229 protein-coding genes, 1 tRNA gene and 7 pseudogenes (1 of these 237 cut by a window edge) are annotated in these 230686 nt (G+C 39.1%); 86 read left to right on the top strand and 151 right to left on the bottom strand.

What is annotated here, in order from left to right; translation table 11 throughout:
* The 6 genes in view from tssH to AY606_RS08405 are tightly spaced (at most 39 nt apart) and all read left to right on the top strand, a layout consistent with a single transcriptional unit that may run on beyond the window.
* Nucleotides 1–2040: the 3' portion of a type VI secretion system ATPase TssH gene (gene tssH / locus AY606_RS08430; protein WP_067867054.1), read on the top strand. Its footprint begins 639 nt before the window's first position; 2040 of the gene's 2679 nt are visible here — the last part of the coding sequence; its start codon lies off the left edge, out of view; the stop codon is at nt 2038–2040.
* Between the two features lie 39 nt (nt 2041–2079).
* Nucleotides 2080–3207: a type VI secretion system protein TssA gene (gene tssA, locus AY606_RS08425; protein ID WP_067867053.1), complete on the top strand. Its 1128-nt coding sequence runs from the start codon at nt 2080–2082 to the stop codon at nt 3205–3207.
* 5 nt (nt 3208–3212) lie between these two features.
* Nucleotides 3213–4574, top strand: coding sequence for a type VI secretion system baseplate subunit TssK (gene tssK / locus AY606_RS08420; RefSeq protein WP_067867051.1), 1362 nt, complete (start codon nt 3213–3215; stop codon nt 4572–4574).
* A 15-nt stretch (nt 4575–4589) separates the two neighbouring features.
* Entirely contained in the window at nt 4590–5396 is an 807-nt protein-coding gene (icmH, locus tag AY606_RS08415; protein WP_067867049.1) for a type IVB secretion system protein IcmH/DotU, read from the top strand.
* Nucleotides 5397–5407: 11 nt separating this feature from the next.
* The gene (locus AY606_RS08410) at nt 5408–5836 is read left to right on the top strand and encodes a hypothetical protein (RefSeq protein ID WP_067867047.1); all 429 of its coding nucleotides are present in this window, start codon (nt 5408–5410) and stop codon (nt 5834–5836) included.
* Nucleotides 5833–6786: a M15 family metallopeptidase gene (locus AY606_RS08405; RefSeq protein WP_067867045.1), complete on the top strand. Its 954-nt coding sequence runs from the start codon at nt 5833–5835 to the stop codon at nt 6784–6786. The genes AY606_RS08410 and AY606_RS08405 overlap by 4 nt, the downstream gene beginning before the upstream one ends.
* A gap of 47 nt (nt 6787–6833) precedes the next feature.
* On the opposite strand, the gene AY606_RS08400 is transcribed toward AY606_RS08405, so the two are convergent.
* From AY606_RS08400 to AY606_RS08375, 7 genes and pseudogenes are all read right to left on the bottom strand, one after another.
* Nucleotides 6834–7604, bottom strand: a complete 771-nt coding sequence (locus tag AY606_RS08400; RefSeq protein ID WP_067867043.1) for an alpha/beta fold hydrolase — start codon at nt 7602–7604, stop codon at nt 6834–6836.
* A 288-nt stretch (nt 7605–7892) separates the two neighbouring features.
* Nucleotides 7893–8727, bottom strand: a pseudogene (locus AY606_RS08395) (MBL fold metallo-hydrolase).
* A gap of 40 nt (nt 8728–8767) precedes the next feature.
* Nucleotides 8768–9139, bottom strand: a pseudogene (locus AY606_RS08390) (DUF6691 family protein).
* A gap of 1 nt (nt 9140) precedes the next feature.
* A pseudogene (locus AY606_RS16790) lies at nt 9141–9520 on the bottom strand (YeeE/YedE family protein).
* 289 nt (nt 9521–9809) lie between these two features.
* Nucleotides 9810–10562, bottom strand: a complete 753-nt coding sequence (locus AY606_RS08385; RefSeq protein ID WP_067867041.1) for an ATPase — start codon at nt 10560–10562, stop codon at nt 9810–9812.
* Between the two features lie 4 nt (nt 10563–10566).
* Complete coding sequence (locus AY606_RS08380) at nt 10567–10824, bottom strand: hypothetical protein (protein WP_067867039.1); 258 nt, start codon at nt 10822–10824, stop codon at nt 10567–10569.
* A 298-nt stretch (nt 10825–11122) separates the two neighbouring features.
* The gene (locus tag AY606_RS08375; RefSeq protein ID WP_067867037.1) at nt 11123–11479 is read right to left on the bottom strand and encodes an immunity protein Imm33 domain-containing protein; all 357 of its coding nucleotides are present in this window, start codon (nt 11477–11479) and stop codon (nt 11123–11125) included.
* Nucleotides 11480–11604: 125 nt separating this feature from the next.
* On the opposite strand from AY606_RS08375, the gene AY606_RS08370 reads away from it, so the two are divergent.
* Nucleotides 11605–12213: a LexA family protein gene (locus AY606_RS08370; RefSeq protein ID WP_067867035.1), complete on the top strand. Its 609-nt coding sequence runs from the start codon at nt 11605–11607 to the stop codon at nt 12211–12213.
* 155 nt (nt 12214–12368) lie between these two features.
* On the opposite strand, the gene AY606_RS16295 is transcribed toward AY606_RS08370, so the two are convergent.
* A complete protein-coding gene (locus AY606_RS16295; RefSeq protein WP_171255379.1) occupies nt 12369–12524 on the bottom strand; it encodes a hypothetical protein in 156 nt (51 codons plus the stop codon).
* 319 nt (nt 12525–12843) lie between these two features.
* Here AY606_RS16295 and AY606_RS08365 point away from each other — a divergent pair, with 319 nt between their 5' ends.
* From AY606_RS08365 to accC, 4 genes are all read left to right on the top strand, one after another.
* Nucleotides 12844–14160, top strand: coding sequence for a Y-family DNA polymerase (locus AY606_RS08365; protein WP_067867033.1), 1317 nt, complete (start codon nt 12844–12846; stop codon nt 14158–14160).
* A gap of 236 nt (nt 14161–14396) precedes the next feature.
* Nucleotides 14397–14852 (top strand): type II 3-dehydroquinate dehydratase, encoded by a 456-nt coding sequence (gene aroQ, locus AY606_RS08360; RefSeq protein WP_067867031.1) that lies wholly within the window; start codon nt 14397–14399, stop codon nt 14850–14852.
* A 16-nt stretch (nt 14853–14868) separates the two neighbouring features.
* The gene (gene accB / locus AY606_RS08355) at nt 14869–15285 is read left to right on the top strand and encodes an acetyl-CoA carboxylase biotin carboxyl carrier protein (RefSeq protein WP_067867029.1); all 417 of its coding nucleotides are present in this window, start codon (nt 14869–14871) and stop codon (nt 15283–15285) included.
* Between the two features lie 18 nt (nt 15286–15303).
* Nucleotides 15304–16671: an acetyl-CoA carboxylase biotin carboxylase subunit gene (accC, locus tag AY606_RS08350; protein WP_067867027.1), complete on the top strand. Its 1368-nt coding sequence runs from the start codon at nt 15304–15306 to the stop codon at nt 16669–16671.
* An 83-nt stretch (nt 16672–16754) separates the two neighbouring features.
* Here accC and AY606_RS08345 read toward each other — a convergent pair whose 3' ends face one another.
* Complete coding sequence (locus AY606_RS08345; RefSeq protein ID WP_067867025.1) at nt 16755–17237, bottom strand: hypothetical protein; 483 nt, start codon at nt 17235–17237, stop codon at nt 16755–16757.
* 497 nt (nt 17238–17734) lie between these two features.
* On the opposite strand from AY606_RS08345, the gene AY606_RS08340 reads away from it, so the two are divergent.
* Nucleotides 17735–19225, top strand: a complete 1491-nt coding sequence (locus AY606_RS08340; protein ID WP_067867023.1) for an amidase — start codon at nt 17735–17737, stop codon at nt 19223–19225.
* 32 nt (nt 19226–19257) lie between these two features.
* Here AY606_RS08340 and AY606_RS08335 read toward each other — a convergent pair whose 3' ends face one another.
* Nucleotides 19258–20415: an MFS transporter gene (locus tag AY606_RS08335; RefSeq protein ID WP_067867021.1), complete on the bottom strand. Its 1158-nt coding sequence runs from the start codon at nt 20413–20415 to the stop codon at nt 19258–19260.
* 261 nt (nt 20416–20676) lie between these two features.
* On the opposite strand from AY606_RS08335, the gene AY606_RS08330 reads away from it, so the two are divergent.
* Entirely contained in the window at nt 20677–20859 is a 183-nt protein-coding gene (locus AY606_RS08330; protein ID WP_067867019.1) for a hypothetical protein, read from the top strand.
* A 330-nt stretch (nt 20860–21189) separates the two neighbouring features.
* Nucleotides 21190–21327 carry a hypothetical protein gene (locus AY606_RS16290; protein WP_171255378.1) on the top strand — a complete coding sequence of 46 codons (138 nt, stop codon included), beginning with the start codon at nt 21190–21192 and terminating at the stop codon, nt 21325–21327.
* A 54-nt stretch (nt 21328–21381) separates the two neighbouring features.
* Here the strand turns inward: AY606_RS16290 and AY606_RS08320 are convergent, their stop codons facing one another.
* On the bottom strand, nt 21382–21636 hold the full coding sequence (locus AY606_RS08320) for a hypothetical protein (protein ID WP_067867015.1): 255 nt from the start codon (nt 21634–21636) through the stop codon (nt 21382–21384).
* A 92-nt stretch (nt 21637–21728) separates the two neighbouring features.
* Nucleotides 21729–21896 (bottom strand): hypothetical protein, encoded by a 168-nt coding sequence (locus tag AY606_RS16285; protein ID WP_171255377.1) that lies wholly within the window; start codon nt 21894–21896, stop codon nt 21729–21731.
* Nucleotides 21897–22568: 672 nt separating this feature from the next.
* Between AY606_RS16285 and AY606_RS08315 the strand changes: the two genes are divergently transcribed.
* Nucleotides 22569–23195, top strand: a complete 627-nt coding sequence (locus AY606_RS08315) for an SOS response-associated peptidase family protein (RefSeq protein WP_067867013.1) — start codon at nt 22569–22571, stop codon at nt 23193–23195.
* Nucleotides 23196–23262: 67 nt separating this feature from the next.
* On the opposite strand, the gene AY606_RS08310 is transcribed toward AY606_RS08315, so the two are convergent.
* From AY606_RS08310 to AY606_RS16375, 3 genes are all read right to left on the bottom strand, one after another.
* Nucleotides 23263–23625: a hypothetical protein gene (locus AY606_RS08310; RefSeq protein WP_249409233.1), complete on the bottom strand. Its 363-nt coding sequence runs from the start codon at nt 23623–23625 to the stop codon at nt 23263–23265.
* A 145-nt stretch (nt 23626–23770) separates the two neighbouring features.
* On the bottom strand, nt 23771–23980 hold the full coding sequence (locus AY606_RS08305; protein ID WP_228259968.1) for a hypothetical protein: 210 nt from the start codon (nt 23978–23980) through the stop codon (nt 23771–23773).
* A gap of 26 nt (nt 23981–24006) precedes the next feature.
* Nucleotides 24007–24204 (bottom strand): hypothetical protein, encoded by a 198-nt coding sequence (locus AY606_RS16375; protein ID WP_067867011.1) that lies wholly within the window; start codon nt 24202–24204, stop codon nt 24007–24009.
* A 629-nt stretch (nt 24205–24833) separates the two neighbouring features.
* Between AY606_RS16375 and AY606_RS16855 the strand changes: the two genes are divergently transcribed.
* Entirely contained in the window at nt 24834–24965 is a 132-nt protein-coding gene (locus AY606_RS16855; protein ID WP_502692118.1) for a lipocalin family protein, read from the top strand.
* Between the two features lie 811 nt (nt 24966–25776).
* On the opposite strand, the gene AY606_RS08295 is transcribed toward AY606_RS16855, so the two are convergent.
* From AY606_RS08295 to AY606_RS08280, 4 genes are all read right to left on the bottom strand, one after another.
* A complete protein-coding gene (locus AY606_RS08295) occupies nt 25777–26007 on the bottom strand; it encodes a hypothetical protein (protein ID WP_067867009.1) in 231 nt (76 codons plus the stop codon).
* Nucleotides 26008–26261: 254 nt separating this feature from the next.
* Nucleotides 26262–27353 carry a YheT family hydrolase gene (locus AY606_RS08290; RefSeq protein WP_067867007.1) on the bottom strand — a complete coding sequence of 364 codons (1092 nt, stop codon included), beginning with the start codon at nt 27351–27353 and terminating at the stop codon, nt 26262–26264.
* An 83-nt stretch (nt 27354–27436) separates the two neighbouring features.
* Nucleotides 27437–27847, bottom strand: coding sequence for a nuclear transport factor 2 family protein (locus AY606_RS08285; RefSeq protein WP_067867005.1), 411 nt, complete (start codon nt 27845–27847; stop codon nt 27437–27439).
* A gap of 108 nt (nt 27848–27955) precedes the next feature.
* Nucleotides 27956–29980, bottom strand: a complete 2025-nt coding sequence (locus AY606_RS08280; protein WP_067867003.1) for an NADPH-dependent 2,4-dienoyl-CoA reductase — start codon at nt 29978–29980, stop codon at nt 27956–27958.
* 137 nt (nt 29981–30117) lie between these two features.
* Here AY606_RS08280 and AY606_RS08275 point away from each other — a divergent pair, with 137 nt between their 5' ends.
* Nucleotides 30118–30660: a PadR family transcriptional regulator gene (locus AY606_RS08275; protein WP_067867001.1), complete on the top strand. Its 543-nt coding sequence runs from the start codon at nt 30118–30120 to the stop codon at nt 30658–30660.
* Nucleotides 30661–30678: 18 nt separating this feature from the next.
* The gene (locus tag AY606_RS08270) at nt 30679–31578 is read left to right on the top strand and encodes an alpha/beta fold hydrolase (RefSeq protein ID WP_067866999.1); all 900 of its coding nucleotides are present in this window, start codon (nt 30679–30681) and stop codon (nt 31576–31578) included.
* A gap of 61 nt (nt 31579–31639) precedes the next feature.
* Here AY606_RS08270 and AY606_RS08265 read toward each other — a convergent pair whose 3' ends face one another.
* A complete protein-coding gene (locus tag AY606_RS08265; protein ID WP_067866997.1) occupies nt 31640–32554 on the bottom strand; it encodes a LysR family transcriptional regulator in 915 nt (304 codons plus the stop codon).
* A gap of 252 nt (nt 32555–32806) precedes the next feature.
* Here AY606_RS08265 and AY606_RS08260 point away from each other — a divergent pair, with 252 nt between their 5' ends.
* Nucleotides 32807–33706, top strand: coding sequence for a LysR family transcriptional regulator (locus AY606_RS08260; RefSeq protein ID WP_067866995.1), 900 nt, complete (start codon nt 32807–32809; stop codon nt 33704–33706).
* 409 nt (nt 33707–34115) lie between these two features.
* On the opposite strand, the gene map is transcribed toward AY606_RS08260, so the two are convergent.
* Entirely contained in the window at nt 34116–34910 is a 795-nt protein-coding gene (gene map / locus AY606_RS08255) for a type I methionyl aminopeptidase (protein ID WP_067866993.1), read from the bottom strand.
* A 359-nt stretch (nt 34911–35269) separates the two neighbouring features.
* On the opposite strand from map, the gene brnQ reads away from it, so the two are divergent.
* Together brnQ and AY606_RS08245 are read left to right on the top strand one after the other, a co-directional pair.
* Nucleotides 35270–36556 carry a branched-chain amino acid transport system II carrier protein gene (gene brnQ, locus AY606_RS08250; protein ID WP_067866991.1) on the top strand — a complete coding sequence of 429 codons (1287 nt, stop codon included), beginning with the start codon at nt 35270–35272 and terminating at the stop codon, nt 36554–36556.
* Nucleotides 36557–37043: 487 nt separating this feature from the next.
* Nucleotides 37044–37286 carry a hypothetical protein gene (locus tag AY606_RS08245; protein WP_067866989.1) on the top strand — a complete coding sequence of 81 codons (243 nt, stop codon included), beginning with the start codon at nt 37044–37046 and terminating at the stop codon, nt 37284–37286.
* Between the two features lie 73 nt (nt 37287–37359).
* Here the strand turns inward: AY606_RS08245 and AY606_RS08240 are convergent, their stop codons facing one another.
* The gene (locus AY606_RS08240; protein WP_067866987.1) at nt 37360–37824 is read right to left on the bottom strand and encodes a hypothetical protein; all 465 of its coding nucleotides are present in this window, start codon (nt 37822–37824) and stop codon (nt 37360–37362) included.
* A 117-nt stretch (nt 37825–37941) separates the two neighbouring features.
* Here AY606_RS08240 and AY606_RS08235 point away from each other — a divergent pair, with 117 nt between their 5' ends.
* Nucleotides 37942–38802 (top strand): alpha/beta hydrolase family protein, encoded by an 861-nt coding sequence (locus tag AY606_RS08235; RefSeq protein WP_067866985.1) that lies wholly within the window; start codon nt 37942–37944, stop codon nt 38800–38802.
* A 286-nt stretch (nt 38803–39088) separates the two neighbouring features.
* Here AY606_RS08235 and AY606_RS08230 read toward each other — a convergent pair whose 3' ends face one another.
* The 7 genes from AY606_RS08230 to AY606_RS08205 form a co-directional block, all read right to left on the bottom strand.
* Nucleotides 39089–39310, bottom strand: coding sequence for a hypothetical protein (locus AY606_RS08230; protein WP_067866982.1), 222 nt, complete (start codon nt 39308–39310; stop codon nt 39089–39091).
* Nucleotides 39311–39476: 166 nt separating this feature from the next.
* Nucleotides 39477–41579: a P-loop ATPase, Sll1717 family gene (locus AY606_RS08225; protein ID WP_067866980.1), complete on the bottom strand. Its 2103-nt coding sequence runs from the start codon at nt 41577–41579 to the stop codon at nt 39477–39479.
* Between the two features lie 60 nt (nt 41580–41639).
* Complete coding sequence (locus AY606_RS08220) at nt 41640–44279, bottom strand: bifunctional aconitate hydratase 2/2-methylisocitrate dehydratase (protein ID WP_067866978.1); 2640 nt, start codon at nt 44277–44279, stop codon at nt 41640–41642.
* Between the two features lie 103 nt (nt 44280–44382).
* On the bottom strand, nt 44383–44520 hold the full coding sequence (locus tag AY606_RS16100; protein ID WP_155858147.1) for a hypothetical protein: 138 nt from the start codon (nt 44518–44520) through the stop codon (nt 44383–44385).
* 56 nt (nt 44521–44576) lie between these two features.
* On the bottom strand, nt 44577–44846 hold the full coding sequence (locus AY606_RS08215; RefSeq protein ID WP_067866976.1) for a hypothetical protein: 270 nt from the start codon (nt 44844–44846) through the stop codon (nt 44577–44579).
* A gap of 160 nt (nt 44847–45006) precedes the next feature.
* Complete coding sequence (locus tag AY606_RS08210) at nt 45007–45366, bottom strand: hypothetical protein (protein ID WP_067866974.1); 360 nt, start codon at nt 45364–45366, stop codon at nt 45007–45009.
* Between the two features lie 156 nt (nt 45367–45522).
* Nucleotides 45523–45599 (bottom strand) — tRNA-Met (locus AY606_RS08205).
* Between the two features lie 566 nt (nt 45600–46165).
* On the opposite strand from AY606_RS08205, the gene AY606_RS08200 reads away from it, so the two are divergent.
* Nucleotides 46166–46375 carry a cold-shock protein gene (locus tag AY606_RS08200; RefSeq protein ID WP_053577989.1) on the top strand — a complete coding sequence of 70 codons (210 nt, stop codon included), beginning with the start codon at nt 46166–46168 and terminating at the stop codon, nt 46373–46375.
* 577 nt (nt 46376–46952) lie between these two features.
* Here AY606_RS08200 and AY606_RS08195 read toward each other — a convergent pair.
* A complete protein-coding gene (locus tag AY606_RS08195; RefSeq protein WP_067866972.1) occupies nt 46953–51467 on the bottom strand; it encodes a translocation/assembly module TamB domain-containing protein in 4515 nt (1504 codons plus the stop codon).
* A 22-nt stretch (nt 51468–51489) separates the two neighbouring features.
* Nucleotides 51490–54216: an autotransporter assembly complex protein TamA gene (locus AY606_RS08190; RefSeq protein ID WP_067866969.1), complete on the bottom strand. Its 2727-nt coding sequence runs from the start codon at nt 54214–54216 to the stop codon at nt 51490–51492.
* Nucleotides 54217–54394: 178 nt separating this feature from the next.
* Between AY606_RS08190 and AY606_RS08185 the strand changes: the two genes are divergently transcribed.
* A complete protein-coding gene (locus AY606_RS08185) occupies nt 54395–55717 on the top strand; it encodes an MFS transporter (protein ID WP_067866967.1) in 1323 nt (440 codons plus the stop codon).
* A 4-nt stretch (nt 55718–55721) separates the two neighbouring features.
* Entirely contained in the window at nt 55722–56357 is a 636-nt protein-coding gene (coq7, locus tag AY606_RS08180; RefSeq protein WP_067866965.1) for a 2-polyprenyl-3-methyl-6-methoxy-1,4-benzoquinone monooxygenase, read from the top strand.
* An 82-nt stretch (nt 56358–56439) separates the two neighbouring features.
* Here coq7 and AY606_RS08175 read toward each other — a convergent pair whose 3' ends face one another.
* The 5 genes from AY606_RS08175 to AY606_RS08155 all read right to left on the bottom strand — a co-directional run bounded on the left by AY606_RS08175 (nt 56440) and on the right by AY606_RS08155 (nt 60957).
* The gene (locus AY606_RS08175; RefSeq protein WP_249409232.1) at nt 56440–57009 is read right to left on the bottom strand and encodes a DedA family protein; all 570 of its coding nucleotides are present in this window, start codon (nt 57007–57009) and stop codon (nt 56440–56442) included.
* A 978-nt stretch (nt 57010–57987) separates the two neighbouring features.
* Nucleotides 57988–58425 carry a 2-amino-4-hydroxy-6-hydroxymethyldihydropteridine diphosphokinase gene (locus tag AY606_RS08170; protein WP_067866961.1) on the bottom strand — a complete coding sequence of 146 codons (438 nt, stop codon included), beginning with the start codon at nt 58423–58425 and terminating at the stop codon, nt 57988–57990.
* Nucleotides 58382–58762, bottom strand: coding sequence for a dihydroneopterin aldolase (gene folB, locus AY606_RS08165; protein WP_067866959.1), 381 nt, complete (start codon nt 58760–58762; stop codon nt 58382–58384). Before folB ends, AY606_RS08170 begins: the two co-directional genes overlap by 44 nt.
* 118 nt (nt 58763–58880) lie before the next feature.
* Nucleotides 58881–60170: an ABC1 kinase family protein gene (locus AY606_RS08160; protein WP_067866957.1), complete on the bottom strand. Its 1290-nt coding sequence runs from the start codon at nt 60168–60170 to the stop codon at nt 58881–58883.
* A gap of 58 nt (nt 60171–60228) precedes the next feature.
* On the bottom strand, nt 60229–60957 hold the full coding sequence (locus AY606_RS08155) for a HesA/MoeB/ThiF family protein (protein ID WP_067867420.1): 729 nt from the start codon (nt 60955–60957) through the stop codon (nt 60229–60231).
* Nucleotides 60958–61383: 426 nt separating this feature from the next.
* Between AY606_RS08155 and AY606_RS16760 the strand changes: the two genes are divergently transcribed.
* On the top strand, nt 61384–61518 hold the full coding sequence (locus AY606_RS16760) for a hypothetical protein (RefSeq protein ID WP_283234614.1): 135 nt from the start codon (nt 61384–61386) through the stop codon (nt 61516–61518).
* Nucleotides 61519–61576: 58 nt separating this feature from the next.
* Here AY606_RS16760 and AY606_RS08150 read toward each other — a convergent pair whose 3' ends face one another.
* The 3 genes from AY606_RS08150 to AY606_RS08140 form a co-directional block, all read right to left on the bottom strand.
* The gene (locus AY606_RS08150) at nt 61577–63223 is read right to left on the bottom strand and encodes an AMP-binding protein (RefSeq protein ID WP_067866955.1); all 1647 of its coding nucleotides are present in this window, start codon (nt 63221–63223) and stop codon (nt 61577–61579) included.
* A 237-nt stretch (nt 63224–63460) separates the two neighbouring features.
* Nucleotides 63461–64597, bottom strand: a complete 1137-nt coding sequence (locus AY606_RS08145; protein ID WP_067866953.1) for an acyl-CoA dehydrogenase family protein — start codon at nt 64595–64597, stop codon at nt 63461–63463.
* A gap of 271 nt (nt 64598–64868) precedes the next feature.
* On the bottom strand, nt 64869–65639 hold the full coding sequence (locus AY606_RS08140) for a 3-hydroxyacyl-CoA dehydrogenase (protein WP_067866951.1): 771 nt from the start codon (nt 65637–65639) through the stop codon (nt 64869–64871).
* Between the two features lie 154 nt (nt 65640–65793).
* On the opposite strand from AY606_RS08140, the gene AY606_RS08135 reads away from it, so the two are divergent.
* Both AY606_RS08135 and AY606_RS08130 read left to right on the top strand, forming a co-directional pair.
* Nucleotides 65794–66816: an AraC family transcriptional regulator gene (locus AY606_RS08135; RefSeq protein ID WP_067866949.1), complete on the top strand. Its 1023-nt coding sequence runs from the start codon at nt 65794–65796 to the stop codon at nt 66814–66816.
* 204 nt (nt 66817–67020) lie between these two features.
* A pseudogene (locus tag AY606_RS08130) lies at nt 67021–67374 on the top strand (hypothetical protein).
* Nucleotides 67375–67473: 99 nt separating this feature from the next.
* Here AY606_RS08130 and AY606_RS08125 read toward each other — a convergent pair.
* Entirely contained in the window at nt 67474–68079 is a 606-nt protein-coding gene (locus AY606_RS08125) for a TetR/AcrR family transcriptional regulator (protein ID WP_067866947.1), read from the bottom strand.
* Nucleotides 68080–68168: 89 nt separating this feature from the next.
* Here AY606_RS08125 and AY606_RS08120 point away from each other — a divergent pair, with 89 nt between their 5' ends.
* The 3 genes from AY606_RS08120 to AY606_RS08110 all read left to right on the top strand — a co-directional run bounded on the left by AY606_RS08120 (nt 68169) and on the right by AY606_RS08110 (nt 71554).
* Nucleotides 68169–69380: a multidrug effflux MFS transporter gene (locus tag AY606_RS08120; RefSeq protein ID WP_067866945.1), complete on the top strand. Its 1212-nt coding sequence runs from the start codon at nt 68169–68171 to the stop codon at nt 69378–69380.
* A gap of 372 nt (nt 69381–69752) precedes the next feature.
* On the top strand, nt 69753–70721 hold the full coding sequence (locus tag AY606_RS08115; RefSeq protein WP_067866943.1) for an aliphatic sulfonate ABC transporter substrate-binding protein: 969 nt from the start codon (nt 69753–69755) through the stop codon (nt 70719–70721).
* Between the two features lie 2 nt (nt 70722–70723).
* The gene (locus AY606_RS08110; RefSeq protein ID WP_067866941.1) at nt 70724–71554 is read left to right on the top strand and encodes an ABC transporter permease; all 831 of its coding nucleotides are present in this window, start codon (nt 70724–70726) and stop codon (nt 71552–71554) included.
* A gap of 41 nt (nt 71555–71595) precedes the next feature.
* On the opposite strand, the gene prmC is transcribed toward AY606_RS08110, so the two are convergent.
* Both prmC and prfA read right to left on the bottom strand, forming a co-directional pair.
* A complete protein-coding gene (prmC, locus tag AY606_RS08105) occupies nt 71596–72414 on the bottom strand; it encodes a peptide chain release factor N(5)-glutamine methyltransferase (RefSeq protein ID WP_067866940.1) in 819 nt (272 codons plus the stop codon).
* Nucleotides 72415–73503 (bottom strand): peptide chain release factor 1, encoded by a 1089-nt coding sequence (gene prfA / locus AY606_RS08100; RefSeq protein ID WP_067866938.1) that lies wholly within the window; start codon nt 73501–73503, stop codon nt 72415–72417.
* Between the two features lie 367 nt (nt 73504–73870).
* Here prfA and AY606_RS08095 point away from each other — a divergent pair, with 367 nt between their 5' ends.
* The 6 genes and pseudogenes from AY606_RS08095 to AY606_RS08070 all read left to right on the top strand — a co-directional run bounded on the left by AY606_RS08095 (nt 73871) and on the right by AY606_RS08070 (nt 78163).
* Entirely contained in the window at nt 73871–74302 is a 432-nt protein-coding gene (locus AY606_RS08095) for a hypothetical protein (protein ID WP_067866936.1), read from the top strand.
* Between the two features lie 189 nt (nt 74303–74491).
* Nucleotides 74492–74929: a hypothetical protein gene (locus AY606_RS08090; protein WP_067726195.1), complete on the top strand. Its 438-nt coding sequence runs from the start codon at nt 74492–74494 to the stop codon at nt 74927–74929.
* Nucleotides 74930–75120: 191 nt separating this feature from the next.
* Nucleotides 75121–75636: a hypothetical protein gene (locus AY606_RS08085; RefSeq protein WP_067866933.1), complete on the top strand. Its 516-nt coding sequence runs from the start codon at nt 75121–75123 to the stop codon at nt 75634–75636.
* A gap of 160 nt (nt 75637–75796) precedes the next feature.
* Nucleotides 75797–76798: an LLM class flavin-dependent oxidoreductase gene (locus AY606_RS08080; protein WP_067866931.1), complete on the top strand. Its 1002-nt coding sequence runs from the start codon at nt 75797–75799 to the stop codon at nt 76796–76798.
* Nucleotides 76799–77000: 202 nt separating this feature from the next.
* Nucleotides 77001–77426, top strand: a pseudogene (gene yiaA / locus AY606_RS08075) (inner membrane protein YiaA).
* A gap of 182 nt (nt 77427–77608) precedes the next feature.
* The gene (locus tag AY606_RS08070; RefSeq protein WP_067866929.1) at nt 77609–78163 is read left to right on the top strand and encodes an NAD(P)/FAD-dependent oxidoreductase; all 555 of its coding nucleotides are present in this window, start codon (nt 77609–77611) and stop codon (nt 78161–78163) included.
* 51 nt (nt 78164–78214) lie between these two features.
* On the opposite strand, the gene AY606_RS08065 is transcribed toward AY606_RS08070, so the two are convergent.
* Together AY606_RS08065 and ppsR are read right to left on the bottom strand one after the other, a co-directional pair.
* Nucleotides 78215–78985, bottom strand: a complete 771-nt coding sequence (locus AY606_RS08065) for a hypothetical protein (RefSeq protein WP_067866927.1) — start codon at nt 78983–78985, stop codon at nt 78215–78217.
* Between the two features lie 67 nt (nt 78986–79052).
* Nucleotides 79053–79889: a posphoenolpyruvate synthetase regulatory kinase/phosphorylase PpsR gene (gene ppsR / locus AY606_RS08060; protein WP_067866925.1), complete on the bottom strand. Its 837-nt coding sequence runs from the start codon at nt 79887–79889 to the stop codon at nt 79053–79055.
* A 154-nt stretch (nt 79890–80043) separates the two neighbouring features.
* Between ppsR and ppsA the strand changes: the two genes are divergently transcribed.
* The 12 genes from ppsA (at nt 80044) to alr (ending at nt 93031) form a co-directional block, all read left to right on the top strand.
* Nucleotides 80044–82422 (top strand): phosphoenolpyruvate synthase, encoded by a 2379-nt coding sequence (ppsA, locus tag AY606_RS08055; protein ID WP_067866923.1) that lies wholly within the window; start codon nt 80044–80046, stop codon nt 82420–82422.
* 101 nt (nt 82423–82523) lie between these two features.
* Nucleotides 82524–83294, top strand: coding sequence for an RDD family protein (locus AY606_RS08050; protein WP_067866922.1), 771 nt, complete (start codon nt 82524–82526; stop codon nt 83292–83294).
* Nucleotides 83295–83613: 319 nt separating this feature from the next.
* Nucleotides 83614–84687, top strand: a complete 1074-nt coding sequence (gene cyoA, locus AY606_RS08045; RefSeq protein ID WP_067866920.1) for a ubiquinol oxidase subunit II — start codon at nt 83614–83616, stop codon at nt 84685–84687.
* 3 nt (nt 84688–84690) lie between these two features.
* Entirely contained in the window at nt 84691–86679 is a 1989-nt protein-coding gene (gene cyoB, locus AY606_RS08040) for a cytochrome o ubiquinol oxidase subunit I (protein ID WP_067866918.1), read from the top strand.
* Between the two features lie 4 nt (nt 86680–86683).
* Nucleotides 86684–87304, top strand: coding sequence for a cytochrome o ubiquinol oxidase subunit III (gene cyoC / locus AY606_RS08035; RefSeq protein WP_067866916.1), 621 nt, complete (start codon nt 86684–86686; stop codon nt 87302–87304).
* Complete coding sequence (locus tag AY606_RS08030) at nt 87301–87630, top strand: cytochrome o ubiquinol oxidase subunit IV (RefSeq protein WP_171255384.1); 330 nt, start codon at nt 87301–87303, stop codon at nt 87628–87630. Before cyoC ends, AY606_RS08030 begins: the two co-directional genes overlap by 4 nt.
* Before the next feature lie 10 nt (nt 87631–87640).
* Nucleotides 87641–88519 carry a heme o synthase gene (gene cyoE / locus AY606_RS08025; protein WP_067866912.1) on the top strand — a complete coding sequence of 293 codons (879 nt, stop codon included), beginning with the start codon at nt 87641–87643 and terminating at the stop codon, nt 88517–88519.
* Nucleotides 88520–88791: 272 nt separating this feature from the next.
* Entirely contained in the window at nt 88792–89178 is a 387-nt protein-coding gene (rpsF, locus tag AY606_RS08020; protein ID WP_053578020.1) for a 30S ribosomal protein S6, read from the top strand.
* Nucleotides 89179–89189: 11 nt separating this feature from the next.
* Nucleotides 89190–89417, top strand: coding sequence for a 30S ribosomal protein S18 (rpsR, locus tag AY606_RS08015; protein ID WP_004676982.1), 228 nt, complete (start codon nt 89190–89192; stop codon nt 89415–89417).
* Nucleotides 89418–89426: 9 nt separating this feature from the next.
* Nucleotides 89427–89873, top strand: coding sequence for a 50S ribosomal protein L9 (gene rplI / locus AY606_RS08010; RefSeq protein WP_067866909.1), 447 nt, complete (start codon nt 89427–89429; stop codon nt 89871–89873).
* Nucleotides 89874–90126: 253 nt separating this feature from the next.
* Complete coding sequence (dnaB, locus tag AY606_RS08005) at nt 90127–91572, top strand: replicative DNA helicase (RefSeq protein WP_067866907.1); 1446 nt, start codon at nt 90127–90129, stop codon at nt 91570–91572.
* Between the two features lie 391 nt (nt 91573–91963).
* Nucleotides 91964–93031, top strand: a complete 1068-nt coding sequence (gene alr / locus AY606_RS07995; RefSeq protein WP_067866902.1) for an alanine racemase — start codon at nt 91964–91966, stop codon at nt 93029–93031.
* Nucleotides 93032–93085: 54 nt separating this feature from the next.
* On the opposite strand, the gene AY606_RS07990 is transcribed toward alr, so the two are convergent.
* Genes AY606_RS07990 through AY606_RS07975 form a run of 4 tightly spaced genes read right to left on the bottom strand, consistent with a single transcriptional unit; the run spans nt 93086 to nt 96809 of the window.
* The gene (locus AY606_RS07990) at nt 93086–93826 is read right to left on the bottom strand and encodes a proteasome-type protease (protein WP_067866900.1); all 741 of its coding nucleotides are present in this window, start codon (nt 93824–93826) and stop codon (nt 93086–93088) included.
* Nucleotides 93827–93852: 26 nt separating this feature from the next.
* On the bottom strand, nt 93853–94632 hold the full coding sequence (locus AY606_RS07985) for a transglutaminase family protein (protein WP_067866899.1): 780 nt from the start codon (nt 94630–94632) through the stop codon (nt 93853–93855).
* Entirely contained in the window at nt 94629–95231 is a 603-nt protein-coding gene (locus AY606_RS07980; RefSeq protein ID WP_067866896.1) for an alpha-E domain-containing protein, read from the bottom strand. Before AY606_RS07980 ends, AY606_RS07985 begins: the two co-directional genes overlap by 4 nt.
* 24 nt (nt 95232–95255) lie before the next feature.
* A complete protein-coding gene (locus AY606_RS07975) occupies nt 95256–96809 on the bottom strand; it encodes a circularly permuted type 2 ATP-grasp protein (RefSeq protein WP_067866895.1) in 1554 nt (517 codons plus the stop codon).
* 245 nt (nt 96810–97054) lie between these two features.
* On the opposite strand from AY606_RS07975, the gene AY606_RS07970 reads away from it, so the two are divergent.
* Complete coding sequence (locus tag AY606_RS07970; RefSeq protein WP_067866893.1) at nt 97055–98053, top strand: helix-turn-helix transcriptional regulator; 999 nt, start codon at nt 97055–97057, stop codon at nt 98051–98053.
* Between the two features lie 567 nt (nt 98054–98620).
* Nucleotides 98621–100291: an FMN-binding glutamate synthase family protein gene (locus AY606_RS07965; RefSeq protein WP_067866891.1), complete on the top strand. Its 1671-nt coding sequence runs from the start codon at nt 98621–98623 to the stop codon at nt 100289–100291.
* Between the two features lie 392 nt (nt 100292–100683).
* Here AY606_RS07965 and AY606_RS07960 read toward each other — a convergent pair whose 3' ends face one another.
* Genes AY606_RS07960 through AY606_RS07945 form a run of 4 tightly spaced genes read right to left on the bottom strand, consistent with a single transcriptional unit; the run spans nt 100684 to nt 104433 of the window.
* Nucleotides 100684–101727, bottom strand: a complete 1044-nt coding sequence (locus AY606_RS07960; RefSeq protein ID WP_067866889.1) for an alpha/beta hydrolase — start codon at nt 101725–101727, stop codon at nt 100684–100686.
* Complete coding sequence (locus AY606_RS07955; protein WP_067866887.1) at nt 101727–102854, bottom strand: YdcF family protein; 1128 nt, start codon at nt 102852–102854, stop codon at nt 101727–101729. Before AY606_RS07955 ends, AY606_RS07960 begins: the two co-directional genes overlap by 1 nt.
* A 7-nt stretch (nt 102855–102861) precedes the next feature.
* Nucleotides 102862–103896, bottom strand: a complete 1035-nt coding sequence (gene murB / locus AY606_RS07950) for a UDP-N-acetylmuramate dehydrogenase (RefSeq protein WP_067866885.1) — start codon at nt 103894–103896, stop codon at nt 102862–102864.
* 12 nt (nt 103897–103908) lie between these two features.
* The gene (locus AY606_RS07945; RefSeq protein WP_067866883.1) at nt 103909–104433 is read right to left on the bottom strand and encodes a low molecular weight protein-tyrosine-phosphatase; all 525 of its coding nucleotides are present in this window, start codon (nt 104431–104433) and stop codon (nt 103909–103911) included.
* A gap of 116 nt (nt 104434–104549) precedes the next feature.
* Between AY606_RS07945 and AY606_RS07940 the strand changes: the two genes are divergently transcribed.
* Together AY606_RS07940 and AY606_RS07935 are read left to right on the top strand one after the other, a co-directional pair.
* The gene (locus AY606_RS07940) at nt 104550–105710 is read left to right on the top strand and encodes an iron-containing alcohol dehydrogenase (RefSeq protein ID WP_067866881.1); all 1161 of its coding nucleotides are present in this window, start codon (nt 104550–104552) and stop codon (nt 105708–105710) included.
* 182 nt (nt 105711–105892) lie between these two features.
* Entirely contained in the window at nt 105893–106330 is a 438-nt protein-coding gene (locus AY606_RS07935) for an acyl-CoA thioesterase (protein WP_067866879.1), read from the top strand.
* 2 nt (nt 106331–106332) lie between these two features.
* Here AY606_RS07935 and dnaX read toward each other — a convergent pair whose 3' ends face one another.
* From dnaX to AY606_RS07910, 5 genes are all read right to left on the bottom strand, one after another.
* On the bottom strand, nt 106333–108414 hold the full coding sequence (gene dnaX / locus AY606_RS07930; protein ID WP_067866876.1) for a DNA polymerase III subunit gamma/tau: 2082 nt from the start codon (nt 108412–108414) through the stop codon (nt 106333–106335).
* A gap of 135 nt (nt 108415–108549) precedes the next feature.
* Nucleotides 108550–109011, bottom strand: coding sequence for a copper resistance protein NlpE N-terminal domain-containing protein (locus AY606_RS07925; protein WP_067866874.1), 462 nt, complete (start codon nt 109009–109011; stop codon nt 108550–108552).
* 103 nt (nt 109012–109114) lie between these two features.
* Nucleotides 109115–110365 carry a serine hydrolase domain-containing protein gene (locus AY606_RS07920; RefSeq protein ID WP_067866872.1) on the bottom strand — a complete coding sequence of 417 codons (1251 nt, stop codon included), beginning with the start codon at nt 110363–110365 and terminating at the stop codon, nt 109115–109117.
* 83 nt (nt 110366–110448) lie between these two features.
* Nucleotides 110449–111303 carry a MaoC family dehydratase gene (locus AY606_RS07915; protein ID WP_067866870.1) on the bottom strand — a complete coding sequence of 285 codons (855 nt, stop codon included), beginning with the start codon at nt 111301–111303 and terminating at the stop codon, nt 110449–110451.
* A gap of 164 nt (nt 111304–111467) precedes the next feature.
* Nucleotides 111468–112859 (bottom strand): 3-oxoacyl-ACP reductase, encoded by a 1392-nt coding sequence (locus AY606_RS07910; protein ID WP_067866868.1) that lies wholly within the window; start codon nt 112857–112859, stop codon nt 111468–111470.
* Between the two features lie 241 nt (nt 112860–113100).
* Between AY606_RS07910 and AY606_RS07905 the strand changes: the two genes are divergently transcribed.
* The gene (locus AY606_RS07905; protein ID WP_067866866.1) at nt 113101–114618 is read left to right on the top strand and encodes an acetyl-CoA C-acetyltransferase; all 1518 of its coding nucleotides are present in this window, start codon (nt 113101–113103) and stop codon (nt 114616–114618) included.
* An 89-nt stretch (nt 114619–114707) separates the two neighbouring features.
* Here the strand turns inward: AY606_RS07905 and AY606_RS07900 are convergent, their stop codons facing one another.
* Together AY606_RS07900 and aceI are read right to left on the bottom strand one after the other, a co-directional pair.
* Complete coding sequence (locus AY606_RS07900) at nt 114708–115235, bottom strand: hypothetical protein (RefSeq protein WP_067866864.1); 528 nt, start codon at nt 115233–115235, stop codon at nt 114708–114710.
* A 264-nt stretch (nt 115236–115499) separates the two neighbouring features.
* On the bottom strand, nt 115500–115928 hold the full coding sequence (gene aceI / locus AY606_RS07895) for a chlorhexidine efflux PACE transporter AceI (protein ID WP_067866862.1): 429 nt from the start codon (nt 115926–115928) through the stop codon (nt 115500–115502).
* An 84-nt stretch (nt 115929–116012) separates the two neighbouring features.
* Here aceI and aceR point away from each other — a divergent pair, with 84 nt between their 5' ends.
* The 4 genes from aceR (at nt 116013) to AY606_RS07875 (ending at nt 120029) form a co-directional block, all read left to right on the top strand.
* Nucleotides 116013–116903: an HTH-type transcriptional regulator AceR gene (gene aceR, locus AY606_RS07890; RefSeq protein ID WP_067866860.1), complete on the top strand. Its 891-nt coding sequence runs from the start codon at nt 116013–116015 to the stop codon at nt 116901–116903.
* An 86-nt stretch (nt 116904–116989) separates the two neighbouring features.
* A complete protein-coding gene (gene tal, locus AY606_RS07885) occupies nt 116990–117979 on the top strand; it encodes a transaldolase (protein WP_067866858.1) in 990 nt (329 codons plus the stop codon).
* An 83-nt stretch (nt 117980–118062) separates the two neighbouring features.
* Nucleotides 118063–118713, top strand: a complete 651-nt coding sequence (gene leuE / locus AY606_RS07880) for a leucine efflux protein LeuE (protein WP_067866856.1) — start codon at nt 118063–118065, stop codon at nt 118711–118713.
* Nucleotides 118714–118847: 134 nt separating this feature from the next.
* Nucleotides 118848–120029, top strand: coding sequence for a benzoate/H(+) symporter BenE family transporter (locus AY606_RS07875; protein ID WP_067866855.1), 1182 nt, complete (start codon nt 118848–118850; stop codon nt 120027–120029).
* Nucleotides 120030–120159: 130 nt separating this feature from the next.
* Here the strand turns inward: AY606_RS07875 and AY606_RS07870 are convergent, their stop codons facing one another.
* Together AY606_RS07870 and AY606_RS07865 are read right to left on the bottom strand one after the other, a co-directional pair.
* Nucleotides 120160–120504, bottom strand: a complete 345-nt coding sequence (locus tag AY606_RS07870) for a DMT family transporter (RefSeq protein WP_067866853.1) — start codon at nt 120502–120504, stop codon at nt 120160–120162.
* 91 nt (nt 120505–120595) lie between these two features.
* Nucleotides 120596–121603 (bottom strand): alpha/beta hydrolase, encoded by a 1008-nt coding sequence (locus AY606_RS07865; RefSeq protein WP_067866851.1) that lies wholly within the window; start codon nt 121601–121603, stop codon nt 120596–120598.
* A 272-nt stretch (nt 121604–121875) separates the two neighbouring features.
* Between AY606_RS07865 and AY606_RS07860 the strand changes: the two genes are divergently transcribed.
* On the top strand, nt 121876–122319 hold the full coding sequence (locus tag AY606_RS07860; RefSeq protein WP_067866849.1) for a universal stress protein: 444 nt from the start codon (nt 121876–121878) through the stop codon (nt 122317–122319).
* A 132-nt stretch (nt 122320–122451) separates the two neighbouring features.
* Nucleotides 122452–122895 (top strand): universal stress protein, encoded by a 444-nt coding sequence (locus tag AY606_RS07855; RefSeq protein WP_067866847.1) that lies wholly within the window; start codon nt 122452–122454, stop codon nt 122893–122895.
* 373 nt (nt 122896–123268) lie between these two features.
* On the opposite strand, the gene AY606_RS07850 is transcribed toward AY606_RS07855, so the two are convergent.
* Nucleotides 123269–123481, bottom strand: a complete 213-nt coding sequence (locus tag AY606_RS07850) for a hypothetical protein (RefSeq protein ID WP_067866845.1) — start codon at nt 123479–123481, stop codon at nt 123269–123271.
* Nucleotides 123482–123780: 299 nt separating this feature from the next.
* Nucleotides 123781–126387 carry an aminopeptidase N gene (gene pepN / locus AY606_RS07845; protein WP_067866843.1) on the bottom strand — a complete coding sequence of 869 codons (2607 nt, stop codon included), beginning with the start codon at nt 126385–126387 and terminating at the stop codon, nt 123781–123783.
* 422 nt (nt 126388–126809) lie between these two features.
* Between pepN and AY606_RS07840 the strand changes: the two genes are divergently transcribed.
* From AY606_RS07840 to AY606_RS07825, 4 genes are all read left to right on the top strand, one after another.
* Nucleotides 126810–127073: a hypothetical protein gene (locus tag AY606_RS07840; RefSeq protein WP_067866841.1), complete on the top strand. Its 264-nt coding sequence runs from the start codon at nt 126810–126812 to the stop codon at nt 127071–127073.
* Between the two features lie 231 nt (nt 127074–127304).
* Nucleotides 127305–128468, top strand: coding sequence for a hypothetical protein (locus AY606_RS07835; RefSeq protein ID WP_067866838.1), 1164 nt, complete (start codon nt 127305–127307; stop codon nt 128466–128468).
* A gap of 70 nt (nt 128469–128538) precedes the next feature.
* Nucleotides 128539–129360, top strand: a complete 822-nt coding sequence (thiM, locus tag AY606_RS07830; RefSeq protein ID WP_067866836.1) for a hydroxyethylthiazole kinase — start codon at nt 128539–128541, stop codon at nt 129358–129360.
* Between the two features lie 87 nt (nt 129361–129447).
* Nucleotides 129448–130326 (top strand): LysR substrate-binding domain-containing protein, encoded by an 879-nt coding sequence (locus AY606_RS07825; RefSeq protein ID WP_067866834.1) that lies wholly within the window; start codon nt 129448–129450, stop codon nt 130324–130326.
* A gap of 32 nt (nt 130327–130358) precedes the next feature.
* Here AY606_RS07825 and AY606_RS07820 read toward each other — a convergent pair whose 3' ends face one another.
* The 3 genes from AY606_RS07820 to AY606_RS07810 all read right to left on the bottom strand — a co-directional run bounded on the left by AY606_RS07820 (nt 130359) and on the right by AY606_RS07810 (nt 134459).
* Nucleotides 130359–132110: an FAD-dependent monooxygenase gene (locus AY606_RS07820; protein ID WP_067866832.1), complete on the bottom strand. Its 1752-nt coding sequence runs from the start codon at nt 132108–132110 to the stop codon at nt 130359–130361.
* A gap of 294 nt (nt 132111–132404) precedes the next feature.
* Nucleotides 132405–132635 (bottom strand): hypothetical protein, encoded by a 231-nt coding sequence (locus AY606_RS07815; protein WP_067866830.1) that lies wholly within the window; start codon nt 132633–132635, stop codon nt 132405–132407.
* 297 nt (nt 132636–132932) lie between these two features.
* Nucleotides 132933–134459: a TerC family protein gene (locus AY606_RS07810; RefSeq protein ID WP_067866828.1), complete on the bottom strand. Its 1527-nt coding sequence runs from the start codon at nt 134457–134459 to the stop codon at nt 132933–132935.
* Between the two features lie 871 nt (nt 134460–135330).
* Between AY606_RS07810 and AY606_RS07805 the strand changes: the two genes are divergently transcribed.
* Nucleotides 135331–135795 (top strand): MarR family winged helix-turn-helix transcriptional regulator, encoded by a 465-nt coding sequence (locus AY606_RS07805; protein ID WP_067866827.1) that lies wholly within the window; start codon nt 135331–135333, stop codon nt 135793–135795.
* A 147-nt stretch (nt 135796–135942) separates the two neighbouring features.
* A complete protein-coding gene (locus tag AY606_RS07800; RefSeq protein ID WP_067866825.1) occupies nt 135943–136407 on the top strand; it encodes a MarR family winged helix-turn-helix transcriptional regulator in 465 nt (154 codons plus the stop codon).
* Nucleotides 136408–136414: 7 nt separating this feature from the next.
* Here the strand turns inward: AY606_RS07800 and AY606_RS07795 are convergent, their stop codons facing one another.
* The 5 genes from AY606_RS07795 to AY606_RS07775 form a co-directional block, all read right to left on the bottom strand.
* Nucleotides 136415–137074, bottom strand: a complete 660-nt coding sequence (locus tag AY606_RS07795; protein WP_067866823.1) for an SOS response-associated peptidase family protein — start codon at nt 137072–137074, stop codon at nt 136415–136417.
* A gap of 247 nt (nt 137075–137321) precedes the next feature.
* The gene (locus AY606_RS07790) at nt 137322–137792 is read right to left on the bottom strand and encodes a hypothetical protein (RefSeq protein ID WP_067866821.1); all 471 of its coding nucleotides are present in this window, start codon (nt 137790–137792) and stop codon (nt 137322–137324) included.
* Nucleotides 137793–137870: 78 nt separating this feature from the next.
* The gene (locus AY606_RS07785) at nt 137871–140036 is read right to left on the bottom strand and encodes a malate synthase G (protein ID WP_067866819.1); all 2166 of its coding nucleotides are present in this window, start codon (nt 140034–140036) and stop codon (nt 137871–137873) included.
* A gap of 360 nt (nt 140037–140396) precedes the next feature.
* Nucleotides 140397–141545, bottom strand: a complete 1149-nt coding sequence (zapE, locus tag AY606_RS07780) for a cell division protein ZapE (RefSeq protein ID WP_067866817.1) — start codon at nt 141543–141545, stop codon at nt 140397–140399.
* 84 nt (nt 141546–141629) lie between these two features.
* On the bottom strand, nt 141630–142637 hold the full coding sequence (locus tag AY606_RS07775) for an AraC family transcriptional regulator (protein ID WP_067866815.1): 1008 nt from the start codon (nt 142635–142637) through the stop codon (nt 141630–141632).
* Nucleotides 142638–142792: 155 nt separating this feature from the next.
* Between AY606_RS07775 and AY606_RS07770 the strand changes: the two genes are divergently transcribed.
* Entirely contained in the window at nt 142793–144304 is a 1512-nt protein-coding gene (locus tag AY606_RS07770; RefSeq protein WP_067866813.1) for a flavin-containing monooxygenase, read from the top strand.
* 51 nt (nt 144305–144355) lie between these two features.
* On the top strand, nt 144356–145264 hold the full coding sequence (locus tag AY606_RS07765; RefSeq protein ID WP_067866812.1) for a LysO family transporter: 909 nt from the start codon (nt 144356–144358) through the stop codon (nt 145262–145264).
* Nucleotides 145265–145399: 135 nt separating this feature from the next.
* On the opposite strand, the gene pyrF is transcribed toward AY606_RS07765, so the two are convergent.
* The 28 genes from pyrF to AY606_RS07625 form a co-directional block, all read right to left on the bottom strand.
* Nucleotides 145400–146080 carry an orotidine-5'-phosphate decarboxylase gene (pyrF, locus tag AY606_RS07760; RefSeq protein ID WP_067866810.1) on the bottom strand — a complete coding sequence of 227 codons (681 nt, stop codon included), beginning with the start codon at nt 146078–146080 and terminating at the stop codon, nt 145400–145402.
* A gap of 36 nt (nt 146081–146116) precedes the next feature.
* The gene (locus AY606_RS07755; RefSeq protein ID WP_067866808.1) at nt 146117–146476 is read right to left on the bottom strand and encodes a lipopolysaccharide assembly protein LapA domain-containing protein; all 360 of its coding nucleotides are present in this window, start codon (nt 146474–146476) and stop codon (nt 146117–146119) included.
* Nucleotides 146477–146501: 25 nt separating this feature from the next.
* A complete protein-coding gene (locus AY606_RS07750; RefSeq protein WP_004648770.1) occupies nt 146502–146804 on the bottom strand; it encodes an integration host factor subunit beta in 303 nt (100 codons plus the stop codon).
* A 160-nt stretch (nt 146805–146964) separates the two neighbouring features.
* Entirely contained in the window at nt 146965–148641 is a 1677-nt protein-coding gene (rpsA, locus tag AY606_RS07745) for a 30S ribosomal protein S1 (protein ID WP_067866807.1), read from the bottom strand.
* Nucleotides 148642–148749: 108 nt separating this feature from the next.
* Entirely contained in the window at nt 148750–149433 is a 684-nt protein-coding gene (cmk, locus tag AY606_RS07740; protein ID WP_067866805.1) for a (d)CMP kinase, read from the bottom strand.
* Nucleotides 149434–149450: 17 nt separating this feature from the next.
* Nucleotides 149451–149882 (bottom strand): SRPBCC family protein, encoded by a 432-nt coding sequence (locus AY606_RS07735; RefSeq protein ID WP_067866803.1) that lies wholly within the window; start codon nt 149880–149882, stop codon nt 149451–149453.
* A gap of 58 nt (nt 149883–149940) precedes the next feature.
* Nucleotides 149941–150462 (bottom strand): tRNA adenosine(34) deaminase TadA, encoded by a 522-nt coding sequence (gene tadA / locus AY606_RS07730; RefSeq protein ID WP_067866801.1) that lies wholly within the window; start codon nt 150460–150462, stop codon nt 149941–149943.
* Nucleotides 150463–150464: 2 nt separating this feature from the next.
* The gene (locus tag AY606_RS07725) at nt 150465–151589 is read right to left on the bottom strand and encodes an enoyl-CoA hydratase/isomerase family protein (RefSeq protein ID WP_067866800.1); all 1125 of its coding nucleotides are present in this window, start codon (nt 151587–151589) and stop codon (nt 150465–150467) included.
* Nucleotides 151586–152299, bottom strand: a complete 714-nt coding sequence (ung, locus tag AY606_RS07720; protein ID WP_067866798.1) for a uracil-DNA glycosylase — start codon at nt 152297–152299, stop codon at nt 151586–151588. Before ung ends, AY606_RS07725 begins: the two co-directional genes overlap by 4 nt.
* Nucleotides 152300–152347: 48 nt before the next feature.
* On the bottom strand, nt 152348–152944 hold the full coding sequence (locus AY606_RS07715) for a 6-pyruvoyl trahydropterin synthase family protein (RefSeq protein ID WP_067866795.1): 597 nt from the start codon (nt 152942–152944) through the stop codon (nt 152348–152350).
* Nucleotides 152945–153101: 157 nt separating this feature from the next.
* Entirely contained in the window at nt 153102–154049 is a 948-nt protein-coding gene (gspK, locus tag AY606_RS07710; protein WP_067866794.1) for a type II secretion system minor pseudopilin GspK, read from the bottom strand.
* A 21-nt stretch (nt 154050–154070) separates the two neighbouring features.
* The gene (gene gspJ, locus AY606_RS07705; protein ID WP_081408377.1) at nt 154071–154820 is read right to left on the bottom strand and encodes a type II secretion system minor pseudopilin GspJ; all 750 of its coding nucleotides are present in this window, start codon (nt 154818–154820) and stop codon (nt 154071–154073) included.
* Entirely contained in the window at nt 154820–155260 is a 441-nt protein-coding gene (gspI, locus tag AY606_RS07700) for a type II secretion system minor pseudopilin GspI (RefSeq protein ID WP_067866792.1), read from the bottom strand. The genes gspJ and gspI overlap by 1 nt, the downstream gene beginning before the upstream one ends.
* Nucleotides 155250–155810, bottom strand: a complete 561-nt coding sequence (locus tag AY606_RS07695; RefSeq protein WP_067866790.1) for a prepilin-type N-terminal cleavage/methylation domain-containing protein — start codon at nt 155808–155810, stop codon at nt 155250–155252. The genes gspI and AY606_RS07695 overlap by 11 nt, the downstream gene beginning before the upstream one ends.
* A gap of 9 nt (nt 155811–155819) precedes the next feature.
* Entirely contained in the window at nt 155820–156434 is a 615-nt protein-coding gene (locus AY606_RS07690; RefSeq protein ID WP_067866788.1) for a TetR/AcrR family transcriptional regulator, read from the bottom strand.
* A 45-nt stretch (nt 156435–156479) separates the two neighbouring features.
* Nucleotides 156480–157253: a TatD family hydrolase gene (locus tag AY606_RS07685; RefSeq protein ID WP_067866786.1), complete on the bottom strand. Its 774-nt coding sequence runs from the start codon at nt 157251–157253 to the stop codon at nt 156480–156482.
* A gap of 26 nt (nt 157254–157279) precedes the next feature.
* Nucleotides 157280–157621: a PilZ domain-containing protein gene (locus tag AY606_RS07680; RefSeq protein ID WP_067866784.1), complete on the bottom strand. Its 342-nt coding sequence runs from the start codon at nt 157619–157621 to the stop codon at nt 157280–157282.
* A gap of 19 nt (nt 157622–157640) precedes the next feature.
* A complete protein-coding gene (locus AY606_RS07675; RefSeq protein ID WP_067866782.1) occupies nt 157641–158624 on the bottom strand; it encodes a DNA polymerase III delta subunit-related protein in 984 nt (327 codons plus the stop codon).
* A 24-nt stretch (nt 158625–158648) separates the two neighbouring features.
* A complete protein-coding gene (kdsB, locus tag AY606_RS07670; protein WP_067866781.1) occupies nt 158649–159410 on the bottom strand; it encodes a 3-deoxy-manno-octulosonate cytidylyltransferase in 762 nt (253 codons plus the stop codon).
* 12 nt (nt 159411–159422) lie between these two features.
* Nucleotides 159423–160427 (bottom strand): tetraacyldisaccharide 4'-kinase, encoded by a 1005-nt coding sequence (gene lpxK / locus AY606_RS07665; protein ID WP_067866779.1) that lies wholly within the window; start codon nt 160425–160427, stop codon nt 159423–159425.
* Between the two features lie 3 nt (nt 160428–160430).
* A complete protein-coding gene (gene msbA / locus AY606_RS07660) occupies nt 160431–162158 on the bottom strand; it encodes a lipid A export permease/ATP-binding protein MsbA (RefSeq protein WP_067866777.1) in 1728 nt (575 codons plus the stop codon).
* The gene (locus tag AY606_RS07655) at nt 162158–162580 is read right to left on the bottom strand and encodes an ExbD/TolR family protein (RefSeq protein ID WP_067866775.1); all 423 of its coding nucleotides are present in this window, start codon (nt 162578–162580) and stop codon (nt 162158–162160) included. Before AY606_RS07655 ends, msbA begins: the two co-directional genes overlap by 1 nt.
* Nucleotides 162581–162588: 8 nt before the next feature.
* Nucleotides 162589–163227 (bottom strand): MotA/TolQ/ExbB proton channel family protein, encoded by a 639-nt coding sequence (locus AY606_RS07650; RefSeq protein ID WP_067866773.1) that lies wholly within the window; start codon nt 163225–163227, stop codon nt 162589–162591.
* 30 nt (nt 163228–163257) lie between these two features.
* A complete protein-coding gene (locus AY606_RS07645; protein WP_067866771.1) occupies nt 163258–164145 on the bottom strand; it encodes a ParB/RepB/Spo0J family partition protein in 888 nt (295 codons plus the stop codon).
* Nucleotides 164142–164924 carry a ParA family protein gene (locus AY606_RS07640; RefSeq protein WP_067866770.1) on the bottom strand — a complete coding sequence of 261 codons (783 nt, stop codon included), beginning with the start codon at nt 164922–164924 and terminating at the stop codon, nt 164142–164144. The genes AY606_RS07645 and AY606_RS07640 overlap by 4 nt, the downstream gene beginning before the upstream one ends.
* Before the next feature lie 25 nt (nt 164925–164949).
* The gene (gene rsmG, locus AY606_RS07635) at nt 164950–165582 is read right to left on the bottom strand and encodes a 16S rRNA (guanine(527)-N(7))-methyltransferase RsmG (protein WP_067866769.1); all 633 of its coding nucleotides are present in this window, start codon (nt 165580–165582) and stop codon (nt 164950–164952) included.
* Nucleotides 165583–165667: 85 nt separating this feature from the next.
* Nucleotides 165668–166357 carry an N-acetylmuramate alpha-1-phosphate uridylyltransferase MurU gene (gene murU / locus AY606_RS07630; RefSeq protein ID WP_067866768.1) on the bottom strand — a complete coding sequence of 230 codons (690 nt, stop codon included), beginning with the start codon at nt 166355–166357 and terminating at the stop codon, nt 165668–165670.
* A complete protein-coding gene (locus tag AY606_RS07625) occupies nt 166357–167370 on the bottom strand; it encodes an aminoglycoside phosphotransferase family protein (RefSeq protein WP_067866767.1) in 1014 nt (337 codons plus the stop codon). The genes murU and AY606_RS07625 overlap by 1 nt, the downstream gene beginning before the upstream one ends.
* Before the next feature lie 120 nt (nt 167371–167490).
* On the opposite strand from AY606_RS07625, the gene AY606_RS07620 reads away from it, so the two are divergent.
* Both AY606_RS07620 and AY606_RS07615 read left to right on the top strand, forming a co-directional pair.
* Nucleotides 167491–169950, top strand: a complete 2460-nt coding sequence (locus AY606_RS07620) for an LPS-assembly protein LptD (protein ID WP_067866765.1) — start codon at nt 167491–167493, stop codon at nt 169948–169950.
* Nucleotides 169950–171254 carry a peptidylprolyl isomerase gene (locus AY606_RS07615; protein ID WP_067866763.1) on the top strand — a complete coding sequence of 435 codons (1305 nt, stop codon included), beginning with the start codon at nt 169950–169952 and terminating at the stop codon, nt 171252–171254. Before AY606_RS07620 ends, AY606_RS07615 begins: the two co-directional genes overlap by 1 nt.
* A 642-nt stretch (nt 171255–171896) precedes the next feature.
* Here the strand turns inward: AY606_RS07615 and hfq are convergent.
* The 36 genes from hfq to AY606_RS07435 all read right to left on the bottom strand — a co-directional run bounded on the left by hfq (nt 171897) and on the right by AY606_RS07435 (nt 202579).
* Complete coding sequence (gene hfq, locus AY606_RS07610; protein ID WP_067866761.1) at nt 171897–172424, bottom strand: RNA chaperone Hfq; 528 nt, start codon at nt 172422–172424, stop codon at nt 171897–171899.
* Nucleotides 172425–172514: 90 nt separating this feature from the next.
* The gene (miaA, locus tag AY606_RS07605) at nt 172515–173459 is read right to left on the bottom strand and encodes a tRNA (adenosine(37)-N6)-dimethylallyltransferase MiaA (protein ID WP_067866759.1); all 945 of its coding nucleotides are present in this window, start codon (nt 173457–173459) and stop codon (nt 172515–172517) included.
* Between the two features lie 6 nt (nt 173460–173465).
* Entirely contained in the window at nt 173466–175424 is a 1959-nt protein-coding gene (gene mutL, locus AY606_RS07600; RefSeq protein ID WP_067866757.1) for a DNA mismatch repair endonuclease MutL, read from the bottom strand.
* Nucleotides 175417–175893, bottom strand: a complete 477-nt coding sequence (gene tsaE, locus AY606_RS07595; RefSeq protein WP_067866755.1) for a tRNA (adenosine(37)-N6)-threonylcarbamoyltransferase complex ATPase subunit type 1 TsaE — start codon at nt 175891–175893, stop codon at nt 175417–175419. Before tsaE ends, mutL begins: the two co-directional genes overlap by 8 nt.
* Nucleotides 175894–176178: 285 nt before the next feature.
* Nucleotides 176179–176673 carry a hypothetical protein gene (locus AY606_RS07590; protein ID WP_067866753.1) on the bottom strand — a complete coding sequence of 165 codons (495 nt, stop codon included), beginning with the start codon at nt 176671–176673 and terminating at the stop codon, nt 176179–176181.
* Entirely contained in the window at nt 176673–177176 is a 504-nt protein-coding gene (locus AY606_RS07585) for a lysozyme (protein ID WP_067866751.1), read from the bottom strand. The genes AY606_RS07590 and AY606_RS07585 overlap by 1 nt, the downstream gene beginning before the upstream one ends.
* Nucleotides 177163–177423, bottom strand: coding sequence for a phage holin family protein (locus tag AY606_RS07580; protein WP_067866749.1), 261 nt, complete (start codon nt 177421–177423; stop codon nt 177163–177165). The genes AY606_RS07585 and AY606_RS07580 overlap by 14 nt, the downstream gene beginning before the upstream one ends.
* Before the next feature lie 70 nt (nt 177424–177493).
* On the bottom strand, nt 177494–178288 hold the full coding sequence (locus AY606_RS07575; RefSeq protein WP_067866747.1) for a hypothetical protein: 795 nt from the start codon (nt 178286–178288) through the stop codon (nt 177494–177496).
* On the bottom strand, nt 178281–181079 hold the full coding sequence (locus AY606_RS07570; RefSeq protein ID WP_081408376.1) for a phage tail protein: 2799 nt from the start codon (nt 181077–181079) through the stop codon (nt 178281–178283). The genes AY606_RS07575 and AY606_RS07570 overlap by 8 nt, the downstream gene beginning before the upstream one ends.
* Nucleotides 181066–181242, bottom strand: coding sequence for a hypothetical protein (locus AY606_RS07565; RefSeq protein WP_249409231.1), 177 nt, complete (start codon nt 181240–181242; stop codon nt 181066–181068). The genes AY606_RS07570 and AY606_RS07565 overlap by 14 nt, the downstream gene beginning before the upstream one ends.
* Before the next feature lie 11 nt (nt 181243–181253).
* A complete protein-coding gene (locus AY606_RS07560) occupies nt 181254–181499 on the bottom strand; it encodes a hypothetical protein (RefSeq protein WP_249409230.1) in 246 nt (81 codons plus the stop codon).
* Between the two features lie 8 nt (nt 181500–181507).
* Nucleotides 181508–182425 (bottom strand): phage BR0599 family protein, encoded by a 918-nt coding sequence (locus tag AY606_RS07555; protein WP_067866744.1) that lies wholly within the window; start codon nt 182423–182425, stop codon nt 181508–181510.
* Nucleotides 182425–183639, bottom strand: a complete 1215-nt coding sequence (locus AY606_RS07550; RefSeq protein ID WP_067866740.1) for a hypothetical protein — start codon at nt 183637–183639, stop codon at nt 182425–182427. The genes AY606_RS07555 and AY606_RS07550 overlap by 1 nt, the downstream gene beginning before the upstream one ends.
* Before the next feature lie 24 nt (nt 183640–183663).
* Nucleotides 183664–183855, bottom strand: coding sequence for a hypothetical protein (locus tag AY606_RS07545; protein ID WP_067866738.1), 192 nt, complete (start codon nt 183853–183855; stop codon nt 183664–183666).
* A 47-nt stretch (nt 183856–183902) separates the two neighbouring features.
* The gene (locus AY606_RS07540; protein WP_067866733.1) at nt 183903–187415 is read right to left on the bottom strand and encodes a tape measure protein; all 3513 of its coding nucleotides are present in this window, start codon (nt 187413–187415) and stop codon (nt 183903–183905) included.
* Nucleotides 187416–187472: 57 nt separating this feature from the next.
* On the bottom strand, nt 187473–188045 hold the full coding sequence (locus AY606_RS07535) for a hypothetical protein (protein ID WP_067866732.1): 573 nt from the start codon (nt 188043–188045) through the stop codon (nt 187473–187475).
* A 238-nt stretch (nt 188046–188283) separates the two neighbouring features.
* Nucleotides 188284–188814 carry a phage tail assembly chaperone family protein, TAC gene (locus AY606_RS07530; RefSeq protein ID WP_067866731.1) on the bottom strand — a complete coding sequence of 177 codons (531 nt, stop codon included), beginning with the start codon at nt 188812–188814 and terminating at the stop codon, nt 188284–188286.
* A gap of 51 nt (nt 188815–188865) precedes the next feature.
* Nucleotides 188866–189378, bottom strand: coding sequence for a phage tail tube protein (locus AY606_RS07525; RefSeq protein ID WP_067866730.1), 513 nt, complete (start codon nt 189376–189378; stop codon nt 188866–188868).
* Between the two features lie 51 nt (nt 189379–189429).
* Nucleotides 189430–189798 (bottom strand): tail completion protein gp17, encoded by a 369-nt coding sequence (gene gp17, locus AY606_RS07520; RefSeq protein WP_067866729.1) that lies wholly within the window; start codon nt 189796–189798, stop codon nt 189430–189432.
* Nucleotides 189798–190286 carry an HK97-gp10 family putative phage morphogenesis protein gene (locus tag AY606_RS07515; RefSeq protein ID WP_067866727.1) on the bottom strand — a complete coding sequence of 163 codons (489 nt, stop codon included), beginning with the start codon at nt 190284–190286 and terminating at the stop codon, nt 189798–189800. The genes gp17 and AY606_RS07515 overlap by 1 nt, the downstream gene beginning before the upstream one ends.
* Entirely contained in the window at nt 190268–190627 is a 360-nt protein-coding gene (locus AY606_RS07510) for a head-tail adaptor protein (protein WP_067866726.1), read from the bottom strand. The genes AY606_RS07515 and AY606_RS07510 overlap by 19 nt, the downstream gene beginning before the upstream one ends.
* 1 nt (nt 190628) lies before the next feature.
* On the bottom strand, nt 190629–190931 hold the full coding sequence (locus AY606_RS07505) for a head-tail connector protein (protein WP_067866724.1): 303 nt from the start codon (nt 190929–190931) through the stop codon (nt 190629–190631).
* 74 nt (nt 190932–191005) lie between these two features.
* A complete protein-coding gene (locus tag AY606_RS07500) occupies nt 191006–192313 on the bottom strand; it encodes a phage major capsid protein (RefSeq protein WP_067866722.1) in 1308 nt (435 codons plus the stop codon).
* A gap of 70 nt (nt 192314–192383) precedes the next feature.
* Entirely contained in the window at nt 192384–193127 is a 744-nt protein-coding gene (locus AY606_RS07495; protein WP_067866720.1) for an HK97 family phage prohead protease, read from the bottom strand.
* Nucleotides 193117–194370 carry a phage portal protein gene (locus tag AY606_RS07490; RefSeq protein WP_067866719.1) on the bottom strand — a complete coding sequence of 418 codons (1254 nt, stop codon included), beginning with the start codon at nt 194368–194370 and terminating at the stop codon, nt 193117–193119. Before AY606_RS07490 ends, AY606_RS07495 begins: the two co-directional genes overlap by 11 nt.
* The gene (locus AY606_RS07485; RefSeq protein WP_067866717.1) at nt 194367–196208 is read right to left on the bottom strand and encodes a terminase large subunit; all 1842 of its coding nucleotides are present in this window, start codon (nt 196206–196208) and stop codon (nt 194367–194369) included. Before AY606_RS07485 ends, AY606_RS07490 begins: the two co-directional genes overlap by 4 nt.
* 8 nt (nt 196209–196216) lie before the next feature.
* Entirely contained in the window at nt 196217–196735 is a 519-nt protein-coding gene (locus tag AY606_RS07480; protein ID WP_067866714.1) for a P27 family phage terminase small subunit, read from the bottom strand.
* 138 nt (nt 196736–196873) lie between these two features.
* Nucleotides 196874–197161 carry a hypothetical protein gene (locus AY606_RS07475; RefSeq protein WP_067866712.1) on the bottom strand — a complete coding sequence of 96 codons (288 nt, stop codon included), beginning with the start codon at nt 197159–197161 and terminating at the stop codon, nt 196874–196876.
* 4 nt (nt 197162–197165) lie between these two features.
* A complete protein-coding gene (locus AY606_RS07470) occupies nt 197166–197381 on the bottom strand; it encodes a phosphohistidine phosphatase (RefSeq protein WP_067866710.1) in 216 nt (71 codons plus the stop codon).
* A 2-nt stretch (nt 197382–197383) separates the two neighbouring features.
* A complete protein-coding gene (locus AY606_RS07465; RefSeq protein WP_067866704.1) occupies nt 197384–197974 on the bottom strand; it encodes an HNH endonuclease in 591 nt (196 codons plus the stop codon).
* Nucleotides 197943–198110 (bottom strand): hypothetical protein, encoded by a 168-nt coding sequence (locus AY606_RS16095; protein WP_155858145.1) that lies wholly within the window; start codon nt 198108–198110, stop codon nt 197943–197945. Before AY606_RS16095 ends, AY606_RS07465 begins: the two co-directional genes overlap by 32 nt.
* A gap of 155 nt (nt 198111–198265) precedes the next feature.
* The gene (locus AY606_RS07460; protein WP_067866703.1) at nt 198266–198733 is read right to left on the bottom strand and encodes a hypothetical protein; all 468 of its coding nucleotides are present in this window, start codon (nt 198731–198733) and stop codon (nt 198266–198268) included.
* 382 nt (nt 198734–199115) lie between these two features.
* Nucleotides 199116–200933, bottom strand: coding sequence for a DUF5906 domain-containing protein (locus tag AY606_RS07450; RefSeq protein ID WP_067866699.1), 1818 nt, complete (start codon nt 200931–200933; stop codon nt 199116–199118).
* Complete coding sequence (locus AY606_RS07445; protein ID WP_067866695.1) at nt 200930–201832, bottom strand: primase-helicase zinc-binding domain-containing protein; 903 nt, start codon at nt 201830–201832, stop codon at nt 200930–200932. Before AY606_RS07445 ends, AY606_RS07450 begins: the two co-directional genes overlap by 4 nt.
* Nucleotides 201833–201835: 3 nt before the next feature.
* Nucleotides 201836–202345, bottom strand: coding sequence for a phage regulatory CII family protein (locus tag AY606_RS07440; protein ID WP_067866694.1), 510 nt, complete (start codon nt 202343–202345; stop codon nt 201836–201838).
* An 18-nt stretch (nt 202346–202363) separates the two neighbouring features.
* Nucleotides 202364–202579 (bottom strand): hypothetical protein, encoded by a 216-nt coding sequence (locus tag AY606_RS07435; RefSeq protein WP_067866689.1) that lies wholly within the window; start codon nt 202577–202579, stop codon nt 202364–202366.
* 98 nt (nt 202580–202677) lie between these two features.
* Here AY606_RS07435 and AY606_RS07430 point away from each other — a divergent pair, with 98 nt between their 5' ends.
* The 9 genes from AY606_RS07430 (at nt 202678) to AY606_RS07395 (ending at nt 206808) form a co-directional block, all read left to right on the top strand.
* Nucleotides 202678–203331: a LexA family protein gene (locus AY606_RS07430; protein ID WP_067866685.1), complete on the top strand. Its 654-nt coding sequence runs from the start codon at nt 202678–202680 to the stop codon at nt 203329–203331.
* Nucleotides 203332–203484: 153 nt separating this feature from the next.
* Nucleotides 203485–203802 carry a hypothetical protein gene (locus AY606_RS07425; RefSeq protein ID WP_067866678.1) on the top strand — a complete coding sequence of 106 codons (318 nt, stop codon included), beginning with the start codon at nt 203485–203487 and terminating at the stop codon, nt 203800–203802.
* Nucleotides 203799–204020: a hypothetical protein gene (locus AY606_RS07420; protein WP_067866676.1), complete on the top strand. Its 222-nt coding sequence runs from the start codon at nt 203799–203801 to the stop codon at nt 204018–204020. Before AY606_RS07425 ends, AY606_RS07420 begins: the two co-directional genes overlap by 4 nt.
* Nucleotides 204017–204307, top strand: a complete 291-nt coding sequence (locus tag AY606_RS07415; RefSeq protein WP_067866674.1) for a hypothetical protein — start codon at nt 204017–204019, stop codon at nt 204305–204307. The genes AY606_RS07420 and AY606_RS07415 overlap by 4 nt, the downstream gene beginning before the upstream one ends.
* Nucleotides 204294–204455, top strand: a complete 162-nt coding sequence (locus AY606_RS16090) for a hypothetical protein (RefSeq protein ID WP_155858143.1) — start codon at nt 204294–204296, stop codon at nt 204453–204455. The genes AY606_RS07415 and AY606_RS16090 overlap by 14 nt, the downstream gene beginning before the upstream one ends.
* Nucleotides 204455–204643: a hypothetical protein gene (locus tag AY606_RS07410; protein ID WP_067866673.1), complete on the top strand. Its 189-nt coding sequence runs from the start codon at nt 204455–204457 to the stop codon at nt 204641–204643. Before AY606_RS16090 ends, AY606_RS07410 begins: the two co-directional genes overlap by 1 nt.
* Nucleotides 204643–204936 (top strand): pyocin activator PrtN family protein, encoded by a 294-nt coding sequence (locus AY606_RS07405; protein ID WP_067866672.1) that lies wholly within the window; start codon nt 204643–204645, stop codon nt 204934–204936. The genes AY606_RS07410 and AY606_RS07405 overlap by 1 nt, the downstream gene beginning before the upstream one ends.
* Nucleotides 204926–205363 (top strand): hypothetical protein, encoded by a 438-nt coding sequence (locus AY606_RS07400; protein ID WP_067866671.1) that lies wholly within the window; start codon nt 204926–204928, stop codon nt 205361–205363. The genes AY606_RS07405 and AY606_RS07400 overlap by 11 nt, the downstream gene beginning before the upstream one ends.
* Nucleotides 205363–206808, top strand: coding sequence for a DNA cytosine methyltransferase (locus AY606_RS07395; RefSeq protein WP_067866670.1), 1446 nt, complete (start codon nt 205363–205365; stop codon nt 206806–206808). Before AY606_RS07400 ends, AY606_RS07395 begins: the two co-directional genes overlap by 1 nt.
* A gap of 97 nt (nt 206809–206905) precedes the next feature.
* On the opposite strand, the gene AY606_RS07390 is transcribed toward AY606_RS07395, so the two are convergent.
* Entirely contained in the window at nt 206906–208054 is a 1149-nt protein-coding gene (locus AY606_RS07390) for a site-specific integrase (protein ID WP_067867412.1), read from the bottom strand.
* 139 nt (nt 208055–208193) lie between these two features.
* On the opposite strand from AY606_RS07390, the gene AY606_RS07385 reads away from it, so the two are divergent.
* From AY606_RS07385 to AY606_RS07375, 3 genes are all read left to right on the top strand, one after another.
* Nucleotides 208194–209099 carry an RluA family pseudouridine synthase gene (locus AY606_RS07385; protein WP_212838721.1) on the top strand — a complete coding sequence of 302 codons (906 nt, stop codon included), beginning with the start codon at nt 208194–208196 and terminating at the stop codon, nt 209097–209099.
* Between the two features lie 115 nt (nt 209100–209214).
* Nucleotides 209215–209550: a type II toxin-antitoxin system RelB/DinJ family antitoxin gene (locus AY606_RS07380; RefSeq protein WP_067866667.1), complete on the top strand. Its 336-nt coding sequence runs from the start codon at nt 209215–209217 to the stop codon at nt 209548–209550.
* Between the two features lie 90 nt (nt 209551–209640).
* Complete coding sequence (locus tag AY606_RS07375; RefSeq protein WP_067866665.1) at nt 209641–210084, top strand: GNAT family N-acetyltransferase; 444 nt, start codon at nt 209641–209643, stop codon at nt 210082–210084.
* Here the strand turns inward: AY606_RS07375 and AY606_RS07370 are convergent.
* The gene (locus AY606_RS07370; protein ID WP_067866664.1) at nt 210077–210787 is read right to left on the bottom strand and encodes a pseudouridine synthase; all 711 of its coding nucleotides are present in this window, start codon (nt 210785–210787) and stop codon (nt 210077–210079) included. The two genes, AY606_RS07375 and AY606_RS07370, sit on opposite strands and share 8 nt — an antisense overlap.
* Nucleotides 210788–210929: 142 nt before the next feature.
* Between AY606_RS07370 and AY606_RS07365 the strand changes: the two genes are divergently transcribed.
* Nucleotides 210930–211382, top strand: coding sequence for a DUF441 domain-containing protein (locus tag AY606_RS07365; RefSeq protein WP_067866662.1), 453 nt, complete (start codon nt 210930–210932; stop codon nt 211380–211382).
* A gap of 152 nt (nt 211383–211534) precedes the next feature.
* Here the strand turns inward: AY606_RS07365 and AY606_RS07360 are convergent, their stop codons facing one another.
* Both AY606_RS07360 and AY606_RS07355 read right to left on the bottom strand, forming a co-directional pair.
* Entirely contained in the window at nt 211535–212455 is a 921-nt protein-coding gene (locus AY606_RS07360) for a LysR family transcriptional regulator (RefSeq protein ID WP_067866660.1), read from the bottom strand.
* A 641-nt stretch (nt 212456–213096) separates the two neighbouring features.
* Nucleotides 213097–213459, bottom strand: a complete 363-nt coding sequence (locus AY606_RS07355; RefSeq protein ID WP_067866658.1) for a hypothetical protein — start codon at nt 213457–213459, stop codon at nt 213097–213099.
* A 319-nt stretch (nt 213460–213778) separates the two neighbouring features.
* Here AY606_RS07355 and AY606_RS16085 point away from each other — a divergent pair, with 319 nt between their 5' ends.
* Complete coding sequence (locus AY606_RS16085; RefSeq protein ID WP_155858141.1) at nt 213779–213934, top strand: hypothetical protein; 156 nt, start codon at nt 213779–213781, stop codon at nt 213932–213934.
* A gap of 342 nt (nt 213935–214276) precedes the next feature.
* Here the strand turns inward: AY606_RS16085 and AY606_RS07350 are convergent, their stop codons facing one another.
* The 6 genes and pseudogenes from AY606_RS07350 to hrpA all read right to left on the bottom strand — a co-directional run bounded on the left by AY606_RS07350 (nt 214277) and on the right by hrpA (nt 225153).
* A complete protein-coding gene (locus tag AY606_RS07350) occupies nt 214277–215260 on the bottom strand; it encodes an ion transporter (RefSeq protein WP_067866656.1) in 984 nt (327 codons plus the stop codon).
* 117 nt (nt 215261–215377) lie between these two features.
* Complete coding sequence (locus tag AY606_RS07345; protein WP_067866655.1) at nt 215378–217093, bottom strand: DEAD/DEAH box helicase; 1716 nt, start codon at nt 217091–217093, stop codon at nt 215378–215380.
* A gap of 88 nt (nt 217094–217181) precedes the next feature.
* A pseudogene (locus AY606_RS07340) lies at nt 217182–219188 on the bottom strand (hypothetical protein).
* Nucleotides 219189–219354: 166 nt separating this feature from the next.
* Nucleotides 219355–220116 (bottom strand): lysophospholipid acyltransferase family protein, encoded by a 762-nt coding sequence (locus AY606_RS07335; protein ID WP_067866652.1) that lies wholly within the window; start codon nt 220114–220116, stop codon nt 219355–219357.
* 11 nt (nt 220117–220127) lie between these two features.
* Nucleotides 220128–221237, bottom strand: coding sequence for a beta-ketoacyl-ACP synthase III (locus tag AY606_RS07330; RefSeq protein ID WP_067866650.1), 1110 nt, complete (start codon nt 221235–221237; stop codon nt 220128–220130).
* A gap of 28 nt (nt 221238–221265) precedes the next feature.
* On the bottom strand, nt 221266–225153 hold the full coding sequence (gene hrpA / locus AY606_RS07325; protein WP_502692117.1) for an ATP-dependent RNA helicase HrpA: 3888 nt from the start codon (nt 225151–225153) through the stop codon (nt 221266–221268).
* A gap of 542 nt (nt 225154–225695) precedes the next feature.
* On the opposite strand from hrpA, the gene ahpC reads away from it, so the two are divergent.
* Together ahpC and AY606_RS07315 are read left to right on the top strand one after the other, a co-directional pair.
* Complete coding sequence (gene ahpC, locus AY606_RS07320) at nt 225696–226259, top strand: alkyl hydroperoxide reductase subunit C (RefSeq protein ID WP_067866646.1); 564 nt, start codon at nt 225696–225698, stop codon at nt 226257–226259.
* 263 nt (nt 226260–226522) lie between these two features.
* Complete coding sequence (locus AY606_RS07315) at nt 226523–226729, top strand: KTSC domain-containing protein (protein ID WP_067866644.1); 207 nt, start codon at nt 226523–226525, stop codon at nt 226727–226729.
* A 68-nt stretch (nt 226730–226797) separates the two neighbouring features.
* Here the strand turns inward: AY606_RS07315 and AY606_RS07310 are convergent, their stop codons facing one another.
* From AY606_RS07310 to AY606_RS07285, 6 genes and pseudogenes are all read right to left on the bottom strand, one after another.
* Nucleotides 226798–227388, bottom strand: coding sequence for an O-methyltransferase (locus AY606_RS07310; protein WP_067866643.1), 591 nt, complete (start codon nt 227386–227388; stop codon nt 226798–226800).
* 61 nt (nt 227389–227449) lie between these two features.
* Nucleotides 227450–227668 (bottom strand): DUF1653 domain-containing protein, encoded by a 219-nt coding sequence (locus tag AY606_RS07305; RefSeq protein WP_067866642.1) that lies wholly within the window; start codon nt 227666–227668, stop codon nt 227450–227452.
* Between the two features lie 99 nt (nt 227669–227767).
* The gene (locus tag AY606_RS07300) at nt 227768–228124 is read right to left on the bottom strand and encodes a roadblock/LC7 domain-containing protein (protein ID WP_067866641.1); all 357 of its coding nucleotides are present in this window, start codon (nt 228122–228124) and stop codon (nt 227768–227770) included.
* A gap of 54 nt (nt 228125–228178) precedes the next feature.
* Nucleotides 228179–229141: a hypothetical protein gene (locus AY606_RS07295; RefSeq protein WP_067866639.1), complete on the bottom strand. Its 963-nt coding sequence runs from the start codon at nt 229139–229141 to the stop codon at nt 228179–228181.
* A gap of 68 nt (nt 229142–229209) precedes the next feature.
* Nucleotides 229210–229616, bottom strand: a pseudogene (locus tag AY606_RS07290) (roadblock/LC7 domain-containing protein).
* Between the two features lie 11 nt (nt 229617–229627).
* A complete protein-coding gene (locus tag AY606_RS07285; protein WP_067866637.1) occupies nt 229628–230170 on the bottom strand; it encodes a GTP-binding protein in 543 nt (180 codons plus the stop codon).
* Nucleotides 230171–230686: the final 516 nt, after the last annotated feature.

Below are 230686 nucleotides of genomic sequence, written 5' to 3'. Positions count from 1 at the left end.
ATGCTTGATATTTTAATGCGCCGTCGTCAGAACAACCCGATTTTAACGGGTGAACCTGGTGTCGGCAAAACCGCTGTCGTTGAAGGTTTAGCCCTTAAAATAGCCAATAATCAAGTTCCTGATGTCCTAAAAAATGTACATCTACACACACTTGATATGGGGCAGTTACAGGCAGGTGCCAGTGTTAAAGGTGAATTTGAAAACCGTTTAAAACAGGTCATTCAGGAAGTTCAATGCTCAAGCTATCCAATTATTCTATTTATTGATGAAGCACATACCTTAATTGGTGCGGGGGGTCAGGCGGGTCAAAATGATGCTGCAAACTTACTTAAACCTGCTTTGGCGCGCGGTGAATTACGCACTATTGCGGCAACCACTTGGGCGGAATATAAGCAGTATTTTGAAAAGGATGCTGCATTAAGTCGTCGTTTTCAGGTAATAAAAGTTGAAGAGCCAACGGAAGCTGTCGCAATAGATATGCTTCGTGCCATGATTCCTGTAATGGCAAAGCATTTTAATTTACAGATTGATGATGAAGCGATTGTTACCGCAGTACACTCTTCACATCGTTATATCAGTGGACGTCAACTTCCCGATAAAGCCATTAGCGTACTTGATACGGCAGCTGCGCGTGTGGCACTCACACAGAATGCTCAACCAGTCAAGCTAGATCAACTCGAAGCTCAACTTTATAATTTACAGCTGGAACATGATATTTTAGAAAACGAAAATAAAAATCTACCTATTCATCATGAGCGTTTAGAAACCTTAGGTCAGAAAATTAAATTACTTGAATCTGAAATTATAGCTACAGAACAACAATGGCAATCTGAACTTAAACTTGTTGAAAAAATTCAAGTGCTTGAACACAAAGATCAGCTAGCTGAACATTCAGATCAAGATAATCACATGATTTCCGCTCTTCGTCAGCAATTGGCTGAGATCCAAGGAGTATCCCCCTTGGTTTATGAACGCGTAAATGCACAAATGATTAATGAAATTATTTCGGACTGGACCGGTATTCCTGTAGGTAAAATGGTCAGTGATGAAATTAAACAGATTCTGACTTTAGAAGATAAACTTGCTGAACGCGTCATGGGACAAGACTATGCCTTACAGCAACTTGTTCAAGGCATTAAAACCTCTAAAGCAAAACTTGAAGATCCAGATAAACCACAAGGTGTATTTTTATTGGTCGGACCAAGTGGGGTAGGTAAAACAGAAACTGCGCTAGCACTTGCTCATGAATTATATGGGGGCGAATCGCATCTGATTACGATCAATATGTCTGAATATCAGGAAGCGCATACTATTTCATCTTTGAAAGGTGCTCCTCCTGGCTATATCGGCTATGGTCAAGGTGGTGTTTTGACTGAAGCAGTTCGGCGTAATCCATATAGTGTCGTCTTGTTGGATGAAATTGAAAAAGCACATAGTGATGTTCAGGAATTGTTTTATCAGGTTTTTGACAAGGGCATGTTTGAAGACGGTGAAGGTCGTTTAATTGATTTTAAAAATACCACCATCCTGTTGACGTCTAATGCCGGCTCGAGTGACATCATGAAAGCCTGCTTGAACTTGTCTGTTGAGAAATGGCCAACTGCAGAAGAATTAATCGATCATTTGAAGCCAAGTTTATATCAACAGTTTAAACCGGCATTTTTAGGTCGTATGCGTGTTGTGCCTTATTTCCCTTTGCCTGATGAATTACTGTTACGTATCATTAAACATAAATTAAATAAAATTACGGCACGTTTAGAACAACAATATTCAAGCAAAGTTTCTTATAGTGAAGATTTAATTGAATTAGTACTCAGTCGGTGCACCGAAGTGGATAGTGGCGCACGTAATATAGATAACATCCTTAATTCATCGGTATTGCCGGCTTTAGCCACACAAATTTTAGTTAGCTTAGCAGAACAAAAATTACCGAAGCAAATCTATATTGACGTACAGGGTGGTGAAATTCTTTATCAACTTGACCCTGTTGCAAAAACCACAAAAAAACCTATTAAAAATATCAAAGTTACCCAAGCATAATTTTAAAAAATATTATAAAAAACATGAGAAAGGTCTAACATGAGTTTAGAACTCGAAGCATTATTAAAAGTAATTTCAGATGAAGCCCCTTGCGGGATAGATTGTTCATTTTCAAATGAGTTTCATGCCATTAAGCAAGCAAAAACTCAGGATGATCCACTATTAGATCAGGGTGACTGGATTGCTGAACTTAAGCAGGCCGACTGGAACTTTGTAAGTGCCAAGTCGACTGAATTGCTGACTGAGAAAACGAAAGATATCCGGTTATATAGCGGGTTAATTAAAGCCTGGTCAAACCTGTATGGTTTTGAAGGTGTAGCCAAAGGTTTAGAGTTGACACAACGTAGCTTAAGTGATTTCTGGATGTTATTGCATCCAAAAATTGATGGTGATGATTTGGATCAACGTCTTGGTTTGCTGCAAGGACTGATTAATCAATTACCCTCGCTAGTTAAAAATATTCCAATTATAAATGCTTCACCTTTTTATTCTTTAATTGAGTATGAGGGCTTATTGCACCAACAGAATGTGCGCCGTAAACATGCTCAAGACAATGATCAGGTAGAAGCCAACTTGTTACTTGAGCAATTTGAACAAGCACTCTCTAACCTCTCTAAATCTTTTCAATATCAAAATTATCAAGAATTTTTAGAAATTTTAAATCAGTGGAATATTTTAAAAGATGTACTGGATGGCTTAATGGGTCTGGATGCTCCAAGTTTTGCATCGATCGATTCTCAACTTGAATCCATTCATAACAATCTAAAAAAAATATATAAAACTGATGCCTTTGAATCACAAGCTGTAGTAACAGGTCATCGGAATACTAAAGCTGGACTAAGCATTTCGCCTGAAGCTATTCATTCCCCAATTGAAATTTCCTCAACTTTGACAACAATGAATCAACAAGTATTTCAACCGCAAATTCAAAATCATGTGGCAAATCGTGAACAGGCCATGCAAGTTCTTCAAGACATGGCCAATTATTTTCAGGCCAATGAACCGCATAGTCCAGTCAGCTATATGCTGCAAAAGACCATTAAATGGAGCCAGATGCCGTTACATGAATGGTTAAGCCAAGTCATAAAAAATGAAAATCCATTAGAAACCGTACATGATCTTTTAGGTGTACAAAAAAATAATCATGACACAAATAACGATTGGTAAATTACATGTTTAAAGCTGAAAAAATTCTTTGGGGCGAAGGCTTATTTTTACGTCCACAACACTTTCAATTACAGGATGCCTATCATGAACAGCGATTGAATCATACCATTCGTGCGACCATTCCATTTTCATATGGTGTGCAATCCCTCCAGTTTGATGAATTGCAATTGGACATGCATGTTCTAGCTTTAGAAAAAGTGGAAATGATTTGGCAAGATGGTGATATTTACCAGGCACCTGCTCGTGACTTATTGCCACAACCGGTTCAACTGGATGAGTTAAATTTACGTGGTGAAATAATGGTTTATTTGGCATTACCAATGATTCAGCCGAATAAACGTAATGTAGCATTTGAAGCAAGTACCCAGCCTAGCCGTTATCATTCCCACCTAACTGAAACACATGATTTGTTCACCGATGCTACTGCAGCAGATATTACTTTATTAAGACGCCGTGCCGAATTTAAATTATTTGAATCGAATATTGAACCCAACCATGAACTGGATGGCTTCTTATATTTACCTGTAGCAAAAGTTAAACGTCAAAGTTCTGGAAATTTTGAATTCGATCCTAAGTTTATTGCTCCGATCTTGCATATAGAAGCATGCGAAACGCTGATTTCCGGGTTAAAACGTACCTTAAATATGATTAGGGCCAAGATTAAAACCATTCAAAGCAACAATCGTGAAAATGAGCAAAAACTGATTGAATTCCGTTCAGGAGATATTGTTTCCTTTTGGTTAGTCAATGCCCTGAATACTGCACATGCTACGCTAAATCATCTGTTGCAGTATCCGCATATTCATCCGGAACGACTATTCTTTGAGTTATTGCGCTTAACTGGATCATTACTAACTTTCTCTACAGCCTATGAAGTTGATCAGTTACCGCAGTATAAACATCATCATTTACAGGATAGTTTTTTACAGATTGATTTAATCTTACGAGATCTACTCGATACGATTATTTCCAATCGCTATATTAGTATTGCTTTAAAAGAAGTCCGGCCATCTTATTGGCTTGGAAGTCTGGAGTCGGACAAAATTACCCGTGATACGCGACTTTATATTGCAGTTTCAAGTGGCATGATGCAAACCCATGAACTTGTTCAGTTGGTGCCGCTGCGTTTTAAAGTCGGCAATTCTGTCGATGTTGAACAACGTGTAGTTGCAGCCCTTCCGGTCATTCCTTTACATCATTTAATACAGGTGCCGACTGCAATTCCAGTGCGTTCCGGTGTCAGTTATTTTGAGATTGAACCGAACAATGATTTGTATCAACGGATGCTAGAAGCGGAATCGATTTGTATTTATATTCCAGCCGGTTTTCAGGATATTTCTATTGAAATGATTGCGGTAATGAAATAGTGAAGGATCATTACAATGACTATAAATAATCCTACCCCTTCACTCTTTGAGGATGGCCAAATTGGGATGGGTTTGAACCCAACTGCAACTCACGCTAAAGCCATCAGTGCAACGAATCTTGTCGATTTACTACATTACGGTTTTTATATTGTATTTCTATTAAAGAACCAATATGTCCCAGCCAATGCAGATGAATTTCGTGACAAAATATTGAATTTGTTAAACGACTTTGAAAATCAGGCGCTAAAACTTCAATTTTCAGCAAATGATATTGATGATGCCAAATATGCTTATTGTGCATTACTGGATGAAACCATTGTCACACAACAAGATGCACAGTTTTTCGAGTTGCAGAATCACTGGATAATTAGTCCATTACAATTAAGCCTTTTTGGTTCGCAACTTGCGGGCTATCGTTTTTTTGAAATTTTAGAATCCCTTCGTATGCACGGTAAAGAACGACTCGCCGCACTGGAAGTCTTTCATTATTGTATGCTGTTGGGTTTTCATGGAAAATTCAGGATTGAGTCTATACAGAATTTAACTCATCTGGTGGCACGTGTTGGAGATGAAATTGATTTCTTAAAAGGTAAAAAAACCTCTTTTTCTCCATTTGCAGCCTTGCCCGATCAGATTAAACATATTATTCACCGTGAACTACCATTTTTCTGGATTTTAATCTTCTTAGCAAGTTTTGCCTTATTGTCATTCATTGGTTTACATTTCATGCTTTCAAATCAAAATAATAAATCCTTAACAGCTTACCAAAACATTATTAGTCCACCTGCTGAGCAGGCATATCTCATCATCCATTTACCATAAGAAAATAAAAAATGGCGAACGAAAAACAGACTTCTTTAAGAATCTTAAAGCCTTCAAAAAAAATACATCATCCAGCGGCATTCTATGGGATTTTAGGCTTTTGTACTGGAGTTATTTTTAGCTCTATGGTGAGCTATATTTATTTAAATACTTTAATTCACAATGCAATTATGCGTAATTTGGTATCTGCAAATATAAGCCAGACTGAACCAGGTTTTTTAGAAAAAAAGCAGGAAGTTTTAGAGTTAGAAACTCGTTTCATTCAGCCCGATATTCAAACCAATCAATTTGTACAAGATGAAGAACATCGAGTTGAGCTCCTCCCATCCAAAAATGATGATTTAAGCAAGATACTTCTACATCAGGATCAATCTGAACCTAGGGCAAAAAGCCTAAATAAAACGATCATAGTAACCAAAGAAACCGCCGTGTCTCCATGATCATTGCTATTTTTATTGGTTTTATCTTGGTTTCCTGTAGCCTAGCACTGCTATCTTCTTATGAGTTTCGGGATAAAACACAACAATTTTTCTTAGGTGTTATTCCTCAAGGTAAAAAACAATTTGATTCTGCCAAGAAATTTGCTCTACAGTTGAATCATGCTGCTTCGCCTGAACAGGTCCAGTCGCATTGGCATTTGCAACAATGGTGGATTTTGGTTGCCGGTTTTTTTCTGTTTGCCAGCATATTGATTTTCACTTTTACAAGACCTATTAATCCCAGCATGATTGAAGCAGATTATTTAAGAGAAGTAGATCCTCAAATTTATGCTTTGCTAGAGGGACAAATGCTTTCCCCACCACAAGAAGTGGAAGAATCATTGATCGAAGAAGCTATTATTACTGCGACAAATATAGAATCTACTCAGCCAAATATTCAGGCAGAGGTATTTAAGCCAAATGCTGCAGATCTGTCGATGCAATACTCACATGCAGATTTTGCATCGGCTGATCGTAAATGGCATAAAATAAATCCGCGTTATAAACAGCGTTTACTGATGGTATTTAAAATCATGCAAGAACGTCATGGTTATGAAATGATTTTATTAGAGGGCTATCGCAGTCCAGAACGTCAGAACACTTTGGCTGAAAATAGTAATATTACCCGTGCCAGAGGTTTTCAAAGTTATCACCAATTTGGTTTGGCTGCCGATGTTGCATTTAAGAAAAATGGCAAAGTTATTATTTCTGAACGTGATCCATGGGCAATGCAAGGCTATCAATTATATGGGGAAGTCGCAGAATCATTTGGCTTAACTTGGGGCGGTCGTTGGAAGTCGATTCAGGATTATGGGCATACAGAGTATCGTATGCCGGGGCTCAAAAAAACTGCTGAAATGGCTACGCAATTAACTTCTGAAGGACAGTTATTGGTAAATAATATAAATTAATTTTCTACATTAGTTGCCCTATTTTCATTGAGCTTCTACTTAATACTTTAATTTAACTTTAAATATTGATTAATTTCATCCACAACTAGTTGGGTCTTTTCTGCATGTAACCAATGTCCTGCATCTTCTATCACTTTAAGATTGGCATTAGGAAATTGCTTTTTGATTGCATCAAAATGCTCATCTTTACTTATATATGCAGATTTACCGCCACGAATAAATAGGGCTTCTTTTTGCCAAGGCTGAATCGCAGTCCAATTGATAATATCTGGGTAATGATTAAATAATGCATCGACATTAAAGAGCCACTGCCCTTGGCTAAATGACTTCATTAAAAACTGGATCACCATTTCTTCATTTAAATGTTCACGCATGATTTGAGTTGCTTGTTCTCGGTGTTTAACATGAGCATTTTGTACAGCAAATAAGGCTTTAAAAATTTGATCATGATGACTTTCTTTATATGCAAATGGAGTCATATCCAGAACGACCAATTGTTCTAGGCGCTCCCCTGCACTATTTGCCAATTGCATGGCAATTTTCCCACCCATAGAGTGGCCAATCACAGAGAATTTTTGAATATTCAAAGCATCCATTGTTTCTAAAATATCCATTGCCATGACTGCATAATTCATTTCAGCCGAATGGGGTGAATGCCCATGATTACGTACATCAATTTGAATTACCGAATGTGATTGATAAAATGCACGCGCTAACATGCCGAGATTACTTAAACTCCCAAATAAACCATGAATAAATATGAGAGGTGTGTTTTCGGAAGCGATTTCATTAAGATGAATTTGATAATTTAAAATCATAAATTTTTTTGATTACAATATTTGGTTGAGTTATTTTTGATGATAATAGGGATTTAATCAATTGCTATTTTAAACGTGTAATTTTTTGCTTAGGCTATTTTAAGATAGGTAATTCCGGACTCTTTATTTTATTTTGATGCCTCTAGTGGTAGTTTAAAATGCCCCATTTATATGGAAACAAAAGATCTATTTAAAAAAATAGATCAAAAGTCATAAGGTTTATTTTTAATATCGTCTTAGACACTATGAATGGCGCTTGATTGTTAAGCCTCTGCTCTATCGCTCATCTTATTTAAAATAGTTGAGTGGTAATTTTAAATAATGAATTCCGTTTGCTTCAGGTTCAGGAAATCTGCCCCATCCATATTGATCTGAATTGCCGGTAATATTATTTTAGGCATAGACAATGTTGCATCACGGCGGTTTCGCATCTCTACCAATTCAGCTTTTATTGTTTGAACATTAATATGAATATTGGTGCTCTTTTGCGTTTGAATACTGCTTTGAGAATTGTATTCAAGCCGACCTTCGGACAAATAATCAGGACAGAGAAAAATTCGCAAATTTTCATCTAATTGATATAGTTTTTTTGACAGAATCAAATAAAGTCGCTGTACTGCCCTTAGGAAAATCAAAACGTGCCGTACCATAATCTGGCATAAATAAAGTATCTCCTACAAATACAGCATCTCCAATGACCTAGCTTAAACATGCAGGCGTATGTCCTGGTGTCGGGATGCTATAGGCTGCCACTTCACCAATTTTGAACTGCTTCCCATGTTCAAGTAGATGATCAAATGTTTTGTTAGTATTAAAGTGCTTGCTGTCTAGATTATAAATTGCACTAAAAGTTTCCTCTACAATCGTAATCTTTTTGCTCTTGGCGATTGTGCCGCCCTATTGTTCTTTTAGATATTGTGATGCAGTGAGATGGTCTGCATGAAGATGTGTTTCTAAAACCAATTCTACACTTAGGCTATTTTCGGCCTGTGTGATGTTAGTTGTCGCAGACGGCGCATCGTAATCTAAAATGCTATCGATAATTGCACAGCGCTGACTTATAAGGATCTGTCACGACATAACTAAAGGTATTGGTCTGCTGATCAAAAAAAATGCTACACATTGTGAATGTTGCATCATAAACGTCTTCCCATCAATTGGCGCTAAATCAACATACTGATAAACATGGCAGCAATAAAGTAAATCGCTTGGTAGTATCCTAAGACGATTAAAGTCAGGCTTGGTGCAGGACAAATACCTGTAACCCCCCAACCGATTCCGAAAATTAGGCTCCCTATCAGTAACTTAGAATCTATCTAATTATTTTTAGGTAAATCATTAGAATCACCCTACACTGTTTTGGGAGCATGATTATGCACTGCTTTTTGAAAAGGAATAAATGCCACCGCGATTGCTCCTAGCATAACAAATGCAAGACTCGCATCCCATTGACCTAATATAGAATTGGGCATGCCGTAAAGCATTAAACCGACTGAAAACAATCCACCAAATACAAAAGCCCATATGTTTTTCATGTTAGAACGCTCCAGTAATATGGAGGATTACGTACACAGTAACAAAACCTGCAAATATAAACGCTAATGTTGCAATAATTGAGCGTTTAGACAACCGGCTTATGCCACAAATGCTATGCCCCCTGGTACAGCCAGAATGCCATTCGGGTACCAAAACCCACTTATAGTCCTGCAATAATCATCATCAATGGACTCGCATTTAATTCAATATATGGCGTTTGCACCATGCCCTAGAAAAATGGTATGACAAACAATCCTAATAAAAATCATAATGCAGGGGTTTTAAATAAGGTTTAAGGGTTTAATATCTAGGCAATGACCACTGACATACAAATATTCCACGACAGATAAAAGACTTATTTTATGGAGATAATTTAACAATGCAGTTAATTTTCACAGTAGTCTTTTAGACATTAAAGAGCCTCGATCGACCAACATTTTTATACTGAATTATTCTACCTAATCCACGGCGTATGCACTATGAGATATCCTTTGATCTATTTCAAATTATTTTTTTAGCAGCTCCGCTATACTCCACGAGTAGACTCCCTAAGCTCATTAATCCCCTAATTTATTATATCTCTTGGGATCATATGACTTGTCAGACCTGTAGTTAATCAATTTCTTGCTGGTCTTACTCAAGGGCTTGTTGTTAGATATATACAATCTTTTATTCTTCAGTGAAATTTTTCAGAACTTTTTCTGCAAACCACCAAGGCAAGTTTTGAACATCAGGATTCATTTTTAAAGTTTCTGCAGATTGGATCTCTGCAATAAATGCAGCCTTTTCACCATTAGAAGAGTTATCAAACAAATAGGTTCGATCACTCGCATCTACCGCCTGCATGAGTAAATCCATACTCCGGTAATAGCGTTCCACAATCTTATGTTCAGGTACAGGATGTCCACCTACGCTGACCCGATATTTAACTCGGGCAATATTAATCATCGGATCAACAGTCGATACATAATACAAATAAGTTTTAAAACCCTGTCGCTTTGCTTCTTGTAGAAATTCCACTTTAGAAATATGAGACATCACCGTTTCAAAAGTAAAACTGATCTTTAAGCGTAAAAATTCCAGGCGAATATAATCAATAATACGTGCACAGAGATAGGAATCTATTTCTGAGGGATCAAACAGAATGTTCCCATCATCTAATAGAATAGGCTCACTTGTTAGCAAAGCAACCAACAGTCCAGCATTCGGACGTTTTTTCTGTTTGAGGAAATTAATGAGATCTGGTGTTTTTAAAGCAGTATGATAAGTCGTTAAATCTAGCTGATGACTCGCGTTAAGATTCTGTTCTAATTCATCGGCATTTAAATAAGCCCCAATGTGATGGGGCAATAGATATTCTTTGACTGTACTCTTTCCTGATCCGTTGGGACCGGCAAACATCCTTATTCTTGGTTGAGGCATTCAGTTACACAGCTGCCTGTTGTTTTCTCTTGCGTTTTAGAACTTTAGGAAAATGATCAACTGTGACATAAGCCTTAGACAAGTCACGAATCACGGTTTCATGTCCATTAACTTCGCGTTGTAGCAGCTGATGTTCTTTTGCATAAACGACGGTCGCTACCGAGCATGCTTTGTTAAAGGCATGACGGAATGCATGTATAGCAAGTTTAGGAATCATGTCATCCTCATATTTGCCTGCTTTCATGATGGTATAAGCTGTCATCGAACAACTCCCGTTACACAAGGTATATTTCTATCTAATATTAACATAGTACCAATAATTGTCTATTTATACACCAACATAGAAATGTAATCTGTGGATTAATGGATTCAAAATTTAACCACGCTGTTCCATTCCAAGCGATTAAGGAACTTATTAGAATCGCTTTAACTATTCAAGAAATTATTTTTAGCGCCTTAATCATTATTTAAAAAATTGTTACTTTCAAATCCAGAGGCTAAAAAGTAAAAGCCACTGATTTAGTGGCTCATATCATCAATTTGAACAGCTTACTTTTTACTTAATCTTGGCCTTCTTTCCATACATCTTCATAATCTTCACGATCAATCATAAAACGGAAGCCTTCAGCCAAAGCCAAGTACGGAAGCACTTCCGGCAAAATATCCTGTAACTCTCGAACGGTGATGGTTTGAAAAAAATCTTCGCCCTCTCCTAGCTCTCCACCATAGATAAACCAAGCAACATTTTCTTCTGTTTCCGGTTTTTTACGAATCCCGACAATCGGTTCTTGATTTAATGTATCTATCGCAACTGCAATAACATCATCACCGCTCACTTTAATATAAGCAGAATCAAATTCTTCACACAATAGCTTTTGTTCTGCGATTAATTCTTCTAAGGGTGATTTCTGGTTCATGGCTTATACCTTGGTAAATTGAGCTGAATAGTGCATTTTATCCTAGATCATAAATATGTAGGCAATCTTTTTATTTTCAGTATTTTTTGTTAAGCTTGAAAAAGTTACAAATTCAAGAAACAATAATGAAAGCTAAAGATCCAACCATAACATCACATAGCCACGGCGGCAGACGTAGAAATGCAGGGCGAAAAACCCAGTATCAAGAAAAAACGGTGGTTATCCGTGTTCCCGAGTCCAAAGTAGCAGAAATTAAAGCCTGGTTACTGCCAAAGCCTGAAGATGATCGCATTAAAAATATTGAACTCCACCCGATTCAAATTCGCACCCAGATAGATATTGCTTATCCGCTGGAGTCGGTTGCTGCAGGTTTTCCCTCTCCTGCTCAAGATTACACAGAAAACTTTATCGACTTAAATGAATATTTGATCCATAACCCACTGAGTACATTTGTATTGAGGGTGAATTCTTTGTCAATGAAAAATGCAGGGATAGATATAGATGACCAGATTTTAGTTGATCGGAGCTTAAACGCAGAACACGGTGACATCGTTTTAGCTTTAATCAATAATGAGTTCACGGTAAAACGACTGATGAAAGAGAAGCAAAACAATAGTCAACCTAAGATTTGGTTAAAAGCAGAAAATCCGGAATATCCAGATATTTATTTAGGTAGTGAAGATGAGTTGATTATTTGGGGAGTTGTGACCTGTATTTTAAAAAAATTACGATAATGAAATTATATAAGTTCAATAAAACGGGGCTTTTCGTTATGAATAGAAAGACTCTATTAAAATATAAAATAATAAATTTCTTATTGCCGCAAAATATCAAGCAGCTATAGCTAGACAAAAGCCTCAAGATCATCTTGAGGCTTTTTGTTTAACCCTTAGCGTTGCTGAGGATTTTTTTGCTGTTGTTGATTGGGTTGCTGCTGTTGTTGTTTACCCGTTTGTTGCTGTTGTTGCTTGTCACTTTGTGGGTTGTTTTGCTGTTGTTGACGTTGATTGTCATTTTGTTGATTCGGTTGCTGTTGATTAGCCATTTCCATATCCATCCTTTAGTTGTTAGGGATATGCCGTACTAATTACGACTCTTACTAATCTATCGGATATTTCCAGTTCACCAACCTCCAAACTGTATCGACTTAATTCATTGTAATATTCAAAATATTAATTTATTGATTTCTAGCAAATAACTCTCGCCTGACTTTACGCTATTAACTGTAATTACACTCAAGCTTACAGGAGGTTAAACCTCCTCATCTAATGCCCTATTGATTATTCGCAAATTTTTAATTTGAGTTTTTTTAAATATCTCTTTATTCTTAACTTGATAATGTTACAAAATCAAGATTAAAAATAATGAAAGAACAACTGTTTGCTTTAATAGATATTAATAACTGTTATGTCAGTTGTGAGCGCGTATTTAATCCGCAGCTAAATGACAAACCAGTGGTTGTACTCTCCAACAACGATGGTTGTGTAGTCTCTCGCAGTAATGAAGCCAAAACTTTAAACATCGGGATGGCTGTTCCATGGTATGAAATTGAAAAAGAGGCGATGCAGGCAGGTGTAAAAGTATTTTCCAGCAATTACGCGTTATATGGAGATATGTCACGGCGCTTCTTTTTAATCTTACAGCAATACTTCCATATAGATGATCTTGAGCCTTATTCGATTGATGAATGTTTTATCCGCTTAACGCCTTATGCAAAAAGCATCGACATTGAACAATATTGCCGGGAATTGATCAGTACCATTAATCAATGGATTGGCTTACCCTGCTGTATAGGTATTGGCGCGACTAAAACTCAAGCCAAGCTGGCGAATCATTTTGCGAAAAAAAGAACTGGTTTTAAATCATTCTGTTTCTTGCCTGACTTAGATTTTTGCAGTTATGAAAGCTTACTTCAAGAAACACCTGTAGCCGATGTTTGGGGAATTGGTCGCAAAATAAGCAAGCAACTTGAAGATTATGAAATTTATAATAGCTATGACTTAACTTTTGCCAATGAACACCATCTTGCCAAGCAGTTCTCGGTGGTCATTGCACGTACTATTCGTGAGCTAAAAGGTCAATCCTGCATTGCCTTGGATGACCCTGCAATCCCCTCAAAAAGGATACTTTCCTCTCGCAGCTTTGCTTCAGATCTAAGCGACAAGTCCATCTTAAAGCAAGCCGTTACTTTTCATGTAAACCGTACTCATAAACGCTTAACTACACAGCAGCAACTTTGCGCGTGTGTGCATGTTTCACTGTATGAAAAAATACCTAATCCCCCCTATAAAAAGGGTACTTCCCATGCACTAGGACTTGAATATGCCACCGATGATTTACTGACTTTAAATCACACAGCATTAAAGCAAGTAAATGTTTTATTTAAAGAAAATAAAAAATATGTCAAAGTTGAAGTGATGTTTACGGCGCTGTCTTCTAAGCAACAGCATATGCATGACTTATGGCAACCCTTGCAACTGATTCAACAGCGTGATGATTTGATGAAAATTTTATTGAAAATGAAGCAACGTTACGGTTCAGATTGTATACAAGTCGGTTATCATTCCACCAGCCCAGCATGGCAAATGAAACAGCACCACCGATCTCCACGTTATACCACCTGCTGGCAAGAACTTCTGACTATCTCGGATTCAGGCCTAGCTGTTACACAAAATAAATGAACTGTTTTGGTCAATTCAGTTTACAATGTAAAAAATAGTAATAATTATAAAAAATGTCATTTTTTAACATTGCCAATTCCTTGCAAAGTTTTCATTATATAGCTCAGTTTTGACACGTAGCTTTCACATTGATTAAAACAGTTCATAATAAAAATGTGGAAATACATGCCATAATACGCAAACTTTGCTGACATCTTGCAAGGTAGATTTGCAAACTTATAATTGGAGCAAGCTGAATGAGCTCGACCATTTTGGTTATTCATGGACCGAATCTAAATTTGTTAGGAAAGCGAGAACCTGAAGTTTATGGGCATCTCACCCTAGAAGATATTAATCAGAAGCTCATCGCTCAAGCTCAAAATTCATCTCTTTCATTAGACACGTTCCAAAGTAATTGGGAAGGTGCAATTGTGGACCGAATTCATCAAGCCCAACAAGAAGGCATTCAGTTCATCATTATCAACCCTGCTGCATTGACCCATACCTCTGTTGCAGTACGTGATGCCCTTCTAGGTGTCGCAATCCCGTTTATTGAGGTTCATTTATCGAATGTGCATGCTCGCGAAGCATTTAGACATCATTCATATCTGTCCGATAAAGCCGTTGGCGTAATTTGCGGTTTAGGTGCTCAGGGCTATGCCGCTGCACTGAATTATGCCATCGAAAAAATTCAACTTTCTACGCAATCATAATTAGGAATACTGTCTCATGGATATCCGTAAAATCAAGAAACTCATCGACCTGATGATTGAATCTGACTTACAAGCGATAGAAGTTAAAGAAGGTGATCAATCCATCGCCTTAACTCGTCGCAATCCAGTGGTTGCGGCAGGCGTTCCAACCATGACTGCAGCTCCAGCAGCGGCACCTGTTGCAAAAACTCCACGTGGTGCTGTAGAAGCTTCACCGATGGTTGGCGTGTTCTATGCTGCACAAAGCCCTGGTGAACCACCATTTGTTAAAGTGGGCCAAACGATCTCTGCAGGCGACACTTTGGGCATCATTGAAGCCATGAAAATTATGAACCCAATTGAAGCCACTCAAAGCGGTGTCGTTGAAGAAATTTTAGTGAAAAATGGTGAAGTCATTCAATTCGGTCAAGCACTTTTCCGCTATCGCGCGTAAAACCACGGGGATTTATAAATGTTGCAAAAGGTGTTAATTGCAAACCGTGGTGAAATTGCGTTACGCATTACCCGCGCTTGCAAAACTTTAGGAATTAAAACCGTTGGCATTTATTCCGATGCCGATAAAGACCTCATGCACCTACGCTTTGTTGATGAAGCGGTGTGTATTGGTCCGGGCGCGAGTAGTGAAAGCTACTTGAATATTCCAGCAATTATTACTGCTGCTGAAATTACCGGTGCAGATGCCATCCATCCAGGTTATGGCTTCTTGTCTGAAAATGCCGAGTTTGCGGAAATTGTCGAAAACTCAGGTTTTATCTTCATTGGCCCACGTCCGGAACATATTCGCTTGATGGGGAACAAAGTTTCTGCCATTACTGCAATGCGTAAAGCCGGTGTTCCAACAGTTCCAGGTTCGGCTCATGCAGTAACCACCAATAATGCACTGGCTGAGGCGAAAGAAATTGGCTTCCCACTGATTGTTAAAGCCGCGTCAGGTGGTGGTGGTCGTGGTATGCGTATTGTAGAACGTGTAGATACGCTACTTGAGTCTGTTCAGGCAGCACAGCGTGATGCAGAAATGTGGTTTGGTGATGATACTGTCTACATGGAACGCTTCTTGCAAAAGCCGCGTCATGTTGAAGTACAGATTTTAGCTGATGGTAATGGTCATGCTATTCACCTTTTTGACCGTGACTGTTCTTTACAACGTCGCCATCAAAAAGTGCTTGAAGAAGCACCTGCTCCAGGCTTACCGGAACAGGCACGCGCTGATATCTTAGAAGCATGTGTCAATGCTTGTAAGATGATGCAATACCGTGGTGCAGGTACATTCGAGTTCTTATTTGAAGATGATGAGTTCTTCTTCATTGAAATGAATACCCGTGTTCAAGTTGAGCATCCAGTCACTGAAATGGTCACTGGTATCGACATTATTGAACAACAACTGCGTATTGCGGGCGGGCTTGGTTTAGATATTGAACAAGCCGATGTTGAATGTCATGGTCATGCGATGGAATGCCGTATTAATGCGGAAGATCCAGCTAACTTCATGCCCTCTCCTGGGAAAATTGAGCATTATTATGCGCCAGGTGGTGCAGGTATTCGTTTAGATTCGCACATCTACCAAGGCTACAGCATTCCACCTTACTATGACTCAATGATTGCTAAACTCATTGCGCATGGTAAAGATCGTAAAACTTGTATTGCGCGTATGAAACAAGCCTTGGAAGAGATGATCTTAACTGGAATTAAAACCAATATTCCTTTGCATAAAGACTTAATCTTACAAGATGAAAATTTCTGTGCCCAAGCCATGGATATTCATTATCTTGAAAAGCATTTGCTTCAGAAATTAGAAGGTCAGCAAAAAGAAGCTTCTTAATACTGATTGATGTCTTAAATGTAAAAACCGCTCTTCATGAGCGGTTTTTTATATCTATAATTTTATAGCTTAGTTTTTAGCGCTTAAGGTAAAACACGGCGTAATGTCGCAAAACATTGTTCTGCTTTTTCATTACTACAAAAGTTAATGGTCGATGGATTTTTCCATTGTACAAAATACTGAGAAATCTCGCCGGTTTGATCTTCCTGCAGACCTGAGCAATCTTTTTCATTATTGTCATATTTTACCTGCAAAACCAGCGCAGGTAACAAAGTACGTTCCTCTTGGGACTGCTGATAATCATAAATACCTGATGACCACTCTTGCCCACTCTTTATGATGACATTGTTATTACTTTTAAAATTATAATATTCAATACATTTTTTATTATTGGCAACCTGCATTCCCCATAGGCCAACAATTTCGGGACGAGTTACGACACGAATAGTATTTGAACTGTCTGTTTCAGCTGTGTCATCTTCAGTTGCTACAACGGCTTGATTATCATTTGCCATTGCGACCGATGAGCAGAATATAAGTAAAATTGTTAGATATGCGTTTTTCATACAGAAGTTCAAGGCTAAAAATCTCTCTCTACAACTTAGCATATTTTTATGAAAAACCAGTATTTATCACCATATTACAACAATATTTTTACTCATATTAAGCTAAAAAATAAAAAGATACTTGATTGAAATAACTAAATTATTTTCTTTAAATCTGCATAACACAGATGCGCTTAATATGACCTTCATGAGTGCTCTCTGCTGTTACGAATAATCAAAGATTTCTATTCTATTTTTGTGAGTAAAATATAACTAGAGTAAATTTTAATGCTTAGGCTATATTTTAGAATATTAATAAAGTTTTTTCATTTGCAAACCTGGATCGGAATCTAATCCCGTTTTATTTAGCAACAAGCCGACGCCTTCCTGATTTTCAAACTTTAACCAAGCGTTTTACCAATCAGGTGTTTCGAAGTGAAATCAGGACAGTATTGCTTCTTCATATAAAATCCATTACAACAACTAAAGTTCATATGAAAAATAAAACCAGGATCTTAATGAATCTTTCTGAATATCTACAATATGATGGCCTAGGATTGGCCAAATTAGTTGCCAACAAAGAAGTTTCATCTTCAGAACTACTAAATTTAGCATTAGAGCGCGCAACTCATACCAATCCAAAATTAAATGCCATTATTATTCCCATGCATGACTATGCACAGAAACGCACTCAGCAAGAATTGACCGGTCCTTTTGCGGGTGTACCATTTTTAGTAAAGGATTTATTCCAAGAGTATGCAGGCTATCCCACTTCCTATGGCTGCAAAGGCTTAAAACGTATCAATCATATTTCTGAACATAATTCTGAAATTGTGAATCGTTGGGAAAATTCCGGCATTGTCACCTTTGGACGTACAAACACACCAGAATTTGGTATTAAAGGAATTACCGAGCCTGAGGCTTGGGGAACCTGCCACAACCCTTGGAATTTAAAACATAATAGTGGCGGATCATCAGGAGGTTCTGCATCTGCGGTTGCAGCAGGTATTGTTCCGATTGCCGGCGCTGGCGATGGTGGTGGTTCTATTCGTATTCCAGCATCTTACTGTGGCTTATTTGGATTAAAACCGAGCCGTGGACGTACCCCGTGGGGACCACAAATGAGTGAGGCCATGCATGGAGCTGCTATTCAACACATCCTCGCCAAAACAGTACGCGATAGCGCAGCAATGCTGGATGCAACCCACGGCGCTGAACATAGTTCCTTGTTTAAAATTGAACCTCCTCAAAATAGCTATTTAGAGGCCATTCAACATCCGCCTAAAAAACTAAAAATTGCTTTTAGTACCCATTCCCCTATTGGCACCCATGTTTCTAAAGATGCGATTGCTGCGGTTCAACATACGGCGCAATTATTGGAGTCATTAGGTCATACGGTAGTGGAAGATACGCCACCGATTGATGGCATGACACTTGCCAAAGATTTTATTACCACTTGGTTCAGTCAGTTTTCTTATATGCTTGAGCAAATTAAACAACAACATCAGGCAAAAGATAGTGACTTTGAACTGGATTCACTTGCACTTGCTGCCTTCGGTGGGCAAACCACGGCAATTGAGTATATTCACAACCTGAATAACTGGGGGATCTATGCCACAAAAATGAATCATTTTTTTGATCGCTATGACTTATATTTAACCCCTGCAACAGCTACTGTCGCACCTAAAAATGGTGAAATCAAAATACCTAACTGGCAAAAACCGATTTTAAAAAGTCTATTAAAACTCCGAAAAGCCCATTTACTGGCTCAAGGAAAATTGGTCGATCAAATTGTGAAAGAAAATTTAAAATGGGTTCCTTTTACCCAATTGGCCAATATTACCGGTCTTCCGGCGATGTCTGTTCCACTGTACTGGAATCAGGACAATTTGCCTTTAGGTTCCCAGTTTATTGCACCTTTTGCCCGTGAAGACTTGTTACTGCAACTGGCGGCTCAACTGGAGCAAGCACAACCCTGGTTTAAGCGATACAGTGAAATCCAGCTATAAAAATAGGCTCTCAATATTATTCAACTTCAGATTTAGGCTTGTTGAATCTGTTTCGGTAGCCATCGAACAAACAGCAAGCCTACTAACGTTGAAAGCCCGGCAATGATAAAAATTACCTCGCCAGAGATCAGTTGCCAGTATTTACCTGCCAAGATACTGCCTATAGCAACACCTAAGCCCCACATGGTGCTATACATCGCTTGACCACGACCTTGCTGACCCATTGAGAAATTCTGAAAAATAATGCGCATGGCAATCATATGAAACAAGCCAAAACTAAAGGCATGAATGGTTTGTGCTAAAAATTGCGCAATAAATAAGTTGGGGAATAAGCCAACAACAATCCATCTTGCTCCGGTCAGAATCAAACAAAGGCTCACCAGACTACGCCAAGAAAACCGAGTTAAAAACATATGGGCAAAAGCAAACATGATAATTTCAGCGATCACGCCCACTGACCATAAAAAACCGATTTCTGTTGTGCTAAAACCGACTTGATGCAAGTAATTGCTATAAAAACTATAAAATGGCGCATGGGAAAATAACAAGACAAATTCAATTGCAAAAAAAGCAGCCACAACAGGTCGTTTTAATATCGGTAATAGTGGTTCCAATTGCGTTTGTGAACGCGGTGCGCTACTCGGTTCTTTGATGCTGAAAGACCAAATAAAAGCCAGAAATGCAATACACAGCAACATAACAGGTAACATTGAAATCCGAACAATTTCCAATAAAGCGCCGATACCGAAGACACCGACAATAAAACCGATCGAACCCCATTTTCTAACTTTGCCATATAGTTCAGTCCGCTTTTCACCCAACCAAAATAAAGTCACCCCTTCAAATTGCGCTAAAATTGCATTTTGAAAAAAACTAAAAATAAGCATGAGTAATGCAACAGACTGGAAAGTATTTGGAATCAGAAAAATCATGAACCAAATACAGGCTTCCATCCATGTTGCGATGCGTACCAACAACATTCTTTTACCAGACTTGTCAGCAATCCATCCCCAAATAAACGGTGCAAAAAAACGTGTCACAATCGCTATGGAAGATAAAAGTCCAATCTCTTGATAATTAAAACCCTGATCCTCAAGATAAAGGCTCCAAAAAGGCATGAAGGTTCCTACTATGGAATAGTAGAAAAAGTAAAATCCTGCCAGTTTATGATGGATCGGTAGTGCGAACATAGGGTTATAAACAGATGTACTTTAAATGGGTTAATAAATTAAAAGAGTGCTATTGGCTTGTATCTAAGACAAATCCAGCAGCAGTTCAACTTGATAGAGTTTTTTAAAACTTAATTATTTCAAAACTTGTATACACATTAAAAATTACTCTTTTTCAGCAATCTATGATACATCCTGCGTATGAATTATACCTGTTAAGTTTGCTTTACTTGATTTAAAATTATAAAGAGATCTATTGATGTTTGTAGGAGGATAAAAATTATGCCTACAGGTGCAGGTGATAAATCAGCGTATACAGAAAAGCAGAAGCGACAGGCGAAACATATTTTTGACAGTGAAAGAGAACGTAGTCTTTCTGAAGAAGATGCAGAGCGTATTGCTTGGGCTACAGTCAATAAGCAAGATGGTGGTGGCAAGAAAAAAGACATCACCATTAGAAATTAAAAGAATATTTTATATTCTGAAAAAGCCCTTTAATTAGGGCTTTGTTCTGTTCAATTCACCTATTATTCGCAGTTATTTACCGCTTATCGGGAAGAAAAATAGAATAAACAATGCAAAAACATAGCTTTAATTGTGTAGAAAACATACTTTTCTTTGTAAGTCACAATTTAACAATATTCAAGTGTTCCTGCTCATCTACAATTTCAGTTTTACACTATAGAGGCAAAACTGATGGCGCTCTATTGCATAAAAAAAGATAGGAACTTTTTAACTTATCGCGATCAATTCAATGACTCACATACTTGCGAGATATCGGAGTTGCATTTTTCAATGTTTAACCAATGGCACTGGACGACTGAAGAAGATCGGTCAAAAGTTTTTACCAGTCAAAGAGAAGCTGAAAGCTTTATTGCAGAGCGTTACGGAGAATTTTTTAGGGGTGCAGAGGTTATTTTATTTAAATTATAACTGCATCAGTGATTATTGATCTTATACAATCAACTCTATCTTAGCCACCTCCTTTTATTTTTCAAAATACTTTTTACATCCTTCAAAAAATTCCTCATTAAAGTTCATGGCTGGATCATCTTTATCATCATCACATTGATCAACAGACTTAAGCGTGTCCTGTGCATAGCGATAACCATTGTATTGCTCGGTCCCTTCTTTAAAACCACCAAATTCGTCTTGTTTCATTGAATATTGAAAATATAGAAAGGCTGCAATGCCTATAATTGCTATAACTGCGCTTATGATTTTGAAGAGTTTTAAGTTCATTTTATTTATTCTTTGCCTTTAATTAAAATGTATAAAACTTTAAAATAATAAAAACCCTGAATACTTAGATTCAAGGCGAATAAGACAAAGTTTTATTTCGGTTGCTTTGGTGGTTGTTCAGGTTGCTCATTGGACTGCTTTTGTGGGTTGGATTCCTGAATGTGTTGATTCTGCTGATCCGGCTGTGTCTGATTAGATTGGTTTTGTTGATCAGGCTGCTGATTATGTTGACTTTGCTGCAAGGGTTGTTGATTAGCCATTTTATTTACATCCTATCATCTGGAATATGCCGTACTCATAACGACTTTTTTAATCTACTCCTTAAATTTTATTATTCCACACTATATCTGTTTCAATTTTCTTCTAGGTAAGTTTGATTCATCTATATGATTGATCTGCCACAAGTATATTAGTTCCTAAATTCACATTATTTACCAGTAGTGTTAGAAATATTATGTTCATTAACAAGCCACTTTTAAGCTCAATTCAATTGCCGTATTATTGACCAAAATATACTTCAGATTGAGATTATATAAATTTCAACTAATTTCTCTTTGTTATTTTCCAGATTTACTGAATTAAACTAATTTGCAAAAAATTCCTTCTATGAATTAATCCTGCAAATTAATCCCAACAAACGATTACATTATCAAACTCATCTATAGAGTGTTCTCAAAGGCCACTAAAAACTGGAAAGATAAAGTTCTTTTTCGTACTATTACCCACATCCGTAAAGATCAATCCGAAAACTCGCCTTGGCATTACAGTCTGAAATCTCCATCACTCAAATCCTATAATTTACATACGAGCAATGTAATTACAGTCCTTAAGATAACTGGCTTTAATAGGAATAGTTCTAGATTTGTAAGATTCATTATTTGTGTGGATTATTTTTGATTTAATAAATATTCATAAAAATAAAGAGACTGCTGATGTGTGCAAATTTTGAAGCTATCAAAAAAAATAGAGCCTTTCTTCTGGACCTTCCAGAACCTCCATTTGAATTTCCTGATGATATTTTTCCTTTATACGATGCGCCAATTTTGATGCATGGGATTGATCAACCCGAATGGGATCTAGCCAAATTTGGGCTCATTCCTTTTTGGGCTAAAGAGTTAAAATTTGGTCGTCATACCTATAACGCCAGAACTGAAAGCGTGGCTGAGAAGCCCAGCTTTCGATATGCCTGGCATAAAAGCCAATTTGTCTTAGTCCCTGTGGAAACGGTTTTTGAACCCAAATATATAGATGGAAAGCCACATTGGTATGGAATTTCCCGTGAAGATGGACTGCCTTTCACTCTTGCTGCGATCTATGAAGACGCAGTAATCAATAACAAACCTATCAGATCAATGAGCTTATTAACCATCAATGCAGATCATCATTCATTTATGAAGCAATTCCATAAGCCGAATGATGAAAAGCGTTCCATTATTGTGATACCTGAAAATAATAGAATGGACTGGCTAAATTGCAATGCTAAGCAAGCAAATCAATTCTTCTTTGAAATGAAAGATGAATATGTCGCAACTCCAAAACGTCAGGCATCAAAAAAATGACTGTAGTAGAATATTTTTGACGAATCCACTGTTGTGCAACTTTCATAAGCGAAAACACTAGCCGATACTATTGATTAAAGTAATGCTGACACCCTTGCAAAAAATCAGGATTAAAATTCATTGCTGGATCATTCTTTCCATCACTACACTCATCTACAGACTTTAGCTGATTGTCTTGGGCATAGCGATATCCATTGTATTGTTCAGTTCCTTCTTTAAAGCCCCCACGCTCATCAGATTGTAAAAAATATTGAAATGCGAAAAATGCACAGATACCAAGAATGGTGAGAATAGAGCTAAGTATTTTTAATTGTTTTGATAGCATGTTTTTAATCTCAATATCGGCTTTCAGAAGAAATACAAATATATACGATTCCTCAGAAATTTTCTTTAAGACTTTATACTTATTCACTTTATAGAGATTCAACATCTCTTAATCTACTATTTAATTATTTAAAATTCAAATATACAATTAGATATCTTGAAATATAATATTAATTCTTTTTATTAACTAATATATGAAGTTTTCATATTTCTAATCATTATCATTATCTAAAACATGACATAATAAAAATTTATTTAAAATGATCTTTACACACCCATACTTCCCCATCTATCCGAACACGATCAGGTCCAGTTAATTCTAATTTTTTACCATAATAATTAGTGAGATTTATAAAATTTCCATTTTTATCATAATTAGCCCAAACACCTCGCTGAATATCAGGACTATCCAATTTATAAAATGTGACTAATTTTTGCGGATATGTTGTTGTCATATTCATTTTATATAAACCTTTAATTTGTTAAATCAGGAAGCTCTTCTGCTATAAAAAAAAACCTCCCCTGTAGAATTTAGAATCCATTGATAAGTCCCCATAATTCTGGTTAATTTTTCTTGTAATGAATCATACACATTCATTAAATTATACTCACCCATATAAATAAGTTTAGGTGAAATTTTAAAATCCTTATTCATTTTATAAACTTTCACAGGTTTCATATGCATACTTTAATCCTCTTGTCTTGTTTAAAGGGGCCTAAACCCCTTTAAACACAGCAATGACATAAGAGCTGGTTTTTATTTTTCGCTCTGTGCGGGCTGCTTTTCATGCGATCTTTTCTCATTATTCCTATGGTCATGCTCTGGTAGATGGTGGGGTTGTTTTATAGGTTGATTACGTTGATTAGACTCTGGTTGATTTTGAGATTTCGACATAATAGTATTCCTGCTGGCCATTGCACTAAACGACAATATCAGTCCAATTATTAATCACAATATCAGCATATACCCAAGTTAACTTAATAAAAACAGCAATGATGTATCAAAATATAATACTGAAATAAAAGTATATTTATAAAGTTAAATATTAATATTAAACAATCCAGTAGTTAATAAAAAAATTTATAAAATTAATTACTTCTACATTAAATATTTATAATATAATATAATTTAATTTCTTAAGAATATATAATATTTTCAATCACGATTTTAAAATAAATATATAAATCACGTTTAAAAAATATACTATTTAAAACATATAAAATTCAAAACCCCAACAAATTCCATATATTCAACATCTTATTTATCAGTAACACTGCTTAAAGGACTAAAGAAAACATGAATAAGGAAAAGAAATATGTCAAAAAATTCCTTCAGTTTCTAATTTTGAATTAAATCGTTATCTTGGCACTTGGTATGAAATATCCCTCTTACCGATGAAGCATCAAGCAGAAGATTGTTCAGGCACAGAAACGCTGCTGAGATAAGGACAAAGCTTTAGATGAAGGAATTGCGGAAGCCACTATTGTAGATGGAGCAAAAGGCCAACTTGAAGTGAATTTCCTACCTGAAGGTTTACGCGGGATTCCATTTAGCCAAGGTGATTAGTGGATTTTAAAAATTGACGCTGATTATATATGGTACTGGTCGGTGAAGTTGACTTAAAATATCTATGGCTACTTAATTGCGATCAAAACTTGGATGAAGCGACCAAGAAATAATATTTAACGTATGCAGAAAGCTTGGATTAGGATTTGTCTGAACTCATTTACACTATACATACCGGGCCTAAAATTGCTTAAAGTGGTTTTATAAAATCAAGGTGATAAAGTTTAGAGCAATAAAAAAGCACCCTAAGATGCTTTTTTATATAACCTATTTTGACTAATTAAACATTTGTCCAAAAGCATAAATAACAAGCATGAGCATAAGAGCTGATGAGGAAGTTACTAATAATTCTAGTGTGCTCATTATCTACCACCCCCTATATAAAGTGGATTACTTTTTATACCTTTATTATACTCACCAATAAATGACAAAAAGTGACATAAAACGCTCACAAAAACACAAAATGTAAAAATTAATTTCTTCAAATATAGCTCTAGATAAAATCCTAATTTATTTAATTCCTAAAACAGATCAAGCATTGCACATCTTAAATCATATTTTTTATTATAAAAATATTTGTATCAATGAGAATTCTCATTGATATAAAACTTTAACTATAAACGAATGAGCAGATAGCAAAAAACCGCCATCAAGGCGGTTTTTAATTTAGATCAGTGAGTATTTAAATGTTTAATTCACACGTGAGGTGAATCGGAACATTTCATTAACACCTGTATAGAAGCTACGACCATCAAGGTTCAAATCGATTTCAACACCAGACTGAAGCATTACTCTTTTTCCAACTTCAACCCATTTAAACCCATCACGAGTACTTTGCATTTTTTTTGAAGGTACCAGCGATACAATAATTTCACTACCATTTACAGATTTTGCTACTAAATTTTCAATTATATTCAACATTTACACCAATTTTTTTCAACACATACAGAAACGCCACCATTGGCATTTCAAAATAACGACCTTAACTTTGATAACTCAGATTTAATAAGACTTATATCAATTTAAAAAAAGAACACTTTCATGTCATTTTTATTGTTGAGTCACTATAACAGAGATACTGACTTAAAAGCCAATTATTTACCAGACGGAACAATTGTAATTGCATCAAAACATTTCAAAGAGTTCGTTACAAAGCAATTTCTAGCTTTTAAAATTTACTGGTGTTGCGCAATTAAATAGTCTGCAATCAACCGTGCTGACCATGATTTCGTGTGATTTAAGCCCTCATAAAAACCACAATGGCTGCCTTTTTTTGTGGTTACCACCATAATATTTGACATCTGTTGGATAGCTTCTTTAAAAGGATCAAAATTTCGAATATGGCATACTGGATCATCCTCTGCATTTAAAATCATGAGTGGGATTTTGACATTTTCAAATACCAAGATCGGATTGGTTGCCTGATTATAGTCCTCAAAACTGCTATAGCCTGCCAGTTCAAAACACTGATATTGAAATTCTAATAGGCTTGTAGTGGCCAGCACCTGCGACAAAGAAGCCGTTTGTCCCCAAGTTGTCGTATAAGGATAAATAAAAGACTTAAAAAGCTTTTTGGTCATCACCTTACTGTAAAAAGGATGGACGTTTTTAAAGCCATTTTCAGTGTCATAACCTGGACAAAGGGCAAAAGCGGCTTTAAATGGAGTTTGCTCACCTTCTTCACCCAGATAGCGCACCAATAATCCAGTCCCCGCAGATGAACCTACAGCATATAAAGGAGAATCTGGAAACTTTGTTTGAATATGCAGAATTTGTTCACGCAAATCATCCGTTGAACCGAATATAGAAATCTTCGGTATCGGCATGGGTAAGTTGGCATGACCACGACGCAAACACAATGCCACACGCCAACCTGTATGTTGATGTAAGTCACGCACCAGTTCTGACATACTTTCAGGTGTGCCTGTCAGTGTATGCATTAATATAATAGTCGGGGTATCGGCAGGTAGATCAAGCCCATACCATGCAACACCTGTGACACCACCATCCGACATCTGTAACTGTTCATGGGCATCATATTTAAGCTGAATGGTTTTCTTTTTAATCAAGTCAAAATACATCAAATGCAAATGCGTATTTGACAACCATGGTGTTGGACGATATTTCTGCTTTAATTGAGGCAAAACATCGAGCATTTGCCGTGCTTCACCTTGTGGATTGAAATACAGCGTAGGCAATTCTGCACCGGTCATCTGATCAACAATTTCTTGTGCCAACATACTAATTTTTTTGACTAAAATTCTCATATTTGCTCCACCTTAAAAATGATGCAACTTAAAATACTGAGTACATGTCATTCCATTAACAGTTTATTTATTTACTATACTCTTTATGCTTTTGGCATAAAAGCAGCCATGCGTTGTCCCATTTGTACAGCCAATGCTTCCAAACCGCTCTTGGGACGCAACATCACCTCAAAATCAACAATTTGCCCTTGTTCATTGAAAAGAATCATATCAATGCCTTTAAGTTTCTTTTCACCGACATTGGCTGAAAACTCCAGTACCACGCTTAATCCGTCTTCTGTATAGAATTCACGGTGATAAGTAAAGTTTTCAAAGATCTGAATGACATTGGTCAAAATAAAAAACACCACTTGTTTACCCGGATAAGGGTTAAATGCCACCGGTGAACGGAACACCACATCTTCAGCAAGCAGATCATTCAAGATAGACATATCTCGTGTTTCAAGCATTTCATGCCAGCGCTGAAGCGATGCTTGAGTATTTGTTAAAGCCATTTTTATTTCCTTATGATTTTATTATTTCACTTCATAAATAGAGGGGAGTATTTTCTTTCTACTCTAAAACCTATGTGAGTCCTCTCAAAAGGGAGAGGACTCAATAAATTAAATTACTGCCGCCAAATCAGCACCCTGACGAATGGCGCGTTTTGCATCCAGTTCACCAGCTTCTTTAGCACCACCAATCAAATGCACGCTTTTGCCATCTACTTTCAATTGATCAAACATGGCAGTAAACGGTTCCTGACCGGCACAGATCACCACGTTATCAACCTCTAATACTGTGGGTTGCCCATTGACCAGAATATGCAAGCCTTGATCATCAATTTTTTCATAGCTTACCCCTGCTATCATTTTCACATCACGGTGTTTCAAACCGGTACGGTGAATCCAGCCCGTAGTTTTACCCAAGCCTGCACCCACTGATTTTGCCTTACGTTGCAATAAATAAATTTCACGATTGGATTGTTCTAGTTCTGGTGCTTTCAAACCACCGACATTTTCATACGTGGTATCAATGCCCCATTCATTATAGAATTTTTCCGGATTCAGGCTTGCGCTATCACCTTCATGGGTTAAGTATTCAGCTGTATCGAAACCAATACCGCCTGCACCAATAATCGCGACACGCTGACCGACCGGCTTACGTTCTTTTAATACGTCCAGATAAGTCATAACTTTTGGATGATCGATCCCTTCGATTACTAAATGGCGTGGAGTCACCCCTGTTGCTACTACGATGTCATCAAAGTTTGCTTTGCTCAGTTCATCATAAGTCGCTTGATGGTTTAGACGTAACTGAATGTTAGGAAGTAATTCAATTCTGCGTTTGAAATAACGTAGCGTTTCATAGAATTCTTCTTTGCCCGGAATAGTTTTGGCAATATTAAACTGACCACCAATCTGATTCGCTGCTTCAAAAATAGTGACCTGATGTCCACGCTCTGCCGCATAGGTGGCAAAGCTTAATCCAGCCGGACCTGCACCAATCACCGCAATATTCTTAGCAATCGCTGTTTCTTTAAAGATTAGTTCTGTTTCATAACATGCGCGTGGATTGACTAGGCAAGTTGCAATTTTCATCGAGAAAATATGATCAAGGCACGCTTGATTACAACCAATACAGGTATTAATTTCATCACTACGACCTTGTTCCGCCTTTTGCACAAAGAATGCATCGGCAAGCATTGGACGTGCCATGGAAATCATATCGGCATGACCGGAAGCCAAAACATGCTCTGCCATTTCTGGGGTATTAATACGGTTTGAAGTAATCAGGGGAACCTTGACCAGACCTTTCAGTTTTTCTGTTACCCATGTAAATGCTGCGCGCGGTACTTTGGTGGCAATAGTCGGAATACGTGCTTCATGCCAGCCAATCCCGGTATTGATAATGGTTGCACCGGCTTTTTCAATTTCTTTCGCCAGTTGCACCACTTCATCAAAAGTTGAACCGCCCTCAACCAGATCCAGCATGGATAAACGGTAAATGATAATGAAATGTTCACCGACTGCTTCGCGGGTGCGTTTTACAATTTCAATCGGGAAACGAATCCGCTTTTCATAGCTCCCCCCCCATTCATCATCGCGATGGTTAGTGCGTGCGGCGATAAACTCATTAATCAAATAACCTTCCGAACCCATGATTTCTACGCCATCGTATCCTGAATACTGTGCCCATTTGGCACAGTGAGCAAAATCTGCAATGGTCTGGTTCACTTCTGCAGTCGTTAAAGCATGCGGTTTACTTGGATTAATCGGGGCTTGAATCGCGGACGGCGCAACCAAATCGGCCTGATAAGAATAGCGTCCGGTATGTAAAATCTGCATGGCAATTTTACCACCCGCATCATGCACCGCCTGAGTAATCACTTGATGCTTTTCAGCTTCTTCACGACTGTCTAATTTCGCGCCACCAGCAAAGGTCAGACCTGCGTCATTCGGTGAAATACCCCCTGTCACAATCAGCCCTACACCGCCTTGAGCACGTTCAGCATAAAATGCCGCCATACGGTCATAACCACCAGGCGCTTCTTCCAAGCCCACGTGCATGGACCCCATCAAGACACGGTTTTTTAATGTGGTAAAGCCTAAATCTAAAGGGGCTAACAAATGAGGGTAATTAGACATATGATCTCCTTGGCGGGCTATTTGAGCTAGCGAATGGGGTGTTTAATGCAACTTGTTGCATAATTTATATTCTAGATTTGATTTTTATGCAACATGTTGCATAATGTTTAGGTAAATTTTTACTGACTGAGCCGTTTATGTCTTTAGCCCATGTTTTATTGACCAGCTTAATTGAAAAACCGAGTACGGGAATTGATTTAGCACGTCGCTTTGACCGCTCCATGGGCTTCTTCTGGAATGCAACGCATCAGCAAATTTACCGTGAACTGAGCGGAATGCAGCAGAAAAACTGGATTTCCACTCTAGAAGACAGCAACTCCACGAGCCGTAAAAAAACCTATCAAGTTGAAAAAATGGGTCGGGCCGAATTAGCAGACTGGATGGTCAAACAAAGTCCGCCTGCCCAATTACGTGAAGAATTGATGGTACGGCTACGTGCTGAAGCTCAACTGGGCGGTAACACTGTACTGCCTGAACTGGAACGGCATCTGATTTTACACAAAGAAAATTTAAAAACTTACCAAACAATTTTTGCAAAAGATTTCGCCAATGGGCAAGCTCAAGATCGCACCCAATTTATTCATAAAATGATTCTACAACTTGGAATTGATTTAGAAGTAGGTTGGATTGATTGGCTGGAAACCATGATCCCGCAATTAAAAGCATTCGATCAACAATAATAAATAAAGGAAATCACCATGCCACATTACTGCATGCCAGACGGCGAACAACTGTTTGTCCGCGAATTTGGACAAGGACAGCCTGTATTGGTTCTGTCAGGTTTAGGCATGCAAAGTTGGCAATGGCTGCCGTTCTTATATCCTCAAGCCAAGAATCATAAATTCATTATTCCCGACTGGCGCGGTTTTGGCGGCTCACAACGCTGCAAAATTCCTGAAATGGATGCCATTTCCAGTCACTGGCGCGATATAGACAGCTTGATTGAACAACTCCAGTTAGATCAATTTTCAGTGATCGCTTATTCCATGGGTGCAACAACGGCCATGCATGGTATGCAATACAGCAACTTAAATGCAAAATTAACGCGCTATTTACATATTGATCAAACACCCAAGATTTCGGTCGATGAGACTTGGCAATACGGTTTATTGAGCCAGCAACAACCCAAACTCAAACAACTCTTGGCAGACATCTCACAATTACTGGCGTTAAAATCCGATGCAAAACTGTTGTCGGATCTGGATTCAACATCCCGGCAACATTTATTAGAATTATGGCTAGGCTTTCTTCAACTGCAAGCCAGTAATAAGTTCACACCTTTATTTTTTAACATCGCATTCAAACAGCCAAAATTACAGTCCCTTCTTTTACCCATGCAACGTTTGGATTATTTGGCCTGGTATATCAATAATTATTTACATCATAACGAAGACTATCGTGACGCCATTGCACAGCTTTCTTGTCCAAGTACTTTTTTCATTGGCGAAAAATCCAGGCTTTATCCTGCAGCCGGGCAAAAAATGATTGCCAGTAGCGTAAAAAACGCTAAACAGATTATCTTTGAAAAATCTGGACATACGCCGTTACTCAGTGAACCGATCAAATTCGGTCGCGAAATTGCCCATTTTCTAAAATAAAGTCATATTTCTTAAACAGAACAATTAAATAATAAATAAAGTCATTAAATGGCCATCAATCTTAGAAAATCCGACGGTCATACTTGATGGCTTCCAGGTCATAGACTTGATACACACTGTCTAATAATGAATGGATATAGTCGCTTTTATCAGCATTCCGAATAATCATAAAGACCGGACTGACGGCGTCATCATCCAGTATAGGAATATAATTCAGATGTTTAAACTGCATGGTTTGAGCACTTTCTGGAACAATGCACAGACCTTCGCCCGCAGCCGCCAAACCTAGAGCAAGTTGAATATCTTCAACCATGGTTAAATTCTTCGGCTCTAAACCATACTCTGAAAACAAACCTTTCATTTGGGTGGAAAAACTCGGTTTGGGTTGATTGGGATACAACAACACATGTTCCTTCACAATTTCTTCGAGTTTAACCCCATTTTTATTTTCAGTAAGTGGATGACTTGAATGCACAGCCACCATCAGTGGCTCTTCACGCAATAAAATTCGCTTGATTGCAGGATCAGAAATCCGTACTCGACCAAAACTGGCATCAATACGCCCTTCTTTAAGCGCGTCTATTTGCTCCATTGCATTCATTTGAACCAGTTTAATTTTTAAATACGGCTGTTGCTGACGAAACAAATAAACCACTCGCGGCAATAATCCATACAACAATGAACCACCAAAACCAATGCTAATCGTTTTTTTGATAATGCCTTCCCGCATGGTGATCGACTTCAACTGGTCTGCACTGGATAACAGTTTCACTGCTTGCTGATAAAAAAAATGTCCTATTGCAGTAGGTTTTAATGGACGACTTCCACGCTCAAACAGCAAAGCCCCCAGCTCAGTTTCAAGGTTTTGAATTTGACGACTTAAAGGAGGCTGGGCAATAAATAACTTTTCAGCAGCCTTGGTAAAACTCTGCTCCTCAACCACTGCAACAAAATAGCGTAAATGTCTTAATTCCATGACATTTTTCCTTTATGCAAATCTATATATTGATAAGAAGTCATAATACGAATGGAGAAATCCAACCTTGTTTAACTCAAAGCAGTCACACATCAAATTAAAGAAAAGTCTTCTATATAGATATTCCACTTTAGCCTTGCGATCTCAATAAGATAGCCAATTTAAATCTGAAAAATTAAACAAATTTGAAGTTGACAAACTGCAACGATAAACCTTTAATCTTGAATATTGTTGCATAAATGGAATTCTTAAATGCTGTCTGATCTTGATGATTTTTATTGCTTTGCCTTGGTGGTTGAACATGGCGGATTTAGTGCAGCAGAACGCGCCACCGACATTCCCAAATCAAAATTAAGTCGTCGCGTTTATAATCTGGAAGAGCATTTGGGGGTTCGGTTAATTCAACGCAGTTCGCGCCATTTTGCAGTCACGGACATTGGCATGAATATTTATCGCCACGCACAAGTCATGATGAATGCCGCCCAAGCGGCCCATGACTTGGTGGATCATCTCAGTATCCAGCCGCGTGGCGTGATTAAGGTCAGCCTCCCTGTCTCCATCGCGCAAAATGAAATTGCCAAAATTCTGCCTCAATTCCTCAAGACCTATCCGGAAATCAAAATTCAGCTCATTGTCAGTAATCGCCGTGTCGATATCATCAATGAAGGAATTGATGTTGCATTACGGGTACGCTCAAATTTAGATGACGATCCAAGTCTGGTGATACGCAAATTCGAAAACATCGAACAACACTTATTTGCCAGTCAGGCTTATCTAAATGAATTTGGTGAATTAAAACAACCGGAAGATTTAAGCCAGCATCACATCCTGAGTATGGTAGATGAACATCTCGATCAGCATATTGTGGTACATGATGAGAAAAATAATCAAAAAAAAATCAAGGTAAACCCGATGGTGATGGGATCTGATTTAATCATGCTTGCGCAACTGACAAGACAAAATTGCGGTATTGCCTTATTACCTGACACGATTGTGGAGGATTACGTCCAAAGCGGTGAATTAGTTCGTGTGCTCCCCAACTGGAAAGCACAGCATGGTATTTTCCATGCTGTTTATCCATCACGTCGTGGACTACTGCCTGCTGTACGTGTCTTTATCGATTATTTAGTAGAACATCTCAGTAAATATTAATTTTTTTCATGGCTGAACTATTAAGTGATAATGGCTGAATCTTTCAAGCAACCTTGCTTACAGTTTTCAGCCATCAATTGGCAAAACATACAACGATGCTCATCAACAAAATTTGAAACTTCACTTGATGTAATGAAAAATTTTAGACAAAAAAAAGCTTATCCGAGGTGGACAAGCCTATAAACTTTGAAAAAGAAACTACAGCTAGAATCTATAAGGCTATAGTACAAACAAAATACAGAAAAATCTAATATTTAATAAATATCATGAAAAAAAATAAAAAAATATTTATCAAACTAAAACAATAATTTAATTTTATAGCTCATCGTTTTTAAAACTTTATTAATACACGAAATAAAGTTATTTCAATTTTAAATTAAAACAGACTATTTCATTTGAATACTGTCAATTAAATTTCAGGATATGAACCTGTACCTTCTGGCCAAGGAGATAACAGCTCAAAACCGGTATCAGTCACAGCAACCATATGTTCCCATTGTGCAGTCAAAGAGCGATCTGCTGTAACCACGGTCCAGCCATCTTTAAGCTCTTTTACACGTGGCTTACCCGCATTGACCATGGGTTCAATGGTAAATACCATGCCTTTTTTAAGTATAAGCCCCTGACCCGGTTGACCATAATGCAGAACATTCGGTTGTTCGTGGTAAACCTTGCCAATGCCGTGACCGCAGTACTCACGCACAATGCTATAACCTTCACGATGTGCAATCGACTGAATCGCAAAACCGATATCACCGAGCGTTGCACCCGGTTTCACTGCATGAATACCTGCTACCATCGCTTCATAGGTCGTTTCAACCAGTTTTATAGCTTCAGGCTTCACTGTACCGACGTAATACATACGACTGGTATCGCCAAAATAACCATCTTTAATAATTGCAACGTCAATATTGATAATATCGCCATCTTGCAAAATGGTCGTTGGCGATGGAATACCGTGACAAACCACTTCATTGGGTGAAATACAGGTGGTTTTGGTATAACCATAATAGCCAACATTGGCAGGAATTACTTTTAAAGTATTTACAATGAAATCATTACAAATATCATCCAGATATTCTGTACTTACGCCCGGCTTGACATACTTGCCTATCATTTCTAAAACTTGAGCAGCCAAACGCCCTGAAATACGCAGTTTCTCGAGATCTTGCTCAGTTTTAATCGTGATAGTCGAAGCTTTCATGGCATCATCCTCATAAATAAGGCTTATGATTATAGCCCTTTTGCTAATTTTTTGTTTAATTACAGTGCATAAAGGAAAAACGATATTATCTTGCAAGATTTTAATGACTGATTTTTATACACTTAAACTGTCATTACAAAAAATTTAAATAGAGCACAAGGCTTTCAAAAAAAAGACTATTTTTCCTTATTTTCTTATTTTCCATTCAATAATCAACAATATAAATCAACCTAAATTCAGCCATTGGTTCATAGCTTTGTATATGCATATAAATAAAAGCCATAACCAGAATAAAATAAATTACCAAAATGCTTTTCTATCCTCTAAAATCGCTTTTTTGATCAATTCCTCTCCCTTCTATGACAAGTCTCCGTACAAGAGATATTATTGCCTTAGGTTTCATGACATTTGCACTTTTTATTGGTGCCGGCAATATTATCTTTCCTCCGATTGTAGCTCAACAAGCGGGTGAACATGTATGGTTAGCTGCTTTAGGTTTTCTCATTACTGCAGTTGGTCTGCCTGTTATCACCATTATGGCGTTATCGCGTGTAGAAGGATCCATCCAGAATTTAAGTTCTCCTTTAGGTAAAATCGCCAGTCTGATTTTAACTATCGTGTGTTACTTAGCGGTTGGTCCTTTATTTGCAACTCCACGTACAGCAACCGTTTCTTATGAAATCGGTTTTTCTTCTTATTTTGGTACAGAAAGTAGCAGCCTGCTCATTTACAGTGCAATTTATTTTGCCGTGGTGACTGTTGTATCTTTATACCCAAATAAACTGCTCGACACTGTAGGTCACTTCCTTGCACCCTTAAAGATCATTTCTTTAGCTGTGTTAGGTATCGCTGCGTTTGCAATTCCTGCTGGATTCATTCCACCTGCAATTGATAACTATGTGACTGCTCCTGTTTCTGAAGGTTTCGTGAATGGTTACTTAACCATGGACACTTTAGGCGCATTGGTCTTTGGTATTGTCATTATTCACGCGATTCATTCACGTGGTGTAACTGACAAAAAACTGGTGACTAAATATGCAGTGATCGCAAGCTTGATTTCTGGTGTCGGTTTAACGCTGGTTTATTTAAGTCTGTTCAAATTAGGTTTAGGCAGTCACGAAGTTGCTCCAAATGCAGCAAATGGTGCAGTGATCCTGCATGCATATGTGCAACATGCGTTTGGTGATGTTGGCTCTCTGTTCTTAACTGGAATGATTTTCCTTGCCTGTATGGTTACCGCCATTGGTTTAACCTGTGCATGTGCAGAATACTTCTCTGAACTAACTAAAATTCCTTATAAAATCTTGGTTTTTGTTTTGGTTGGCTTCTCGTTCATCATTTCAAACTTAGGTTTAACCAAACTTATTGCAGTGTCTGTACCTGTGTTAAGTGCAATTTATCCACCAGCCATTGTCGTTATTCTACTGAGCTTCTGCTGGAAGTTTTTCAATAGACCTACTTACGTTGTTGCACCTGTAACTGCGATTGCATTTTTATTTGGCATACTGGATGGACTTAAAGTTGCAGATTTTAACTTGCCTGAAATCGTTCAACATTTACCTTTAAATGCACAAAATTTAGCATGGCTAATCCCGTCAACTGTTGTGCTGATTATTGCTATTGTGATCGACAAAGTTAAAAAATAACCGAAAACTGAGGTCATTAAAATCAAGTTTTACCCAAACATGATTTTAAGCGTGATCAATAAAACATCCTGTTTTACCCAAATAGAGTTTTATTGTTTACATCCCTGAATACACAGTTTTCTGTATAAACACCATTCTAATAATGCTCGATAATTAATCGTTATTCTTCTCAACACCTCCTCACTTAGTATGCCGTATTTTCAGCTAATGGCATCAATATTGCTTTCTTATATATCTATCTCCTATTGTTGAATAAAGCTTATTTATTGCAAAGAGATACCATAAAATTTGGTGGCTTTATGCACTAAAAAATAGCTAATGTGTACATTTTGAATAAAATCCGTATATGAATTTATGCATTAACATAGTTTTATTACAAAATAATGACAATAGCTATTGAAATGCCGCTAAATAACCAGTACAACAATAGATACTAATCTGACTAAAACAATTAGGTTTAGGTCAAAAAATGACAGGAGGGGTGGAGATGTTATCATTACATTTCAATAAAGAAATCTTCATTAACGCTCTAAAAGCAAATAAGAACATGGTCACCTATTTGAGTACGACTGTTGCTCTGCTCGTGACATTAATTATTCATGGTTTAATTCAAGGTAATTTAAAGCCTGAATACTTTTTGTATGCTTTTATTGTTTCGATTGCCTTTTACATTTGGGCTGTGGTCGATCAAAAGTATCGTCAACAGAAACAAATTAATTCTACCGAATAAAAGATGGGTGACTCTCACCCATCTTAAAAAAAGCCAAGAAAAATTATAAATATTATCTAGTTAATCTTCTTAATCAAAATCCATTCAAGCCCATTATTGCACCAAGCAATAACCCTGCTGTCGCTCCCAATTCGCCAACCACCAAAAAAATCATTGCACTGCTAAGCATCCATTTTGGCAAATGCCAACGCCCCATTTGATGCGGCTGTTTAAACTGGTTACTGGTATCTTTAAGCCAGCCATGCAATACATAACTTAAAATTAAAAAACTAAAAAAGAATAGATTAATCAGTATGAAAATTAAGTTAAGCCCTTCAGACCAGACTGAAAAATATGCCAATACCGCAAGAATTAAACTGGAGGGCGCATAAAGCAAACTGCTTCTATGCGCAATATCGACATAATAATGGGCACGCGCCTGTTCAGAATGTCGTATTTGGTAATATTTCCATACCCCAGTCAGCATGCCAATCCAAAGAAAAATACCGCTAAATATAATGGCAAGCGAAACAGATTGATCTAAACTTCCTATATCCATTGATTTATATCCATATTTTTAGAATGCTATTCTGACTTTAAAGTCATCATTTGCGCAAGTTTCTTTTTGGAACTTGGGTACAGTATTAGCAAGATAAATTTATAGAATGTTCTCAATATGAGTATTTTTGAAACATTAGAAATCAGCTGCAAAGATGGATATTCGCTTAGTGGACGTTTTTACCCCAATCAAAATCCAAGTCAAAATAATTATCCTGTTTTAATTTGCCCTGCAACTGGCATTACCCAGCATTTCTATCAGGCTTTTGCAGAATGGCTGGCTATGCAAGGTTATGATGTTTTAAGTTTTGATTTCCGTGGTATTGGTCGCTCCCTACACGGCCCTTTAAGTAAGTCTGAGGCCAGTATTGTCGATTGGGGACAACTGGATATTCCTGCAGCAATAGACACCTTGTTATGCAAGACACAAGCGGAACAGGTCATTTTATTGGGTCATAGTGCAGGCGGGCAGCTTTTAGGCATTGTGCCAAACTATCAAAAAGTTGCCAAAGTCATTGCAGTTTCTGGCTCGACCGGACATGTGAAGGATCTAAAAGGCAAAACCAAATTGCTTGCCCCTGTCATGTTCAATATTATTTTCCCACTGGCGCGTATTACCAAAGGCTATGGTCCAACCCAGGCCATGGGTATGGGTGAAAACCTGCCTAAAGATGTGGCTAAACAATGGGCGCAATTTTGCAGCAAACCGGGTTATGTCATGAATGCGATGGGTAAAACCGTATTTGAAGATTATCACGCTGACATTGATTGTCCCATCACTGTGCTTTGGTCTTCAGACGATGAGATTGCCACGTTTGCAAACGTGAAAGATTTACTGCGTTTATACCCGAATGCAAATACCCAGATGATCGAACTCAAGCCTAAAAACTATGAGCATAAAGCCATTGGTCATATGTTGATGTTTAAAAAATCGCATCAAAACTTATGGCCGGTAATTGCACAGCAGTTGGTGGTTTAGATCAGATATAGATAGTTATTTGAAGGCTGCTGTGTTCTAATACACTTAGTTTGAGATGAGCCTCTTACAGTATATGGGCTTGACCTGTATACGACTAGCCCCTAACCATGGGGCTTTTTATTGTCTGAATGTTTTACAACAGACATTAAAAATGGGCTGACGATGATATCAACCCTTTTCTAGATGCAAGGATCTTAAATAGATGATTAACCAAAAAATGCGATGGTCATTTAAACCCCAATCGCGTTAATAATAGTTTTTAAAGATATATTTACTCAATAAACGATTAGTTAGATTTGATGTCATACACCCAATTTCGAGCTTCTTTGTCTGTGGTTGTTTCACACACATAGTAGTCATGATTCCACGCCTCTTGATGGAAGATTTCTTTCTTAACGTAAGTCACATTTTTTGACTTTTCGACACAGACAAAGCTATCGCCTTGGTCTTTGACTTGAGTTCCATTGAGGAAACCACCAATACAGAGGAAGCGGGATTGTTTTGCCATTGTTACATCAACTTTTTAAATCATTTTACAATATGGGGATTAAACGATTTATTGGATGAAGTGTAAAGTAGAACAATCTGCATAAATAAAAATGTGCATAAGTCCAATATCTAACCCGTACTATTTTTACTCATAAATCATTAGTTATTATCTTAGAGATAAATAATTATTTAGTTTTTCTACCCGACTTCTGAGATAAATAATTCCTCTCATACGTATCAATGAGCTTAGCCAAATTTTTATCAATCACATCATATTTCTCAGGTGTTCTTAACTTACTTAACATACTTGCCAAAAATTTCGCATTCAGTTTTATAATTAATTTTTTCTGCTCATTAAATATTTCTTTGCACCAATCCAACTCAGCACCACTTTTAGGTTCATTCAATTCACTTTTAGAAATTATAAATCCTAAACTTCCATAATTCCTTGCTAGATATGTAGACATTTGCCTATATTCAGCAGAACTAACCTCCTTAAAATTTTTTACTTCAAAGACAACTTGCCTAACTCCATAGTCTGCTCTAATCCTTTTCCATACAGCTGAAGCCTCAATATTTGTTGCAACAATATCTCTTCGTTGTGTAGCAAAACCGTTTGGATGCAGTTCAAAATTATCTAAATGAGAACTAAAAATAAGTTTTAGCACATTAAAACACCAATTTTCAAAATCGGAGGCACAATCCTTGCCGTCCTCGATCTCAACTAAAGCTGAGATTAATTGTCCAATTTTCTGTGACCTTAATTCAGGTGCAAGAGATGTAACTTGGATCTCATATTCATCGTTGATTTGTTCTGCATCATCTGGAGATAAAGCATTTTTAGACAAATTTAGTGCTATCCAATAACAAGGATGTATTAGTACATTATCATTTTCTCTAAACTCACGATCTGGATTTCGCCCATCATGACAAAATGTAAAAATATTACTTTGCTTATCATATATTCCTACAAACCCCACACTATAAAGAGCTCTCAGCACCCCATCTGCACCTAATAAACCGTAGTCAACTTTTTCTTTTTCATTTAAATTATTAATTGTCGTGAAATATTTTTCTACATGATTTAAAACAACACTAACTGACATTTTTGATGTCGTTCCCATAAAAGCGTTAACTGACGGTTTTATAGAGGGGAAAATTGTATAATATTCTTTTTGTAAATCATCTAAACGTGCTTTAGAGATCATTTTAGCAGCAGCTTCAATATCTCTCATTATTAAAGTATCTCTTGTTTCCGACAAGCTTTGATAAAAGGCTTTATTTAGTAAGGAGATGATATCTCTTGGTCTATAAAGAGTAAATTGTAGACATTTTTTAAATCCATCTTCACCTCTAAGTTCGTTTCCAAGACCTTGATCAGCAGTTACCCTTTCCCATATTTTTCTTGAATTTTCCAACTTCAGCTCTAAGCTTGAATTTATACGCTTAGTGACTAAATTAAATAATTGCCTTACATCCCAATGAATTCGAATTAATTCCCCTTCAATATTTCTTGTATAATCATCGTCATATCTCGCAACAGATCTTATGATATTATCTCGTTGAAAAATAACTACTCTAATTTTTTCAAATTTTTTATTTAATTCCACTCCAGATAATATTGTCCCCGAAACTATTGCTGCACCTATTTCATCATTTTCATAACCTTCATCTAATTTATCTACCAATATATAAATATTGTCTCTTTTCTTCGGTAAATTTTTATCAATAAATTTTTCAATATCTTGTAACTTTAAATCAAAGCTCAAATAACCTAATGCTATATCAGGATCCTCATGACGCTTTATTACTTCTTTAATTTTTAACGCAAGTCTCATAAAAAAGCTTGATTGATGAAGTTTGTTCCAATCATTGAGTTCTCTGAAAATAACCATATCATTATTACAGATTTCTTTTAATTTATAATCTCTTGCAAATGCATTTAATATTTCCAAATAGAAGCCATACTTTACAAATAATTTAGATGCGGCCCTAGCTGTCGAATAACTTGAATTAAAAAATGAGAATATTTTTCTAAAAAAAATCGTCTCTTGATCTTCTGGGGATATCGATATTGTGTAATTTTTTTGATTTCTCCATACTTCATTTAACTTATAAAATATTGCACTTTTACCTGTACCACGACGACCAATAACCACTGTAGCATCTTTAGATTCTATTAATGTCCTATATGCAGCAGTTTCTATAAAATTTACTTTCAAATTATCTTTATCATTTTCAGCAATTTGATCACCCAGTAAACTTGCTCTTATTGTTTTTGATTGCATAAAAAAGACCCCACTATTGTGAGGTCTTTTTTAACTCATTTTTGCATCAACTTCAACCAATTAAGTCAACTGAGCAGCAGCAATTTTCTTAGTATCAACATTCGCAGCAGCGTCTGTGTAGTCGCTCATTTTGTCAAAGCTTAAGTATTGATAGATGTCAGCTGACATGCTGTCAATTTGAGCTGCATATTGTTGGTATTCTTCTGGGCTTGGTAATTTACCAAGTACAGCAGCAACAGATGCAAGTTCAGCAGAAGCCAAGTAAACATTAGCGCCTTGACCTAAACGGTTCGGGAAGTTACGAGTAGAAGTCGAAACACAAGTAGTGTTCGGAGCTACACGTGCTTGGTTACCCATACACAATGAACAACCTGGCATTTCAGTACGCGCGCCAGCTTTACCATAGATGTTGTAGAAACCTTCTTCCATCAATTGACGTTCGTCCATACGCGTAGGCGGAGCAATCCACAAACGAGTCGACAATACGCCACCAGGAACTTTCTCAAGCAACTTACCAGTTGCGCGGAAGTGACCGATGTTAGTCATACATGAACCAACAAATACTTCGTCAATTTTCACGCCTTGAACGTCAGACAATAATTTCGCATCATCTGGATCGTTTGGACAGCAAAGAACTGGTTCAGTAATTGTTGCTAGGTCAATTTCATACACTTTCGTGTATTCAGCGTCAGCATCAGCTTTAAGAAGTGATGGGTTCGCTAACCATTTTTCCATGTTTTCTACACGACGAGCCATTGTACGCGCATCGCCATAACCTTCAGAAATCATCCATTTCAACATCGTAATGTTTGATTTCAGGTATTCAGCAACTTTCTCTTCAGAAAGAGTGATAGAACAACCCGCAGCTGAACGCTCAGCAGAAGCATCAGAAAGTTCGAATGCTTGCTCAACCGTTAAGTCATTTTCCATTTCTGTTAAGTCGATCTCAAGGATACGACCAGAGAAGATGTTTTTCTTACCTTTCTTCTCTACAGTTAAGTCACCTTGTTGAATCGCAACGTAAGGAATTGCATGTACAAGGTCACGTAGAGTGATACCAGGCTGCATTTTACCTTTGAACTTAACAAGAACAGATTCAGGCATATCAAGTGGCATAACACCAGTTGCTGCAGCAAATGCTACAAGACCAGAACCCGCTGGGAATGAAATACCAATTGGGAAACGAGTATGCGAGTCACCACCAGTACCAACAGTATCTGGAAGAAGCATACGGTTTAACCAAGAGTGAATAATACCGTCACCTGGGCGTAAAGACACACCACCGCGGTTCATGATGAAATCAGGAAGCGAGTGTTGCATTTGAACGTCAATTGGTTTTGGATACGCAGCAGTATGACAGAACGATTGCATCACAAGGTCAGCAGAGAAACCGAGGCAAGCCAAGTCTTTCAATTCGTCACGAGTCATAGGACCTGTAGTATCTTGCGAACCTACAGTCGTCATGCGTGGTTCACAGTAAGTACCTGGAAGTACACCTTGACCTTCAGGAAGACCACAAGCGCGACCAACCATTTTCTGTGCTTGAGTGAAACCTTTGCCAGTTGCAGCAGGTTGAACCGGAACACGAAACAAAGTAGATACTGGAAGACCTAAAGCTTCACGCGCTTTAGTTGTCAAACCACGACCAACGATCAGGTTAATACGACCGCCAGCACGAGCTTCGTCTAGAAGTACAGGCGTTTTAAGATCAGCTTCAGCGATTTGTGCGCCATCTTTGAACGCAGTTACTTTAGCAGCAGCATGATCAATTTTAAGAACGATTTCGTCGCCCATGTTCATGTTGCCAACATCGATCTCGATCGGTAACGCACCAGCATCTTCCATCGTGTTGAAGAAGATTGGAGCGATTTTAGAACCTAGGCAGTAACCACCGTCTTTTTTGTTCGGAATGTGCGGAATGTCATCGCCGAAGAACCAAAGTACAGAGTTAGTTGCAGACTTACGGCTTGAGCCCGTACCAACAACGTCACCTACGTAAGCAACTTGGTTGCCTTTCGCGATAAGTTCTTTAATTTGATTCAGTGGACCTACTTCACCCGGAACTTCTGGGTTGATGCCATCACGTACGTTTTTCAACATCGCATTTGCGTGCAATGGGATGTCTGGACGGCTCCAAGCGTCTTGAGCTGGAGACAAGTCATCTGTATTTGTTTCGCCAGTGACTTTGAAAACTGTCAATTTAATTTCAGATGGAACGTCTGGACGCGTAGTGAACCATTCAGCATCAGCCCAAGACTGCATAACAGCTTGTGCATTTGCATTACCCGCTTTTGCTTTATCTGCAACGTCATGGAACGCATCAAATACTAGAAGTGTTTTTTTCAACGCTTCAGCAGCAAGCTCAGAAAGTTCAGCATCATCAAGAAGAGCAACTAAAGGCGCTACGTTATAACCACCAAGCATAGTACCTAGTAAGTAAACCGCACGTTCTTTAGAAATTAATGGAGAATTTGCTTCACCTTTTGCTAAAGCAGCCAAGAAAGCAGCTTTAACATAAGCAGCTTGGTCAACACCCGCAGGAACACGGTTTTCTAGCAAATCAACTAAAAATGCTTCTTCACCAGCGGGTGGATTTTTTAATAGCTCAACCAAGTCAGCTGTTTGAACATCATCAAGTGGCTTAGGTGGGACTCCGAGTGCGGCACGTTCTGCAACGTGTTGGCGGTAAGCTTCTAGCACGGTGTTATTCCTCTTTTTTAAAAAATTACCTGTGAATTCCAGCTTGTATAAAGCTTCACAAATAATATGGACTGCTAAATTTTACTAAAATTCCAGTTAAAAGTTAATGCGCTACCAGTGTTTCTTCGTGATGCCCATTATTTTCTAAATAAATGATGCCCATATTGATCAATGAATCAGCAGGTTCACCCCAATGTACACCTTTAAGGATGATAATAATTAACTTTTGACTGAAACTCATACATAAAAAAGGCAACCTATATGTTGCCCTTTTTTTAAAAAGAAAAACATTCAACCTTAGTGGACTGTTGTTGCATTCATATATTCACGTAAATCATCGCGACAACCTTCAAATTTAACCTGAATTTCATCTTCATGCAGCATAGCATGGTCTGCGCTGGCAAATGAAATATGAACCTGATAAAGCTTCGTTTCTTGATCAATCATATGCTGAAGATAGACTTTATCGCCCAAACTGAGTACGTAATGACTTCCGCTCATCACGACAGCACCCTGTTCATCTTCTAAGAGCAAGTCTGCATTATGTAGATAACCCACAACGTCCATATAGCGCTCCTTAGCGTTTTTTTTTGTTGTTATTTTGATTATTCACTATTTATATAAGCTTTTCTATATTTATGATTTACTCAAATGTCACAATTTATGCCGAACATACTTAGGCTATTTTTAGACATTTAAATAACTGCCAATATAAAAAAACCGTTCCTTAGAACGGTTTATAATCTGGCATTTTATCGTGCGGAGTCGCGATACATTTTTCTATGATTTTTTGCTTGAATTGATTACGGCTTGCTTCAGGCTCTGCAGTAATTTCAGCTAATGGAAACGCATACACTTGTTCAATAATATCCAAGATGAATGTTTTGGTCGTTGCATCTTCAATTTTACTGGCATGTTCTAATGCGGCTGCTTTATCAATTGCATTTTGACGATCATACATAATTGTATTTGCAGCATTTCCCACACTTTTACAATAGCCTTTCCACTGCTCTTCAGCAGTTAACGGTTTTTTTTCAGCACAACCGACCAAAGCAACCAACACCATTAAAGTGAATAACTTGTTCATGAACCTTCTCCTGTTGGCTCTATCATAATCAAAGTTAAGGAAAATACGAAATAACTCATCGCTTATATAGCAAAAATCAAATTTCAGACTCAAATAAAGGGCATAAAAAAAGCCTAATCTGTGTAGATTAGGCTATAAACTCTTTTATTCTTTCGTTGGTAGCGGGAGCTGGATTTGAACCAACGACCTTCGGGTTATGAGCCCGACGAGCTACCAGACTGCTCCATCCCGCATCAACGAGTTAGCTTTATACGCCCTAAATCATAACAAAGCAAACTTTATTCCATTTCAATTGAAAAATAACGCATTTAGGCAGTCATTGCCCTGTTTTAAGCCCTAAATTCAAAATCATAAGACCCATGAAACTATAATAAGGAATGCTTAAAGTCGTTATGCCAGTATTTTTTTATGCCTAAGATAAGCAATCTAGAAAATTTAAGTCATTTTTTTCAAATAAGGTTTAAATAAAACAGTTTACATTCATGCAATAGAGTCTATTTATAATTTTAACTTAAAAAAATTAAAATATAAGAAACTGATTTATAATAAATAATTATTTAGTTACACATACAACACCTATAAAAAGCATCAATTATTAAATATTAGCTTGCACATTCTTAAATATGCCTGTATTCTTTATCTCAACTAGAAAAATAGTTTTGTTCTGGTAAATCTTTTTGTATTTCGCAGTTTTAGTCATAATCCTTCGTTTTTCAGATTTAAAGTTCCATTCATATTTTCAAGTTAACATCCGGTTTTTTATTAAGCCAACAAATATTAAAGTTTATAGGATTGTATTATGTCTAATACTGTTAAAGGTACTGTTAAGTGGTTCAACGAAACTAAAGGTTTCGGTTTTATTCAACAAGAAAACGGTCCTGACGTTTTTGCTCATTTCAGCGAAATCGCTAACTCTGGTTTCAAAACTTTGGCTGAAGGCCAACAAGTTGAATTCAGCATCACTCAAGGTCAAAAAGGCCCGAATGCTGTAAACATCGTAGCACTATAATTCTAAAATCATCCTTACATCTGTAAGGATAGTTTAAGAGTAAAAAGCGAGAGTTCACTCTCGCTTTTGTACATCTAAGCTTTATAAAAATATTTTTTCTATAATAAATAAGAGCTCTATTCTCAAGTCTCTCCTTTTGAATTTTTTACTCTCCTCATTGCAACTTTCATCTTTAAATCTTACGCTAATAGTATTTACAATCAGTATATTTAGTCATCAAATAAGACGTATTTTTAATTTAACTTTTATAATCCACACCAGTCAAGCACCTCAATTTTATTGTGTATGAATTGGTATCGGGGATATATGCTGCCTGGTTTTATTCATATGTTTTTTATTAACTGGCTTGGTCGGTTTCACAGCAGAGATTTATTTAGGTCACCTTTTTCTATACACTAGAATTTTAATGACTCTTACTACGCTTATTTTTATAAAATCTAAAAAATTATATAATACCCTATTTTTATAATGCTTAATACTTAGATAAAATGAAAAGCTGCTCATCGGTATAGGTGAGCAACTTTTCAGCTATCTTAAAACAAATAAAATAAATTAAAAAACTATATTTTTCATAAATTTAGAATCTCCAATTGTAGAATACATCTATTGCTCGCTCTAAGGACTGGCTCGCTTCTAAATACAATCGCTTGTTCATTTGATAACGCAAGGTCAATTTATTCACAGGTGTAAACACACCTACGCCATAACGAATAAACAAGTCTGGGGTAATATAACCCGTCACACTGACTTGGGTATCATCACCTGTTCCTTGTGCATCGAGTGCTAAACCACTCAAGCCAAAGGTACGACCAATTTGATTGGTTAAGGCACGTGTACCGCCCAAGCCCAGACTAATTCCTGCGGCAGCAATGGTATTGTTTACATCTGACTTAAAGCCCTCTGACTGACTAATACCACTGGTACCTTCATTAATGCGACCAGTAATAATGGCGTTTAAAGCTTCCTGTTCAGATAAACCAGCATCGTTATAGACCTGAATATTTGGGCTAGTTGCCGTTCCGGTAACCCGCACTCCCACAATATTTCCTTGTATACTTTTATTGGCATCAACATCTAAGGTTGGGTTATATAAAGGTCCATTAAAACGGGCAATCGCACGATTCAAATCCAGACTTTGCCCGTAAGCTTCAATTTTTACCTTTTGACTAACCCCAATTGCTCCATTGGCCCGCATTGCGGTTTCAAGCCCACGTTGTGATAAATATAAACGTCCGAGTAGTGGAATACGACTATCAAAACCTTGGAAAATCACTTGATTGCCTAGATTTACCATAACATCTGCACGAATATCCCATGGGCGAGCGGCTCTCAATATCGCGAGCTGATCTTGCCCTTCATGAACAATACGTACATCAGACGATACATTGATCACCGGCGCTGAAGCTTCAGGCAGAGAAATTAAGGCACGCGGAACTTCAACCTTACCATTTAAGCTTAACTTTTTCTGGAATGGCAAGACATCTAAAGTTAAATCTGGAGTGACTACTGCCGTAATTAACGGTGCTTGGCGAATCAACAGGTTTTCACCTTTTAAATGCAATTGAATACGCGGATCATTTTTCCAATCTATATTACCCGTTAATGCCCCTACACCTTGACCACTATTAAATGCGCCATTAATACTGGCATGATCTTGGCGAATTGATGAATAAACCTGAATATTGTTTAAATTCACCGGCAATGAAATCATACTGATCGCCCCATCTTTCAGGCGCATTTCACCATTGAATAATGGCTGAGTGAGTGTTCCCGATATTTTCCCGGCAAATGACAATGTCCCAGCAAGTGACCGAATATCCTGGATAAAGGGTTTAAAGACTTTAAGTTGGACTTGGTCAAAAGCCACTTCACCGCGCATGGGTTTGTTGGCTTTATAAGGATCAATAATCACATTGGCATAACCTGTACCAATTTCAGGGGTTTTAACATCTAAACGAACTTGTAGACCTTCGGATACACTTTTCGCAATTAAGCCAATTTCGTTATAGCTTAATGTCGAACCAATATCTTGGGGATCTTCTGCTGCCAAGCCAATCACGCCATTGCGTGTTACCAGTCTTGCATCAATTTTCGGTTTGACACCTTGTGCCCATGCAACTTTTGCGTATCCATTGACTTTACCGGTAATGGCCAGACCTTCAGGCATAAATGCGGCAAAGTCATTTAAATCGACATTTTGGGTAACAAAGGACACATTACCTTTGGTTTTACTGACACGAATCGGTTGATCGAAACACAATTGGCTTTGCTGACTAGACCAGCAATGGGCACCGACAAATAATTCAGATTTTGCAGTACTGTATATGACCGAGGCATTTTGACGCTGGACTAAACGCGCACGCAAAGAGTCAAAATCACCTTTCTGAATTTGTCCCAGCCAATCATTCTGTGCATTAAAACCACCTGCCAATTGCACATAAAATTTGGAAATTCTGTTCTCGGCCTGAACTTTTAATATATGGGCTTTACGCGTGCCTGCCAGTGAAATTTCACCTTGTTGAATCTCACGCGAACCACTACGCAGACTTTCCATTTTGGCAGTCATGAGCGTTGGCGTAAGTTCCGAGGTGGGTAACTCACCCTGTACACGTAATTTTTTAACACTGAATAAATTATTAAAACCAAAATCATCTACTGCCAGATTTGCCGTAGCGCGCAAGCGTGGTTGAGATTGCACATTTAAATAGCCATACGCACGGCCACGAAGCCCACTATAAATTTCATACAAGGCAGGTGCATTAATTTTTAATCTTAAGTTTTGTGCATTACCCATCGCTTGAATCTGGTTTTTTGCATAGGACAGATACAAATTATTGGCTTCAAACTGTTTAGGCAAGAAGCCTTTTTGATTTGAATCAATCACCATCGCCAAATTCCCTGTTCCACGAACAGGTTTATTATTAATGATACCGGCCAAATTCAATTTTTCGATATTAATGCGTTTTAGTGTATCGGACCAAACACCTTCAGTTTTCACATTACCAGATAGTTCACCACGTACAGATGAGACAAAATAATGCGGCTTAAATCTAACCAGAGACGCATTTACGTTCCAGCCTATGCCATTTTTAAGATGGACCAAACCACTGGCAAAAATTTTCCCTGCAATACCTGCATGCTGCAATTCAGCAATTTTGATCAGTTCAGGTGTGCCTGAAACTTTAAACTTAAGTAAGCCTTTACTTGCCTGAACATGACTTGCATTCAGTGCACCATCATAATTCACAGCAAAACTTTTAAAACCACCGCCTGACTTTTCATTGTTGAAAATCAGCGCCACCGTACTACGCCCGGTTAAGCGGACAGTTTCATTGTTATTTTGCTGTGCAAGACGGCCCGTTAAGTTAATTCCATTTAACTGAATAATTTGCTGATTTGGCTTGGCGAAACCAGTAGCTTTGATTTGTCCATTGAGCAAGTTTACCGGTGCAGCATCGACTACAGTTTGTGGATTAAAATCTTTGGCATTAATGGTAGCATTCCATTTTAATTGGCGCTTTTCACTCGGCAACTCCACTTTGCCACTTCCGCTTATGCTGCCTTTACCTGCTGCATAGCTGAAGCTTGGTACATTTAAATTATTATTTTTAAGGTTGAGTTTCGCCTTGTAGAACCCTTCAGGCAATATTCCTTTATCATGTTTAGTCACAGCCGTTGCGACATGAATATCTTGACTGCCTTCCACCAAGGCCATTTGGACATCACCTGATTTACTGCTTAACCAGCCTACATAAGGTACGGCGCGGTCAATATTTTTCCACGCAACATCAAGTAGCATCGGATTGGGCTTTTTGCCTTTTTGCTCGGCTTGATCGAGTTTGATATTCCAGGTTTCATACCGGTCAAAATCAACCAATGCGGTTAAATGCATACCTTTGTCTAAACTACCTTTAGAGGCAATTTTACCATCCAGACTTGGCGGTAAAAAATCTTGGACAACTTGAGGGATCAGTTTGTCTTTAGGATTAATCTTGTCCAGACGACCATTCATATCCCAAGTCACCAGATCTTTCCAGCTCACCACACCTGCAACATTCACGGCACCATTCATGAGCTGGCCATTTAAATTGCTAATCTCGAGCTGATGAACTAAATCGGTATGCATACTACCGTTATACTGACCTTGTGGAATATTTTTACCACTCAAATCAGTCGCAACATCGATATTTAAACGCTCAATATCACCATTAAATTTCGCCACACCATCTTTACTAAACAGCTTTTGTTCAGTCATTAATGGCCAGTGATATTGTTTGAACTGCAACTCGCCAAACATCGGCACATGTTTACGTACCGGATGAAGCACCACCCAACCGGTTAACAAATCCGGTGTATTGGTTGCCACGCCCGCCTGAATCGTATCTAAAGTACCTCGAGCCACCACTTTAATATCATGAATATTCAAGCTTTTATTCAAAGATGGTATATTCAGATCACCAACAGCATTTAAAGGATACTTTCCTTCAAACTTCATATCTCCTGTGGCATTTTTTACTGACAGATAGCCCATATCCATGCGCGAATCTTCAAACTTGAGTTCTGTACCTGACCAAAGTGCTTCATTTAAATGAATATCATTAAATTTAACGCTGGTGGTTGAAGTTTTAATCAATAGATGATCAACATCTGCCGTGTCCAAACGCAAAACAAAAGGCAGACGGATTTCATTAAATTTAAACGGTTCATCACTGGGTGGGTTTTTAGTGATAATTTGCAGATTACGCACATCTGCACGATTCAAATGAATTTCTTTGTTTAAAATGGCACGCCAGCCCAAAGTCACTTCGGCACGATCAATCTTGACATCCACAGGTTTTAAAGTGATCAGGATATTTTTTAGAATAATGCCTTTTAACAGATTACCGCCTTCATATTCATAATGAATAATCTGTTGGCGCTCCAATACTCGATCCAGTAAAAATTTACTGCCTTTATCGGTAGTAAACATCACAGCGAAGGAAGCAATAAGCAGAACCAACACTATAAGGAGTGTGAATAACACACTCCTTAAAATGCGACGTTTTTTTGGTCGAGGGGTTTCTGTCTCTGGTTGCTGGTCTACTTCAGCCATAATGCTCTCTAAAACTTAAAATTTATAATTGTGAACCAATAAAGAAATGAATACGGATCGGATGATCATCATCAGAAATACCTGAAGCCACATCTATACGAATTGGACCAATTGGCGATGCCCAACGAACCCCTAAACCGACACTATATGCTGTAGGCGTATTGAAATCTTTGTCGTATGCATTCCCCACGTCACTAAATACAGCTGCACGCCAGCCTTCTTTAAATTGATAGTTATACTCTAAAGAACCTACCGCTAAAGCTTGGCCACCCAGTTTAAATCCATTTTCTTCTGGCGATAAACTTTTATAATCAAAACCGCGAACAGTTTGGTCACCGCCTGTAAAATAGCGCAGGTTATAAGGAACTTTGGTAAAATCTTGTGCAAAGATATAACCGACGTCACCACGTCCCACAAACTGATGGTTATCGTTTTCCCCCAATGAATAGATAAAGCGCCAACCCGCATTCACAATGGCCATATCTGCATCGGACAGTAAACTTTCACTGCCGAGTTCTACTTTATACGTCTGTTTAAAACCTTTGCCTGGATTGACACGTTTATCACTGGTGGTACGAGAAACCTCATAACCAAATAGTAAGGATTGTTGCTGTTCATTGGTGTTTGCTAAAAATGCATCAGGAATTTCTTCAGAATCTAGCACACCATCTTGAGTAATACGATCTAACCGATAACGCATACCAAACGTATGTTGCCAGTTTCCGCGCGGTCTTTTAATAATTCGATCCACACCCGCAACAGCAGATTCAATCATCAATCCATTGCCTTGGGCAACATCTTCCCGTTCTTCACGCTCATAACCGCCCACCAGACTAATATAGTCATTTAATGGATGGTGATAAGGAATATTATAACGGCCGTCAATCGACTGGCGAATTTTGGATAATTCCAAGTTGGCATCAAATGAATGCCCACGGCGGTTTACAATGGCACGGCGGTACTGACCACGAATACGTGCACCGGTATCACTACCATAACCGGCACCCACTTCGGCACTGTTTAAACGGTCTGCGTTTAAAGTCACGATGACTGGAATTTTCTTTTCTTCACGCGCTTGAGCTTTTAAACGTTCTTCTTCAGACTGTTTGGTTTCTTGTTCTACTTGTGTTCGATACAGATTTTGATTAGCTTCTGTACCGGTCTTACCCGCAAATTGTGTTTCATCCACAACCGATTGAGTCACTTCTTTTGCAGAAACAGTCTGTTTTTTATCCTGAACACTGGCTTCATTTTCCGATATTTTTTGCTGATCTACCAATGCTTGAATGTCAGGTGGAAGCTCTAACTGTTTTTCAATCGGATCTGGTTTCACTGCATCAACCAAGGTGTAGTTAAAATAACGCGAGTTGGTCAAGTTGTTTGCCAAGCCATTGACCCGCCAAAAGGTATAATCAGCGCCATCTTCCCACGACACCATACTTTGCAATACATCCATATCGATTGGAAATGGTTTCGATGCATCACTCATCCGAAATTCTACGGGTCCTAGTTTATAGCGATCACCTGTTTCATAGCGTAAATTGATATCTGCGGTATTTTGCGGCTGAGCAACTTTTACATCATGCAAACGCCAGTAACTGTCAAAATAACCATTGTTGACCGCGGCATCATTAATACGTGTTTTGGTTTGTTCATATAAACCATGATTCAAAATATCACCGACATCTTGATCGGGTAGTACGCTGATCACCTGGAACTGCGCTTGTTGTTCACCTGCGCCACTAAATTCTACATTTTGTTCTTGAATCAGCACAGGTGAATTAGGGGTGACATTGACCCGAACCCGATTCTCACTCAGTTTCTCAAATTTAAATTTGGCATTATAAAAACCGACTGCTTGAGCTGCCTGATTTGACATGGTTCTTAATTGTGGCAGTGCTGAAGGAAAATCACTAAAGGATTCTTGGGTAAAACTGGAAAGCTTGCCCTTAAGATTATCTTTTAAATTTTCCAAGGCTTGAGTATAAGCTTTACCTGAAACCTCACTCGGGTTTTCAGCTGATGTAAAGACGACATCCGCACTAATGCGTGCAACTTTTGCAGTATTCAATTGACTTGATGGTCGTATCTTATAGAGCCAACGCTTAAACAAATTCGGTTCTTTGACTTCATCTGCAACCGCTAACTCGGGTAAAGTTATTCCCGCTTCATTGGCTTCAACCACAATTTTACTATCGTCTTGAATGCTCGACATCAATTGATCAACATTCACGGGTGCTTGATTAATTTCTACCAGTTCTTGTTGAGTCGCGTCAGAAACCACCACTTCATTAACTTGTCCAGCACGATATTGCTGCGCCTGATTTTTCGCATTTTCAGCTTCACGAAAAATTTCGTCTGCCATGGCTTGGCTGACGGGGGCAATGGGAAGTTCTTCTAAATCTTCAAATCCAATCGGTTTAAATTCTTCTAAAGTTTGTCCAGCCTGTTCTTGTTGTTGCAGCATTTGCAAACTATCCAGCTCAGTTTTATTTTCCTGAAATTTTTCAATTTTTTCTATTTCTTCAGGACTATCCATTCCTTGCTTAACAGCTTCACTCTTGAGTTGTTGTTGAAATTCTGGTTGAGTGACCGTTGAATTAGGTTCTGTTACTTGTGCAAAACTTTGTTGAGCAAGTAATATTAAAAAGAGACTAAAACAAAATTGTTTATGTTGGTCATCCCACTTTATGAAAGAGCTGACACTTAGTGTAAGAGTCGACTTTTTAAAATTCAGTTTTGAAAGCATAAAGAACTCTAAACTAATATAATATTTATAATGGAAATCACCAAAATCGGCTTTCGAACAAGCACAAATCTATTGGAATTTTCACAAAAGTATAGGTTGAAAATATAATACATGATTTTTTATAGTATTTTACCAAATGCTCACATTTCTTAATAAAACTTAATGAAGCCCATAAACCATGGAAAAAAATGAACATCTTTTAGCTACACGTCGATTTTTACCAATGTTTGTCACTCAATTTTTCGGTGCACTGAATGACAATGTCTATAAACAATCCCTGTTACTGGTCATTACCTATGGTTTGATCAATCAGCAAAGCGCCAGCGTCAGCACCCTGAATAATCTCGCAGCCTTATTGTTTATTTTACCCTATTTTATTTTCTCTGCCACAGCCGGACAGATTGCGGATAAATATGAACGTTCACAACTGGTACGAGCTATTAAAATACTCGAAATTGTGATTATGCTGATTGGTTCTGCTGGCTTTTTACTCGGGCATTTATGGCTATTGTTAACTGCTTTATTTTTAATGGGTGTGCATTCGACCTTCTTCGGTCCAATCAAATATGCCATTTTACCTGAAATTTTAAAACCCAATGAACTCATGTCCGGAAATGCCCTGTTTCAATCTGGCACATCCATGGCTATTTTAATGGGTATGATTTTAGGCGGAGCAGTGATTTCTGCATCAGATGGCAATCTGGTCTGGATTAGCCTGACGGTGGTCACTATTGCTGTTCTAGGCTATATTTCGAGTCGTTTTGTTTTACAGCAAAATGTCACTTCCCCCGACATTAAAATTGACTGGAACTTTTTCAGAACCAGTTTTCAGACATTAAAATATGCCAAAAGCCTACCCATTATTTTTATGATTTTATTGGGTAATTCCTGGTACTGGTTTTATGGGGCAACCTATCTGACCCAGATTCCCCAGTTAACTCAACAAAACCTGCATGCCTCGGAAAATGTAGTCAGTCTACTTTTAACCTTCTTCTCTGTCGGGATTGGTGCCGGTTCATTATTGTGCCGCAAAATTGGCGGTACAGAGGTAAATTTAAAGATGGTCCCCATTGGCGCCATTGGACTAACGGTTTTTGCTTTTTATTTGGCAGCAAGTTTAGCATTTGTGCCTGAACGTAGCGGTGAAATGCTAGGTTTAAAAGAGGTCTTTAGCCAAGGCTGGAGCTATTACCATGTCATGCTGGCTGTGACATTACTCGGGATTAGTGGCGGTTTTTATATCGTACCTTTATACGCCATGATGCAAGCCTTTTCTCCACGCTCACATCGTGCACGTGTAGTAGCGGCGAACAACATTTTAAACGCAGTATTCATGGTATCCTCGGCTATATTTTCGATTATCATCTTAAGTATATTCAAGATTGATATTAAAATACTTTTCAGCATTACTGCTATTCTAAGCGCAATTTTCACTACATGGCTCCTGTTTAGGCTTAAGCCTATGCTTGCAGAACAGCAAAAAGACGTTTCAGAGGATTAATTTTATGCGTGAATATACCGGTATCGACAAATTTATTCATTCGTTTGACCAGGCGCTTCGCAGTCTGGTTCCCGGAACGACCTCTGCACATCGTGAAAATCCCGGCAATACTGTGGAAACCCAACTTGGTGTCAGTGAAGCACGTCATGTTGCAGGCTTAATGCGGGTGAATCATAGCGGCGAAGTATGTGCACAAGCCCTTTATCATGGTCAGGCTCTCACTGCAAAACTACCCAATGTACGCCATGAAATGGAACAGGCCGCCATTGAAGAACAAGATCATTTGGCTTGGTGTGAAGACCGTTTAAAAGAACTGGATAGCCATACGAGTTTACTCAATCCGGTCTGGTACGGTCTGTCCTTTGGTATGGGTGCTATTGCAGGAATTGCCGGTGATAAATACAGCCTGGGTTTCGTAGCTGAAACTGAACGCCAAGTCAGTCTACATTTAGAAGACCATATCAAGCAGTTGCCGGAGCAAGATGAGCGTTCACGTAAAATTCTGGTACAAATGAATGAAGATGAGTTACATCATAGAGATACAGCATTGAATGCTGGCGGTGTGGATTTACCTGCACCGGTACGTATTGCCATGACTGGCATTTCCAAGTTGATGACCAAGACCAGTTACTATATTTAACTGGTTTTAAGTGATTTAATGCCCGCATGATTGCGGGCTTTTTATGCTTTTTTCTAATTTTCTTGAACTTGATTTTTTTAAATTATTTTTTGCGGTAATAAGTACAAATGCTGTAAGCACCACGTACTATCAAAATACACGCAATAACACTAGCGACAATATAAAAATCGTGATGATAGGGTAAGTTTTTCTGCCAGAATACATGTAACCAATGACTCACTTGCAAACCCACACTCACAATTACAAATGCCCACATAAAACAGGCAGCAATATTGACCAGCATGTATTTCAACACAGGATAGCCTTTGATCCCAATTGAAATGGGTAAAATTGTACGCAAGCCCCAAGCAAACCGCATCAGAAAAATAGTTAATACAGGATAATCTTCAATAAACCGACTTGATTGCTCAAACTTTTGCGCCAATTTTGGTCTCTTTTTAATAAATTCGATGCCATAGTGTTTGCCGATGTGGTAATAGAGTTGATCACCCAAAAAGCCCCCCAACATGGCCACAATAATTAACCACCAGAAATTAAAGATATGCTGATGTACCGCATAGGCTCCCAGCATAAGAACAGTTTCACCTTCAAAAAAGCTACCTATAAAAATGGCAAAATAACCATAGTGTTGGATGAGATCGGTCCAGTTCATCATTTCTTAATATGTTTGATAATCATTTTACTATCTTCACCATGTTGCTATTCATTGCCAAGACAAACTTGGTAGCTTTTTTAAGCATATATATTTCATCAGCAAAATAAAATAATTTCTCTGCCTATTTTGAAATCAAGTCACTGAATATATGTAAATTATTTTCAGAAAAATGTGTGTTTCAAATTATGAATAATTCACAGCATTATCGCTTATGTTTACCCTCCAGGAGATTGTGAAAATCGTCTATAAGCTGTATTCCACAATAATTGATCATTTATAAAAAAAGCCCAACTTCCTGTTGGGCTTTTTCGTATTTGCTGATTAAGTACAACGCCTGTCGTACCGCACATTCCTTATGTTGTTTTTTATTCTTTTTATTGTCTGGAACATCCTGTTTTCTATGTATCCATCATAGGAAATTTCATTCCGATCGTATAGCTGCAAAGCACTGGAATCGTTGTAAGCATATGCCTACAAAGCAGGCTAAACTCTGTCCCCCCTTTTATCCGTATAAATTGGGGATAATTAGAGCAGTTGATGAATTGATAACACACAAGAAAACATTCAATCGGTTAAATATCAAGCATTCCTATTGGCGGAATATAGCATTTGTGATAAAAAAGCTGACTTGTTTCCAAGCGGACTTTTTATAGTTTTTGAGCTTAGCTTAACTCCTATAACAACATGAAAAATAATAATTTATTAGGCTACCTTATTATTCATTTAAAATCCTGTGCTTGACTATGATTAAAGATCCTAGTCTGCAAAGATCAGGCTCTGTAAATGATCTATCACCTTCTCTGCTTAAGATTTGATTATTTTTTATAATTTTAATCCGTCAGTGTTTATCAACACTCACTTATTTCCATAGTTTTTGTTGTTAAAGCCAATTCGTATAATCCTTCTAGATTAAAGTCATAATTTGCTTAGGCTATTTTAAAAAATATAATCATTATCTGATGAACTTAGTAAGCTTTAATCTACCCAATGCACAATTGGAAACTGATGTTGCTCATGTTGAAACTCGACACTCTGCCAAATATCTAGCATCGGAATTTTGACATCAGTTGCCAGAGGTAATTTCTTCGGATTAAATTGCATACGAGACAAGTCTTCTCCCCATGCAATCAGATCCACATCTAAAGAAATTTGATGTGATGGGCGTACACGCCCCGAATCATCTTCCATTTTTTTGAGGATAGCTGTCATTTCATCTAAGCTAATTTTAGTTTTGAGTAAACACGCAGCATTCCAGTAGTCTGCACCCACGCCATCGCGACATGGAATTAAATAAATTTCAGAGAATTGAACCTGTCCAATTTCAGCAATCTGGGCAAATACCTGCTTAAAATGGTGTTCAGGATGACAATTACTCGCCAGAGCTAAGGCGAATATCGTTTCGGTGGCGTTCAAGACGAATTCCTACAGAATTTGCTTGCGCGATAATGGCAGGCTTACGGATCGTAATCATAATCGATTCAACCGCAGGAAAGGTAGTAAAAAGCGCATTGAGAACAAGCTTTGCTGCATGTTCAATCAATTTTGGCTGTGCTTTTTGAATAACCGTGGCAGAAATTTCGCAAATTTCCGCATAATTCAGCGTATGTTCCAGTTCATCAGAATGAGAGGCCTGTTCCAAACTTGTCTGGATGGTCATATCAAGCATCAAAGGCTGAATGATTTGACGTTCCCAATTGAAACATCCCACCACTGTCTCGACCTTTAAACCTTCAATGATAATTGCATCCATGTTTTTATCCTTTACTGAATTTGATTTTTGAATCTCCTGAATATTCCTTTAAAAAAGAAAATTCCCTCTTTGATAAAGAGGGATTTAAGGAGATTTGCTCAATAATAACTTAGTGTTTTCACAACACCTTTGGATCAAGAGTTTGCACCATTTGCAAACGCTGGTCTGCATAAATATCGGTATATGGCGCGAGGATGCGCATAAAGCGATCGAAATACAGCATTTGTTTAAACAGCAAGGCAAAGTCACGCGGGAAGCGAATACCGTGACGCTCACCGACTCCAACCATATCCATCATAATATCGTTTAAATCTGCGGGATTTGAGCTTAATATTTGTTGAGGATCAGCCATTAATACACCACTAAATAACCGCTCCAGATCATCGGCCAAAACTTGTGTATCAATTTTCTTGTCGGTCATGCCCATTTTCAGCATGTTTTCTGCCATCAGGTTGTAATCCGTTTTTTGCAGCGCATCCATAAATGCAATGGATGCAGTCCATACTTCAGGATTAAGCTGACCGACAATACCAAAATCGATAAAACCGACACGCCCATCTTCAAGCAGCATCAGATTGCCTGCATGCAAATCGGCATGGAAACTGTTACACATCATCAAGCTACCAAACCAGGTATTCATGGCGGTAATTAAAACCTGAGACGGATCTTTAGAGACTGTTTTGACCACATCAAAATCAGTCAAAGGCACACCATAAAAACGCTGCATGGTGAGTACGCGACGGGTTGAATATTGGTGATAAACTTTTGGTGCTGCGGCTTTTGAATTTTGAGTCACATTCAAATAGTTAACGAAATCATCAAGATTTTGTGCTTCTTCAATAAAGTCGACTTCACGCACCATACGGGTTTTAATTTCATCGACAATATCGGCAAGTGATGCAAATTTAACTTTTGGTACCACTTTTTCTAAAACTTTAGTGGCCCAGTGCAAGACGTTTAAGTCGGTATATAGAATAGTTTCTACACCCGGCTTTTGCACTTTAATGACGACATCTTCGCCTGTCACAAGTCTAGCTGCGTGAACTTGTGCAATAGAGGCTGAAGCTAAAGGTTTTTCCTCAATTGAAGCGAATATTTCATCCAGATTTCGGCCTGCAAATTCAGAGGCCAAAACACCCTGAACATAACTAAATGGCAAAGATGGGGTTTGATCTAAACAGCCTTGAAATTCTTCAACATATTCACGTGGAAACAATGAAGGCGTACTGGCAATAAACTGCCCAAGTTTAATGTAGGTTGAACCTAATGATTCAAAAGTTTCACGCATCAGTTTTGCGTTACTTGGTTTTTCTGTGGCGTATTTAATGCCTGCTTTTGCTGCAATGACAGCTGTTTCACCCACACGGGCAACCGAACGCAGTCCATCTAACCAGATATTGTTTTTCATAATGTCAGCTTAGAATTAAATTGTAGTGAGTGTAGCAAAAAAATATTCGTTTGCAGGTCTATCTTGCCTGACAGATTGGACAATCTGTATCTTTTTCGAAAGCAAGCAAGCGTTGTTTCATGCTTAATCCATCCCAAAGCATCAGTTTTTGTTTAAGCGGCGTTTTGCCCAAACCTAAATACAGCAATGCGTGATGCGCCTGCAAGCTTGCCATGACATTAGGCGTGGTCGCTAATACACCTGAGTCTGCACAGCGCAGGTTTTCATTGACATGCTGTTCTTTGGGAAATAGACATTCATAACAAGCCGATTGCCCTTCAACCATAAACAGTTGTCCCTGAAAACCAATAGCAGAAGCACTGATTAAAGGCACATTAAATTGCTTGCAGGTTTGATTGACGAGGTACCGTGTTGTGAAATTGTCGCAGCCATCTAACACCAGATCTTGATTTGAAATAAGTTGTTCTGCATTACTTTCATCCAGTTTTACGGCTTGAGATTCAATACGAATATGTGGATTAATCTGTTTTAAGCGTTTAGCCAGTATTTCGGATTTATAGAAACCAATATTTTCTTCTACATAGGCTATTTGGCGCTGTAGATTACTCATCTCAATCGTATCTGCATCAATTAAGGTGATTTTCCCCACACCCGCACGGGCAAGAAGTTCCGCGGTTGTACATCCAATTCCTCCGCAACCGACAATCAAGACATTGGCAAGTTTCAGTTTTTCCTGTGCTTCAATATCCCACCCATCCAGCAATATTTGGCGGCTATAAAGATGCATTTCTTGGTCGCTGAGTTCCAAATCAATATCGTACTGGGTCACTAGACATCCACATTATCCGCCTTTTCTGGTGTCACCGAGTATAGACAAATCAGCCGTAGTATTCAGCAAATCTATTATTACTTAGCCATTTTTTGTCTTAATTTTAATCATAAATTTGAATTGACTTGTAAATTACTTGAATGAAAAAATTAAATAAATACCTGAAATTTGACATATTTTTTATTCGCACTATGATCAATGGGTATTCGTTTAAAACATGACGATGCTATAAGTATTTATTGAATACAGGGTAAGCTGTGAGTGCCTCATAACCGCAGCAGTAAGTAATAGTTTTCCTAAATTTACTATGTACTTACGGACATTGGGAAAGACTGCTACCAACATTTTTTCCGTCGAGAGACGAACCTGAATTGGGAGTCAATGATGCTGTTCAATACTTTTAAGCAACTGCTATGCAAACATCACTTCACTGAATATCAAACCCAGCATTTCCACGTTGCCGAATGTTTAAAATGTGGAATTCAATTTCCGCATTCCAATAACCAAAACCGCCATTAATGGCGGTTTTTTTATTTCTATAAGATCTAGACTCTCAGTCAAAATAGACAAAGTACAACTAGACTGCTTTTTGAATTCCCTGCATTTTGGCAATTTCCTGTTGCTTGAGTAAATTGCGCTGAATTTTGCCACTGGAGGTTTTAGGTAAAGCATCCACAAATTCAATCTCCTTCGGATATGCATGTTTAGACAAACGTGAACGTACATATTCCTGAAGCTTACGATTTAACTCATCTGATGCTGAAAATTTCGGTTTGAGTACCACAAATGCTTTGACTACTTCAGTACGTGCCGGATCTGGCTTGCCAATCACCGCCGATTCCAATACCTCTTCACATTCAAGCAAAGTGCTTTCAACCTCGAAAGGACCTATACGATAGCCTGACGTTGTAATGACATCGTCAGCACGACCAATAAAATCTACCCCACCAAATTCATTTAACTTAACCGTATCACCGGTTAAATAATATTGACCCACAAAAGATTTAAGGTTATTTCCTCCATAACCTTTAAACCAGGTTAAAGGTGACTGAGTAAAGTCGATGGCCAATGTGCCGATTCCACCTTTTTCCACTTCTTCATTGTTTTGATTCAATACCGCAAAACGATGACCGGGGTTGGCAAAACCTGCTGAACCGACTTTCTTTTCATGTTCTAAAGCATGATGATTGGCAATTACCATCCCCAGTTCAGTCTGTCCATATTGATCATAAATATTCACGTTTAAATCATGGTTAAACCAGTGAATCACTTCAGGCGTTAAAGGTTCACCGGCACTGCTCACCACACGTAAATGCTGTTTAATAGATGAATCAAATTTTTCCTTAAATCCAAAGAACATTCGAAATGCGGTTGGCGATCCCGTCAAGTTACTGACTTTATATTTTTGAATGATCTGCACGGCGTTATCTACGCTAAACGCACGCTCATCCATAATGATGCTATGCCCAAGACTTAAAGGTCCGGCAATGCCGTAATATAAACCATATGCCCAACCGGGATCTGCCAGATTCCAGAAAGAATCTTCTTCACGCAAATCCACGGCATAAGCCATATACCCTTTAAATGCCAGTACCGCCTTTAAAGGAACAGGAACGGATTTGGCCAATCCAGTCGTACCGGAAGTAAACATCATCAGGAAATCATCTTCAAAGTTTTGCATTACTGGTGCAAAAACTGAAGATTGCTTGGTCAGTTCGGTCCAAAAATCTGCATCGTGATGACTTAATGTATTTAATGGATGTGCTGTTAAAATATGCGTTATGGCAACACCATGCAGTTTTTTACGCTGTTCATCATTGGTCACAATCAATTTTGTTTTAGCTGTATTGATTCTGTGTTCAATCGCTTTCGACTCAAACGCAGTAAACAATGGCTGATAAATTGCACCCATACGCCATGTCGCTAAAATCGTAATCAGCAATTCAGGCGTTCGCGGCAATAATCCTGCAATACAATCACCTTCTTTTAAGCCTACCGATACAAAATAATTTGCCAATTTCCCAGAAGCTTCTGCCAGCTGCTCAAATGTCCATTCGGCAGACTCACCATTGTTGCCTTCCCAAATTAGGGCTGTTTTATTTAAGCCAAGATAACGCTCGCAACATTCTACATAGGCATTGACTGACTCAGCTGTACCGACCAGTTGCTCTGCAAGAAAACTATCAAAATTAAACTCTTGATATGCTTGTTCTAATGTCTTCATGGCGACAACCTCTCATCCGTTATTTTATTAAACAAAGCTCCTGCTTTGCTGATCCATTTTGCTTATTTTTCTGACTCTAAAATGCCAAAAATCATTCAGCATTTTCAATTTTTTAGCTTCACTCTTAAATTAGATAAACATGCTTTCTCAGCTCCTGCAATTTCCTCATCCATCAGAAAATGTGCAGGATTTGAACACCGACCAAAGTCTAAAATTTAATCCCCAACAGATGAAGATTTAGATTTTAGTCACTTCACGGGCAATGACTAAACGCTGAATGTCCGATGCACCTTCATAAATCTGGCTGACACGTACATCCCGATAAATACGCTCTACTGGAAAATCAGACACATAACCATAACCACCGTGAATTTGAATGGCATCAGAACAGACGCGTTCCGCCATGGTTGATGCAAACAGTTTTGCCATTGAGGCTTCTTTTAAACACGGTAAATCTGCATCTTTTAAAGTTGCAGCATGGAAAATTAGTTGCCGTGCGGCCTCAATCTGGGTGGCCATATCGGCTAAACGAAATGCCACAGCTTGATGCTGAACAATCTCTACACCAAATGCTTTACGCTCATTGGCATATTCCACCGCAGCATCTAGAGCCGCACGCGCCATGCCGACTGATTGTGCAGCAATACCAATTCGCCCTGATTCCAGATTGGATAAAGCGATTTTGTAACCTTCACCTTCCTTGCCCAATAGATTTTCAGCAGGAATCCGGCAATTTTCAAAGATGATGGTTGCAGTATCTGAACAGTGTTGTCCCATTTTTTCTTCAAGACGAGAAACTAGATACCCTTCAGTTTCTGTCGGCACGATAAAACAGGAAATGCCTTTTTTCCCTGCAGATTTATCCGTCACGGCAAAGACAATCGCAACCTGCGCATGCTTACCGGTAGTAATAAACTGTTTAGTGCCATTTAACACCCAAGAGTCACCATCACGTTCTGCCTTGCATTCCAGTGCACCTGCATCTGAACCTGCTTGTGGTTCAGTTAAGCAAAAACAGCCGAGCCATTCACCTGTCGCAAGTTTGGTTAAGTATTTTTGTTTCTGATCTTCTGTGCCGTAGCGTTGGGTAATTCCGCAAGGTAACGAATTTTGGACGCTCACAATTGTAGAAATTGCACCATCACCGGCAGCAATTTCCTCTAAGGCCACAACAAGTGATACATAATCCAGCCCGGCACCGCCCCATTGTTCTGACACGGTCATGCCTAAAGCGCCAAGCTCACCCAATTCTTTTAATTCTTGTGCAGGAAATCTGGCAGTTTTATCACGTTCTGCTGCAGTCGGTTTCAGCTTGTTTTGCGAATAATTGCGCAACATGTCCTGAACCATTTTTTGTTCATCATTTAAAATCATTGAATATGCCTTTCATGGTCAGGTTTTTAAATTCGATATTTATTAAAATTTAAGCAATATTGGATACGCGACAATCCCATTCGCAACCTGAAATACTTCTGAAAGATAATGGTTCTGCGAGACAGTGGACTGTAATTCTAATTAAACAGGTTTTGCGAATGGAGATGGTTTTGCCTACTATTCCCGTAAGAAAAGTAGGTCAACCGAAGGTTATACACAGTCTTTACTTAATAATGCCAAGACTCCGTCTTCCTACTCAAAAGATTGATATTTATCTCGGCTGCATACGAATCGCGCCATCTAAACGAATTACTTCACCATTCAAATAAGCATTTTCAAAAATATGACCGACCAAGTGTGCAAACTCTTCCGGTTTGGCTAAACGGGGCGGAAACGGCACCATCTGTCCCAAAGCATCCTGTACATTTTGTGGCATGCCTTTTAGCATTGGGGTTTCCATAATCCCTGGAGCAATGGTCATCACACGAATCGCTTCACGAGCAAGCTCACGAGCCAAAGGTAAGGTCATTGCCACTACCGCACCTTTCGATGCTGCATAAGCAGACTGACCAATCTGACCATCAAATGCAGCAACTGAAGCTGTATTTACAATCACACCGCGTTCTTCCTCACCGGCTTTCAATTCATATTTCGCTATTAAATTTGCAGCAAAACGAATCATGTTGAATGTGCCGCTGACGTTAATATTCAATACTTTTTGGAACATGGCAAAATCATGCATGCCGTCACGACCAAGCACTTTGGCGGAAGGCGCAATACCCGCACAATTGACCAAACCATTCAGCTGACCATATTGCTGTTCAATATTTTCAAAGAATGTTTTTACCGCATGTTCATCGGTCACATCCAGCTTTACAAAGACTGATTGCTCACCTAAACGATGCTGCATTTCTAGGCCAAGTTCTTGATTCATATCGACCATAAGTACTTTTGCGCCTTGACCGACCAAATATGTTGCAGTTGCTGCACCTAAACCCGATGCACCGCCAGTTACTACAAATACTTTTCCTTGAATTTTCATCTTCTATTCCTGTTAATTCTTTGTATGAACACTCGACTTAAGATGCAGAGTAAATGCAGTTAAGCTAGAGTACAATTTCCAAATATTGCATCCTCTGTGATGGATTTGGACAATAAGTCACGGCAGCAAAAATACGGAATACGGATATCTGTACATGAAGGAACAAGACTTAAATTGCAGTAAAGGTACAATCTCGATCAGTCTGGTGCATGAGGCACTACTGTCTGCCGAGAATCAAGGGTTGAATACACAGAATATCCTAAGCAAATCCGGCATTCCGATTGAATTAATGCAATCCAGTAAAGCGCGGGTTTCGGTGTCGCAATACGCCCAGCTTTGGACTGAATTGGCGGATACCATGAATGACGAATTTTTTGGTATGGACAGCCATCCGATGCGTCGCGGCAGTTTTAAGCTTTTATCAAAATCTGTTATACATGCCGAAACACTGGAAACAGCATTACGACAGATTTTGCAATTTTTAAATCTGGTTCTGGATGACTTTATCAGCCAATTATTTGTTCAGGAAAACTACGCTTATATCGTGATTTATGAGCAAAAACAGACCAAAAGAATGTTCAGTTATGCTACCTATTTAATGCTGATTCATGGTTTGATGTGTTGGTTAAGCGGACAAAGAATTCTACTCAAGCAGATTCAACTTAAATGTAATGCTCCGTTGGATGATCAAGACTATAAAGTCCGTTTTTGTGAAGATATCCAATACAATAGCAACGAAAACTATGTACAGTTCGATGCCAATTATTTAAATATTCAGATCAAACAAGACATACAATCATGGTATCGGTTTATTCAGCAAACGCCACAGAATCTATTAGTACGCTTTAAAAATCCGAATGCCATCAGTTCGCAGATCCGTAAACACTTAATGAATGTTCCACCATCTGAATGGCTGGAGCTGAATGAAATTGCACAACGGTTAAATATGTCCGATGCCACCATTCAACGGCGCTTAAAAAGTGAAGGTATCAGTTATCAACAACTCAAAAATGATATACGGCGTGATTCTGCTATTGAATTTTTAACCAAAACAGACAAATCCCTCCAAGATATTAGCGATGAATTAAACTTTCATGATCCGAGTGCATTTCATCGTGCTTTCAAGAAATGGACGGGTGTCAGTCCCGGTACTTATCGTCAACATAAAGAGCAATAAGCGACTTATATTTACAAAGTCTAAAAATGATTAATTAATAGTATTAAAAATTTCATGCGTTTGAAAAAGCGCTATTCCGCTCATCGAAAGATAGTTGCATTTTATTCCAAAATAGGTTATTTTTCACTCAATTTAAAAGCATAATTTTATGCTTGACCTGCTGTACTCCTCCCCGTGAAATCACCTTAAATTAAAGGTTCTGACATGCTTAAGATGATTGATGTACTAGAACAAAACTTAGTACAAAATTTTACTCACTCTCTCAACACACCCACATCTCAATTTGATGAGCTTTTGAATCAAGGTATTTTAAATGCTTCTGAGTCAGCACTTCAGAAGGCTGTGGTCAGCTTTTTCAATCGTGAAGATGCCATTGAATCAGCACAGGCACTAGATATTAGCGCTGAACGTATTCAAGCTTTATAAACGGGCGTCGCTTTAAAAGATGATCAATATCTTGCAGATACTGCAAAAATTGTGGCGCTTTGCTTGGCACTCGAAACCGATGCTCTGAATCAATTAGACATATCGGAGTGTTTACAAGACTTCCCGGTATAAATCTAAAGTAAATTAAAAAAAGCGGCTTAACGAAGTCGCTTTTTTTGGCTCAATTTAAGCTATTTACTCCACCTCTATACGATATTTTTATTCATTCGCTTAAAACATGGCGTTAACTACCCGTTCTATTTTTTGCCGAATCGCTAATAGGTCAATCACAGTATTTTGAGCACCCATTAAGGCATCAATCAATAATTTGCCAATCACTGCCCCAAAGAGCATATCTGCCAGCAAACCCACGTCTAATTGCAGCTTATGCTGTGAATCTGGAATACGCTGAATAGATTCAATCAAACTTTGTCGGCTATTTACAATGCCCATTTGATAAAATGTTTCAGCCATCCCCTCCAGACCATAATTTTCAGCAATCGCTAAACGGCATAATTTCAAATGTCGTTCAGATAATACATATTCTGCAATTATATTGAGGTGCTGTTTCAAAGCATAAACAGGATCATCATGATTTTTAAAATCAACAGTCTGCTCCGACCATAGATATGAAGAAGAGATCAGTGAATTAAGCAACTCTCTTTTATCTGCAAAGTAAACATATAAAGTCTTTTTTGACATTCCTGTTGCAGTTGCAATTTCAGCCATCGTCACATTTGCAAAACCCTTTTCACCAAACAGCTTTTCTGCTGCGGCATAAATTTCTTTGCACCGATCTTCGACTGGCATGACCAAGGGCCGACCCATTTTTGTCATTTAACTCACTCATCAGGTTGTCTTGACTTAGGAAACTCATTGGTTTCTAATATGCGTCTTGTAAAAATTAAGATCCCATTTTAGCACTCATGACTTCTTCTACAAATCGTACCACACCGCTGCTTATTGCGGCACTCAGTACTGTTGGTCCGCTCGGGATTGATATGTATTTACCCAGTATTCCTGCTATGGCTGCCTCATTGAATTGCACAGAAGGTGCGATTCAGCTCAGTTTAATGACGTTTTTCTTGGGTTTGATGTTTGGACAGCTATTTTATGGCCCTCTATCAGATAAATTTGGTCGTAAACCGATGATTTATCTAGGTCTAAGCATTTTCGTCCTAGGCTCGATCGGCTGTGCATTTGCAGAATCAGTCATGCAGTTACACTTTCTACGCTTAATCCAGGGTCTGGGCGGTTCAATTGGTATGGTGATTGCCTTTGCTATTATTAAAGACCTGTATCACGGGCCAATGATGGGCAAAATGATGTCGATGGTTTTGGCTATTTTAGGTCTCTCACCGGTACTGGCTCCACTGATTGGTAATGGTTTACAGCATTTAGAATCATGGCGGGCTATTTTCATCTTTTTAGCCGTTTATGCAGCGATTGTTTTGCTTGCATGTGCAAGCTTATTGCCAGAAACACGTGCAAAAAAACAAAGTGCTTCCTTTAAACTTTCTAAAACATTCCATCATTATTTTACAATTTATTTTGATCGTAATTTTATCGTTTATGCACTTACGCTCTGTATTGCACAAGCCGGTTTCTTTGCATATTTAGCAGGTTCAGCCAGTGTTTTCATTACCGAATACAAACTTACTGCAACACAATTTAGTGTGCTATTTGCCATTAATGCCTTAGGTTTGGTTGCTGCAGCAATTTTTAATCCTAAATTACATCAGAAATTTGGTGCCATAAAAACCTATCGCCTAGTTAATACAGCTTATGTCATTGTCATGGGCGTACTGTTTAGCTTGCTTTGCATGGGCTATCACAATTTATATGTCGTATGTGCTGGACTGTTTATAGCTGTAACCTTGCTCGGTTTTATTATGCCTACCGGCAGTCAACTGGCTCTAATGAATCAACATGAACATACAGGAACAGCTTCTGCACTGCTTGGTTCAATGCAGTTCGGTACAGGTGCTATTGTTTCTGCAATTACTGGGGCATTAGCTACTTGGGGTGGCTTTGGACTGATTCTGGTGATCTTTATCTGTGCACTGGTTTCAGCACTAATGTGTAATACCTTATTTGAAAAAGCAGAGGTAGATATACCACAGCATTCGTTTAAATAAGCTTTTATTTAAATAGTCTTCCGTTGAATGGTTTCCTCGTTAAAAGTGCAATTAAAAATGCCGGCCCAAGTCGGCTTTTTTAATACCAGAATTATTTTGTAATTACTTAATAATTACAATGAAATTTCATTGTGTATTTATCCTTTCTAATCATTACTATTTTAATTTTATTCATTGCAATGTATCTTTTTGATATAAAGTAGAAAAAGTTAAAAAATGATTTTTATATTTCATAAAATTCAATCAGTTAAAATATTAAATTCAACATATGCAAAATTAAGATAATTTTATAAAAATTACTGTTTTCTCTTTTACCAGTCATGACTGGCAGTATTCCCCCTATACCAAGTTCTACAATTTTATGGGGTTTATATGCACACTTTCGGTTTTAAAACTAAAATATTATTTACCGCACTTACACTCGGTTTTGGAAGCCAGTCCAGTTTCGCGGCTCTCCCCGATACTCTTAAACTGGATTATGCTTACTATGCTCCTACCAGTCTGGTTGTTAAGGAACAAAAACTTTTAGAAAAAGCGCTGCCTAAGACTGAAATTAAATGGGTCTTTAGCCAAGGCAGTAACCGTTCACTCGAATACTTAAATAGTGATAGCGTAGATTTTTCATCGACCGCAGGTTTAGCGGCAGTCCTTAGCCGGGCCAATGGGAGCCCGATTAAAACGGTCTATATTCAAAGTCAGCCTGAATGGACTGCTTTAGTGGTTGCAAAAAACTCGCCGATTAAAAGTCTTAAAGATTTAAAAGGTAAAAAAATTGCAGCAACCAAAGGTACCGATCCTTTCCTATTCACATTACAGGCACTTGAAACTGCCGGTTTGAATAAAAAGGATGTTCAACTGGTACACTTGCAACATCCGGATGGCAAAACGGCGCTTGAACGTGGACAGGTCGATGCTTGGGCAGGTTTAGATCCCTTAATGGCGGCTGCACAAATACAGTCCGGTGCAAAACTGCTTTATAGAAATGTCGGGTTCAATAGTTACAGTGTTCTGAGTACTAAAGAGCAATTTGCCAAACAAAGTCCTGAAGCCATTGAAGCAGTCATTAAAGCCTATGAACATGCACGTAAATGGGCCAAAGCCAATCCGGATAAACTGGCAGAATTGCTGGCGCGTGAATCCAAGCTGCCTATTGCCGTGACTAAACTTCAACTCAGCCGAACCAATTTTGAGCAGAATATCCCCACTGCAAAACATATCAATGCACTAAAGAAATCGGGAACAATTTTGACAGAAGAAAATTTGGTTCGTTCAGACACCAATGTCAATAAGGTGATTGATCAACTGTTTGATGCAAAATATGCACAGAAGGTTGTGAAGTAACCATGAGTTTTCCTGCAACATCTCATAAGGCAGCTATTCAACCTAAAGTTGATAGGGCTACAGCTCCTGGTTTGCTTAAAGTCATGAGCAAGCTAAAAGGACTGTTCATTCCTGTTTTTACACTGATTTTGTGTGAAATTTTAGTCAAAAATAGTTTTATCGAGCCTTACTTGCTCCCAGCACCCAGTAGCTTGTGGGATTCTTTTTTACAACTGTCTACAGGTGATTTATGGATTCATATCTGGACCAGTACCTGGCGGGTTTTTTTAGGTTTCTTTATCGGTAGTGGTCTTGCTCTGATTTTTGCCATTCTGGTCGGTTTAAACAAGCAAGCCGAAGAATTTCTGGAACCTTCTTTTTCAGCACTTAAGTCGATTCCCAGTCTGGCTTGGATTCCACTTTTACTTTTATGGTTAGGCATTGATGAGACGTCTAAAATCACCCTGATTGCAATAGGTGCTTTTTTCCCGACTTATACCAATACCGTTGCCGCTATTCAGGGAGTAGACCGTAAACTGATTGAAGTGGCTAAAGTATATCGCCTGAAATACTTTCAGCAAATTAAAGAGATTATCTTGCCTGCCGCCTCACCCGGCATTTTAACCGGGTTGCGCAACAGTTTAAGTTTGGCTTGGATGTTTATGATTGCCGCCGAACTGATTGCTGCAACTAAAGGGATCGGCTATTTGCTCAGTGATGGACGAGAAACTTCTCGACCTGACATTGTCATCATTGCGATTATATTATTGGCGGTTTTAGGAAAAATAACCGATAGTTTAATGAAGGTGGCTGAAAACTGGCTGTTACGCTGGCGCGATGTCATCAAAAAATAAAGCGCTTTTCAGCGCTTTATTTTTAAATCGATCACTTTCAGTTATTTGGAACAACCAATCGTTACCCGATTATTGCCACCGTAATCTTTGATGGTTTGGATATCTTTATACCCATATTTTTTAAACAGTTGATACACCACACCGGCTTGGTCATAACCATGCTCAAGTGCGATCCAGCCATTGGCGGTTAACCACTTTTTACCGTTTTGAATAATAAATTCAATATCAGCCAAACCATTATTGCCTGCCACCAAAGCACGTCGAGGCTCTGCCGCCAAACCTTTAATGTGTTTATCCTGAGGATCAATATAGGGAGGATTCGAGACAATCACATCAAAGAACTGATTTTTTTCCAGCGCTTTAAACCAGCTACCTAAAGCAAATTTAACCTGAGGCAAATCATGCTTGTCGGCATTAAATTTCGCAACTTCTAAAGTCGGTGCATAAATATCAGTCGCTGTGATGGCCCATTCAGGACGTTCACTGGCAAGAGATAAAGCAATTGCACCCGTTCCAGTACCCAAATCTACGACACGTGCATCTTCAGGTAAGTCTAAATGTAAAACAGATTCCACCAGAACTTCAGTATCTGGACGTGGCACCAAAGTATCTTTGGTCACTTTTAAATCAAGCGTCCAAAATGGCTGTGAACCGGTCACATATGCTAAAGGTTCACCATCTTCGATGCGGTTTAAGGCATCGATATAAGCATTTTCTTGCTCAGCGGTCAGTTGCTGATCCTTTTTCATCACCAAATCAAAAGAATCAATTTTGGTGATATGTTCGAGTAACCAAGCATTTTCTTGGCGCTCATAACTTTCTGCTTCACCACGTAAGGCCAAAGCCTGTGCAATATTCAATTAACCACCATTCTGTTGTGCAAGCATTGCCAGCTGATCTGCCTGATATTCACGATGTAAACTGTCGAGCAATTCTGTTAAATCACCTTCCATCACCGCATCTAACTTATACAATGTTAAATTAATACGATGATCAGTCATCCGGCCTTGCGGATAGTTATAGGTACGAATACGTTCTGAACGGTCACCTGAACCGACCAAGTCACGGCGCATTTCCGAAGTTGCAGCATCGGCAGCGGCACGTTTGGCATTTTCCAGACGTGAAACCAGTAAAGCCATGGCTTTGGCTTTGTTTTTATGCTGTGAACGTTCATCCTGACATTCCACAACTGTTCCAGTGGGAAGATGGGTAATACGTACCGCAGAATCAGTTTTGTTAATGTGCTGACCACCCGCACCCGATGCACGGTAAGTATCAATACGCAGTTCAGATGAATTGATTTCAACCGAAGTATCGACATCCACTTCTGGAAGGATGGCAACGGTACATGCAGAGGTATGTACGCGACCTTGAGATTCGGTTGCAGGTACACGCTGCACACGATGCGCGCCACTTTCAAATTTCAGGCGACCATACACGCCTTCACCATTAATCAGGCAAATGACTTCTTTATAACCGCCATGCTCGCCTTCATTCTCGGACAGGATTTCTAATTTCCAGCCTTGAGTTTCGGCATACTTGCTATACATGCGATATAAGTCACCCGAGAAGATCGCAGCTTCATCCCCTCCGGTTCCGGCACGAATCTCTAAATAGGCCGAGTTGGCATCATTAGGATCTTTCGGAATCATCAAGATATTTAAGTCTGCTTCAAGAGATGCAATCAGCGCCTTGTTTTCTTGAATTTCTTCCTGCGCCATTTCCTTAAAATCAGGATCGGACAACATGGTTTCAGCAGTCTCAATATCTTTTTCAGCTTGAGTGTACTTTTTCCAAACTTCAGTGATTTCGCTTAAGTCATTATGCTCACGCGAAAGTTGACGAAAGCGTTTGTTGTCAGAAATGACTTCTATATCCGCAAGTAATGCGTTTAATTCTTCATGACGGTCAGAAAGTTGATCTAATCGTAAACGTAACGATTCTTTCATTTTGCAAAATATCTCAATACAACGGCTATCTCCATGCCTTATATGACATAGATCAGCTCAAAAAAATTGTGCCTAGTGTAACGATTCTCAGGTTTAAATGACATATATATTGTTGAGACAAGCCAGCTTATCCACAAGGATTTTCTAAAAAGAGGCTTGAAATGAATTTTGGTTTTATTCACATTTCAGTCATAAATACATATTTCAGGGTAATTTCTCCACATTGTTAATATAACTTTACAAAGTAGACACTAAACGCCACAACTCTGTTTACTCCTCTCCATATTTATCTAAATTATTTTTGTTACATTTGCTCCATCGAAATATCTTAATTAGAACGTCCGCTTTTTGGGACATGGAGTTCACTATGAAACTGAATACATTATTATTAAGTGCAACATTAGCTGCATCATCAATGATGGCAGTCAATGCTCATGCCGACAATTCAACTCGTATTGCTGCAACTTCTGCTTTAGGTAGTGTGGCGGGTACTGCCCTTGGTAAGCAAATGGGTGGTAATACTGGCGCAATGATCGGTTCTGCAATTGGTGGCGCTGGTGGTGCTGCAGTTTCTGCTGATCGACGTAATCGTACTGGTGCTGCTATCGGTGGTGGTCTAGGCGGCGTAGGTGGTTATACTGTAGGTAAAAGCATGGGCGGAACAACTGGCGGTTATGTTGGTTCAGCTTTAGGTGCTGCCGGTGGTTCAGTTCTGGGTAAAAAAGTATCAGAAGACCGTCGTGCCGACCAACGTTCTTACAAAAAACATTCTAAAAAATACCGTCGCAGCCATCGTTAATTCATCAGCATTCGGCTGAACTTAAAAAGCACCTTCGGGTGTTTTTTTTGCATCATCATTATTACTTGTTAATTATGGATAAATTTGGCAGAAAAAAACACAAACGATGAACAAGTCATCCATCTTCAATGCAACGCCCTCTACTATCTTAGACTTAAGATATAACAAAAGATTCAACTGGAGTTCACCATGAAATTTAATTCAATTCTATTTGCTACAGTCATTGCAACTTCTGCTATTGCCACTACAACAACTTATGCAGGCAATACAACCAATGTTGCTTTAACCTCTGCACTTGGTAGCGTCGTGGGTACTGCAGTGGGTAAACAAATGGGTGGTAACACTGGGGCAATGATTGGTTCTGCACTTGGTGGTGCGGGCGGTGCTGCTGTTTCAGCGAATAAACGTGACCGTACCGGTGCTGCAATCGGTGGTGGTTTAGGTGGTGTGGGTGGCTACACTGTAGGTAAAAGTATTGCCGGTACAAATGGTGGTTATATCGGTTCGGCTTTAGGCGCAGCTGGTGGTTCGGTACTGGGTAAAAAAGTAAGTGAAGACCGTCGCTATGATGACCGTACAGACCGCCGTTATAATAGCTATAACAACCGTCGCTACAATCGCCGTTAAGCGTCAGATTTAAACTTTAAAGCATCTTCGGGTGCTTTTTTTACTTTTTAATGATGAGAATCGATGGGTTAATTATGGATAAATCTGGCAGAAAAAAAATACAAATGATGAACAACTCATCCATTTTCATTTCTACATCTTTTATTACATTTAACTCAAGAGATAACAAAAGCTTCAAAAAGGAGTTTGCCATGAAATTTAATTCAATCATTCTTGCTGCTGTATTAACTTCGTCTGCTTTAACGATGACTACAGCCAATGCAGGCAATGCAACAAATACTGCCTTAACCTCTGCCTTAGGGGGTGTCGTGGGTGCCGCAGTCGGTAAACAAATGGGTGGTAGCACAGGCGCAATGATTGGTTCCGCTATTGGTGGCGGTGCAGGTGCTGGGGTTGCTGCAAACAAACGTGACCGTACTGGCGCCGTGATTGGTGGTGCTTTGGGTGGTGCGGGTGGCTATACCGTAGGTAAAAATATGGGTGGAACCAATGGTGGTTACATTGGCGCCGGTCTAGGGTCTGCTGGTGGTGCATTACTGGGCAAAAAAGTAAGTGAAGATCGCCGTTATGATGATCGCTATGATCGTGACTACTCTGATCGTGATGAGCGTCGCTATGATGATCGCTATGACCGTCGTAACAATAGTTACCGTTATAATGACCGCCATGATAATGGTCGCCATTTAGGCTGGAACAAGCGTCGTTAATGCTAAAGATTCAATTTAAAGCACCTTAGGGTGCTTTTTTTTATTTAAGGGCTGCAATTACTTAATTCATACTGATAACAGCAATATATCGAAAAAAAACGATATACAAACTTGATCAGTCATCGTATGCTTTTGTAAGCTTCCATATTTGAGAACACCAATGCGCTCATTAAAAGATATCCAATTTTCGATACTTGAACTTGCACCCGTCCGTGATGATAAAAGCATTCAGTTTTCACTGCATCATGCTTTGGAAGTGGCACAAAAAGCCGAACAATTAGGCTACACACGTCTATGGTTGGCTGAACATCATAATATGGACGGCATTGCCAGTTCAGCGACTGCTGTTTTACTGGGTTATATCTTAGCCAATACCCACAGCTTAAAAGTCGGTTCTGGTGGCATCATGCTGCCCAATCATGCCCCACTGATCGTTGCTGAACAATTTGGTACTTTAGCCACTCTTTATCCGAATCGCGTTGAATTAGGTCTTGGTCGAGCACCCGGTACAGATCAGGTCACGATGCGTGCTTTACGTCGCGGTCGCCAGGAAACAGAAGATCAGTTTCCACAAGATGTAATGGAAATTCTGCAATACTTTAGAGAACCCGTGCCGCATCAGCGTATTGTTGCAACACCCGGTCAAAACACCCATGTTCCTGTTTGGCTTTTAGGTTCAAGTTTATTTAGTGCGCAATTGGCCGCTAAATTAGGACTTCCCTATTCCTTTGCTTCACATTTTGCACCACGCATGCTCGATCAGGCGATCAAACTGTATAGAGACAACTTTGAACCATCTGAGTATTTAGCCCAACCTTATGTTTCCATGGGTGTTCCCACTGTCGTCGCTCAAACCGATGAAGAAGCTGAATATCTGGCAACCAGCGCGTATCAACGTGTATTGGGCTTAATGCGTGGGCAAAGCTTAAAACTGAAAGCACCTGTTAAAACGATGGAAGGAATTTGGTCACCTGCGGAAAAAATGTCAGTCGATAATTTTTACGCAATGGGACAAGTAGGTTCAGCAGAAACCGTCAAAGCAGGTTTAGAAAAACTGCTTGAAAAATATGATGTTGATGAGTTTATTTTCACCTGTGATATTTACGATACAGATAAACGCATTCAGAACTTTGAATTACTCATGGATATCAAAAATTCCTGATACCTTTTAATCATCTTAAATAGCACCCATACAGGTGCTATTTTTTTGTGTCAAATCCCTATTCAGCCCATCATTTTATCTATTTATTACTGATCCGATCCCATTTGCGATCTTGTTTAGCTTAGGCACAATAGCTGTATAAAAAATTCAATACAAAAATAAAAAATAGAATAAATCAATATAAAAACCTACTTCCGCATTTATTGCTGCAAGTTGGATCGCTCTGATCGCGGGTGCAGCAGCTTAGATCATCGGCTTATTTAACGCACCCATGTGACTGAATGAAAAAAGCTATTACTTAATCCTGATCTTATATGACTTGTTAGCCGCAGTCTCTTTGCAAAAAATTGTTCACGATAAACTCGAAGGCATTCAGGTAACTGCTATTTATTTTGGACTTTGCTGGGCATCCATCATTCTCTGTAATGCATTACTGGCGATTGGTTTATGGAATACCTCACTTGCGTTAAGTGAAAAGGGCTTTTATATCATGGTATTTTTACTGAGTTTATTTGGAGCAGTAGCGGTACAAAAGAATATTCGCGATTTAGACTATCTCAGATCACATATCCAATCACCAAGTGTTCCTCATTATACAAATACAGAATTTCAACCTAATAGAATATGATGAAGAAAAAAATTAAGCCCTCCCATAACAATCATAAATAAAATTAATTCATATTCTTACCAGCAATAAAGTTGCGATGACTGACCAGATTTCAGAAAAACCTTTACCAAAAGTTGTAACTTGGATATACCAAAGAGCTATAGAACCAACCGCGACAAAGTAAAAAAAGAAAGGATATATAAATGGTTAATAACAAAAAGAATCCATTGGATGGCTTCTTTCAAAATACGCCCGATTTTTTCCAGAACTTTAAAGGAAAAATTGTTGCCGCTGAAGACATTAAACTGTGTGATTTTTCCAATTTAAATGTGGCTATTGTCGGTGCAAACCAAATGACAGTGACGCATTTAGATCAAATCTGTAATCAAGCAAAATTGGTTAAAATATTTCAAATTGCCCCACATTTTATTTTGCCGCACACCGAAAAAGCCACTCACAGACTGCTTTCACATCCTTTAATTATTAAAAATCGCCGCTTATTTAACAATCGGGTCAAATCATTATTGGCTATTCGCTATCTCGAATCACAACTGAAAGACAACTGGTTAAAACGTCAGTTAATGCCCAACTCAGCAAGCGAAAATAAAGTGTTTTTTAAGTCAGATACTTACTATGCAGCACTACAGCGTGAAAACTGTAAGTTAATTACCTGGCCGGTGGTTAAAATTACAGAACAAGCCGTACAGAGCATGGAAGGTATTGAACATTTAGTAGATGTGATTATCACGACCTATTAAGTTTTAAGCATAAAAAAGAGGCATGTCAGCCTCTTTTTTTTATTGATCAATTTATTTCACTGTACCGATATATTGATAATTATTTTTAGTCTTTTGATAACGCAAATAATTTTTTGTCAACTCACCGGATGGCTTAATCAATAGAATATCAATATTTTTGAGATTCTGAGATATACGAATATAGTGGCCATCCATATCAAAAGGTTGGATATTTTTTAAATAATAATGACAGTCATAATTGATATTAATCTGATCAAGTGCTTTTGTTTTGGTCTTAAAAACCTTCACGCTTTTATATTGATTATTATTAATCTGATTCGCTTGAATACCATATTGCCCCTCACAACTACTGCCAATATAAGTTCTGGAAACAAGATAGGTTGGAACATTATTTAATTGGGTTTGACGAATGGCTTTAATAAATCCCGTATCATTGAGTGCTTGGGTAATGAATTTGTTGCCCTGTTTAAACTGCACATAGGACTCAAATTCACGCATTGAGCCACCGGCAGAAATATTAAACGTATAAAACTTAAGCTTTCGATCAGGACTGTAATTCAATAAAAGTAGATTTTTATCAAGTAAATTTTTAAATGGATATTCAAAACTTTGTGAATTTCTCTCAATAAAATTTGCTACTTTTGTCGCCACTTCTTGGTTAACGCCGTCATTCTCATAGCGATCAGTCAAACTGGTTTTATAATATTTATTAATGATATTATTTTCAAATTGAGCAACCGATTCTGCAAAAGTCGAACTACTCACCAGACTCAGCATAGCGAAAAAAAGAGCAATTGTTTTTAGCTTTAATATTTTATACATATAACAATCCTCTTAATTTTCGATTATATAGAGTAGAGTTAAAGATTAATTTAACTCTACTTTTACTTTAACCAATACGACGTTTAAGACCTGTCATTTGTAAAACACGGGTTGAAATTTCTTCAATCGACATTTCCGAAACATTCAAATATTTAATACCTTCAGAAATATAAATTCCTTCAACCGCACGAAGTTCCATCTGACATTGACTGAAACTTGCATAACGGCTATTTGCCTTGCGTTCAGTACGAATCGCTACAAGACGCTCCGCATCAATCATTAAACCAAACAGTTTGCTTTTATGGGGACGCAATACTGCCGGCAAACGGTTGTCATCCAGATCTTCTTCGGTTAACGGATAGTTCGCCACACGAATGCCAAATTGTAATGACAAATAAATTGAGGTTGGAGTTTTGCCTGAACGTGACACACCAATTAGAATTAAATCGGCTTTGTCATAATGGCGGGTACGTGCCCCATCATCGTTGTCCAAGGCAAAATGAACTGCGTCAATACGGGCTTTATACGACGCTGAATCGGTCACTGCATGGGTTTGTCCGACTAAAGTTGTAGGAGCTGTACCTAAAACCTCAGACAACTTACCAATAAGCCCTTCAAATACATCAAGATTTACCGCATTCGCAGTGTTAATAATATCGCGCACATATGGGTCTACAAGGGTATCAAACACCAAGGGTTGCTGCCCATCACGATCTGCGCGTTGATTAATTTCCGCAACCACATTCATTGCAGCTTCTTCAGAGCTAATATAAGGAATAATATGAATGTCAAAATTAACATGAGGAAACTGTGCTAACAGTGAATGTCCAAGGGTTTCAGCAGTAATTGCGGTACCATCGGAAATAAAAAATACACTGCGCTTAATCTGTTTACCTTCTGACATTAAAATTCTCCTTAAATATTTGTCTAAGTACTGTAAAATCTTTATAGTAAACCGATCTTACATGACTGTCGCCGAGTTAAATCAAAAAGCCACGCGATTTGTTATAATTTCATGCCAAGATAGTGATTAATACTGCAAAAGTGGAGTAACAACTTTGGAAGCGCGCGTAATTGGTCTAGAAAAATTAGGGAAGCACGACGTTGAACTTGTAGGTGGGAAAAACTCATCTTTAGGTGAAATGATCAGCCATTTATCCAATGCTGGTGTGTCAGTACCAGGTGGTTTCGCAACGACTGCGGCTGCTTATCGTGAATTTCTCGAGCAAAGTGGCCTAAACGCTAAAATTCAGGCAGAGCTATCAACTTTAAATGTTGATGACGTAAATGCTCTTGCAGTATCTGGCGCTAAAATTCGCCAATGGATTGTCGATACTCCGCTTACAGCAGAACTCGAAAAAGAAGTTCGCAACGCTTTCGCTGAATTGTCCAACGGCAACCCTGACATCGCGGTTGCCGTTCGTTCATCTGCAACTGCAGAAGACTTACCAGACGCTTCTTTTGCCGGCCAGCAAGAAACTTTCTTGAACATTCGCGGGATCGATAATGTACTGATCGCGATTAAAGAAGTTTTTGCATCTTTATATAATGACCGTGCAATTTCATACCGCGTACATCAAAACTTTAAACATGAAGTTGTTGCCCTTTCTGCGGGTATTCAACGCATGGTGCGTTCTGAAACAGGCGCTGCCGGTGTAATGTTTACACTTGACACAGAATCTGGTTTCCGTGATGTTGTCTTCATTACTGCATCTTATGGTTTGGGTGAAATGGTCGTTCAGGGCGCAGTAAACCCTGATGAATTCTACCTCTCTAAACCATTATTAAACGCTGGCAAACATTCTATCCTGCGTCGTAATCTTGGCTCTAAACACCAAAAAATGATTTATGGCGAAGAAGCTTCTGCTGGTAAATCTGTGGTGGTTGTAGACGTTGAAAAACAAGATCGTCAACAATTCGCGTTAAATGATCACGAACTCCAAGAACTTGCCAAACAAGCATTGATCATTGAAAACCATTACGGTTCTCCAATGGACATCGAATGGGCGAAAGATGGCGATGATGGTGAAATATATATCGTTCAAGCACGTCCTGAAACAGTAAAAAGCCGTGAAAATGTCGGCACAATGGAACGCTACCTGCTTAAACAAAAAGGTACTGTGATTTGTGAAGGTCGTTCAATTGGTCAACGTATAGGTTCTGGTCGTGTACGTATCGTTTCTTCAATCAAAGAAATGGACAAAGTGCAAGACGGTGATGTTCTTGTATCTGACATGACTGACCCGGATTGGGAACCAGTCATGAAACGTGCAGCTGCGATTGTAACAAATCGTGGTGGTCGTACTTGTCACGCGGCAATTATCGCACGTGAGCTTGGTGTTCCTGCAATCGTGGGTTGTGGTAATGCAACTGAAGTGCTTGTAGACGGTCAGGAAGTGACTGTATCTTGTGCTGAAGGTGATACAGGCTTTATCTACGAAGGTTCTTTAGATTTCGAAATTCAACGCAACTCAATTGAATCAATGCCTAAACTTCCTTTCAAAATCATGATGAACGTAGGTAACCCTGACCGCGCATTCGATTTCGCGACCATTCCGAACGAAGGTATTGGTCTTGCACGTTTAGAATTCATCATCAACCGTATGATTGGTGTGCATCCTAAAGCGTTATTGAACATTGACAGTCTTCCACGCGAAACTCGTGCAGCTGTTATGGCGCGTACTGCAGGTTACTCTTCTCCAATCGAATTCTATGTCGAAAAATTGGTTGAAGGTATTTCAACGCTTGCTGCTGCATTCGCTGACAAACCTGTGATTGTTCGTATGTCTGACTTCAAGTCAAACGAATATGCCAACTTGATCGGCGGTAAGTTATACGAGCCAGAAGAAGAAAACCCAATGCTTGGTTTCCGTGGCGCTAGCCGTTACGTGTCTGACAACTTCCGTGACTGTTTTGAGCTTGAATGCCGCGCATTGAAGAAAGCACGTGACGAAATGGGCTTAACCAACATTCAAATCATGATTCCTTTCGTACGTACAGTTGCTGAAGCGAAACGTGTGATGGAATTATTGGCGCTTAACGGTCTTAAACGCGGTGAAAATGGTCTTAAAGTGATCATGATGTGTGAATTGCCAACCAATGCATTATTGGCTGATCAATTCCTTGAACACTTTGATGGCTTCTCGATCGGTTCTAACGACTTGACTCAGTTAACACTTGGTCTTGACCGTGACTCTGGTATCGTTTCTCACCTGTTTGACGAGCGTGATCCAGCGGTTAAAGCGCTTCTTTCTATGGCAATTCAGGCATGCCGTAAAGCAGGCAAATACGTCGGTATTTGTGGTCAAGGTCCTTCTGACCATCCAGATCTTGCACAATGGCTGATGGAACAAGGTATTGAATCAGTATCGCTAAACCCAGACTCGGTTTTAGACACTTGGTTCTTCCTTGCTGAAGAAAAAGCTCAACAAGCTTAAAAAACTATGTTAAAAAAAGACCCACATTTGGGTCTTTTTTTTCATCTATAATTTAAGGGTTTGCTATACAAACCTAATTTACGTTTTGAGATTTAATATTTATGCAAATTTACTTGGCTCGTAATAATCAACAAGCTGGTCCATATACGCTAGAGCAGCTCAATCAAATGCTCGCTAGCCAGCAAGTTCTTCTTACAGATCTAGCTTGGCATCAAGGCATGACCGAATGGAAAGCTTTAGGTGAATTAACCCAAGGTAAACTTGTATATCAACCTAAAGGTTATATTGCTCCCACACCTTTTCCGGAGCAAAGCCCTGCTCAGAATTCAAGCTCTAACAAAATACATGTTGAAAGTAAAGCAGCTCAGAATAATGAACTGGCTTCAATTAGTACACGAATTTTGGCAAAAATTATTGATTTATTGCTCTGGTTACCTGCAGCTGCCATTCCATCTTTTTTCCTGAAACCCGAACAAGTTAGCCAGTTGTCAGAAATTCAGCAAAAGATGCAATCCACCGAAACGTCAACTCAGGCAGTTCAGTTACAACAGCAATTATTTACCCTTATTCCAGCAGAAGCATGGCAAGCGATGTTTATCTACATCATTATTATGCTTGGAATTCAGGCCTTTATGCTGGCCAAATCCGGGCAAAGTATTGGTAAGAAACTGACCAAAATTAAAATTGTAGATGCGGAAAGTGGTGAAAAAGTAAGCTTAATGCGTGCCTTCACTTTACGAAGTTTCATTTTTATTATTTTAAATCTGTTGTTTATGCCGTTCATCACGATCATTGACCATGTCGTTGCCATGAGTGAAAAGCGTCAAACTTTGCATGATAAATTAGCCAAAACTAAAGTGGTTAAACAATAATTACACCATCAAACAGGGATTATTTTATATCCCTGTTCCCCCCCAGAATATTGATATTAAAATAAAATTATTATAGTAAAAGTTTAATTCCGAGTAAAAAAATCAGTTTTTATAACAGTCATTTAAAGCTTCCTAACATATAGCTTAGTTCAACAATATGAGGCATAATGCCTCACAACGTAGCGGTGTCTCATGATTGGGAAGGTTTTTTTATACTTAGAATTTTCTAAGTGAAAAATAAAACCTTTCCAATCATGCGACACTTTAATCGCTATCCCATATTAAATTATGGAATGGGACTCTTCACCGAGGTTGTAAAATGAGACAAACAATTTTAGCTGTATTGTCTTTATCTGCGATGGCTGCACTCTTGACTGGGTGTGGCGGTGATATGGTACTTCTAAACTCAAAAGGTCCAGTTGCTCAAGGTCAATCTGACCTGATGATGACTGCGATCTATTTAATGCTTTTGGTGGTTATTCCATCAGCAATTATGGCATTGTGGTTTGGATGGAAATATCGCGCATCGAATAAAGATGCAGACTATAAACCTACATGGGCACACTCAACTGCAATTGAAATTGTAGTATGGGGCATACCTGTCATTATTATTGGTATTCTAGCGTGGTTAACTTGGTGGGGTTCCCACAAGTATGACCCATACCGTCCGGTAGACTCTGATAAAGCGCCTTTAACTGTTCAAGTTATTGCTGAACAATTTAAATGGATCTTCATCTACCCAGAACAAAACATTGCGACTGTTAACGAAATACGCTTCCCAGAGAAAACTCCGGTTAGTCTTCGTTTAACTTCTAACTTCACAATGAATTCGTTCTTTATCCCTGCATTGTCTGGTCAGATTTATGCAATGGCGGGTATGCAGACTCACTTGAACTTCTTGGCAGACGAAACCAGCCCGGCCGATGGCTTCCGCGGTTTCTCTTCTAACTATTCAGGTTATGGCTTCTCACAAATGCGCTTCCGTGCTCATTCTGTGACAGATGCACAGTTTGCTGAATGGGTAGCGGCAGTTAAATCAGGTAATGGCACTTCAGTAAATCCAAATGCAGTTCAAAAAACTGTTTTAGATCAAACTGAATTTGCTGCTTTACGTGACGGCAACCGTTCTAAGCACCAAATCGAAGTAATGGTTGTGAATGCTCAAACTCCTGAAGAGAAGGCTGCTGCTGAAGCATTGAAGCCTTATCCAACTAAGCCACATCCAGTGACTTATTACTCTTCTGTAGAGCCTAAATTATTCGAATCAGTGATTAACAGATACATGAGCAATTACCACGGTGCTGATCATTCAGCAACTGCTGGTCACGAAGCCGCTGCTTCTGATGCTCATGCAAATGTTGAACATGCGACTGCAGCTTCTGTAGAGGAATAAGACATGAGCTTATTAGGTAAGTTAGGGCCGGATTCAATCCCACACGATCCAATTGTATTGGTGACTGTTGCGATGATGATCCTAGGTGGCCTTGCAGTCGCTGCAGGGATCACCTACTTTAAAAAATGGAACTACTTGTGGACTGAATGGTTCACCTCTGTAGACCATAAAAAAATTGGTATCATGTATATCTTTGTATCTGTAATCATGCTGGTTCGTGGTTTCGCAGATGCAATCATGATGCGTCTTCAGCAGTTCCTCGCTCGAGGTGGTGGTGAAGGCTATTTACATCCTGAACATTACGATCAGATCTTTACTGCCCATGGCGTAATCATGATCTTCTTCGTAGCAATGGGTCTTGTAGTCGGCTTAATGAACATCTCTGTACCTTTACAGATTGGTGCTCGTGACGTTGCCTTCCCATTATTGAACTCACTCAGTTTCTGGTTATTTGCCGGTGCTGCGGGTCTGATGATGGCTTCTCTTGCACTGGGTGAATTCGCTGCAACTGGTTGGATGGCTTACCCTCCACTATCAGGCATTGAATATTCTCCGGGCGTAGGTGTTGACTACTATATCTGGGCACTTCAAATTTCAGGCTTGGGTACGCTTTTAACAGGTGTTAACTTCTTTGTTACCATCATTAAAATGCGCGCACCTGGCATGACACTGATGGATATGCCGATCTTTACCTGGACATCTTTATGTACAGCAGTATTGATCATTGCAGCGTTCCCAGTGTTAACTGCTACCATTGCAATGTTGTCGCTTGACCGTTACTTCGGTTTCCACTTCTTTACAAATGACTTGGGTGGTAGCCCAATGTTGTATGTAAACTTGATTTGGACTTGGGGTCACCCGGAAGTTTACATTTTGGTATTACCTGCATTCGGTATTTACTCAGAAGTTGTATCAACTTTCTCGCGCAAAGCTTTGTTCGGTTACAAATCAATGGTCTATGCAACAGTAGCAATCACAGTATTGTCTTTCGTTGTATGGGTTCACCATTTCTTTACCATGGGTGCTGGTGCCAACGTTAACGCGTTCTTCGGTATCATGACCATGATTATTGCCATCCCTACTGGTGTGAAAATCTTCTCTTGGTTATTCACCATGTACAAGGGTCGCATTACCTTTACAACACCAATGCTTTGGACACTTGGTTTCCTTGTGACTTTTGGTATCGGTGGTTTAACAGGTGTATTAATGGCAGTTCCACCAGCGGACTTCTTGGTACATAACTCGTTATTCTTGATTGCTCACTTCCATAACGTAATTATTGGTGGTGTAGTATTTGCAATGTTCGCAGGTATCATTTTCTACTGGCCAAAAATGTTTGGCTGGAAACTCAATGAAACTTGGGGTAAAGCAGCGTTCTGGTTCTGGTTCTTCGGTTTCTACTTTGCATTCATGCCACTTTATATCCTTGGTTTCATGGGTATGACTCGTCGCTTGAATACATATGACAACCCAGAATGGGATCCGTATGTATCGATTGCATTGTTCGGTGCTGTTCTGGTTGCTCTTGGTATTGCATGCTTCTTAATGCAAATCATTGTTGGTTTCTTACAACGCAACAACAATATCGATCACACAGGCGATCCATGGGATGGTCGTGTACTTGAATGGTCTACTTCGTCTCCTGCTCCATTTTATAACTTTGCTCATCTTCCAAAGATCAATGGTATTGATACTTTCTGGACTGACAAAGAAAATGGCATCGCATACGCTAAACCAACCAAGTATGAAGACATTCATATGCCAACCAACCGTGCGGCTGGTTTCATTATTGCAATGCTGCTTACGGTAATGGGCTTTGCTTTAATCTGGCATATCTGGTGGTTAGTAGCCGTTGGATTCATTGGTGCTATCGTTTCGTTTATCGTAAGTTCATTCACTAAGAAAGTGGATTACTATGTGCCTGCTGCTGAAGTAGAACGCATTGAAAACGAACGCTATGCGATTCTTGAAAAACACTTGAAGAAGGACTAAGACAATGGCTGAAGTACTTCATCACGACAATCATGGACACGATGAGCATCATCATCACGATGATACTGACATCACTGTCTTTGGTTTCTGGACTTACTTGATGAGTGACTTGATCCTATTCGGGACACTCTTCATCGCGTTCGCTGTATTAAGCAGTCACATTCCTGTTGGCACTCCAAGTGCTAAAGAGCTTTTTGGTGATTCTTTAGGTTTCGTTTTAACTGAAACTTTCGCTCTCTTGATCTCTTCTGTGACCTTCGGTTTTGCCGTACTTGCTTCATACAAGAAAAATGTGGGCCAAGTTCTTACTTGGTTAGCAATTACCTGGGTATTCGGTGCTGCCTTCATCGGCATGGAACTTTATGAGTTCAACCACCTTGTACACTCTGGTCATGGCCCAACCACAAGTGCGTTCCTATCTGCGTTCTTTACCTTAGTGGGTACGCACGGTATTCACGTAACTTCTGGTTTGGTCTGGATGCTTGTGTTGATGTACCAAATCAAGAAAAATGGTTTGACACTTCCAAACACTCGTCGTCTTGCTTGCCTAAGCTTGTTCTGGCACTTCCTTGACATCGTTTGGATCTGTGTATTCAGCGTAGTTTACTTGATGGGAGTTCTATAATGAGTCATGACCACAACTCTGCGGGTGCAGCGCACGGCAATACCAAGCAATATACCATTGGCTTTATCCTTTCAGTTTTGCTTACAGTCATTCCTTTCGGTATGGTTATGGCAGGCGGATTTGGACGTGGCGTAGTTATTGCAACGATTGCGATCACAGCTGTTGCTCAGATTCTTGTACAGTTAATTTACTTCCTGCACATGAACTCTTCTTCAGAACAACGCTGGAATGTCATTGCATTCATCTATACAATTCTTACAGTTGCAATCTTACTGGTTGGTTCTGTATGGATCATGAATTACCTTCACTACAACATGATGATCTAAACTGATCGTCATGCTGAAAAAGTATCTATTCCTGACAAAACCAGGAATTCTCTTTGGTAACTTTGTTACCACCTTGGGTGGCTATTTCCTAGCCGCTCAAGGTTCTGTAGATTTCCTTTTATTGCTTATTACCCTCCTTGGTACAACTTTGGTTGTCGCCTCTGGTTGTGTGGTCAATAATGTGATTGACCAAGACATCGACCAAAAAATGCAGCGCACACAAAACCGTGCGATGGTTAAAAAATCTATTTCTGTGCCTGTGGCTTTGGTGTATTCCTTAGTACTGGGTGTGATTGGTTTTAGCATTTTATGGTTCTGGGTAAATGCGTACGCTTTTTTATTTGCGGTGATTGGTTTTGTGGTCTATGTGGTGTTTTATAGCCTCTGGACAAAACGCACAACAATCCACCAAACTGTTATTGGAAGTATTTCTGGTGCAAGCCCACCAGTGATTGGATATACCGCTGTTAGTAATGAATTTGACTTAGCTGCACTGCTTATTTTTATTGGTTTTGCACTTTGGCAAATGCCCCATTCATGGGCAATTGCAGTATATCGTTTTGATGACTACAAAAATGCAGGTATTCCGATTCTCCCTGTAGCACGTTCTATTTTACGTACTAAAATTGAATCACTGATTTATGTTGTTTTATTTACCATCACCATGAATGCCTTATTTGTATATGGTTATACAAACTGGTTATATCTCGTTATTTTAAACGGGCTATGCATTTATTGGTTTTATATTGGTGTACTGGGCTTTAAAGCTGAAAATGACCAATTATGGGCAAAACGCTTTTTCCTGTTTTCAGTCATTTTAATTACGATTATTAGTATCTGTTTTAGTTTTACCTCCCAAGCACCAGCAACAAAAATCGTGTTTTTCTAAAAAAGATAGAGTTCTACTCTATCTTTTTTTATCCATTCATTTTCATTACTTTAAAACACTTAATCAAGATTCTCTTCCATTTTTATTTATTTGAACCTCCCTGCCGTCAAGCTTGTAGACGAATTCAATCATCATAGAAAGATTCCCTTGTAATTTCTCCCTAAAACCACTAAAATTCACGCTTCGCAATTTTTGCGACACAACTTTGGTTGTGACTCCTTGCTTCTGGCTTTTCAAAAGCTAGGGGCTGCACAAACCGTAAGGAGCTGACAATGCGTCACTACGAAATCGTACTTTTGGTACATCCAGACCAAAGCGATCAAGTTGTGGGTATGGTAGAACGTTACCTAACTCACATCAAAGAAGCTGAAGGTCAAATTCACCGTTTAGAAGATTGGGGCCGTCGTCAATTGGCTTACCCAATTAACAAAATTCATAAAGCTCACTACATTTTAATGAATGTTGAATGTGGTCAAACTACGCTTAATGAATTAGAAGAATTGTTCCGTTATAACGATGCAATCCTTCGTAATGTTATTATTCGTCGTGAAAACGCAATCACTGAAGAATCATTGCTTGCTAAAAGTGCTGAAGAAAAACGTGCGCGTAAAGCACAACGTGAAGAAGCACAACAATCTCAAGACTCTGCTGAAGCATAAGGAGAACATTAATGGCACGTTTTTACCGTCGTCGCAAGTTCTGCCGCTTTACAGCTGAGAAAGTTGCGTACATCGACTACAAAGATATCGATACTTTAAAACAGTACATCACTGAAAACGGCAAAATTGTTCCTAGCCGTATTACAGGTACTAAAGCTCGTTACCAACGTCAATTAGCGCTTGCTATTAAACAAGCTCGTTACTTGGCTTTGATCCCTTACACTGACAATCATAAGTGAGGTTGAGCTGTGGATATTATCTTATTACAACGTATTAAAAACCTTGGTAAATTAGGCGATAAAGTTTCAGTTAAAGCTGGTTACGGCCGCAACTACCTTATCCCTCAAGGTCAAGCAGTAGCAGCGACTGAGTCGAATACTGCTGCTTTTGAAACTCGTCGTGCAGAACTTGAAAAAGCTGAAGCTGATGTTTTAGCTGCTGCTCAAGCACGTGCTGACCAATTGAACGAAGTTAACATCGTAATCACTGCTAAAGCTGGTGACGAAGGTAAACTATTCGGTTCAATCGGTACTCGTGACATCGCTGACGCGTTAACTAATGCTGGTCTTGAAGTTGACCGTGCAGAAGTTCGTTTACCAAATGGTGCGCTTCGCAACACTGGTGAATTCAACATCGCAATCCAATTGCATCATGATGTTACTGCTGAAGTTCTCGTTACTATCGTATCTGAGTAATTTTCTGCAAGAAAAAGAGCATGCTTTTGTATGCTCTTTTTTTTATCTGTAAAAATAGGCAAAATAGCTTATCCAGATTTACTAAAAATCAGTAAATACAAATTATTTATTACTGTTTTTAACTCAATGAAATTTTCGATTCGCATTTTTTTTAAGAACGGGTATGATCTGTCTAGACGAAAATCGTTGAAAATTCACTATTCGTCTCAATTTTCAAATTACTTCTTTATCGCATTTAAAATCAGGGTTTTATATGTCACAGGCGAATGCCAATGCTATGCTTAACTCATCTAAAGTAGATAATAAAGGGAATGAGTCCGGCCAATTAAAAGAGTTTCGTACTCCACCACATAACTTGGCGATCGAGCAAGCTGTACTTGCAGCGCTAATGACCGTGGCTGAATCTTTCGAACAAGTGGGTGATGTACTCAGTGAAAATGATTTTTATGCGACACGCCATAAGTATATTTTTCGCGCTATTGAAAAATTAACCCAAGAAAACTCACCTTACGACGCAGTCTTAGTCAATGATTGGCTCATCAAACAGAATTTGCTGGATGCTGTCGGTGGTGAAGAATATTTAATGCAATTGATGGCAGACTCCCCTTCTAGTTTTTATAATCTGGAAACCTACGCCACTAAAATTAAAGAATTTGCAACTTTGCGCAGCATGATTAAAGTCAGCTCGGAAATTTTACAGAATGCTTATGACACCAAAGGTCGCAGTGTTAGTGAAATTTTGGACTTGGCTGAAACCAATATTTTTTCCATTGCCGAACAACATAATAATAATGCCAAAGCGCAAGGGCCAAAACCCATTAATGCCGTGGTGGCAGACGTATTTGACAAGTTAAATGAATTGTCGCAAATGGAAGGTAGTATTACCGGTTTAACGACAGGCTTTATGGAGCTGGATAACAAAACCTCAGGCATGCAATCGGGTGACTTGATTATTGTTGCTGCACGTCCATCGATGGGTAAAACCACTTTTGCCATGAACTTGGTGGAAAGTGTGCTGTTTAACTGTGATCTACCTGCTCTGGTATTCTCCATGGAGATGCCAGCAGACTCAATTGCGATGCGTTTAATCTCGGCTTACGGTAAAGTTCACCAAGGTCATTTACGTTCAGGCAAACTGGATGGTGATGAATGGTCCAAAGTGACCGGTACGATTTTACAGCTTCAAGAAAAAAACCTGTACATTGATGATTCATCCGCTCTTCCACCGACAGAATTACGCGCCCGCGCACGTCGTATTGCCAAAATGCATGGTGGTAAAATTGGCTGTATTATGGTCGATTACTTGCAGTTAATGAAGGTGCCGGGCATGGGCGACAACCGTGTTGGTGAGATTTCGGAAATTTCACGAAGCTTAAAGGCTTTGGCCAAAGAAATGATGTGTCCTGTGATTGCCCTTTCACAGTTAAACCGCTCACTGGAAAACCGACCAAACAAACGCCCTGTGATGTCCGATCTTCGTGAATCCGGTGCGATCGAGCAGGATGCTGACTTGATTATGTTTATTTACCGTGATGAGGTTTATAACAAAGAAACTAAAGAAGCCGGTACTGCCGAAATTATTATTGGTAAACAGCGTAATGGCCCTATTGGCACAGTGCGTCTGGCTTTTGAAGGTCAATACACCCGATTCAGTAACCTTTCGCCAGAGTTTTATGCTCAATATAATGATGAAGAATAAGTGATAAAAAACGAGGTGATGACCTTGTTTTTTAACTGCCTATTTTCTCTCAGTCTGCTATGCAATCATTTTAATTGAACCATAATTTAAGCTCACCGTGTCTTTCTATAACGCATATAACTTAGATATCAGAAAGACAGCAAGTACTGCCACTATACTGATATTTTAGTAATAGCATCAAACGATGCTGTATTAAATTTAATTGAAATATACTTTAAGTTAGTGTTTATTTTTAGCCATAGGAATAGAATATGGCACTCTATTTTGCTTAACTTTCTCACTCCACTTTGAGCGAGATCATAAGCATATCCACAATATTCTGATCGTAGCTTATAAGTAATTTTATTCAAATTGCTATAATGTTTCATTGTAACCCCAAGGAGTAACTAGGGTGCGCCAAGCAACAGTTTATATTGACAGAGAAGCGCTGCAATATAATTTAAACCGTGTTAAACAACTTGTACCAACTGCTCAAATTGTAAGTATGGTTAAAGCCGATGCTTACGGACATGGAGTCAAAGACTGTTTAGCAGCCTTAAGTGGAACGGATGCCTTTGGTGTCGCCTGCCTTGAAGAAGCACTGGAAATTCGTGAACTCGGTTATCAACAACCGATTACGCTTATCGAAGGTATTTTCTCTGAAGATGAAATGCGGATTGTGGTTGAAAATAACATTGAATGTGTCGTACATCACCAGCAACAACTTGACTGGTTGCGAACCTATAAAAATGCTTATATCGGTAAAAGTTTAAAAGTTTGGGTCAAACTCAATAGCGGTATGAACCGTCTGGGTTTTAAATTAGCAGAAATTATTGAAGTCATTAACTCACTTAAAGCCGAGGGTTTTACTTGTGTTTTAGCGATGCACTTTGCCAATGCTGATGCAGAAAATCATCCCTTAAATGAACAGCAAAAAAATCAGTTCATTCAAGTCAAAGAAGCTTGTGCACCAATCATGGGTTCTTGCTGTAATTCGGCAGCCATTTATAAATGGCCTGAACTGAATTTTGATTTTGTGCGTCCCGGGATCATGCTGTATGGTGCATCTCCATTTGCAGATAGATCAGCACATGATCTTGACCTGAAACCTGTCATGACTTTTACTGCTCAAATCATTGCTTTAAACCATATTCAAGCCAGTGAATCTGTGGGTTATGGTTCGACCTTTACTGCAGAAAAAGAAATGGATTTGGCCATTGTTTCAATTGGTTATGGTGATGGTTATCCGCGCGCCTTTTCTAAGCAAAACTATGTGGCAATTAATGGGCAACAAACACGCGTCATTGGTCGTGTTGCCATGGATATGATTGCCATTGATGTCACTGGTTTAGATGTAAAAATTGGTACTGAAGTTGAACTATGGGGTAAAAACCGCTTAGTCGATGATGTGGCTGAAGCCTATGGTACGATTGGTTATGAACTCTTGTGCCGCCTCAGTGCCCGTCCAATAAGAAAGTAAATTTCTATAATGTATAAAAAACCCAAGTTTGTGCTTGGGTTTTTTTAACGATGTTTAATCTAGATAATCATCTGTTGGAATAGGCAGTTTCTGTAAGCCACGGCGTAAAGTGTCTGACCACTGTTTACTCAGTTGCCTAAAATATGGATCTTCTTCATAAATACGTTTGCCATTAGGAACGTGTAATGAATTTTTTTTATAAACAATCGTGTCTAACGGCATCCCCACTGAAACATTGGAACGTAAAGTAGAATCGAATGAGATCAAACTACAGCGTACCGCCTCATCTAAGGGCATTTCATAACTTAATGCCCGATCTAATATCGGTTTGCCGTACTTACTTTCCCCAATTTGAAAATAAGGTGTATCTTCTGTTGCGCAAATAAAATTACCTTGCGGATAAATATTATAAAGTTGCATTTCTGAACCTTTAATCTGCCCACCGAGCAGAAGACTACAATAATAATTACTCTGGTCGTGAGCATGCGTTTCTTGCGTAACATCTGCAATGACTTTTCTTAATATTTGACCCACCAGCTCAGCCATTTCAAACATAGTATTGACACTATATAAGTTGGGTTCTTGGCCAAGTTCCAAATGATTATTCAAATGACCAATAACCGCTTGAGTTGTTGCTAAATTTCCAGAGGTTTGGATGGTGATAAATCGTTCGCCCTCGACGCCGAAGGTATAGAGTTTACGAAATACCGAAATATGATCTACACCCGCATTAGTGCGCGTATCACTAACAAAGACCAAACCATCTTTTAAACGTAGCGCGCAACAATAAGTCATGAGAGCTCCTTATGACTTTTAAAGTTTCAGCAAGCGAGCACTTGAACTATAGAGTTCATCGACTCAATACCACCGCGCTCTCTTATGCCTCTTACTGGTGCAACATCCCAATAATCTCGACCAATTGCCACATAGATATGAGCATTAGGCACAAATAACTGGTTGCTGGTATCAAAACAATACCACGTATTTTCAAAAAATACTTCTGCCCAAGCATGACTTGCAAGGTGAGATGTATTCGGTACAAATAAGTAACCGGACACATAGCGTGCAGGTATGCCTAAATGCTTACACATCGCAATAAACACATGGCTATGATCCTGACATACACCCTCGCGACATTGGAAGGCATCAATCGCAGAGGTTTGTACAGAGGTTCGATCAGGCATATACGGAATATGATTGAGTATTGCTTCAGACAAAAGCATTAAGCTGGCTCGACTCACTCGAGGAACATAGCATTCTGCAAAACTTTTCATTTCTGCATTACAGAGGGTACTTGGCGTAGGCTGTAAAAATAATTTTGGATTGATGGCAATATCAATCCCAAATTGGGTATTCGGATTCATCTCTACGATACCTTGCGCCATAATAGTCATTTGACGGTAAGGCTGGCGCTGCGAACTGGTGATCCAGACATTATTAAAAGCATCAGATTTTATTTGTTTCTCCCCCGGTACACTCACATTCCAAGAATGTACTTGCTGATGCAGATTCGTGGTTGGCGTCATCTTAATATATTGAATGCTGTTGCGCGCTTGATCAGTATACTGGTAATGAGTTTGGTGATTAATCATCAGTTTCATACATCCACCTCAAATAGATTTTGAATGTGGTCACTGAACTGATAAAAATTCATACTGTCCGGTTTTAACTTAAGTTGCTGCCATGCACTATCCAGTCGATCCCAGCCCATCTGATTTAATAAATCTACAGTTTTATCAATATTTTCTAGTGTCATCGTTCGATCTTGTTTCAGACGTAACTGGCGATCTAACTGCTCTATATTTTGCCCCAAACTAAAAAATAGAAAGATAAACTCAGATTCTGCTTCTAAGATATCCTGACATTCTCCAGCAACATCACAAATATAGGCCGTATTTTCAGTGGCATTTTTAATGAGCTGATTGAGTTCTGCATACGCTTTTGCAGAAAATATGCCGCGTAAATCCTGTACATTATCTTTGGCATGCTGGAATTGCTTGTTAAAAGATGAAGGTTGGTCTGCATCAAGTAATAAAGTATTCAGCGAGCTTGCATCAAAAGCGGGTAAGCAAAATGCATGCGCATATTGCAATGCGTCTTGGTTATTATGAAATGGAAATTGACTACACAAATATTGAATACGCGTTAAGTATCGACCTAACCAAAAAATATGTTGAGCATTACTATTTAATAAAATCATGACTTCTTTCCCATGGTTAGATGTTTAAGAATGAAGATTATCGACCACCCATGTGTCTTTAACTCCACCACCTTGTGAAGAATTCACTACTAAAGATCCTGCCTGCATGGCCACTCGTGTCAAACCACCGGGAACAATCTCTGTCCGATAAGGCGAACTGAGTACAAACGGACGTAAATCGATATGACGCTCAGCCACTCCAAAATCGGTCAGGGTTGGACAAACTGATAAATCTAAAGTCGGCTGTGCAATATATAGATTCGGTGCAGCAATAATTTTGTCTCTAAATGAATCAATTTGACTTTTTGAGGATTGCGGACCAATCAACATGCCATATCCACCCGACCCTTGGGCTTCTTTCACCACCAATTGCTCTAAGTTAGATAAAACATAATCTAGGTCTTGAGCTTCGCGACATTGATAAGTCGGTACATTTTTTAAGATTGCTTGTTCACCCAAGTAAAAATGAATCATTTTATCGACATATGGATAGATAGATTTATCATCCGCTACCCCAGTACCAGGTGCATTTGCAATCACCACATTGTGCCGTAAATAGGCTGACATTAAGCCGGCCACCCCTAAAGTACTATCAGGCATAAAACATAATGGATCTAGATATGCATCATCTACTCGACGATAAATTACATCAACCTGCTGTCTTCCACGGATAGTTTTCACATAAACCTTATCGTTTTCTACAAAAAGATCACGTGATGTCACTAAAGGCACATCCATTTCCCTTGCCAGAAAAGAATGCTCATAATATGCGCTGTTATAGCGTCCCGGTGTTAACACCACAATAAATGGCTTATCAACATTAGCATTTTCAGCCAAGACTTCTTTAAGTAATTGCGGATATTGTTCAATGCCTAGAATGTTGTTTTGCTGGCATAAATCCGGCATGAGTTTTTGACTGATTTTTCGACTTTCCAGCATATAAGACACCCCTGACGGTGTTCTTAAATTATCTTCCAGTACATAAAATTCGCCATGACGGTCGCGAATAATATCAACTCCGCTAATTTGGCTATATATTTTACCTTTTAAGTCATGTGCATACATATGCGGCTGGTAGGCATCATGTGTCAGCACTTGTAGTTCAGGCACAATATTGGCTTTTAAAATATCTTGTTGGTGGTAAATATCGTGTAAGAATAAATTCAGCGCGCGAACCCTTTGCGAACAACCGAGAGCGACTTTATTCCATTGTTTTTTTTCAATCACCCGCGGAATCAGATCATAAGGAATAGTTCGTTCAATCCCTTCCGATTCACCATAAACGGTAAAATTGATGCCTTCATACAAAAAATGATCTTTTGCTATCTGGTTTAGTGAGTTTAATTCATCAATACTGTGCTGTGATAACCAATGTTCTATTTTGCTGCAGGTTTCCCCTGACATGCTTTGATCATCCGTCATTTCATTAAAAAAATGAGATTTGAACTGCTGAAATATACCGCCTGTTTTTGAATGGTTTTTATATTCTCCTATAGAAGAATGAATATTTGTTCCTACCGTAAGAGTAAAACTTTCAGCCGTTAAAGTTAAATCTGGCCAATCTTTTTCTTTAAGCATACAACCCTCTTAATTGTTATATATTTTGAATTAAATAAAGCAACAAATATGCCAATACAAGAACCTTTTATCGCTTTGTATATTTATTCAGCAAAGCGAATGCGATTCAATGGCAGTTTCTTTCAACCCTGTTTCAAAATATAGATGAGCTTAATAGAAGGACTTGCGAAAAATATTCAAGTTTTTTTATTGTGTTCAGCATGCAATGGAGATATAAACAAGCAACTCGATTTTTAATTTAAGTTATGTCCTCACAAGAAAAAGAAACCTCAAACAGCCTATACCGACAATGGCAAATTTTATCTCGTCTTTCTACCGGGAAGTGGATGGGTACCCGAGAGTTACAAGAAATTTTGCAACGTGAAGGTATTGATATCAGCTTACGCACCATTCAACGCGACTTGAATCAGATCTCGCTGCGATTCCCCATTGAAAGCAGTAAAACGGTGCCTCAGGGCTGGCGTTGGCGCTCAGATGCTCCTATTCAAAGCTTGCCGCATATGACCAGTTCTCAAGCGGTGACCTTTATGATGGTCGAAGAACATTTAAAACATTTGCTTCCACCTAGCCTAATTGAGGAAATGAATCCGTGGTTTGATCTGGCACGTCGTAGCCTATCGACCCAAAACAATGTACGTCAATGGATTAATCGGGTGCGTATTGTTCCGGCCACTCAACCCTTAATTCCCCCTGTAGTTGATAAAATGGCACAACAAGCCATTTATGAAGGGTTGCTGCAAGACAAACAACTGGAATGTGTTTATCAGGGGCGTAGCCACTTAAGTGAAGAAAAAAATTATATTTTGAATCCATTAGCTTTGGTTCAAAAAGGGGCAATTATATATTTAATCTGTACCCGTCATGATAAAACTGATATTCAGACCTTTGCCCTGCACCGTTTTAAATCAGCCATTGTTTTAAATTCACGTGCAATGCATCCGGTTAACTTTGATATTGATGCCTATATCGATTCTGGCGCATTAGGTTTTAGAGTGGATTATAGTAAGTCGACTGAAAATATTGCTTTGAAACTCATTATGTCCGAAGAAGATGCGCATTATTTTGATGAAAGCCAACTCAGTAAAGACCAGACCATACATAAACTGGACGATGGTTTAGCCCAGGTGACTGCAACCGTGCCTTTTACCTCACAACTGGCATGGTGGTTAAGAAGTTTTGGTCATAAAATTCAGCATATTGAGCCGATTGAAGTGTCGAATGCGGTACGTCAAATTACTGATTAAATAAAATAACTGAAATAAAAAAGTCCCAAGCATTGGGACTGGAGAATATTTATATTTGGATCTATTTTTATTGTCGTACTATGGGCTTCAAAAACATCAAGCTTTCTTTTTTCACCCCGCTACAAAGCTTGCTAAGGACTGATTTTATAAATGGAGAAAAAACATTGCGCTTTAGCACGCCAAATCTCCGCTATTATATCGAATTGATTTCATCGTCATATGAATTACCTCGGTTGCTAACGTAAAACCAATGTAATGCATAATTACATTGTTGAGAAATCATAAGATCAGAAACTTTATGCTGAATTTATATTAAGCATTTATTCTGCATTTCTATTAGGCGGACTTCATAATCAAAAGTCTTACATTTTATCCAAATCAAATATTGTTTAAGAGCAGCATTAGCTTTCATCCTAATAATGCGGCAATAAAATAATTTTTTATGATCAATGTGACATGCGGCTCGATATACTGAGCCATATTATGAGTTTTACAAATCAGAACTTGTTGATAGCTGCTAAACTAGGCACATTTAAGTGATTCATAATTTTATGGAAAACAATTAGAATGCCAGGTCCAGTTCAAGCCGTTAGACATAAATTTTTAAATACATTTTTCTCTCGTTATTCAGTGTGGTTGAGTTTTGTTTTTATTGCCCTGACCATTACGTGGTTTCGACTAAATTATGCACCACATTATATTTATTATTTTATTTCCGATACTTTACTGAATTCCTTATGGTTAATATCAGGCGTACTGAGTTTAGTCGGCTTATACGATATCCTGCAGAATAAACATTCAATCCTAAAAAACTATCCAATCATGGGGCATTTCCGCTTTATTTTTGAAGATTTTCGTCCTGAAATTCGCCAGTATTTTATTGAAGCCGATCAAGATGCCCTGCCATTTTCACGCATGCAACGCAGTCTGGTTTATCAACGCTCAAAGAATGAAAATGCCGATAAACCCTTCGGTTCTATTATTGATGTCTATCAGCAAGATTATCGCTTTATTACCCATTCCATTACCCCATGTAAGCCTGCCCATCCTGACAGCTTTCGTATTCAGATCGGTAATGATCAATGTCAGCAGCCTTATAGTGCTTCCATTATGAATATTTCCGCCATGAGTTTTGGCAGTATGAGTGCCAATGCAATCCGAGCTTTAAATTTGGGGGCGAAAATGGGCAATTTTTCTCATGATACCGGTGAAGGCAGTATTAGCCCTTATCATCTGGAAAATGGTGGCGATATTGTCTGGGAACTGGGTAGTGGTTATTTTGGCTGCCGTACTTTAGATGGAGACTTTGATCCGGAAAAATTTACCCGACAAGCCCTGCTACCGCAAGTCAAAATGATTGAAATTAAATTATCGCAAGGGGCAAAACCCGGACATGGCGGTATTTTGCCTAAAAGCAAGATTTCAGAAGAAATTGCCCAAATTCGTGGTATCAGTCGTGAGCATGACTGTGTCTCTCCTTCTAAACATTCAGCCTTTAATACACCAATTGAAATGATGCATTTCATTCAACAGTTGCGTGAGTTATCAGGCGGAAAACCGGTTGGCTTCAAGCTGTGTATTGGTCAGCCCTGGCAATTTATGAGTATTGTTAAAGCCATGCTGGAAACTAAAATTATTCCAGACTTTATTGTGGTGGATGGTTCTGAAGGTGGCACGGGGGCAGCGCCGATTGAACTGATTGACCACGTAGGTACGCCTTTACGAGAAGGCTTGCTGTTTGTGCATAATACGTTGGTTGGTGCAGGTTTACGCAATCAAATTAAAGTTGGTGCAAGTGGTAAAATTATCAGTGCTTTTGATATTTCCAGTACCATGGCAATTGGTGCAGACTGGGTCAATTCAGCACGTGGATTTATGTTCGCGGTCGGCTGTATTCAAGCGCAGAGTTGTCATACCAATCAATGTCCGGTGGGTGTTACAACTCAGGACAAAGAGCGACAAAAAGCCCTGCATGTTCCTACCAAAGCCATACGTGTATTAAATTTCCATAAAAATACCATGCTGGCTTTGTCTGAAATGATTGCTGCGGCCGGACTAAAACATCCAGCGGATATTAAGGCTCACCATCTCGCGCAGCGCATCAATGACCGGGAAATCAAGAATTATGCGCAATTACACTTTTGGTTAAAAGAAGGTGAGTTACTCAGCTGTGAAGATAAAGATGATGAAAATTTTTACTTCCGGATGTGGAATTTAGCTCATGCAGAGAAATTTTAACCCTGCTTTGAGTAATAGATTTGCTGAGATTTAGCAAAAAAAGCTTATGACGACTAATCGCGATTGGTCATTATAAGCTTTTCAACCCACTCTTTATTATTCTGCTCATTCACAAAGAAGTCTTACTATTTTTAAATCTAATATCTGAAGCTCATTTTTTTCTTTGTTTCGCCAAAAGAACAAAAATATGTGTCATCCGCAAAACCTATTCAATTTCTGCATTTAAAATAACTTTTTTGCACAAACAGTTGAGTTAAAATATCGCACAGGTTGCGGATGATCTGTATATGTATCAGACCCTATGTGGAATTTAAAAAGAAAAACCAGTTCATGATTTAACTGACTTATCTTGGCTCATACGACCTTTTCTGATTCAGTCATTCTCATGAAGTTTAATAATAGCCATCTGAACTTTGTGCATGTAAAAATGCTGGAATCAGACCCGTCAATGCAGCCCGAATATCCGCGCGTTCATTAATTAACTGATGCGATCCCTCTTCAAGCATCAATAAGGTTTGTAGCCGAAACTTGCGACGAATAAACTCAATGTTATAACGCCAGTCCACGGTCTGATCTTGCGCACCTTGCGCCAACCATACAGGAATACGACAGGCAGGACGTGCTTCCATCTCTTGCATCCATTTGGACATGGCCAGAATCCAGTCCATACCCATCATACGCGGCTGCAAAGGATCCTTTAAACGTACAAAGCGCAGGAACTCGGGATTGTGGTTATTGCGTCTAAAATGACGTGGCACTTGACGCTTGATGCGGCGAATAATGCCTAAACCTACAGAATTATGCCACCAAGCCGATTTCGCCGGTCGAATCAGTGGAGAAAGCAATAACACACGCTCCACATATGGGTTTTCACGGCGCTCCGCAAACGCGAGCAAATGATGCAGCAAAATGGCCCCACCGGTACTCTGGCCAATGCCCAACCATGGTTTGGGTAATTGACTGGCATTTTTAACGTAGTGATAAACAGCATGCAAAACCTGCTGATAATGATCAAAGTTCTTAATGTTCGCAGGTGAACCATCACTTAAACCATGACCGGGTAAATCATAAGTGATGACACTAAAACCCTGTTCTAGTAATTCGCGAATAATCGGCTGATAAATCCCGCTATGTTCCAGATAGCCATGCAATAAAAACACCGTTCCGCGTATTTTATTAAAAGCAAGATTGGCTAAATTAGGTTGGAATACCTGTACATGCAATTTAAACAAAGGCATTTGCACATAGCCTTGCCAATGCTCACACTCCAGTAAATGCAAACCATATAATTTACGATAAGCCTGTATCTCCACTGAAGGTTGATAAGGCTTATTCAGGTTTAAGGCTTCAAGCAATTGGGGTGTGGTTTCTCGACTCGGAATCGGCAAATCCAGCTGTTTTAAAATACTGGGATTTAAAAATGGGCTATCTGGCATTAAGGCACCTCCCGACAATCACTGGGACCAAACCAGACATCACGAATGGTAGCTAATATTTCATAATTGGCACGGCGGCTATGATCATAATTTCGTTCACTTGGACGCCAGTGTGTCAGATGCGTTGGCATTGGTGCTTCAACTGGCACAGTTTCAATACCATTTAATGCAAATAAACGACGCGTACGCGGCATATGATAACGATCTGTGATTAATATCACCCTCGGTGCTCCACCCTTTTTTTGCAATAACAACGAGCTAAAACGCGAGTTTTCGCAGGTATTCATGCTTCGGTCTTCCAGCAATTTCGCATTGACCTCATGTTCTTTCAACCAGCGTTGCATATACGGTGCTTCTACACCACTCAGTACGATTGGAAGTTTATATTCTTTTTCGATCGCTAAAGTTTTTTCCAAACGCAGCCGTGTGTAGTCATTCACCACAATATCTTTGCCATTTTTATCCAATGTGAGTCCACCGCCTAAGACCACAATGGCATAAGGTTTTGAACTTTGCAGCTGAGGTTGCTCATTCTGTTCGTGAATTAATGCAATATCCTGGTAAATGGTTTCATCGACAGGTTCTTGAGCAATTTGTTCCTGTTCAATCTTATGCGTGCGAAGAAATTCTACATATTTTTCCATTAACGCTTTATTTTCAGTACTGTTCAAGTCCAACAAATCTTTAACGGTTTGAGCGGGATCTTCTTGTGCTATCCCGTCATCTACGGGTTTTGCAAGCAACGGAATACGTGGTTTTTCCTGAGCATCATTTTCCTGCTGTTGCGCCTCCTCAATCATGTGTTGCAAGGCTTTATAGCGTGCCTGAATCACAGTCAGATTCTGCGAATTGTGGCTTTGGATCGCTTCTTCCATCAGCTTTAAATAGGCTTGTCGGGCTATCCATAACTTAGAACCCGGCTCCAGATTCTCATGTTCGCTCAATGCAGCCATTTGTTGACTTTTCGCAGCCACTTGATTGACTTCAACAGGAACAAAACTGTTCAGGGCTTTTACCACCCAGCCTGAATAAAATGGCGAATAAATCAAAACCATGAAACAGCCGAAAAGAACAAATAACACCGATGCTATTTGTACCAATCGAACCATCCAATGCGATTTCGCCATAATTTTCTTATTCCCTATGTGAACGAATTAAACCAGTTTCATCAAACAGTACCGGCTCAGGTTCCAATAAAATGTTAAATTTTTGCTGCACATCCTGTTGTACCGCATAATAAGTGGCTTTCACATCCGCCAAAGTCGCCTGGTCGTAATTCACCAAAACCAAGGCCTGTTTATGAAACATCCCCACCATACCTAACTGCTTACCTTTCCAACCCGATTGATCAATCAACCAGCCTGCTGCAATTTTAACGCCACCTTTAGCTTGAGGGTAATGAGGTAAATTCGGAAATGATAGTGCTAAATGGTCATAAAACTGTGCTGAAACAATCGGATTTTTAAAGAAACTTCCCACATTGGGATATTCTTTTGGATCTGGCAACTTGCTTTGACGAATTTGAATCACTTGTTTTTGCAAGTTTTCAGCTGTTTGTTCATCGCCTACCGCTTGCTTAAGATCCCCATAATTCAACATTAAATTCGCCTGCTTATGCAACTTAAAAGTCACATGAGTAATCACAAAACGATTCGGATCATCTTTAAAAATACTATGCCGATATGAAAAATCACAGTCTGAAGCCAGAATAAGGCGGAATTGCTCTAACTGGCGATCATAAACATGAACCGATTCAATAAATTCGCCTGCTTCAACCCCATAGGCCCCAATATTTTGTACTGGGGAAGCACCGACTAAACCTGGAATGAGAGCCAGATTTTGCAAACCGTATAAATTTTGCGCTGTGGTCCATAAAACAAAGTCATGCCAGATTTGTCCTGCACCCACGCGAATAGTCTTGCAGTATTCATCTTCAGCAAGATGTTCAATACCCTGAATATCTATATGCAGCACCAGTGCATGAATATGTTCGGGCAATAACATATTGCTGCCACCAGACAGAATCAGGACATTTAACTGTTGCTGCTTGGCATAATTTAACGCATCCACCAATTCTTGTTGCGATTGGACTTTAATATAATGTGATGCAGTCGCATCAAGACTTAAGGTATTAAAAGGCTTAAGTTGAATTTGAGTTTGAATATTCATGTGCTTAAACCTTTATTTCACATCGATCTGTTGTTTGGACTGTTGTCTAAAAATATTGACCCACGCCAGACTACTCGACTCACATTGATCCAATATCCGCTCAAAACCGTCTACCCCACCATAATACGGGTCTGGTAAAGCTTGTTTTAGGTAAGTTTGATCATATTCACTCATCAATGCAATTTTTGCCCGAATCTGAGCCGCTCCATATTTTATATGTGCTTGATCTAAAAGAGCTTGAATATTCGATAAATTTTCATGATCCATTGCCAAAATCAGATCAAATTCAATGAAATCCTGGAGCTTTAATTGGCGTGCACGCAAGGCTGATAAATCATAGCCACGCTTTAAAGCATGCTTCTGACTACGCTCATCCGGCGCTTTTCCGGGGTGGTAATTACTGGTTCCGGCTGAATCAATCACAATATTGAGCTGATGTTCATCACAAAAATGTCTAAGCACCACTTCTGCCGTGGGAGAACGACAAATATTTCCTAAACACACACATAACACCTTATATGGCGTTTTGGATGACATAACAACCTCGACAACTACTTTATTTTCAGGTGTCTTATGGTAAGTTATTTATGGGATGAATCCTATAGAACGCTAAAACAATAATCTTGAAATTGATATCAAAAAGGAAGCAATAGATGAGCCATTTTCAATTCCAGACCGTCTCGAATATTATTTCAGGGCTTGGCTCGATCTATGAGTTAAAGCAATTGTTGCAACAGCAATCTTATAAAAAGCTGTTGCTGGTCACCGATCCCGGCATGATTCAGCAGCAACTTCATTTACCGATTATTGAAATTTTTGAAACCATTCAACTGGATTATGTCATTTATTCTAGCGTTCAGGCTGATCCACCAGAACATATTGTGCTAGATGCTGTTCAATTCGCCAAGAATGAAAAAATCGATATCGTGTTAGGTTTTGGTGGTGGAAGTTCTTTAGATGTCGCAAAGGTCATCGCCATTTTGGCACATCCGGCACAACAACAAACATTGCAAGATTTATATGGCATCAATAATGCTAAAAATCCACGACTGCCATTATTTTTAGTTCCCACCACGGCAGGTACCGGTTCTGAAGTCACCCCCATTTCTATTGTCACTACAGGTGAAACCACAAAAACAGGTATTGTGTCTCCGGTTTTATTTGCAGATGTCGCCATTTTAGATGCTACTTTTACTCAAAACTTGCCTACACATATCACTGCTGCAACGGGGATAGATGCAATGGTGCACGCCATTGAAGCTTATACTTCCAAAATAAAAAAGAATCCTTATGCTGATATGCTGGCCAAACAAGCATTACGCTTACTCAATAACAATTTAAGCCTGGTCTTGGCAGATGGACAGAACTTAGAAGCACGTCAAAATATGCTGGTCGGTTCAATGCTTGCCGGTCAAGCCTTTGCTAATGCTCCAGTCGCTGCGGTACATGCATTGGCTTATCCTTTAGGTGGACATTTCCATATTTCCCACGGTCATAGCAATGCTTTGGTCTTGACCGAAGTTTTAAAGTTTAATGCGCCCAATGCCAAGCCGCTCTATGCTGAGTTGATGTGTTGGCTGGATCCAAAAAGTACCGGCAGCACGGATGGTTTATGCGATTTATTTATTGACCATATGCAAAATCATCTCGATAAAAGCGGTTTGATTTTAAAACTGAAAGATTTAAATGTTGCGCAAAATAAGCTTGAGCAATTAGCCAATGATGCCATGTTGCAAACCCGACTTTTACAAAATAATCCGCGTGAACTGCAGTTGCAGGATGCGCAACAGATTTATCAAGCGATTTATGCATAGTTCTATTGATCTTAATATTATATTTAATTAACTTTTTATTGGTCCGAAAAAAGTGTATCAATAAAAAACAATATCGCAAGGTCATTTAATTCTGTGTAAATGACCTTGCTTTTACCGGCTTGCACTCATTTATTTTTAACAGTACAACTGAATCTAAATGACCTATAGAAAATAAAATTACAATGAAGCAAATACCCAAACAACGTGCTGATTTCTCATACTTCTTACCTATTCAAACACGATGGTCAGATAATGATATCTATGGTCACGTCAATAATGTCATGTATTACAGTTATTTTGATACCGCAGCCAATGCCTTGCTGATTGAAAAGGCAGACTTCGATATTCGATCTTCCCCCATCATTGGACTGGTCGTCGATTCAGCCTGCAGTTTTTTTCAGGAACTTTCTTATCCTGAAATTATTGAGGTGGGTGTGGTGATTTCCAAACTTGGCAATTCATCCTTGCAATATGATTTAGCGATTTTTAAAGCATGTGAGGATTTCGCCTCTGCTCAAGGTCATTTCGTGCATGTCTTTGTAGATCGCCAGACACGAAAAAGCACCCCGATTCCAAGTGAAATGCGGGATGCTTTATCGCAATACTGTATCAATAAATAAACTTATTTAAGCTGGATATTCTGTATTTCACCATCGAAATTTTGCAGAATATCCTTCACCGCGGCTTCTGCATGAAGGAGCTCTGAGGCACGTGCATAGGCTCTCTGTTTACGTTCATTCTGCATTTTATATGGTGTAGTTGTTTCAACTTCAGCATATTTGACCTGAAAATGGGTATTCGGCCATTCAGTTTTTAAGGCTTGTTCTAAGCTGTGTTGTAACTGATTTAACAACTGTTCATATTGCGGTGGAATATGAAATAACGATTCGCCATCAACTTGACCCGTCATTACCCCCTGTTGTGCCAATTCCTGCACCGCGGGTGATAATGCACTATTTCTAAACCAGTATTCCCACTTATCTACTGTCCAATCCCCTTCAAGCTCTTGAGGGCTTAGTCTTAAGATATCTTGTGGCATTAAGCCTGAATCTTGTGTGGATACAGTTTTAACCGCTACTTTAGTTTCTTCAAGAGTTGGCTCAGTGATAACTTTGGCTGGTACAGCTTCAGCGTGTACAGACTCAATCGGCATCTGCTGATGGCTTAAGAATAGATCTTCCGCTTGTTCCACCCCTGTAATGCTATCTTGAGGCTTTGCAGTTTCAGTATCGAAAGCATCATTTAACGGTGCGATTTCATCAAACAGAAAATCATCACTGCTCGCTTCTATCTGATCAATGCTATCTGGCATGACATTGATATCATTATTAGATTCATCTAAATCAAATAAGGCATCTTCTGAGGTTGGATCAAAGACAATTTGATCTGGATGTACTGGGGAATTCGGTGCGGCAACCTCAAGTATGGGTTCATCCAGAAAATCATCCGAAGATAGTTCTGGATTCTGTGAACTTAACTGTGATTGAATTTCTGCAACTGGCTCAGCTTGTGCTTGATATTCATCCACTTGTGGCTGCATATTTTGTACAGATGCTTGAACAGCAATTTGTGCTGCTGGTGGCTGAACCTGTGCCGCAGATACCAAGACTTCATTCGGTTGCAATGGACGGAACGCAAGTAAGCGTAACACGCACATTTCAAAACCTTGTTCTTGGGTCACGGCAAGTTGTAAATCCGAACGACCTTTACAAGCGACTTGATAATACAACTGTAAATCTTGTGCTGAAATCAGCTGCGATAATTGCATGATTTTCTTATTAATTTCAGCACTATATTTCAGGCTTAAATCTGGTAAATATTGCAGTAAAGCCAGTTCATGCAAAGTTGAAATTAACTGATCTAAAACTAACGAAACATCTAAAGCTTGCTGTCTAAATTGCATCAACAATTCACTGACACGTTGCTTTTGATTTTGATGAATGGCTAGAACCAGATCATAAATAATGGTTCGGTCAATCAAGCCCAGCATCTCTTTAACATCTTGATGCTGAATTTCACCCTGACCATAGGCAATGGCTTGGTCGGTTAAAGACAGTGCATCACGGAGTGATCCCTGTGCAGATTCAGCAATTTGCCAGATTGCATCCTGTTCTGCATGAATCTCTTCTTTCTGTAAAATATGAGTCAAATGTTCAGTAATTTCATCCACAGCCAATGGACGCAAAGTAAACTGCAAACAGCGGGAAATAACGGTAATCGGAAGCTTTTGTGGATCGGTGGTCGCAAAAAGGAATTTGACGTGTTCAGGCGGTTCTTCTAAAGTTTTCAATAACGCATTAAATGAGTGCGTAGACAGCATATGCACTTCATCGATGAGGTAAACCTTAAAACGACCTTGTGTTGGTGCATATGGAACGTTATCGAGCAGTTCACGTGTATCTTCAACTTTAGTACGTGATGCCGCATCAATTTCAATCAAATCGATAAAACGGCCTTCATTGACCGCTGTACAGGTTGCGCATACTTCACATGGCGTAGAAGTTACACCCGTTTCACAGTTCAAGCACTTTGCCAAAATACGCGCAATCGTCGTTTTACCTACGCCACGTGTGCCAGTAAATAAATACGCATGGTGTAAACGACCACGTTCTAAGGCACTGGTGAGTGCTCGTGACACATGGTTTTGTCCAACCAATTCAATAAAATTACGTGGACGATATTTACGCGCAAGTACTTGATACATGTATGCTCCTTTTTACAGGTCTAAGCATACTGTTTTTTTGGTCAAGAGTGAATGAACAATCTGCAAAAGCATTCAATCAAATGCGAGATAAGTAGAACTATTTTTTAGATTTTGCAAACGCTTAAACAAAATGGATTAAACATTCTTTTCTAAAATGAAATCATCTTCAGCATTAAAAATATTCCCGGTCTGATCTTGCAAGATTTCAAGCAATTGCTGATCTAAATCCACATAAATTAAATTGCGAGTCTTGACCTGTATTAATTCAAGTTTACTCTGCTCAGGATTACTAAACCGGAAATGTCCTGCATAGATTTCCCGCTTATCATTTCCACTTAAACTTTCACGTTTTAAAGTATAGCTCTTGTCCTGATTGAGCACTAAATCTACAGCCATACCCAGACATTCCTCACAACGAGAAATACAACCCATGCATGGTGTGGTGCCCTGATATTCTCCAACCCATTTCGCAAGCGTAACTTTTTGCTCGGAAACCTGATCAACTTGCTTATTATTTTCAATATTTGACCGGGTAGAATCCTGACAACCCAACAAAACAGAAGAAGCAATTAGCGGAATAAGAAGCGGCTTTTTCATCAGGACAACCCAATGTAGAGATTTTGGTGTGGGGAAAATATCACACTTTTACCGAATTTACGCCTTCAGAATATTCGCTTACATTTCTAAAATGAGCTATCTTTTAAAACCAGCCCTTCCGCCCATTTAATACGGCATCAGCACAACGTAAGGTTTCTTGGGTTAAACCCCACAGACGATAATCACCCGTGAGCGAACCTGTAGCAAAATTATGGGTATAGGCGAAACTTAGATTACGCTCCGGATCACACCACGCACCGGATCCATTAAAACCCATATGCCCAAACCCTTTTGATGATTTCCCTAAAGTTAAAACTCGGTGATAACCCAAACGCCAATGCATCGGTAGCGGCATAATACGGTCACGCTGGGTATATTGAACTGTGCTCAAATCTTTAAAGATACCGGAGCAAATCAATTGCTGACCGTTCCATTCACCACCATTGGCAAGCATGGCATACATTTTTGCCAGACTATTCGCAGTGAAAACTCCATTTGCAGCAGGAATCACCGCTTTTAAACCTTCATCACTAAAGAAACTAAATTTTTTCATCCCTTTGGGAATCATGGCATCCTGGAAATCTTGAGGGTTTTGTCCTGACCATCCAATTGCCTTTTCAAATGCTGACGCTTTCTTTTGTTTCGGTTTTGCTTGTAATGAAGGCTTAGGATCTATTTTTAATTTCACCAACGGTCTTGCAACCCTTGCTAATTCTGATTCAGTAACGCCAAAGTACGCTCCATCTAGTTGCAGTGGCTGAACAAGATACTGCAGCATTAAATCTGACAAAGATTTTCCTGTCGCCTTTTCAAGCACACCACCTACCAGCCAGCCAAAAGTTAAGGGTTGATAAGCTGCACCAGTGCCCAGTTCAAAACGGGGTTTGACTTTTGCAATCACGTCCAGCATATGATACCAGTCAGCCATTTCAGAGGCCGTTTCAATCTGATTACGAATGTCATATAAGCCACTTTGGTGACTCAATATATGCCTTAAAGTGATTTTCGCTTTACCATTCTGTGCAAATTCAGGCCAATACTGTGCCACAGGCGTGTCGTAATTTAAGAAACCTTCGCTCACTAAAATATGAGCCAGTGTCGAAAGTACCCCTTTACCGGTGGAATAGCACACGGACAACGTATCGGATTGCCAGTTTTCAGTTGCCGATTTTTTACCGGTGTAAATATCCACGACTTTCTGTCCTTGGAAATAAACGACCAAAGCCGCCCCACCTTGTTCAGCACGTGCATCCTGCATACGGCTAAATTGTTTGGCGAGGTCTTGAAAACGCTCATCGACATGACCCTGATAATGATTGCGATTGGCGAAGATATATTGTTTTAATTTATTCATTAAACCGTGCTTTCCCTAACACTCGCTATTTACCTAAAGCTTAAAACAAAAAGCCTAAATCATGAATGACTTAGGCTTTGCTTTTATAGCACTTTAATACTACCCGAGACATGCGGCTTTTGATTCTTGCTATTTCGAATCAGGAATTCAATATTCTTACCTTCATTTGCGGTTAAAAACTCCACTTTAGAGGGTAAGTACATCGGCAACTTAAACCATACATCCGCTTCATAGCTGTCTGGAAGCGTCAAGCTTGCAAGTGCTTTGGCTTTGCTCCACATGCCGTGGGCAATGGCTTGTTTAAAACCAAAGGCTTTTGCGGTAATGGCATGAATATGAATCAGGTTGAAATCACCCGAAGTTAAAGCATAACGGCGACCGGTATTTTCCGATACATTCCACTCTGCTTGCATCTCATATGCAGGTGCTTTTGATTCAGCCACTTTAGCTGCAACTTTGCCATTGGTTTTTTGGCGTGCAAGATAAGTGGTTGTCCCTTCCATCACCACGTCATTACCTACTTTTGCAGTGGTAACAAAGTCAAACTGGACACCTTTGTCATGTGGCTGTAATTCGCCAAACTTGCAAGACAACGTCAGCTGTTCATTTACCCCAACTTTACGGGTTTGCTTAATCTGGTTACGAATATGCACCAAACCTAAAATTGCAAATGGAAACGCTTCTTGCGTCATCATGTGCATTTGCAGGCTTTGAGACAATACCGCTAAATAAATTGCAGGAATATAACCATTATTTTTAAAGCCACAGACTTCGTTGTAAGCTTTGAGATGTTTTTGATCGACCTTAAATGAATCCACCACATATTCAACTTGCGGTAGCACTTTTTCACCCTTCGGCTTTTTAAAAATCAAGCCTTTAATCACTTTCGGATAGGCTAAATAAGGTTTTGGAAGTTGACTAAAATGGCGAGTATTCATTCTGGACCTTTGGAAGTTTTTATTTCAATATTTTGAAAGCTCCTTCTCCTTCAGGGAGAAGGTTGGGATGAGGGGGTGAATTCCATCCCATTTATAATACAAATAATCTTACCTCTCCCTAGCCCTCTCCTTAAAGGAGAGGGAGAATTCAAGGCTTTTGAGGATTAAGCACCCAACAAGCTTTGACCACACACACGAACGACATTGCCATTTAAACCTGTAGAAGCAGAGGATGCAAATAATGCAATGGTTTCGGCAACATCGACAGGTAAACCGCCTTGACTCATCGAGTTCATACGACGGCCTGCTTCACGAATCGCAAATGGAATCGCAGCAGTCATTTGCGTTTCAATGAATCCAGGTGCAACGGCGTTAATGGTTATGCCATTTTTCAATATTGGCGCGGTAAACTTCACTACACCAATGACACCTGCTTTAGATGCTGCATAGTTGGTTTGACCTAAATTACCTGCGATACCTGAGATAGAAGATACACACACAATACGACCATTTGTATTGAAGCCGTCATTTTCAAGAAGGTAATCATTGACACGCTCAATTGCAGACAAGTTAATGTTAATCACAAGATCCCAAAGCTCAGGCTTCATGTTTGCCAAAGTTTTGTCACGGGTAATCCCGGCATTATGCACGATAATATCCAGACCGCCTTGGGCTGCAGCCGCGGCTTTAATTTTTTCCCCTGCATCGCTTGCGGTAATATCAATGGCTAAAGTCGAACCACCAATTTCAGCCGCAACACGATCAAGGTCTACCTGTTGTTGCGGAACGTCCAAGCAAATCACATGCGCGCCATCACGTGACAAGACATGTGCAATTGCTTCACCGATACCACGGCTTGCACCTGTGACAACAGCTGTTTTACCTGCCAATGGTTTTGCCCAGTCGACATCTACCATTTCAGCTTTAGAAACACGGATCACCTGACCTGACACATAAGCAGAACGTGGAGACAAGGCAAAACGAACTGTAGATTCTAAATTCCCTTCAGCACCTTCATCTACATAGACAAGTTGAGCAGCAATCCCTTTTTTGAATTCCTTACCCACAGATTTTACAAAACCTTCAAGTGCACGTTGTGCAATGGCTTGTTTTACTGTTTTTGCAGTTTCAGGTGTGATGCCGACAACCACTACACGACCAGAGGTCTGGATTTGACGTGCAATCGGATGAAAGAAGTTATAGAGCTCATTGAGTTGTTCAGAATTTTGAATCCCAGATGCATCAAAGATCACAGCTTTAAACTTAGATTCTTTGTCGCCTTCATTGAAGGCATTCAGGCTTAAACCTGTTTTTGCGGCAGCTTGTTGTAAGTCAGTATTGTTACCTGCATAGCTGTTGGCATGAATGTTTGCGAGAACTTGCGCAATTGAACCGGATAAAGTTGAAGATGGCGCAGCACCAAATAAAACTGCCCCCTTAACCACGGGAGTTGCCGACTCAAAACGCTCTAAAGAAATCGGGGATGGCAAACCTAAATTTTTGATGACAAATTTACCAATAGGAGATTTTGCGAATGTTTGATATTGGTCAGTCATGTTTATTATCTCTCATACAAATTAATTTTTTGATGGATTAAAGATATCCTTTTAACTTCAATATGATGTCTAGAGTCTTATATTTCAATACATCCATCAGTTTCGTTAGAATCATACTTCAGTTAAACCATGGATGTCTTGACCTGAATGCTTTGTGTAATGTCATTGCAGTCAATTCAGCTGTTTTTAGATTGTGTTAATGTACCCCCCAAGAATACTGTAAAATGCTTGGAAAAGCCTTATGAGCAAGTCAACTCAAGAAAATCCAACAGTTGAAAATTCTGCTACGGAAACTGTGTCAAATACATCAAAAAGTACCGCGCGTACCACTAAAAGCTCTGGCACTGCCCCTAAGTCAGCAAACACTGCCACCAAGACGACTCGCACTCGTTCAACCTCGCCAAGAAATAAAAGTACTGCTTCAAATGCAAAAAAATCTGAATCTACCACTCAAACTGCTGTTCCACAGGATAAATCCATGAGTCAAAACACTGTTCGCCGCGTTGCTATTATTGGTGGTAACCGTATTCCTTTCGCTCGTTCAAACGGCGCTTATTTTACTGCCTCCAACTCAGACATGTTTACAGCAGTATTAAATGGCCTGGTTGAGCGTTTTAGCTTGCAAGGTCAACGCCTAGGGGAAGTCGTTGCAGGCGCAGTTTTAAAACACAGTCGTGACTTTAACATGACTCGTGAATGTGTGTTAAACACTGAACTTGCTCCAGAAACACCTGCTTACGATATTCAGCAAGCATGTGGTACCGGCTTACAAGCTGCGTTCTTGGTTGCCAACAAAATTGCCCTGGGCCAAATTGAAGTCGGTATTGCAGGCGGTGTAGATACTACCTCTGATGCACCGATCGCGTTCGGTGACGGTTTACGTAAAGCTTTACTTGAATTAAACATTGCAAAAACGGCTAAAGATCGTTTAAAAGCGCTAACTAAAATCAATCTGAAAGATTTAATGGATGCACCTAAAAATGGTGAACCCCGTACAGGTCTTTCTATGGGTGACCATCAAGCGATCACTGCCCTTGAATGGGGTATTTCTCGTGAAGCGCAAGACGAACTTGCTGCATCTTCACACCAAAAAATGGCAGCTGCATATGAAGAAGGTTTCTTCGACGACCTGATCACACCATTTCTAGGTTTAGAACGTGACAATAATTTGCGTCCTGATTCAACTGCAGAAAAATTAGCCAAATTAAAGCCAGCTTTTGGTAAAGGTGATGCACGTACCATGACTGCGGGTAACTCTACTCCACTCACTGACGGTGCATCTTGTGTACTTTTAGCTTCTGAAGAATGGGCTAAAGCAAATGGACACGAAGTTCTTGCTTATTTAACCTTCCAAGAAACTGCTGCGGTAGATTTTGTAGAGAAAAAAGAAGGCTTATTGATGGCACCGGCTTATGCAGTTCCACGTATGCTTGAGCGCGCCGGTATCACTTTACAAGATTTCGACTACTACGAAATTCACGAAGCTTTTGCATCACAAGTCCTTTCTACATTGAAAGCTTGGGAAGATCCAAAATTCTGTAAAGAACGTTTAGGCTTGGATGCACCACTTGGTTCAATCGACCGCTCTAAACTCAATGTTAAAGGTTCATCTTTAGCGGCAGGTCATCCATTTGCAGCAACAGGTGGTCGTATTATTGCCACTGCAGCAAAACTGCTTAACCAGAAAGGTTCAGGTCGTGTGCTTGTTTCGATCTGTGCTGCGGGTGGTCAAGGTGTAACAGCGATTATTGAAAAATAAGCCAACGGCTTTAGCTCTCTAAACAAAAAGCCCTCGTAAGTTAAACTTCCGAGGGCTTTTAAATTTTATAAATGAAGAGAATTTAAAGCTTATCGTGTAGCACGATCCCAAGCTTCCTTAACTGCAATTCTTGCTTCATTCCACGTTAAACGTGACAATCCTTTGGCATGATCCCATTTAAGTTTCAACTCACTTTCCACATCTTCAAAACGCGTACTTGAGTCATAATGAGGACGGTTTTCATAACCAATTCGATAAGCGTTTTCATAATCTCGCTCATAATCTAAGTCTGAATAGGTGGTCAGTGTTTCAGCATAGTAAGGAGTGGTATGCGCCGTTTCTCGCCAATAGGCTTCTTCTTCGGTAGGATTAACTGCTTCCGCAGCACCTTTACCTGCTAAACCGCCGACCACAGCCCCGACAGCACCACCGACTATTGCGCCAACTGGGCCACCCATTGCACCAACTGCGGCTCCAGCCACTGCACCTCCGGCTGCGCCCACACCAGTTCCTACTGGATGTGCACCTGGCTCACCTGTAATTGGATCTGCATTCAAATCATCTCGAGCATCTTTAGGAAGGTTTTTTATAACGTCACGATCAAAATTATCATTCATTTTCGTATTATCCTTTTATCATGCTTTTAAATTAAATTTAAAATAAGTTTTAACTATGCACTTTTCTCATATTTAAGCAGTGCAAAATTTAATATAGAGGAGATGAGGCCGCTTTTATGCTTCAAAATGTCAGTTTTAGGTTAATGTATGTACAGCAGTTTTATATCAAAAAAAAATTACTCTCTCTAAAAGACCACACATAGTCAGTTTTTAATTTTATTTAAACAGCCGAATTATTGGGTGAAACAATGCTCAATTTATATCTTATGTTTGCTCAAGCCGCTTAAGTGTTAGATGATTTTCAATCGCGTCATAACCCCATTGAAAGATAAAGGTATACACCAAAATACACAGGGTCATACTTAAATCAAGCAGAATGGCCTGCCCAATGCTCATCTCCAGAGCATAAGCAACCATTGGAATGGTGGCTAACATTAAGCCGCCTTCAAAACCAATCGCGTGCAGAATACGCACACCTACCGTTCTTTTTAGATGACGTTTGGCTTCAAACTTTTCAAAGAAATGGTTAAAGATCATATTCCAAAACACTGAAGTAACCGCCATTGCAACACCCAGTGTTCCAGTCACTTCCATCGACATATCAAAAATAAAGCTTAAGGCAATCGCAATGATGACCAATAAGATGATCTCATAGCTCAGTGCATGGACAATCCTTCTTTTGGAAATCAACATTTTTCTACTCATTCATTTGGATAAATGCATTCTATTTTGATATTATTGATTAATCGAATTAGATTCTTTCAAAAGTTTTGATAGATGAATATTAACCAAGAACAACTGATTATTTTTAAGACCGTCATCGAAAGCGGTTCATTTTCTGCTGCTGCCAGAAAGCTGGGAAAAGTTCCTTCTGCGGTGAGCATGTCTATTGCCAATTTAGAAATAGATCTGAATTTATCGTTATTTCAACGTGTTGGCCGCGAACCCGTTCCCACACCGCAGGCATTGACCTTGTATGAAAAAACTGAACAACTCTTAATCGAAATCAATCAATGGAAACAGCATGCTTTTGCCTTAAGTGGAGGCTTAGAATCAAGCTTGAATATTGTGGTGGTCTCTGAACTGTTACACATACAATGGACTGATTATATTTCACTGATCGAAAAACAATTTCCCGAACTGCAAATCAATATTTTTTCAGCACCACAAGAAGATGCTTTAAAAATGCTGCTTAATCAAACGGCTCAATTGGCACTGATGTTTGAACGTGAACAACTGGAAAGTCGTGAACAGTTTGTCGAACTTAAACGTGAGGCCTTGGTTCCTGTAGCCGCAATTGACTCTGACATAGCTGCCTTTGAACAAGTCAGGTATGAGCAAATTTTGCAAAGCCGGCAAATTGTGGTGGCCAGCCGTGACCGAACCATTAAGCCTGAACTGTTATTTTCCAAAAAATATTGGCGTACAGACAACAATCATTCTGCTTGCGCCATGATTGTAGAAGGTCTGGGTTGGGGAGTTTTACCTCTGGAAATGTTAAATCAAAATTCCCACATCAAGCAGCAGCTTAAAATTCTTAACTTTTTAGATTTCAGTCCTAAATTTGAATATTTTGTCGATTTGGTTTGGAGTCGAGAAAGTCAGCTGGGTGCTGCTGCTCATTTTTTGATTAATCACATTAGAAATTCGCGTAAAAACACAAAATAGACAGGGCTTATACATGCTTTTTACTTGGGTTAAAAGCAGATTGTGATATAACAAATATACGGGAAATAACTTTAAGAACTAGACCAATGACTCAATCAGCCTTAAACCAATTAAAAAGCCTAACCACCATTGTTGCCGATAGTAGTGACCTTTCCGCTATTGAAAAATACCGTCCACTGGATGCAACAACCAATCCTTCCCTCATTACGGCTGCGGCAAATCAACCTGAAAATAAGGAATTAATTGAAGCTGCCTTTGAACAAGCCAAATCTGAAGGTTATAGCGGTGATCTTTTAGTTGAACGCACGATTGATATACTCACGGTCAAGTTTGGTGTTGAAATTCTTAAACTCATTGAAGGTCGTGTTTCAACCGAAGTTGATGCCTCTTTGTCTTATGATACAGATGAAACTGTTGCTAAAGCCAAAGAACTGCTTGCACTGTATAAAGCCTATGGCATTGATCAAAACCGTATCTTAATTAAAATTGCTTCGACTTGGGAAGGCATTCAAGCTGCTAAAATTTTAGAAGCTGAAGGTATTCACTGCAACCTCACTTTATTGTTTGGCTTGCATCAAGCTCAAGCCTGTGCTGAAGCCAATGTGACGCTGATTTCACCTTTTGTCGGTCGTATTTTAGATTGGTACAAGAAAGCGGAAAATGTAGATCACTACCCGATTGATAAAGATCCCGGTGTACTTTCAGTGAAGCAGATTTACCATTTCTACAAACAGCACTGTATTAAAACGGAAATTATGGGAGCAAGCTTCCGAAGCGTTGATCAAGTTCTAGGATTAGCCGGTTGTGACCTGCTTACAGTATCGCCTAACCTTTTGGCAGAACTTGAACAGGATCAACGTGAAGTCGTTCCCCAGCTTTCAAATAATCACGCACAAGCCCATTGTCAGCGTATTGTTACGCCTTTAACCAAAGAAACCTTCAAGCAACAACTTGAACATGACTTGATGTCTTCGCAGCTTTTACAGAGCGGCATTGACGGCTTTATTAAAGCCCGTGATCAATTAAGTACATTACTTCGCCAGTCTTTTGGCTTAGATGCTGAAATACAAGCTTAAAATACGAATATTGCACCATCAAAAAGCCGATTTTGTTATAGTAAACAGGTCGGCTTTTTTGATTGTTTGAGAGTGTATTTATTGTGTTCGGGATAACCGATCTTAGTACCTATATTATTGGTACAACCTTAATTGTGTTATTGCCGGGACCGAATTCTTTATACGTGATGTCCATCGCTTCGCGTTTTGGCATTAAAGCCGGCTATAAAAGTGCATTTGGTGTTTATACCGGTGACCTCATTTTAATTTTACTCACCGCACTTGGAGCAGCTTCATTGCTGCACGCTTTCCCGTGGATATTTATCTTACTCAAAATTATTGGTGCATTTTATCTCAGCTATTTGGGCATCAAATTGCTCATAGCCGCCTATCACACATGGAATACTGTTCACTCACAGAAAGAAATTGCAGTCGCAGAAAAAAATATTGAGCAATTGCAGCCATTTAAAACTGCACTCACTATTAGTATTTTAAACCCCAAAGCAATTCTGTTTTATTTATCTTTCTTCGTTCAGTTTGTTGATCCTGCTTATCCATACCCAGCAATTACCTTTACTGCACTTGCGGTCGTGTTACAGATCATTAGTATGAGTTATTTAACTATCCTGATTTTTTCAGGCGCAAAACTCGCGACCTATTTTTCTCAGCGTTATAAAGTGACTGCATCCTGTGTGGCTGCTGTTGGAATTTTATTTTGCGGTTTCGGGTTTAAGCTTGCGACAACGACTTTATAAATTCTGCTCGCTGTTAAATAATTAAACTGATAGCAGCGCTATTTATTATTTTAATTATGCCTTTGCGCTTAAAAATGAAAGGCGTATGATTATTACGCTTTTCAACCGTTATAAAATGATGATGCAAAGGATTTATGCAAAAATTTCTTCAAGATTTTTCTATTCCTGCTGTATTTGCAGGTTTCATTACCTTTCTGATTGGTATCAGTGTTTCTGCGGTTTTGGTAATTCAAGCTGCGCAAATATTAGGTGCAACTCCTGAACAAATCACCTCCTGGTTTTGGGCCTTAGGTTTAGGGATTGGACTCTCAGGTTTAATTCTCTCCTGGAAATTTAAATATCCAGTTGCGACCTCTTGGTCGACTGCTGGGCTTGCGCTGATTTTGGCAACGGGTAGCGGCTACAGCTTATATGAAGCCATTGGTGCATTTTTTATCTGCGGGTTACTCACCGCAATTTTAGGTTTTTCAGGCATTTTTCAGAAAGTCTTGTCCTATATTCCGCAAAGCTTGACCAGTGCCATGCTTACCGGGGTATTACTCAAATTTGGCATCGCACTTTTTGCCAGCATGCAAAATGATTGGGGCTTTATTCTTTCACTTTTGGCCGTTTACATTCTATCAAAACGACTGTCACCCCGTTATAGCATCGTGATTACCGTGATTGGCGGACTGATCCTTTGTCCCATGTTTATGCAGTTTCACACTCCGGTTTTACAATGGAGCGTAGCTAAACCGGTATGGATAACGCCTGTATTCACTTGGTCAGCTATTTTAGGATTAGCCCTGCCCTTATTTGTAATCAACATGGCATCTCAATATTTACCTGGAATTGCCATGATCAAAAGCTATGGCTATCAACCACATGTCAACCACCTTATTGGCTGGACCGGGGTTGCTCAAACCCTATTTGCACCTTTTGGTTGCTATAGTGTCAATATTGCTGCCATCAGTGCTGCAGTCAGTTTAGATGATCAAGTGCATCCAGATCCCAAAAAGCGCTATATTGCAGGAATAAGCTGTGGCTTTTTTTATATTGTGATGGGCATTTTCGCGGCAACGCTTACCAGCTTACTCATGTCATTTCCACACATTTTTATTGTGGCTCTTGCGGGAATTGCTTTATTTGGCACGATCAGTCATAACATTGCCATCGCTTTCCAAGATGTCAATGAACGAGAAGCGGCTTTAATGACCTTCTTATTCAGCGCTTCAGGAATACAGTTCTTTGGGATTGGTTCAGCATTCTGGGGATTATTATTTGGCTTTGCGGTGTCAATCGTATTGAAGTTTAAAACGCGATCATCCCTCAAATAATGTATGTCTTTTTTACTTATATCCCTTTATAGGGATATAAGTTATTTTATCTATTTATATTTTCCCTCCACATTGCGTTATTTGATCGCCTGATTGTTTTTTAATAGAAGTCATTTTATAACTTATAAAATTAATGACCTACTGATTTAGAAAAAACATTCATCACAATAACGCCTGCAACAATCATGGCAATCCCAATCACCGCAGCTAAATCCAGACTTTGCCGGAAGATAAAAAAACCAATTAAAGCGGTCAAAATAATACCCACGCCTCCCCATATGGCATAAGCAATGCCCAAAGGAATCGTTTTAATCACTTGAGATAATAAATAAAACGAAATGACATAAAAGATAAAAACGAAAAGGCTTGGACCCAATTTAGTAAAACCTTCAGATTTCACTAAAAAAGTTGAGCCTGCCACTTCTGAAATAATTGCTAAGGCAAGTAAAGCATAGGCAATGAAAACAGGATTCATATCCGCCTCCTCAAAATATACTCAGCAAAGAGTAAGTCATATATTTTAATAAAATTTGTCTTTAATTTTTCAACTAAAATAGCCTCTAGCCTCACTTAAAAACTGCAGGACTATATTTTTGAATAAATTGAATCGTCTGTTGAAATGTCTGCTGACTGGCTTTTTTACTCATCATGAATTGATATTCATGGACTAGAAATTCTTTGGAGTTGGGATAAAATACTTCGGTAACAGGTATGTTCTGATTCATCAAAGCTTTTACAAAAGGTACAGATTGTGTCGGGGTTAAAAAGTCTTTATTCCCGCCACTAATCAATACGGGTGGATAATTCGCTGTTAAATATTGAATTGGAGATATACTTTTTAAAAATTCAGCATCATCTTTCTTATTACCCGTATAGGCTTGAACCAAGTTAAATACGCCCCACTCGATTAATTTCAATTCATCTGACGCAGTATTAATAAAAGCATTCATATCGTAAATACCGCAATGTAAAATCAAGCCCTTAATCTGATCACGGTGAATCAACGGCGTAATACCCGACTGCTGCGCAAAATCTGGATGACTGATTAAAGCTGCATAATGACTGACTAGATTCGCACCTGCAGAATCACCCGCCAAATATAATTGATTGGCATTAATATGATATTCCTGCGAATACTCGGTTATAAATTTTAATGCCTGATTAATTTGTAGTAACTGAGTGGGATAAATCACTTTCGGTGCAAACTGATATTGCACTGAAACCACGTTATAGCCCTCGTTAGCTAAAAGTTTAAAGTAGCCACGCGCATGTTCTTTAGAACCTGAAACCCAGCCACCGCCATGAACCCAAACTACGGTTGGACGTGGTTCAAGTTGCATCACATTTTTGGGCTGATAAACATCCAAAGTTAATGAGGGTTGCTGCATATACATAATATTTTTCTGCACCAAAACCTCTTGGGGTGCATATTTATCAATCATTTTTTTTTGCACATTAGTGGAAGCATTAAAAACACTCGCAATCACCTTGGTACTACTTTGTGTATTCTGGCAACCACTGCTGTTTAAAACAGCAATTAACCCCAAAGTTAAACCCAAAAATTTTGAATACACAGCCTTCCCTTATTGAATTTATTTCGTTCGCTATTCATTGCAGACGATAATATTTTTGAGCATTTTAATACCTGTTTAAACATTTAGAAATATTTATAGCAATGTTTAGTTTTCAACTCGGAATTAAATGCAAAACAGAACACATTTATATCTATGATTTTTAGATAATTTAATGAATTTCAAATCATTTTTCACAGTCTAAATTGATCATTCAAAGACAATGTGCTATCTATAATTAATAGCTACATAATAAACTTACAGGAACAAGTCTTATGCCTTATCAAAATATTTTAGTCCCAGTTGACGGTTCCCCTATTTCATTGTCTGCAGTGCAGAAAGCAGCTCAGATTGCCCAAGCTTTTGGCGGCCAATTAACATTAATCAGTTTAGTTACTGAAGACCCGTTTTCTGATGCAGACTTTTACTATCCCTCTCCCATTATGAAAGAGTATTTCGTACAAGCCTATACCAATGCTGAAAATTCATTGAAACAAGCTCAAGCCATTGCCAGTGAAAATGGTGTCACTGCCAACATTCAGGTGGTTAAAGGCAATGTCTCTGAAGAAGGAGTTATTGAAACTGCAGAAAAATTAAAAACTGATTTGATTGTTATGGGTTCACATGGCCGTAAAGGTTTTCAAAAGTTCTTGCTGGGGAGCTTTGCTCAAGACGTTTTAAAAGGAACAAAACTTCCTGTTTTAATTGTTAAAGAATAACTATTGATTAATAAATCCTGCAGTCTGATGTCGGGTTTATTTGGCTATTCAAATGAACCTCTCATTTTTCATAATGACTGAGCATCACCATTAAAAAATTTCCAAATCAGCTATATCCATAAGGATAAATTCATGACTTATAAACATATTTTAGTTCCGGTAGATGAATCTCCTATTTCTTATGCAGCGGTTGAACAAGCATTATCTTTAGCCCAAGCCCTTCATTGCCAAGTCACGATTACCAGTGTGATTGCTGTAGATCCATTTATCGGGGTGGACTTTTATAAAGTTGCACCTGCAATTACAGATTACTTTATGCAGGCTGAAAAGAATGCACAGTTACGTTTAACTGAAATCAAGCAATCCTTCATTCGAGATAACATTGATGTAGATACCAAAATCATTCGCGGTGTCTCACCTGCTGAAGGAATTATTCATGTGGCCGATGAAGTCGGTGCGGATTTAATTATTATGGGTTCACATGGTCGCACAGGATTCAAAAAACTAGTGCTGGGAAGTGTGGCACAAGCTGTATTGACCCAATCGCCTATTCCTGTACTGATTATCAAAGTTTAACCATAAAAAAGTCCCTAGATTTAGGGACTTTTATTTGACCGATAACACAACGATTTATCCTTTAGATCCATAGCTCTAAGCATTTTCATCCACAGCCTCTGGAACAGTTTTTATCTGGATTATGATTACCATCGTTCTTTTGACATACGGATAAAGCCATTACCAAGCTTAGACTGAGGCTTACTGTGCATATCGTTTTAATCATAATCATCCCTTATATGTCTTCTAGTACGTGTCTAACTATAAAAAATCATAAATTGACTCATAGTGATCAGTAAACCGTTTATTCAGATGTGTATCACCAAGACTTATCCTAACTAAAAACTCTTATTGAATAAGTTTAAGCTGTAACATTAATAATGATATACAGTAATTATTTGGAAATGTGTTGGTGCAACGTTTGTAGATAAATTTCGGCTTCAATTTTACTGTCAAAATTTTTTTGATAGGTTCCCATCGCCTGAACATTATTCGGTGTATATTCAATTACTACAACAAAATGTCCATCGCTGCTACTTTTTGAAACTCGAATTGCAATAATATGTAGGGAGTTTAAATAAAAACCATCTTCAATTTTAACTAACAAAACCCACCTCCAGTCTAAATAATAAAATGACAGGCTTAATCCAATGACAGTCTGCTAAATAATAAAAGCCCATCTTAAGATGAGCTTTAATGCCCCTATTTTACGACATTAATGTGATTTAATCGACACTTTAAAAATAATCATTCTATAGAAAATATGTCTGATTCTTTTATCTTTTTAAGGTAGGCAATCTAAACACCGGATCATTTATTCTTCAGCAACATTACATTCATAATAAAAAAGCCTTTGCTCGGTTTTAATCAAGAAAAGGCTTTTCTAGTCATTTAATGATGGCTAAGTTAGATACTCAACATACCATTTAAAGTTTCCACCACATTTTTAGATTTCACTTGCGGTTTTAAAGCTTCTAGTGCAGTTTTTACTTCTGTACGTTGTGGCTCAGCCAAGGTGTACCAGCGCGAAAGCACTTGCAGTAATCGTGAACCCACAATCGGGTTTTTCTCATCCAGATATTTAGCCAGATCAATATAGTGCTGAACACCAAAACTCCAGGTATTTACCGGATTGGCATTTAACCCCCCACTCACTGAACGAATCCGGTTTGGCGTACCCAAATCATAATCCGGATGTGAAGTTAGGTATTTGATGGTTTCTACAGTTGCTTTAGGATGTGCTGCTTGAAGCATAAACCATTGATCTAAAGACAAGGCTTCATCTTCAAAGCGGTTATAAAAGTCTGCCAACACTTCTTCAGCCTGTGGTGCATCATTCCAGACCAAGACTTTAAGCGCACCTAAGCGTTCAGACATATTCCCAGTGTGATACTGCTCATAAGCCAGATCGAAGGCAGAGGCATCACCCTGACGCGCAATCATACTGAGCATGATATTTCTGAGTGCACGAACACCCATCGCTTGAGAGAATTCACTTTGATTGTCTGGATCTAACTCCAAGTAAGTCTCTTTACAGAATGCACCGAGGTCACGAGCCAGTGTGTCTAGCAAAGCATTACGCTGTTCCTGGATTTTGGCAGGCTGATAATCTGTGTCAATGCGGCTGCCCAAATAACCTTCGGTCGGCACATCAAACAAGCGTGAAGCCAACAGTGGATCTTTTTGAATAACTTCAGGCAAAGTGTTTTTCATGGCTTGAATATAAATATCAGATTCATGGCCTTCCAGTAAAATACGTTCCAATAAGGTTTGGGTGGCTTGCCATTGGTTGAAACCATTGGTTTCATATTGCATCAAGAAAGCCAATGCTTCATCTGAATAGTTGAATTCAAGATTGACCGGAGCCGAGAAATTACGCAGCAATGAAACCACAGGTTTTGCAGTTATACCGCTAAATTCAATGGTTGCCTCACTTTGATCAAATAAATACATGCCATCTTTCACGCCACTTTCAAACAGTGCTTCAGATTGCAGCGTATATTGCTCACCTGTTTCTGCATCAAAAAGTGCTAAAGCAACAGGAATCGGCACAGCTTTCAGGTTGGGATATTTGGCATTTGCTTTTAAACTTTGTTTAAAGCTTAAACGGTAGGTTTGTTTTGCCGCATCGTACTCGCCTTTGGCTTCCAGTTTAGGCGTACCCGGCTGATTGTACCAAATCAGGAATGCAGATAAATCGACACCCGACCCAGCAGTCAATGATGAAACCCAATCTTCAACAGTTACTGCCTGACCATCATGACGGCGGAAGTATTCATCTGTGCCTTGACGAAATTTTTCTTTACCCAGCAAGGTTGCCATCATGCGGTTAATTTCTGCACCTTTTTCATACACAGTCGCAGTATAAAAGTTATTAATTTCTACAAAATGATCTGGACGTGGCGGATGCGATAACGGACCTGAATCTTCAGGGAACTGGTGTGCTTTCAATACGGCAACATCATCAATACGTTGTACCGCAGCAGACTGTAAATCTTCCGAGAAAGACTGATCACGGAAAACAGTCAAACCTTCTTTCAAGCACAGTTGGAACCAGTCACGGCAAGTAATCCGGTTACCCGTCCAGTTATGGAAATATTCATGCGCAATCACAGACTGTACGCGCATGATGGCGGCATCGGTAGTGAATTCTTCATCTGCAAGGACACATGAAGTATTGAAAATGTTTAAGCCTTTATTTTCCATGGCACCCATATTGAATGCACTGGTTGCCACAATCATGTAGTTGTCCAAGTCATACGGACGACCATAATGTTCTTCATCCCATTGCATGGAATGTTTTAGCGCTTCCATGGCAATATGACATTTTGGAATATCTTTTTCTACCGCATAAATTTCGAGTGCGACGTTACGACCTTCTGAAGTTACATATGAATCTTTCAGAACTGCCAAATCACCAATTACGCAAGCAAACAAATAGCTGGGTTTTTTGGTCGGATCTTGCCATATCGTATAGTGACGACCTTCACCTGCCTCACCCGCTTCCATCAAATTGCCGTTGGCTAAAAGTACCGGGAATTTTTTATCGGCTTCTACACGTGTGGTAAAGACAGACAGGACATCTGGACGGTCAGGATAGAACGTGATTTTACGGAAACCTTCGGGTTCATTTTGGGTGACAAATAAATCATCGCCAGCTTGGTACAAACCTTCAAGTTGTGTGTTGCTTTCAGGATGAATGATGACTTCTGTTTCAAGAATGACTTCATTGGGTGCATCAGCAATCACCAACTGGTCAGCATTTAGCGTGTAGTCTGCTTCGGTCAATTGCTTGCCATTCAAAGTAATAGATTTTAATTCCAGATCACGACCCAGCAGTACCAAATCCCCTGCGGTCTGGCGTTTCATCACCAAGGTTGCGTTGACATCGGTACGATCTGTATAAACCTGAATATCCAGATTGATTGAATCAACCAAAAAAGAAGGTTTTTTATAGTCTTTTAAATAAACAGTTTGGTCTGCTTCAACCACTGGGTTTGCCGCGATATTCATATAATGTCCTAATCCTGTCGTTCTTAAGCCAAGACTTTATTGTTGTGAAATACTTCGATCATACGACAACTTTCACAATCTGTCTGTGCGATTGATTTGAGTTATATATGGGCATGTTGCTCTCACTTTTCAATTCATGCCCTGAACATGAATACAATTAAAAGTTCAGTTGATTACTTAACATACGTGTGGTTAAAAAATGATACGCAATAACTCCAACACCTTTTCAGCAATATAAATAGAAAATAACGCGATTAGACTGTCTATTTCCATTATTTAAAGCTTGCGTCAGCGACTTTAAAATTACTTAACTCAAAATGACAGATATTTTCAAGATGACTACATTTTGAGCACGTTTTTTGCTTGAATATATTTGTGCAAAGCGCACTATAAAATTAAATCAAAATTAAAAGAGGTGTCCCATGTATCTAAAAGACCATATAGTCCGGGTGGAAAACATCAAAACCATGCAAACACTCGATGCTGCCGGAATCGATCACAAAGTGATTGCGATGTTTATGAGCTGTGAAGGTATTCCGATGCAATCGCCCGATATTTGCGCAATTTTGAACAATTACGATTCATTAGGCAGCAAAAAAATTTCCTCTAAAAAGGTTCAGGCTTTAATTAATGCAAAACAATTAGGTCAGGAAGACGAGTCATTACCTTGCCCTGCTTCTTATTAATTAAAGAATTTAAATCCCTCATCTATTCTCTGTTCTGATGAAGATGGAAAATTGGCTTTGCCATCTTCATCAATATGAACCATAAATGCTTAGGCTATTTTAAAGCGCAAAGTTCAGTTATATTTACCTGCATGGATTTATTGCTGATTCAGCGCCATTCAATCACGTTACAATATAAGAGATGTGTATAATCATTTAAATGATTAACCAGACTTGTGATTGACTCTTTCTATGCTCCTTCAGATTCTGCAAAAACAGTTAGATGAAAGTACATCATGCCCTTTGTGTCAGGCATCCATGTTCTGGATTGAAGCAGAACAGTACGATCAGGCACTTAATTTTCATGAATGTAGTCACTGTCAGCATCGTGTCTTTCAAGATGGACGCACCAACTGTCATTGTGACAAATGTTTAATCAATCGAAAAAAAATGCTCACCGAAACGCGTCTTCAAGAGCAGCGCAAAATCAAATCAAAAAATAAAGATAATGTTGAATATCGACTCGATCAAATCAGTTTTCTGAATAAATTATTTTTACTGAGTATTTTGGATAATCAGGTTCAGGAACATACCACGCATCATGAATATATTGACTGGGAAAGTATTAAATTTCACTCCATTACCCCGAATTATTTATTTCAAAATTATCTGGTCAAGCAACTGGTGAAAGAACAAATCCTGATTGCCAAGGATTTTGCTTCCGAGGCACATCATTACTACGTCAATGTTCGTTTGGATGGTTATTCTGAACCCAGTCTGTTTAGCATTACCCAGCAACTTCGAAACTGGTTTTATGAAAATTTAACCATGGGTGTGCCTTTTAAGAATGCAGATGAAGTGAAAAATGTGCTTTATTTAGTGCTGTATCAGGAAATTATTCAGTTTGCTCAGTTTTATTGCCGTACTTGGGGCATTCAAATTGCCGGAAATAATAGTTTTCAAACCTTTTGCTATCGCCTGATGGATTCATTGGCTGTGGGGCAAATTTATTATCTGGTACAAACGGCTTTGGAATATTTACATCAACAAAAAGCTTTGCAAACCCGTAATGAAAACTTTATTAACACCAACTTGTTAAAGAAAACTTTACAGCAATATCGTGAACGGGCCGTGACAGAAAAATGGGAAACATCAACCCTGCCACGTCCTCACAATATTCCTTTTAGCAAGATGAGCGAAATCCTGTTTTTCCGCTTTCTGGGCTATGATGAAAGTATTTTTTTCCAGCCGATTTGGCGGATATGGAAAAAGATTGAACCCCGCTTAAGCTTCTATTCACAAAAACGCTGTATGTATTGCGGTTCTAACGAGCTGACTGTCGATTATGATGCTGAAAATTATGTGACCTTATGTTGTCGAACCTGTAAGCATCAAGACCACTATTTTACCCAGTAAAATTTCACCCCATGGACAGTAAACCCTACGTCTAGTCTATCCAATCCTATATAACTTAAGGAATTATCTTATGGATCAAACTTCAACATTAATCGAACAAATTGTTGAAGCATGGACTCAGCTGCAAACGGAGCAGCCTTTGGTGCAATGTATTACCAATAGCGTTGCCGCCAATTATGCAGCCAATGTTTTGCTAGCTGCCGGTGCTTCTCCTGCCATGATTGATAATCCATTCGAAGCCGAAAGTTTTACCACTATTTCTGCAGCCCTTAGCATTAATCTGGGCACACCGATCCCTGAGCAAATGCAGGCCATGCAAATTTCTGCACAAACGGCGCAGCGTACCAACACTCCTTGGGTGCTCGATCCCGTGGGTTATGGTCCTATTTTAAAATGGCGCTCGGATATGGTGGATAAGTTACTGCAATATCATCCCAGCGTGATTCGTGGTAATGCTTCAGAAATCAGTACTCTTGCAGGCAATCAGGTATTGTCCAAAGGTGTGGATAGTACGCTGGAAAGTGCCGATGTGTACACCCATGCCAAAGTCCTGCTAGCACATGCTGAATGCATTGCTATTTCAGGTGAATCTGATTTTATTTTAAGCAAAGAACTGGATGCGGTAATTCAAGTCCATGGCGGCTCTTATTTACAACCGAAAGTCACTGCGACAGGCTGTGCGCTCGGTGCTTTAATCGCGGCTTACTGTGCAGTAACCACACCGACGATTGCCACCATTGCGGCACATACCCATTTTGCCATTGCAGGAAAGTTGGCCTTTGAAAAAGCACAAAAGATAGGTCAGTTTAATGTTGCATTCATGGATTATATTCACAGTTTAAATCCAGATTTAATTCAGCAATATGCCGATATCAAAATCCTTGAAATCTAAAACATCTTTATATCCAAATAAATGATTCAGCATAGATTTTAATTTTTGAGCTATTGGGTAAAATCGTTTTAAGCAGGAAAATACTCAATGGAACTTAGACATTTACGTTACTTTGTAGCGCTGGCTGAAGAACTCAATTTTACCCGTGCCGCAGAAAAACTCTGTACCGTGCAACCTTCCCTCAGTCAGCAAATTAAAGATTTAGAGGAAGAAGTGGGTGTACAACTGATTGATCGCAGTGCTCGAAAAATAGCGTTGACTTTAGAGGGTCAAGGTTTTTTAAAATATGCGCTGGAATCGATTAAATACGCGGAACTTGCCATCGCTCATGCACGTCAAATCGCCAATCAAGGTCAACAACAGCTGTTTATTGGCGTATTGCACGTTGCAGAAATGACCATTATTCCCCAAGTCATTCAAAGGGTTCGCGCTCAATTCCCGAAAGTCGACCTTAAAATTAGAAGTTTATCCTGTAGCGAACAGATTCAAGCATTGAAAAACTCCGAACTGGATTTGATTTTTAGTCGCATCTGTATTGATGATCCGGTTTATAGCAGCAGCATGCTGTTTGAAGAAAAATTATTATTTGTTGCCCATCAGAACTATATTGCCAACCGTAAGATTCAAGACTTAAGACAAATTCAAAATGATGACTTTATTGTCTGCGACCCGCTGTTTTCTCCAGTTTTCTATCAGCAAATTCATGAATTCACTGAAAAAGAACACTTAAAACTGCAATATAAATACCAAGTCACCAATGCCCTGCAGCATATCAATCTCATCAATATGGGTTTGGGTTGGAGTTTTATTCCTGAATATGCACGGCAATTGCTCAACCCCAATGTACAGTCAATTGAACTGAAACAGGACTTGCCCACCTTACCGCTCTATGCCAGTTATCGAACAGATGCTGAAAATCCGGTTTTGCAATTTACCGCAAAAATCATTCAGCAATCTGTTCAATAACAGCAAGTTTCAAACTAACTTAAAAACCCGAATTAAGTGACTTTATACTGCATTTGTTCTAGCACCTGCGTTAATTTCTGCAGGGCGACCGCATCATCATATAAAGCTTGCTGATGACGCCATGCCACATAACCATCGGGGCGAACCAGCAACATGCCGGCTTCAGCAATTTCACAAGTTTTTTGCCAGATACCGTAAACATCTTTCACGTCTTGCCCAATGGTCACGACATTCATATAAGGCAGGTCTAATTGCTCGGCTGCCTGTTTCCAAGCAGTACCGGATAAACCAGTCACCAAAGTTAATTTTCCATTTCCCACAATATCCAGTGTTGAAACCTTTTGACCATTCTTGGTATCAATTAACCAGCAATGTGGAATTTTCGCTCCTGGGCGCGATGTTGCCTGTAAATATAATTGTGGATCAGCTTGCCATTGTTCCTCACATTCATCATCTAAAACTACAGCAACCGACTGGTAGCGCTGATTCAACTCCACACCTTGCGCATTAAACTCAAAGTTTTTAATCTCTAAGGCATGATTTAACTGAGTACGTAATTCAGCTGCATTTGCGGTTGGTGCATTCAATCGGTCTAACAATTGTTGTGTGGTGGTAATCCCCTGATCAAAACCAAAAACATCTTTAAGATACTTATAATCCATCCTAGACTGGTTGGCACGTGCCACAATTTGCTGCCCGACTGGCAGACGCTCATTACTATAAGAGCTCAATAAATCTGCTTTCGCCCAATCTTTAATGACGAAAGCCAGTTTCCATGCCAAGTTAAACGCATCTTGAATGCAGGTATTTGAACCTAAACCACTCGATGGTGGATGACGATGCACGGCATCACCGCCACAAAAAACCCGTCCCACTGAATAATGCTGGGCAAAAGCTTGATTCACATACCATGCCGATACATTTTGAACTTCAATATCAACATCATCCGTCCCAATAAAGGTATGAATACGCTGAATGATCTGTTCCTGCGTGTATTGTGGTTCGCCTTGAGCAATATCGAAGCCCCAACCAGCCACCCAGTCATTCCATGGAGAAATGGCACGCAGCAAGCCCATACCAATTTCGCCAAAACCTGCGGCAGGATTGACAATCCAATGCAAAATACTCGGACGATGTTGCACATACTGAGTTAAATCCGCTTTGAAACGTACATAGGTTGTACCCGCACGTGCCATATGACCCTCAATCGGAAGGCCAATTTTTTCAACAATTTTAGAGCGCGCCCCGTCCATTCCTACCAGGTACTTGGCACGAACTGAATATTTACGATTTTCCATTCGGTCTAAGAACCAGACCAGAACCCCATCATCATCTTGTTCATGATCTAAATATTCGGTGTTGTAAAATAGATTTGCACCACGCGCAACTGCATGTTTCACCAGCAGTGCTTCCATTTCAGGTTGTACCAAATCGAATAACGGCGAAGGGCTGCCCTTTACATAGTCGCCATGGCGCAAATCACCCGTTCCCCACGCCTGAATACGGGCAATTTCCTCGCCAATCAGACTGGTGGTGATCATGCTTTCTCCCATGTGTTGCCATGGAGTCGCCCTACTTTTAGCTTCTTCTTCTAAATCAAATTCACGCAATACTTCAACTGCGCGCTGGTTGGTAATATGTGCACGAGGAGAGTTCGCCAAACCATTAAACTGGGTATAAAAACGGACTGAAATCCCATAAGTCGCTAAGGCTAAAGCAGTGGTTGCTCCGGCTGGGCCAGTCCCAATCACCACAACATCCGTATCAAAAGGCTGATTTGACATCACATTTCCTTATTCAATTCACTTAAATATGCACATCCAAACGATTGGATTTGCTTTTATTGAACTATAAGGAAAATACTGAAATTATTTTAGAAGTATCAAAACTAACTATGGCAATATCAGTCTGAGCTATAGAAACTCAAATTGAACTTTTATCTTGAATCTTTGTTATAAAAATCAATCTGCTTCTTTACACACTTTTTCTTGCGAAAATTCAGAAACCAGAATGTAGAACATTCTTACATTAAGCTCATGAATAATAAAATTTAATATATATGCCGTTCTAACCATAGATTAAGTATTGCTTAAGCATTGAATATCCGCAGGTGTTGTTTGCGGCATTCCACTTGAATGGATAAAGATACCTTTACTGCGCTTTTGCAGCTCATTTTTACACTGCTGAATAATATCTAAAACCTGTAAATATTCTTGAGGAGTCTGTTTACATTTACGTGGAAAAAATCCTGTGAACAAGTTGCAAAAAGCATATAAATCTTGGGCTGTATCACTGTAGGCATAAACCATAAAGGAATCGTCGGATATCGGATTCGATAATTGATTGAGACCCCAATGGCAGTACTAAGGCCTCTATTGCTTTTACCATAAGCTGACAAAATATCCACCCTGGAGCTTAATACAAAAATTGGTTTATTTTGCAGCCAGGATAGCATCACCTCACAATTCAACTTATTTTCAATCTATAAAAAGATAGATTAAAATGATAAAAAACCCAACAGCACCTGTCTATTGGGTTTTTAAAAGAGTTAAAAAGGAAACTATTCAAAATACTGATTATTTCTTTCGAGTATCTTCAATTACCTTCTAGCGACGCACAATTGAAATAGATTTAATTCGATTATCATCCAGTTCAGTCACCTCAAAGTGCACACCCTGATACTCAAGCTGAGTACCCACGTTCACTTCTCCATGAGTTTTATCTAGAATCAGACCTGCAAGACTGATATAGCCTGCATCCTCTTCAACTAAATCTATCATGCCCAACTCTAATTCAAGCTGATACACATCCAGCATGCCGGATGCCTTCCAAGTATGGTCATCAATTTTCACTAAATCGAGCTGTTCATCCGCATCGGGGAATTCTCCGGCAATGGCTTCAAACACATCGAGTGGAGAAATCAAACCTTGAACATTACCAAATTCATCACTGACTAAAACCAATGAGCCTTTAGAAGTACGTAAGGTATTAATCGCATCAATCACTTTCATTTTTTCAAAAATATAGATCGGACGATGGCGTTTGATTAAAGCTTTAAGTTGTTCATCATCTTCCAGTACATCTAGAAGCTCTTTGGCACGAACCACACTCAAGACCTTATCCAAGCTGCCGCGACAAACTGGAAATAAGCTATGCGGTACAGCGAGCACCTGTTCACGAATTTGTTCAGGCGCATCATCAAGGTCTACCCAAGAAATTTGATTTCGTGGGGTCATGATTGAAGCGACTGACCTCTCTGCCAGAGTTAATACCCCACCAATCATATAACGTTCTTCATCGGCAAAAGCTTCTTGAGCTTCAAAGTGCTGAGCGCTGTCAGTGACAGTTTCCATTTTTCCGCCCATCAATCTCAAGATGGAATCCGCAGTACGGTGGCGCAATGGAATCTTTGATTCATGCTTTGTAGTATTACGCTGAGTAAACTGATTGAAAGCTTCAATCACAATCGCAACGCCAATACCTGAGTAGATATAGCCTTTTGGAATATGGAAACCAAAACCTTCGGCAATCAAACTAATACCAATTAATAGTAAGAAGCTTAGACAAAGAATAATTACGGTCGGATGACGATTTACAAAATCAGTTAATGGTTTGGAAGCAAGTAACATTACAGCCATAGCCACAATCATCGCTACCATCATTACATAGATGTTGTCGACCATACCAATGGCGGTAATGACTGAATCTAAAGAAAATACAGCATCCAACACTACAATTTGCGCTACAACTGCTGTAAAACTTGCATAAACAACATTCGTTGTAATTTTAACTTCAGGTTTCCCTTCCATTCTTTCATGCAATTCGCTTACTGCTTTATACAATAGGAACAAACCACCAAATAAAAGAATGAGATCTCGACCTGAGAAAGTCCAATCAAAGACTGTAATAAGCGGTTTAGTCAAGGTGACTAACCAAGAGATGGCAAACAATAAACCCAAACGCATGAATAAAGCGAGGGAAAGACCCATTACACGTGCTTTATCACGTTGTTCTGGAGGAAGTTTTTCTGCCAAAATGGCAATAAAGACTAGGTTATCAATACCTAAAACGATTTCTAATACAATCAGGGTAAGTAAACCCACCCAAATTCCAGGATCTAATAAAAACTCCATTAGTTTATATCTCCGATTCCCTGAATTTGGTTAAAAATAAACGTAGATCTGCACGGCGACGGATCCATAAATATGCCCTGTTCAACAATAGATAAATTAATTATGCACAATCTACAAAATTTGTAATTAATTTTTTATATTTTTAATCATAAAAATACCAATCTGTATAAAACACACATCTATTTTGTGACTTATTTCATCTATTCGTCTGATTTTTTGATTTTCATATCAAATATGCAAACCCGTTTGCATGATTAAAAAAATTAAATATTACAATATAAGTTATTGTTTTTATGAAATTTAACATAATATTTAATTGATAAAATTTCGTTTTATTAGACTTATGAAGCCACTATCAGAAATTTTTTGTTAAAAAGATCAGTTTTCAAAACTATTTTTTTCACTAGAATGAAATACAGCCAAGATTGTTCAATTTCAATAATCGATAGCCAAACTTAGATGCATAAGTCCCTAATCCAATCAGAATACTTACAGGATTATTTACTATGACAAATGAAAAAGCATTAACCTTCAATAACACGTCGAAAACCATTGCTAATACTAACTATGAACATGGTTATCTTCATTTAAATTATCATTTGATCAATATCAAGTTCAGGTCGTAGGTATACATAGGCTTTCATCAAGATCAAGACAGTTACAGCCTATCCCTTCTAGATGAGCATGCTTAATTTTGATTCGTATAAGGAAATTTATAAATATAAGTTCCCATTGCATTAGGAAAAACTTAATATATATTAATTAGCAATAAAAATAATTCAATATGTATTGCGAATCTAAATGGCTTTAGAATAAAATGTTCTTCAATGAAAAATTACAATTACAACAATGAATTAGGGGAGCTTTTATCATGACAAAAAAATTCAGTAAGTTTTTACCTTCTATGGAAAATTTTAGTTTAGATAATTTTCCCTATTATTGGGTTACCCAAGTACATGCTCAATACGTCCAAAACGTCGATCATGTCTTAAAAAAATATGGTTTAGATAATTCTCGTCGACGAATTTTGCTGTCTTTAAAATCCAAACCGCATGCAAGTGTGTCCGATCTTTCTGACATGATTATTTCTAAAATGTCGACCACAACCAAAATTGTATATCGCCTAAAAGATGAAGGATTAGTTGATACTTACTCATGTGAAGATGATGCCCGAATTACCCGTGTAGTGTTAACGGAAAAAGGACAACAAATGACCCAGAAAATTAACGATCTCACTAATGTGGTTTTAGAACAATCTTTTGAAGGCTTAACCCCATTACAAATTGAAAAAATGATGGAAAGCCTTAGACATATTTTCAAAAATCTAGCGCATTAAGTGAAGTTTCATCTAAGAAATTTAATGAGGAGGTATTTTTTTGCTTTAACGAAAAGACGTATTATAAATAATTTTGATTCAAAATTTCTCACAAAATGGTTACAATAATAAAATACAATTACAACAATAGATCAGGAAAAAATATTCATGACAAAAAAATATAGTAAATTTCTACCTTGTGTGGAAGATTTTAGTTTAGATAATTTTCCATATTATTGGGTTAGTCAAGTCCATGCTCAACATGTACAGAATGTCGATCATGCCTTGAAAAAATATGGTTTAGACAATTCTCGTCGTCGTATTTTGCTTGCATTGAAATCGAAATCGCATGCAAGTGTGTCCGATCTTTCTGAAATGATTATTTCTAAAATGTCGACCACAACCAAAATTGTATATCGCCTGAAAGATGAAGGATTAGTAGACACTTATTCATGTGAAGATGATGCCCGAATTACCCGAGTTTTATTAACTGAAAAAGGGCAACAAATGACCCAAAAGATTAATGACCTCTCCAATGTAGTTTTGGAACAATCTTTTGATGGTTTGACCCCATTACAAATTGAAAAAATGATCGAAAGCCTCAAGCATATTTTCAAAAATTTAGCACGTTAAGCTCGGCTTAATCGAAAAAATTTAATTGAGGACTTATTTTCTCAATTTTTGCTTTAGGTACATGTGAACATTCAAATTCCTCTTCAGGAAACCCGTCTACAAATGATCGGATATCTGGAGATTTCCAACTTAACCATTCATCTAAACGCTCGTGAGGAATAACTATCACTGAGCGTTTAATATTTCCCGGCTCATGAAATTCTTTCATCATGGGATGATCAATTGCATTCATTGTAATCATAGTGGCTGAACGAACCACTTCATCCCCAATCTTACAAATTTCATAAAGTGCGGCAATAAAAACAGCTTGACCATCTTTCCGACGTATCCCCCAACGCTGTGGCTTATGATCAAAATATTTAGATTCGTAAAACTCGACCACAGGAATCACACCAAACTTATATTTCATTAAAGCATTATTAAAGGTTGGTTTCTGAGATAAAGTCTCATTGCGGGCATTATAGGTTTTAGATGCAATGGTTTTATCTTCTGCCCATTTCGGTACCAGACCAAACATCACTTTACGCCATTCAAGACCTTGTGATGATTTAAACAATAAAGGCAAGTCATAACCCGGATAGACTTCTTGTGGATATTCAAAAGGAATATCCGGTAACTTTAAATCCTGCAATTGTTTGAGTGTCAAGGGTTTGAAGTTTGCGCACATAGCATAAGTATTAAATTAAACTGATTCGATTATATCCTTAACGGTATAAGTATGACTGTATTAGGTCGTTGGGAATCGTCAACCAATGTGTAAAGTTAAATGCTTCCAGACTCCATTGGTCCTTAAAACTTCCTAATCCAGATTTTTTTCCCAAGAAATGAAGTATTCCTTTGACCTGTCTCTGTAATCAAACAGAATAATTGGGAAAGATATCCCGAAGTGAGGTTTCATTATTCCCTGATCAAAATCAACTGTTCACTTTTTTGATGGCAACAAAGATACGCCAGTAAATTAAAAATGAAGTGGCTATGTCAACCACGACGCTTTCGATTGCATCAATATGTGCAAGTTCAGCGTCATTAAATCGATCTTTAAAAAAGCTAAAGATTAGTTCATAACAGATCATTCCCACAATAGCAAAAATAGTAATTTTGATGGTAATCGGTAAATATAGCGCAATAAAACGGTTTAAGAATGCATGACCTTTTTCACCACCATTGGCTTTGAAAGCAGCATTAATCCAACTGATCAATAAGCCTAAATTGATAACAAATCCGGCCAAACTAATTTTAAGCTCATCCACCCCAGTCTGACTTAAAACAAAAAAACTCAATAAAATCAAAATACCACTGATTAGATAATAATTTTTAAATTCGGCGTGAGTGATGCTGTTTTGTTTCAAATCTTTGATCAGTTGATCGGTACGCCAAAAATACATGATTTATACTCCGTTATTATGTGCCGATCATATACAAAAAAAGCCTCACAAGGAGGCTTTTTTATTCAGTTCACAGGATTAATCACCTGTATAACCTTTTAATTTTAAACGTGCTGCATGCAATAGAGGTTCAGTATAACCTGAGGGCTGTTGACCCCCTTTAAAGATTAAATCAGATGCAGCTTGGAATGCAATGTTGTTTTCAAAGTCATTCGACATTGGGGTGTAAAGTGGATCATTGGCATTCTGCTCATCCACAATTTTTGCCATACGCTGCATCACTTCTTCAACTTGTGCACGCGTAACAATACCGTGACGCAACCAGTTGGCAACGTGTTGTGAAGAGATACGCAAAGTTGCACGGTCTTCCATCAAACCCACATTGTTAATATCGAGAACCTTAGAACAACCTACGCCCAAATCAACCCAACGAACTACATAACCCAAGATACCCTGACAGTTATTTTCAAGCTCTTTGGTCTTTTCGTCTTCAGACCAGTTAGTGTCTTTAGCCAATGGAGGTGTCAACAAATCATCAAGTGGCAATGCTTCAGTCGCAAGTAACTCTTGCTGACGCTTTGCAACATTGATTTGATGATAGTGAATCGCATGAATCACCGCACCTGCTGGTGATGGCACCCATGCACAGCTTGCACCCGCTTCTGGATGTTCAGTTTTAGTTTTATACATGTCGAGCAGCATGTCTGGTTTTGGCCACATGCCCTTACCAATTTGTGCTTTACCACGTAAGCCAGCCTGAAGACCAATCATCACGTTACGGTTTTCATACGCAGGGAACCAGATTTGGCCTTTTACTTCGCCTTTACGAACGAAAGGACCCGCTTCCATGAAGGTATGGATTTCGTCACCGGTACGATCCATGAAACCTGTGTTAATGAAGATGGTACGGTCTTTCGCTTGAGCGATACAGTTTTTCAAGTTTACCGAAGTACGACGCTCTTCATCCATGATACCGATTTTAAGCGTTTTAGCAGGTAAACCTAATACTTGTTCAGCACGCTCAAACAGTTCAACTGCAAAAGCAACTTCTTCAGGACCATGCATTTTGGGTTTAACGATATACATAGAACCTTTACGCGAGTTCTTGATTTCGTTTTCACCTTTAATGTCTGCAAAAGACAACAATGGTGTAACCAACGCATCCATGATGCCTTCATAAATTTCCGCACCATCTACAAGAATGGCTGGATTGGTCATTAGATGACCCACATTACGAAGAAGCATGAGTGAACGACCATGAATAGAGGTCACGCCACCAATCAGGTTTTTATGCGTACGGTCTTTGTTCAATGCACGAGTAACAGTTTTGCCATTTTTCTCGATTGATTCTTCGAGCGTGCCACGCATCAAGCCCAACCAGTTACGGTAGCCTTCTACTTTTTCTTCTGCATCTACTGCAGCAATCGAATCTTCTAAATCTTGGATGGTGGTTACAGCTGCTTCAAGCACTAAGTCTTTAACGCCAGCGGCATCTGTTTGACCAATCGGACTGGTCGCATCAATTTCAATAATTACATGCAATCCATTATTTTTAAATACAATTTCAGTCGGTACCGCAGCTTCGCCGTTATAACCAACGAATTGAGCTTGGTGCGCTAAAGTGGTGGTAGAACCATCTTTTAAAGTCACAACCAGGGCATTGTGCTCTACTGTATATTGCGTTGCATCTGCATGTGAACCATTTGCCAACGGGAAATTTTCATTTAAGAAGTTTTTCGCGAATGCAATTACTTTTTCGCCACGTACCGGGTTATAACCCTTACCTTTTTCCGCGCCATCTTCTTCAGGGATCACGTCGAAACCGTAAAGTGCATCGTATAAAGAACCCCAACGCGCATTTGCCGCGTTCAAGCAATAACGTGCATTACGTACAGGTACTACAAGTTGTGGACCAGCCAAAAGTGCGATCTCTTCGTCGACATTTTCTGTGCTGATTTTGAAATCTTCTACTTCTGGTAATAAGTAGCCAATTTCTGTAAGGAAAGCTTTGTAAGCTTCTAATTCAAATTTATTGTTGCGGTGCCATTCATCAATTTTAGCCTGAAGATCTTCACGCTTAGCCAAAAGCGCCTTATTCTTGGGACTAAGATCAACAACGACTTGCTCGAAGTTTTTCCAGTATGTTTCGCTGTCTAAACCAGAACCTGGTAATGCTTCATTTTCGATGAAATCGTAGAGTTCTTTAGCAATCGCTAACTTGCCTTTTTGAATACGTGCAGTCATTGTCTTTCCTGATATTGCTACTTTTTATAACAAGAGATTCTAGTATACCGATTTAAATCTAGCTGAATAGTACTATCACATTGCTAAATAGTGATCATTTTTTATAAAATAAATGTGCATATTATTAAATAAAATATAGCTCACAAATGCAATGTCATCATCAACTTGAATACCTTTTTACAGTTTATAAAGTTTTTGAAATGTCGAAATTAGACTTAAGTGCAGATTTATGGATAAAAACAGCAGTTAAACCCAACATTGGTATAGTTATAGAGCAAAGATTAAACAATGACCAGTCTTAAACGTCGACTAAGCATATATTTTTTAGCCATAAAAAAGCGCCATTTCTGGCGCCTGTTTTTAATTCGTTGATGATTCTATATTCTGTATAAGCTTGTGTTCCGCATTCAGATACTCATCGGACTGCATTTCCAGTAAACGTGAACGCGTGCGTTCAATTTCAAAGGCTAATTTTTCACCTTGATAAATTTCAATAATCGAATCTTCAGAAGTTAATAACAGTTTTACCCCACGATCATAAAACTCATCGACTAGATAAATAAAACGACGTGCGCCTTCCGACAAGTAGTCTGTTAAATGCGGCACGTTACTCACCAGCACGGTGTTATAGATATTGGCGATTTCAATAAAGTCTGCCGGACTACGTGGTTTGAAACACAACTCTGAAAATTCACACCATAAAACGTCTTCAGTATGCCCCACTGTTTCCACAATACGGTTATTAATGATAATCGGCTCTTGGGAAATTTTTTGCGTTTGGGTCAAAGCTGTAAAACGCTGGGCGATCCAGTTTCTATGATCATGCGTTAGGGGAGATTTAAACAATTGCGCCTGTTTAAGCACGCGTAAACGATAATCTACCCCTGCATCGACATTCAGCACGACACAGTGCTTTTTCACCATCTCAATGGTAGGAATAAAACGGTCACGATGAATCCCGTTTTTATACAAACCGTCTGGAGCAATGTTGGATGTTGCAACCAGTGTAATCCCGCGCTCAAATAATTTTTGGAACAATTCACTTAGAATCATCGCATCTGTTACGTTGGATACAAAAAACTCATCAAAGCAAATCACAACGGCTTCTTTATAAATTTGATCAGCCACCAACTCAAGTGGATTACGCTGTCCGGATAATTTGTTTAATTCACGATGCACATGCTGCATAAAATGATGGAAATGCATGCGCATTTTGCGGCGAAAAGGAATTGAATCAAAAAACTGATCCATTAACCAGGTTTTCCCACGCCCTACACCGCCCCACATATACACACCTTTAGGAGAGGTTTGGCGACGGAATCGACGGAAAGCTTTTTTCGATGCCTTGAATCGCTGCAATAATTCTTGCCAAACACGATCCAACTCATGCACAGCTTGTGCCTGTGCATCATCCGGCATGAACTGACCAGAAGAGATCGCTTGCGCATAACGTTCTGCAGGTGACAAAGGAATAAAGGCGGTGCTGTGCTTAGAGTTTAAGTCTGACATATGATTGAATACTATTTTAGGCTATTGAAAGTATAGCGAAGTTTGGAAGGGAAGATATAACACTTTGGCATTAATAGACTTAGGCTATTTAAAGTATTGGCGTGGACTATGTCCAAACCACCTTTTAAAGGCATGATTAAAAGCCGCCGGCTCTGAATAGCCCAGTAACTCAGCAATCATTTCAATGGAATATTCTTTATATTCTATCAACCTTAACGCCTTGTCTTTAATCAGTTGTTCACGTATTTGTTTATAACTGCTTTGTAATTGCTGCAATTGATGACGCAAGGTACGCTCTGGAATTTGCAAGGCTTGTGCCGTTTCTGCCATCGTTGGCATCACACCTTGTTGTAATTCCAAATAATTCTGCACCCGTTGCACCAATGAAGGAATTTGTTCATCCACTTTTAAGCGCTCTAATTCAGCCAGACATTTGCTTTCATAAATTTTAAAAGTCATTTTATCTGCAGATGGAATCTGAACATTCAGTACTGCATCATCAAACCAGAATTCTGCACACTTTGAACCAAATCCTAAGTCTGAACCATAGTAATCATGATAGTTGTTTAAGAACTCTTGGTTTTCTGGTCGTAAAAATGGCAATTCAATATGGATTTTAGGAATGTTTAATCCCATCATTTTATAAAGATCTTGAATGAATTTATGCGTTCCTGAAACTTCACATTGCGCTCGCAGTATGCCTAGATCACTGTTTAAATCTTGTGGCGCATAGCACAAAGCAACTTTATGTTCTGTATATTTCAAGCTTAAAGCCCCAGTTAGATGGGTTAAAGATTGATATAAAATACCTTGCTCTAAAACTGTACGCACATTTTCACTGGTCACCAACAGCATCAGCAAAGGGCCATAGCCAGCAAGTGCATAATGCTGCCCAATAAACAGACCTTTTTCAGGTGCAACATCTTGTCCAATAACTTTTAGCACATCCCACTCTAAACTCGGATGAATAATTGAAGCTGGATCCAAGGCATCAGCACGCAGCCCAATACTGTGAAGTTTTTGATCAACTGCAATCCCTGCTCTACGCATGCCTTGAATTAAATACATCAAGCCAAGAATTGATCGTTTCATAGCATTATCTAATTAAATGAATATGACCATTTTTACTATAAAATTTCACGCTTGCAAATTGCCGAATCTATCAATTTTTTTGTCATACCTATCATGTTGCTGACTGCGCTATTCATTTAAGCTAGAAGAAAATAGAAATATAAGGCAAATAAAAAATGCGTGATGTAACTCAAAGTAAGCAAATAGCACAACAAACTCAAGTTGCCATTATTGGCGCAGGGTTTGGTGGTTTAGCCATGGCCATTCGTTTATTACAAAATAATATTCAAGATTTCATCATTTTAGAAAAAGCCAATGATGTCGGCGGTACCTGGCGCGAAAACCAATATCCTGGTGCAGCGTGTGATGTGCAATCACATATGTATTCACTTTCTTTTGCCCCTAAAAGTGACTGGTCAAAGCGCTATGCTGAAGCACCTGAAATCTTTAAATATATACAAGACTTAATTACCGACTATGATTTAAAAAAATACTGCCAATTTAATTGTGAAGTCTTGGCGGCAGAATACAATCAGCAAAGTTGCGACTGGAAACTGACATTAAATAATAATGAAACCCTGATTGCACAATTTGTGGTTTTCGCATCTGGTCCTTTACATGTGCCGCAAATCCCCAACATTAAAGGCATTGAAAATTTTCAGGGCAAAATTTTTCATTCATCGCAATGGGATCATCAATACGATCTCAGCAATAAGAATGTTGCATCCATTGGTACGGGGGGGAGTGCTATTCAATATATTCCTGAAATCGCCTCCAAAGTGAAGCAACTGTATGTACTTCAACGTACCGCAGCTTGGGTCATTCCACGCGATGAACGTAATTATTCAAGTTTAGAAAAAAAGCTGTTCGATAAGTTTGATTGGTTTAGAAAGTTGCATCGTGCACGTCTCTATTGGTCAAATGAATCACGCGTAGTGCCTATTGTTAAACCCACTGTGATGAAATACACCCAGAAACTCGCGGAAGCCTACATTAAATATCAAGTGAAAGATAAAAGCCTGGCGCAAAAACTCACACCGAATTACATTATGGGTTGTAAGCGAATTTTAGTGTCCAATAAATACTACCCAACCTTTAATCGGCGCAATGTCGAACTCGTTACCGATGACATTCAAGAACTAACCACCAACAGCCTCATTACCAAAGATGGCAAAGAACGTGCAATTGATTGCCTGATTTATGGAACAGGCTTTATTACCGACCCACGTATCTATTTAAAATCATTTAAATGCACTGGAGAAAATGGTCTCGATTTACGAGAAGCCTGGCATGATGGTGCGGAAAGCTTTTATGGAATTTGCACCAAAGGTTTTCCAAATTTTTTCCAGCTTTTAGGACCCAATACAGTTTTGGCACATAACTCGGTTATCTTTATGATTGAGTCCCAAATCAATTACATCTTACAAATGATTCAATTGGTTAAACACACCCATAGCCATGCCATTGTGGTGAAAAACCAAGTCCAAGACCAATTCAACGCAGAGGTGCAAACCCTGCTAAATGGAACGGTTTGGCAATCTGGATGTGTGAGCTGGTATCAGCAAGATAGCGGTAAAAACTTTGCACTTTGGCCTACTTATACATGGAAATATTGGTTAAAAACCCAAAAACTTAATCCAGCCGATTACCGCTTGCTAAATAAAACATCGGGAAGTCGTGCAGCCTAAATACTTAATGGCCATAATACGCAGGTGTCTTTTCACCTGCCGACTTTTTCTATGCAATCGCTCTGGTTGATCATTCAACTTCTTCTCTGCTTATTCCTTGGCTTCGTTCTTGCACGTAAACTTCCTCAATGGTTAGAAAGTTTAGCCTTTAAAGTTCTGCCCTATTTTACTTACATACTCCTGATTGCCATCGCGATTGAATTTTCTCAAACCCTACACAGCATAAGCAGCCCACTGCAAATTTTATCCAATGCACTGATACTCTCAATTGCAACCTCACTCGGTGCTTTTCTGTGCTGCTATATCCTGTTTAAAAGTATTGGCTATCAACCCGCACAAGGTAAAGTATCCGCAGAGTTATTAGTTAAATCTCTGCTTAACATTAGTTATGCCTTTATTGCACTCGCATTAGGCTATGGACTAGCTGAAATATTTAATCATTTTGATTACAACTTGCATGTGAGCACCTGGAATCTTCTGCTCATTTTCATGTTCTTGATTGGTTTGGATTTAGCATATTCCCCGCTCGATCGCTCATGGCTGAACTGGAAAATCATGCTTGTACCAATCGGCTGTATTTTCGGTTCATTAGTCGGTGCATTTTTTACCGCAGCAATTGTGAAAGATATCAGCTTAAAAGATCTGATTATGCTGTCACAAGGTTATGGTTTTTATTCCATGACGGGCATTGTGGTGACTGAATTAAAAAGTGCCGAGCTTGGCAGCATTGCATTAATGAATGATTTATTCAGAGAAATTATTGCGATTGTACTGATGTATAGCATTGGATGGCGTTATCCACGTTCTGCGATTTCATCCGCTGCAGCAACTGCAATGGACGTCACCCTCCCTATGGTTAAACAAGCTTGTGGCAATGAGTTTATTCCGCATGCCATGGTCAGTGGCTTTATTCTTTCTATACTTGCACCGATTCTAGTGAGTGTGCTGGCTGCTTTATAAATAATCTGACTAAATCCTTCACTTCCATTTAGGGATTATCCTCCTCCTTTGGAAAAAGGAGCGTCAGGGAAGATTTAAAAGCCTTAAAACAAAAAAGCCGACATTAAGTCGGCTTTTGAATACATCAAATTCAGATTACATTGTCGCCAAAATATCTTTCAAAGTCTGGCTCGGATTTTCTGATTGAGTAATCGGACGACCAATCACCAAATGTGTTGAACCATCAAGCATCGCTTGCTGGGGAGTCACAATACGTTTTTGATCATCTGCATTTGAACCTGCTGGGCGAATACCTGGAGTGACTAAAGCAAAATGCTGACCCAATGTTTCACGAAGCATTTTGGCTTCTTGTGCAGAACAGACCACTCCATCCAAGCCACTGTCTTGAGTGAGTTTAGCAAGGCGTTTTACCTGTTCAAAGGGTTCAACATCTAAACCGACATCCTTTAAGTCATCACGCCCCATAGAAGTCAATACAGTCACAGCAATCAATTGAGTCTGGTACTTCCCTGCTTTTAAACGCTCTGCACAGGTTTCCATCATCTTACGACCACCTGATGCGTGTACATTCACCATCCACACACCAAGATCCGCTGCTGCACAAACAGCTTGGGCCGTGGTATTTGGAATATCATGGAACTTCAAATCGAGGAACACTTCAAAGCCTTTATCCTGCAGTGCCTTAACTACACTTGGACCTTCATGGGTAAATAACTCTTTACCAACTTTTATTCGACATAATGCAGGGTCTAATTGCTCTGCAATGGTTAACGCGTCATATTGGCTTTTAGCATCCAGTGCAACAATGATACTCAAGAGAATTTACCTTCGGTGAGACAAAAAGAAAGCCCATTATAATGGGCTTTTATTTTCGTTGGTAATATCTAATACAGTTTTTTCATGCCTAGTATGAGCTGCAGCTTCAGCAGCAGCAAACTGGGCAGTTTGAATTTGCTCTTTCCGAAGATGTTCAATGTCTTTACGCAATCGTTTAATTTCCCAATTATTTTGAAATACTCGGAAAATTTGCACACCTAATAATAAACCCAACGCCAGACCTAAAGCTAAAGTGAGTAATAACAATAAACCTAAACGCATAGCAGGAACTTGGGTAAATAACAGATCTACACTTAATTCAGTACCATTTTGTAAAACCAAAGCCAGTGAATAGCCAAACAGTACAATTAGCAAAGCAACCAATACGTAACGCATAAACACCCCTTTTTGGAATTTTTTATTACTCTGCAGATTCGTTTACTGCATCACGTAATGCTTTACCAGGTTTAAAGTGTGGAACTGCTTTTGCAGCAACTTCAACAGACTTTCCTGTTTTAGGATTACGCCCCACACGTGGATCACGGTGATGCAAAGCAAAACTGCCAAAACCACGAATTTCAATCCGATTATCAGATGATAATGCAGCTATCATTTGATCAATCATAATTTTAACAGCTTCTTCGACCAAAGGTTCTGCTAAGTGTGGATTTTTAAGGGAAATTCGCTCTATTAAGTCAGACTTATTTAACGCTTCCGTAGTCATCTGCGACCTCTTTAATTATCAAGCTACTTTGTAGATGATCCGATAATAACGTGTTTAAATACAAAACGGTAGCGCAATAAGTTAATACTACGCTACCGTTTACAGTATTTGTGTAAAAAGTATTAGTTAACTTACATTAACAATACATTTTAACGCCTACTTAGTTACCCATTTGAGCTTTGATCAAATCACCAATAGTCTTAGGACCATTTTCTGAAGTAGTTGTTGCTGTTTTCAAGCTAGCAACTGCTTCTTTCTCTTCAGCTTCGTCTTTCGCTTTGATAGACAAGTTGATAGAGCGTGATTTACGATCTACATTGATGATTTTAGCTTCAACTTCTTGACCAACTTCCAAGAATTTAGTTGCATCTTCAACGCGATCGCGATTGATTTCAGAAGCTTTAAGAGATGCTTCAACTTCGTCAGCTAACTTAACAGTTGCGCCTTTAGCGTCAACAGCAGTCACAGTACCTTTAACCAAAGCACCGCGTTCGTTAGTTGCCAAGAAATCATTGAACGGATCATTGTTCATTTGTTTGATACCAAGGCTGATACGGTTGCCTTCAGCATCTACAGACAAGATAACCGCTTCAACAGTGTCACCTTTCTTGTAACGACGGATAGCTTCTTCGCCTTGTTCGTTCCAAGAAATATCAGATAAGTGAACTAGACCATCGATACCGCCTGGTAAACCGATGAAGATACCAAAGTCAGTGATAGATTTGATCGTACCAGAAACTTTTTCGCCTTTGTCGTGGTCTTTAGCAAACTCTTCCCATGGATTAGCACGAGTTTGTTTGATACCAAGAGAAATACGACGACGTTCTTCATCAACTTCAAGAACCATAACATCAACTTCATCACCAATCTGAACAACTTTAGATGGGTGGATGTTTTTGTTAGTGTGATCCATTTCTGAAACGTGTACTAAACCTTCAACGCCTTCAGCAATTTCAGCGAAACAACCGTAATCAGTAAGGTTAGTTACGCGAGCTTTAACGATTGAACCTTTAGGGTAACGGTTCATGATCGCTAACCATGGATCTTCGCCTAATTGTTTAAGGCCTAAAGATACGCGGTTACGTTCACGGTCAAATTTAAGTACTTTAACAGTAACTTCTTGACCCACTTCAACAACTTCTGAAGGATGCTTGATGCGTTTCCAAGCCATATCAGTGATGTGAAGAAGACCATCGATACCGCCAAGGTCAACGAATGCGCCGTAATCAGTAAGGTTCTTGATAGTACCAGTAACTGTTTGGCCTTCTTCAAGCTGAGCAAGAAGAGCTTCACGGTCAGCTGAAGATTCAGCTTCCATTACCGCACGACGTGAAACAACAACGTTGTTACGTTTAGCGTCAAGTTTGATTACTTTGAATTCTAACTCTTTACCTTCTAAGTGAGTAGTATCACGAATAGGACGAGTGTCTACCAAAGAACCTGGAAGGAATGCACGAACTGGACCGATGTCAACAGTGAAACCGCCTTTAACCTTACCAGAGATAACACCAGTAACGATTTCGCCGTCTTCAAAGATTTTTTCAAGTTTAGTCCAAGTTTCAGCGCGTTTTGCTTTTTCGCGTGAAAGAACTGTTTGACCCATACCGTTGTCAAGAGCTTCAACAACAACATCAACAGTATCACCAACTTGAACTTCAAGTTCACGTTGGTCATTTAAGAATTCAGCGCGGTCAACAATACCTTCTGATTTAAGGCCAGTGTCAACTGTTACCCAGTCAGAGTCGATGCTTACGACAACGCCTTGGATGACAGCACCCTTTTCAACGTTGAAATTTAATACGCTTTCTTCAAAGAGGGCTGCAAAAGATTCGGTCATGATATACCTGATAAAGTTCAGCGGTCTTGGATCAGACAAGGCCGGTTTAATAAAGCTTCCACATAGTCCGTAATAAACTGATCTAGCTATGCTTTGGCTGAAAATTCTTTAATTGGCTAATTGCTTTTCGACAAAATTGGTCATCAACTGGAATACCTCATCGATGCCCAATTCTGAACTATCAATGATATATGCATCTGCTGCTGGCTTGAGTGGAGCGACTGTACGTTCCATATCTCGTTTGTCTCGAGCTTGTATATTAGCTAAAATGTCGTTTATTTTAACATCTAGCCCCATACCCTGCAACTGCTTTACACGTCGTGCTGCTCGCGATTCAGCCGAAGCAGTCAGGTAAATCTTGGCTTGAGCCTCAGGAAAAATAGAAGTGGCCATGTCGCGGCCATCTGCAACTAAGCCCGGTTCTTGCGCGAAAGCACGTTGACGCTCCAAAAGAGCCGCTCTAAGCTCAGGAATTGCAGCAACTTTTGAAGCAAACTCGCCCACGCGTTCAGTACGAATGGTTTGAGTTACATCTTCACCTTCAAGTTGAACTTGAGTACCCGTTTCATTTGTAACAAACTTTATGTCTAAATTTGTTGCAATTTTAATGCACTGATCAAGTGCTGAATCTAGACAATCTAACAAGCCTTGTTGATGTAATGACAGCCCCAGCAAACGATATAAAGCACCGGAATCCAGTAAATGAAATTGATAGTGTGCAGCCAGTTTAGCCGCAAGTGTACCCTTTCCAGAACCACTTGGACCATCGATAGTAATAATTTGAACTGTCATTAATTTTCCACTTTACGCTATACAGTTTTAGCTAATTTTGAAAAACCTAGTTTAATCGCAGATTTAAGCTGTGCAAGGATTAATTTACTTACAAAAGGTGCTCGCGCCTGTAATTCAATGGTGTAGGTCACTAAAGTTTTGTCAGCATCTTTTGCTTCAAACTCAATAATCCCTAAATGATGTTTCACTAAAGGATTTTTAATAATCTGGTATTCGATACGCTGATTAGGTTCAAGCAAGGTAATTTGTTCTTGCAGCAGTTTTACTGGACCAAAACCCATACGACGCACTGAACCAATACCATCGGGACGTTCAGGATCTGCGGAGTCTTTGATTCGTTCTACCTGAATCGGTGCGAAAGCCACATTATAAGTGGAGTGTTTTGACAACAAATCAAAAACTTGCTCAATGGGTGCGTTAAATTCTTTTTTTATCTGAATGGAATTCATGACTTAATCCTAAATTTTATTTGACAATACTTATTGTCATTCTATTTTACATTATTTATTAATAATTCTGATCATTTAAAGACTTTTCTTGTAATCGCTGCAGTCGTTTTTGCTCACGACGCATTTTAAAAAAATCACTCAGCTGTTGGGAACATTGCTCATTTAAGCATCCAGCTTCAACATCAAACTGATGATTATAATACCCTGTTTCAAATAACTTGCGCGCACTGATCAAGGAACCTGCTTTAGGTTCGGTTGCACCAAAAACCACTTTAGCTACACGTGCATGAATTAAAGCCCCGACACACATAGTACAGGGCTCCAAAGTCACATAAAGAACCGAATCTTCCGGAAGACGGTAATTATTAAGATTGGAGCAAGCTTGACGCAAGGCCTGAACTTCTGCATGTGCAGTGGGATCATTCAAAGAAATGGGCGCATTGTAGCCTGCGCCAATAATTTGATTCTGACTGACAATAATCGCACCAACAGGAATCTCTTGTTTCGAGGCTGCAATAGCAGCTTGCTCACAAGCAAACTGCATCCAGTACTCATCCGTCAATTGTGTTGCATCAGTCATTGTTAACCGATCACACCATAGTGTTTCAATAGATTATTCCAGCTCTCATTTTTGGTCAGAGGTGGACAAGCAGACAAAATTGCTTTCAGGGAGAAATCCGTACCTTTGGTCCATTCTGGAGAAAGGTCTTTATCCACCAAACGTGCGCGTACGCCTTCTACGAAATCTGGATGACGAATCTTCCAATCCGAAATTTCCGTCTCAAGTTCAAAAATTTCATTCCAAGAATGCACCTGCTTGCCCCATTGCCACAACAACCAGGTTAACGCAGCAGTGGTAGGTGAACCTTTTTGCAAGTTTTCACTCGCCTGACGTAACCAGTCACTACGCGCATCACTCAAACCAATAATCGCTTCATAGTCATGCTCAAAGTTCACACCACGGCAAACACTCTGAATCACATCCAATGAGTTTTGCAACGGACCAGGACCGACTGGACGATGCATACTATTTAAGGTGTCATCAATGGCACGAAAATCACCGGCTGGATAATGACCCCAATCAATATTAATGACTGTTTCCAGCACATTATCCCGCTGTGCATCACAAATATGCGTCGCCCAACCAATGCCGTAAGCACCAGCTGCAGTCATGATTGAACCGGTTAAACCCGTAAATAATCCAATTGCGCCACGATCCGCCAAGAACCGGGTTGCCCCGACATCCGGATATAAACCGATATTAATTTCCGGCATGGCTAAACGTGAATAAGGGGTAACCAATCTGAAAGGCGCAGCCATGAATAAGCCCAGCCCGCCGCCCATCACATAACCTTCACCCCAAATAAGTATCGGCTTAGTATAGTTATGCAACAATAAATCTAAAGCATATTCTTGTTCAAAGAATTTATTTGCCGTCTCAACTTCACCATTAATTACTAATTGACGAAGTTTACGTACATCCCCACCCGCACAAAATGCTTTTGGTGTAGTTGAATCCAGCCAAATCGCTTTGACAGCATCATCATGCTGAAAATCCTGAAAGACTTCCAATAATGAAGTTACGATGGATTCATCCAGCGCATGCAGAGATTTCGGACGGTTCAGGCGAACAACGCGCCAGCCATTTCTTGCTTCTTCTACAATGAGATCGGGATGATAATTTTTTAATTCAGGAGATTGTGTCATGCGTCCAGCTGCCAATTTATCGGCTCAATGCCATTTTGTTTCAGATAATTATTCGCTTTAGAAAATACTTTACAGCCAAAAAATCCACCACGGTTTGCTGCCAGAGGTGATGGATGTGCAGCTTTTAGAATCAGGTGCTTATTTGGATCGATCCGTTGACCTTTACGTTGAGCATATGCACCCCATAAAATAAAAACAATATGCTCACATTGCTCATTTAATACATCAATAACATGATCGGTAAAATCTTCCCATCCCTGTTTTTGATGTGAAGTGGGTTGGCCTGCTTCAACAGTTAAAACTGCGTTCAGCAATAATACGCCTTGTTCAGCCCAACGGGTTAAGTCACCATGTTTAGAAACAGGAACTCCCAGATCGGTATTTAACTCATGAAAAATATTACGTAAAGACGGCGGTAATGCAAGCCCCTTTTGCACGGAAAAACTTAATCCATGGGCCTGATTGGGTCCATGATAAGGATCTTGCCCTAAAATAACCACTTTCACACGGTTTAATGGGGTTGTATTCAGTGCATTAAAAATCAGTGAACTAGGAGGATAAATCACTTTGTCCGCATGTTTTTCAGCCATCAAAAACTGCTTTAAATCATCCATTTTGGGGCTCAGTAAAAAATCACTTAAAGCCTCTTTCCAACTTGCATCTAACTGAATTTTATCTAGTTGAGCTTGCTGTTGTTCCGTTAAAGACATACCTGCTTCCTAATCCTTTTATCAATATACCCATTGATGAAATAATCTTTAGATTTTTACCTGAAGATCAACATTCGGGTTTTGGAATTTAATTCCTTGTTTTAATTTTTCATACATGGCGGTGTCCGCCCATTCGGCTTGAACCTGCTCAGAGAATACAATTTTCTCAAGACTCAGAACACCCATTTGCTCATTTTCAATATCTTCTGCAAAGCTTTGTGCATAACCTGTATCTGTTTCATGCACAATCACCGAGTAAACTTCTACATCACCTTCCCCATTTTGGGTTTCAGTGGATGCAAGTACCTGTTGTGCCAAGTAGAAGAAAATACGTGAAAATTGCTCAGCTGAAGGAGAAACTGGTAAAGATACCCAACGCGCACTAAATTTTTTGCAGGCTTCAATATATTCAGCATCATCATGCTGCCAAAAGCAAATAGCATGATCAAAACTGTCAAAAATATCTTTGATTACGCCTTTCAACAATCCGAAGTCATACACCATTTGACCATGATCTAGCTTCGAAGCCTTAAGCAATAACTCAACTTTATAACTATGGCCATGAATAGAGCGCTTACAGCGATCCGATGTGCAGTTGCGCACAATATGAGCATTTTCAAACTTAAATAACTTACGAATTAACATGTGCCGGGATGCAATCAAATTATGTGAATTGAATTTGATTATAAAGCAAAAGTGAAAGTCTGCGGATTAATTTTACTGTTCAACACAATTGTTAAAACATATGCTGCCCAGACGGGGTAATAAGCTTGATAATATTTCAGCTTGTTGGTTTATATAATTAAAATGGCGCCATACTGCGGTATACCACATATACAGTTTTATCTTTACGCACCAGATCACTACTAAACTGACGTTTACGCTCACTTAACAACACTTCAATTCTGGCTTTAAAATAACTGGATTGCACACCCAGTAAATCGTTCATTTCTTGACGAATGTCAGGGTTAACCTGAGTAAAAGGTTCAATAGCCCAAAGATCATTAATATTGGAAAAATACTCCAACTTTTCTTGACGTTGTTGCAAGACTTGTTGAACTGCGTTGACATCCAACTTGGGATCAAGACTCGCCAGCAGCATTGCAGGTGCAGTATTGATATTCACTTTACTGTCAGATGTCGGTGCTGCACTGACATAATCTGCAATTTGCAGATATTTTTGACCTTCAAAGCCACGGACTAATTTAAGTTGCTCTATGCTATGAAATTTATTATTGGAGGGCAAATAACCTTGGGGCAAACCTTGATAGTAGCTAGCCTCTGCTCCCATGGCACCCACTGTTTCATCATCGGCATCTTGCCAATCAATCACCGCTTCACTTAATTTTTCAGGCAATCCTACACGCACTAAAAGTTTTTCAAACCAGGCTTTTGCCTGAGGATTGGGTATGCCGTCTTTATTGACCAAACTGTTTAAATTAAATTTACCCGATTCATCCTGTAACGTTCCGGAAACAAAGCCATCTTCTACCGGAAAAGCTGGCATCGGTTTGGCCCAATTTTCTTGCAGATGATCTACTTCACCTGCATTTTCAGCATCATCGACCAAAAGTTCTGAAAAAAAGGCTTCCGCACTTTTGGCATACAACAAGGATTGATTTTGACGCATCAAATATGCCGTATTTTCAGCAGTATTGGCCTGCCGTTTAGCAATCGTCGCAGCCAGAATTGTTGCTAATGCGACCATGACCAAGATCGTTATTAAGGCAATACCCTGCTGCTGTTTCATGTTTAATCTCTTTAGACTTGGCTAGGTGGGATTATTAGAATTATTATTTTTATTATTGTTCTGCGGTTTTAAATAGTCCGTGTTTAATAGACTAAAAATCCATTCATAAGCAACATCTTTGACCATTAATTTAATTTTAATGCCTTTAGGTAATATTTGCTTTTGCGTGGCATCATTTAGATCCCCTTGTGCATCCGGCCATGAAGTTGACTCATTCGGATTCAGCACCACAATTTCAAACTGACTTACATCATTTAACAATACACTGGATTCAGGTTGATCGCGTCCGCTGCTGTTTAAATTACGGTATTTCAAACGATAGAGTTTTTTTTCATCTGCGCGATATTGGTATTCAACACGTTCATCCGGTGAAATGCCTTGCTGCAAAGGGTCAGTCACTCCGGTTTTACTAAAATTAAAGCGGCCATTTTGCAACACCAAAGCGGGTTGAATATCGCTATTTATATTCGCAGTCAGTGGTACTGCCTGAACCGTATCGCGTAGAATTTGTTGATAGGCTTCCTGAAGCTGACCCAAATTAATTTCATGTTCGGTATTACGTTCTTTGACTTTGATCAGATAATCAAAAACTTTCCAACCCAGTGCCGAAAGTACCGCAAATATCGCAATCGCAACCAATAATTCAACCAAAGTAAAGCCTGATGCAGGCTTTACTCGAGTGACACCCGAAGGTGCCGCACGTCCGAAAGCTGTACTTGATGAGCGATTCTGTGAGTGTAAAGTTTGATTTTTTTTATTTTTCGATTGCATCAAACTTTGGCCTTATAGTTAAAGAAAACCAGATTTGTAATGCCTGACTCGACTTTACCCGATTCAGCATTAAACAAACTAACCTGCACTTCAATTCGTTGCACATTCGGACTAATCGTCGATTGTGCAGATTTATCAATTTGCCAGCTTTCCCCTTGCTGGGTAAGCTGTTTGGACTGGGTGCCTTGCAACCACTCTTGGTTAATTTCCATTACTGCGACTTCATTTAAAGCCACAAATTGCGCTTTAGTGCGTAAAATTGCATTTGATGTCGCTTGCGTATATTGCATCGCCACTTTGGTGAAAGCGATTGCAGCCGTGGCAAAAATAGCCAACGCAACCATCACTTCCAACAATGTAAAACCTGAGCAGCGATGCGTGAAACGCTGTTTCACCGCTGCGCAAGACCAAAACCTATGCTTGGATGATCTAGCTTTCATTGATTTTACCTAAATGATCAATCTCGATTTCTTCACCAATGGGACGTTGCTCGAAATAAAACTGGATCCGCACTGGTTTCACTTCACCATTACCTAACCACAGTAATTTGGGTGCATTCGTACTCAGTAAATCATCATTATTGGCATTTTCATATGCCTGATCTAGAGATTGCACATTGAAGGAAACATGCTCAGGCAAAGCTCGCTGAGGAAATTCTGAATAATCTTGCCATTTTTTATTTTCATTAAGGACTGAATTCTGTGTAGCTTGAAGGGAGGGCACCAAATATTCAATCACAGCATAACGAAATGGCGATACATCAGTTTCAGCTTGAACATCAAGCGCAAAAATGCGTGCCTGATCATTTGCTTCTCGATTAATACGGCGTAAATCCATAATAAACACTTCACGTGCCTGCATGGCTTTACGCTGATCAACGCCATTGATATTGGTTAAAATTAAAGAGGCCATGATCGCCATAATCACAATCACCACCATCAACTCTATTAAGGTAAAACCGCGAATTGATGATAATGCTGTTGGCTTCATGGCAGACCTTTAGGCAAATTGTTCCGTAGAACGGGTTTGTTTCGGCATCGCCAAGGCCTGGTCAATATAAGCCACACGCAATGTATCGCGTGAACCCAAATAACGCTGATAAAAACTAGAATTCAAAATGGCTGCTGCACCGTGAGTTAAGGCCCAAATGGATGCCAAATAATCACGTACAGACATGTTGCTTTGAATGCTGTCTAAATAACTTTCAGTCATACGGAAAATAATCCGTAAGCGTTGCTTTCTTATCTGATACAACTCACTGAACAAATGATGAATGCCCACACCGGTAGTAGAAAGACGTTCTTCAATTTGATGGAACAGCACGGTACGTTCCGGATGATGTAAATGATGCAACATAAAGAAAGCCAAATGCTCTGCAAAGGCTTTCTCTTCATCCTTAATCATCTCGAGCAACATCTTCTCATTACGAATAATAAGAAGCATATAGAGTTCATCTTTACTTTGGAAATGTTTATATAAAGTCCCTTTGGCAAGATCGAGTTCTGCTGCCAACGCATCAAGCGTCATCCCTGATTCGCCATTTTCTAATAACAGTTGCTCTGCAACCTGAAAAATTAACGCTTCTCTTGCTCGAAACTGAGCCTGACGATCCATCTTCACCCTGTAACTCTCTTATGCGCTTGTATCAATTCGAATTATTTACTTTAAATTGAGGAGGTTTTCAAAGTTTTGCATGGTAATAAAAGCAATTTCCTCAACTGACTTATCATATACATCACTTAAGGCTTTGGCTACATAGGGAACGTATTTTGGTTCATTAGACTTTCCTCTATAGGGCATCGGTGCCAAGTAAGGACTATCCGTCTCAATCAGTACGCGATCAAGTGGAACCTGCTTTGCCACATCACGCAAATCTTGCGCATTTTTAAAAGAAACAATTCCGGAAAATGACACGTAATAACCGCAGTCTAGCACTGCCTTGGCAGTTTCCCAGTCTTCGGTAAAACAATGCAGAATGCCATGCGTCGATTTTTCAGCGCGAATAATATCCACCGTATCATGCTTGGCTGAGCGGGTATGCACTACTACCGGTTTTTTCACTGCCTGAGAGGCATGTATATGACGGGCAAAACATTGTTTTTGTTCGGCAATGAAATCAGTGCTATGAAAATAATCCAAGCCTGTTTCACCAATCGCCCAAACTTTTTCGGGCTGAGCCAGTTCAATTAAATAATCCGTGGTCGCGCGTGCCATGGTCGCAGGATCTTCACAGGGATGAACCCCAACACTGTATCCAACATCAGTATGACGTGATGCAATTTTAGCAAGCTCGATATGGTCATCCAGATCAACCGAGATACTCATGAATTTGGATACACCCGCTTCACGCGCCTGTGCTAGTGCCAGATCTAAATTACCATCATAAGGCGTTAAATCCAGCAAGGTTAAATGGCAGTGAGTATCTACATACACGGTAAAATCCTAAAGCGGTTAAACAGCTACATAGTGTAACTAGTTCGACCCTCAGACTTAATACCTACCAGCAACTTTTCAGCTTCTGATTTGTAATAAACACCTTTTTCGCCCGTTAACTGCATACCAAAACCTTGTAATTTGATACCGTTTTGTTTTTGAGAAATCCAGATGACTTTACCGGTCAAAGGAATTTTTTGTGATTGATCCGGCAAAGTGGCCAATACAAAGACTTCTTCACCGATTTTTACCGGCTGCTTGGTTGGAACAAACAATCCACCACCGACCACATAAGGCATATAGCTGGCATATAAAGTGTCTCTATCCGGGATATTCGCCTGAATAATACCGCCCATACGTGGTTGCATCATTTTCCCCTTTAAATATTTAAATGTTCATTAGTTTTATACACAATTGATCAAGCACCAAATTGCTTTGTACGTTCTGCTCGATAAACTGTTTCGATTGTTGCAAGTCGGAATAAATGGTGAATAAAAATTCCAACGTATATTGTTCTGATAATCCAATCAAATCCAAATCTGGATTTTTAACCTGTTGATTGAGCTTGACACAAATTAAATCGGACAACAAGTATTCAAACATTTGCGCAAAATCACTAAAACTTAAGGCTTTGTTCCACTTGGTCGCAATTGCCATTGGCATATTCTTTTGGGTCACTAATTTTTGCCAGTCATTTAGGAATTCTTGTCGTTTATTTAGCCATTCAGCTTGCGCCAATTGCATGGCTTGCAGCGGCATTTGATTAGACAGGTTCAATAACAACTGTTTTTGTGTCTGATTTAACTCAGGTAAATGCTGGGACAAATACTCGCCTGCTTGAGCTTCCGATATACGATCCAAAGCAAAATGTTGCAAACGACTGCGAATAGTTGCAGGAAGTTTTAGATAATGATCTGCCAATAAAATAATGACAACACGGTCACCGGGTTCTTCGAGTGTTTTGAGTAATGCATTTGCAGAAGACATATTTAACGCTTCTGCCGGCTCAATCACAATCACTCTCCAACCATCTACCGTTTGTTGCACAAAGGGCAATAAATCACGAATTTTTTCGATTTTAATTTTGGCGTTTTGTTTTTTATTTTCTTCATCTGTGCTGATATGCACATAGTTCGGATGAGTATCCGATTTCAGCCACAAGCAACTGCCACATTCACCGCAAGCTACATTATTGGCATGACGGTTGGCACACAGCACCCAAGCCAAAAAATATTGTGCAAACGCTTCTTTGCCACAACCTTTTTTGCCATAAAAAAGCAAGCCATGTCCAAGTTTCGGGAAACGTCCGGTTAGCGTATCCCAAACGGTTTGCTGCCATGGATAAACTTGTGCGACCACATCTTTTTGCATTAAAGCCCCACCTTATCCCAAATTTCACTCAAAGCAGGAAACATCCATTTCATTCAGACGATCCAAATCGGCTTGCGTATCAACACCTGGTGGCAAGTTGGCTTCAGCAACGGCAATCGCAATACGGTGACCATTTTCAAGCACACGTAATTGTTCCAGGCTTTCCAGTTTTTCCAACACACCCATCTCCCAAGACACATATTCTTGCAGCAAATTTACACGATAGGCGTATAAACCCAAGTGACGGTACCCCTGCGAATGTAATTGCTGTGCGTCTTGTTTCACACCATCACGATCATAAGGAATGGTCGCACGGCTGAAATACAACGCCTGGTTGTATTTAGACATCACCACTTTCACAATACTGTCACGATGAAACTCATCCAGACTATGAATCGGCTCACACAAGGTAGACATCGAAGATTCAGGCTGTGATTCTAATAGTTGTGCCACCTGTTGCACCAATTGAGCGGGCAGCAAAGGTTCATCGCCTTGTACATTGACAATGATATCTTCACTTGCCCAACCTTTAATGCGTGCCACCTCGCTTAAACGATCCGTTCCTGATGGATGATCTGCACTGGTAATGACAACATCCACACCTTCAGCACGGCAAACCTCAGCAATACGTTCATCATCGGTTGCAACACATAAATCATCAAAACCCGCGACTTTTTTTGCCTGATCAACCACCCGTAAAATCATGGGACGACCATGAATTGCCAGTAATGGCTTACCGGGTAAACGTGAACTTGCAAAACGTGCGGGAATAACAATATATTTCATGAACGATGAACCTTAAGAAATTTGAATACCGAATTGCTGTAATTGCTGATTTAAAACTTCATAACACTCAGGAGAAAGTACAGCTTCAACAGGAACCACCCAAATTTCACGTTTGAAATCTGGATTTTGCTTTAATAAGGGCAAAAGTTTCACTGCATCTTTTTCGGTGGTAATAATGGGATTTGCATCCTCAAATTGAAGATCACTGATTTCATAATCGTAATGATCGGGAAATTCATGACATTGAAATTGATGAATCCCGATAGAATCTAAAGTTTTATAAAATCGCTGTGGGAAACCAATCCCTACCACTGCATAAAAATTGTCAGCGGGATTAAAAGGTTGACTATCTTCAGCATTGAGTAAATACGGGCTAGCCACTTCTAAATGCATATTTAGAGTAGAGCTCGGATCTGCTGCATGCTCAATAACCGTCCCTGTATTTAAACGGCTTGGAGGTTCGCGCAAATATCCTTCAGGCAATAACTTTTGATTGCCCAAGCCACGATTCTGATCCAGCACAATCCATTCAATTTGACGCGCTAAAGCCCAATGCTGTAAACCGTCATCACTAATAATTAAATCCAATTTATACTTGGATAACAAGTATTCAATACTGTGCTGTCGATTTGAACCCACGACCATCGGAACGCCAGTGGATTGAACAATCAAACAAGGTTCATCACCCACAATTTCTGGCATAGATTCCAAATCGACATGGGCCGGGAAAGGACCTTTCCCACCATAACCGCGACTAATCACACCCACCCGAACATTTTGGCTGTGTAGATAATTGACCAACTGGATCAGCAGTGGCGTTTTACCACTACCGCCGACTGTAATATTGCCAATGACCATCACCGGTACTGGAGCCTGATAGCTGGTTTTAATCCCCAGTTGGTAAAGTTTTTTATTCAGTAAAAAACCACCACGATAGATCCATGCTAAAGGTCTAAGCACAATTAACCACTTGGCTTGTTTATTCCAAGCGTCCTGAATCAATTGGGCAATTGACATAAATCAATTTTCCTCAAAATTACGCTGATGCAATTGGTAATAAGCGCCATGCTTGGCAATCAATTCCGCATGCGTACCTTTTTCAACAATTGTACCTTTATCCATCACCACAATAAGGTCAGCATTTTCAATGGTCGATAAACGATGCGCAATCACAATGGTGGTGCGATCCTGCATGGCAGCATCAAATGCACGTTGAATATAGTATTCCGATTCGTTATCGAGTGCACTAGTCGCTTCATCAAGAATCAGGATCGGCGCATTTTTCAAGATTGCACGCGCAATTGCAATACGCTGGCGTTGCCCCCCTGACAAGTTTAGACCTTGCGCACCTAATGGCGTATCATAACCTTGCGGTAAAGCCATAATAAAATCATGCGCATACGCAGCTTTAGCCGCTGCAATAATATCTTCTTCTGGAGCACCATCAAGTTGCCCATAGGCTATATTTTCACGAACAGTACGATTGAATAGCACCACTTGCTGATTCACCATAGCAATCTGGGTTCGTAAGGTATTTATCTCTAGCGACTGAATATCCTGTTGATCCAAATAAATATGACCTGAACTCGCTTCCTGAAAACGCACCAGTAGATTCACTAAAGAAGTTTTACCTGCACCTGAACGCCCCACCAATGCAACCGTTTCACCTGCTTTAACATTCAAGTTAAAATCATGAATCGCTTGATGACCATCGGAATAAATTAAATTCACGTTTTGGAATTGAATATTACCCTTCAGAACTGTGGTTAGAGTTCCAGTGTTTTGTTCTTCGGATAAATCGAGTAATTCAAAAACTGAATGCGCCGCCGCCATACCCCGTTGTAATTTTTCATTCACCTCAGTCAAGGCTTTAATAGGTTTGCTTAGCATACCCGCTGCCGTGATGTAAGCAACGAATTCACCGGCACTGGTATCACGTAAAATTTCCGGTCGTAATGCAATCCAGATAATAAGCCCCATTGCAATCGACATAATAAATTGCACAACTGGGCTATTGAGCTGTTGCACCACCACCATTTTCAAACCACGTCTTAAATTTTCAAGCGAGTGATCTTTAAAACGGGTTTGCTCATACTCTTGCCCACCAAAACCTTTTACCACTAAATTACCATTTACTGTTTCTTGCACCACATGGTTAACATCCCCCATGGTGTCCTGAACTTGTAAAGACAATTTACGCATCCGTTTCGATGCCTGGCGAACCAAAAAACCCATCAGTGGCGCAAAAATCAGAATAATCAGGGTCAGTCGCCAATTGCTGTATAACAGGTAGCCGAGCAAGCCAATGGTAATCAGACCTTGTTGCACAATGGTTTTAAGGGATTCTGAGGAGGCAGCGGTTAACTGCTCTACGTTGTACATAATTTTAGCAGTGATATGTCCACTGCTATTATCTAAATAATATTGAGACGGCAGTCTAAGTAATTTAGCGAAAACTTCCTGTCGGATATTAAAAACCAGATTGCGTGAGATTACTGCGGTGTAATATCCCCCAATAAAGGAACCCACTCCACGGAAAAACATCAGCAAAATAACAAGAAAAGGAAAAATAGAAGTAAAGTCTTGATCTCTATTTTGGATTGCAGTAATGATTTTTTCTAATAATTTTGCAATAGAAACTTCTGTTGCAGCACTAATTGCAAAACCGATAAAAACTAATATCGCCACGCCCCAAAAAGGCTTCAAATAGCCCAAAAGACGTAGATAGACTTTAAAATCTTGCTTCACTAATAACCTCTAGACGGAACTTTAGTACTAATGTTGATGTTAACAAAACCCAGTTGACCCGCAACATCCATCACCCGAATCACATCCTGATGCGTGGCTTTAGCATCTGCCGCAATCACGAACATTAAATCACGACGATCATTAGAAATCTGTTTAATTGCAGTATTTAAATCTGCTACATCTTTACTTGCAAGCGATTGTCCGTTAATTGAATAATGCCCGGAAGCATCCACAACCACTTCAACTTTATGATCATATTGCTTAAGCGGGACACCTTGCGCATCGGGCAGGGTTAAATTCAAGCGGCTAAACTGGTTAAATGTAGTAGATAACAATAAAAAAACCAGAATAAACAGCAAGCAGTCGATCATGGGGGTTAAGTTAATAGGAATATCTTCAACTTGTGTGCGTTTGAATTTCATTTTCCACCCTAACCTGCTTTTCTTATATCTTGTTCTTCATCTGTAGAATTTTGATAGAAAAGTGCTGCATGGAATAAGGTCGATTGTTGCTCAAGTTCAGCAACATACTCTTGTACTAAACGCTGAAAATAACGATAGGCAAACAAGGCAGGAATGGCAATAAACATACCTGCTGCAGTCGTAATCAATGCTTTTGAGATACCCGGAATCATCAAGGTTGGATTGCTATTAGTTCCTAAATCAATCACCAAAAATGACTCAATAATCCCCAGAACTGTACCCAACAAGCCCAATAGTGGCGCGACTGCACTGAGTGTACCCAAGAAATTAATATTTTTTTCCAAATAGCCTATTTCTTGAGAAGCGGTCGTTTCCATCTGCGCCCGAGCATACTGCTCATTTTTATTTTTACTTTGGTAACCTGCAGCAAAGATGCGCCCCAAGGTGCTACCTTGCAAGCCTTTATTTTGTTGCAATTGTTGCATGACAACATCGGCATTTTGAGTTTGATTCAGTAACAATGCTTTAGGCAAAATCATTGATTTTTTTAATCGAATAAAACGCTCAATAGTTATTGCTACTGTAAAAATCGAACATAAAACAAGGGGAAGCATCAGCCACCCACCTGCTTTGACTAATTCCCACATCTGTTTTTCCCCAATAAAACTAACAAAAAATTATTCTGCGAAACAAATATTCAAAATACCATCTAATTCATCAAGTGAATGGTATTGAATGACAAGTTTTCCTTTACCTTGCTTATTATGATCAATTTTTACATCTGCACTAAAACGTTCTGCCAAACGCTGAGTTAACTGCTGGATATCTGGAGCAAGATCCACTTTTTCTTTTTCTTGTTTAGGTGCGTTTAAATCACGGACCAGTTGCTCGGTTTGGCGTACCGATAAACTTTTTTCAATCACATGCTCTGCAACTTTAAGCTGATCTTTGGCTTTTAAAGTTAAGATGGCCCGGGCATGCCCCATATCAAGCAGACCTTGCTGCATGAAATCTTTGACCGATTCAGCCAAGGTCAAAAGACGCAATAAATTACTTACAGTCGTACGGGCCTTACCCACGGTATCGGCAATTTCCTGGTGACTTAAACCAAATTCCTCATGAAAACGCTGCAATGCCATCGCTTGATCAATTGGATTTAGATCTTGACGTTGAATGTTTTCAATCAATGCCAATGCAATGGCCACTTGATCAGTCAGGTCACGCACAATGGCCGGAATTTCAGTTAAACCCGCAAGCTGTGCTGCACGCCAACGACGTTCCCCAGCCACAATTTCATAGGGAAATTTCTCATCATCGATTGGACGAATGACGATAGGCTGCATCACACCATGTTTTTCAATCGAAGCAGCAAGTTCTTGAAGATCGGGTTCATGAATAAAACGACGCGGTTGATATTCACCACGTTTCAGCAAGTGAACATCAATCTGTTTCAATTGCCCATGATCTAAACCTTGAGCTTCCATCTGTAATTTTTCTTTTTGGATTGAACCAAGCAAGGCATCAAGACCACGACCTTTAGCTAATCCGCGTTTTTTTATGGTCATGCTTTAATTCCTTTTTTTACTTTACTTTTCTTTAACACTTCAGCCGCTAAATTTAAGTAAGCAACTGCACCTTTTGAATTTTTCTCAAAATAGATTATTGGCAAACCATGTGCAGGCGCTTCAGCAAGACGCACATTCCGCGGAATCACGGTGTCATACAGCTTCTTGCCAAAGTATTGCTCAAGTTCTTCTGAAACATCACGTGTCAATGCATTCCTTGCATCATACATGGTGCGCAAGACACCTATAATTTGCAAATCCGGGTTGAGTGCTTGTTGAATACGGTCAATGGTTTGGGTTAAATCTGCCAAACCTTCAAGTGCATAATATTCACATTGCATTGGAATCAGCACACTATCGACCGCTGCCAGAGCATTTACGGTAATCAGGCTTAAACTGGGCGCACAGTCCACAATAATATAATCAAAAGAATGTTCTATTTCTTTTAAAGCTTCCCTCAGAATAAACTCACGACCATCCTGTTCTGCAATCGCGAGTTCCACACCCGCCAAATCACGGTTTGCACCTAAAACTTTATAGCCGACTTCTGCCTTGCTAATTGCTGTTTCAATGGGAACTTCACCCAATAAAACATCAGTAACCGAATACAAAAGATCATTTTTTTGGATACCAGACCCCATCGTGGCATTCCCTTGTGAATCCATGTCCACAAGTAAAACGCGCTTCTTTAATACAGCTAACGATGCTGCCAAATTTACTGCGGTTGTGGTTTTGCCTACACCACCTTTTTGGTTCGCAATCGCAATAATTTGTGCCATGGTAACCCCAACCTTTCAAAAATAATTAAATACGTTTTAACAAAAGCAGATGACGCTGTTCATCCAATCGCGGAACCTTTAACGCAATGATGTTACAACTAAACTCTTGCTGAATGGCAGCGACTTCTTCTTCAGGAATGAGGCCTTTCATTGAAGCAATAATACTGTTTTCATGCATATAAGGTTTCGATGCAGCAACAAAGTCGGTTAATGATGCAAAGGCACGACTGGTAATGACATCGAACTGCCCCAAGTCATTGATGCTGTCTTCATTTTCGACACGCGTTTGCACTGCAATCACATTTTTTAATTTTAAATCCGCGATAAACTGCTTCAAGAAACGAATTTTTTTGCCATTTGAATCCAGCAAAACACATTCACGTTCTGGCTGACACAATGCAATGATCAGGCCCGGCATACCGCCACCTGTACCAATATCCAGCAGACGTCCTGATGGCAAGTCTTTTAAAATACTTAAGCTATCCAGCAAATGCTTAACCAACATTTCTTTTGGATCACGAATTGCAGTCAAATTATATGCTTTGTTCCACAATACCAAAGCATCTTGGTATTTGAGTAATAAATTTAAAGTCTCATCGCTGAGCTCTAAACCCAAAGCCTGACTACCCTGCTTGAGTTCTTGAAAAAACGTATGCATATACAATTAACGTCTCGAAAAAGTTAGGTGAAGTATACCGATTTATACATGAAGTCACAGTAGCGAGTGCTTAGTGAATACGCACTTAATCGTACAAGCCTTGCTTAATTTGTTGATCCAGCGCATTTAATCGTTCCGGAGTGCCAACATCAACCCAAACCGCATGCATCTTCGAAGCAGATATTTTTTGCTCAAGCATGCCTTGTTTCAGCAAGGGCGCCAACGGGCGTTTACCCGCTGCCAGACCATCAAACATTCTAGGATGAATCACCGCAACACCACTATAAGTGAGTGCTTCCCCCGGTTGTTCTTGTTCAAAGGTATAAGCACGACCATTTGAGAAAATGAAATCACCAGTCGGATGCTGTTCTGGATTAGCTACAAATACCAGATGTGCTAAATCTTCTGCAAGCTGCACATTCAATAAACAACTAAAATCCATCGTGGTCCAGACATCACCATTGACCAAAATAAATGGTTCATCACCCAGCAATGACAAGGCATTGATCATGCCGCCAGCTGTTTCCAGACCTTCACCTTCATGTGACCACAAAATATTTACGCCAAACTGCGAACCATCCCCTAAAGCAGCCGCCAGTTTCTCAGCTAACCAAGCGGTATTAATAACAATTTCAGTCACACCGATGGCTTGTAATTTTTCGATATGCCAGACAATGAGTGGCTTCCCACCCACTTCAAGCAAAGGCTTGGGCGTATGTAGTGTCAGCGGACGCATACGGTTACCCATTCCCGCCGCAAGAATCATCGCTTTCATTATGCAACAACCTCATAGCTGCCATATTTGGCTGCAAATTTTGGCATCACTTTGGCTTGGATGAACTGCATAAAAGGCTGAAGCTCTGCATAATTTTTACTTTCTTCAAGTAAATACCACATCACACGCGGCAAATCTTTCAAGTAACCTGTTTTTCCGTCACGCTCAAATAAACGCACAAAGATACCCAAAATTTTAAGATGACGCTGAATCGCCATCATATCGGCATCTTTTTTAAATTGTTCAAAATCGCGGTCTTGTTTTGCAGTTTCCGGCAATAAATCATAGAAGACTCTAAACCATTGATAAACCTGATCTGTGTTCCACTGTACATAAGCATCACGGGTAATCGAGATTAAATCGTAAGTATCTGCACCAATCACCGCATCCTGAAAATCAATTACGCCAAGATCGGTCTCGCCTTCAATTTTCATCAGGTTACGGCTATGAAAATCGCGATGCACAATCACTTGCGGTTGCGCCAATGCTGCATTGGCCAAAATTGCAAAGGTACGTTTAATTAATGCCTGCTCATCTTGAGTGGGTTGAATATTTAATGAAGGCAGCATCCAGTCTGTGAGCAATTCCATTTCAGAAATGAGTTTCTCATAGGAATAAGCCGGGAAATTTTCTGTGCCATCAATTGCCTGTAATTCGATCAACTGTTTAAAGCTTTGTGCATAATAGGCATCAACCGTGTCATCGTTCAGCAAGGTTGAGAGCAAAATATCACCAAAATCTTCTAGCAATAAAAAGCCTTGCTGCAAGTCTTTAGCGACAATATGCGGAACGCGAACGCCCTGACTATCGAAAAACTGGTCAATCGTCACAAAAGGCACACAATCTTCTTTTTCTGGTGGTGCATCCATGAGCATAAATGTTTTATTATTCAACTTGATTCGTGCATAACGACGGAAGCTTGCATCGCCTGGCAAAAAATTAATTTCAAATTGATCTGAATCAAGTACAGATGTAATCCATGTATATATGATTTGTTCACGTTGTGTTTTCATTTGCGATAAATTCTAAAACAGGCTGAGTTTTTAAAGTACTAAGTGTAGCCACTTATAAACTTTTTCTCTATGATGCGAGAATAATTAATTGCGATTAAGCATACTTGGTTAATGAGACAAATGAAGCATCAGTTTAAATTTAATCCTTTAGCGACTGCCATCTTGACCCTTCTATGTGGCAGCTCGATTTCAAGCTATGCTGAGTCCACACTTCCAGCTTCGACTGTCGACAATCAGAAAATGAAGGACAGCATTCAGGAAGCTTATCCGGGGCAACAATTTTTTGAACAATATTATGTTGATAAATCATCACCTGAAGCTCAGCAACGTCAGGGAAAACATTTAAGTTCCGCTTATTGTCAAGGTGCCTGGGTTACGCCGATTAGCCCAGAAACCAAAGCCATTGATGCTTCAGCAGCCACGTCAGTGGTTACTGCCGATTATGGTCATTACGATCCTAATGGTGACTCTGTCCTTCAAGGCAACGTATTAATTGATCAACAAGGTCGTCAAATTCGTGCCGATAAAATCACCATTGATCAGACCCAAACTTTTGCCAATGCTGAAGGTCGTGTGCAAATGGCGCAAGCCGGATTACTCGCACAAAGTGATCAAATTAATTACAACCTAAAAACCCAGCAAGGCGATTTAAAAAACAGCTTCTATATTTCTGAACAACAACATGCGCATGGTCATGCTGAAAAAATTGCCCGCACCTCTGACAATGTTGTGGTAATGAACAATGCCACATATAGCACCTGCCCACCCGATGAAACGCCAACCTGGAAAATTCAAGCAGATAAAATCACTTTAAATCAAGAAACCGGTCGCGGCGAAACGCGCGGAACTAAACTATATGTTAAAGATGTTCCCGTCTTAGCAGTTCCTTACTTTAATTTTCCGATTGATGACCGTCGTACAACGGGTATTTTGACACCAAGTTTCGGCTTTACTAACGATGGTGGTGTAGAACTTGCTGTTCCAGTATATTTAAATCTGGCACCAAATTATGATGCTACCGTTACTCCGCGATATATTGCTGATCGTGGACCAATGCTGCAAGGCGAATTCCGTTATTTAACAAAAAATTTCGGTTCAGGTGTGATTAGCGGCGGTTATTTAGCTTCGGATGACCAATATGAGGGTCAAGACCGTAAAGAATTACATCTACTACATCAATGGCAAATTAACGATCAATTTTCTACTAATTTAGATTATAACTATGTCTCAGATAAAGATTATTTAGCTGATTTAAATAACAACCCTAATTCGAAGACCGACTTAAACTTGCGTCGTTCTTGGGAACTTAACTATAAAAATGGTATTCCCGGTTTAAAAGCCCAGTTAAAAGTTGAGGACTTCCAAACACTAGATCAGTCTGTCTCTGATGAAGACCGTCCTTATGCCCGTTTACCCCAGTTCCTGTTAAATTATAAAACAGGCAACCCACTAGGTTTACAATACGAATTTAATAACGATACTGCTTACTTTAAAAAAGATATTAATCTTTCCAATACAGCGAATACAGGCTCGTTTGAACCAAGCGGTACCCGTATTTATAATGACTTTTCTGTTCGATATAACTACCGTAACCCATGGTCATTCGTTATTCCTGAAGTATCGCTTCGTAACGTCAACACTTTCTATGATCAAGACACAATTAATGCCAACCAGAACATTAATTCTTCAAATGAAAATCAATCGGTCACTGTACCGCAATTTACTTTAGATACCGGCTTGATCTTTGAAAAAGATGGGAAGTACCTGCAAACCCTCACTCCACGTGCATTTTACGCCTATGCACCGTATAAAAACCAAGAGGGTTACCCAAATTTTGACTCGACAACTGCATCAATCAATTATGATCAATTATTCAGCCCGCGTCGCTTTTATGGTCATGACCGTTTAGAAGACAACAATTTCTTATCTTTAGGTCTAAGTTATAGCCTATTTGATGAAATTGGTCTGGAACGCTTAAAAACCAGTATCGGACAAAGCTTTTACTTTGAAGATCGTCGTGTAAATTTAGAAAATGAACCTGATCAGTTTGATACTGAACGTCATACCGGCCCTGTTGTAAGTGTTTCTAGCCAACTGTCACAAAATTTCACCATTGGAGCCAACTCGGCATGGATGTCAAATGGTGACAATGCTCAACGTGACTTGCAACTCTATTACACCGGCGCTCAAGGTAATCTATATAACGTGGGTTACTTCTATCGCAAAGATATTCCAAATAGACAAAAGCAATATGATCAAGTCGTTGCATCCTTCATTCAGCCTGTATCTAACAACTGGCGAATTATGGGACATGCTCAATATGACTTAGAAAACAACGTCGCACGTGAATACCTGTTGGGTGTAAATTATGAAGCATGTTGCTGGGGCATTTCAGTTTATGGACGCTCTTACTATAATGACCTAGACGATGTGAAGGCGGAAGGCGTAAATGCCAAACGCGCCATTATGGCGGAAATCAGCCTGAAAGGTTTAGGTGGTTTCAATAAAAAGCTTTCATCATTACTAGAAAATCGCATTCTAGGTTTTAATAAAATTAATCAATCTTGGACAGAACGTTAATGAAGACAATACAGTTAAAACATTTTTTCAAAGCGACTGCTCTTGCTTTAGCCCTCTCTTCATCAATGACTACATTCGCGCAAACAACAGACGAAGTTGTTGCTTTGGTAGATAGCACTGTCATTTTAAAAAGTGATTTAGATCAAAGTGTGGCAGAAATAAAGCAACAACTTGAAGCTCAAAAAAAACAAGTTCCGCCAGAACAATTTTTGCAACAACAAGCTCTAGATCAGCTGATTACTCGCCAAGCACAACTTGAACAAGTCAAACGCTACAATATCAAGCCTAATGAAAAAGAGCTGAATGAAGCTGTGCTTAAAGTAGCCAGCCAATCTGGCAGCAAGAGTTTAGAAGCATTTCAACAAAAACTTGATGCTATTGCACCTGGAACGTATGAATCGCTACGCAATCGTATTGCTGAAGATTTAGCCATCAATCGCCAACGTCAACAAATGGTGATGTCACGCATTAAAATTAGTGACCAAGATGTAGAAAATTTTCTAAAAACACCACAAGGTCAAGCAGCATTAGGCCAGCAAGTTCACGTGCTGCATGTCCGTATTTCGGGTGATAAAAATATTGAAAAAGTTGCAGAACAGGTAAAGACTGCGTTAAAAGACAGTAATGATATTGCTGCAATTGATAAAAAATTTACAGCCAATGGTATAAAAGTTGAAAGTGCAGATATGGGTTTCCGTAATCTATCCGAAATTCCAACCGAGCTTGCAGCACGCGTAAGCCCTCTAAAGGTTGGGCAAACTACGGACTTGATCAAGGTTCAAGATGGTATACATGTTCTAAAACTGTTAGATCGTAAAGGTGCAGAGCAAAAAGCCATTGTGCCTCAATATCAAGTACGCCATATTTTGATTCAACCTACTGAAGTCGTTAGTCCTGAAAATGCGAAACAACAAATTGACAGCATCTACAATCGTTTGAAAGCAGGTGAAGATTTTGCAGTACTGGCATCAACTTTCTCAAATGACCCAGGTTCTGCTCGCGATGGCGGTAGCTTGGGCTGGGTGAATCCGGGTGTGATGGTGCCTGAGTTTGAAGCTCAAATGAAAAGTACGCCTGTAGGTCAAACCAGTGCCCCATTCCAGTCCCAATTTGGCTGGCACATTCTACAAGTGACAGATATTCGCCAAAAGGATATGACGCGTGAATATCAAGAACGTATGGCACGTCAAATTCTGGGTGAACGCCAGTTCGATGCAGAGCTAGATAGCTGGTTACGTGAAATCCGTAGCAATGCTTTTGTCGAGATTAAAGACCCAAGTCTGGATCGTAAAAAAAATAAATAAACTTAATTGGCTTAGCATTAAAAAAACCAGTTGCGACGAGTAACTGGTTTTTTATTGCATAAACATTGAGGCGGTCTTTACATAAGAATTGGGCAAATTTATCTAGGTTCTGTTCATATTTTTCAATGTATATGCAGATAAAAATATTAAAAAGCAATAAAATTTCATCGTATTATTTTAGTCTGTGTTATGAGAAAACTTGGAAATTTATGTAATGGAACCTCAACAATTGGTGGCATAGGATTGCTATTTGCATCTACTGGCAAATAATTTTTTGGATTGTTTCCGTTAATCTCTTTTAAGATATTTTGACTTTTTCATATTAGCAATATAATTATATGTTCAAAAAAATTTAATGAATGTATAGCCATTCTGAATCAATATTATTTTCAATTAAAGCTAACTATTTCAAAAATTTTACTACTTAGAGGTCAAAAATAAAACTTCTTAATTACTGAGTAGTATTTCGGAATAAAGTTATGAGAATCTTTCTAAAAGTAAATCGTTCGAATGTTATTTTAACAATTGACTTTTACTTGGGTAATATTGTCACACAAGTATATATGCACAGATTAACTTTAAAACCATAAATATTTAAATAAAAAAAACCTCTCACAAGGAGAGGTTTCCAAAAATTAACAATTAACGATTGTTTTCGTCGTCTTGAGAATCTTCAAATTTTGTTTCGCCTTCGAAACCTGGAGTAGATTGACCACTGAAGCCACCTTGACCACCGAAGCCACCTTGACCACCGAAGCCGCCAGGTTGACCACCGAAGCCGCCTTGACCACCGAAGCCGCCAGGTTGACCGCCGAAGCCACCTTGACCACCGAAGCCGCCAGGTTGACCACCGAAGCCGCCTTGACCACCAAAGCCACCAGGTTGACCGCCGAAGCCACCTTGACCGCCTTGAGCACCAAAGCTACCAGGAGCGCCTTGAGCACCGGCAGGAGCACCGGCAGGACGTGGGTTACGTGCAGGAACTACTGTAGAAATCGCATGTTTGTAAACCATTTGGCTTACAGTATTTTTTAATAAAACGACATATTGATCAAAAGATTCAATATGACCTTGCAATTTAATACCGTTAACAAGGAAGATAGAAACAGGGATACGTTCCTTACGGAGAGAATTCAAGAACGGATCTTGTAAAGTTTGACCTTTAGACATGTTATAACTCCAAAAAATTTAAAAATCAGCGCAAAAACTATCTCTATTTTTCAAATAAAAATTATAAAAAGACAGTTACTAAATTTTGCTTTATCCGTAACAGTTTCGCAAGTCTTCTTGAGCCTGCGTTATCGTCAAATATGTTTTAAAACTATGCGATTCTTGCAAAGATCTTAACCATGTATATTGACGTTTTGCAAGTTGTCGTGTCGCAAACAAGGACTTATCCTCCATTTCTTGCCGTTTTTCGTTACTTTGATCACTTTTTTGCAGGAATTCTAAAGTTTGACGATAACCGACAGAGCGCATGGAGGGTAAATTATCATTTAAATCGTATTTTCCAATCAGACCTTCCACTTCATGTAAAAATCCGATATCCCACATAGTTTTAAGTCGCATCTCTATACGTTTATGTAATTCTACACGATCAGGCAATAAAGCATGATTATGAAAAGTGTAACGATATGGTACATTTTTAGGTTGTTCAGCTTGTAATTTTGTAATCGGCTGTCCTGTAAGCTTAAATACTTCTAATGCACGAATGATTCTTTGCTTATCGCTGCTCTTAAATTTCTGCCCAGCCAATGGATCTACTGCACACAATTCTGCGTAAACCGCCTCCCAGCCCTCCCGCTCTGCTTGTGCTTCGATTTCAGCTCTGATGGCATGATCAGCACTGGGTAAATTGCTCGACAATCCTTCTAGCAAGGCTTTGAAATACAACATGGTTCCACCCACTAAAATGGGTGTTTTACCCCGTGCATGCATATCGTCAATCAAGGTACAGGCATCTTCGACAAAATTGGCTGCCGAATACACTTCTAACGGTGTAATAATATCAATCAGATGATGCGGATAACGTGCCTGTTCCTCTTTGGTCGGTTTGGCTGTACCAATATCCATATCTTTATAAACCAGCGCAGAATCGACGGAGATAAGTTCAAAATGACCTTGCTCATAAAGTTGACATGCCAAAGCGGTTTTACCACTTGCAGTTGGTCCCATTAAATTGATGACCGGCAATTGATTTGACATGTACAACTACTCTCCTCGAGCAAAAAGTTTATCTAATTGTGAAAGTGGAAAGGCACGCCAGGTTGGACGTCCATGATTACACTGACTGGCAAATTCGGTTTGTTCCATTTGACGCAGCAGTGCATTCATTTCCGAAAGGCTCAATATCCGATGTGCACGAACTGCGCCATGACAGGCCATTCCCGCCAAAATTTGATCACGCTTTTGCAACAAGCCTTGGGCTTCATCACTTGGGTCTAAATCATTTAGCAATTCTGGCACTAAAGATTCAAAATCGGCCTTATGTAAAATGGCAGGCACCCCACGCACAATCACTTGTTCGTCGCCATATTGGTCAATTTCTAGACCTAAACGCGCAAGTTGATCTTTCAGGTCATCTACCCGCATGGCTTGCATACGACTGATACTGATCACTTTGGGAATGAGCAGCTGCTGTGAAGTCCAGAATTCCGGTTTATCCCAAGCGGCTTTCATTTGTTGCAATACAATCCGCTCATGTGCGGCATGCATATCAATAATAATCAAGCCTTCGGTGTTTTGCGCCAGGATATAGATTCCATGCAATTGTGCAATCGCAATCCCCAATGGATGTTCATCGACTTGAACAGCTGTACTTGGTTCAAATTGATTCAACGCTGCATTTGCATTCGACGAAGTAGATTCACGTAATGGCGCCAAATAACTTTGCAACGCATTATTGAGCTGCTGCGAACCTGTATAGCGACTTTGCGAAGACTGAGCTGAATATTGAACAGGCTGCGGACTACTGGCGTTGAAATCCGTTAATAACTCAGTAGATGACTGAGCTGCCATGGCTGGCTCCAAAGTCTCTACAGCACGATGCAGTTGAAACTGCTCCTGATAACGCGGAAGTTGCGTTTGAGGATGGTGAGCATCTGCCTCTTGCACTTTCATGGCTTGGGCCAAGTCAGCACTTGCGGTTTGAAACTGAGACAAAGTTTCTTTGGCAAAATGACGCACAAACTCATGCACTTCACGCTGATTTAGAAAACGAATTTCATGTTTGGTCGGATGTACATTAACATCAACATTTTCAGGATCAACTTCTAAAAACAGCAAATATGCAGCATGCTGATGACCATGCAGAATCCCGTCGTAAGCCATACGCAAAGCATGAGAGATGGTTTTATCTTTCACAATACGCCCATTTACGTAGACATACTGCAAATCCGCTTGTGAACGTGCATCGGATGGATGACCGAGCCAACCAGATAGACGCATGCTGATACTATCGGCATCCATCCAATAGGCATTTTCAGTAAATTGACGACCTAACAACTGCTGAACACGCTGAAAACGGAGTTCGCCACTATCAGCCAGCGGCAAGTTCAACCTGATATTATTGTTATGCTCTAAAACAAAACGGATATCAAAATGGGTTAAGGCCAGACGACGGACAATTTCTTCAATATGTCCAAACTCAGTGCCCTGCTTTTTTAAAAATTTTCGACGTGCCGGCACATTAAAAAACAGATCCTGAATCCGGATATGGGTGCCTTTTTGAGTCGCGACTGCCTGAATTTCCTGATGATCAAAAGCGGTACCATTTACTTCCACCCGATAACCGATTCCATCCTCATTCTGGCTGCTGGTCAGGGTTAACCGTGAAACTGCCGCAATCGAAGCCAAAGCTTCTCCACGAAACCCCAAACTAACAATGGCCTGTAAATCATCTGCAGTATGAATTTTGCTGGTGGCATGACGCATGACGGCCAGCGCTAAATCATCTGGATGAACTCCATGACCATTGTCTATGATTTCAATTAAGGTACTACCACCTTGTTCAACACGAATAATAAGTTCGGTCGCACCCGCATCAATTGAATTTTCTAATAATTCTTTCACCACCGATGCAGGACGTTCAATCACCTCGCCTGCCGCAATCTGGTTCGCCAGAGCAGGATTAAGGGTATGAATACGACGTTCGCTTAAATCATTACGCATTGTTAAAATGACTCTCTAATGCTTGGTTTAATGCTGCTGATGCAAAACTTAAACTTGCTGTACGTGTCAGCTCATCTTCAGACTTTTCAATATTAATAATCAGGTCAGCTGGTGGAATTTCATCGCCACCTTTTGAAGGCCATTCAAATAGAAATAGCGCCTCTGGCGTTTCTAAATAATCACGAATCCCCATCAGCTCAAGTTCATAAGGGTCGTTTAAGCGGTATAAATCGAAATGAAAGATATCTTTACCATTAATATGGTACGGTTCAACCAAGGTATAAGTGGGACTTTTTACTGCACCCTGATGCCCTAAACTTTGCAAGAAATAGCGGGTCAGTGTGGTTTTCCCTGCGCCTAAATCACCAATTAAATAAACCACGCCCGTGTTAAAATGCTGCGCCAAAACCTGTGCTAGATTTTGGGTATCGTCTTCATTATTCAAGGCCAAATTAAATGAATACTGCATATTATTCCCGACATGATTCCAAAGACCAATTATGATAGCATCGCACCGCTTTATTGCCCATGCTCACACTTCTAAATGTGTAACTTTTCCTACATTTCCTTGTAAATATCATTCATTTTAATTAACGACAGATTGATCCAAGACAAATCACATGACCAGCACTGAATTTATTCCGCCAATGATTGATGGGAAGATATTTTATATTATTTGAAATATATTCAATAATTTATAATTATATAACTATTCCAAGGTTGCAATAAAGTTGCAGACAAAAAAATAAAACCCTCAAAATGAGGGCCATACTTCACTTAATCGCTCGACATCAATTGCGTGGCCATCTGCTTTTTCTGCCATGCTTCGATATTCTGCTGTGCATGCTTCGAGTAACTCACTGTTGGTAATGGTGTACTCAACGATGGTTTGATGGGAAGCTGTGGACAAACGTTTTTTGGCTTCACTGAGTTGCTTTGACAGCCCACTAGCAGCCACATCAGCACTACGAGCGGCAGCATTCGCATCTTGTATTTTTTTAATCGCATTTTGTTCTACCTCTATGTATTTATTTGACCATGTTTGCATGATGGTGGCTTTTTCTGTTTGAGCCTGATCAATTGCATCTTCATAAGGTTTGATGGCTTTGGCCACACGTGAATCACATGCAGCTTCAGCAACCTGAAGTTTTCCGCTTAAGTGGTTTGTGTAAGCAAGTTGTCCAAGACAGATAAAAGAAAGGACCGCAATTGCGATCCAGTGTTTAAATTTCCAGATAAGTAATGGCATTATTGTGCCCCCATGCACTTAGAGTGACGCTCAACTTGACGAGTCCAAACCCCATAGCAATTATTAGATCTAACTGAACAATCACGCTTAGCCACATATTTCCATTTCAACAATGAATCACAGGCCTGTATATATTGGCCTGATTTTAGATTGCGAAGCATCGATGATGACTGCCAGTTAGATTGACCGAAGTTGTATGAAAAATCCAAATAGGTGTCATATTCAATTTGAGACAATTTCACACCCTGCAGTGATTTACGAAAAACAATCTCATCCTTTGATACGTGTGCTTTTGCCCATTCTTGAGCAGTTTTTCGGGTAATTGACGCATCTGTAATTTTGATTGGTTGGCCATTAGGCTTGACTGTAGATCCGATGCCCTGGGTAATTACCCCACCTGAATCTTTATAAGGCTTTGCAGAATAGCCTTCATGTATTTCTAAAGACGTAAAAAAAGCAGCCGAAGCTGCTAATAGTACGACTGCATATTTACTCTTTGACATTGCACAAGCCCTCTAACTTTTTCTTTTCTAATTGATGTAATTCATCTTCGCGCTGATCTTTGCGCTTTTGAAATTGTCGGTTTGATAGGTAGTTGAGAAAGCTAATAACCAGGCCACATAAACCGATTATTACACCAATTAAAAAACCCCAATCCCATGTTGCTAACCATGATGCAATGGTGATGCCTGTTCCTGCTGTGGTTGCTACCGGTCCTGAAACATCTACTACTTGTGTCGCGTTTGACATCGCGCCCCCTAAATTTTGGCAATAAAAAACCCCGTTTTGGGGCTGACACGTTTTACTGGAGATTTAAAAACTACTTACATTTAAAATTACGTATTTTGATCGGGCCTGTTGACATAGACGGTCCTACAACCAATATTCCGCTAGTCGGGTTCTGGTTGCTAGATCCAGACGCTGTCCGCACTTCATTCAAATAAAGAGTGTATACCCCTGAAATGCGAGTTACTTTTGCACTAGTCCATATATTTCTATCAATGTTAGCTGAACTAACTATTGAACCTGACCCATAAAAACCGCATAAAAGTTTATTTGACTCATATCCAACATTGGTCCCTCCGATTGATATCTGAAAGCCACCACTCTCCCACACTGTTTCTGTATTTTTTACAATGCCAAAATATGCATCTGTTGCAGACGACGCTATATAGAACTCAAATTCAAACTCGAAGTCAGCGTTAAAGTTAAATATTTTATCTGATTTCAGATAAGCACTTTGATTAAAAGCTAACTCATTATTTTCATTGTAATTAACCACTCCCACTTTAGTCCAAATGAATTCTGAATAACCATTATCAACAAGAACTCCATTCTGAGTGATCAGTTTAACTTTAAAATTTGGATCTACAACAGACGCTTTAACTTGTACTTCACCGCTGATTTTCTCAACCCCATTTTTTACTGAACTAAATCTTACGTAATATGTTTTGTTAGCGACAACATCTGTATCAACATAATCCCTTGCATAACCTGCCAGCACTGCTTTTGGCGCTGGCAAGCTGCTTTTATCAATCGGTGTTTCAGAGCAATAATAACGCTGCTCATCAACAAAGCCGTCAAGCTTCCAATTCATTTCAAGTCTATTAGTCATTTTTAAACTCAACTGTTAGATTGTATGGTGCTGAGAAGAATTGAGATAATTCAATGGTGTGATTAAAAGGATTTAAACACTCATAACCATCGCGTATCGTTTTTAAAGTGACTCTTACTGTGCGAGTAGAAGCCTGCATTGCAGAAATTGGCATTGTGTAGCTTGTTGCGCCAGTTACATTTGCATTTGAGGTTGCTAGTTCATTATCATTTTCATCAAGTTGAGATAAAATTAAATGCGTTTGTGTGTTCGGTTCAATGCTTACATTGCCCTCATACCACCCGATAATTTCACCTCCTGTTTGCTGCAAGCGGTTTCGATCAACCCAAGTTAAGACCAGATCTGTTTCAATTTCTTCAGGCCAGTACGCATTATTAATTTTTACGTTTGCTGGCGGATATGGACGGATGGCACGAGCATTAAATTCAACTCCATGAGTTGCTGCATCACTTAAAGCAAGAACACCGCTCGGCGTAGTTGTCAAAACTTTTGCATTAATGATTTCACTCTGTGTATAAAGTGTTTGATCAATAGCAACAAAGTCATCAGCAAGGTATAAAATTGAGTTTAAGGCATGGTTTTGTAGAGCTGAGTCAAGCGCGCCACGTTTGACTGTTAAAGCTTTGGTTTCAGCATCGTAAGACTGATAGACCATGATTTCATCATTGATAAAAATCTGACTACCAGTACGTACCGATGCTATATTGCCAATATTTTTAACAGTGAATGTCCTGCTTATGCGATCAATAGCTTGATCTAAATAAGCGGTTTCGCAGTAATTAATAGTTGTCACCCGCTCAAAACCGTTCCCGTTATCTACATATAAAGCAGCGCTCAGTGAGTTATTTTGCGGCTTCTCGGCAATAGCACATAAATAGCCCGCTTCTGGAGTATCAGAAATCTCAGCATTTACTTCGCGCTCACCAAAAGCTTGCACTGCTTCAAAATATGGAAGCTCAAATACTTTAGCATTACATGGCTTTGGTGCTTCCGGTTGAGTATTGATTTGATCATCCGCAACGATGGATGTATTCATCATCCCAGTTGCTGGAACAACCTCGATAAACTCAATTGTCACTTCATTATTCGTTGGACCGCCAAGATTAATACTCATAATGCGAACCAAAATAGTTCCAGTCCATCGCTTAGACCAAGGTAGCCGGATCAGGTCATAACGATTCCATTTTCGCGCCTCGCGCCAACCTGTTGTGAATGACCCCTTAAAAGCTCCGGTAGATAACTGCTTGAGCTTCCAGTTCGCAACAACCTCAGCATTACGCATATTCATAAAATAGGGAAAATCTAAAGTTTCAGCATTCACTCTGCCTAATGTTTGAATTAGGCCATTTTCAGAAATGGAGAATGATGAGTTTTTAATATTGGCACGATCGTAATAATTTACATTGGCCTGATTAATGACTTCATCAGCATTGGTAATCTCATACTGCATGCTTTTGATTTTGCTTTCAGTGATCGTATGTATTTCATCTTCAGCAAACCAGTTGTCACGAAATAAAACCATTTCATAAAGACCAGTTTGACGATTAACACGAATACCAGCTTCGATGTGATAGCAAAGCTCATTAATGGCATCAATACAGGATTTCTCAGTAATAGACCATGAAACCCCCAACCCTTCATTCCAAATCCAGTCTGCTGCTTTAATGAAATTTACATCATTCACAGAAGATTCAGGTTTATTCATTGCCGTGTCATCAGTGAGAATTTCACGGATCTTATGGATTGGATTAATATCTACTGCCCTAACATCGTTGCTGCTACCAGTACCTGACCACGGATCAAGAACAAGCCTAGCCCAAATCACACATTTATGATTTGAATTTGACCCTCCTGGAATTTGGTCTGTAATACCAAAACTTAGGCTCTTATCAGGATATAGAGGATCAAAAATAATCCAGTATTTCCGGCAAGTGACATATGATTGCTGAGACCACTCACGCACCATAGTAAAGCCGCCACCTTTCCAGTCAAAAAATGAAATTCCATCATCACCCCAAATTTCAACCTCCATCACCAAGCCATCAAGATTTGGAAAAGTTGTTTTTACACGGCCTTCTTTACCATACCCACCAAATTGAGAGTAAAAATCTTGAACATACCCGCTAATTAACCCATTCTGTGTGAATTCGTAGTATTGATTATCCTGATTGCTGGTTCCGTACCACTTGTTTTGTGGTGGGTTTGCTTCAATTTGGGCAATCTTTCCCATGTATTCGCTTGGGATTAATGTTGCATCAATTTCACAAACAATTGCCCCATCCCCGCGTACTTCATACCACTGTCTGCGACCATCATTTCTGATTCTTGTTCGCTTTGGCCAAAGCAGCATTTCTTTCATATAACCTGTGTTACCGAGGTAAAAAGCCTCATTCATGTGGCCTGCTAATGCACCAAAAGCACCATCTATCCAGCCATTACCTGTATTAACTTTGCCCAGTCCTGTAAAGGCCAAATAGGATTGATATGGATAGGCAGAAGCCTGAAGCCCCATAGACTCCATATAGTCTTTATAAAATGGCAATACAGCTTGATTATCTCTGCCATATTGAACATGAACTGTTCCAGCAACACCGCCTTCATTTTCCCCATACAAATTAGGTGCATTAATAACGCCTTGAGCTAAAGCATTTCCATTTTCATCGACAAAAGTCGATATCCAGCCACGTTTATCAAAGTTAATCCCGAGCATCTTCTCAATTGGATTGCCAATAAACATGAGAAAATTTGTGAAATATCTATGTCCTGTTACTTGACTGCTACTTCCGCCCATTTTCTACCGCCTCCACAACCTGCTGCGCCATGGCATCTTTTGATGCTTTCACAACTTCAAGCTCAATTCCATTTTTAAGAAAGTCCTGCCAGTCCCAGCCTTGAGACAAAAAAAAGGCCCGCGATCCGCGAGCACACATTTTGGCTTTTCGTATATCAGACATATAAATTTTCATTATTTACCACCCTTCGATTTAATCGGTGTGGTGGTTTTTCCCCACATATGGGTAATATTTCCATACATGTGCGGACTGCCGGCAATGTCACTAAATGAAGTACCTTCATCGGCAATCGTGCCATCTAGTTGATTGGCTGTCTGACCGTTTTTCTTCTGCATTTTGCGCATTGAGACGTATGTATAAACCATCATTGCAGCCGTGACAGCTAAAAATGCATAAATAAGCCATGGTGCAATAATCATAGATCACCTCACTTAATTAATTGCGTCATCACCGGGTTTTCACCGGGTATATAGGGGTGTCCGGCAAATCGGACAGCATTGTTAAATTTTTCATGGCAGGTTTTTAATGATTGGTCACAACCGGGTGCCAGCTGAATGACATCACCGACTTTTAAATCGACATGCTGTCGATATAAGCTGACTGAATTTTCCGTATTTCCCGCAATGAAAGTATAGACACCCAATTTTTTAAACAGACCACGATTCAGGTAACCTGCAGCATAGGTTTTGGTTTCCATCACTGGATCTCCATCTGTATAGGTCTGCTGCCCATTTACATCTAAAACAGGCTGCCCTAGTTCATCTAGCACAGGTACTTGAATAAATACCAGATTACCGTCTTCATCTTTCACTTGAGTGGGATTGACCGTAAATGTGATCGTCAGTCCATTGATTGCAGTGACAGTGACATCAAAAGCCCAGTCTTCAAATTTCAATCCACACCAACGGTCATAGATTGAATTTGGACAGGTTTTCTGGAACTTTCTAACCAAGATAGTCCGGTTTAAATAGGATTCACCGGTGGAGCAAATCAAAGTCAATGTATCGGCATTATCATCAAACTTGGGTTGAGTCACGCGGCCAATAAACAGCACCAGAGTTTCGTTTTTCTCGAGCTCAAGTACCGTCAAATAAACCGACTCAAAGTAAATCTTGTTGAGGAATATACGGGTGAAGCTATCGCCAACTTCATTTCTTAAAGTGCTTTGCGGAAAAGTGACCTCAATTTCACACTTATCAATGTCGGCATCTTCAATGGCATCACGATCCAAGCCACGTACAGATTTATATGTGTTGCCGTTGTGCGTGACATCTTTACGATGATTAGTGAAATACCACGCCTTTTCCCCATGCTTAAACTGATAAAGCTCTACACGAATATCCATTAGCTTTCTAACTCCAGAATTGGCACCGTGACCTGACTAATCCCCGCGCCCAAAAATTGAAATTCAAGCTGGTCTGCATCAAAGCGATAAAGGCCCATATAGCAGATGGTTTGAATATCATTGCGCTGAGCATTAATTGAAGGTGAAACAGTCAATGAGCCGCCTGTTCTCGCTGTAATTTCATGCGCTGTCCAGCTGCCGTCTTTACGTTTGACTGCAATATGTTTGCGATCAGCCTCAACCAGATATTTGGTATTTGTGCTTAAACTGGTGCTGATATAGCCGGTGTTTAAAATATTCAGCTGCTTTTCATAAAGTGGCAACCAGAACGGACGGTATCGACCACCCCGACGAAACAGAAAGCGTCTAAATTCCTGAAACTCATCCCATGTCCGAATTAAAGATTTAAACGGCTTGGACTGCTTTACCTTGCTGTGATGGGTAAATGACTGAAAGCTGCCGACACTGTTATCCACTACGTTTTGATGCTGACTCATGCTGATTTCAATCGAGTCGCCATCGAGCAGCAACGGTTTAAAGTAAATATCGTTGTCTTTGTACTGCACTGGAATATCACCTGAATGTTCCGGTAAGTCTTCAGCCAGTACACGAAAAACCATTGAAGCATTGGACCAAAAACCACCGGCATTAACCGAAGCATCACCATCAATAATGCAGATCCGTAACGGCATCATCACCGCATTGGTCGCTGTGATATTTGCAGCCAGGCGAAAGCCGTCCTGATACTCAGTTTCCAACTCCTGAATAATCTCATCGGTTTCAGGATCGCGGATTTCTTCCTGGATAATGATGTAGCGGCCACGCTCAATAATCTCAACCACCTGACCACCTTCCCTGCTCTCAATAAAAGCAAAACCGACTCTAAGGTCGGCTATGGTGGCTGTTGTATAGAGAATGAGGTAATCATCATCGACAATATCTGGAATAGCCCGCTTGACCTGTCGCAGCGGTATACCCCACTGCCCGCGCAAATTGGCAGACAGCATGTGAAACATGTCACCCATTGCTTTACGCATCTGCACATAGTTAAAGCTTAGGATCTGGCGAGGTGTATCACGTAGCGGGTAACGGTCTTCACTACCACCATATGACTCATGAACTTCAGTCATCCATTCCAGGCGCTCGGTTGAACTTAACAGAGGGCAATTTGTTAATACGTGCACCTCGCCAAATTGTGACGTTTGTATTTTCATTTTGTCCTCGAATAAAAACTTTAGTTATTGACCTAAGTTTGTAGGATTTTGCTTAAGGAATTTTACGAAAGCCTCTTTACCCTCGCGACCAAAGAGGTGTTCACCCAGATTTTCGCGTTCATCGACAATAACAAAACGGGGTTCTTTTATTTTCTCCGGTTTTTTAAGAGCAAATCCAAGTGCAATACCTGCACCTAAGACAATTAATGTTTTCATATTTAAATTCTCTAAAATAGATAAAATAAAAGCCCACCGAAGTGAGCCTATGCAAGTCCTAATTCCCTGCGATTCTGTTTAAAGAATTTCACAAAGGCTTTCTTGCCATCTGGTCCATACAGGTAATCTCCGAGTTTTTCACGCTCATCAACAATGACGAAGTTTGGATTCAGGTTGACGTTTTGTGAAGCTTGCTGAGCCTTCACTTCGCGTCCAGATAAACCATTTCCAACCTTAGGCGATAAGTTTGGAATAGATCGCTGATTACGAATAGCTTCAACATTCGCAACACCACCCCAGCGCTTGATATCTTCTTGCGAAAACACAACTTCGCCTTTATGTGCTGGACCTGCATATTCATACTTTCCGCCATCACCTGTATAACCACCACCATAGAAGCCGACATTTCCAGCAATACCTGCCTGCACTACTTGCAATCCTGCAGCTGCAATTGCAGCAGGTTGTGCAATGTAAGGTCCGATATAAGGAATACCTGCCAATGCTGCATAAGTTTCTGTGTAAACCAATGGAGCATTAACCATTGCTTTAGCTACAGCAAAACCGCGTTCCATTGCAAAAGCAGCTTGATAATAAGATGAACTTTCACCAAGCAAATTTTTAAAAACATCTGCCCAGCCACCCATCGTTGTTTGCATTGAAGCTATACCCAATTGAGCCTTAGCCATAAAATAACGCTGTTCACTTTGTAGCATTTTTTGTTGATAATCTTCTTGAGTAATCAACTGCCAATCATATGCTGCTTGAATAGCTTCGCCACGACTACGCTGCTCATCCTCTGCACTGGTGTCTATCCCTATTGCACCTTGATAATTAGACCATGCAGATACTCGGCCCTCATCATTTTCACGATCTTGAGTTTTATAAGATGCGCCAATCAGTGCATCCTTCATGTCGTCAGAATATGCTTTTGTAAGACGGATTTGCTCCCGCTCAAATTCATATTTTGATGTAACACGCTGAATATCAGATTGAAATGAAGATTGTGCATCGTTTAAACGCTGTAACTGTTCTAGATTCAGCCAAGCCATTTCATGATTATGACGTTCAGATAAAGCCTTAATACGTGATTTTTTCTCTTCATCCGAGTAGTCAGTTGAAGTTTTAATACGCATTAGTTCAATGTTACGTTCAATATTCAACTTTTCCTCTTCATTCATTTTAAATGAATAAAGTTCCTGGCCAAGTTGAGCATCATAAAGTTTTAAAGCATCATCATGACGCTGTTTAGCAGATGCTAAATACATTTCTGAAGCAGCAGGATCTTGTGCATAAGCTTTACGAATTTCACTCTGCTCTTTAATAAGATCAGATTCCATTTTGGAAGTTCGATTCGCATAACGATAAGAAATATCATATTGATTCTGCAATATCTCTTTACGCACACTTTCAGCTTCTTGGGCCTGGCGTTTGGCCTCAGATGCAGCTTCTTTCGCTCTACGTTTCGCTTCACTTTCACCTGAACGAGCCGATTTAGTAGCTAATTGGTCAGCCTTTCGCTGAGCCTCAGCTCTATTTTCCATAGCAACACGTTCAGACTCAATTCCACCAATTTTTTTCTTTTGTTCAGCAGTAACACCAACATAGCCTTTCTCAGCATTTTTGTTGTATGCATCCAACAACAGATTTGCTTCTGACTGACTTTTATTATGCTTGGTTATAAGTGCATTCTTAAACTGCTCATTCCAAAGCTGTTTACCCAAAGATGTGGTGTATTCAGAGTTTGCAGCTGCTGCATTACGCGTATTGGCTGCATCAACAGTCATGGCATTAGCTTTACCACGGACAGCTCCAGCAGCATTATTGGCAGCATTAGCAGTAATATTTAGCTGATTATTGACCGTACCGGCAGCTTGAGAATTTTTATCTAAAGCAGCTTTATTCTGATCAAGATTGGTCGTTAAATCAGCAACTTTTTCAATAATGGGGCTACTCAAACCCATTTTATTGAACTCAGCTAATGCTTCATTGCCCGAAATGGCCCCATTTTTAAGGTCTTCTAAAATACTGTTGTATTTAGTCCATTTTGAAACATCAAAACCCAGATCCCAAGTGACTTTAAGATCACCCAACGCATTAATCGTCTGTTTAATTTCCTCACGATTTTCAGCCATTGAGTTCTTAATTTTGGTACGTTCAGTGATTAACTGTTGTTCATTAAGCTTTTGGTATTCCTGAGTCAGTTGTGAAACTGTTGGAATCTGACTGGCCAGTGAATCAGTCGCTTTCACTGTATTATCACGCATCATCAAATAGCCAGCTGCAACAGTTGCAACGATAATGCCTAGACCAACCGGGCCACCTAATACACCCAATGACATGCGTCCAGCTGCTGCAAGTCGAGTTTGTGAAGCTGTATAAATATCTGTTGAAACAGCTGAACGCTTAATTTGAATTTCATGAGCAATTTCAGCGGCAGTAAGACGCTGAATAGCTGCCGTCCGTGCTGTTGCTGTAGTTGCACTATTATATGCCGCGCGTGCCATATTAATTTCAGATGCTGCTAACAACACAAGCTGTTTTTGACGTAAAGCCTCCACACCCGTAGCTTGAACTTGCGCTTGTATTTCAGCAATAGTCGCCTGACGCGATGCAATAGAAGAGATGACACCTTCTTTTAATGCAGCACTTTTAGAAACGATGGCTGCTGTTAAATACCCCACTGCACCGACTGCAACAGCACCAGAAACTAAATTAATATTATCAGCGATTAATCCTAATCCCTCAGCAAAAATACCTGTTGCACCACTACCTTTGTTTAATTCACCTACGGTACGTTCAATCGCATTTGATAATTTTTGTCCACCATCAGCTGCACTATTGACCATTACATCTGCGAGTGCCTTATTTGCATCACGCGACATCAATAGGCCTTTGTGCAGATCTGCAGCAGCAAGTTTACCTTCTGCACCTAATTTACGAATTTCTTGCGTACTTTTACCGGTTGCATTGGAAACATCATTCAAGATATTCGGTGCCGCTACCATCAAACTAAACCAGGCATCCGCTTCCACTTTACCCTTATCTAGAATCTTTCCATATGCATCCATTGCAGACTGTGCTTTGTCTACTGATGTTGCATTATGTACAAATGAATAAGACAGTGAATCTGAAATGGCCAATACAGCTTGAGTGTTATAACCCAGTTCTTTAAGCCCGCCAGAAGTGCCCAAATATACTTCTTGAGCTTCTTTCAATGAACGATAAGTACCATTGGCAGTTTCATATAAGTGCTTTTGTACCTGATCATATTCAGCAGTACTGGTGGTTGCATTTTGAATACGTGCTGCTGTTTGTGTGTAACCATCTGCAATACTGACAATTGAAGAAATAGAAATAGCGGCAATGGACGCTTTAAGGGATGAACCCATAAATGCCACAGCTTTAGAAGTACTTGCAGACTGCTTTTCAATTTTTTCAAAAGATGAAGCAATATTTTTACTGGATACTTCTGCCTGTTTTTCAGATTTCATTAATGGCTGATCAAAATTAACCGTTCGAGCAACCATGTCTAATGTCAAAACGCCTAATTCACCCGCCATTTACTTTCTCCAGATATAAAAAAACCCACCTATGTGGGCTTCAATAACTAATATTGATTAGAACTTATTTCTAAATTCCCGTTCAGCTGCTTTGAATTTCAAAAATTCCTTATAATCAGCTTCAGATATATGTCGCATATCAACAAAACTAATTGAATCAAAGTCTGTATCCAACTGATATTTTTTCGTTAAAAATTTATTATAAACAGACTTTGAAGTCTGAGTTTCCCAATCTTTTAATGTACATAAATAATTAATAATAATTGCATTTTCTTTTGAACTTCCATTAGCCATAAATTTTTTCAAAGATTCATCTTTGGTAATTTCTTTTTTTATATCCTCTACAAAATCTTTGAATTTTTTACTATTTTTAATGCTTGATTCGTATATATCTTGAACACTTACACCATCCCGCATTAATGATTTTGTAAGTTCACATACAAAGATCAAATCATTAGTTTTCAATGATTTTTCAGCTTTGTTAAAAATCAATCTTTCAAATTTAAGGCTATTAGAAGCATTTTCCTTATTAATACTATTTATTTGAAATTTAAAATAAATAACTTTTCCTAATAAAAATAATATGCTACAAAAAATTAGTATTCCCAATATAAAAAATATTTTTTTCAAGTTCAAACCCCATCTATATATTTATGGGAAAAATACTAATTTAATGTCCAAAAAAAAGCCATCTTTACAGACGGCTAAATTTCTTGATCTTCATACATTTCACGGGCTTCTTCAAATGTCAGTTCAGGTGCATCGTGATAAGGTAGAAAATCCCATATTTCAGCACCCTCTACACCATTTGCCTGAGCAAACATTAATTTCAATTCAGCCAGAGCTTCGTCAATACGTAAACCGGAATTTAAGCTCCCTCTTCGGTCTCGATAGCTTTCCCAGAATCTGTATTCCCAGTTTGAGAGCGTTTTCTTACAGGTTTCGATGGTATTTCCGCCGATTCCGTTGATTGCAAGTTCTGCCCAGAGTTCGTGTCTTTCGAAGTCGTCGTCGTCAACTTTCCCACAAACACATTAAGTTCATTTGAGACAGTCCACATTGCTTTACACATTGCTGGATAAGATTTAAGTACTTGTTCTACGGACTCAAAAAATAATTTTCCATCTTCATCTACACAAATTGTTCCAAAAATTTGTGCAGCCCGAATGCGGTGGTGATTAATACTTTTAACCCGCATCATACCGTCATCGTCTGGATCATTTTCCCACGTATAACTATTATCAATTTCTTCAACTTCAAGAAAACCCAGTTTTTTTACAAAGACTTTCCCTTTTACCAGAACACCATTTTCAACAAATTCAATATCTTTTAGAACTGCTTTTTCTTCTGTGCATTTTTTAACTTTTGCTTGTAAAGCTTGTGGATCAAGAATTGTCATGGGTATATTCCAAAAAAATAGCCCCTTTCGGGGCGTATATTGAATTAATAATTAAGGTGCAGTTTCACGAATCCATTCAACTTTTGTTTGGCGTTGAATGGTTACAGTGGTTTTAACAACTGAATTGGCTTCACTATCCATAGGAAATGACTCAACATAACCCTTGAATTTACTCCAGCTCCGAGTCGGTGGTAAGGTAACTTCACCAGTCGCAGCATCAACAGTAGGCACAATAGCTTTGACACTACCCTTGGTTTTACCTGCCCAACCTTTAATCCAAGTAACCCCTTCTCCGCCAACCATGTCATAAAGTCGACCATGTGACTCGATTGCAGGGTCGGCATTAATATCAAAAGTTGCAGAACCTGTATCAGACAGCCCACCACCTTCCATATAGGTTTTATACTCTTCTTCTTCCAGGCAAGTATCTTCAATTTTATCTTTTGAATCAGTGCCTGGTTTAAAGTTTAGAGGACAACCCACTTTTACAAGTTCATATACTGCTGGATCTGCAGCAGTTTTGGCTACAAACCAAAGCATGGAGCCTTGTGTACGACGCGCCATAGTTTTAACTCCAAAAAAAACCACCTTCCGGTGGTCATGTGATTAAATTATTTAAGGTTCTTCATACCATCGGGTATCTAATCGAATACGGTATAAATTAGTTTCAGGTTCTTTTTCAGTACCGGTATAGCTTTCGATATAGCAATCCTCTTCAATTGCATTTCTCATCAATTTCGCTATTTGCCGAGCTTCAGCTTTTTTTGATGCATATATATCAATTTGTACATAGATATCATCCATATCTGATCGATCAGAAAGATACTGTTCAGGATTGGCATTAATAATTTGCCAACATGTATAAGGTGCAGATGGAATGTTATCTGCATCAAATTCTGCAACTTTTAAACCTTCACTATCACTCAAAAGCTGTTTAAGCAAATAATCTGCTTCACATAGACTTTCTAAAGGAATAATCAACATCAGCGTAATTCCTCCAAAATTGCTTTTTTAAGTTCAGCAGTAAAAATAGCTTGAGCTTCGTCCTTTTTTTGTTCAAAGGCTGGTCTTAAATACGGTTGAGCAGCTGTTTTTGATGTACCCAGCTCTACTAACCAAAAGTACCGAGTATCATTTTGAAGAGCATCATAATGCGGATTTTCTAAACGCCCACGGCCTTTACGCTGCATTTTTTTATTAGATTTCCAAAATTCACCACCATGCTTTACCCCAACACGTATTTTTAGGACTCCTTTTTCTTTTGTCTTGCCTGCTCGAATTACAATATTCTTATGAATTTCTGAAGCAGTCTTATAATCATCAATCGTTTTAGCATTTAATTTCGCTTGATCACGAACAGGAACCATACTTTTTCGCAATGCTTTGCGAATATGTTTATTTTGTGTTCCAACTCGCATTTTTTCTATACGTGTTAGAACTTCATCCAAGCCTGTTAATTTCGATCCTGCCATACAGACACCCCACTTTCACAAACCAATGTGACCCAGTTATTACCACCTTTATTATCAGTTAATGGACCAATTATTCGATAATAAAGCCCATCACAGAACAAACGATAATCTAGCCAATTAATACCTGGTGGCACATCTGTAAATCTGATTTGGAATTTTTCAGAAACTGCATTTTGGGTGGCACGTGATGCAACAAAATCTCTAACTGATAAAGCAACCTTGTCGGCATACACTGGAAATTCTGTTATATATTCTGTTATCCGATCACCCGAACCATCTGTTGCTCTTGCAACCTTTTTTTTCTGAATTTCTACATAATGGTTAAAAGACCCTGGTTGCATGTCATACCCCCATTTTTCGATATGGCAGCATTAAACGTTCTGTTGTTGGATTTACAGCAACAATGGTCCCGACAACAACATCAGATCGGTTTGAATACAGATCACCCACCATGAGCAATGCAGCTGCTTTTAGACTGGAAGGAATATCACCTGAATCATCGAAAAGTTCACTTAAAGGACGGTCAATGAAATTCTCTACATTTTCAAAAGCTGCTTTGGTGAGTAACTGGATATAGCTGTCATCACGTGCATGCAAAACACGTAAATGCGTTTTTACTTCTGGCAATTCGATATAGTCACTCATAAAAAAAGCCTTTTTTTGACATAAAAAGAGGTAAAAAAAAGCCCTCAAGTGAGAGCTTTTTTCAAATAAACCAATTAAGGAATGACAGGTTCTTCAACTTCTGGAAGATCACCAGCCACACATGCTTCTGGAAGAACAACAGCACCAGCTGCGCGCATTTCAGCAAGAATAGTGACAAGGTTTTTCGTGATGTTATTACCATCTTCAGTTGAGACAGTGATATTGACATCTTCACGAATTAAACCATCGAAGCCAAGCGCCAAGTTACCGACCCAATATTTACCTTCTGGCATAGAGGCAGCAAATACGACTGGCAAGCCCCAAAGTACTGGTTGAACAGCAGCACCAGGTGCACCAAAGATATAATGACCATCTGTACCTTTGATACGTTCAATCGCACCCCAGTCTTTAGGGTTCAACAGAATTGAATCTGGAAGCACATATGAGGCAGCAGCTTCATATTTTGCTTTGTTAATCACGTCAATTGCTGTATCAGCAGAATCGGCTACCACTGTTTGATGGTTTAAAGGCTCAAGCAGTCCACTGAAGATTTTTTGCTGACCTTGTGCTGGTGTATGACCATTTACGACATAGTATTCAAGTTTAAAACGAACGCCATATGCCATACGGGTTTCGAGATAGTTTGCCAATGCAGGCATATCTGCTAAAACCTGTTTAGATGCACGAATCCAGTGAGCAATTACACCCACATTTAAGCTGACTACACCAAATTCGAAATCAGACTCAGGCTTGTCAGTATTTTCTGGTGCAATATCAGCCATGATGTCATAAGTGGATTCACGCAAGAAGTACGCAACAGCTTCCTGTGTGGTTCCCCAGTTAATCAAATCGATAACAGATAAAGGCATTGCACGCGCAGTACGATTCAAATCGTTTTGTGCAAATACTGCATTTGTACCCATACCGCCTAATGTAATCACATTACGGGCATTCAGTCCTTCAAATACCACCGCATCTTTTTTATTACCGTTACGGGTATGCATTGTTTTTGCATAGTCCACGGCATCCTTGTTACGGATTAGCGCGGCAGCAATTGTATCTTGCTGACTTTTGCTGCGATCATGAATACCATCCACTAATTTTTGTTGGATTTGTTCAATTTCGCCAGTAAGTTTTTTAACTTCTGTTGAACGGTCTTCCAGATCTTTTTTCAAATCAGCTGGTAATTCATCCAAGGCAGATAAACGATCGCGATAACGCTCAAGCAAGGTATCCATTTGGCTCACACGATCGCGCAATTGAATCGCATACTGATCCAACTGTGAAGTATCACGGGCAAGCAGATTTTTAAAAGGAGCTGGATTTTGATTTGCCATAGTTGAAGTTGCTAGGGCCATCGTGCTTTTTGAAAGTGCTTTCATATATTTTTCCATGCATAGAAAATGAAAAACCCGCAAAAATGCGGGGTATGTTTTAAGTTAAGTGTTTAGATCAGCATTTATCTAGAAATGCGAAAGGATCTGCTTTAGGTTCAGTTTTTGGTGGTGGATCTTCTTTAGGCTTATGAATGTCGGTGTAACGTGTTAGAAATTTCTCTGCATAGTCTCCATGCAGCCCAAGTGAACGTAAAATTGCTTCAGCATCATCATCTGATTTAATTGCTTGAATCGTTTCTTCACTTATTACACGTGCAGCGTCATCAGAGGGTTCATCCACAACACTGATTTCGTACATATCAGCACGTTTAATTTCAACGTATGCACCCTTGTCCATCACATCAATATCATTGGCCGGATAAAACGCAATTGAAAACCCATCTACTGTTCCATGACGAACCATTGCAGCAACTGATTCAGCAATAGCCAATCCTGGTGTAAATTCCAGTTCAATATAAAGACCGATATCATCTTCTTTAATTACTGTGTATTTACCAATGCGCATAGCTAACTGGGCATCGACATACCACAAACGCCATCCATGATTATAATAAGCATGAATTTTCTTGGTTCCCGCTGCAAATGCAGCACAGACCTCAGCGAATGCACCCCGAATAAATTTTTCACCGTGATAATTAATTGAATCCCACTTGACTGCATAACCACTAATTTTCACAACACCTGTTTTTTCATCTTTGTTGATGAAACGCAGATTTTCAGCAGCAATAGGCATTCGACGGCAATGCACTTTTGGCAAATTAGGCGAGAACTTATCTCGCATTTGCAATTTATTTTTCATCAGCTTTCACTCCATAATTACCTTTTTTCATACGGTCGGCTGTTGTCATATTTACCGGGGCTAATAAAAAGTCTGCATTTGTAATTGGGGTATCACCCTCTTCAACCCGAATTTCATTCATAGTTGCTTGACCACTTAAAATCCGATCTTTGTTGGATTTAATCCTTTCAAGATATGAAGCTCTCAACAAATCTTTAGTTTTAAATTCGAACTCATATTCATCCCATTCATGTCGCTGCAGCAGGTGAATACGAGCACTCTCTTCAATACGCTCCAAATAAGGCCTTAATCCAAATTTATGAAAACCATCGACAAGCTGTTCAATGCCGCTACCCCATGTCGTACTTGAATCTGTACTAAAAATTAAAATTGGATTCACACCAAAATAACGGCAAGCTTCTTCAACGGCTAACTTTCGAATTTCGATAAGTTCAAGATCTTCTGGAGTCAGGCTGATTTGCTCAAACTTCATATTTCCTTCAAGAACTGGCATATCACCATCATCACCATTAACGAGCATGTCCATTTCAGACCGGATTTCGTCACGCTGATCTTTCTTAAGCCATTTTGGTGTCAAAATAGCTCCTGTAGGCTTTGCACCATTTGACATCAAACGTGAAGTCTTATCACTCCCAGCCAAACCAATACCGATTGATTGCGCTCCATAAGCAATAGGAGACATTCCTACAAAACCGGTGCCAAAAAGCTTGATATGCCAGATTTCTTCATCTGTATATTCAACTGTTTTATTACCAATTTTGCACTTATACAACGGTGCACCATCTTCACGGATACTAGGATCTACTGAACCTGAGTTGATCACCTGTAAACTGACCAGCTTTTTTCCTATAAAATCTTTCTTAACATATGCATTTCCTGCAACCAGATTCAACATGAGTTGTTCAAAGAACTCTACTCGTGTTTGATAACGATTAGGTTTGTTGTATAACAGGCGAATTACATCATGATCTTTGACCTGAGCACGTGTTCCATCAGACTTCAACTGGAACATTTGCAATGGAAGAGTAGCAACAGACTCTGTCAAGATTTTGACACAAGCAAAAACCGCACTTAATGTCATAGCACTGTCAAAAGAGACAGGTTTAGCAGTTTTAAAACTAGAACGGGGACGATCAATAATGGTCGTTCCCGTTTTATCTTGCGTTGGTCCAGTTCCACGAACCTTCAGCTTATCGCGATTGGTTTTATCACGAATTTTTACCGTATCGCGCTTTTTACTCATCGCTTTTTCACCTTGATCATGTCTTTCAACCAGTCATCAACACTTCCCGAATCATCTCCAGGGATTAAATCAAAAACACTTTCATCATCGAAATGACGAGCACGTGCTGCAGCAGTAATTGTTCCAATTCCTGCATCAATTTTTTTACCAGGGGAAATTTTACGAGGGAAAATATTTTCCTTTGCATCTGGCTTCACAACGATATTCGTCATACACCAAGTTAAAACTGGATCGCCAGAATGATGAAATCTTCCTTCAGCAATCAATACTTCAATCCACCTCATAGCTGGACTCAAATATTCTGTCGTTTGAGGTATTTCTATGACACTCAAGCCCTCTTCTAAAAGATTGGCTGTAACTTGCTCGGCATGATATCGGTCGTGGCCTATTTCATAAAAAGGACTTTCAATATGTGCATTTTCAATATCACGCTGAATACGTTTGTAGTCTGTAGATTCACCAGGGGTTTCAATTAACCATCCTTGATCTCTCCAAACAGGATATTCATCAGGACGTTTTTCGCCATTAATTGCTTGTTTGGTCTTAATTACATTTTCATTAATGTATGAATGAGCAAATGCATGCCAGTGAATTTTCTCATCTTCTTCAAGGCGAGGCCGTAATGAAACCCAACTTGCTAAGTCCAAACGACTTGCCAAGTCATAACCGCCAAAATTTGGTAGACCTTTAAAGTCTTCTTCTTTAACGGCTCTATAGCATTTCTCCCATGATGATGGGGAAATCCAACCATTCACTGCACCAACCCACTCATTCAAGTGTTTTTGACGATAAAAAGCTTCTTGAGAAGGTGAGATAATGACTTTTTCAAATTTGGCCTGTAAGTATTTAACTGTGACTGATACACCGTAGTTCGGATTGGCTTTAGGCCAATTTTTGGCATCTTTCCAATCATCGCCACGGTCTAAACAGAAAATCATGCCGAAGTATTGCTCATGTACTGCTTTACCTAACAGTACATTTTCCACAGTAGTTCTTTCCCGATAACACACGCCTAAATTGTCATCACCCGCTGTACTAATCGCACCAACTAATGGTTGAGATCTGGCAGCAATACCATCCGCAGTAATGTCATACATGCTCGAATCTTTGTGCGCATGTAATTCATCAATAACGGCCATGTGTACATTCAGACCGTCTTTTGTCCCGCCCCGATCTTGTGATAACGATTTAAAAAATGAACCTGATGTTGGCTGAAAAATTGAATATTTAGATGCTTCAATTCCAAAACGCTGCTGCATGAAAGGTGATAGCTCAACCATTTTATTTGCAGTGCGGAAAATGATATTTGCTTGTTCTTTAGAAGTTGCAGCGGAATATACTTCCGCCCCCATTTCACCATCGATAAAGGCCATATAAAGGCCCAATGCTGCAATCCATGTAGACTTTCCATTTTTTTTAGCGACCTCAATATAGAAATATAAAAATCGTCTCAAACCATCTGAGTCTATCCAACCAAAAATATTGACTGTTGCGAAAACCTGCCATGGTTCCATAATCATTAAATTACGTGTGCCATCTGGTTTTAATTTTGCTAAGTCACCAGAAACGTGAGGGCATGTTTCGACAAAAAAACATGCATGTCTTGCACGATCTTCATCAAAATCATAATCAAATCCAATATCTGCAGGCTTAGTACTTACTTTTAGTTTGACCAACAAAGATTCAACTTCTGGATTATCAGAAATCGTTGAACAACCTGAACGGGTTAAATCATTTAAGAATCTTTTTACTGCAAGTTTTTCCAGTTTTCCGGCTGTACGCACTCCAGTTCGTACATCGTCACAATACTGAAGCGCAATTTGAAAATAATCGCGCATAAAAATCACTAATTCCTTAACCCATAATTTTGATATGGATCGTTATTACTGGTGGTAGATGCTTCAGCACCTAATAAATCTAATTGCTGTTGTTTATTCACTTTGACGCTTGAACGAGCAGCTGGTGTTAAACCAAACTCACGTGCAGTTCTGATAATTTGTTCTTGAACTTTGTTGCGGATCTGAAGCCAAGCTGCTTGCACCTCAAAACCATTCGGAGTTTTTGAAACCCATTTATCAATATCTACTAATTTTTCCATCACGGTTTCATAAACAGCCATGTTGTCGCAATGAAGTCCAAAAACATCACCATCCACAACAGCAAGTAATCCAGCCTGTACTAACTTTGGCCCCAACATATCCCAATGTTTTTTTGCCTTTGCGTTTAGCCATGTTGGGCATGGGGGTAATCCCAAATCTACTGCAGCATTTGCTACTTGAGCATCTTCATCACGATCACTTCGAATTCTTGAACCGCTCATGACTTTTTCTTGCAATGACTTGGGAGGTCTTCCAGCATTTGACATAAAAACCTCCAAAAAATCTAAAACTATTTAAATATTAGAGGTATACCCCCCTATGGAATTATGACCACGCACAAATTTGACGGGGGGGCGGTCTTTTCTGAGAGAGTCTTTTTAACTTTTGACCCCCTATCCCCTAACTCAGATAAAATTTGAAAATATATCTCTAACAGCAATTCCAAAACAAAAACCAAAGAACCAAACTAGATAGCAGCTAGGTCTAGTAGCTTCAATGAATGATCCAGACATCGTTATATCTGGCCCAGCAATAATTATTGGTGGCCGGTCAACTTCAGGTGGAATAGGACGATGACAACAATGAAGCTCATGATTCATTGAACACTTTTTAGCATTTTCCGCTGAATGTTTAATACTTTTACCAATATTTCTGTAGTAATCATCCTTTCCAGAACCAATCGATTTACACATGCACTCAATCCTTTCGTATCAATCGACACTGAGCATCAACTTCATCCAGTGAAGCAACTCGAAGCCGATCATATTGTTCAGTACGTGGATGTTGTTCATCATTCCAAAGTACTTGAAGTGTTGAGCCAGTAGACTTGGTGACAACACCAACACAATCGAAACCTTTCAAGTCATCACGATAGACAACCGGATCACCAAGTAGAATTATTTCTTGTTCCATATTCACGCTCGCTTGAAGTGTGAGTGATGCAGTCGGCCACCATTGCCATCTTTGTCTTGAACAAACAATGTATTCAGATGAGTTTCAATTACTGTGAACACTGCCTTGTCATCACACATCAAACAGTCTTCAGCATATTCAGTGGCAACCAGGACACGATCATGCAATTCAAATGGATTCTTACTATCACGGTTTGCTTTGCTTGAAGTACTAACTACTGGAGACCAACTGCCCATGTCTTCACTTGCTGTCTTACGGTCATGACATGGCTTGCATAATGATTGCCAATTACTTTGATCCCAGAACAACTCTTCATTGCCCTTGTGTGGAACGATGTGATCGACAACAGTTGCAGGCGTTATGTAATCTCGTTTAGAACAATCAACACACAACGGATCTGCATCCAAGTGTTCAATACGTGCCTTGTTCCAACGTGCATCGTATCCACGTTGATGTGAAGTACCACGATCACGATCTTTCTTTCTAATTTTATCTTGATGTTTATCGCAATAACCTTGATTGGTTGAGTACTCTTTGCAGCTGCTCACCAGGCATGGACGTTTAGCTCGTTGCGGTGCTTTCTTTGCTTTCAACTGGAGACACCTCAATCGAACGTTTAATAATTTTATTAGCAACTGCTCGAGCTGCTTTCTCAATCAAGATCGCTGCATAAATCAATGCAATCTTACGTTTAGATAATTTCACTTGAATTTTGACAATCGGTTGCATAGATATCCCCATAAAAAAAACCGCATGTACCTCTGAGGTAAACATGCGGTTATGAAAGAGAACCTTTCGGTTCTAAGGGAAACTACAGCGCTTTGATATAGTTTTCCATTGTGGTAAAAACTAACTTAAATTTGTTTCAGTGTCAAATACTAATTTTAATTAGTCTTATTCAGCTGAAAAAATATCTTTTCAAAAGCTAATTCTAATTCCTGATTTAAATTTTCTAATACATGATTTATGTGATTATCTAAGTGACGATGGATGACTAGATAACTCACGCCACCTAATACACCACGTCCACGTACAGAAGGTTTGTAATCCCCAGGCACGGCACAGAATTCAAGAATAGCTATTTTAACAACAGTAAAATGATAATCTGGATTAACACGATCTAATCTTTCTCGATACTTTGGTAAGAGTGCTGTACTCATCTTTAAAATATTATTTGATGAATTAGCGCCAAAACATTTCAAACGAATTAAATTATCCTGGACTGGAGATAATTTAGCGTAACTCATAGCAAGTAATACATCTTGCGCTGTCAAGGATGGAGAACCACCATCAACCCGATCTGCTTCATAATTTACGGATTTTGGATTTAATAAACGAATATATTTTTCCATTGGTCAGCCCTTTTAATTATAAAAGTGAACAGGTGAACGACTAGTGAATGAGTCTTTTAAGTCATTCACCTCATAAGTATTTGTTTTTAATATTTTATTTATTAAAAGTGAACGAGTGAATAAAAAAATATGCGCGCGTAAGATAAAAAATAAATAATAGAATGATATAAACAGAAGAACAAGAAGATGAGATGCAAAATAATTTCCCACATGTGCGCGAGAAATTTGGTTCTCTCGTTCACCTATCACTATTAAATCATTACGATTCATAGATTTACTAGGTGAACGAACAGGTGAACGAGCGTTTTTGTTATTCCTTTCATTCACCTGTAATGCAATGTAAGCCATTGCTTTTGCGAAATAAATCTTAGATATATTCAGTTTATTTGTCAAGAACATTAGGTGCACCTCTATCAAACTCATTCACACATTCGCCATACCACTCAATAGCAGTTTTGCCATCTGGACAGTCACCAATGCTTACAATCAAAGACTGGCCCTGTTCTTTGATATATCGCCATTTTTGCTTCTCAATTAACGTCACACCCTCAATTTTCTTTAAGTCCTCCGTAAATTTTCGATAAGAATACTTATGCTCCAAAGTTGAAGATGCCCACTCTTTATAAGCATCATAAAGCTGCTGCGCCTTACAACTAATACACTTATATTTAGTTTCACCAATGAGCCATTCATCAATAAAAACCTCGATAGATCGCTTACTTGCATTCATTAACGCTCGTTTTGCATCAGTCACTGGTGGCTTGTCATGTTTAAATTCCTCTAAGGGAACAGTTAATAAATAAGTGTAAAACGCATCCAATCCATCTCCCGCTATTTCTGAATATACTTGCTCACTTAATCTTTCATCCAGTTTGGATTGCGGTGCAATGACGAACCACCGACGTGCCTCGCCATGTAATGGAAATGGAATATTTTCATTTGAAGCAAATGCCATATTGAAATATGCAGGCACTTGTTTTTGAGGACGTTGCTTCTCATTGATTGTTACGCTTTTGGCTGTAATTAAGGCATTTAGATAGGGCGTAACATTATATTTTGTGGCATTCGTTGCGATTTCTTCACCAAAAATAAAGGCAGCATTATTTAACCAACCGTTAAATTGTGGACTTTCTAATTCTTGTGAAGTAATAACGCGATGATATTTACCATAAATACCGCCCATGACTTTTTCAAACAATGTGGTTTTACCCGAGCCTTGAATATGACTCGCCATAAGTACCGCACTATGTGCCTTTTGACCTTCATTTTGTAATGGGTACGCTAACCATTGAAGCAACCAACGTTGAATATCTAGATCACCGTTACACAAGCACCAGATCATTTTTAAAATGCCTGCACAACGTGACCTTACCAGTGAATATTCAAGCCTCTGCTGATCTTGATTCAATAGCTCATTAACAGCATAACCTTCAAATGTATTGATATAGTTTGGATCTATATCAATCTTTCGAGTTGGATCAAAAATGAGTTTTTCATAATCAATTTCGCTACGGGTCGGACTTTCAATCCATTTTTTATATTCATGTGGATACATCAATTGAGAAGCAGACCAAGACACGACTCGATTCAAAGATTTATCATATAAAAATGTTTCACCTTTTAACAAAATACAATTTTTACTCATATTCGGTGCAACAAACCCCGCACCATCTATAAGTAATTGTTCAACTTCCTCTTTTTCAATAGTTTGACGAAAATGATGATTATACCAGTGCTTATAAACACTACCCAAAGTATGCTTTAGCGATGAAATTTTAAACTTATGTTTGGTTTTTAAATCAAATGCATCATTACTACAAGCAATCACCGCATAACGTTTTAATGCATCATTTATTTTTTCCATAGGATCATTTGGTTCAGGAATATTTTGATTTTCCCCACTCCCCGCTATTTGCTGCTGACCAGTTTCAGAATGGCCATTCATGGGCGGTGCATAATCTAGCTGAAAACCACTATCGGAATAGCCGATATTTGCATGATTTTCTGCCATTTTCCCTAAATTCTGGTCAGCTAAATCAAAGGGGTGCGGGGAAAAAACAAAAGCAAAATTAGATGTTGAGATTGCCGTTTCGATCTGCCGACGAACTTCACTTAAACCCGCTAATACATGAAGATCATTAAAATCAGATGGTGGCTTAGATATGACTTGTGGCTGCTCGTTATTTTCTTCAATACTCATACGTGCTCCACTGTTTTAAAATCGGGTAATACAATAATCCCGCCTGTAGCAGCCACAGCTTTATTCGCAGCTTTTATACCTGCATCTAAAGTTGCACTATCATCATCAGCACAGTAAACAAGTTGTAATTTTGGATATTTGGAACGAACTGCAATACCGACCTTGTCAATATTTCCAGATTGAAAGGCAACGATTGTTGTATAGCCAGTTGCTTCATAAACACTCGCACCAGTCGCATAACCTTCTGCGATACAGACAATTTGATCTGCTGAAGTAATCTCACCAATAATGTAAAAGCAATCATTGACACGTGCGCCCGTCAAATATGGCTTATAACCATCTACATGAATTTCCTGCATATTCCAAATATGACCATCAATATCAAAAAGTGGCACAAGCAAGTTACCTTTGCCATTAATTTTACAGCCGTGGTTTTTTACATGCTTTCGATCCAAATATGGACAATCACGTTCTACAGACTTGCCTTTCCACATACGTTCCGCACGTTTTGCTGCACTTTCCTGTGCTTTACGCTCTTCAAATTCAGCCTGGCGTTGCTGCTGTGCCGCTTTTTCACGCCATTTTTTACGATCTTCATCCGTAACTTTGGTTTCATTTGATAAGCCTAATACAGCCCCTACTTCCTTCAAAACCGTTGAATAATCCATATTTCTTGATTTTTCAATTAGTGCGAAACCATCACCTGAATTACATTGGTTGCAGATCCAAGTGCCTTTACCTTGCTTATCATCGCAACGGAATCGATCAGTCCCACCACAAATTGGACATGGTCCATGTTGATTTTTCTTGGCTGGAACATTAATTCCGAATGCAGGGAAAATAAGGTCTTTCCATTTTCCTAAAGCAGAATCCCGAACTTGATCAAAAGTTAAAGCCATTGATCACTCCCCCTCTACTTGAAGATCTTTTTCAGATTTGATTTTTGCAATTTTCTTTAATGCAGCCACAGCCCCAATTAATTCCATTGCATGCTTTTCTAGCATTGCCATTTCTATACTTGATATTTTTCCGTCACTCAACGATTCACTAAGACCATCGAATAATTCACCAACTTTTTTTGACACCTTTCCAACCTTAGAAAGAAAATCAAAATTTTTAATATCTACATCATTTTTATATTCAAAAAAGACAACTTGGCCATGAGCTGAAGCAAGGCTTTCTAAAATCCGCTTATCTTTTGTGTAATGAAGAACTGCTTCGATATGCTCTGGATGCAAGTGATATTGGGTATTGTTGATGTCAACACACTTACTAAATACCATTGGATTAAACCCATTTATTTCAGCAATAGCAGCTTTGCTTCCATGTAAGTCTTTACAGGCGCGGTAGATTGAAACATCCAAAGGTAGTACAGCATTTTCAGCAGCATAATTTGATAAAAAAACGTTCATATCCAATTTACTCCTAATTTAGATATTACTTTCAGCAACTTGACGACTTACATTTGACTGCGGAATCAAACCAATTGCCGGCTTTCCCTCTGCCAAAGCACGAACTTGTGCTTCCCGAAGTAGTGGAATTTGGTTTGGATTCCAACGGGCGACTGCTGCTGTTGTAATTTCGAGCTTGTCTGCAAGCTCAGATAAAGAACAACCAAGCAAAGTAATGGCTTCATCTCTAGTCATTATATTTTCCATAAAACTAACTTAAGTTAGTTAATTAAATACAATTTAACTTAGTTAGTCAACAACTAATATAAGTTAGTTATTATTGAGACTGAGCCATGGAATCCACAATCAGTACAATCGGATCAAGAATCCGTAAATTAAGAAAAGATAAAAAGCTTACTCAAAAAGATATTGCAAAAACTTTAGGCATATCTGATGCCGCAGTTGTACACTGGGAAAAAGATGTAAATACTCCTAAATTGGAATATCTAAATATTCTTGCACCTACACTTGATACGACTATTGACTTTATAATGTATGGAAAAGAAGAATCTTTAGAAAATATAAAGGATTTTAGACCAGTAACGAGGATGCTACCGGTTTTGACTCATGTCCAATGCGGCACAATGACAAATGTGCGATCAATCTCCGCTCATGATATTGAGCAATGGCTACCCTCACCACCTGAAGCAGGTAAAAATAGTTTTTATTTAATTGCTCAAGGTATTAGTAATTCACCTTATTTTAATGATGGTGATTTTATTTGTATTGATCCAGATGTTGACTTTAATTCTGTACAAACAGGCGAAATGATAGTCGTATGTCAAGACGACGAGGCTACATTTAAAGCACTGGTGAGAGAGTTTAATACTACTTACTTAAAGGCATTAAATGAAAATTATCAGCCTAATATCATTCCTTTAAAAGAAAATTCAGAATATAAGGGAAAATACGTAGGCAAATTTACACCTAGTAAAAAATTCTTATAATTTTAAACTTCTTAATTTTTATAAAACTCAGATTATTCTGGGTTTTTTTATATCCACAATATTAAAACTAACTTTTATTAGTTAAATATATTGACAATAAATCTAACCAAAGTTAGTTTATAGGCATAAATTAATTTTAGTTAGGAAAAAACCATGTTTACATCATCTGAAAAATCTCAGGATCAATTTGATCAAATTATTGTAAATCGCCTATTTTCTGCAGATTTTGCTCAACCAAAAGTTAATGATCAGATCTTTTATAGAACAAAGGCCGTGTCCCAAATTTTATATGCCGTTAAAGCCATAAAAGCCGCTACTAATCAACATGAATTCACAACTGCAATTGCACAAGCAAATGCGTTTATCGATGCTGCAATAGATTTTGAGTTCATTGATATTTCAGAAAAAGTTAAATGGCTTGATGAAATTGCTGCTGCTGTACGCCTTCAAACTATTGGAGATTCAGCATGAATCTAACTGAAACGCCTGAAAGTATTGTGCCAGGACAATCAGAAATTGATTCTTGGCCACAGCTTAAACGCACATCACATCCATGCCAGGACAAATGTTCAAATTTCAAAGATGAAGAATGTGGCCATTGCTTGGTGAAACATGAGCCTGTTTTACAAAATGCTGATGAAGCTAAATATTACAGAACATACCTTGAAGCCAATAGGTATGCCCCATGACTCAAATTGATGTCCAGGTATTAACTGGAATTGCCAATATTTCACGCTTATGCATGGTTCATTCAAATGCTGATTTTGAAGTCAACATGTCGTTATACCCGACAAAAAATGAACTCAATATTTATGTATTCAAAGGTGGCTATATACATGCCTGGCGTAATCCAGCACAACGAATTGAAAAAATTCGAATTGATCTGGTTACACCCAAAATAGCAACCGTGAAAATGTTGGAAGCCTACATATACATTGAAAATCTAGCCAAGGAACAAGCTCATGGGAAATCTTAACTATGGCCATATTGCTGTCTTTTTTTTCATTGTTGTTCCCAGCGCACTCATTGCTGTGATGCTTTTTAAGTTATTGATGAATGAAGTTAAAAATATCAATAAAAAAGCTGCAGCGCTCAAAATCAAAAACGAATCGGAGAATCGCTAATGCTTCAGTTCACAGATTTAAATAATGCTAAGCACTTCGTGAATACTGACAATTTAAACAATGTGGTTATTCGCGAACAAGGCGAGTGCAATATTCTTGCTTTCCACATGATGAATCAATCTGTTGTGCCCATCACTGTAGATCGCTCGACCGCTGAGCGTGTAATGAAAGAAATGGGAGCTATTTAATGAATACATTCGTACCGCAAATCAATTCATTTCACGCCCTATTAATTCGTTATGGATCACCAGTCGTTCCTCTTGAAACTATTGTGAATGATTATTTTAGTCATATGAAAATTGCAGACGCAAATCGACGTGCCAATAAACTCGATTTGCCATTTCCTGTTTTCAAATCTGAAAATACAAAAAAAGCTAAATGGATGGTGAATCTCATTCAATTGGGTGCCTATCTAGATCAACAAAGTCAAATCGCATTGCAAGATCACAAAGCAATGAATGGTGAACAATATGCAAACTAATTTGGACCATATAATATTTAAAAAACAAGGTGAATCAGCTGCTATTGCTGAATCAGTTGAAAAGTTTTTAAAAGCACAAGGCAAAAAAGAGCCAGTACAAATTCCTTTTGGTCAGTCTGGTATTAGTCAAAAAGTTGAAAACGGCTATAAGACAGGTCAACAAAATATGCGTGACATGATGACCCAATCTATCAGTCTTAATCGGCCTGTTTTAAAAAATACCGAAAGACCTTTAACTACTGATCAAAAACGTATGAAATTTAACTTTGATGCGAAACTTGAAGCAACTCTAGCTGGAAAGCAAACATTCACTGGAAAATGCGTTAAACATGGATTAACTGAATTTAAGTTTTATATATCTGGAAAGCATCACTGTATTGAGTGCCGAAAAATAATTATTCAGCGTAAAAAGGAAGCGATGGCGTGATGGATTTATTACCGCATGAATTAATCATCGACAACTTTGCTGGCGGTGGCGGTACATCAACTGGACTTGAGCAAGCATTCAATCGCCCTGTTGATGTAGCCATAAATCATGATGCCAAAGCTTTAGCAATGCACCGTATCAATCATCCAGAAACTAAACATTATTGTGAAAGTGTTTGGGATATTGATCCAATTGAAGTCACAGGAAATCAACCAGTCGGTCTTGTTTGGCTTTCACCAGACTGCAAACACTTTTCCAAGGCAAAAGGAAGCAAGCCTGTAGAAAAGAAAATTCGTGGTCTTGCATGGGTAGCATTGCGCTGGGCAGCTAAAGCACGTCCTCGAGTCATTATGCTAGAGAATGTAGAAGAGTTTAAAACTTGGGGTGGTTTAGATAGTGAAGGCAAGCCATGTCCTAAGCAAAAAGGACGTACATTTAAAAGCTTTGTTAATGCACTAAAAAACCAAGGTTACATAGTTGATTATCGTGAATTACGTGCATGTGACTATGGATCACCAACAATACGTAAGCGTTTCTTTTTGGTTGCTCGTCGAGATGGTTTAAAAATTCAATGGCCAGAACAAACGCATGGCCATCCTGATTCTATCCAGGTAAAAAAAGGAAAATTAAAACCATGGCGTACTGCAGCTGAATGCATTGATTGGTCGCTTGATTGCCCAAGTATATTTACACGCAAGCGACCACTAGCTACCGCAACTATGGAGCGTATTGCAGGAGGTTTAAAGAAATTCGTTTTTAATAATAAAAAGCCATTTGTTGTAAATAGCGTTGCTCCAGTATTAACCGAATGTGCTAATGCATCCAATAAACGCTCAATGCCAATAGATGAGCCTTTAAGAACTATTTGCGCCCAAACAAAAGGTGGTCATCACGCACTTATTTCAGCTTTCCTTGCTAAAAATTATACAGGTGTGACTGGTAGTGATTTAGCTGAACCTGTTCATACCATTACCGCCAAAGATCACAACTCACTTGTGGTCAGTCACTTATCAAAAATGAAAAATGGCTGTATTGGTCAGGATCTTGATGAGCCTATGCATACGCTTACGACCGTCAATCAATTCGCAGAAGTTCGCGCATTCCTTACCGCATTTTATGGGAATGAAAAAGATGGAAATTCTGTGGATGAGCCTTTAAGAACCATACCAACTCGTGACCGTTTTGGTTTGGTAACTATTGGACAGCAAGACTATCAAATTGCAGATATTGGCTTCCGCATGTTGCAACCGGTTGAGCTATTTAAGGCGCAAGGTTTTCCAGAAACATACATTTTTAGTCACGGCACGAATGAGCACGGTCAAAAAATAAATCTAACCAAGACTGAGCAAACGCGAATGGTGGGTAATTCTGTTTGTCCACAATTGGCTCGTGCATTGGTAGAGGCAAACTTTAAACATGAAAATAAATATCGAGGGGCAGCATGATCAATCTTGAACAAGTAAAAGATCTTCTGGAATCTTTATTAGTTGGAAAATACAAAAAAATCATCACAAGCCTCTGATTAGAGGCTTTATTTTTGTCTTAAATATTTTCCACATTTTTAGCTATTTTTATAGCATCTTTATAATCTAATACTTTCTTTCGGATCAGATCCAAATTTACATATCTTTGTAGACTGCCCCAGCTGTCATGCAAAGTGTATTGCTGAATTTGAGGAATAGTAAGACCTTGTTCCGCAAAACGTGTAGCAGCTTCATGACGCAGATCATGCCACCACAAGTCATCGATACCATGAATTTTACAAGCATTGGTGAATATACGTGTAGTAGATGAAGCATCCAGTGGTAATAACAAACTTTCATCACCTCCTAAGCGCATCATTTTTTTTCTAACGGTCGGATCTAACAACTGCTCAATGATTTGTTTTGCTTTTTCATTAACTTTAAAACGTTTGTTATTCCCTTTTGAACCTTTAGGACTCTTTAAATCTCGAACCATCCAAACCCCATGTTCTGCATCATAGTCATCCAAACGTAGCCTAAATAGCTCACCACGTCTTCTAGATGTATAGATAGCAAGCCACATAATTAAGTGCAGCGGCATGGTGGCATTTGGTCGCAACCACAGTGAATAAAAATGGTTTGTTAATGTCTGAAGCTCGATTGAGGTTGGAAGGCGTTCACGAGATTCTGATCTATCAATTTGACGCGCATTTCTAAGGCCACGCATTGCTAAATTCAGCTCATTGATGGCATTAGGTTCGTTCAGTACAAGTTCGGCATGATTTAATACACTTCTCAAAAATTGAAGATCTTGTTCTGCAGTTGCCTTTGAAATAGGTTCAAGACCTTTGATGGGATCACCGCGTCTTCTTGTTATTGTGTACTGGGCATAATCTTCACGTGTTAATTCTGCTAATCTTTTTTGCGCAAAATCATATGTTTTTATGAACTGTAATTTATAAAGTTTACTGGTGCCGATTCCGTTTACATCTTCAATATATCGATCAATTGCTTCAGAAAGCCGGATAGACTTTGCTTTGACTTTGCCTAATAATATGTCCGGATTTACTTCAAGTTCTGCTTCTCTTTTTTTAAGCCAGGCTTCCGCAAAAGATTTTTTACTGAAGGTTTTTGATTCACTGAAATCTATATCCTGCTTGCGCACTTGAATTAAAGCCCTATAGCGAACTTCACCTTTTGTTGTAACTCGTTTAGTGACTGTGCCCATGATTGCAACCATAGATTTGAAGTTGCAATAAGGTTGCACAAAATGCAGATATTCGCAAATATTAATGTTTATTATTGTCTATTCACGTTTAAAGAATTTTAAGTAAATGAATGAAATTATTAAAGATACATACAAATCAATGAGTAACGATAATTTCATACCGCCCATGATTGATGGCGTAAGCGCAAGCAAAGTATTTCTTCCTAAAATGAAGCCTACGCCGACAACTGTCTATCAATATTTATGTCAGCAGTTTGCACATATTAAATCCACTGAATGGCAACAACGTTTTGCTGACGGATTAATTTATGATGCTTTAGGTCAAGTATTAAACTTAAGCTCTGCATATATCGACAATAGCCACGTGTTTTATTACCGTTTTCTAGCACACGAAATAAATGTGCCTTTTGAACATGAAATTTTATTTGAAAATGAACACTTACTGGTCATTGATAAACCGCATTTCTTAACCATCAGTCCGACTGGCCAATATGTTCAAGAAACACTTTTGGTGCGTTTAAAAAAACAAACCGGTAATGAATTCTTAACCCCTATTCACCGTTTAGATCGTGAAACTGCGGGTGTGGTTTTATTCTCCAAACAAGCTTCTACTCGCGCTGTCTATCAGGAAATGTTTGCCCAACGTCAAGTTAAAAAAACCTACCATGCTATTGCACCTTTTCATGCAGATTTAACATTTCCCTGCTATACCCGTTATCGAATGGAAAAAGGTCAACCCTTTTATACGATGCAAGTGGTTGAAGGGCAAATAAATAGCGAAACAGAAATTCATTTAATAGAACATGATTCAGTTTGGGGGAAATATGAACTTAAACCGATCACCGGTAAGCAGCATCAATTGCGCGTTCATTTGAACAGTTTAGGCATTGCGATAAAAAATGATCCTTTTTATCCGGTGGTACAGCATAAAAGGGAAGATGACTTTTCCGCACCTCTTCAGCTTTTAGCAAAACATATCTGCTTTAACGATCCCATTACTTTTCAGGAGATGGAATTTTCATCTAACTTTGAATTGAACATGTAATAACCGTGTCATTACAATTTATTTTCGTAAATGTAGTGTATGAATATTGAAATTACATTAGATTTGATTAAAATAAATGCTGAAAAGTTAAGTAATTAGATGTATTCAGAAAATTATGAGAAAAACCGAAGTTTATCAAATAAGACTTGACTCCCAAGAGAAAAAACATGCTTTTGCAGTGTTTAAACAATTGGGGATTACGCCAGCACAAGCAGTACGACTATTTTTCAAACAAGTCGTGCTAACTAAATCCATCCCCTTTTCCATTGAAAATCAGAGTATTAACCTTGAACAGCTGTATAAGATTCGGAAATTAAAGCAACAGCAAACCCTTTTAAATGGTGAAGCAGAACAATCCATTGATGCTGAGGAAGAGTTTATTTTGGACGATGACCATTTAGATTTATTTGAAGAGCTGAATGCCATCTTGGGTGAAAGTGACAAAACTTAACAGTGTCGCATTTACAAACAAATTTTAAAAAACTGAATATAAAAAATTAGTTATGCTTCATGCAAAGACAAAAAAAGCATGGAGTATAGAATGATCGTAAGACGTGCAACGCTAGAAGACCTACATCCTCTTGCAGTTTTATTCGATGAATATCGCCAATTTTATGGTGCTTCTTCCAACTTAAACGCATCTTATCAATTCTTAAAACAGCGCTTTGAAAATCAGGAAAGCGTGATTTTTATTCATGTTAAAGATGATGTTTTTACCGGTTTTGTTTTACTTTATTTAGGTTTTTCTTCAGTCGCTTGTTCAATCTATTATATTTTGGATGATGTGTATGTCACCCCAACCTATAGACGTCAGGGTTCGGCAAAACAACTGATTGATACCGCTATTTTATTTGCACGACATGAAAATGCATTACGCATTAGTTTAGAGACGCAAAAAACCAATTACCAATCACATCAACTCTATGAGCAAATGGGCTTTGTAAAAGATGATGAATTTCAAACTTATCATTGCTTCCTTAAATAGTCATGCGTGTCTTGGCGAGTTCGACTTGTTCTTCAGTTAAATAAATCCACTTGCCTTGCTCTAATTCAGGAAGTGCCAAAGCACCAATTTGTTGGCGATGCAATTGTTCAACTTTATTTCCCACCGCAGCCAACATCCGTTTCACCTGATGATAAACACCTTGATGAATGGTCAACTGTAATTCATTTTCCGAAAGCTGAATCACATCGGTCGCTGCAAAAATACCTGACTCATTACGTAATTCTACGCCCTGCTGCAATTGCTGAATCTGTTGCTCTGTCACAGGGTCGGCGGTTTTCATTCGATAGACTTTTGCCACATGTTTTTTCGGATGCGTTAGCGCTTGTAGAAACTGGCCATCATCCGTGAGTAATAAAAGCCCACTGGTGTCCTGATCTAGACGTCCTACACATTGCAAACCACGATTCATCAACACATCATTAAAAAGGTCAAACACACTAAAATGATGAGTCGCCTGATGAGAACATTCATAATCTTGAGGCTTGTTTAAAGCAATATAAACCTTTTCACGATAATCAAAACTTTCGCCATGCACTGAAAAACTTAAATTACTTAAATCAAGTTTATGTTTTGCATTGATGATGACGTCACCGTTGATGGCAATCACACCATTTTTAATGAGCTGCTGGCAATGTTTACGCGAACCGAAACCTTGCGATTGCAACATCTTTTCCAAGAACATAAACCTAACCTCTTAACCATCCAGAAAGGCGCATTCTATACTGAAATGCAGACTAATTTTATTGTTCACTTTGTTTAAGATAAATCTAGACTCAAAACCCGTTACAATAGCGATTATTTACGTCACTCTCCCTTAAAAAATAATGTCCAATTTAGATTTAAATTTGATCGTTCTTTTGGTTTTATTGGCTTGCGGTATCTTTAGTCATAATAGTGCCGTGACGATTGCTGCGGGTGTTTTAATTGTTTTTCGCATTACCCCTTTGAGTGAATTTTTCCCTTATTTGCAACAACACGGTTTAAATATCGGTATCATCATTTTAACCATTGGTGTTTTGACCCCGATTGCTAGTGGAAAAATTCCGGGAGATGCGATTTTAAAATCCTTTATGAGCTGGAAATCTTTGCTGGCAATTGCGATTGGTGTTCTAGTTGCTTGGCTCGGTGGTCGTGGAGTTAAACTCATGAGCAATCAACCTGATGTGGTTGCAGGATTATTGATTGGTACGGTTGCAGGCGTTGCGGTATTGCGCGGTGTGCCGGTCGGCCCTTTAATTGCCGCAGGTATATTGACCCTGTTTATCGGATATTCTTAATAATTATGAGTACTGCTTTACTCCGCTTAAGATTCAGTCTTTGTGAAATTTTTTATTATCTCATTTAAAAAAACCAATAACAGATAAGTTAATAAGCCAACTCATCTGTTCTATTGATGGCCTCTTTTTTTTAAATGAATGATCTACTCTATTTATGCAGAATAATACTGATTACGCTTTTGCGAGAATTTAGCCAATTGCTTTAAGAAACCTTCAAAGTAACTTTTCTCTTTCTCTTCGGTTCTATAGCCAGCATATAAAGTACGGCGCAAACCTGTAGCAGAGACGCAATCTAAACGGCGTGAAGTCACCCACCCTTTTTGCTCATATTCATTTACCACCCAATCTGGAAGTGCCGCAATACCTCGACCACTCGCCACCAATTGAATCAGCATCTGAGTTAAATCTGTGGTGCGTACGTGCTTCGGTTGAATATTTGCAGGAATAAACAGTTTCGCCATGATATCTAGACGGTGTTTATCTACTGGATATGTAATTAGGGTTTCCTCTGCCAACTCTTGAACGGTAATACGTTCGGCACGAACCAAGTGATGAGTATTGGATAAAACCAAACGTGATTCATATTCAAAAATCGGGAAATATTCGATGCCTTTTAATGCAATCGGATCTGCAGTAATCAACATGTCAAATTCTGCATTTTGCAAAAGTTCATGTGGATTAGCTTCAAAACCTGATGCAAAGTCCAGATCAACGTCTGGATATAGATGACGATATTGGTTAAGCAAAGGCATCAACCAGTCAAAACAACTATGACATTCTGACGAAAAAATAATACGCCCGGTTTGACCATGCACAATACGGGTAATATCAGTTTGAGTAATCTGAATTTGCGGCAATACATCATCTGCCAGTTTCAGTAAACGCTGTCCTACATTTGAAAAAGTCACAGGACGACTACGGCGATTCACCACCTCCACCCCATACCAGTGATCCAGTTCTTTCAGCTGATGGGAAATGGCCGATGGGGTTAAACACAAATCATTGGCCGCAGCTACTAATGAACCATGCTCACGTAAAGCAGTCAGTGTTTTTAAATGGCGAATTTCTAGCATATAAATAAAATTCCAACAAAGCGTATATTTTGAGCTTGATATGAGAAAGCCCAAAACTGTAAAACATAGAATGAATTAAATTAATCTTAGCATAAAAATAATGAGTTATTTTCATTTTTTATTTAATGATTTTTTCGTAAAAAGAATAGTCATGTAACAAAACCTCATGCTTATTACTTGTCATGTTCTTGGCTATTCAAGGGTTGGGTCGAAACAGGAACTTAAATTTACTGAAGAAAAAAAATGATGCTGGTTTGGTAATTATCCAGATTGATGAAGCCGTGTTCATGAAGGCTTAGCGCTAGATAAAATGAATCAGATCGAATACTGGGATTGAGCAATGAAGTCATTCAAACTCTATTTAAATAGCAATAAAAACATACTCTGATTCTTAGCTACACGAGCTATTCGGACTTTAAAGACTGCTTGCCGCAAATCATCACGGTGGATACAGATATCATGCTTAATGCGTATGGGGAATCCAGACTGTGATTTAATAACACGTGACTTGGCGACTAAAAGGGCACAACAAGTTGATGAAGAATTGACTGACGCTGCATAATTGACTACGGTCAGGTATTTCAAAGCAAAGATAGCCTATTTTTAGGGATTATTTAATATAAGATAAAATAGATCAGCTACTAAGAAAAACGATAATATTGCTCAGTGCCAAAATCATAAAAACTTAAGGTAGAACCTGAAATGGTGATCTCAAAATAACTGGAATTGCCATAATGATAACCTTCATATTTTTTTACGCCTTTCTTTTTTAAACTGATAAATTCACTATGGCCATAATCATATAAATTGAATTCTCGACCAGTATTTCGTCCCTCAAAAATGACCGATCGATGATAATCAAAAAGTTTAGCTTCCTGTTGATTTACATTGCCGCTGATCTGAGGATAAACGCTTTCGTTATAATCATAAATATTGGATTTAGTGTTACCAAATTCGAGCTTGGCAACCACTAATGCTAGAGCAGCTCTCTGATAATGTTTCATAAATTCTTCCCTTTTATTTTTTTAATTGTTTTGAATAATAGAAAAATTATCTTATTTTCTATTTTAAAAATGATTCAAATTATTTTTATTCCTAAACAACATAACAAATTAATTTTTGAACGCAAAGTATTAATTTTATGATGTGCCAAATTCACCAATGCTGAATGTTTCTTCAATTCTCTCCATTACCTCATTTATTCTTTTTTCTAATCTATTGAATGCCACAAAAATATTTAATTCGCGATGGATAACACATTCACTTAAAAACGCGAACAGCTTTAAAATTTTGGTCTTAGTCTTATCGAAATGAAAAGCAATAGTGCCAAGTCTTTGTGTCGGTGTACGCGCAACTGCTGCAGATGACTGGAACTACGGGCCTGCTCCATTAAATATTCCAGATGATAAAGCACTCGGCTTAATTGAACATTACCTAGAGCGCGATATTGATGTTTCCTTTTCCTATCGTGCAGGCTGATCACGGTTTTACTCAACCGCTAGATGTATTTTGTGAAGGTCTATTAGATCGTTATTCCGTTATTCTAAAGTCATTGCAGTCGAACAACGTCGGGCAGATGGTAACTATCAGCCGGGCTACCACTGAACCCGGAATGGGCTAAAGACTTATTAAAGCACTTTAAATCTGCAAGTGGTGAATATACTTCAGAAGTACATTACTACGAACCGATTCAGGAATGGATTGCCGGTATGGGCATGATGACCGCTGAACCTAAATGATAAAAAATGAGGAAGCGAATACTTCCTCTTTTTAGATTTTCGACTTCATCATCGATTCTTTTTTTGCTGTAATTCTAGAACTTTAATCAGGCAGCTTATGCCCACAATGCGGACAGAAACAATATTTATTCCTTTCTTGCTCTAATTCTTCTTCCTTACGCTCACGAATGAGCTGTAATACAATATCCTGTGTCTGCTCAACAGTCAGCCCTACTTCTTTACGCAAGTTTTCAATTTTTTCCGCATCAGTAAAAAAATCAATTTCTGCGACCTGTAAAAGTTCACGAAATTTCGATTCTAACTTTTGCTTACGCAGCTCAAGCTCACTCGCCAAACCAGTCGCCAGAATACCCGCGGGAAGTGCAGCCAAACCGACACCTAAAATTGTAATCAATGCCCCCAAAAACCGACCCAACGGTGTGATTGGCGTAACATCACCATAACCGACTGTAGTTAGGGTGACCACTGCCCACCACATAGAAGCAGGAATTGAGCTAAATACTTCTGGCTGTGCTTTATTTTCAACAACATATACTCCAGCTGCTGCCATCACTATCATAATCAGTAAAATAAAAATAACCGCTTGAAATGCGCCTTTTTCACGTTCAATCACACGCAACAAAATTTGTAACGATACAAAATAACGTGTCAGCTTAAGCAGTCTAAATAATCTGAGAATCCGCAGGAAACGTAAATCGATATGCACAAAGAAGTTGATGTATGCGGGTAAAATTGAAAGTAAGTCGATAATGGCACCACCACTTCGCACCCACAACCATCTATTTTTCCATGCACTATTAAACGGATTTTTTTCAGCAACCGCCCAAAATCTTAATAAATATTCAGCGGTAAAAATAAAGATGGAAAATAATTCAAAAGCATCAAAGAACACATGGTACGACAGATAAATATCATTAATCGATTCCAGTAAAACTGCAACAGTATTCCCAATAATCAATAAAACAAGAAAGACGTTTACGTTGCGACTAAAATTACTTTCATAGTCATCGTTATGCAAAGTATCATAAACAAATCTACGAAGCTTGTACCACGCTTTGAATTCCATATCCGTGGGTTACTGTTGAATAAGATTTTTAAGTGTAGCGTAACTTGACTCTTGGGATATGAAATTTTCTAAAAATTAATCATATATTGCAGTACGTTAACCTGACAATCTGTCAGCCTATTCAACAAAAAGTAATGCCAGACGCACCTGATCATACCCCATGCGCGGTGTAGTCGCTTCCACAATTGGACGCAGTTTAATGATTCCATCTTCACTAAAATGTTCAGGACTTTGACGTTTCATTAAACGTTTATAAATTTTCCGCACTTGTTCTACAACCTCTTCACCCGGATGTGCAACAGAAATATCCAGACCCTGCTCTTTATGCAATTTAGCCAAATGATTGATAATGGTTGCAGGCGTTAAGCCGCGCTCAACCGCAATATCCTGAATTTCATAACCTTCGACAAAAAGTTCACGCGTTTCATCCAGGGTTGCCGTGGCATAATTGGTTTTACCAGCACTTTTTGAGATTTTCTTCTCATTGCGCTGGATTTCAGTTTCATTCAAGGTACCGCCACAATGACGAATAAAGGCTTTATGTTGCGGCGCCAAATCAATCAACTCAAAATGATTTTCGGCTTCTTGGGATAATTCCTGAAAACGTCGATCGGCTTTAATCGCCAAACTATCCAGCTCCAAAGCCTGCTCATTAATTCCGAGCAGTTTTAAGCCACTTAAAGCTTTTAACCGTGATATTGCGACATAGCCCTGACCTTTTTCAAAAGTATGCGCCAGATTAATTTCAGCCGCTTCCAGGGTCATGCCTTGAGATTTATGAATGGTAATTGCCCATGCCAAACGTAGTGGAATTTGCTGAAAACTGGCAATAGTTTTACCCGCATCGTTATCTACCGACCAAGTTTCAGGTGGAACAATCAGCACTGTACCATCAGTCAGTTTTACTTTAGGTAAAATGCCATGATCATCATCTTCTTCGAAACCAATCACCTCACCTAAACTGCCGTTGATATAGCCCATATCAAAGTTATTCTTCACAAACATAACCTTGGCATTTTTCTTTAAGGTAAGATTTTCCGGCGCACGCACGGATGACTTTAAAGTTTCAATCAGTTTATCATTGCCATCACAGACCGCTTCAAACTGTCGCTCATCCGCCTCAATGGCATTCAGATGCTTAAAGTTAATCGCATCCACATCCATATTGTGAGTATACAAACGGGTATAGGTTTCGCCAATATCTTGCTGGCGGGTTTGTTCTAAAGCCTGTAAATGCTCGGCTGTAATACTTTGACTACGAATTGCATTTAAGATGTCATTTAAATAATCGTTACCTTGACGATGTTGCTCAGTCAAATAACAGACGCGAAATTTGGCTTCGACCCACGAATCGGACATAAAGCAGAATTTATCACGGTTGCGTTCATCATTTTTACCCACTGGCGGTAACTGGAAGAAGTCACCTGCGACAATGACCTGAATGCCGCCAAAGGCTTCATCACTTTCTTTGAAGTATTTGAGAACTTGATTGACAAGATTCAACTGCTTGGCATGCAACATTGAAATTTCATCAATAATCAGCACTTGGGCATTTTCTAAATGCTCTTTTAAGTATTTGCGCTCTTTCATGTTTTTTAGATCAGCATCGGATAAAAAATCCTTGATCCCAATCCCGGCCCAGGTATGAATGGTCATGCCGTTCATATGCGTGGCTGCAATACCGGTCGATGCCGTAATGGCCACCGGTACTTTACGGACTTTTAAATAATTAATGTACTGATTGAGAGTATAGGTTTTCCCTGCACCAGCCGAACCTGTTAAAAAGACATTTTCGCCCGCTTTTAAAAGCTTGAGTGCAGTTTCTTGTTTCATAAGACCTATAACCGTAAATTAACGGCTATAGCCTAACGATTTTTTCCCTAAAAGTTAAGCCCAGAAAAAAGTTTAACGACAGCAACTGTCACTTAAGTGATATTAACTGTGCATTTAACCAGGAGATAAATTGTAAAGCGACATTCACAAAAAAATATTCAGCTTTTCTATTATGTGAATATTCCAACTGGTCATAGACCAATTGGCTACCCTGTAAATGACATCCCAAAGTCATATGATGCATCCCGGTTTCAGATGCCATATGAAAAGCCACATATTCCCCGTCAATAATTCGCTGTGCATAGCTGACAGCCAGACAGTGATGACACCATTTTGATTCTTCAATAATTCGGTCTAAGTCTGCCAACTCCTCAAAACTCCAGCCTGCAAACTGAATCTTTTTCTCAACCATCAGAGGTTGCCATACAACTTCGGCATAATTTTTCTTTAACTGCGCAATAATTTCCTGTTTCTGGAGGTGAGCATGCCAATGAATCGCTTGATGAAACAGCCCCATCCAGGTGGTACTTTAGAGCACCATTTTATTGTCGGTAAAATAATCAACCAAATAATCCCGCACATAGGAATCAAAAACTGACACTCTTACATGTCGCTCACGTAAATAAAAGATTTGCCGAAACTGATCCGGCTGCATTTTATAGCGTTGCAATACTATATAAAAATCACGATTTTGATGGGTTTCAGGGCGGATATAAAACATTAAGTCTTCAGGTAAGGCGTATGTTATTTTCTGTAGATACAACATATAAGCTTGCATTACCCAACTTAAACGTAAATAGACCCTTTTTACGATTTGCTGGTTCCCTTTGGTGACATTCTGCATCAGCTCCATCCATTCATCCAGATACAAAATTGACGGACTGATTGCAATACGATGATCATCTAAGGCTTGTTTCTGGCCTTTAAGTAACAGACTAAGATTGTTTTCATGCTCAAACCAAGCTTCTTGCATCGCAAAATAGTGACAGCTATAAATGAACATACGCGCTGAAGAGTGCTGAAAATACTGCAAGGTAGCTAAAATGACCTGCGGATGAACCTGACTGCTATCCACAAAACTTAAAGCTGTCACAGCGACCCTGACACTGCTGTGTTGAATATGGCGACTGAGCCAATCCACCACCTCACCTGATTGTTTAAACAACCAGTTCACTGCACGTGGATAATCAAATAATGGCATCTTTGCAACTTTCTTCTGCCAAACTGTAGATGTCGCCTGAAGAAAATTATGCTTTGACAATAGGTCATCACGTTGCCAAAGTTCACGGCGCATTAACCGTACGAAGCCTAATAAGTGTGATTTTTCTTCTGCATGCCGATACAGCAACTGGATATCATCTTGATGTTCCATCAACTCATTTAAATTAAAACGTTCTTCAAATGACAGTGCCATAATGCGATACATTGCGGCAGGTAAAAACTGCGAGGCGCTAAAACAGAATTCATCCAGACATTCCATCAAGGGCTGGATCGGTAAAAACTCCTCACCACATACCACTTGAATCGAGCAAACCTGTTGCAGCATTTGTACAACAGTTTCAGGCAAAGCCGATTTATTCCGCACATAATCGGTCAGCACTTTCGAGTGATAAATCTCTGCACTCATCATGAGCTGATCAATCATTTCAGCTTCATCTACACACAGATATTTTAAATAAGCACTGACTCGTTCAGCCCCATTGACCCACAAATAAACCTGATCGAGTAACAGTTGACGAAATTGCTGGGCTTTTTGACGTAAAAATAATGAATGTTGCAGTTTTAAATCACCGGTTAGAAAATACAGATCATGCAGAATAAATTCTTCAACTAATTCTGCTTTTTGCCCCAAATAAGAAAAATCACACTGCAAAATGCTTTTCAAATCTGACGCTGGTGAATGAAATTCGAGTTGAAATAAACCATTGGCTATTTTTACAACATGCCGCTCTTGATCAATACGAAACATATTTTGGGCATTCAGATCACCGACAATCTTGAGCTGATCTTGAAAAATCTCATTTAGACTTTTAGAAATTCTGAGTAACTGTTTCGCAATCAATGGATACTGCGGTACTAAACGATCCTGTTCCATACTCGCCTCAAATTAAACAAGCATCCTAAGATGAATTTAATATTAGAATGAAACCACTGTATGCTGCCTGGAAAGTTTAATCAAACCTGTCCGATCATTTATCCAGACTTAACTTAATGATTTGATCTTCCACTACAAAAAATTAGAAATAAAATATTGATCAAACTTAATCAAGCTTTTCATTTTCACGTTGTTGTTTTAACTGTTCTAATCCGACGTAGATTTGTTGCTGAATCAGGTCGCGGAAATCTTTCAATTGTTCGGAATTTTCAATCTGCATTAAATTTTGTCGCGGCATAAATTGAAAATAAAAAGGTAATCGTTTCGGGATAATGTTTTTAGGCAAGGAAGGAATCACATCACCATGGCGGAGTAATTTATCCAGTTGAGGGACTTTCAAAAGCTTTTGAAACCATTGACTTTCAATAATCGAATTGGCATCAAAACCCAATTCAAAGACGTCATCACCACCCAAAGCTGCAAATGGAACAATGTCGTAGTTAAATTCTTGCGCCAGTTTTAAGAAACCATAACGCTGCTTCCAGATCAGCTGATAAGCCTCACCTTTTCTTTTTAAGACTTCTCGTCCACCACCGGGAAAGACCAGAATTGAATAACCCTGTTGCATCACGGCACGGATATATTCTTTATTGCCATCGACCGCACCAAATTTTTTAAACAAGGTGCGCCAGCCTGGCAAATAAAAATGGCCATGATCAGCAATACTGACCACAGCCACTTTATGTTGGTTATAGAGGTAATCAATCAGGATGGGTGAATCAAATATTCCATACAGGGTGTGATTACCGACATACATTGCAGGTTTGGATGCATCAATATGTTCAGCACTGAAAAAGCTGGGGGTGAAATACTGTTTGGATAATGCACTTAGGCCTTTAATCCATTTTGCATCATGCTCAACCTGCAATATAGTGTTCCTTATGCAACAACGTGTTTTTGTACCAGAATCGAACCGACAGAATAACCCGCACCGAATGAGCAAAGTACACCGTATTCCCCGTCATTTACTTCATGTGCAGTACGGTGCAAGGCAATAATTACACCTGCAGAAGACGTATTGGCAAACTCATCCAAAATAATAGGCACCAGTGCACGGTCAGCATCTTTACCGACTACATATTTTAAGATCAGATCATTCATGCTGGCATTGGCTTGGTGTAACCAGAAACGCTTCACATTGGTCGGTGCAATCTGGTTTTTCTCAAGTTGCTTGGTAATGATTTTCGCAACCAGTGGACAAACTTCTTTAAAAACTTTACGACCGTCTTGCTGAAACAGTTTGTCATCTACAACCGCATCTTCACTCCGGTTTAAATAACCAAAGTTGTTGCGAATGTTGTTTGAAAATTGGGTGAATAAATGCGTATCCACAATTTCAAAACCGGTTTTAGTTTCCGTGTCTTCAATAATAGACGCTGTTGCGACATCACCAAAAATAAAGTGGCAGTCACGTGAGCGGAAATCGGTATGACCCGAAGTAATTTCTACATTCACCAGCAGTACACGGCGTGCGCCACATTTGATGGCATCAGCCGCCTGTTTTAGTCCAAATGTCGCAGCAGAACAGGCGACATTCATGTCATAGGCATAGCCTTCAATACCTAAAGCAGTTTGAATTTCAATGGCTACAGCAGGATAAGCCCGCTGGATGTTAGAACATGAAAGAATGACAACATCGATATCTTCGGCCGTGACACCGGCATTTTCCATTGCCTGTTTAGCAGCTGTAACGCCCCATTCTGCCTGAATGGAAAGTTCATCATTACTGCGTTCACGTAAACGTGGATATAGTCGTTTTGGATCGAGCACCCCTGACTTTTCAGCAACATAACGACTTTTAACACCGGATGCTTTTTCAATAAATTCGGCATTTGAACCACGACGTTCTTCAATTTCACCCGCTGCGATTTTTTCAGCATTGTCCTGGTTAAACTGTTCCACATAAGCATTTAAACTTGCAACCAATTCTTCATTGCTAATGGCTTCTTCTGGATGATAAAGGCCAGTACCTGTAATACGAATGCCCATGTAAAACTCCTGCTAATATCGCGCTATGTTAACTGATGCCTAATTGATCCCATACTTTCTGCAATCGGGTTGGAGAAACCGGCATCTTTGTTTTCATTGGCTGTGAGAACAAATTAATACGAAATTCTTCAACCATGAAGTACAGTTCTTTCAGGCGAACGTCATTTTTAAACTTAAATAATTTTTCCATCCAGGGGTCAACTTGATCGATGGCAGAATTGTCCCTTTGTAGATTATTTGGCAAGCGCTCTAAACGCAAGATCAATGCCTTTAAATAACGTGGGAATTCCTGCCAGATGTCTGAAGATTTCACATACACAAAGTCGGAAAGATTCATTAAATCAAGCTGATCTTCAATGTCATCGATATTTTTCCCAAACAGAGAATCGTCTAAAACCAACAATTTCCGACGAATATCCTGCCATTGGATAAAAATATCACTCAGCACTAATAATGCCTCTTGTCCATGCGTTAGGAAAGATTTTTTTACATTTAAAATTAATTTTTGAAACTCTTCAGCATTGACAGGAAGTTCATTTATTGTCAATTGAAGTGTGGCATACACTAGCATTTGTTCTAATTGAGCTTTGTCACCCAGCGGTGAATAGGCCAAAGCCAGTGGTTTTGAAATCTGTTTTTTCAGTTGACGAACCAAGTCGCCCAACTGCATATAAACCAGATGAATCACCCCTTCCCGGTGCTGACGAATCGCTTCAGCCTGATCATTAAAGGTTTGAATCACCACTCCGGATTCATCTTTTGCATTTAATTCTGCAAATGCTTTAGTCGGAACCAAAGCTTGATATTGCTTAACAATCACCCCTGTCACTTTTTGTGAGGCTTCAAATGTAAAATTATCCGGGAAAGTCTTAAACTCACCTTTGAGCTGTTTCACCGGACTATGCGTTTCTGTACGGCAACGCGCTTTAAGTTCAGCCAAATCGCGGCCTTTTTCAAGCACCCGGCCTTTTTCGTCAATGACTTTAATGAACGGCATCAAATACTGATCAACCCGATCAAAGGAAAAATCTTTAGCCGTGATTTGTTCGCCACGTAACTGAAAAGCTAAATAACTAAAAATGTGCTCACGTAAATGTACCGCATCAATACCGTTCATCAGCTTACGCGCAGTATCCGGAATTGGAACCAGATGACGACGTTTATCTTTAGGTAGTGATTTTAACAACGCTTCAATCAAATTCTGACGCCAACCCGGTATGCCCCACGACCAGATATTTTCATCCACCTGGGGCAATGCCTGAACTGGAATTTTAACCGTTGCACCATCTTCATCATGACTTGGATCAAAACGATAACTTGCCGCCAAGCGTAAAGAACCATTGTGCAAATAATCGGGGAATTGCTGGGTAGTTTGACGATCATTCATCCACAATGCATCATCATCGATAAATAAATAATCTGGATGTTGCGGTTCGACCGTTGCACGCCAATCTTCAAAGGTTCGTCGGCTGGCGACCTCTTCAGGTACTTTGGATGCATAGAACTGATAGATGGTTTCTTCATCTACCACCAGATCTCGACGACGCAGTTTATCTTCCACACGCTCCACTTCTTCAAGCTTGAGTAAGTTATGCTTCAAGAATGGCGGGGTAATGCCTAAATTACCCGTAGTTAAAGCATCACGTAGGAAAATCTCATGCGCTGCTGGCTGATCCACCTTTTCATAGTTCATCAAACGCTTCGGCTCGATGATTAAACCAAATAATGAAATCTGGTCATAACAATTAACAATACCGGCTTTCTTCGACCAATGCGGCTCAAAATAATGATGCTTCAGCAAATCAGGTGCAGCGAGTAAAATCCATTCAGGTTCAATTTTCGCCAAAGTCCGCAAATACACTTGCGAGGTTTCCACCATCTCAAAAGCCATTACCCAGGACGCACTGGCTTTATGCAAAGTCGATGCCGGGAAAATGCGGGCTTTTTGCTGGCGCACTGCCATATAGACATTTTTTTCATCGGTTTTATTGGCAATAAATGAAAGTAAACCGGTCAATAAAGCCCGATGTAAATTTTCATAATTAGCGCTTATCTCATTAAATGAAAGTTTTAAACCTTGAGCCAATTCTGTTAATTGCTCATGCGTTTTTTTCCACTCACGTATACGTAACCAGCTTAAAAAATGCTGACGGGCAAAATCACGACGTTTTTTTTCATTCATTGCAGTACGGTTATTCTGCAAGGTTTCCCATAACTTGATGTAAAACAAAAAGTCAGAATCAGCTTCCTTAAATAACGCATGCTTCTGATCGGCTTGGGTCTGTTTATCGGCCGGACGTTCACGCGGGTCTTGCACTGCCAGCGCAGCCACAATAATCAGCATTTCATTGAGTACACCAAAATGTGCGCCGCCTAAAATCATACGGGCCAACCGTGGGTCAATCGGCATTTTCGCCATTTGCTGACCAATTTTGGTTAGTCCGCCAGGTGTTCCCACTTTTTTAGAAGAGCTAGAATTTGAAGATAATTTTTCTTCTTCCGCTTTAGAAGAATTTTTCTCATGCATCGCCCCAAGCTCAATCAGCAACTTGCGACCATCATTCACCAAGCGATGATCTGGCGGTTCAATAAAGTCGAAACTTTCCAGCTCGCCCAGATTCAGGCTTTGCATCTGCAAAATCACAGAGGCCAAATTTGTACGCTTGATTTCTGGTTCGGTAAATTCAGGACGGCTGAGAAAGTCATCTTCTGAATACAGTCGAATACACACACCGGGGGCAATACGGCCACAACGACCTTTACGCTGATTGGCTGCCGCTTGTGATACCGCCTCAATCGGTAAGCGCTGTACACGGGAACGGTAACTGTAACGTGAAATACGGGCAAATCCGCTGTCAATTACATAGCGAATATTAGGCACGGTTAAAGCCGTTTCTGCCACGTTAGTGGCAATAATAATGCGTCTCCCGCTTCCACCCGGATTAAAAATTCTTTGCTGTTCAGCCAAAGCCAAACGTGCATATAAGGGTAAAATTTCGGTATGCCGTGGCCCATGCTTTTGCAAGGTTTCTTGCAGTTCTCGAATTTCCTGTTCTGTGCTAGCAAAAATCAGGATATCGGCATGTTCAGGATGGCCTTTTTCCTGCGCATCCTGAAAACACTCATTGACCGCTTGAACCACTGCACGTGGCAGGTTCTCTTCAAAGTCATCAAATTCATCGTCATCACTACCCCCAATGGTCATTTCTGAAATTGGACGATAACGCAGCTCTACAGGAAAGCTACGACCTTCGACTTCAAAAATCGGGGCATCAAAAAAGTAGCTGCTAAAGCGGTTTACATCTAGAGTTGCTGAAGTAATGATGACTTTTAAATCACGACGTTTAGGCAAAAGCTGTTTGAGATAGCCCATGATAAAGTCGATATTGAGAGAACGTTCATGTGCTTCATCAATAATAATGGTGTCATATTTGGTGAGGAATCGATCATTGGATAATTCTGCCAGCAAAATACCATCCGTCATTAAACGGACAATCGAATCTTGCGAACCCTGTTCATTAAAACGAATTTTAAAACCAATGGATTCACCCAGTTTCTCACCGACTTCTTCAGCAATACGTTGCGATACACTACGTGCCGCCAGTCGACGCGGTTGGGTATGACCAATCATGCCGGTTAAACCACGCCCGGCAAGCATGGCAATTTGCGGTAACTGTGTAGTTTTACCCGAACCGGTTTCCCCGGCCACAATAATGACCTGATGCTTTTGAATCGCTTCAATCAGCTTGTCTTTATATTGGGTAACCGGAAGGTCTTGATTGAGCTTGATGTTCGGAACATGCGATAGACGCTCACGAACTTTATGATTCGATTTTTCTAATAATTCTTGATACTGTTTTTCGTTGGCATCTTTACCTTTGCGTAGCCGATTTAAACGATGACGGTCACGTGCCATGACCCATTGATCTACATTTAAATGACTTAACACAGATAATTTATCCCAAAACAAAAAATTGAACTGAATATTTTACGCTGTAACGCTCTCGAGAGAAAGACAGTGCCATGTTTATTGAGGAAGTTTGATGTAAAGAATCTGCAAAAGTATAAAAAACAAACCATTCAATAAAGCTAAATCGATAGGTGATATCATTCAACCCAGTCGACATACTGCTTGTTATATCCTTTGTCTAATAAGAAGGATTTATCTAAGAATAATTCATTCTGCAAAAAGAAATTTAATTAAAAATAATTTACCCTTGAATTTTAGTACTTAAGCCTTCATCTTCTTAGGCAAGCTGAAAAACTGATATTTTGTCATTCAGTCCTGTTTTTATGGACCTGAATAGATAAATCAATCAGATTTGGTGGAATAGTGAGCCTTATTATAGTTAATTCGGTTTTTCCGATTTTAATTATATAAAAATACTGTTTCACCAATAACAAAAAATTCGCTATTCTTTGGCATATCAAATACAAATCTCAATCATGGAGACAATGATGAGCTTAATTAATACAGAAGTTAAACCATTTAAAGCAACTGCATTCCAAAATGGTCAATTTATCGAAGTAACTGAAGCTGATCTTAAAGGCAAATGGTCTGTAGTATTTTTCTACCCAGCTGACTTCACTTTTGTTTGCCCAACTGAACTTGGTGACCTTGCAGACAACTACGCTGAATTCCAAAAATTGGGCGTTGAAATTTATTCAGTTTCTACTGACACTCACTTCACGCACAAAGCTTGGCATGATTCTTCAGAAGAAATTAAAAAAATCCAATATGTAATGGTGGGTGATGCGAACTGGACGCTTGCTAAAAACTTCGATGTATTAATCGAAGCTGATGGCCTTGCAGATCGTGGTACATTCGTTATCGATCCAGAAGGTAAAATCCAAATCATTGAAATCAACGCTGGTGGTGTTGGTCGTGATGCTTCAGAACTTCTTCGTAAAGTTAAAGCAGCTCAATATGTTCACGCTCACCCAGGTGAAGTTTGCCCAGCTAAATGGAAAGAAGGCGATGCTACTTTAGCTCCTTCAATCGACCTAGTAGGTAAAATCTAATTTAGATTAGATTGAAATGATTCAAAAAACCGCGCTTTTTAGCGCGGTTTTTTATGGACTATATAAAACGTAAAATATTCAATTCTTCCGCTCAATTCAAATTATGCAACAATAAATCGCAAGTATGATTCATGTTGATATAGCCCTATTGTTTTATTCAAAATATTACAATTCTGCTCTACATTCCCTGACCCTTTTATCTTAGTTTCAAACTATGCAGTCAATGCAATACTGTATATAGAATTAAAGAATAAGGAGCGCTTATGGGAACAATGCTTATTGTCACTTCTTATAAATACAACGCGTCTTCACGCTATTTGAAAATTTTTTATAACAACGGATCAGGTGAGCTGTATCACCCTGTCCCTCAATTTATCTATAATAATTTACTGCGCTGTAATGATAAAACTGCTTTTGTACATAAATACTTGGAATACGATGTTCAATTCACCCGTATTTCAATTCAATAAATCAGATCCGGTAAACCAAGACAATTTTCCTCATTTATAATTTAACCCGATTTTGTATTGTTATTATTTTATTTATAGCAAATTATAAACAAACCCGCTCCTTTGGATAGCGTCAGGGTGAGGAAACGTCCATCATTTTTGACTAATTCGATAAAGGTTTTCACTTCTGCCGCATGCGAGATAACATTGTCCACAATCAAAACGCCGCCTTGCGGATGAATCATATTTTGCAGATAAGCCCAGTAATCCACATAAGCATCACGCTCGGCATCTAACAGAATGAAATCATATTGATCGGTACATTTTTCAAGAAAATTTTGCGCATCCCCCACCCAAAAATCAATCACCTGATCCAACGCCAACTCTTGTGCATATTGTTGCGCCTGAGCAGTGCGTGATGGATCTATTTCAAGTGTGGTTACATGACCTTGTGTAGTTTGCGCTGCATTTGCCAGCCATAAAGTCGAATAACCAGTAGAGGTTCCGATTTCTAAAATTGATTTCGACTGCTGGATACGAATTTGCATCGCTAAAAATAATGCAGAATCAGGTTCAATATTTCTATAACGCTGAATACGCTCATGTTGTAATGCATCAAATTTGATAAAACTTTGATACAACTCTTGCATGCGTTGCTGAAATGTCAAACTCATACTCATATCTGATGCCCCTATTTAGCCATGATTGTAAGTTTAACTAATCCATGTCAGAAGTCTGTATTTAAGAAGTTTCTTGAATCAATTTAAATCGCGGAAGAATTTGACCATCCGCTAGAGTAACTGTTTCCTGAAACATCGCTAAAGGACGTACCCACATAGAATAATCGCCATACAAGCATTGATAGACGACAAGCTTTTCACGCGTTTCACTATGGGTTGCCACATGAAATACCTGATATAAATTGCCTTTATAGTGTTGATAAATACCTTGTTTAACCATATGACTCATTAAATCCCAAGAAGTTTATTTTTCTTTCAATTAAAGCATAGCATTTTATATAAAAAACCGCCTTATGGCGGTTTCTTTATTTATTTGTTCTTATGAAAAATCGAGTTCTTTTTCAAAAGCTTTTAACTCGTAACGAGACATCGCTAAATTCGCTTTAGAACGATCCAGCACTAAATACAAAAATAGCGCTTCATTTGAATCTAAAGGACGAATTAAATGATATTGCTTACCTAAAGTAATCAAAATATCTTCAATACTGTCATCTAATTTTAAAGCTTTAGCAACTTTGCGTTTTGCACGGATAACTTCTGTATTCCCTGCAGCTGCCAACTCCAAATCAATACCTGAGCCTTCTGCCGCCAATACTAAACCGCTTTCTGAATCAACTAGCGCGACAGCAACAAAGCCATCGATAGTCGTTAGTGAATCTAAACTGATACGTGCCATTTCTTTTCTCTCTTCTAAAGTATGGGATATTCCCGTGTGTAATATGGGGACAAATTAAAGTCCAAGTTTTTTTCGCAGCTTGCCAAATAAACTTTTAAGTTTATTTAATTGGAAGCTATCATCCTGTGTTGCCGATGAATTGAACATTGCTTGTTTCGCCTCAATTTTTTCACCCAAGTGCATGAATAATAAAATTGAAATAAAGCGCTCAACCGTTTCATCTGTCAGCTCAAGATATTGCTTTACATCTGCTACTTTTGCACCTTGGGCAAAACATGCAGCAATTTTCAATAAATTCTTGCGTTCAAAACCTTTTTCAAATTGAGGCCAAATATTTAGCTTAAAATACTGATGGTGATCAATTTTTTCCAATTCAATATTGGAATGTCTGAGTACTGGCCAAAGCCACACAAGCAAATCTTGTGCATGCCGGTCTTTGGTAAATTCCTGTACAAATTGATTCTTTGCATACATCTGGCTCAAACTTGCATTAAAACGTATCAATGTATTTTCATCATTTAGCCAAATACGTTCTGTTCGGGTATCTACCAAGGCAAAACAGCCATGTTCATTCATCAATTGAATGAATCCATTTCTGGGGATAAATATTTCATCTAAAACATGCTGAACTCTGGCAGCATCGTCTGGTTTTTGCTTCGACATAGATAGATTAAATTGCGGCAGATACTCATAGTCAAAAAATTGTTCCTGAATCCAAGTGACTAAATCGTCTGACTCGCTAAATGGATAAAATAAACAGTCTTCTGAAATTTGACCTGCTCGCTCTTGCTGTTTTTCGAGTCTTAAATATGCTTTTACATCCTGTTCAATAAGACGCTGTATGTTATTTGAATTAAAAAATGCATCATTTACCAATAGTAAATCAATGTTCTTTTCAGCAATATTGCACCACTTAACCGGTACATTGTCAGCCACGGCATAAGCTACTTGTTTTTTAATTTGATCCATAACATTTAGGCTGAAACCAAATATTGCAACATTTAATAACTGTTTCATAAAAATTCACTAGTACATAGCATTACTGCTGAGCGTTTCAAATCAAATCCTTTTTAAAATATCTTTACTTATAGGTTTGCAAGAGTTTTGGCTGTATTTTTTACGCTATACAACAAATGTCCAATCAACGCATCTGAATCTGCCAAAACAACAATCAGCATGGGGTGTTCAGTATGACTGACTGTACTCAAAATCACTTTGCCGTTATCGGCATCTAAAGTTATATTTTGACATCCAGTAAGCGGTATTTCTGCCATAAAAGCCGAAACCATGGCCAAAATGGAACTGCCTACTGCAGCAACTTTTCCTGCATTATCTAAGTTTTTTTACTCACCAACGCCAATTCAAAACCGTCAGACGAACACAACATGACAAAACGCACACCATTGACAGAATCAAGTAAATCTCTAATTTGATTTTCACCTTCGTCAATTAAATATTGAGGAATTTTTTGTGAGTGTTCGACCTTAAACATACTTCACCTATCTAAACAATTAATCTGGACTGAACTTCAACTGAAGCGATTAAGGTTTCAATCATCAGTAGAACATCATCTTGTTGACGTGCATCTATGCCAAACAAAGGATATTGATAACCATATAACGCCATCCAATCCCGATAGATCTTGAGGACTTGATCATCCTTTTTGTCTAAATGGGTCACCCCAATAACAATATTGTGTCCGTAAGCTTTAAAAGCATTTAAATAGAATTCTAAGTTTTGTAATCGGTCATTACGTGAATGATCAATTAATATCACTATACCGATAGCGCCTTGACAAACAACCGGCCAAACAAAGTCAAAGCGGTCTTGTCCAGGTGTGCCGTATAAGCCAATTTTAGTACCATCATCTAAACTGATTTCACCATAATCGATGCCTACAGTGGTCAAATACTTACTATGAGCTTCAGTATCAGTATTTACCGCTTCCGTAGATATAACGGATATATCCGATAGTACTTTAATGGCAGCAGATTTCCCTGCACCCATCGTCCCTCCAAATACAATTTTATAACGCTGTAATATCACCCCAAAAACTCACTTTAAAAAAGCCTTATAAATCAATTTCAAGCAAACACTTTAGGCATACAGCCTAAAACTTGCACAACACTAAGATAAATTAAAAAATAGGTACAACAGTTTGTTCTTATTATTATAATCGGAATATTGAATCAAAATATTAATCCTAGTTTCTGCAAGCCTAGCCTTATTTTAAAAGCCAAGAAAAATACAAAAATACTTAAAATCAATAAATTAAATTTAATTATAAAGTTTGATACAATTTTTTAATTTAATAAGACTAAAAAAATATAAATACTTCTTAATAAAAACATGACTGAAAATGCGAAATACGATAACTTTCACATAATTTTTCATTATTATTTTTTATTTTAATTTTAAACGCTTTTTTTAATCAATCAGATTTATTGAATTCCAACACATAGGAAAACAAAAAATTTATAAATCCGATCATAACAATAAAAACAAACTGTTTTACCTATATTATTGTTTGCATTAGTATAGCTTTATTCAATAAGCATTTAC

Origin of the sequence: Acinetobacter sp. SFB (assembly GCF_001647545.1) — a bacterium.
GTDB lineage: Bacteria > Pseudomonadota > Gammaproteobacteria > Pseudomonadales > Moraxellaceae > Acinetobacter.
Note: the sequence above shows the minus strand (reverse complement) of the source record. Positions and strands in the feature narration are given on the sequence as shown.

Excerpts from the sequence above, each read along its gene's own strand:
- AY606_RS16760 (WP_283234614.1), top strand. The coding sequence starts at position 61,384 with ATGCTGTTCAATACTTTTAAGCAACTGCTATGCAAACATCACTTCACT.
- AY606_RS08310 (WP_249409233.1), bottom strand. The coding sequence starts at position 23,625 with ATGTTGAATCTCTATAAAGTGAATAAGTATAAAGTCTTAAAGAAAATT.
- AY606_RS08050 (WP_067866922.1), top strand. The coding sequence starts at position 82,524 with ATGCAAATTTACTTGGCTCGTAATAATCAACAAGCTGGTCCATATACG.
- AY606_RS07305 (WP_067866642.1), bottom strand. The coding sequence starts at position 227,668 with ATGGTTAAACAAGGTATTTATCAACACTATAAAGGCAATTTATATCAG.
- AY606_RS08185 (WP_067866967.1), top strand. The coding sequence starts at position 54,395 with ATGGAAAAAAATGAACATCTTTTAGCTACACGTCGATTTTTACCAATG.
- AY606_RS08190 (WP_067866969.1), bottom strand. The coding sequence starts at position 54,216 with ATGCTTTCAAAACTGAATTTTAAAAAGTCGACTCTTACACTAAGTGTC.
- cyoB (WP_067866918.1), top strand. The coding sequence starts at position 84,691 with ATGAGCTTATTAGGTAAGTTAGGGCCGGATTCAATCCCACACGATCCA.
- pepN (WP_067866843.1), bottom strand. The coding sequence starts at position 126,387 with ATGAATATCGCGGCAAACCCAGTGGTTGAAGCAGACCAAACTGTTTAT.
- AY606_RS07420 (WP_067866676.1), top strand. The coding sequence starts at position 203,799 with ATGAATCTAACTGAAACGCCTGAAAGTATTGTGCCAGGACAATCAGAA.
- AY606_RS08090 (WP_067726195.1), top strand. The coding sequence starts at position 74,492 with ATGAAATTTAATTCAATTCTATTTGCTACAGTCATTGCAACTTCTGCT.
- AY606_RS08235 (WP_067866985.1), top strand. The coding sequence starts at position 37,942 with ATGAGTATTTTTGAAACATTAGAAATCAGCTGCAAAGATGGATATTCG.
- AY606_RS16375 (WP_067867011.1), bottom strand. The coding sequence starts at position 24,204 with ATGCATATGAAACCTGTGAAAGTTTATAAAATGAATAAGGATTTTAAA.
- AY606_RS08110 (WP_067866941.1), top strand. The coding sequence starts at position 70,724 with ATGAGTTTTCCTGCAACATCTCATAAGGCAGCTATTCAACCTAAAGTT.
- AY606_RS07440 (WP_067866694.1), bottom strand. The coding sequence starts at position 202,345 with ATGAACGTTTTTTTATCAAATTATGCTGCTGAAAATGCTGTACTACCT.
- AY606_RS07550 (WP_067866740.1), bottom strand. The coding sequence starts at position 183,639 with ATGAAAATACAAACGTCACAATTTGGCGAGGTGCACGTATTAACAAAT.
- AY606_RS08265 (WP_067866997.1), bottom strand. The coding sequence starts at position 32,554 with ATGGAATTAAGACATTTACGCTATTTTGTTGCAGTGGTTGAGGAGCAG.
- cyoE (WP_067866912.1), top strand. The coding sequence starts at position 87,641 with ATGCTGAAAAAGTATCTATTCCTGACAAAACCAGGAATTCTCTTTGGT.
- AY606_RS08085 (WP_067866933.1), top strand. The coding sequence starts at position 75,121 with ATGAAATTTAATTCAATCATTCTTGCTGCTGTATTAACTTCGTCTGCT.
- hrpA (WP_502692117.1), bottom strand. The coding sequence starts at position 225,153 with ATGGCACGTGACCGTCATCGTTTAAATCGGCTACGCAAAGGTAAAGAT.
- AY606_RS08095 (WP_067866936.1), top strand. The coding sequence starts at position 73,871 with ATGAAACTGAATACATTATTATTAAGTGCAACATTAGCTGCATCATCA.
- AY606_RS08375 (WP_067867037.1), bottom strand. The coding sequence starts at position 11,479 with ATGAACCAGAAATCACCCTTAGAAGAATTAATCGCAGAACAAAAGCTA.
- AY606_RS07405 (WP_067866672.1), top strand. The coding sequence starts at position 204,643 with ATGAATACATTCGTACCGCAAATCAATTCATTTCACGCCCTATTAATT.
- AY606_RS08240 (WP_067866987.1), bottom strand. The coding sequence starts at position 37,824 with ATGGATATAGGAAGTTTAGATCAATCTGTTTCGCTTGCCATTATATTT.
- rpsR (WP_004676982.1), top strand. The coding sequence starts at position 89,190 with ATGGCACGTTTTTACCGTCGTCGCAAGTTCTGCCGCTTTACAGCTGAG.
- AY606_RS07495 (WP_067866720.1), bottom strand. The coding sequence starts at position 193,127 with ATGAAAAATAAATTGCAAATGCGAGATAAGTTCTCGCCTAATTTGCCA.
- AY606_RS08145 (WP_067866953.1), bottom strand. The coding sequence starts at position 64,597 with ATGATTTTAAATGATGAACAAAAAATGGTTCAGGACATGTTGCGCAAT.
- AY606_RS07615 (WP_067866763.1), top strand. The coding sequence starts at position 169,950 with ATGAAGACAATACAGTTAAAACATTTTTTCAAAGCGACTGCTCTTGCT.
- murU (WP_067866768.1), bottom strand. The coding sequence starts at position 166,357 with ATGAAAGCGATGATTCTTGCGGCGGGAATGGGTAACCGTATGCGTCCG.
- AY606_RS07825 (WP_067866834.1), top strand. The coding sequence starts at position 129,448 with ATGGAACTTAGACATTTACGTTACTTTGTAGCGCTGGCTGAAGAACTC.
- AY606_RS07410 (WP_067866673.1), top strand. The coding sequence starts at position 204,455 with ATGCTTCAGTTCACAGATTTAAATAATGCTAAGCACTTCGTGAATACT.
- dnaX (WP_067866876.1), bottom strand. The coding sequence starts at position 108,414 with ATGTATCAAGTACTTGCGCGTAAATATCGTCCACGTAATTTTATTGAA.
- AY606_RS07415 (WP_067866674.1), top strand. The coding sequence starts at position 204,017 with ATGACTCAAATTGATGTCCAGGTATTAACTGGAATTGCCAATATTTCA.
- AY606_RS07990 (WP_067866900.1), bottom strand. The coding sequence starts at position 93,826 with ATGACTTATTGTTGCGCGCTACGTTTAAAAGATGGTTTGGTCTTTGTT.
- AY606_RS07855 (WP_067866847.1), top strand. The coding sequence starts at position 122,452 with ATGACTTATAAACATATTTTAGTTCCGGTAGATGAATCTCCTATTTCT.
- AY606_RS07650 (WP_067866773.1), bottom strand. The coding sequence starts at position 163,227 with ATGTGGGAATTAGTCAAAGCAGGTGGGTGGCTGATGCTTCCCCTTGTT.
- AY606_RS07695 (WP_067866790.1), bottom strand. The coding sequence starts at position 155,810 with ATGAAGCCAACAGCATTATCATCAATTCGCGGTTTTACCTTAATAGAG.
- AY606_RS07675 (WP_067866782.1), bottom strand. The coding sequence starts at position 158,624 with ATGCAAAAAGATGTGGTCGCACAAGTTTATCCATGGCAGCAAACCGTT.
- AY606_RS07860 (WP_067866849.1), top strand. The coding sequence starts at position 121,876 with ATGCCTTATCAAAATATTTTAGTCCCAGTTGACGGTTCCCCTATTTCA.
- AY606_RS08125 (WP_067866947.1), bottom strand. The coding sequence starts at position 68,079 with ATGACAAAAATGGGTCGGCCCTTGGTCATGCCAGTCGAAGATCGGTGC.
- gspJ (WP_081408377.1), bottom strand. The coding sequence starts at position 154,820 with ATGCAATCGAAAAATAAAAAAAATCAAACTTTACACTCACAGAATCGC.
- AY606_RS07795 (WP_067866823.1), bottom strand. The coding sequence starts at position 137,074 with ATGTGCGCAAACTTCAAACCCTTGACACTCAAACAATTGCAGGATTTA.
- AY606_RS07510 (WP_067866726.1), bottom strand. The coding sequence starts at position 190,627 with ATGCAACCAGGGTCTTTTAACCATTATGTAGAAATTCAGAAAAAAAAG.
- AY606_RS07765 (WP_067866812.1), top strand. The coding sequence starts at position 144,356 with ATGCAATCGCTCTGGTTGATCATTCAACTTCTTCTCTGCTTATTCCTT.
- AY606_RS07870 (WP_067866853.1), bottom strand. The coding sequence starts at position 120,504 with ATGAATCCTGTTTTCATTGCCTATGCTTTACTTGCCTTAGCAATTATT.
- miaA (WP_067866759.1), bottom strand. The coding sequence starts at position 173,459 with ATGTCAAATCAATTGCCGGTCATCAATTTAATGGGACCAACTGCAAGT.
- AY606_RS07725 (WP_067866800.1), bottom strand. The coding sequence starts at position 151,589 with ATGACACAATCTCCTGAATTAAAAAATTATCATCCCGATCTCATTGTA.
- AY606_RS07835 (WP_067866838.1), top strand. The coding sequence starts at position 127,305 with ATGCTCCTTCAGATTCTGCAAAAACAGTTAGATGAAAGTACATCATGC.
- AY606_RS07985 (WP_067866899.1), bottom strand. The coding sequence starts at position 94,632 with ATGAAACTGATGATTAATCACCAAACTCATTACCAGTATACTGATCAA.
- AY606_RS08070 (WP_067866929.1), top strand. The coding sequence starts at position 77,609 with ATGGTTAATAACAAAAAGAATCCATTGGATGGCTTCTTTCAAAATACG.
- AY606_RS07515 (WP_067866727.1), bottom strand. The coding sequence starts at position 190,286 with ATGGCAGGATCGAAATTAACAGGCTTGGATGAAGTTCTAACACGTATA.
- AY606_RS07750 (WP_004648770.1), bottom strand. The coding sequence starts at position 146,804 with ATGACTACGGAAGCGTTAAATAAGTCTGACTTAATAGAGCGAATTTCC.
- AY606_RS07350 (WP_067866656.1), bottom strand. The coding sequence starts at position 215,260 with ATGGAATTCAAAGCGTGGTACAAGCTTCGTAGATTTGTTTATGATACT.
- AY606_RS08140 (WP_067866951.1), bottom strand. The coding sequence starts at position 65,639 with ATGAAAATTCAAGGAAAAGTATTTGTAGTAACTGGCGGTGCATCGGGT.
- AY606_RS07925 (WP_067866874.1), bottom strand. The coding sequence starts at position 109,011 with ATGAAAAAGCCGCTTCTTATTCCGCTAATTGCTTCTTCTGTTTTGTTG.
- AY606_RS07645 (WP_067866771.1), bottom strand. The coding sequence starts at position 164,145 with ATGACCATAAAAAAACGCGGATTAGCTAAAGGTCGTGGTCTTGATGCC.
- AY606_RS16090 (WP_155858143.1), top strand. The coding sequence starts at position 204,294 with ATGGGAAATCTTAACTATGGCCATATTGCTGTCTTTTTTTTCATTGTT.
- AY606_RS07355 (WP_067866658.1), bottom strand. The coding sequence starts at position 213,459 with ATGAAACATTATCAGAGAGCTGCTCTAGCATTAGTGGTTGCCAAGCTC.
- AY606_RS07790 (WP_067866821.1), bottom strand. The coding sequence starts at position 137,792 with ATGTATTTTTGGCGTACCGATCAACTGATCAAAGATTTGAAACAAAAC.
- AY606_RS07820 (WP_067866832.1), bottom strand. The coding sequence starts at position 132,110 with ATGTCAAATCAGCCTTTTGATACGGATGTTGTGGTGATTGGGACTGGC.
- AY606_RS16295 (WP_171255379.1), bottom strand. The coding sequence starts at position 12,524 with ATGGCTAATCAACAGCAACCGAATCAACAAAATGACAATCAACGTCAA.
- AY606_RS08400 (WP_067867043.1), bottom strand. The coding sequence starts at position 7,604 with ATGATTTTAAATTATCAAATTCATCTTAATGAAATCGCTTCCGAAAAC.
- AY606_RS07470 (WP_067866710.1), bottom strand. The coding sequence starts at position 197,381 with ATGGAACAAGAAATAATTCTACTTGGTGATCCGGTTGTCTATCGTGAT.
- AY606_RS07735 (WP_067866803.1), bottom strand. The coding sequence starts at position 149,882 with ATGAATTCCATTCAGATAAAAAAAGAATTTAACGCACCCATTGAGCAA.
- AY606_RS08410 (WP_067867047.1), top strand. The coding sequence starts at position 5,408 with ATGGCGAACGAAAAACAGACTTCTTTAAGAATCTTAAAGCCTTCAAAA.
- AY606_RS07445 (WP_067866695.1), bottom strand. The coding sequence starts at position 201,832 with ATGGCTTTAACTTTTGATCAAGTTCGGGATTCTGCTTTAGGAAAATGG.
- AY606_RS07460 (WP_067866703.1), bottom strand. The coding sequence starts at position 198,733 with ATGGAAAAATATATTCGTTTATTAAATCCAAAATCCGTAAATTATGAA.
- AY606_RS07435 (WP_067866689.1), bottom strand. The coding sequence starts at position 202,579 with ATGACTAGAGATGAAGCCATTACTTTGCTTGGTTGTTCTTTATCTGAG.
- AY606_RS07945 (WP_067866883.1), bottom strand. The coding sequence starts at position 104,433 with ATGTCATCCAAAACGCCATATAAGGTGTTATGTGTGTGTTTAGGAAAT.
- AY606_RS07315 (WP_067866644.1), top strand. The coding sequence starts at position 226,523 with ATGGGAACAATGCTTATTGTCACTTCTTATAAATACAACGCGTCTTCA.
- aceI (WP_067866862.1), bottom strand. The coding sequence starts at position 115,928 with ATGTTGATTTCCAAAAGAAGGATTGTCCATGCACTGAGCTATGAGATC.
- AY606_RS08345 (WP_067867025.1), bottom strand. The coding sequence starts at position 17,237 with ATGAAAAACGCATATCTAACAATTTTACTTATATTCTGCTCATCGGTC.
- AY606_RS08155 (WP_067867420.1), bottom strand. The coding sequence starts at position 60,957 with ATGCATCTTTATAGCCGCCAAATATTGCTGGATGGGTGGGATATTGAA.
- kdsB (WP_067866781.1), bottom strand. The coding sequence starts at position 159,410 with ATGAAATATATTGTTATTCCCGCACGTTTTGCAAGTTCACGTTTACCC.
- thiM (WP_067866836.1), top strand. The coding sequence starts at position 128,539 with ATGGATCAAACTTCAACATTAATCGAACAAATTGTTGAAGCATGGACT.
- AY606_RS07545 (WP_067866738.1), bottom strand. The coding sequence starts at position 183,855 with ATGAAAACATTAATTGTCTTAGGTGCAGGTATTGCACTTGGATTTGCT.
- ung (WP_067866798.1), bottom strand. The coding sequence starts at position 152,299 with ATGTCTTTAACGGAACAACAGCAAGCTCAACTAGATAAAATTCAGTTA.
- AY606_RS16285 (WP_171255377.1), bottom strand. The coding sequence starts at position 21,896 with ATGGCTAATCAACAACCCTTGCAGCAAAGTCAACATAATCAGCAGCCT.
- AY606_RS07330 (WP_067866650.1), bottom strand. The coding sequence starts at position 221,237 with ATGGGCATTCGTATTACAGGTACTGGCCTTTATCATCCAGAAGAAGCC.
- AY606_RS08285 (WP_067867005.1), bottom strand. The coding sequence starts at position 27,847 with ATGGCTTTAACAAATACTCAAGCATCGCTTCAGCGCTGGCATGAAATG.
- AY606_RS07775 (WP_067866815.1), bottom strand. The coding sequence starts at position 142,637 with ATGAAACGATCAATTCTTGGCTTGATGTATTTAATTCAAGGCATGCGT.
- AY606_RS08210 (WP_067866974.1), bottom strand. The coding sequence starts at position 45,366 with ATGAACAAGTTATTCACTTTAATGGTGTTGGTTGCTTTGGTCGGTTGT.
- AY606_RS07955 (WP_067866887.1), bottom strand. The coding sequence starts at position 102,854 with ATGGCGAAATCGCATTGGATGGTTCGATTGGTACAAATAGCATCGGTG.
- gspI (WP_067866792.1), bottom strand. The coding sequence starts at position 155,260 with ATGAAAGCTAGATCATCCAAGCATAGGTTTTGGTCTTGCGCAGCGGTG.
- AY606_RS07560 (WP_249409230.1), bottom strand. The coding sequence starts at position 181,499 with ATGATTATTGCACCATGGCTTATTTATGCATTTTTAGCTGTCACGGCT.
- AY606_RS07815 (WP_067866830.1), bottom strand. The coding sequence starts at position 132,635 with ATGGTTTATGCCTACAGTGATACAGCCCAAGATTTATATGCTTTTTGC.
- AY606_RS16290 (WP_171255378.1), top strand. The coding sequence starts at position 21,190 with ATGTTTAACCAATGGCACTGGACGACTGAAGAAGATCGGTCAAAAGTT.
- AY606_RS08305 (WP_228259968.1), bottom strand. The coding sequence starts at position 23,980 with ATGAATATGACAACAACATATCCGCAAAAATTAGTCACATTTTATAAA.
- AY606_RS07490 (WP_067866719.1), bottom strand. The coding sequence starts at position 194,370 with ATGAGTAAAAAGCGCGATACGGTAAAAATTCGTGATAAAACCAATCGC.
- mutL (WP_067866757.1), bottom strand. The coding sequence starts at position 175,424 with ATGCGTAATGATTTAAGCGAACGTCGTATTCATACCCTTAATCCTGCT.
- AY606_RS07970 (WP_067866893.1), top strand. The coding sequence starts at position 97,055 with ATGTCCTCACAAGAAAAAGAAACCTCAAACAGCCTATACCGACAATGG.
- AY606_RS07585 (WP_067866751.1), bottom strand. The coding sequence starts at position 177,176 with ATGTCAAAGAGTAAATATGCAGTCGTACTATTAGCAGCTTCGGCTGCT.
- AY606_RS07430 (WP_067866685.1), top strand. The coding sequence starts at position 202,678 with ATGGAATCCACAATCAGTACAATCGGATCAAGAATCCGTAAATTAAGA.
- AY606_RS07505 (WP_067866724.1), bottom strand. The coding sequence starts at position 190,931 with ATGAGTGACTATATCGAATTGCCAGAAGTAAAAACGCATTTACGTGTT.
- lpxK (WP_067866779.1), bottom strand. The coding sequence starts at position 160,427 with ATGTCAATTGCCCAATTGATTCAGGACGCTTGGAATAAACAAGCCAAG.
- AY606_RS07570 (WP_081408376.1), bottom strand. The coding sequence starts at position 181,079 with ATGGGCGGAAGTAGCAGTCAAGTAACAGGACATAGATATTTCACAAAT.
- rpsA (WP_067866807.1), bottom strand. The coding sequence starts at position 148,641 with ATGACCGAATCTTTTGCAGCCCTCTTTGAAGAAAGCGTATTAAATTTC.
- AY606_RS07500 (WP_067866722.1), bottom strand. The coding sequence starts at position 192,313 with ATGAAAGCACTTTCAAAAAGCACGATGGCCCTAGCAACTTCAACTATG.
- AY606_RS07390 (WP_067867412.1), bottom strand. The coding sequence starts at position 208,054 with ATGGGCACAGTCACTAAACGAGTTACAACAAAAGGTGAAGTTCGCTAT.
- AY606_RS08080 (WP_067866931.1), top strand. The coding sequence starts at position 75,797 with ATGCGCTCATTAAAAGATATCCAATTTTCGATACTTGAACTTGCACCC.
- tal (WP_067866858.1), top strand. The coding sequence starts at position 116,990 with ATGACTCAATCAGCCTTAAACCAATTAAAAAGCCTAACCACCATTGTT.
- icmH (WP_067867049.1), top strand. The coding sequence starts at position 4,590 with ATGACTATAAATAATCCTACCCCTTCACTCTTTGAGGATGGCCAAATT.
- accB (WP_067867029.1), top strand. The coding sequence starts at position 14,869 with ATGGATATCCGTAAAATCAAGAAACTCATCGACCTGATGATTGAATCT.
- AY606_RS07980 (WP_067866896.1), bottom strand. The coding sequence starts at position 95,231 with ATGATTTTATTAAATAGTAATGCTCAACATATTTTTTGGTTAGGTCGA.
- AY606_RS07425 (WP_067866678.1), top strand. The coding sequence starts at position 203,485 with ATGTTTACATCATCTGAAAAATCTCAGGATCAATTTGATCAAATTATT.
- AY606_RS07625 (WP_067866767.1), bottom strand. The coding sequence starts at position 167,370 with ATGAAAACACAACGTGAACAAATCATATATACATGGATTACATCTGTA.
- AY606_RS07920 (WP_067866872.1), bottom strand. The coding sequence starts at position 110,365 with ATGAATAAATTAAAACAATATATCTTCGCCAATCGCAATCATTATCAG.
- murB (WP_067866885.1), bottom strand. The coding sequence starts at position 103,896 with ATGAATATTCAAACTCAAATTCAACTTAAGCCTTTTAATACCTTAAGT.
- AY606_RS07345 (WP_067866655.1), bottom strand. The coding sequence starts at position 217,093 with ATGAAACAAGAAACTGCACTCAAGCTTTTAAAAGCGGGCGAAAATGTC.
- AY606_RS07755 (WP_067866808.1), bottom strand. The coding sequence starts at position 146,476 with ATGCGTTACGTATTGGTTGCTTTGCTAATTGTACTGTTTGGCTATTCA.
- tsaE (WP_067866755.1), bottom strand. The coding sequence starts at position 175,893 with ATGCAGTATTCATTTAATTTGGCCTTGAATAATGAAGACGATACCCAA.
- AY606_RS08315 (WP_067867013.1), top strand. The coding sequence starts at position 22,569 with ATGTGTGCAAATTTTGAAGCTATCAAAAAAAATAGAGCCTTTCTTCTG.
- AY606_RS07805 (WP_067866827.1), top strand. The coding sequence starts at position 135,331 with ATGACAAAAAAATTCAGTAAGTTTTTACCTTCTATGGAAAATTTTAGT.
- AY606_RS08065 (WP_067866927.1), bottom strand. The coding sequence starts at position 78,985 with ATGTATAAAATATTAAAGCTAAAAACAATTGCTCTTTTTTTCGCTATG.
- AY606_RS07975 (WP_067866895.1), bottom strand. The coding sequence starts at position 96,809 with ATGCTTAAAGAAAAAGATTGGCCAGATTTAACTTTAACGGCTGAAAGT.
- AY606_RS07905 (WP_067866866.1), top strand. The coding sequence starts at position 113,101 with ATGAGCAAGTCAACTCAAGAAAATCCAACAGTTGAAAATTCTGCTACG.
- AY606_RS08365 (WP_067867033.1), top strand. The coding sequence starts at position 12,844 with ATGAAAGAACAACTGTTTGCTTTAATAGATATTAATAACTGTTATGTC.
- coq7 (WP_067866965.1), top strand. The coding sequence starts at position 55,722 with ATGCGTGAATATACCGGTATCGACAAATTTATTCATTCGTTTGACCAG.
- hfq (WP_067866761.1), bottom strand. The coding sequence starts at position 172,424 with ATGTCTAAAGGTCAAACTTTACAAGATCCGTTCTTGAATTCTCTCCGT.
- AY606_RS07900 (WP_067866864.1), bottom strand. The coding sequence starts at position 115,235 with ATGAATGATAATTTTGATCGTGACGTTATAAAAAACCTTCCTAAAGAT.
- AY606_RS08260 (WP_067866995.1), top strand. The coding sequence starts at position 32,807 with ATGCTGTCTGATCTTGATGATTTTTATTGCTTTGCCTTGGTGGTTGAA.
- AY606_RS07875 (WP_067866855.1), top strand. The coding sequence starts at position 118,848 with ATGCAAAAATTTCTTCAAGATTTTTCTATTCCTGCTGTATTTGCAGGT.
- AY606_RS07960 (WP_067866889.1), bottom strand. The coding sequence starts at position 101,727 with ATGCCAGATAGCCCATTTTTAAATCCCAGTATTTTAAAACAGCTGGAT.
- AY606_RS08290 (WP_067867007.1), bottom strand. The coding sequence starts at position 27,353 with ATGAGAATTTTAGTCAAAAAAATTAGTATGTTGGCACAAGAAATTGTT.
- dnaB (WP_067866907.1), top strand. The coding sequence starts at position 90,127 with ATGTCACAGGCGAATGCCAATGCTATGCTTAACTCATCTAAAGTAGAT.
- AY606_RS07565 (WP_249409231.1), bottom strand. The coding sequence starts at position 181,242 with ATGTCTGATATACGAAAAGCCAAAATGTGTGCTCGCGGATCGCGGGCC.
- AY606_RS08150 (WP_067866955.1), bottom strand. The coding sequence starts at position 63,223 with ATGAAGACATTAGAACAAGCATATCAAGAGTTTAATTTTGATAGTTTT.
- AY606_RS08295 (WP_067867009.1), bottom strand. The coding sequence starts at position 26,007 with ATGTTGAATATAATTGAAAATTTAGTAGCAAAATCTGTAAATGGTAGT.
- AY606_RS07715 (WP_067866795.1), bottom strand. The coding sequence starts at position 152,944 with ATGTTAATTCGTAAGTTATTTAAGTTTGAAAATGCTCATATTGTGCGC.
- rpsF (WP_053578020.1), top strand. The coding sequence starts at position 88,792 with ATGCGTCACTACGAAATCGTACTTTTGGTACATCCAGACCAAAGCGAT.
- cyoA (WP_067866920.1), top strand. The coding sequence starts at position 83,614 with ATGAGACAAACAATTTTAGCTGTATTGTCTTTATCTGCGATGGCTGCA.
- AY606_RS07310 (WP_067866643.1), bottom strand. The coding sequence starts at position 227,388 with ATGAGTATGAGTTTGACATTTCAGCAACGCATGCAAGAGTTGTATCAA.
- AY606_RS08225 (WP_067866980.1), bottom strand. The coding sequence starts at position 41,579 with ATGCAATCAAAAACAATAAGAGCAAGTTTACTGGGTGATCAAATTGCT.
- AY606_RS08340 (WP_067867023.1), top strand. The coding sequence starts at position 17,735 with ATGAATCTTTCTGAATATCTACAATATGATGGCCTAGGATTGGCCAAA.
- AY606_RS08405 (WP_067867045.1), top strand. The coding sequence starts at position 5,833 with ATGATCATTGCTATTTTTATTGGTTTTATCTTGGTTTCCTGTAGCCTA.
- AY606_RS07530 (WP_067866731.1), bottom strand. The coding sequence starts at position 188,814 with ATGACAATTCTTGATCCACAAGCTTTACAAGCAAAAGTTAAAAAATGC.
- prfA (WP_067866938.1), bottom strand. The coding sequence starts at position 73,503 with ATGAAAGAATCGTTACGTTTACGATTAGATCAACTTTCTGACCGTCAT.
- AY606_RS07785 (WP_067866819.1), bottom strand. The coding sequence starts at position 140,036 with ATGACTGCACGTATTCAAAAAGGCAAGTTAGCGATTGCTAAAGAACTC.
- brnQ (WP_067866991.1), top strand. The coding sequence starts at position 35,270 with ATGACAAGTCTCCGTACAAGAGATATTATTGCCTTAGGTTTCATGACA.
- AY606_RS07375 (WP_067866665.1), top strand. The coding sequence starts at position 209,641 with ATGATCGTAAGACGTGCAACGCTAGAAGACCTACATCCTCTTGCAGTT.
- tssK (WP_067867051.1), top strand. The coding sequence starts at position 3,213 with ATGTTTAAAGCTGAAAAAATTCTTTGGGGCGAAGGCTTATTTTTACGT.
- gp17 (WP_067866729.1), bottom strand. The coding sequence starts at position 189,798 with ATGTTGATTATTCCTTTAGAAAGTCTATGTGAAGCAGATTATTTGCTT.
- AY606_RS16100 (WP_155858147.1), bottom strand. The coding sequence starts at position 44,520 with ATGAGTTTCAGTCAAAAGTTAATTATTATCATCCTTAAAGGTGTACAT.
- tadA (WP_067866801.1), bottom strand. The coding sequence starts at position 150,462 with ATGACTGATGCAACACAATTGACGGATGAGTACTGGATGCAGTTTGCT.
- AY606_RS07450 (WP_067866699.1), bottom strand. The coding sequence starts at position 200,933 with ATGAGTATTGAAGAAAATAACGAGCAGCCACAAGTCATATCTAAGCCA.
- AY606_RS08320 (WP_067867015.1), bottom strand. The coding sequence starts at position 21,636 with ATGAACTTAAAACTCTTCAAAATCATAAGCGCAGTTATAGCAATTATA.
- cmk (WP_067866805.1), bottom strand. The coding sequence starts at position 149,433 with ATGACAGTTCAAATTATTACTATCGATGGTCCAAGTGGTTCTGGAAAG.
- AY606_RS07555 (WP_067866744.1), bottom strand. The coding sequence starts at position 182,425 with ATGGATATTCGTGTAGAGCTTTATCAGTTTAAGCATGGGGAAAAGGCG.
- ahpC (WP_067866646.1), top strand. The coding sequence starts at position 225,696 with ATGAGCTTAATTAATACAGAAGTTAAACCATTTAAAGCAACTGCATTC.
- AY606_RS07380 (WP_067866667.1), top strand. The coding sequence starts at position 209,215 with ATGAGAAAAACCGAAGTTTATCAAATAAGACTTGACTCCCAAGAGAAA.
- AY606_RS07640 (WP_067866770.1), bottom strand. The coding sequence starts at position 164,924 with ATGGCACAAATTATTGCGATTGCGAACCAAAAAGGTGGTGTAGGCAAA.
- AY606_RS08215 (WP_067866976.1), bottom strand. The coding sequence starts at position 44,846 with ATGGACGTTGTGGGTTATCTACATAATGCAGACTTGCTCTTAGAAGAT.
- AY606_RS07575 (WP_067866747.1), bottom strand. The coding sequence starts at position 178,288 with ATGACTAATAGACTTGAAATGAATTGGAAGCTTGACGGCTTTGTTGAT.
- AY606_RS07485 (WP_067866717.1), bottom strand. The coding sequence starts at position 196,208 with ATGCGCGATTATTTTCAAATTGCGCTTCAGTATTGTGACGATGTACGA.
- AY606_RS07475 (WP_067866712.1), bottom strand. The coding sequence starts at position 197,161 with ATGTGTAAATCGATTGGTTCTGGAAAGGATGATTACTACAGAAATATT.
- AY606_RS08135 (WP_067866949.1), top strand. The coding sequence starts at position 65,794 with ATGAAGGAACAAGACTTAAATTGCAGTAAAGGTACAATCTCGATCAGT.
- AY606_RS07525 (WP_067866730.1), bottom strand. The coding sequence starts at position 189,378 with ATGGCGCGTCGTACACAAGGCTCCATGCTTTGGTTTGTAGCCAAAACT.
- AY606_RS07370 (WP_067866664.1), bottom strand. The coding sequence starts at position 210,787 with ATGTTCTTGGAAAAGATGTTGCAATCGCAAGGTTTCGGTTCGCGTAAA.
- AY606_RS08370 (WP_067867035.1), top strand. The coding sequence starts at position 11,605 with ATGAAAGCTAAAGATCCAACCATAACATCACATAGCCACGGCGGCAGA.
- map (WP_067866993.1), bottom strand. The coding sequence starts at position 34,910 with ATGAAAGCTTCGACTATCACGATTAAAACTGAGCAAGATCTCGAGAAA.
- AY606_RS07395 (WP_067866670.1), top strand. The coding sequence starts at position 205,363 with ATGGATTTATTACCGCATGAATTAATCATCGACAACTTTGCTGGCGGT.
- aroQ (WP_067867031.1), top strand. The coding sequence starts at position 14,397 with ATGAGCTCGACCATTTTGGTTATTCATGGACCGAATCTAAATTTGTTA.
- AY606_RS08195 (WP_067866972.1), bottom strand. The coding sequence starts at position 51,467 with ATGGCTGAAGTAGACCAGCAACCAGAGACAGAAACCCCTCGACCAAAA.
- AY606_RS07365 (WP_067866662.1), top strand. The coding sequence starts at position 210,930 with ATGTCCAATTTAGATTTAAATTTGATCGTTCTTTTGGTTTTATTGGCT.
- AY606_RS08120 (WP_067866945.1), top strand. The coding sequence starts at position 68,169 with ATGACTTCTTCTACAAATCGTACCACACCGCTGCTTATTGCGGCACTC.
- AY606_RS08330 (WP_067867019.1), top strand. The coding sequence starts at position 20,677 with ATGCCTACAGGTGCAGGTGATAAATCAGCGTATACAGAAAAGCAGAAG.
- AY606_RS07935 (WP_067866879.1), top strand. The coding sequence starts at position 105,893 with ATGAAGCAAATACCCAAACAACGTGCTGATTTCTCATACTTCTTACCT.
- AY606_RS08230 (WP_067866982.1), bottom strand. The coding sequence starts at position 39,310 with ATGGCAAAACAATCCCGCTTCCTCTGTATTGGTGGTTTCCTCAATGGA.
- AY606_RS08160 (WP_067866957.1), bottom strand. The coding sequence starts at position 60,170 with ATGAAAAACAATATCTGGTTAGATGGACTGCGTTCGGTTGCCCGTGTG.
- AY606_RS08275 (WP_067867001.1), top strand. The coding sequence starts at position 30,118 with ATGTCTTTAGCCCATGTTTTATTGACCAGCTTAATTGAAAAACCGAGT.
- AY606_RS07840 (WP_067866841.1), top strand. The coding sequence starts at position 126,810 with ATGTATCTAAAAGACCATATAGTCCGGGTGGAAAACATCAAAACCATG.
- tssA (WP_067867053.1), top strand. The coding sequence starts at position 2,080 with ATGAGTTTAGAACTCGAAGCATTATTAAAAGTAATTTCAGATGAAGCC.
- zapE (WP_067866817.1), bottom strand. The coding sequence starts at position 141,545 with ATGTCAGACTTAAACTCTAAGCACAGCACCGCCTTTATTCCTTTGTCA.
- folB (WP_067866959.1), bottom strand. The coding sequence starts at position 58,762 with ATGGATGCAATTATCATTGAAGGTTTAAAGGTCGAGACAGTGGTGGGA.
- AY606_RS07655 (WP_067866775.1), bottom strand. The coding sequence starts at position 162,580 with ATGAAATTCAAACGCACACAAGTTGAAGATATTCCTATTAACTTAACC.
- AY606_RS08335 (WP_067867021.1), bottom strand. The coding sequence starts at position 20,415 with ATGTTCGCACTACCGATCCATCATAAACTGGCAGGATTTTACTTTTTC.
- AY606_RS07580 (WP_067866749.1), bottom strand. The coding sequence starts at position 177,423 with ATGTCAAACGCGACACAAGTAGTAGATGTTTCAGGACCGGTAGCAACC.
- AY606_RS08280 (WP_067867003.1), bottom strand. The coding sequence starts at position 29,980 with ATGTCTAATTACCCTCATTTGTTAGCCCCTTTAGATTTAGGCTTTACC.
- aceR (WP_067866860.1), top strand. The coding sequence starts at position 116,013 with ATGAATATTAACCAAGAACAACTGATTATTTTTAAGACCGTCATCGAA.
- AY606_RS07915 (WP_067866870.1), bottom strand. The coding sequence starts at position 111,303 with ATGAATACTCGCCATTTTAGTCAACTTCCAAAACCTTATTTAGCCTAT.
- AY606_RS08385 (WP_067867041.1), bottom strand. The coding sequence starts at position 10,562 with ATGCCTCAACCAAGAATAAGGATGTTTGCCGGTCCCAACGGATCAGGA.
- AY606_RS07300 (WP_067866641.1), bottom strand. The coding sequence starts at position 228,124 with ATGGCACGTATCAGTTTAGATTCACTAACGACTATCGATGGCTTTGTT.
- AY606_RS16095 (WP_155858145.1), bottom strand. The coding sequence starts at position 198,110 with ATGCAACCGATTGTCAAAATTCAAGTGAAATTATCTAAACGTAAGATT.
- AY606_RS07590 (WP_067866753.1), bottom strand. The coding sequence starts at position 176,673 with ATGCCATTACTTATCTGGAAATTTAAACACTGGATCGCAATTGCGGTC.
- accC (WP_067867027.1), top strand. The coding sequence starts at position 15,304 with ATGTTGCAAAAGGTGTTAATTGCAAACCGTGGTGAAATTGCGTTACGC.
- rsmG (WP_067866769.1), bottom strand. The coding sequence starts at position 165,582 with ATGCATACGTTTTTTCAAGAACTCAAGCAGGGTAGTCAGGCTTTGGGT.
- ppsR (WP_067866925.1), bottom strand. The coding sequence starts at position 79,889 with ATGTCAGAAGGTAAACAGATTAAGCGCAGTGTATTTTTTATTTCCGAT.
- AY606_RS08115 (WP_067866943.1), top strand. The coding sequence starts at position 69,753 with ATGCACACTTTCGGTTTTAAAACTAAAATATTATTTACCGCACTTACA.
- AY606_RS07360 (WP_067866660.1), bottom strand. The coding sequence starts at position 212,455 with ATGCTAGAAATTCGCCATTTAAAAACACTGACTGCTTTACGTGAGCAT.
- AY606_RS07690 (WP_067866788.1), bottom strand. The coding sequence starts at position 156,434 with ATGGATCGTCAGGCTCAGTTTCGAGCAAGAGAAGCGTTAATTTTTCAG.
- AY606_RS07385 (WP_212838721.1), top strand. The coding sequence starts at position 208,194 with ATGAGTAACGATAATTTCATACCGCCCATGATTGATGGCGTAAGCGCA.
- AY606_RS07620 (WP_067866765.1), top strand. The coding sequence starts at position 167,491 with ATGAAGCATCAGTTTAAATTTAATCCTTTAGCGACTGCCATCTTGACC.
- AY606_RS08380 (WP_067867039.1), bottom strand. The coding sequence starts at position 10,824 with ATGACAGCTTATACCATCATGAAAGCAGGCAAATATGAGGATGACATG.
- AY606_RS07800 (WP_067866825.1), top strand. The coding sequence starts at position 135,943 with ATGACAAAAAAATATAGTAAATTTCTACCTTGTGTGGAAGATTTTAGT.
- AY606_RS08270 (WP_067866999.1), top strand. The coding sequence starts at position 30,679 with ATGCCACATTACTGCATGCCAGACGGCGAACAACTGTTTGTCCGCGAA.
- cyoC (WP_067866916.1), top strand. The coding sequence starts at position 86,684 with ATGGCTGAAGTACTTCATCACGACAATCATGGACACGATGAGCATCAT.
- AY606_RS07810 (WP_067866828.1), bottom strand. The coding sequence starts at position 134,459 with ATGGAGTTTTTATTAGATCCTGGAATTTGGGTGGGTTTACTTACCCTG.
- AY606_RS08175 (WP_249409232.1), bottom strand. The coding sequence starts at position 57,009 with ATGAACTGGACCGATCTCATCCAACACTATGGTTATTTTGCCATTTTT.
- AY606_RS07940 (WP_067866881.1), top strand. The coding sequence starts at position 104,550 with ATGAGCCATTTTCAATTCCAGACCGTCTCGAATATTATTTCAGGGCTT.
- AY606_RS07540 (WP_067866733.1), bottom strand. The coding sequence starts at position 187,415 with ATGGCGGGTGAATTAGGCGTTTTGACATTAGACATGGTTGCTCGAACG.
- AY606_RS07680 (WP_067866784.1), bottom strand. The coding sequence starts at position 157,621 with ATGCAACCACGTATGGGCGGTATTATTCAGGCGAATATCCCGGATAGA.
- gspK (WP_067866794.1), bottom strand. The coding sequence starts at position 154,049 with ATGAAACAGCAGCAGGGTATTGCCTTAATAACGATCTTGGTCATGGTC.
- AY606_RS07295 (WP_067866639.1), bottom strand. The coding sequence starts at position 229,141 with ATGAAACAGTTATTAAATGTTGCAATATTTGGTTTCAGCCTAAATGTT.
- AY606_RS07480 (WP_067866714.1), bottom strand. The coding sequence starts at position 196,735 with ATGTCAAATGCTGGAAGACCTCCCAAGTCATTGCAAGAAAAAGTCATG.
- AY606_RS07770 (WP_067866813.1), top strand. The coding sequence starts at position 142,793 with ATGCGTGATGTAACTCAAAGTAAGCAAATAGCACAACAAACTCAAGTT.
- AY606_RS07400 (WP_067866671.1), top strand. The coding sequence starts at position 204,926 with ATGCAAACTAATTTGGACCATATAATATTTAAAAAACAAGGTGAATCA.
- AY606_RS08245 (WP_067866989.1), top strand. The coding sequence starts at position 37,044 with ATGTTATCATTACATTTCAATAAAGAAATCTTCATTAACGCTCTAAAA.
- AY606_RS07910 (WP_067866868.1), bottom strand. The coding sequence starts at position 112,859 with ATGACTGACCAATATCAAACATTCGCAAAATCTCCTATTGGTAAATTT.
- AY606_RS08200 (WP_053577989.1), top strand. The coding sequence starts at position 46,166 with ATGTCTAATACTGTTAAAGGTACTGTTAAGTGGTTCAACGAAACTAAA.
- AY606_RS07965 (WP_067866891.1), top strand. The coding sequence starts at position 98,621 with ATGCCAGGTCCAGTTCAAGCCGTTAGACATAAATTTTTAAATACATTT.